Raw genomic sequence first — 230,686 nt, 5'->3', positions numbered from 1 at the left:
TCACCACCACGCCGGCCGGCAGATAGCCCGGATCGAGCGGGAAATTGGACCGTCCCACGCGCGGCGCGCCGCCGAGCGCGACGGTAATGTTCCACACCGCCATCAGATGGCCCATCTCTTCGATGGCCACCTGCACGATGCTTTGCCGCCAACGCGCGACGGCATCCAGCTGGATCGGGGTGAGGCCTTCGTCGAGCGAGGATTTCAGCGAAAACGCTGCGTAGAGATAGGTGCACATCAAGCAGTGTTCGAGCTCGGCCGCCTCATACAAGGCGTGCAGCGCCTGCTCGCGGCTCGGTGTCGAATGCAAGGGACTGTAGCTGACCACGGCGACTCCCCGGACGATGTCAGATCGCAACCTTACACCCTGGGGGAAGAGGCGGGATGTGCTTGAAGGCGTGCCGGTGTGAAGCGTGTGCTATCGATGCAAGGGTGTGTGGCAAGTACGTGCAAGCCCACGCCAAGCCTCCCCTGCCGAGCAGGGGAGGGAACAAGTCGGCGAGTGCGTGCATTCGTGCAAGACGTCAGACAAACATGCCGCCCGATGCTTCGACACGCTGGCCATTGATCCATCCGCTGTCCTTCGACAGCAGCACCACCACCGCACCGCCGATATCGTCCGGCAGACCTACGCGGCCCAGCGCTGTCTGCGCAGCCACAAAGGCATTCACATCGGCGTTGTCGCGCACCACGCCGCCGCCGAAATCGGTTTCGATCGCGCCGGGCGCCAGCGTGTTGACGGCGATGCGGCGTGCGCCCAGTTCCTTGGCCTGGTAGCGGGTCAGCACTTCGATCGCGCCCTTCATCGCGGCATAAGCCGAATAGCCAGGCAGGCTGAAGCGCGCCAGGCCGCTGGAGATATTCAGAATGCGGCCGCCATCGACGATCAGCGGCAGCAGGGTCTGGGTGAGAAAGAACGCGCCTTTGAGATGCACGTTCACCAATTCGTCGAACTGCGCTTCGGTGGTCTCCGCAAAGCTGGCGTGGATGCCGATACCGGCGTTGTTGACCAGGAAATCGAACTGGCTGCGCTGCCAGTGATCCTTCAATACCGCACGCAGCTGATCGGCGAAGGCCGCGAAGCTGGCGCTCTTGCCCACGTCCAGCTGCAGCGCCACAGCGCGGCGGCCAAGTTTGGCGATGGCGGCCACCACCGCCTCGGCTTCGCTCTGGTTGGAGCGATAGGTGAGCACCACGTCGGTGCCGTGTTCGGCCAGCTTCAAGGCCATGCTCTTGCCCAGTCCGCGGCTGCCGCCGGTGATCAGGGCGATGGGGGTTTGCGTGCTGCTCATGGGCGTCTCCAGGGTTGAGGTGAACCAATGGCGCTCAGCTTATTGATCTGTACTAATCGTATAAATAAGCAGATTATGAGTGCTGTGTTCGCATAAAACGAACAATCTGGGGATGGTCGATGCACCGGATCGAAGCCATGCACATCTTCGTGCGGGTGGCGGAAATGGCCAGTTTCACCCGTGCCGCCGACAACCTGGGCCTGCCCAAGGCCAGCGCCTCCACCGCCGTGCAGCAGCTGGAAGCGCAGCTGGGCACGCAACTGTTGCACCGGACCACCCGCCGGGTGCAGATGACCCAGGACGGCCAGCTGTTCTACGAGCGCTGCAAGGAACTGCTCGCCGACATGGACGAGGTCAGCAGCATGTTCCAGCAGGCGCCACAGTCGATCAGCGGCCGCTTGCGCGTAGACATGAACGGCAGCATCGCGCGGCGCCTCATGCCGCACCTGCCGCAGTTTCTGCGTGAGCATCCGCAGATCCAGGTGGAATTGAGCTGCACCGATCGGCGCGTCGACGTGGTCGGCGAAGGTTTCGACTGCGTGCTGCGGGTGGGCACGCTGGACGATTCCAGCCTGATCGTGCGTCGGCTGGGCATGTTTCCGATTGCCAATTGCGTCAGCCCTGCGTATCTGCAACAGCACGGCATGCCGCGCGAACTGGACGAGCTGCCGCGGCATCTGCTGATCCACTACGTGCCCACGCTCGGGCAGCGTCCGCCCGGCTTCGAGTATCTGGAAGGCGATAGCTGCTGCTATGTGCCGATGCCGGGCGTGCTGACCGTCAACAGCGTGGAGGCCTACCAGGAGGGTTGCCTGGCGGGGCTGGGTATCATCCAGGCGCCACGCGTCGGCCTGACCGAACTGCTCGAGCAGGGCCGGCTGGTGGAAGTGCTGCCGCAATACCGTGCGGAACCGATGCCGGTGTCGCTGCTGTATGCGCAGCGGCGCAATCTGTCTGCGCGCGTGCAGGTATTCATGGAATGGCTGCGCGGCATCATGGCGCCGTATCTGGATGCCGGGTGAATCGCCGGCGGCGGCTGCAAGAAACTGTCACAGAAGCGGATTAGTTTCGTTCGATCAGTCATGAGCACGCCGGCTGAACATGGCGTGTGGCGAAATACGCTTTCATCCCTCCAACAGGTGACACCATGTCTGCATCGGATGCCCCTTCGCTGTCGGCCATCAACCATATCGTCGTGGTGATGCTGGAGAACCGCTCCTTCGATCACATGCTTGGTTTTCTCTACAGCGATGCCGGCAATGTGTCGCCGGCAGGGCAGCCGTTCGAAGGCCTGACCGGCAAGGAATCCAATCCCGGTGCCGGCGGCACCGCCGCGGTAACGGTGTTCAAGATCCAGCCGGCCGCTGCCAGCACGTATTTCATGCCGGGTGCCGATCCGGGCGAAGGCTATACCGCCACCAACTCGCAGCTGTTCGGCAGCAACACCGCGCCGACGCCGCCGGTGGCTACCAACCAGGGCTTTATCAGCGATTTTTCCTACACGCTGGGCTGGGAGGCGAAGGAGAATTATTCGATTTTCGCCGGCACGGTCGCCAACGACATCATGGGCATGCACACGCCGGAAACCTTGCCGGTGCTGTCCGCGCTCGCACGCGGTTTTGCGGTATGCGATCACTGGTATGGCTCGGTACCCACCGAAACCCTGCCCAATCGCGCCTTCGTGCATGCCGGCACGTCGCAAGGCCATATGGACGACAAGACCAAGACCTTTACCGCGCCCAGCATCTATACCGCACTGACCAAGCAGAATGTCAGCTGGAAGGTCTATGGCTACACCGCCGAGCCGCTGACGCGCATGACCTTCACCGACCTCACCAATCTCGCCGATACCTACTTCGGCCAGTTCACCGACTTTCAGAGCGATGCAGCGAACGGTTCGCTGCCGTCCTACAGTTTTCTCGAGCCGAGCTGGGGCTCCAAAGGCAATAGCCAGCATCCGAATTACGATGTGGCGCTGGGCGAGCAGTTCCTGCATGACGTGTATTACGCCTTGCGCAACAGCCCGGCGTGGAGCCAGACCTTGCTGATCGTCACTTATGACGAACACGGTGGCTGCTACGACCACGTGGCACCCCCGGCGGGTGCGGTGGCGCCGGATGCCAGCGTCGGTGAATACGGTTTTGATTTCACGCGCTTCGGGCCGCGCGTGCCGACCGTGCTGATCTCGCCGTTGATTCCTGCCGGTACGGTGTTCCGCGTCGCGCAAGGCGCAACGCCGTTCGACCACACCTCGATCTTGAAAACCGTGGAACAGCGCTGGAATGTGCCGCCGCTGACCAAGCGCGACGCGGCGGCACCGGATGTCGGCGCGGTACTCACGCTGACCACGCCGCGCACGGACGATCCTTTGGCGGGCGTGACGGTGCCAGTATCCAGCGGCACCAACCCTTCGGCGAACAAGCCTTCGCATCTGCAGGAAGTGTATGCAGAGCTGGTATCGCGCCTGCCGGTGCCGGATGCTGAGCAGGGTACGCATCGTCCTGCGCCGAGGCTGGAGACGGGGTACGACTACGATCGCTATATCAACGAGCGCGTGATGGCGTGGAAGGCGAGCCGGAAATCGACGGGTTCATAAGCAAGTGCTATTCAACTTGCTTAGTCGTTACTGAGTCATCATTCCCGCGAAAGCGGGCGCAGGCATGACGGCGTGGCAAGACGCAGGATTGGGGCCGGCTACGGTGCGTGATTCGCTGGATGCGCTAGCTGACTGCGAAACGCATTGCGCACGGGCCTCAACGCGCCCGGAACGTCACCACCAATACATCGCGGTGCGCCGCTTCTCCTGCCACTAGCGGCGTCACCGCTGTCACCCCGTGAAACACGCGCGGGTCGTGGATCAGGGCTGCATCGAACGGATGGGTCAAGGTGAAATCGCCCAGCGGCTTGCCGTCCGGCGTATGGATGGTGGTGGTGCCGCTGGCGATGTTGTGCCGGTCCACCAGCAACACCAGCACGAAATCCACGCCATCGCGATGGCTGCCTTCCGGCGTCGGTTCGCCGGCGGCATCGGCACTGGCTTCGATGCGGAACTGATGCACTTCCACATGCCATTGCGCTACCGCCGGAGCGAGTGAACTGAACAAGCCATTGCAGAAGGCCAGGATGGTACGCAGGCTGTCGCCGTCGGCGATGCTGGCCTCGATCGGTTCGAACCAGCGCTCGATATCGCCTTGCAAGGTGTTGTACTGCAGCGCCTGAAAATGCGGCTGATGCGGTGCCAGCGCCAGCGCACCGTGTGCATCGGCGCTGAAAGTCGCATGGCGGCGACGGCGGAAGCGGCCTTTCGCCGCCAGGTAGGGATCCGGTCCAAGCCGGTTCCAGCTTTCCGCAAAGCGCGTCCAGTCGGACAGCGTGCCGGCCGATTGCAGCAGCGGCTGCATGATGTCGGCGGTGACAAAGCAGAAGCCGTCGCGTTGCATGGCATCGGACAGCGGGGCATTGGGTGGGATCGACATGGCGCAATTATAGAAGGCGGCGTCGAGCCGGCACATGCCATATCGGAGGCAGTGCGCAGGCAAGGCGGCGCGCCAAAAAAAGCGCCACCCGCAGGTGGCGCCTGGATCGGTGTCACCTGCTCAGCGCGTGCCCAGCATGTCGATACGGACCAGCCCCTGTGCCTTGGCCTTGGCCAGCACACGCGCGACGCTGTCGTACGCCACGCCATCGGCCGCCTCGATCTGCAAGGCCGGCTGTTGTGCCCGGCTGGCGGCGATGCTCAGTTGTGCGGCCAACTGGTCGGCCCGGATGGGGGTTCCGTTCCAGTCCATTTCACCGTCCGGATGGATGCCCAGGTGGATCGGCGGTACGACTTCCAGTGGCGATTTAGATGAGAGTTGCGGCAGATCCATGGTCGCCTTGTGGGTGACGATGGGCGAGGTGATCATGAAGATGATCAGCAGCACCAGCAAGACGTCGACCAGTGGCGTGACGTTGATCTGGGCCATGACGTCGCGAGATACACGTGCAGAGAAAGCCATAGTTCTTCCTCCCGTACGAGCTGTGGATGTCGATGTGGGCCCGGCGCAAAGGGGGAGCCGGGCGCGGCCAGCTTAGTCCCGCGTGCGCGGCTCGAGCAATGCCCTGGCGATATCGTCGAAGCGATTGCACAAGGTGGAGAGATGCGCCTCGTACGGATAGACGGTGAGCGTGGCGGTGGGGATGGAGGCGAGCGTTGCGCGCACCAGCTCGATCGGCATGTTGGCGTCTTTGCCGCCATGGAATACCTGCAGGGGGATCTGGATATCCTCCAGGCGGATACCCAGCGGATGCATATACAGGCGCATGTCCCAGGCGGTGCCGCGCGTGCCCTGGCGCAGTGCTTCGCGGAAAACGTAGCCGAAGGCTTCGTAGCGGCCGGGATATTCGAAGGCGTCGTAATCGGCCGGCGGCAGGATGTGCTTCATCTGCGACAGGTCCTTGCCGATGCTCACCGCCGTGCGGTGCAGCAGCAGCCGAAGCAGTCCCGGCGCGTGCCTGGCCAGCAGCCAGCCCAGGCGGTTCAAGAAGTGCAGCTGGGCCAGTAGCTGCGGCTGGTCCATGTACCACAGGCCGGACACGATCACCGCGCGCTGCACGCGCTCGGGAATGCATGCGGCGCACGCTGCCGCGTACACGCCGCCGGCGGAGTGGCCGAGCAGGGAAAAGGTATCCAGCTGCAGCGCATCGGCCAGTGCCAGCAGGTCCGCCGGCCAGTCCGCAAAGCGGCGCTGCGGCTGGAAACTGGAGCGTCCTATGCCGGGGCGGTCGGGGGCAATGATGCGCAGGCCCAGGCGCGTGAAGGTGGCTTCGCCGATCAGCAGCGGCTCCAGCCGCGACGAAGGCGTGCCGTGAAAATAAAACACCGGGTGACCGTCAGGCATGCCGAATTCGGCGTAAGTCATGCGCCTGCCATCGGCCAGCATGACATTGCCTTCAGTCGCCATGGTCACCCTCCTGATTGCCTGCGGCGATTGTGCATGTGGCCGGCCGGCGATTAACAGGGCAGGCGTCGCGCTTCACGGACCTGATGCGGCAAGCAAAAACAACAAGGCCAGAGGCGGCGAGCCTCTGGCCTTGTTGTGGATCAACGCTGCGACGCGATCAGGTGCCGGACGAAGCCGCCGAGGAAGCGCTGGCCGGCTTGCCCCCCTTGTCGCCGTGATGGCCGCCGGCACGCGGCGGGCGGTTCTTGAACAGCTCGTCCGCCGTCTGCTTCTGTTCCGGCGACAGCACGGCGTACAGGGCGCTGAAGGCGGAGGAGAGCTTCTGCATGTTGTCCGCATTCAACTGCGCCAGCTGCGCATACGACTTCATCGAGTCGTCGGCGCTCATGCTTTCCATTTGCTGGTGGCGCTGGTGCAGTGCCTGGCCGGTGCGCTGCGCGTTGTCGCGCATCACCTGCGCATAGGCGGTCCACTGGCTCGACTGCGCGTCGGTGATGTTGAGTTCGTCGTGCAGATCGCTGACCTGCTGCTCCACTTCATCCATGCGGCGCTGCGCATGGGACTTGGTGGCGGTGGGGGCAGCAGTCGATGGCGAAGCGGCCGCCGGCGCCGTGCTCTGGGCCATGGCCGTGCCGGCGAACAAGGCGAGCGACAGTACGGCGGGTAGAGCAGCCTTGCGAATAAGCTTGTTCATGATGGGAAGCTCCAATGCATGAGTACGGGCCCGACAAGGGCGCGAAATAACCGGATGCGCAGGGATGCTCAATATCCCGGAGGGGCGCCGTTGTTGTAATAGACCACGCCCGGCGGCGGCGGCGGCGGGGGCGCCGAGCTTTGGTAGACCACACCGGGCGGCGGCGCGGAGGCATTGGCAGCGGAGTTGGCAATGGCCGCACCTGCCACTACGCCCAGCAGGCCAGCTGCGATCGCTACGCCTGCACCGCCACCGCCGTCATGGCGGCGGCGATCCCAGCGCGGCGGCGGGGGCGGCGGCGGACGATGCCAGCCCGGACCGGGGCGGCGGTAGTATTGCGCTTGTGCCGGCATCGACGGCGCAACAACGGCCAGCGCGATCGCGACGGCGGCCAACTGCCGGAGAATCGGCGTGCGTGAGGTGCGAGTCATCAACTTACCCTCCTCGGATATGCATCGTTTGGCGCATGCACCGGGCCAGTGTCGCGTGCCTGCGTGGTGAAAAATCCTGATGGCGATGGCCGGCAGCGATAAAGCATCTGGCGCGCCGCTGCCGATCGCCGGTGGGCAGTCTAAGCCAAATCAGGTGTAGTTTTATTCAAGTTGGCGTGTTGTAGGGGGATCGGTTCATCCAGCGCGAAGCATGCTTCGCCGCGGCGCCCTGCGGAACGCATAACAAGCGTTTGACAGCTGTCACTGGCTGGCGCCGACGCAATTCCCACAATCAGTTGTGTATGGCGCGGGCCAGTTCTGGCCCGCACGAGGCCGGCATTAACCGAACAGGTGGAATCATGCGCAACCGTTTCTTCATCATTGCAGCCGTGCTGATCGTAGCCGGCGTAATCTGGCATTTTCTCGACCGCCCGCAGCCGGACCTGGGCAGTCCACGTTATTTCAGCGACCAGACCTATAACTTCGAGACCGCGCGCGTGCTCAACGACATTGCCGGCGTCGGTGGCGATGGCGGCGAAGTAGGGCAGGCGATTGCCGGGCTCAAGGCAGGCGATGCGCAAGGCTGGTATCAGCGCTGGATGGCGGCAGGCGATCGTGCCATGACCCTGGCGCAACACACGGACGATTCCATCGGCAAGGGCGATGCCTTGCTGCGCGCCCACAACTACTATCGCGCCGCCGAATTTTTTCTTGCGCCGAACGATGCGCAGCGCGTACCGGCATGGAAGAAGAATATCGCCGCGTTCTACCAGGGACTGGGCGTGCTGGGCGTGAAGTACGAGCGCATCAGCGTGCCTTACGGCAAATACCATTTGAATGCGCTTTATTTCCCCGGCCCGGCGGGATCGGACAGCAAGCCGCTGCTGGTGGTCGTAGGCGGTTACGACAGTACGATGGAGGAATTGTATTTTCATGTGGTGGCAGCGGCGCAGCAACGTGGCTATCCGGTGCTGGTCTACGAAGGGCCGGGCCAGGGTTCGGTGCTGCGCGAGCAGGGCCTGACCATGACGCCGCAGTGGGAAAAGCCCAACGGAGCTGTGCTGGATACGTTTCTTGCCACGCATCCCACTTCCGGCAAGATCGTGCTGATCGGCGAGAGCATGGGCGGCTATCTTGCACCGCGCGCCGCGGCTTTCGATCCGCGCATCAGCGGCGTGGTGGCGTACGATGCATTTTTCGATGGTGGCGCGATCGCCGCGCGTAATGTGCCGCTGTTCGTGTTCTGGCTGCGTCAGCACGGCTACACCGGCGTGCTCAACTGGCTGGGCAAGCATGGCCCCAGCGATCCCGGTGCGCAGTGGTCGGTGCAGAACGGCATGTGGGTGCTCGGGGTGAAGGGACCGTTCGAGGTGCTGGATGCGTTCAAGGCCTACACGCTGGCGCCGGTGGCGGCGCGGATCAAGGCCGACGTGCTGATCCTGTCCGGCGCCGACGATCACTTCGTGCCGCCAGAGCAGGCCAAGGCGTTTGCGCTGAGTCTTACCGCGGCGCGCAGTGTCACCAATATTGTTTACGACCGCGCCTCGGGCGGCGGCGAGCATTGCCAGATCGGCGCCCCCAGCCTGTGGCATGCAACCTTATTCGACTGGTTGGCGACCAAGTTCGGTGAGCCGGCGCAGATCCAGGCGATCGGCCGGCCCTAGGCCTGTACGCGCACTTTCACATTTCGCCAATAACATGACTGGCCCCGATCGGAGAATAACCATGCACAAATCATTGATGAGCTGCGCCGTGCTGTCGATGGCGCTGGCCGGAGCCGTCCATGCACAGGCCGCGACCACCAAGCCGGCGGCTTTCGAGGCACTCGGCAAAGGCGTGCAGATCTATACCTGCAGCGCAGCTGGCGGCGCTTATGCGTGGCATTTGAAGGCGCCTGACGCCAGCTTGCTGGACGCCAAGGGACAAACCATCGGCAAGCATTTCGCCGGGCCCAGCTGGCAGGCCAATGACGGCAGCACGGTGGTGGCCGAGCCGCTGACCGCGGCGCCGTCGCCGGATGCCGGCGCCGTCGCGTGGCTGGTGCTGCATGCCAAGTCGCATAGCGGCAGCGGCACGATGGCCGCGGTGCAATACATCGTGCGCGCACACACCGAGGGCGGCGTGGCGCCCGCCACGGGCTGCGATGCAGGCCATGCCGGCACCGAGGTGCGCGTACCGTACAGCGCGCTGTATCAGTTCTTTCCCTAAGGGCTGAACACCAGCACCAGGAACACCACGAACAGCGACAGATGCACCGCGCCCTCCAGCATGCTGGTGCGCGAGTTGGAGAAGGTGATCGAGCTGAGGATCAGCGTGGCGATCAGCATCACGATGCCTGAGGGTGCCAGCCCGAGCAGCACCGGGTTGCCGGTGTAGAGGCTGATCGCCAGCACGGCCGGCACGGTCAGGCCCAGGGTGGAGGTCACCGCGCCCAGGCAGAGATTGACGGCACGGGTAAGGCGGTCGGCGCGGATCGCCACCAGGGCGGAAATGCCTTCGGGGGCAAAGACCAGGATGGCGATCACGATGCCGCCGAGCGCCACCGGTGCGCCGGTGGCCTCGATGCCGTAGTCGAGGATCTTGGCCATGCTCTTGGACAGGATCACGATCGGCAGGATGTTCACCAGCAGCAGTACGAAGTGCAGCATCAGCTGCTTTTTGTCGATCGGTTCGGGCCGATGGTGTTCCATTTCGTGCGGGTCGATCGGCTGCGCATCGGGCGCTATGAAATAGCCGCGGTGCCGGCCGGTCTGCAGCCACAGGAACACGCCGTACAAGGCGATGGTGAGCAGCGAAAACATCACCGCCTGCAGCGGCGTCAGCGTGCCGTCGTGGGTGGAGGTGGTGAAGTCCGGCAGCACCAGGGCGATGATGGTGAGCGGAATGATCACCGACAGATAAGCCGCCGCACCCTTGAGGTTGTAGACCTGCTCGTAATGCCGGATGCCGCCCATCAGCAGGCCCAGCCCGACCACGCCGTTGAGCACGATCATCAGCACCGCATACATGGTGTCGCGCGCCAGCGTGGCATTGCCTTGCGAACTGAGCATCACCGCCGAGATCAGCACCACCTCGATCACCACGATCGACAACGTGAGCACCAGGGTGCCGAACGGCTCGCCCAGCATCTCGGCCAGCGTTTCGGCCTCGTGCACTACGCCGAAGGCTACCCACACGATGACCAGGAACAGCCACAGGAACAGCCCGATGCCGGTTGTATGGCTGAGGCCGGCGATCCAGCCACTGCCGAACAGCAGGAACAGGGCAACCGTGATCCAGCCGACCAAGGGGCGCATGGAAGTCATCGCTCGCTGCATGATTCGCGGTCCTGTTCGCTATGGCGATTGCAATCGGCAGTTTAAGCGGTTCGGGGATGCTCTGATCAATGTCCCGCCACCGGGCCGGTTCCCGGCGGCGGGATGCGTAGTGCTCAGGGCTTCCAACTGCCGCCCATTTGGCGGGTGGCGACGTCGAGGCGATTCCACCGGTCGATCTGGGCGCTGACCAGGGGCGGCATGGCCAGTGGGTCTGGTCGGCAGGCTTTGCCCCACACCGTGTCGGGTACAGGATCAGGGCTATCGCATGCCCGGTTTGCACCGCGAAATGGAAGACGCGGTGCGGCAGATGTGACTGCGGCTGCATCACACCGGTGTCGCCCAGGTAAAAACTAGGCGACTGGTTGCCACCGTGCTGTCCCGGGTCTGTCTGGACATGTAGCGCTCGCGCAAGTCGCGCCGCGAAGAATCGTTCGATGCACACGCATCGCATTTTGCGCTGGAGCCTGCCGACCACGGCGACGTCGCGCAGGATCTGCTGATGGCCGATTCGGTTGCCGGTAGTGGAAGCGCTGACGCCACCGGAGCGTATGAGCGCTGGGCGCATAGTCGCGCGTAGCGTTTTGTTTCACCGTGTCCGCCGGAAAAGTTGCGCAGATCGAATGGAGGCGATGCGCAGCGGATCCTGCAGCTGGTTAGTGCAAGGCTGCAGCAAGGCGCACTTGCACGGCTGATGTATCGGATGCGCGGGGGATCTTCATGCTGGCGTAAGCCAGCCTGTCCCCGTTATTCGAATGGGCGCAATTACAAGCCGTTTTGCGCATGCTTGCGGGCATATGCCGTCATGGCATGAATGCGCAGCGGCGTGACGATGTTTCGTCACGCGTTCTACACCGCAACGCGATATACGCTCATCGCCGATTTCTGCGGTGGTCATCTGCGGCGAACAATCGAGCTTCGTTGCAAAGCGTGTTTGCCTGTCTTTTCGTGCGCTACGTGTCGCTGCATGGAGGCTACTCGATGCCACGGTCACCACGATTCGATCTTGCCGGCGTACCGCAGCATGTGATCCAGCGCGGTCACGGGCATCGGCAATGCTTTTTCGCGGCGGCGGATTGCCGTTGCTATCTCGCGCAACTGCTGCATGCAAGCCAGCGCTGGCAGTGCGCCGTGCATGCTTACGTGCTGATGCCCAATCACGTGCACCTGTTGCTTACGCCGTCCAGCGTCGGCGCGCTGGCGAGCATGATGCAATCGCTGGGCCGCAACTATGTCAGCTATGTCAACGTGACCTACCGGCGCAGCGGTACCTTGTGGGAAGGGCGCTACAAATCCTGCCTGGTCGATGCCGAGGATTACTTGCTCCGCTGCTATCGCTATATCGAACTCAATCCGGTACGCGTCGGCCTGGTCGGCGAGCCATCGGCATATGCCTGGTCCAGCTATGGCGCCAATGCGCTGGGCGACCGCGATCCCTTGATCGTGCCGCACTCGCGCTACCTGGCGCTGGGCAGCGAGCCGGCCGCATGCCAGCGTGCCTACCGGCAACTGTTCGCCAGCGATATCGACGGCGAGCACCTGCAGGAAATCCGCACCTATATCCAGCAGCAGCGCGCGCTCGGTTCGCCTTCGTTCCAGGCCTGGGTAGAACATGCGCTCGGCCGCTATGCCAAGGCACGGCCCGCGCATCGTCCGCGCCGCAGCCTGCCTGCGGCGATCGGCGGGGACTAATCTTCCAGGCGCGCTTTCAATCTGGCCAGGGCGCGATCCCACTGCTGCGCGATGGTGTCGAGCGAACGCCGCGCTTCGTCCAGCCGGCCGGCTTCGAATTCCCACAGGCGTTCGCGGCCCTGCCACAGGTCGCGCACCAGGCCGGCATCGGCCAGTACCTGCAAATGCTTGGTCACGGCCTGGCGCGTGATATCGGTACCGGCGGTGAGCTGGGCGATGGACAGGGCACCGCCCGCGCACAGCAAGGCGATCAGGCGCAGGCGTGTTTCGTCGCCCAGCGCGGAAAAGACCGGTGCGGACTTTTGCAGCGAACCGGCGGCGCTAGTGCGTGGCGACATAGTTTTCGATATTGATCATTTGTTGCTCCCAGCCATTGCTGTTGGCGCGGAAGGCATCCAGGCGCCGGCTGGGAGGAATCTGGTCGAAGCCCGATTCAAGCAGCCGCAGCAAGGTGCCGTCGGCGCTTTCTTCCAGCTCGAAGCGCACCAGGGTAGGTGTTTCCTGCGAGTAGTCGACGTCGGGATCGATCGCGAACGGATGCCAGTAGAAGGACAGCAGCCGCTCCGGCTCGACGCGATCGACCTCGACGCGCCAGAGCAGGTGCTCGTAGCCCGGGTAGGTGATCGGTCCTTCGATCGGCTGCCCGGCGACGAACTGCTTTCCTTTGAGCGCTACGCCGAACCAGTCGCCGAAGGATTCGGCGTCGGCCAGCGCGCGCCACACCTTGGCGCGCGGCGCGCGGATATGAATCTGCCGTTCGATGCTGTTGGTCGATGTGTTCATGGGCAACCTCCAGGTTGCATATTAGATCCGCTGTGCCGGATATGCAACCAATTGGTTGCTGTACGCATAGGAAAAAAATTCTGCCCCGCGCCAGGACCGCCTCTGGCAGAATCGGCCGACCTTCATCGCGGGTACCTGGAAATGCAGGATGCTGTCGCCACGCCGGTCAATTCGCCGGGCCGAGTTCTGTTCGCCAGCCTGATCGGCACCACCATCGAGTTCTTCGATTTCTACATCTACGCCACTGCGGCGGTGCTGGTGTTTCCCAAGCTGTTCTTTCCCGCTGCCGACCCGGCTTCGGCCACGCTGCAGTCGTTTGCCACCTTTGCGCTGGCCTTTGTCGCGCGGCCGATCGGCTCGGCGCTGTTTGGGCATTTCGGCGACCGGATCGGGCGCAAGGCCACGCTGGTGGCGGCGTTGCTCACCATGGGCATCTCGACGGTGGTGATCGGCGTGTTGCCGACGTATGCGCATATCGGGGTGATCGCGCCGCTGCTGTTGTCGCTGTGCCGATTGGGGCAGGGCCTGGGCCTGGGCGGCGAGTGGGGCGGTGCGGTGCTGTTGGCGACCGAGAATGCGCCCAAGGGCAAGCAGGCCTGGTACGGCATGTTTCCGCAGCTTGGCGCGCCGATCGGCTTTTTCATCGCCACCGGCCTGTTCCTGTGGCTGACCGAGCATATGGGCGACGCCGCGTTCTTTGCCTGGGGCTGGCGCGTGCCCTTCCTCGCCAGTTCGGCGCTGGTGCTGATCGGCCTGTGGATGCGCCTGCGCCTGACCGAAACGCCGGCTTTTGCGCGCGCAATGGCGCAGCAGGAGCGCGTACGCGTACCGATGCTCACGGTACTCACCGAGCATCCACGCGCCTTGTTCGCCGGCACGTTCGCGACGCTGGCCACCTTCGTGATCTTCTACTTGATGACGGTATTCGCCTTGAGCTGGGCCACCTCCAAGCTGGCGTACTCGCGCGAAACATTCCTGATCATGCAGATGGTTGGGGTGCTGTTCTTCGCGCTGTTCATTCCGCTGTCCGCGTTGCTGGCCGACCGTCGCGGCAATCGCTTCACGATGGTGCTGGCCACGCTGCTGATCTTTGTCTTCGGCATCGCCTATGCCGCGCTGTTCGCGCACAGCGGCCTGCTGTTCATGGTGATCGGCATGTGCGTGGTGGGCATCACTTATGGGCCGCTTGGCGCGACGCTGGCGCAGATGTTTCCCACCGCGGTGCGCTACACCGGCGCGTCGCTGGCCTTCAATATGGCGGGCATTTTCGGCGCCTCGCTGGCGCCGTACCTGGCGACCTGGCTGGCCAAGACCTATGGGCTTGAATATGTCGGCTACTACCTTTCGGCGGCTGCGGTGCTGACCATGCTGGCCTTGATGATCAAGCCGAAACAGGATGCGCAGGCCGGCCATTGAGCATGCGCCACACTGATGAAGCACCCGCATGGATGCCGATCGCCCTGGCCGAACGCGGGGTGCGGCGGTTCGGTCCGGGGCAGAGCAACCCGCGCATCGTCGAGTACAACGGCCATACCGCCCTGGTGGGCTATGACGACAAGATCTCCTGGTGCTCCTCGTTCGTGAACTGGTGCCTGGGCCGCATCGGCATCCGCGGTACCGGTTCCGCACTGGCCCGCTCCTGGCTCGACTGGGGCCGGCCGCTGGAGCAGCCGGTCTACGGTTGCGTGGCGGTACTCACGCGCGAAGACGATCCCGCCAGCTGGAAAGGGCATGTGGGCTTTTACCTGCGCCACGATGCCGAGACGATCTATCTGCTCGGCGGCAACCAGCTGGAAGAAGTGCGCGAGCTGGGCTATCCGCTGGATAGTGTGCTCGGCTATCGCTGGCCTGCGTAAGGCAAGAAACGGAGTGTGCGGCGCTAGCCTGTTCGCTAGTCTGTGCCCGAGTTAACGGCGGACAAGATCAGGCACACACATGCAGCATGCAGGGCAGGCCGGCGATGAACGGCTTTCGGCGATCGCGTGGTCGCAAGTAGGCGGTGAACTGGACGAGCGCGGCGCGGCGATGCTGCCGGGACTGTTGAGCGCGGACGAATGCCGCATGCTGGCCGCGCTGTATCCGCAGGGCCGACATTTCCGCAGCACGGTGTGCATGGGGCGGCACGGTTTCGGCCGCGGCGAATACAAATACTTCCGCTATCCGCTGCCGGCGCTGATTCAGCAGCTGCGCAACGATCTGTATCCGCATCTGGCGCCGATCGCCAACCGCTGGAACGAAGCGATGGGCGAGGAAGCGCGTTATCCCTCGACGCATGCCGACTATCTGGTCCGCTGTCAGCAGGCAGGACAGCTGCGTCCCACGCCGCTGCTACTGCAGTACGGCGAAGGCGATTACAACTGCCTGCACCAGGATCTGTATGGCGAGCATGTGTTTCCGCTGCAGGTGGCGATTCTGCTGTCGCAGCCGCAGGTGGATTTTGCCGGTGGGGAATTCGTGTTGACCGAGCAGCGTCCGCGCATGCAATCGCGGCCGGAAGTGGTGCCGCTGCAGCAGGGCGATGCGGTGGTTTTTGCGGTCCATCATCGGCCGGTGCAGGGCGCACGCGGCAGTTACCGGGTGAATATGCGGCATGGTGTGAGCCGTATCCGCGCCGGCCATCGGCATACGCTGGGCATCATCTTTCACGACGCGACCTGAGCGGTGCTCGCCGGTAGCATGAAAAACGCCGCACTGGGCGGCGTTGTTCGAAAGCGTCAAGGATGGGCGGCGGTGCGCGGCCGGTGGTGCATCGGCGGCGGCGATGCCGGCGCCCGGAACGGCACCACGCTGGAATCGATCGGCAGCTGCGCATCGCTGAGCATCGCCAATAAGGTTTCCCCGTAGATCAGTTCGAACGGCTTGCCGGTGACGAATTTCCACGCATCCTCGGTGTAGTCGCCGCAGGCGACGATTTTCACGGCGGAGGCCTGGTGGTATTTCATCAGGCTGTACATCTCGCGCACGTCTTTCACCTCGACGCTGCGATTGCCCCAGTGCCGGCATTGCACGAGCGTAGTGAGGCCATGCTTGTGCACGATCAGGTCCAGGCCGTTGTCCGTATCGTCCTGGCCGCCGTGCCCGTCGCTGATGTGCTGCACGGCGTAGCCGCGATAGCGGAACGCCTGCGCGACGCGGCCTTCGAACGCACGCCAGTGCATGCGGCAGAGCTCGCCCAGCTGATCGCGTACCAGCAGCCGGCGCATGCGCTGGCGATAGCCGATGCAGCACAGCGCGGCGCACACCCAGCAGGCGAGCAACAGCAGCCACACAATGGTCATGTGGACGGCGCTCTGCACACCGGTGCCATAGCGGGCGCCGATATACGCGCTGACGCCGAGCAGGGAACCTGCCGGCCAATGCACCAAGACCAGTTGCTCGATGCGATGTGTTCCGTGCTTCGCCATCAACTCCCCCGAGCTGTGAACGCTGCTGCTGAAACCTGGGGTTGACGTTAGCGCGGACGATTCGGGAGTTCAGCGTGCATTGCGGCATTCGGCCGCAGCGCGGTTCTGCCGCAGTTTGGCGGCCGATTCACGGTATCACCACGGAACTTTTGTGCGTTGCGGCGTATCGATGCTCCGGCCACGGCGGAAAACTCGGGCCGGCGGCCGGGCGCGTATACAAGACCTTAACGTGCGCGGCATTAATCCATCACGGCCCCTCCCTCGATTCCCCGGAACACCCCCGATGACCCATAAGCCGCATACCCAGTCCTCCCATGTCCGCGTCAATTGGGACGATCCGGAACTGTCCTCCCTGCTCAAGCGCAGCGACAGCTGGCAGCTGGACAACCGTGGCGGCTACACGTCGCAGGAGGTGCAGGTGTACCTGGGCTGGAGCGGTTCGGTGGGCCGCTCGGCGACGCTGGTGTGGGAGCGCGACAGGTCGGTGGTGCTGGAAGCCACCTTCCCGCTGGCCAAGGGCGACCAGGTGCGGGTGGACAAGCATCTGGGCGAGCGCATCCGCACGCTGTGGGGCGTGGTGGCGGAAGGGCGCGAAGGCTATCGCGAGGAAGACCGCCTGCGCGGCATCCATCTGTACTGGCTGCAGGTAAAACCCACCAGCTGATGCCCTAAAGGAAATCCCCGCCGGGCCGATAACGCGCTAAAGCACGCCAGCAATACCAAACCAGTATGCGGCGCTGCGGTGCCCCGGTCCCCCGGCCAGGCGCGGCACGCCGGCTTGATACGCCCGTAGCGACGTTTGCTGCGGGGGGCAGGGAGCGCACGGTGATGTTGCGTGCGAGCGATGGCGCGGTGGCGCCGATCTGAACCGGAAAGATGCCTGCATGAGCCATTTCAAGCCCCAATCGAAGCTGTCCAATAACGAGGTGGATTGGGAAGATCCACGCCTGCAGTCGCTGCTGAGCAAAACCGAGAGCTGGAAGCTGGACAACCGCGGCGCATTTGCCGCCGTCAATGTGCAGATCCATCTGGGCTGGGGCGCCACGACCGCCCGCCACGCCACGCTGGTTTGGGAAAGCGACCATGTGATGGTGCTGGAGACGCGTTTCCTGATCCCGCCGGGCGAGCAGGTACGCATCGACCGGATGCAGGCCGGCGTAGCGCGCACGGTCTGGGGCGCGGTAGTGGAGGGGCGCGAAGGATTCCGCGAAGAAGATCGCCTCAACCGTGTCTACGTGCACTGGCTGCACGTGCGTTGAGCCATTCCATGCACGCGCGGCCACGCCGCGCGTCGGTCTAGGCCGGCCAGTTGGACTCGCCGGCCAGCAGATAGAAGCCCACCTGCGCACGCTTGGCGTGACGCTTGGCCCGCGCGGCGAGCGTCGCCAGCGTTTCCGGATGGCCCGGAAAGGGCGGCGCGACACGCACGGCGCCGATCGCCACGGTGGTGAGCGGAAAGAACTGCGTATTGCCGTGGCGATCCTCACCGACGATGCCCTGGCGCGTGATGTCTTCCTCCGCGAACAGGCCCTGGGCGCGCTGGTTGAACAGCGCCACCATCTGGCGGCAGCGTTGTTCCCAATCCTCGCTCTGGAACACCAGCAGGAAATCGTCGCCGCCGATATGCCCGACAAAATCGCTGCGCGGATTCACCTGCGCAGTAAGAATGCCGGCCAGCAGGCGGATCATCTCGTCGCCGCGGAAATAGCCGTACTGGTCGTTGAACGGCTTGAAGTGGTTGAGATCCACGTAGGCCACGGTGAACGCCACTTCCGCGCGCAGCAGCCGCGCTACGTGTTCGGTCACCGGGATATTGCCGGGCAGGAAGGTCAGCGGATTGGCATAGCGGGCAGCCTCGATGCGCAGTTCGGTAACCCGGCGCACCAGTGATTCGCCGGTGCCCAGGCCCAGATAGCGTCCTTCGCGGGTGATCACGAAGCCGTCGCTGAGATAGCGCTGATCCTGCCCGCGCAGGATATCGGCCATGCTTTCCAGCGATTGCCGCACATCGCACAGCAACGGTGCTTCATGCATGAAGGCGGTACAGCTTTTGCGGCCATACAGTTCGCGCGTATACGGCTGCGCCATGCGTTCGCTGAAGACGCGCCGGTTGATCAGGCCGATCGGTTGTTCTTCTTCTACTACCGCCAATGCATGCAGTTCCGGCTGTCTGCTAAACAGGGCGATTACATCGTTGTTGTTGTGTTGCGCGGTGAGCGCGGGTGCTTCGATCACCAGGTGGCCCAGGTGCATCGGCCGCTGCGTGACCGGGCCGCGCAGGCGCGGCGGCACGGCGATCATCGGATGGTTCAGCGCGCTCACCACGCTGTCGCAGACCTTGTCGACCACTCGCGGCGCCGGACGGCCGAGCAGGAAGCCCTGCGCATAGGAGATGCCCAGTTCGCGCAGCATGCGCAAGTCGTCGGCTTCTTCCACGCCTTCGCCGACCAGGTCGGCGCCGAGCGTTTCGGCCACCTGGCACAGCGCGCGCACGATGGCGAGGCGTTCGGCGCTCTTGGCCAGGCCGTGGATCAGGTAGCGGTCGATCTTCACCACTTCCGGATGGATTTCATTCCACATCTCGAAGTTGGAATGGCCATTGCCGAAATCGTCCAGCGCAAAGCGCACCCCGCGTGCGCGCAGATAGCCGAGCGCGTTCGCCAGGCGCGCGGGTTCGTCGACGATGTCGCGCTCGGTCAGCTCGATGGTGATACGGCTGAGATCCATGCCGCCGGCGCTCAGCGCATCGATCAGGTCGTCGGGCTTGATCGATTTCTGCATGAACGCCTGCGCGCTCAGATTCACCAGCAGGCGCCCGGGCGCCTGCTGTGCCACGAACGCGCTGCAAACGGTGCGTGCGGCAGCCAGTTCGAATTCGCCCAGCCGCCCTTCGACGCGCGCCAGGTTCAGCAGCTCCGGCGTGCTGATGCCGCCGAGATCTTCGGCCGGACGCGTCAGCCCTTCGTGCGCGACGATTTCCAGCGTATCGAGCCGCACCAGCGGCTGGAATACGGCGTGCAAGTTGTTCTGCGCCCGGTCGAGCAGCGAAGTAAGGCGTGCACTGTCGCGCTGAAAGACCATGACACTAGGCGGCTTGATCCAGGCTGGGATAGATCGCTGCGATCGGCGGCACGGCCTGGACCGGATGGATGCCTTCACCGATCGCAACCGCTTCGATGCGGAAGAACGCCATCTGCTGCAGCAAAGCTTCCGCGTTGTCGCGCATGTTGTGGCTCATGCTGGCGGTGCGCTCGACCAGCGCGGCGTTTTCCTGGGTCATGGCGTCCATGCCGGCCACGGCCAGATTGACCTGGTCGATGCCGGCCTTCTGTTCGCGGCCGGAGAGTGCCATGCCGGCTACTTTTTCCGATACCAGTGCAGCGCTGGCGACGATGCCGTGCAAGGCCTCGCCGGAACGCTGGACATGGCTGCGGCCGTCGAGCAGTGCATCGGCGCTGGCCTCGATCGACTGCTTCACTTCGCGGGCAGCGGCCGAGCAGCGCTGCGCCAGTTCGCGCACTTCGGCGGCAACCACCGCGAAGCCGCGTCCATGTTCGCCGGCGCGCGCGGCTTCCACTGCGGCGTTGAGCGCAAGCAGGTTGGTCTGGAACGCCACGTCGTTGATCAGGCCGACGAATTCGGCAATGCGCTGGCCGGAGCGATCGATCGCATCCATGGCAGTCACCGAATGCGCCACCACGTGCTGGCCTTGCTCGGCCAGGCGGCGCGAATCGGCGGCGACGCGGCTGGCCTGATCCGCCATCGCGGCAGCTTCGGCCACGCTGGCGGCCATCTGTTCCATCGAGGCGGAACTCTGTTCCAGGCTCGCTGCCTGCGCTTGCGTGCGCTGGCTCAGCGTCAGCGTGCTTTGTTCGAGCATCTGCGCGCCTTCGCGGACCTGGGCGGCACCGTTGCGCACTTCGTAGACGACTCCGGCCAATTGCGTATCCATCGCCACCAGGGCGCGCAGCAGATCGCCGATCTCGTCGTCGCGGCCGATCGCCACCGGTTGCCCCAGTTCGCCGCGTGCAATGCGCTGCGCCACACCGCTGGCCAGCCGCAGGCGTGCGCCCAGCGCGCGGATCAGGATGCCGTCGCTAAGGCAGGCCAGCAGCAAGGCGCCGGCGAATACCGCCAGCAGCACGATCAATGCATGCCGGTTGGCGACATGCTGGGTCTGCGCTTCCGCCTTGCCGGCAGCCAGAGCGCTCTCGAACAGATTGGTGAAATCGCTTTGCAGCGGCACCAAGTCCGGCTGCACGTCGGTGGCGAGCTTGAGCTGGGCGATATCGAACTGGCCGGCCTGCAGCAGTGCCAGCGTATCGTCCATGGCCTGTTCGGCATCCTTGCGATGTTCGGCCGCCACGGTCAGCAGCTGCTGTTGTTGCGTACCCAGGCCGCTCTGCAGCAGTGGCTTCCAGTAGCGATCGATATCGACGCGGTTGCTTTTGATGGCGGTGGCGGCATCGTCGGCCGCCGAAGGCAGGCGCATCAGCACGGCATGCGAGAGCGCCTGGAAATCGTTGTTGAAATCGCTCTGGATGCGGCCGACATCGGAGATCGGCGCCAGCGTGCCGCTGACCACCGACTGGATGCGCTGGTCTGCATGCGTCAGTTGCAGCGCACACATGGCGCCGATGGCGAGTAGCAGCAGCAGCGTGCCGGCAAGACGAAGCAGGAGGATTCGACGCAACGTGACCCGAAACAGGCCGGAGAACAAACGGGACATGGGCACACCTTGGGGAAGGGGATGCCTCCTAGTCGGCGCCAGTGGCGTGAACTTTAGGTGAAAAATCCTAAAATAATCTTATATTTCAGATATTTGACAGTGGTGTGGCGATTTGTGGGCAGTGCCCGTACCCACGTCATTGGCGCGGGCTCACGCATCCGTTGCCATGGCTGGCGTGGCGGCCTCACGCGCCGCCTGCGCCTGCAACACCAATGCAAGAATCACTGCGGCAATCGCCGCGATCGCCGCCAGTCCATACACCGCGTTGTAGCCCATGCCGCCGGCAACCCAGCCGCCGAAGGGGCCGGCGAGCGCCATGGCCACGTCCATGAACACGGAAAACACGCCCAGCGCCGAGCCGCGGCTGTGCGCCGGCACGCGGTGCACCGCTTCCACCCCGAGCGCCGGGAACACCAATGAAAAACCCAGGCCGGCGACGGCTGCGCCAATCGTGGCCATGTGCGCGTTCGTCGCCAGGCACATGGTCAGCAAGCCGATCGCTTCGATGGCCAGCGACGCCATCGCCACGCGATAACCGCCCAGCCAGTTGATGGTGCGGCCGAAGATAAAGCGTACGCCGACGAACACCACGCCGAACACGGTGAGCGCGAAGGCGGCGTTGTCCCAGCCATGCGTGGCATAGAACAGCGTGATAAAGGTGGCGATGCAACCGAAGCCGATCGAGCCCAGCGCCAGGCCGATACCGTAGGGAATGACGCGCGCGGCTACCGTGCGGAAGGGCGAGCGTTCCTCTGCAGCTACCGCCGTGGCGCGCTTGAGTTGCGCCAGCGGCAGGGCGAGCAGCGGCAGCAGCAGGCTGATCACGCCGATGGCGGCGAAGCCGAAACGGTGATCGAGCAGCACGCCCAGCGGTGCGCCGGCGGCGATCGCGCCATAGGTGGCCACGCCATTCCAGGAAATGACCCGCGCAGTGTGGTGATGGCCGACCTGGCCCATGCCCCAGGTGATGGCGCCGGTGCCGACGCAGCTTTCTGCGCAACCCAGCGCCAGTCGCGCCAGGAAGATCAGGCTCAGGCTGAGCCATGTCCAATGCGCTGCCAGTGCGCCCAGCAACAGCAGCGCGCCGCTGGCGGCGCACAGCGTGAGGCCGGTGATCACCGTGCGCTTGGGACCTTTCGCATCGGCCATGCGGCCGACATGCGGACGGCTGAGCAAGGTCGCCACGTACTGCACGCTGATGGCCAGGCCGGCCAGCATCGCGCCGAGGCCCAGCTGGCCATGCACGAAGGTCGGCAGCACGGCCAGGGACAGGCCGATGGTCAGATAGGCGATGAAGGTGAAGGCGACGGTGCTGAGAATCGACAGCAGCACGCCGGACTGGCGACCGTGTTCGGTCGCGATGGAGCGGGAGGCATCGGCCATGGGAGTAAGACTGTATTGATCCATCCGGTAGGGGGAGCCGGATTCATCCATTATACGCCTGGATGGTGCGCTGCGTCATTGCGCTGTTCTTCGGGGCCCGATGCGTGCCCCATGGTACAAGCGGCGACGCCCTCCCCGTGATGCGCAGGAGGGCGCGACATTTCAGGCTTCTGTCGCCTGCTGCAACACGGCCAGGTCGATCTTCTTCATCTTGAGCATGGCTTGCATGGCCTTTTGCGCTTTCGCCGCATCGGCATGCGTCAGATAGTCGACCAGCTGCGTCGGCACGATCTGCCAGGACAGCCCATAGCGATCTTTCAGCCAGCCGCATTGCTGCGCGGTGGGATCGCCATCGGCCGAGAGCTTGTTCCAGTAGTGGTCGACTTCTTCTTGCGTATGGCAATTGACCACCAGCGACAGCGCGGGCGTGAAGTTGAACACCGGGCCGCCGTTGAGTGCGGTGAACTTGTGGCCATCCAGTTCGAAGGCGATCGTCATGATCGAGCCTGCCGCGCGCCCCGATGCAGCGGCTGCCTCTTTGCCGTAGCGGGTGCTGGCGAGGATGCGCGCGTTGTCGAACACCGATACGTAGAAGTGCGCGGCCTCTTCGGCCTTGTCGTCGAACCATAGGAAAGGGGTGATGCGCTGGAATCGGGTATTCACGGCCAAGCTCCTGTGCGTGGTGGCTCTACATGGCGACGAGCAGCGTGCGCGCGATTCGACATGCGGCGCGGGAATTTTTGTCCTGGCCGGCGCTGTCCTTCGTGGCCATCGTTGTCATAAGTGTCTATTTTTTGCGCCACGCCATGCCGGGCATGTGTTGCACTGCCAGATGCCCGAAGATGGCATCGCAGCGATGCCGCGCACCGCTTGATGCTTGCGTTTGCATTGCATCGATCGTATGCCGCGGGCATCGCCTGCTTGTTGCGTTGCAGCGTCAAAAGGCTGCTTTTCTGGCCTTTTTGCTGTGCATGGTTGTGCACGAAGTGTGAATTGACGCAATGCAGATATGGCAATTTCTTCTTTGCGATACGAATCACGTTATCGCGTGGGCATAGCGGCCAAACGTACTGGACAACGTTGTCATGCTAGGCAGATACTCGCTGCGCTTTTTGGCAAGTGCGACATGCATGACACGCGGGAACACGCATGGAAGCGAACAAGGCGATCGTCCCCACATGACTGCCTGGAAGGCGTCTGAAATCGCCGATGCAGCTCACCTGTTTGTGATTCCATCCAAGCCTGGAGACAGTCCTATGCAAGTGAAGAAGTCGACGAAGTGGTCCGCCCTGGCCTTGAGCTCGCTGAGCACCGCACTGGGTGCGGCCTTGTCCACCACGCTGCTTACCGCAGCACCGGTGCAGACCGTGCATGCCGAAGCGGCATGCGCTGCTGCGTGGAGTGCCACGCAGGTTTACACCGCCGGCAACCAGGCCAGCGAGAACGGCACCAATTACGTTGCCAACTGGTGGACCCAGGGCAACGATCCGGCCACCAACAATGGCGGCGCCGGCAGCGGTCAGCCGTGGACCTCGCAAGGCGCGTGCGGCGGCTCGCCGACGCCGACCCCTACGCCGACTCCTACACCGACCCCCACGCCCACGCCGACTCCTACGCCAACCCCGACGCCAGCGCCCAGCGGCTTCGTGTTCAGTCCGTACAAGGACATCAGCGTCAGCGTCAATTGGAATACGGATGTGATGCAGACCGCGGTCACCGGCAGCACCTTGCCGCTGGTCGGCAGCGGCAGCTTCTATTCAACGCAAGAGCCGAACCTGGGTGCGATCACGCTGGCCTTCGCCACCGGCACCTGCGGCAGCGAGAACTGGGCCGGCATTTCGGCTTCGGGTTTCATCGCCGGCAATATCAGCGCCTTGAACAGCGCCGGGCTTAACTATGTAGTGTCCACCGGCGGCCAGGCCGGCACCTTCAGCTGCGGCTCGGCGTCGTCGTTCGAAAGCTTTATCGCTTCGTATTACACGGCGCACATGGTTGGCGTGGACTTCGATATCGAAGGCGGCCAGTCGCAAGCCGAGATCCAGCAACTGGTGGCGGATGCCGCTGCCGCGCAATCGGAATATCCGAACCTGCGCTTCTCCTTCACCATCGCCACGCTGGGTGCTTCCGACGGCAGCTACGGCGGCGTGAATTCGCTGGGCGACGAAGTGGTGCGGGCGGTGCTGGCTTCCAGTCCGGCGCTGAAGAACTACACCATCAACCTGATGACGATGGATTACGGCGGCACCTCGGCGGCCAATTGCGTGGTGGTGAACGGCGCCTGCGAAATGGGCCAGTCGGCGATCCAGGCGGCGCAGAACCTGGAGCACACCTATGGCATTCCCGCCAGCCATATCGAGCTGACGCCGATGATCGGGCAGAACGATTCGCAGGGTGAAATCACCACCCTGGCCGACGTCGACACCATCACCAACTACGCCACCGCCAATGGCCTGGCCGGCGTGCACTTCTGGTCGCTGGATCGCGACACGCCGTGCGCGGCAGGTTCGGCTTCGGCCACCTGCAACTCGTATCCGAGCGTGGGTGTGCTCGGCTTCACCAACGAGTTCCTGAAAGACCTCGGCAAGTAAATACAAGCAAGCGCGCACGGCGCCATGCCGTGCGCGGCCGGGCGCACGCGTCCGGTTGCCACGGATGGAGCAGGGGATGTCGCAGCGGACCGGAACGCCCGGTTCGCTGCCGGCATGCACAGGTGCAGTGCGCATCGAGCTGGCGCTGCACATCTATTTGCACAGTCATCGCAAAGCAGAACACGCGGTATTCAGCGCGCATGGAAGGGTGTGGCGCCGATCCCCCATGGCTGCCCGGAACGCGGCCGTGCATACGCCGATGTTTCTCACCTGTCGCGGTTCAATCCAACCTTGGAGACAGTCCCATGCAAGTGAAGAAATCAAGCAAGTGGTCCACGCTGGCGTTGAGTTCCCTGAGCACCGCGGTTGGCGCGGCGCTTTCCACCACCGTGCTGACGGTGGCGCCGATACAGGCCGTGCATGCGCAAGCGAGCTGCGCGGCGGCGTGGGTTTCCACCAATGTCTATGTCGCCGGCAACCAGGCCAGCGAGAACGGCGTCAACTACGTGGCGAACTTCTGGACGCAGGGCAATGACCCGGCGAGCAACAGTGGCGGTGCCGGCAGCGGCGAACCCTGGACCTCGCAAGGTGCTTGCGGCGGCTCGCCCACGCCCACGCCGACCCCCACGCCATCGCCCGGCTGCGATCCGGCCTGGGTGGCGTCCACCGCTTACAGTGGCGGTGCGCTGGTCAGCGAAAGCGGCGTGAACTACAAGGCGAACTTCTGGACCCAGGGCAATAATCCGGCGACCAACAACGGCGCCGCCGGTAGCGGTGCGCCGTGGACGTCGGAGGGATCGTGCAGCGGCGCGCCGACGCCCACGCCGACTCCTACACCCACGCCGACTCCTACACCGACACCCACCCCCACTCCGACACCTACGCCAACTCCGACACCCACGCCTACACCCAGCGGCTTCGTGTTCAGTCCCTACAAGGACATGAGCATCAACATGAACTGGAATACGTATGCGATGGCCACGGCGGTGACGGGTACGGCGATTCCGGTGGTCGGCAGCGGTGGTCTGTATGAAACACAGGTGCCGCAACTGCCCGCAATCACGCTGGCCTTCGCCACCGGCGAATGCGGCAGCGAGAACTGGGCCGGCGTGACGCCGTCGGAATTCATTTCCGCCAACATCACGCCAGGCGCAGCCAACTCGCTGTCCAGCGCAGGTCTCAACTACATCGTGTCCACCGGCGGCGAAGCCGGCGTGTTCACCTGTTCGTCGGCATCGGCGTTCGAGAGCTTTATCGCCAAGTACTACACCGCGCAGATGATCGGCGTGGACTTCGATATCGAAGGCGGCCAGTCGCAAGCTGAAATTCAGCAGCTGGTGGCCGACGTGGCCGCGGCGCAGTCGCAATATCCGAACCTGCGCTTCTCCTTCACCATCGCCACGCTGGGTGCTTCCGACGGCAGCTATGGCGGCGTCAATACTCTCGGCGCGTGGGTGGTGCAGGCGATCCAGGCATCCAGTCCGGCGTTGAAGAACTACACCATCAACCTGATGACGATGGATTACGGCGGCACCTCGGCGGCCAATTGCGTGGTGGTGAGCGGCGTCTGCGAAATGGGTCAGTCGGCGGTGCAGGCGGTGGTCAATTTGCAGCACACCTATGGCGTGCCATCCAGCCATATCGAGCTGACGCCGATGATCGGCCAGAACGATTCGGCCAGCGAAATCACTACGCTGGCCGATATCGACACCATTACCAACTACGCCACCGCCAACGGCCTGGCCGGCGTGCACTTCTGGTCGCTGGATCGCGATACGCCGTGTGCGGCAGGCGGCGCCTCGTCGACCTGCAACTCGTATCCGAGCGTGGGCGTGCTTGGCTACACCAACGAGATCCTCAAGGACATCGGCAAGTAACGAGCAGGGGGAAGCCGCTGGCGGCCCGGGAGGCATGCCCGGGCCGCCAGCGGTGCAGCGCTGCAGGGCGGGCCACCGGTACGGAGTGCCGGTGGCCTTTTTGCGGCTGCGCTAGGCGTCCAGCGGCGCATCGTCCTCGCTGAAGTCGGCGATCTCGGCCATGCCCAGTTGATTGCGTCCGCGCCGCTTGGCGGTATACATGGCGGTGTCGGCATGACGCATCAGGCGTTTGCGATCCTGGCCATGCTCGGGATACACCGCAATGCCGATGCTGGAGGAGATCTGCAGGCAATGGCCGTTCAGCTCGAACGGCTGGTTGAGCATGTCGCGGATTTTCTCGGCCACCACGCAGGCATCCTCCGACCGATGCACGCCCAGCAGCAATACTGCGAACTCGTCGCCGCCCAGGCGCCCGACCGTATCGGATTCGCGCAGGCACAGGCGAATGCGCCGCGCCGCCTCGCGCAGCAGCTGATCGCCCACGTCGTGGCCATGGCTGTCGTTGGCCTGCTTGAAGCGGTCCAGGTCGATGTACAGCACGGACAGCTGCAGCTGGTCGCGGCGCGCCACGGCCAACGCCGTTTCCAGCCGGTCGTAGAACAGCTCGCGGTTGGGCAGCGCGGTAAGCACATCATGGCCGGCGATGTATTGCAGCCAGGTCGCGTTGCGCTTGCGCTCGATGGCAGCGGCGATCTGATTGGAGACGAACTGCAATAGCGCCTGGTCTTCCGTGGTGTAGCGCACTTCGCCGGAATAACTCTGCACCACGATTGCGCCGATGCAGCCGCTCGGTGTGCTGAGCGGCAGGCCCAGCCAGTCCAGCGAATCGCGCCCGACATAATGCAGGCGCCCGTCCAGGATCGCCGGCCGGGTGCTGGGCGTGAGCAGCAGGGGCTTGCCGGTACGGATGACCTCGCCAGTAAGCGTGGCCTGGCTCAGCGGACGCGGCGGCGGTGCTTCGTCGTATTCGTCGACGTAATAGGGAAAACTCAGCTCGTCCTGGCGTTCGTCGTACAAGGCCACGTAGCAATTGCGGGCCGGCAGCAGGCCATCGATGATCTGGTGGATGCGCTGGAACAGCGCCAGCAGGTCCTTGGCCGTATGGGCCGCTTCGGAAATCGCCAGCAGCGCGTCCTGTACGCCTTCGGCGCGCTTGAGTTCGGTGATGTCGTGCGCCACCGCAATGCGTACCTGGTCGGCCTCCGACCAGCGGGCCGACCACATGATGTGCACCACCCGGCCGTCCTTGCGGATATAGCGATTCTGGAAGCTGGGGTTGGGCTGGCCGCTCATGATCTGGTCGGCCATCTGCAGGGTGCGTGCGCGGTCCTCCGGATGCACCAGCTCGATCATCGGGCGCCCCAGCACCTCCTCTGGCGCGTAGCCGAAGATCCGCTCGTAAGCTGCGCTCACGTACACGTACCGACCCTGCGTGTCGACCACGCAGATCGCGTCAAGGAGCAGGTCCATGACGGTGGGCAGGGGCGGGCAGCTGTTGGTTTCCATGTCTCCGCGGATGGCCAGGCAGATCGGGTTGCCTGGGTCATGCACGGGTCGTGCCGAAGCGACGGCTAAGGGCTGCGCGGGCCGGTTATTTGCTGCAAATCAGCGCAGGACCGGCCGGCCCTGAGCGGGCTTGAGCCGCGTATAAGGGGCTCGAGCTGGTTAAGTACTGTAAACGGGGCCCCGGCGATGTGGACACACGTGTCAGTTATGTGTAAGTTGCGTCAACTTACAGTAACCTGACACGCCAGTAAGCCAAATCTGACGCGTTAAGTAGTTAAAGCAGCGCCGACGCGATACGACGCACGATCAGTAGTCAATAAAAAAGCGGGGGGCGTAAGCTGCTCATGCAACGAACCTTTGTCGTCGGGTGCCCGCGGTCAGGCACCACTATCGTGCAGGCCATGCTGGCCAGGCATCCCCAGGTTTTCACCCTCCCCGAAACCGGTTTCTTCCCGCGCCTGCTGGGCGGCCTGCATTGCCGCCTGGGCGACGAAGAGGCCAGGCCGCGCAGCCGCAAGATGGCGCGCCGGCTGGGCCTGACCCGCCGTTACGGCCGCCGCGAATTCATGCAATTGCAGCAATCGCTGCTGGGGCCCGAACAGCCGCTTTCGCGCGCGCCCTGGTTCCAGGACGACTGCGTAGCGCGCTTCATCGAAATTCTGGATGGCCTTGCCGAGCAGGGCGGCCGCTCCATGTGGATCGAAAAGACGCCGCATCATCTGCACTATCTGCCGGAAATCGAGCGCTATTTGCCCGAAGCGCGGGTGATCCATGTGATCCGTCCCGGCATCGACGTGCTGGCGTCGATTACCGATGCCGAAATGCGCTATGGCAACAAATCCTTCAGTGGCGGCCTGATGCAGTGGGTGGTGCGTTGGAATCGTGCGGCGGAGGTGCATCGCTCGCGCATTGGTACGCGCAACCATCATTTCATTTTCCTCGAAGATCTGATGCAGAACCCGGCAGAGGAATGGCATCGCCTGTGCAGCTTTCTGGAGCTGCCGACGCAGGTCGAGCTGGATCAGACCTGCCATCAGAATATTGCCGACCTCAAGACCGAGCCGTGGAAGCGCGATGCGCTCAGCGGCCTGCCGCAACAGACCGAGAGCAAGGTCGACCATTTGTTCGGCCCGCAATTGCGCGAATTGCTGCGCGAGCGTCTGGCCTCGTATGAGGAGCTGTACGCCGCCAGCAGCCTGTTCTTCAACCGCGAAGACAGTTTTCCGCCGGTGGTGCCGGTCCGATCGCTCGACGCCGACACCGCGGAAGCGGCCGGCGCTGCGGCCGCAGACGGCCATTTTCGCGTCGCCTGAACGCAGCAGAAAAGCAGGGCCATTCATTTGCGGATATCCGGTGCGTAGCCGCTCGCGCCGTGCCGCTGAGCGAACAAACCGCCGCCATGCCTGTCACAATCGGGTACTCATTGTGAAACAGGTCGTAGCGTGAACCCTAGAAGAAGCAAAAAGCGCAGCTCTTACGCCAGCTGGTTGGTGGCGATCGTGGTGGTGCTCGCCATCGTTGCGGCAGGCGTCTATCTGGTGCGCATGGCGATGCAGCCCAAGGCAACGCCGGGCAATGAGCAGACCACATTGCCGACCGCGTCCTCTTCATCGAATGCGCCGGCGAGCAGTGCATCCACGGCTATCGAGCACCCCATCGCACAAGCGGCGGCAGGCCCTGTATCGGCGTCCACAGCACCGCTGCCGGCGTTGGGCGACAGCGATGCCAGCGTGCTTGATGCATTGTCCAAACTGGCCGCAGGCGGCGATCTGCATGCGCTGCTTGTACCTAATCAGATCATCTCGCGCACCGTCGCCACGGTCGATGCGCTGCCGCGCCACAGCATGGGCAGCAACTACATCTTGCCGCTACACACGCCGGCGGGCAGCCTGCAGACCGTGCAGGCCAATGGCGTCACCGTGATCGGTCCGGGCAATGCCGGGCGCTACGATCCGTATGTAGCCGTGCTGGAAAGCGCCGATCCGCATACGCTGGTCGACTGGTACCGGCATAACTATCCCTTGTTCCAGCAGGCGTACCGCGAGCTCGGTTATCCGCATGGCTACTTCAACGATCGCCTGATCGTGGCGATTGATGACATGCTCGCCGCTCCCGATCTGCATGCCTCGATTGCCGTGACCAAATCGGGCTCGCGTTATCTGTTCGTCGATCCTCAATTGCAGTCGCTGTCCAACGGCCAAAAGCTGATGCTGCGCATGGGGCCGGCCAATGAGCAGCAATTCAAGGCGAAGTTGCGCATGATTCGCAGCCTGTTGGCCGGCGGGCAGATCGCGCACTGAATCGGATAAAAGAAACCCCGCCGCTGGCGGGGTTTCTTTTTGCACACGATCTCTTGCAATAGATAAAGAAAAACCCCGGGAGCGACGCTCCCGGGGTTCCAGTGCATGCCGTAGATAGAACGGCTTAGCCGTGACGCGAGTCGTGGCCGCCACCACCGGACGGCCGGCCACCGCCACCGCCTCGCGGTGCCGCTGCGGGATGGTAGCTCTGCGCAGCGTGATACTGCGGCGCAGCGTGATAGCTCGGAGCTGCCCGATAACTGCTGGCTGCCGGCCGGTACGAGCTCGCAGTGTGCGCACTGTAGTTGCCGCGATTGACCGTCGACGGGTGATACGCGCTGCGATTGACGCTGGCCGGGCGCGCGGCGGTGTTGGCATGCGGTGCATAGCTGGCCGAGCGCAGCGCCATGTTGTTGTTTACGTGCTGCACGTTGGCGGCTGCCGGCGTGAAGCGGCCGGCTGCCGCTCCGGGTGCTGCGGCACCACGCGCCGCCATCACGCCGGCCCCGTTGAATACGCCCGGGCGCTGGGTCGCGGCAATCGCCGGACTGCCGTGATTGACCGAGGCAAACATCGCGCGATTCTGGCTGGCTGCACGCATCTGCGTCTGCTGCGCGGCGATCGGGCCGACATTGTGCGGATCGCGTGCAAAAGCCATCTGCTGCGGCGTGGCGCGTGCGCTAAGACCACCCTGGCCGCCGTTATAGCTGGTGCGGTTGATGAAGGTGTTATGCACGATGGTCTGGTTGTACACGTTGGTGACGTGCACGCCGCCGAACTGATTCACGGAGCGGTTGTAGTAGAAACCACCCGCCCCCCAGTGGCCGCCGAGATAGCCCACACCGGTGTAGCCGAAGCCATAGTTCACGCCGCCGTAGAAGCCGACATGCGTACCCCAGTAACCGGCATGAAAGGCGTATACGCCTCCGGCCCAGCCCCAGTAGCCCGGCGTCCACAGTGCACCATAGAACGGCGGCAGCACCCAGGTGCCCGGCACCCAGTAGTACTCGACGCCGTTCCATGCCCAGTAGCCCGGCGTCCAGATATAGCCTGGTGCGGGAATAACCGGCTGCACGTAAACCGGCAATACCGGCGGCGGAAAGCCGACCGAAATACCGACGCCGATAAAGACACCGGCATGCGCCTGCTGCGGCAGCGCGGTGAGCGCAGTTGCAGCGGCGAACAATGCTGCGGCGGAGCGCGCGAGCCAGCGACGCTTCGTCGAAAAATATTGCGTGGAAGTCATTGTTTTCATGGGGTGTCTCCTCCTCGGCGTGCACCGTACAGGAGAAAACGCGAGAAAACGCGCGATTACATACAGCGAAAAGCCGCCAAGTTCAGCTGTGTTCAGCGGAAAACTTGCGCTGCATGTTTGCGTGAATTTCGCAAGACGTTGTGTTGCCTGGATTTGCTGCAACCCAAATCGTGGTTAAACAGGCGCGGCGTTCATCGGCGCAGGCTATCGCACGTTCGCGATTTTTCCGGCCGGGAGCAGCCGGTATCATGGCCGCCTCCCACCCCGGATAACCGCCATGTCGCAGCCGCAAAACCTGCAAATGCTTGCCCGTTACCGCGCGTGGGCCGACCGGTTGATTTACCAGTCGCTGGCCAACGTGCCCGAGCAGGCGCTGACACGCTCGCAGCCGATCATCTTCGGCAGCCTGCTGCGCACGCTGCATCACCTCAATGCGATGGACCAGGTGTGGCAAGCGCATCTGCAAGGTGTGCCGCACGGTTTCACTTCGCGTAATCCGGAAGATTGTCCGGACTTCGCCACGCTGTACACGCAACAGATGCAGATCAACGACTGGTACGTCGCCTACACCGCAGCGCTGGATGAGCAGCACTGCGACGACCCGGTGAGCTTCACCTTCATCGGCGGCGGCGAAGGTGTGCTGCGCCGCGGCGAGATCCTGCAGCATGTAGTCAATCATGCGAGCTATCACCGCGGCCACGTGGCGATGATGATGTACAGCCTTGGCGCCAGTGTGCCGACCACCGATTTGCCGGTGTTTCTGCGCGATGCGGGCTGAGCTGCCTCAGACGTACTGCATCTTGACCGTCATGCCGCCATCCACCACAAAGTGCTGGCCGCTGACGAAGCCGGACGCGGAGCCCAATAGATAGACTGCCAGCGCGCCGATATCTTCCGGCGTGCCGACCCGGCCGACCGGATGCTGCGCGTGATCGGCCCGGCTGAGCTTGGGCTTGTGCCGTGTTTCCGGTTTCTGCCAGGCATCGGTGGCAATCCATCCGGGCAGGATCGCGTTGACGCGCACCGCGGGGCCGGCGCTGACGGCCATGGCATGGGTCAGCGCGACCAGGCCGCCCTTGCTGGCCGCATAGGCTTCGGTGTGCGGTTCCGATTGCAGTGCACGGGTGGAAGCGATGTTGACGATGGCGCCGCCCGTATCGCTCAAGGCTGGCAGGGCATATTTGCAGCATAGAAACGCGCCGGTGAGATTGGTGCCCAGATAGCGGTTCCATTTTTCCAGCGAAAGCTCATGCAGCGGTCCCTGGTGCGGATCGGCGATGCCGGCGTTGTTGACCAGTCCATCGATATGGCCGAAGTGCGCGAGCGCCGTGTCGATCCAGCGACGCACACTGGTTTCGCGCGAGACATCGAGCTGGCGGAAGGCAGCGCGTTTGCCGAGTTGCCACTCTTGCAAGCACGCGGTGCCGGCCTGCTTGTCCAGATCGCCGAGCATGACCGAGCCACCCGCAGCCAGTACGGCCTGCGCAATGCCGCGGCTGATACCTTGCGCGCCACCGGTAATCAGCACGACACGATCGCGCATCGGCTGTGCGTCATAAGTGGCGATGGCCGGTGAGTTCTTCATGAGGTGAACACCTGTATGCAATAAGAATGCAAGCCTAACGCAGCCGCTTTCATGCAGTACGCTTCCACGATGACTGAGCGCGTGAAACAGACCGGTCTTTTCAATACGCCGCCGCCCGAGACCCATCGGCTGTTCTTTGCACTGATGCCGGACGAGCCCGTGCGCTATCGCATCCAGCAAGCTGCCCGCAGCTTGGCGGAACAGCATCCCGAGTTGCGTGCGCGCTGGACCAGGCCCGAGCGCTTCCATGCCACCTTGAATTTTCTCGGCGACTATCCGCAATTGCCGATGGAACTGGTCACCCTGGCCAAGCTTGCCGCCGATAACGTGCATGCACCGTCGTTTGCCTGGACGCTGGACTACGTCGCCAGTTTCCGCGGCCGCGAACCGCCGTGTGTGTTGCGCGGCAGCATGGTGCCGCCGCTTCTGCTCAGTCTCTGGCAGGAAGTGGAGCAGGCGCTGGCGCAGATCGGCGTGCATCGGCGCGCGGAGCGGCCGTTCACGCCGCATGTGACGCTGGCCTACGCCCGGCGCGAACTGCCGCAGAGCGTGCCGGTCGAGCCGATCAGCTGGCAGGTGCAGCATTTGCTGCTGATCCACAGCGTGGTGGGCAAGGGCCACTATCAGCTGCTCGGCCGCTGGCCACTGGCGAGCTGAACACGCACCATGGCCCAAAGGTCAGGTATCAAGGCGGCAGGGGCGGGCGCACAATCGATGCGATGGCTCGTCCCTTCAACCAGGAGATCGTCATGCGTTCGATAACCATCGCCGTGCTTGCGGCGCTCAGTCTGTCAGGAGTTGCTCTGGCGCAGACGCCGCAGGCCAATCACATGCATGCGGTGTATTACGTACCGCCCTACGTCAGGGCCGCCATCAGCGATCCGGCGCGTGCGCAGGATGCCAGCAACGATGCGCGCCGCAAGATCACCGACGTGATGGTCTTCACCCAGGTAAAACCAGGCCAGAAAGTGCTGGAGCTGATCCCTGGCAGCGGCTACTTCACGCGCGTGTTCAGCGGTATCGTCGGCAAGCAGGGGCATGTCTATGCACTGTGGCCGAACGAGTACGCCAAGGAAGATGCGGACAACGTGACGATCACCCAGAAAATCGCCGCCGATCCGCATTATTCGAACGTCACCATCCTCAGCCAGCCGGCCGCGCAGCTGAGTGCGCCTGAATCGGTGGACATCGTGTTCACCTCGCAGAATTACCACGACTATCCGGACACCTTCATGGGCAAGGTCGATCCGGTGGCGTTCGACAAGCAAGTGTATGCGGCGCTGAAGCCGGGCGGCCTGTTTGTGGTGATCGACCACGTGGCGCCGGCAGGCAGCGGCATGGCCGATACCGATACCTTGCATCGCATCGATCCGGACATCGTCAAGAAGCAGGTGGAATCGGCCGGCTTCGTGTTCGCAGGCGAAAGCAGCGTGCTGCGCAATCCGAGCGACCCGCATACCAACAAGGTCTTCGATGCCTCGATCCGCGGCCATACGGATCAATTCATGTTCAAGTTCCGCAAGCCGAATTGAGTTTGCGCCACCCGATCATCGCCCCGGACAGTGCCGGGGCGATGCATATCAGCGATCTTGCAAGCCGCGCCACATGTCATCGATCAATTCATCGCTGGGATCGAGCGTCTGCTCCCAATACATGATGCCGCCCAGGTGCTGGGCCTTGATGTAGGCCATCTTGGCGGCGATCGACTGCGGATCGTCGTAGCTGATGAAGCAATGCGTCTTTGCGTTCCACAGATAGGGCGCCTGTGCATCGGCGTCCCAGTGGCGCACGTAGCCTTGCTTGTTGATGTAATCGCTTTTCAGTTCTGGCCAGTTGTGGCCGCCCTGGTAGTGGCCGAAGGCCTGGTAGAGGCCGTTGTGGTCCGGCTTCACGTCGGCGAATTCGCGGCCGTAGATGGCCGCGCCGATCAGCAGCTTGTTCGGCGCCACGCCAGCGGCGAGGAATTGCTGCACGGCGCGGTCGGTGGTGCGGCCGTCGCCGGCGATCAGCTTGGAGGCGTGCAGGCCGGTGTGGTGGCCGGTGGTCGGTGTCATCGCGTTGACGAAGTCGTAGGTCATCAGGTTGAACCAATCCAGGTACGGATTGATGGCGGCGATATCGACATGATCGACAAAGGGACCATCGGCAATCGCCACACTGAGCGTGTAGTGATTGGCGCCGGTGCGGCCATGTGCAGCGCCGACGCGATCGAGGCTGGTGCGGATCGCCTTCAGCAGCAGGGTGTAGTTGGCTTCGTCCTGCGGGCTGGATTGAATACCCGACTCGTGATGGCCCGGATATTCCCAGTCCACGTCGAGACCGTCGGCATGCTGGGCGGCGACCAGTTCCGCGGCGCTGTCGGCGAACAGCTGGCGGCCGGCGACGGTGCTGGCCGCTTCGGAAAAGCCGCCCACGCTCCAGCCGCCGACGGAAATATCCACCTTGAGCTTGGGGTTGATCTTTTTAAGTGCGATCAGCTGCTGCAGCGGCTTCACATCGCGATCGGCGAGGGTGACTTTGCCGCCCTGCGGATGCGCGAAGGCGAAGATCAGTGTGTCGATCTTGCCGGCATCCTTGGTCTGTACCGGATTCCAGCCATTGGCATAGCCGACGACGCGATAGCCGGCGGGTGAGCTCTGAGCCGCGGCAGCGCCGCAGGCCAGCATGGCGAGGGGAAACAGCAGGCCGCCCAGCAGATGTCTGGAACGGAAAGAAGACGAGGTGCGCATCATGCGTGCTCCTGATGTGGGGTGGCGCGCAGGTGACCCGCGCCAAGCTTGAAGTGATGAGATCCGGCTACCATGCTGGCGATATCCAGCTTTGTTTGCTTATGAACGACAACGTCCCCGTCAACCAAGACCTGTTGCGCGACGATCCGCCGCCCACGCCGCCGGTGGAGCCCGATCCGGGCGATTGCTGCGGCAACGGCTGCGATCCGTGCATTTTCGATTACTACGAAGAGGCGCGGCAGCATTACCGCGCATTGCTGGCGGCGTGGCGCGCGCGGCATCCGGATGTGGTGTTGTGATGGTGCGTTGATCCGATCGCCGAGCTTGCTTCGCTGTCCCCACCATCCTCACCGTCATCCCGGCGCAAGCGGGGACCCAGCGACTTTCACACAGCAATACACTGGATCCCGGCTTGCGCCGGGATGACGGTAAGGTGCAGCGGTATATCTCGCCAAACATGTACGTGGCGGGCGATCAGCGCACGCCGTAAAGCGTCTTCACATCCTGCAGCAGCGCCGACTGGCTCGCCGCGCGCGTGTAGAACATATGCCCGCCGGGATATTCCTTCACCTGCACGCGCGTGGGATCGCCCATCGCCGGCATCTGGTCGACGATCAGCACGGAAGCCATGAACGGGCAGGACAGATCGTCCCAGCCATGCGCGATAAGCACGTGCAGGTTCGGATCGTTGGCCACCGCTTGGCGCAGCTGGCTGACCGAGCCCTGGTTGGCATCGTCGTCTTCGTGCCAGAGCTTGTTCACGTCGAAGCTCAGTGCGTTGTAGCGGCCGTCGTATTTCCAGCCCACGGTCTGCGTGACGAAGTTGACCATCGCCGTGGTGGTGGGCGCGATGATGCCGTTGAGGATCGGGTCGCCGCCGACCTGGTGCGGTGCGTAGGGGAACGGATCCCAGGCGGTGACGTTGGAATCGTAGCGGCTGCCCAGCTTGCCTTCGGCGCGATACACCTCGCGCAGATAAGCCTGCGTTTCCAGGCGTCCGCCGGAGCGCTGCACGAATACCGGATCGAGGCCGGTGAGTTCGGTCACTTTCTGGATCATCGCCGCGGTGGCGGCCGGATCGGTGCGTCCTTTCATCAAGGCGGTGGCGTAGTCGCCGCGGGTGTAGGCGACGATCGGCGCCATCGCTTCGGCGGTGAGGCGGTTTTCGCGTTCCAGATGGGCCGCGGCGATCGAGGGCAGGGTCAGCATCCACGGCAGCGGCGACACGTTTTCGTTATCGGATGCCGAGCCATCCAGATAGGGCGACAGCAGCACCACGCCGTTCATCGCCACGCCCAGTTGCGTCTGCAGATACTCGGTGATGCGCGGGCCGCGGAAGCCGCCGTAGCTTTCGCCGACCAGATACTTGCGCGACTCCATGCGACCGTTCTTCACCAGCCAGTCGTAGACCACGCGCGAGAGGTAGGAGATATCGGTGTCGGTGCTGTAGAACAGCTTGGTGGCTTTGTCTTCCGGCACCAGGGCACGGCTGTAGCCGGTGCCGATCGGGTCGATGAAGATCAGGTCGGTGAAGCCGATCCAGGTGCCCGGGTTGTCGTGCAGCACGGCCGGATCGGAGGGATTGGCGCCATCCACGCCGAAGTTCACCCGCTTCGGACCGATCGCCCCGAAGTTCAGATACACCGAGGATGCACCTGGGCCGCCATTGAGCGCGAAGGTTACCGGCCGGTTCTTGCCGGGCATGGTGTAGGCGGTGAAGACCACCTGGCCGGTGACATTGCCCTTGTCGTCGCGCACCGGCAGTGTGCCTACGGTGACGGTGTATTTCAGCGTGTGGCCGTCGACCTCTACCGACTGGCTCGTATGCGCATCGGCGGGAAAGGGCGGCAGATGGAAGCCGTCCGCATTGCTGCCGTCCTGGGCGGGCGTGGCCTTGGCGTCGTCGCCGGCATAGGCGGGGAAACAGGCAGCGGCGACGGCGGCGGCGAGCAGGGCGGATTGCAGGATTTTGCGCACAACGGTTCCTCGGGACATACGGACCGCCCAGACTAGCCAAGCAGGCGCGCGCTGCCCACCGTGCCCAAGGTCACGGCTGCGGGCTGCGTCGCATCACGAAGCACCGGGCGTTGAAGCGACTGCTGCGCTGCATTAAATTCGGGATGTCTGTAGAGGGGAGTTCCGGATGAAACGCTTGGTGGTCATTGGGACCGCGGCGCTGCTCAGCGCCTGCGGTGGTGAGGTCGTACATGCTCCGGCATCGCTCGGGGATCTGGTCAGGCCGGGCACTGCGCCGTGGCTTACCGTGGCCGGCGGCCCGGACAAGCTCGAGGTGCGCGGACTGGATCACAAGCTGATCCTGGAGCCCGCGCCGGCACTGGCCGCGGCGGTGCAATCGCAGCTCGGGGCGCAATTGCAGCCGGACTATTTCCAGGATCTGGTGGTGACCTGCACCTCGCTGGATGCCGCGGTGCACGTCAACGAAAAGAAGGCGCCGGGCGAACTGGGCCTGGACCTCAGCATGCAATGTGCGATCTGGGCGCGCGGTTTCGATACCAACCACGACTACAAGGCGCAGGTATCCGCGTCCGCGGCAGGTAGCGGCAGTGACCAGGGCTATGCGCAGACGCTGCCGACGCTACTGGCCGACGGGGCCAATGAGATGGCGTCCCAGCTGCGTGCCGATATGCAGAAAGCCGCACACCGCACGCGCTGATATCGGTACGAAAAGGCGCCCCGCAGCGGGCGCCTGTGCGCTTGCACAAATACGGCGATCAACATCACCCCGGCGATCCACGCTATCTTGTTAGCTGGACAGTTTGGGGAGACCGCCCGTGAATGCAGCACCTGGACCCGGCGCCGAACCGCGCGCCGAACTCACTATCCGTGGCCTGATCATCGGCATCGTGATCACGCTCGTGTTCACCGCGGCCAACGTGTTCTTCGGCCTGAAGGCCGGCCTGACCTTCGCCACCTCGATTCCGGCGGCGGTGATCTCGATGGCCATCCTGCGCGCGATGAAGAATTCCAGCGTCCAGGAAAACAACATCGTGCAGACGGTGGCCTCGGCGGCCGGCACGCTGTCGGCGATCATTTTCGTGCTGCCCGGCCTGATCATGGTGGGCTGGTGGACGGGCTTCCCGTTCTGGATCTCGTTCGGCATCTGCGCCTCGGGCGGCATCCTCGGTGTGATGTACACCATCCCGCTGCGCCGCGCGCTGGTCACCGATTCGGATCTCCCCTATCCGGAAGGCGTGGCCTGTGCCGAGGTGCTCAAGGTGGGCTCGGGCGAGCATGCCGAGGCCTCGCAATCGGCCGCGGTCGAAGGCGGCACCAGCGGGTTGATGGCGGTGGTGGTCGGCTCGATCGTGTCGGCGGTGTTCTACATCGTGGTGCAGACCAAGATCTTTGCCAGCGACGTGGTGCAGTACTTCCGCATCGGCGATCGCGGCGCGGCCAGCGGCTACGACTTCAGCCTGTCGTTCGCGCTGTTCGCGGTGGGCCACCTGGTCGGCCTGTGGGTGGGCATCGCCATGCTGGTCGGTGCGCTGATCGGCTGGGGCTGGGCGGTACCGCATTTCAGCTTGCTGCATCCGGCCACCGGCGACGTGGCCGATGTGGCGCAGGGCGTGTGGAGCCACTACGTGCGCTTCGTCGGCGCGGGCACCATCGGCGTGGCGGCGATCTGGACGCTGGCCAAGCTGGTCAAGCCGGTGGTCAGCGGCCTCGCTTCCGCCATGGCCGTCTCGCGCGTGCGCAAGGCCGGGCAGGGCGCCACGCTGCCGCGTACCGAGCAGGACATGCCGATCGGCATCGTCGGCCTGATCGTGCTGATCTGCATGCTGCCGATCGCGTACCTGCTGGGCAATTTCAGCATGACCAGCGGACTGGGCTCGCACACCGCGCTGCTGGTGATCGGCGGCGTGGTGTTCGTGCTGATCCTCAGCTTCCTGGTGTCGACGGTGTGCGGCTACATGGCCGGCCTGATCGGCTCGTCCAACAGTCCGCTCTCGGGCATCGGCATCCTGGTGGTGATCATTGCCGCGCTGCTGCTGGTGGCGGGGGTGAAGTCGGATCTGCCGGTCGATTCGGGCAAGGCGCTGGTGGCCTTCGCGCTGTTCATCACGTCAGTGGTGTTTGCGGTAGCGGCGATCGCCAACAACAACCTGCAGGATCTCAAGACCGGCCAGCTGGTGGATGCCACGCCGTGGCGCCAGCAGGTGGCGCTGGTGATCGGCGTGATTGCCGGCGCCATCGTGATTCCGCCGGTGCTGGACCTGCTCAATCACGCCTACGGCTTCCTGGGCGCGCCCGGTGTCGATCCGGCCCATGCGCTGCCCGCGCCACAGGCTGGCCTGATCTCGGCGCTGGCGCAGGGCGTGATTCAGAACAACATCGACTGGAGCCTGATCATCGTCGGCGGCCTGATCGGTGTCGGCCTGATCGTGATCGACGCGGTGCTCGGCGCGACCACCAAGTCCGTGCGCCTGCCGCCCCTGGCGGTTGGCCTGGGCATCTACCTGCCCACGTCCACCACCTTGATGATCGTGGCCGGCGCCATCGTCGGCTGGTACTTCGACAAGCGCGCCGACCGCACGCCTCGCGCCGAAGCCGTCAAGCAGCTCGGCGTGCTGCTCGCCTCGGGCCTGATCGTGGGCGAGAGCATCATCGGTGTGGTGGTGGCGGCGATCGTGGTGTTCTCCGGCAAGGGTGCACCGCTGGCGCTGGTGGGCGACAGTTTCGGCACCGCTTCGATCTGGATCGGCGGCATTGCCTTCGCGCTGGTGACGTATCTGATGTATCGCTGGATCGCGCGGCTGGGGCAAAAGGCCTAAACCGCCGGCACTCTTGGCGATACCCCCGTAAACACCTCACCGTCATCCCGGCGCAGGCCGGGACCTAGTGACTTCGTTGCATTAAAGACGCTAGATCCCGGCCTACGCCGGGATGACGGTGCGGGGGTGTTCGCAACAGGCAGCAAGAGACAGCCAAGCGGCGCGTACAATACGCCCCCTGATTCCCTCCGGATGCATCCGCCTTGACCATGGTCGGTATCCATGCGTCCGCGCCCGATGCGGTGCTGGATGCGCTTTTCCTGCCCTTTTCCGACGGCGACCTGCGCCTGCCCGCCGACGGCAGCGTGCTCTTCCTGCGTGCGCGCGACGGTTACCGCCTGCGTGAAATGGCACAGCCGGCGTGGCTGTGCGAACAGAGCTTCAAGCCCTTCGCCGAGGCGTTGTCGCGCAGCGGACTCGCGCTGGGCGATGCAGCACCGGACGCGCGCTTCAAATTGGTGCTGGTATTGCCGCCGCGTCAGCGCGAAGAAGCGCGCGCATTGTTTGCGCGGGCCGTCTTGCATGCACAGGGTGGCGGCACGGTGCTGGCCTGCGTGCCCAATGCCGAGGGCGCCAAATCCGCGCAGGCCGATCTGCAGGCCTTGCTCGGTTCGGTAAGCCATCGTTCCAAGCACAAATGCCGCGTGTTCTGGGGCAGCTCGCCGGCGACAGCGCACGATCCCGCGCTGCTGGAAACATGGCTAACGCTGGACCGGCCGCAGCCGAATGCGGCTGGCTATTTCAGCCGGCCGGGCCTGTTTGCCTGGGATCGCGTCGACACCGCTTCTGCGCTGCTCGCGGCGCATCTGCCGGAGGATCTGCACGGACGTGTGGCTGATTTCGGCGCCGGCTACGGTTTTCTTGCCGCGCAGATCATTGCGCGTTGCCGTCACGTCACGGCGCTCGATCTCTACGAGGCAGAAGCGCGCGCACTGGAACCCGCACGGCTCAATCTCGAGCGAGCCGTGCAACAGCATGGGCGTACGCTGGCCTGTGCCGTGCATTGGCACGATGTCACGGCGGGAGTCGAGCCGCGCTACGACGTAATCGTCAGCAATCCGCCGTTTCACCAGGGCCGCGCGGATCTGCCGGAACTCGGCCGGGCCTTTATCGCGCGTGCGGCCCAGGCGCTGCAGCGAACCGGACAGTTTTGGCTGGTGGCGAACCGCCATCTGCCCTACGAAGCAACGCTGGCGACGCACTTCGAGCAAGTGCGCGTCGCCGCCATACAAGATGGCTTCAAAGTCATCGAAGCACGAGGTGTACGCGGATGAGGCTGGTCAGGCTGATTGCAAATCTGGGCTATGGCAACCGCAAGGATGTCGCGTGGATGTTCCGCGAAGGACGCATCACCGATCCCGACGGCGAAGTGTTGTACGCCGACGATAAAGTGGAGCCGGCGCAGATCCGCATCGACGGCGAGCCGCTCGATCCGCCGACCGGCCTGGTGCTGATGATGCACAAGCCGCTGGGTGTCACTTGCTCGCGCAAGGATCCGGGCCGTGTCGTGTACGACCTGTTGCCGCCGCGCTATCGCGCGCGCAGTCCGGCGCTGTCCACGGTCGGCCGGCTGGACCGCGATACTTCCGGTCTGTTGCTCTTCACCGACGATGGCGCGCTGCTGCATCGGATCATTTCGCCGCGCGCGCAGATCGCCAAGGTTTACGAGGCCAGCCTGGCGCAGGATCTGCGCGGCGACGAACAGGCCTTGTTCGCTAGCGGCACGCTATTGCTGGAGTCGGAAACCACGCCGCTGTTGCCGGCGTTGCTCGAGGTGCTGGGGTCGCGCCAGGCGCGCCTGCACCTCTCTGAAGGGCGCTATCACCAGGCACGCAGGATGTTCGCGGCTACCGGCAATCATGTAGAGACGCTGCATCGCAGCGCCGTCGGCGGTCTGGATCTTGGCGAGCTTGCGGCCGGCGCGTGGCGTGCCCTCGACGCGAGCGACATCGAGCGGATTTTCGAAAACAGCGAATCCGCCCGCGCATGATCGGTAGCGGCGAGGTCAGCTTAAGGGGTGATCCAGACGGCTTCGGGCCAGTTCGTCTTCGCGGCGCGATCGCGCGCTTGACGTCCAGGAGACCAGCGTGAATTCCGACGCCTTGTTGCTGCGTTCGGGAAGGGCGTCCTGCGTGGTTACTACTGAGAGCATCCCTGCTACCAGCTGCATTCCGCGCGACAAGGCGGAACGAGCGAGAAGCATGTGCATGTGTTTACTCCATCGGCTACCCCTGCGTAGCCGCGGAGGCACTGTAGCAAGGAAATGACGTGAATGTATATATAAGGTGAAGGTGATTATTTGGCCTCTGCCATCAGTCTTGTATCAGCCACCAATCGCCCGAATATGCGCTGCCATGTCCTTGACTTCCCTCCAATTCGATAACGCATTCCTGCGCGAGCTGCCCGGCGATGCCGAGCACGGCAGCGGCCCTCGCCAGGTGCATGGCGCGCTGTATTCGCGGGTCGCCCCCAGCCCGGTGGCGGCGCCGCGAGTCATCGCCTGGTCGCGCGAAATGGCGGCTGCGCTCGGGCTGGGCGAGGCGGACATTGCTCAGCCGTGGTTCGCCGAGGTTTTCGGCGGCAACGCGGTGCTCGATGGCATGCAGCCATGGGCTTCCAACTACGGCGGCCACCAGTTCGGCGCCTGGGCCGGACAGCTCGGCGACGGGCGCGCGATTTCCCTCGGCGAAGTGCTGACGGCGCAGGGTGGCCGGCTGGAGCTGCAGCTTAAGGGTGCGGGTCCCACCCCGTATTCGCGCGGTGCGGATGGCCGTGCCGTGCTGCGTTCCTCGATCCGCGAATTTCTGTGCAGCGAAGCGATGCATCACCTGGGCGTGCCCACCACGCGCGCGTTGAGCCTGGTGCTGACTGGCGACCTGGTCGAGCGCGACATGTTCTACGACGGCCATCCCCAGCACGAGCCGGGCGCGATCGTCTGCCGCGTGGCGCCCTCGTTCACCCGCTTCGGGCATTTCGAGCTGCCCACCTCGCGCGGCGATCTGGAGCTGTTGCGCCGGCTGGTCGATTTCACCATCCGCCGTGATTTTCCCGAACTGTGCGGCAGCGGCGAAAATCTCTACGGCGATTGGTTTGCCGAGATCTGCGCCCGCACCGCGCGGATGGTTGCGCACTGGATGCGTGTGGGCTTCGTGCACGGCGTGATGAATACCGACAACATGTCCGTGCTCGGCCTTACCATTGATTACGGCCCCTACGGCTGGATCGACGATTACGATCTGGACTGGACCCCCAACACTACCGACGCCATGCGCCGCCGTTACCGTTTCGGCCAGCAGCCGAATGTGGCGTGGTGGAATCTGGGACGACTGGCCTCGGCGCTGGCGCCCTTGTTCGGCGATGCCGCGCCGCTGCAGGCCGGAGTGGATCGCTACGTCGACGAATACGTGCAGCACAGCCGCCTGCATATTGCGGCTAAGCTCGGCCTGGCCGAATGCCGCGACGATGACGCCGTGCGCATGGAAACCCTGCAGACGCTGATGCAGCAGGCGGAAGTCGACATGACGCTGTTTTTCCGCGCCTTGAGCGATGTCGATCTGCAAACGCCGACACTGGACCCGTTGCAGCAAGCGTTTTACGACGATGCCAAGCGCGCCGCGCACGAGGCCGATTTCATGCGCTGGCTGCAGGACTATGCAGCGCGCTTGCGCGAAGATCCACTGACCACTGCGCAGCGGCGCGAATGCATGCATGCCGCCAACCCGTGCTATGTGCTGCGCAACTATCTGGCGCAGGAAGCGATCGATCGCGCCACCGAGGGCGATTACGCAGGCATCCACACCTTGCTGGAACTGCTGCGCCATCCGTACCAGGAGCAGCCCGGCCGCGAGCACTATGCGCAGAAGCGGCCCGACTGGGCCCGATCCCGTGCAGGTTGTTCGATGCTTTCCTGCAGCTCCTGAGCGCTGAAGCAGCAAGGCCTCGATGCGTGCATCGAGGCCTTGCGAATGCGTCATGGCATTTACGCCCGGGGCTCAATTCCCGTTGTTGTTGTCATTCCCTTGCGGTGGCCGCGGTGCCGGCTTTGGCTTCGGCGGCGGCTGATTGCCTCCGGGCCGGTTACCCGCGGGCGGCTGGGGGCGGTTGCCAGGGGGCAGCTGCGGACGGTTGCTGACTGGCGGCGGCTGGTTGCCTCCCGGCGGCTGCGGCCGGTTCCCCGGCGGCGGTTGCGGACGATAGCCACCGGGCGGCATCGGCCGATAGCTTGGCGGTGTGGGGCGATAGCCGCCACCCGGCGGTGGTTGCGGCCGGTTTCCTCCCGGCGGCCCGATCGGCGGGCGCGGGCGCATCGGTGGCCGCGCCGGCGGCCGGACCGGCATCGGGCGTCCGTACCAGCGGTTGCGGTCGCGATAGAACGGGCGATTGACGTAGTAGCGCCCCCAGTACGCACCGATCGCGAATGTCACGATCGGGATACCGATCTGCGCGCCGTAGTCGACTACGTAGACCGGCTGGCTGTTGTACATGTAGGCGATATACGTGCCGGGCACCCAGCCGCGGGCAGGCCCGGCAATCACGTCGCACCATTCCCAGCCTGGGGTACAGCCCTGCACCGAAACCCAGGCATTGGCCGGCACATCTTCAATCGGCGGATATTGCACATCCGGCCCGGCATACATGGTGACATCGGTGATCACATAGCCGTCCGCGGCGAAGGCGGCGGCAGGGATCATCATCATCAGGGCGGCCGCGAGCGACCTCAGCATGCGCTTCATCGATCAATCCTCCAGCAAGTGAACAGCGGGGACGTACGACGTTAATGCGCGGCCATCATGGCCCAACTCGGCTTGCGCGCATAGCTGCAGATTGTGAAGCGTTCATTGCACCTGGAGCAGCTCGATGTCGAATACCAGCGCGCTGCCGGGCGGAATATCGCTGCCCGCGCCGCGCATGCCGTACCCCATGCTGGACGGCATGATCACCTCGCGTACACCGCCCACGCGCATGCCGCGCACGCCGCTTTCCATGCCGGAGATCACTTCCTCGGCGCCGAGCGTGAAGCTCAGCGGGCGGCCGCTGTCATAGGAGCTGTCGAACTTGGCGCCGTGGTGATCGGGCGCCTTGGCGTTGTACAGCCAGCCGGTGTAGTTGATCTGCACGGTGGTGTCGTCGTGCGCGACGGCACCGGTGCCCACTTTCCGGTCGATGACGGTCAGCTTGCCCACATCGTCGGCATGGACGGGGCCGATGGCCCCCAGGGCAAGCAGGGTCGCGGCAACAAGGGCGATCGGGCGGTACATGACGATTCCGGGGCAGGTGAAACGCGGCACGTTAGCCGATTGCCGCAGCCTGCGCAGCAGTTTGCATCACAGCCTCGATGTGGTATCACTAACGGCCATGATCCTCGCCACCCGCCGCTATTACTTTTGGTTTTATGGCTACCCAATGCCGGCGGCGGAGCATGGTGTGCGATCGTAACTAGCTAGATCACCCACTTTCCTGAAAAAGCCGCCAGCCACCCTGGCGGCTTTTTTATTGGCCGCCGGACACCGCCAAAGGAGTTTTTATGTCCAGCCTTACCGACGATTTACGTATCCGCGAAATCAAGGAACTCGCCACCCCCGCCCAGGTGATGGGCGACTGCCCGCCCAGCGCCGAGGCGATCGCCACCGTCGCCGGCTCCCGCCAGGCCCTGCACCGGATCCTGCATGGCCAGGACGATCGCCTGGCGGTGGTGATCGGCCCCTGCTCGATCCACGATCCCGCCGCCGCGCTGGAATACGCCCGGCGTCTCATGGCCGAACGCGAGCGCCACGCTGGGACGCTGGAAATCGTGATGCGCGTGTATTTCGAAAAGCCGCGCACCACCGTCGGCTGGAAGGGCCTGATCAACGATCCGGACCTGGACGAGAGCTATCACATCGACAAAGGGCTGCATCTGGCGCGCCGCCTGCTGTGCGACATCAACGCACTGGGCCTGCCGGCCGGCTGCGAATTCCTGGATCTGATCACGCCGCAGTACATTGCCGACCTGGTGGCCTGGGGCGCGATCGGCGCACGCACGACCGAAAGCCAGTCGCATCGCGAGCTTGCCTCGGGATTGTCCTGCCCGGTGGGTTTCAAGAACGGCACCGACGGCAATATCAAGATCGCGGTGGATGCGGTGTTGGCAGCGGCGCAACCGCATCATTTCATGGCGGTGACCAAGCACGGGCAGACGGCTATCGCCGCCACGCGCGGCAACGAGGATTGCCACGTGATCCTGCGCGGCGGCAAGGCGCCCAACTACGATGCCGCCAATGTCGCTGCCGCCTGCGCCGCCCTGGCCAAGGCCGGCCTGGCCGAGCGCCTGATGATCGACGCCAGCCACGCCAACAGCAACAAACAGCCGGAAAACCAGCCACGCGTGATCGCCGATATCGCCGCGCAACTGGAGGCGGGCGAATCGCGCATCCAGGGCGTGATGGTGGAAAGCCACCTGGTGGCCGGGCGGCAGGATCTGGTGCCGGGCTGCGAACTGGTCTACGGGCAGAGCATTACCGATGGCTGCATCGGTTGGGACACCACCGTGCAGGTACTGGATCGACTGGCCCAGGCAGTGCAGGCGCGCCGCGAGCGGCTGGCCGAGGTGTGCGCTGCGTGACGGTGCGCAGCGTTGCTACCGATCGTTCTATGCTTGCCCCTTCCATGCTTGAGGGGAAGGCTGCATGAGCTACGACATCCACCACCTGGCCGCCGCGCACCGTTTCGAAACGACGGTGGACGGTTACGTCTGCGAACTCGATTACCAACTGCGCGATGGCGTGATGACGATCACCCATACCGGCGTCCCCTCTGAAGTGGGCGGCCGCGGCATTGCCGGCGAGCTGGTGCGCACGGCCTTCGAGACGGCGCGCCGCGAGGGCTGGAAAGTGGTGCCGGCATGCAGCTACGCGCGGGTGTGGATCGAGCGGCACGCGGAATACGCGGAGCTGCTCGCATGAACCAGCAACAGGATGCCGATCACGCGCGGCAGGGCGAAGCACGCCCCTCGATGCAGGCGGTGCGGCGGCGTTGGGCGCCCGTACGCTTCGTGCGCGCCCGGCCATGGCTGGCGGTGGCTACGGTGCTGTTTGTGGTGGCGTGTGGCGTGCTGACGGTTTCCGGCACCAAGCCGGCCTCGGCCTTGCTGCTGGGTTTCGATTTGGGGGCCTTGCTGTATCTGAGCATGTTGGCGCGGATGTTTTCCCGCGCCACTGCCGAACACATGGCCCGCCACGCCTGCATGCAGGACACCGGCCGGCGCGCCACGCTGTGCATTGCCGTGGCCGTTTCCAGTGTGGTGCTGGTGGCCCTGTCTACGGAACTGCATGCCGCCAAAAGCGGCGGTGCGCCGAGCATGGCGGTGGCGGCGATCAGCATCGTGCTGTCGTGGCTGTTCATGAATTCGATGTATGCCTTGCACTACGCCCACGGTTATTACGGCGATTTCGGCAAGCAGCATGAAGGGCTCGAATTTCCCGGCACCAAGCAGCCCGATTACTGGGATTTCATTTACTTTGCCTTCGTCATCGGCATGTGCTTCCAGGTATCCGATGTGCAGATCACCAGCCACACGCTGCGGCGCACCGCGCTGCTGCATAGCGTGGTGGCGTTTTTCTTCAACGTGTTCATTATCGCGTTGAGCGTGAATATCGCTGCGGGACTGGCCTGAGCTTCCCGCATCATGCTGGCCGCCTCATCCCGGCCCGTGCCGGGATGAGGTAGCGATGCACTAATCGCGGAAGTTGTCGAACTGCAGCGGCAGTTCTACCTCGGCCTTGCGCAGCACGGCCATCGCCAGCTGCAGGTCGTCGCGCTTCTTGCCGGTGACGCGCAGCTTCTCGCCGTTGATCTGCGCCTCCACCTTCAGCTTGGCTTCTTTCAAGGTAGCAATCAGCTTCTTGGCGATCGGCTGCTCGATGCCTTGCTTCACGGTAATTTTCTGTCGTGCGCCGCCCAGGTTCACTTCCGGGTCCGCAACCTCCAGCGCGCGCAGGTCGATCTTCCGCGCCGCCAGGCGCCCGCGCAGGATGTCGAGCATCTGCTGCAGCTGGAATTCGTTGGGTGCGACCTGGGTGATCACCAGCTTGTCCAGCTCGTATTTGGCATCGGTGCCCTTGAAGTCGAAACGGTTGGCCAGCTCGCGGTTGGCCTGGTCGACGCCGTTGGTCAGCTCGTGCTTGTCGACTTCGGAGATCACGTCAAAAGAGGGCATGGCGGGGTCCTGGGCAGGGCAGGCGGCAAGTGTAAGCCATCACTTGTTGGATAATGCGCGGGTATTCCATCTGGCTGGCTGCATGACGGTGACCGCGTGAAAGTGGATGTTCTGGTAATCGGTGCCGGTGCCGCCGGCTTGATGTGCGCGATCACTGCCGGCCAGCGCGGCCGGCAGGTGCTGGTGATCGATCACGCCAACAAGCCGGGCAAGAAGATCCTGATGTCGGGCGGCGGACGCTGCAATTTCACCAACCTGGGCGTGACGCCCGCGCAGTACCTGTCGGCCAATCCGCATTTCGCCAAATCCGCGCTGGCGCGTTATACCCCGGCCGATTTCATCGCGCTGGTGGAAAAGCATCGCATCGCCTATCACGAGAAAGAACTGGGGCAGCTGTTTTGCGATGAATCTTCCAAGCTGATCGTGCGTGTGCTGCTGGACGAATGTGCGGCGGCAGGCGTGCGGATCGAAACCAGTTGCGCCGTCAGCCAGGTGCGCAAAAGCGAAGAAGGCTTCAGCGTGACCACCGCCAAGGGCGTGCTGCATGCGGATGCCTTGGTGGTGGCCAGCGGTGGCTTGTCGATTCCCAGCATGGGGGCCAGCGGATTCGGCTACGAACTGGCCCGGCAGTTTGGCCACAACGTGCTGGCCACGCGCGCGGGCCTGGTGCCGTTGACCTTGAGCGGCAAGCATCAGGAGCATTACCAGGATCTGGCCGGCGTGGCGCTGCCGGTGGCGGAGGCGCGGGTGGGCAAGCGCAGTTTTCGCGCGGGCTTGCTGTTCACGCATCGCGGCATCAGCGGACCCTCGATCTTGCAGATTTCCTCGTATTGGCAGCCGGGCGACGATCTGCGTATCGACTTGTCGCCGGAACGGGAGCTTGGCCAGTGGCTGGCGGACCAGCGCGCGGCACGTCCCGCGGCGGAGCTGCGCACTGTATTGGGCGAGCAGTTGCCCAAGCGCCTGGCGCAGCGTTTGTGCGAGCAATGGCTGGGCAGCAAGCCGATGCGCCAGTACCGCGACCACGAATTGCACGCCCTCGGTGCGCAGCTGCATGACTGGCCCCTGGTGGCCAGCGGCACCGAGGGCTATCGCACCGCGGAAGTCACTCTGGGCGGTGTGGATACCGACGGGCTCTCCTCCAGCACCATGCAGTCCAAGCGGGTGCCCGGGCTTTATTTCATCGGCGAAGTGGTGGATGTGACGGGCTGGCTGGGTGGCTACAACTTCCAGTGGGCCTGGGCGTCCGGCCGGGCCGCGGGTGAAGCGGTCTGATGCCGGTCCGTTTGCAATCGCTGAACAACGAACGTGCTGAACTGCGCGCTTGCCTTGGAGATTGGTCATGAAAGTGGGTTTTATCGGACTCGGAGCTATGGGCAGCGCCATGGCCAGCAACCTGGTGGCCGCCGGCTATCAGCTCACCGTGTGGAATCGCTCGGATGCGGCGATCGAAAAGCTGGTATCGCTGGGCGCCAAGGCGGTGCGTACGCCCGACCGCGCGGCGCAGGGCGACGTGCTGCACAGCATGCTCGCCAACGACCACGCCGTGCGCGAAGTGCTGCTCGATGGCGGCGTGCTCGATGCGATGGACCCGGGCACGGTGCACGTCAATCACGCCACCATCTCGGTCGCGCTCGCGCGCCAGCTGCAGGAAGAACATGCGCGGCGCGGGCTGGCCTACGTGGCGGCGCCGGTATTCGGCCGCCCTGATGTGGCGGCCGCCGGCAAGCTCAACATGCTGGTGGCGGGGCCATCTGCGGCGATCGAAAAAACCACGCCACTGCTGCAGGCAATGGCCGGCAAGCTGTGGCCGATGGGTGAGGCCCCCGAACGCGCCAACGTGGTGAAACTGGCCGGCAACTTCATGATCGTTACGGCGATCGAGAGCATGGCCGAAGCATCCACGCTGGCCCGTGCCTACGGTGTCGGCGCCGCCGAATTTATCGAGCTGATGACCAGCACCTTGTTCGCCTCGCCGGTCTACCAGGGCTATGGCAAGGCAATGGCGGAACAGCGCTTCACGCCGCCGGGCTTTGCATTGCCGCTGGGACTGAAGGACGTGATGCTGGCGCAAGAGGCCGGCTTCGCCGAACAGGTGCCGCTGCCGCTGGCCGGCGTATTGCGCGACAGCTTGCTGGAAGCGCTGGCCGATGGCGCGGAAGGCATGGACCTGTCGGCGCTGGCGCGGGTGTCGGCGCGCCGCGCCAACCTGGATCAGCGCAGCAAGGATTAATGTTGCGCCAGCCAGCGATCGAGCTGGTTGGCGAACGCCTGCTTGTCGCGTGGATGCAGCGCCGCCGGTCCACCGGTATCCACGCCCGCGCTGCGCAGTTCTTCCATGAAATTGCGCATGGTAAGCCGCTGCTGGATGGTGTCCGGTGTGTAGAGCTCGCCGCGCGGATGCATGGCGAGTGCGCCTTTGCCGATCACGGCGGCTGCCAGCGGAATGTCCTGCGTTACCACCAGGTCGCCGGCGTGGACCTGGCGCACGATTTCGTTATCCGCCACATCGAATCCGCCCGGTACCTGGATGCTGCGGATATACGGCGAAGCCGGCGTGCGTAGCGCGTGGTTGGCCACCAGGGTCACGGCAGTCTGCGTGCGCTGTGCCGCACGGAACAGGATTTCCTTGATCGCCACCGGACAGGCGTCGGCATCCACCCAGATGCGCGGCGCCTCGCTCACGCAGCGTTCCAGTGCAGGGTGCCGTCGATCACGGTATTGGTGTAGCCGCCGATCCAGATCTGGCCGTCGACGATGTGGGCGATCAGCAAGGCGTCGTGGCCCATTTCGCGCCCCTGGCTGACCGCATAGCCGCGGGCGAGCGGGCCGTCCGGCTCGGCATGCAGCAGGTAGGCGGCGATCAGGCCGTTGGCGGCGCCGGAGGCCGGGTCTTCGACGATGCCGACACCGGAAGGAAAGGCGCGCACCACCAGCTGGTAATCGGGATGGCCGCTGCGTGCAAAGGCACACAGGCCCATGCTACCGCTGGCGACGGCCAGCGCACCGATGGCACTGTGATCGGGCTCCCAGGCGCGCAGGCTGGCCTCGCTGGCGCATTCGGCCAGCCACCAGCGGCGGCCGCCATCGACCAGCGCGGGCGGCAGCTTGCCCAGGTCGATGCTGTCGAGCGTCGCGGCGAGCAGGGGATGTGCGTGCAGGCCGGTTTTCACCACGCGCGTGGCGGGCGACTGCAGCAGCAGCCTGCGCTGCACGCCGCTGCCTTCCACGCGGATCGGCAACACGCCGGCACCGCATTCCTGCCAGAGCAGGCCGTCCACGGGTGAGGCCAGGCCGCACTCGAGCACGGCATGCGCACTACCTACGCTGGGATGGCCGGCGAAGGCGATTTCCTTCTGCGGGGTGAAAATTCGCACCTTGTAGCTGGCCGTGGGATCGCTGGGCGGCAGCAGGAAGGTGGTTTCCACCAGGTCGGTCCAGCGTGCGTAGCGCTGCATCTGCGCATCGCTCCAGCCGGCGGCATCGGTGACAACGCCAAGATGATTGCCGCCGCCCGGTGTTGCGGCGAAGACATCCAGGTGCATATAGCGGATGGGTTTCATGCGGTGAGTAAAGCAGCACGGCGTGGCTTGATCGCGCATTTTAGCCGTCGACAACGCCGCTCGTGAACGTCAAGATGGCGAAATTCCGAAACATTGGCTGATTAGTCATATGCCCATAACCTTGCTGATCATTCTTGCGGCGACCTGCATCGTCTCGTTCATGGCGTTCAATAACCGGCGCCTGATCGACGATCTGATCCTGTGGCCGCCGGCCATCGAGCGCAAAAAGGAGTATTACCGGCTGGTCACCTACGGGTTGATCCATGCCGACGGCATGCATCTGCTGTTCAATATGCTGACCCTGTATTTCTTCGGCCGCGTGATGGAGCCGTTTTTCGGCGAGACCCTGGGCACGTTCGGTTTCGGCCTGTTTTACCTGGGCGGATTGATCATTTCGATCCTGCCGACGTATTTGAAGAACCGCCGCAACAACAATTACTACAGCCTGGGCGCCTCCGGTGCAGTCTCGGCCGTGCTGTTCGGCTATGTGCTGCTGTCGCCGTGGTCGCGCATCCTGGTGTGGTTCGTGCCGGTGCCGGCGATCATCTATGCCGTGCTTTACGTCGGCTATTCGATCTACATGGATCAGCGCGGGCAGGGCAATATCAATCACAGCGCGCATTTATGGGGCGCCGCCTATGGCGTGATTTTCACAGTGCTGGCCTACCCGCCGGTATTGGCCAATTTTCTGCGGGCTTTATCGCAGCCCGGCCTATGATTTCCGGCACTTGCTCATGCCATATACATCATGATGATGTCACTGTTTCACCACTGATCACCGCCTGGAGTACGCACGCATGGCAACGACCCGCAAGTCTGCCGCGAAGAAGTCCGCGGCCCGCAAAGCATCCAAAGGCGCCAGTTCGAGCAAGAAGAAGGTGGCTCGAAAGTTGCCGGCAACGCGCAAAAAGGCTGTAAAAAGGGCGGTAAAAAAGACAGCAGCCAAGAAGGCGGTGAAGCGGGTGGCCCGCAAGGCGGTGAAGAAGACCTCGGCGAAGAAAACCTCCGTACGCAAGGCGGCCAGCAAAAAGTCGGTAAAGAAGACCGCGGCCAAGACCGCCGCACGCAAGGCAACAAAGCCGGCAGCCCGGAAATCGGCGGCACCCAAAACCGCGGCGAAAAAGCCGGTGGCGAAAAAAGCCCCTGCAAAGAAGGTCGTCGCCAAGACCGTAAAGCGCGCTGCGCCGCCGAAGGCCGCTGCCGCTCCGGCACCCGTCAGCGCACCGAAGAAGAAGCTGGTCGTGAAGAAGGCGGCCGGCGGCAAACCCGCGACCCTGCAGCCGCAAGCAACGCCGGAGGCGGCATCACCCGCGCCTTCGCATATCAGCCCCGAAGAAGCGGTAGCGCATATCCAGGCCCTGCTGGAAGCCAAGCAGGAGCGCGTCAAGAAAGGGCCGACCTGGCCGGGCGCCAGCACGGCACCCTCGGCCGATAACGGCCAGACACCCGCTGCCAACGGCAACCATTCCGGCGATATCGCGCACAACCATGTAGCGCATGCGCGCGGAGACCAGAGCAAGAACGGCAAAACCTGATTCAGCGCCGCCAGCGTTCGATGGCTCCAACCGGTGCCGCCTGTGCTGAACACAGGCGGCACTTGTCTTTTGAGGCTCAGGGCTTATTTATGCGCAAGGGACTACCGTCCTCGCGTGGACTGCATGGAGCTTCCGCCATGAAACATTCGATCAAACGCCTGCTTGCCGTGTTGACCCTGGCCACCTTGATGGCCCTCCTGTCCGGCTGTTACATCGCTCCCGGCTATAGCTACGTGCAAAGCAACGGAACCGTTGGCGACGCCTACTACGGCGCCGCGCCCACCGTTGTCTACAGCGGTTATTACACGGGTTACGGGTATTACCCCTACGGCTACTGGGGCGGCTATTACGGCGGTTACTACGGTGGCTATTACGGCTGCTGCGGCGGTGGCTGGTACGGCCGCGGCCGTTATTGGCACGGTAATCCCGGCTGGCATGGCCGGGGCGGCTGGTCCGGCGGTCACGGTGGCTGGCATGGCGGTGGCGGATGGCACGGTGGTGGCGGCCATTACAACGGACACCACTGAGCACAGCTGAATGCGCTTACGTCAGAATGCGGGGATGAATCGACCCCGCATTCTTTTTCCCGGCCTCAAACTGATTCTTTGCGCGGTAATGCTTGCCCTGCTCGCAGCCTGTGCCGATCTGCGCTATTACGCGCACGTCACGCATGGGGAAAGCGCGCTGCTGTTGCAGCGGCGGGCGGTCAAAAAAGTGATTGCCGATCCGGCCACGGATCCGAAGCTGGCCGCACGTTTGCGGCTGTCGCAGCAGGCACGCCAATTTGCTTCCGCGCAATTGGATTTGCCGAGCAATCGCAGTTACACCTACTACGTTCAATTGCATCGCCCTTATGTGGTGTGGAATGTCTATGCCACCCCACGCTATTCGGTGGATGCGGTTTTGCAGTGTTTTCCGATCGCCGGTTGCGTGGCCTATCGCGGGTGGTTCGACGAGAAAAAGGCCAGTACCGCCGCTGCGCAGTTGCAGGCACAGGGCAATGATGTCTATCTGAGTGGCGTGCCGGCTTATTCCACCTTGGGCTGGTTCGCCGACCCGATCCTCAGCAGCATGATGCGCTGGGACGACGATGAGCTGGTGGGCACCATCTTCCATGAGCTTGCGCACCAGCTTATCTACGTCAAGGACGACACGGCGTTCAACGAAAGCTATGCGATGTTCGTGGAGAGCCAGGGACTGAAGCAGTGGCACCGCTCGCGCGGAGAGCCGGAAGGCGACGACCGCGACCAGGCGATGGACGATGGCTTCACCCAGCTGGTACTCAATTTGCGCGAGCGGCTCCGGAAACTCTATGCCAGCGGTGCGGACGAGGCGGCGATGGCTGCGGGCAAGGCGCACGAGATCGAGGTTTTCCGTCAGCACTATGCCGCCTGGCGCGACCAGCATTGGCCGAACGACCATCGCTACGATGGCTGGGTAGCGCGGCCAATCAACAATGCGACCTTGCTGCCGTTCGGCCTGTACGACCAGTGGGTGCAGGCCTTCGCTGTGTTGTATCGGCAGGCCGATGGGCAGTGGCCGGATTTCTACGCCCGTGTGCGGGCGTTGGCCAGGCAGTCCAAAGCGGAGCGGGAGAATGCGCTGCGCGGCCTGCTCAAGTCAGCCGCGGGCGATACCGCCCGTGCCGGCGCGGTACCTACGGCGTGACCTTGTGCTGCGCCATATGGTGCAGGTAGGCAAGCACGGCATCCAGATCCGCATCGGAAAGCGATTCCTGAGTAGGAAAGCCGAACATCTTTCCCTCTGGCCAGCGCCTTAGCGACTGCGGATTGCGGATAAAGGCGCGCAGCATGTCATCGCTGAGGTAGTCGGTAGGGTTATGCGGAATGTTCAAGTCCGGCCCCATATGCGCATCGCCTTGTCCGTTGAGCGTATGGCAGGCAAAGCAGGTGCGCTGGAATACCGCATAGCCTTTGCGCACGGCGCTGTCGGCGGACACAGCGGGTGCGGTAGCCGGAAAACGGGTGGCCGCATCTTGGGTGCGGCGGATGCGAACCAGCTGATAGGGCCATTGCTCGGTGCCGATGCCAGCGGCGGCCGGGTGCGTCCACACCACATAGAAGGGACCGGCGTCGCCTTTATGGTCGGGCAGCTGCGGCCATGGCTGCTGCGGATCTTCCACCGCCAGCCAGGCCTTTGCGCCGGCGTGGTTGAGGATGGTGTCGGCGGCGAGGTCGGCCGAGAAGCCGTCGCTTGCCACGAATTGCAGGCGGTCGCCGCGCTCCAGTCCCGGCAACAGAGCGGCCAGCGGCACGGCCCGGTAGTGCATGGTGCGGCGGAATGCCACGTCGATCGGAATGGTCACGTTTTGCGCATCGGGGCGGGCCAGCAACTGCGCGGTGGTCCAGATGCGTGCGCCATGGCCGGTATCGATGCTGAGGTCAGTGGCTTGTGCGCTAAGTACAAAACAGAAAGCTAACAAGCTCAGGCAGCGGCGCAGCATGGCAATGTCCTTGTCCAGACAAACACTTGAGAAAGGGTGTAAGTGAAACCTTACGGACTCAGGCTCGGCTTGCTATCGGCGAGCTGAATAAATTCGAGTTTGGTCTTGAACTTCCCCCGCCACGGCCACACTAATCAATCGCATCGCCGTGAGGCGACAACCGGATGGCGCAGAACACCGTGACATCCAGGGGCCGGTTCCGAGTTTAACCCTCCCCCAGGAACGCGACCTAACAAGCCCCGGCAGTTATTCCCCTGGCTGCCGGGGTTTTACTTTTCTTGGCGGCGACTTCAGCAGGATAATTGCAGCGTGCTGCGCCAGCGGCGCAATGTCTGCATGCTTCGGCATGTCCTCCCCACCGACATGGAAGCGATCCATGATCGTCAGTTCGCTGCTCGATACCGACCTCTATAAATTCTCGATGATGCAGGTGGTATTGCATCAATATCCCGCCGCGCATGTGGAATACCGGTTCAAGTGCCGCAATCCCGGCGTGAACCTGGTGCCCTATATCGAAGAGATCCGCGAAGAACTGCATGCGCTGTGCAGCCTGCGCTTCACCGAGGCGGAGCTGGATTACCTGCGCAGCTGGCGCTTTATCAAAAGCGATTTCGTCGATTTCCTGGCCTTGTTCCAGCTCAACACCAAGTACGTGGAGATCGTGCCGTCACCATTGCAGAACGGTGAAATCGAGATCCACATCGGTGGCCCGTGGCTGCATACGATCCTGTTCGAAGTGCCTTTGCTGGCGATCGTCAACGAAGTGTATTTTCGCAACACCCAGCGCGATCTTGACTTGAGCGAAGGCCGCCGGCGCCTGCGCGACAAGATTGCACTGCTGCGCGATACCCCGGGCTTCAGCGAATGCCGCATTGCCGACTACGGCACCCGGCGCCGCTTTTCGCGCCAGTGGCATCGCGAGGTGGCTACTGCCCTGGCCGAGGGGTTGGGCGCGCAACTGACCGGTACCAGCAATGTCTGGCTGGCCTGGCAACTGGGCCTGCGGCCGCTGGGCACCCTGGCGCATGAGTATCTGCAGGCGCACCAGGCGCTGGGACCGCGGTTGCGCGATTCGCAGGTGGCGGCGCTGGAAGCCTGGGCCAAGGAATACCGTGGCGACTTGGGCATTGCCCTGTCCGATGTCTACGGACTGACCGCCTTCCTGCGCGACTTCGATATGTACTTCTGCAAGCTGTTCGATGGCACCCGCCACGATTCCGGCGATCCGTTCGCCTGGGGCGAGCGGGTGCTGGCGCATTATCAGGACAACCGCGTCGATCCGCGCAGCAAGGTGCTGGTCTTCAGCGACGGGCTGGATATTCCCAAGGTCATGCAGCTGTACGAGCACTTCCGCGGGCGCTGCCAGCTGGCCTTCGGGGTGGGCACCAATCTGACCAACGATGTCGGCCCGACGCCGCTGAACATCGTGATCAAGATGGTTCGCTGCAATGGCCAGCCGGTGGCCAAGCTCAGCGATTCACCCGGCAAAAACATGTGCGAGGACGATGCGTACATCGCCTATCTGCGCCAGGTGTTCGATATTCCGCTGGTCGCCGACGCGGAGTCGGCGACCGCCTGATTGCCGTCAGGCGCAACCGGGCCCGCGTGCTGCGCGATCAGAACGCGGGCAGCACGGCGCCATGGTACTTCTGCTCGATGAAGGCCTTCACTTCCGGACTGGTCAGCGCCTGCGCCAGCTTCTGCACGCGCGGATCGTTCTGGTTGTCCGGTCGCCCGACCAGGTAGTTCACGTAGGGCGAGTTCTTGTCCTCGATCAGCAGCGCATCCTTGGTCGGATTGAGACCGGCGGCCAGGGCGTAGTTGGTATTGATCATGGCCAGGTCCACCTCGTCCAGGGTACGCGGCAGCATCGCCGCTTCCAGCTCCTTGAACTTCAGGTTCTTGGGGTTGGCGGTGATGTCCTTGGTGGTGGCGAGCTCGTCGTTCGGGTCTTTCAGGGTGATCAGGCCGTGGCGGGCCAGCAGTAGCAGCGCGCGGCTGTTGTTGCTGGGATCGTTCGGAATCGCCACGGTGGCGCCGTCGGGCAGTTGGTCGATCGACTTGAGCTTGTGCGAGTAAGCGCCGAACGGCTCGATATGCACGCCGGTGATGATCACCAGCTGGGTGCCGCGCTCGCGGTTGTAGGCATCCAGGTAGGGCTTGGTCTGGAAATAGTTCACGTCGATGCTCTTTTCCGCCACCTGCGCATTGGGCTGCACGTAGTCGGCGAACACCTTGATCTCCAGGTTCACCCCTTCCTTGGCCAGGATCGGCTTCACCTCTTTGAGGATTTCCGCGTGTGGCACGGCGGTGGCCGCCACGGTGAGGGTCTGGCTGCCGGCATCGCCGGAGCCGGAGGAGGAGCAGCCGGCCAGGATCAGGGTGCCGGCCAGGAAAACCAAAAGCTTCTTCATGGAATGACCTGGTGCTTGTGCGATGCAACAGAATAGCCGTCCATACGGCCGGATGCAAAGCGTCCGGCAAAAGCTGGGCAAAACCTGAAAAGTGCCCTCAGCGGCGGCTGTAGTGCGCCACGATGCGGTCGCCCAGCATTTGCAGCAGCTGCACCAGCACGATCAGCAGCAGCACCGTGACTACCATGTAGTCCGATTTGTAGCTCAGATAGCCGTACCGATAAGCCAGGTCGCCCAGGCCGCCCGCGCCGATGGCGCCGCCCATCGCCGTATAGCCGACCAGCGCAATGGCGGTGACGGTGATGCCGGCCCACAGGCTGGCGCGCGCTTCGGGCAGCAGCACGTGGCGCACGATCTGCCAGGTGGTGGCGCCCATCGCCTGCGAGGCCTCGATCACGCCATGCTCCACTTCGCGCAGGGAGGTTTCCACCAGGCGTGCGAAAAACGGCGCGGCACCGATTACCAGCGGCGGGATCGCGCCGCGGATGCCGAGCTTGGTACCCACCAGCACATAGGTAAGCGGCATCAGCACGATCATCAGGATGATGAAGGGAATGGAACGCAGCACGTTCACCACCAGCGACAGCACGCCATAAAGCTTGGGCATCGCATGCATCTGGCCCTTGCCGGTAAGAAACAGCAGCACGCCCAGCGGCAGGCCGATGATCACCGTCAGCGCCAGCGAGCCGCCCAGCATCAGCAAGGTGTCGATGCAGGCCTGGCCGAGTTCGCCCCAGTCGTCGATATTCGGAAACAGGTTCTGCAGCAGCGGAAGGTGGGCGGCGATCATCGTGCAAGCTCCTCGACTTCGATACCCGCCGCGCGCAGCGCCTGCAGGGCCTGGTCTACCTGTTCGCCCTGCATGGCCAGGGTGAGCTGGCCATAGGGCAGATCCTTGATGCGATCGATGCGGCCGGCAAGGATGTTGAAATCGACGCCGGTGTCGCGGGTGACCCGGCCCAGCGTGGGCGACCAGGTTGCTTCGCCGCGGAAGGACAGGCGCATGATGCGGCCCGGCACGTGCTGATAAGGCACGTTCTCGCCAGCCGCTTCCTCCGGCAGCGCCTCATTGACGAAGCGGCGCGTGGTGGCGTGCTGTGGATGCAGGAAGACATCGGCGACGGAGCCGTGCTCCACGATGCGTCCCGCATCCAGCACTGCCACGCGGTCGCACACGCGGCGCACCACATCCATTTCGTGGGTGATCAGCACGATGGTCAGTTTCAGCTCGCGGTTGATTTCGGCCAGCAGCTCCAGCACGGAGGCGGTCGTCTGCGGATCCAGCGCGCTGGTGGCTTCGTCGCACAGCAGGATGGACGGCCGATTGGCCAGCGCACGCGCGATGCCCACGCGCTGTTTCTGGCCGCCGGAAAGTTGCGACGGATATTTATCGGCATGCGCCTGCAAACCCACCCGCTGCAGCAATTCGTCCACGCGCTTGCCGACGGCCGCGGTGTCCTTGTTGCCGGCCACCCGCAGGGGAAAGGCGATGTTCTCGGCCACGGTCTGCGAGGAGAGCAGGTTGAAGTGCTGGAAAATCATGCCGATCCGCTGGCGCGCCGTGCGCAGGGCCGGATCGGGCAGGGCGGTGATCTCGGTGTCGTCGATCAGAATGCGGCCGCCGCTGGGCCGCTCCAGCAGGTTGATCAGGCGGATCAGGGTGGATTTGCCGGCACCGGAGTGCCCGATGATGCCGAACACCTCGCCATCGGCGATTTCCAGGCTGAAGGGCTCCAGCGCTGGAATGTCCTTGCCGTTGACGCGGTAGGACTTGTGCACATCGACGAAACGGATCACGACGAACCCTGGGTGACGGTCAGAGTCGGCATTCTATGCCACCGGGTGTTGCCGGGAGTGCAGTAGACTGCCTTATCGATATGACCCGGAGCGATTGCCATGACCACCGTCTACGACTTCAATGCGCGTGACATCGACGGCCGCGACCAGTCGCTGGGGAGCTGGCGCGGCAAGACCATGCTGATCGTCAACGTCGCTTCCAAGTGCGGTTTCACCCCCCAATACAAGGGGCTGGAGGAGCTGTGGCGCAAGCGCCGCGAGGAGGGCCTGGTGGTGCTGGGCTTCCCCTGCGATCAGTTTGGCCACCAGGAGCCGGGCGACGAGGCGGAGATCAAGAATTTCTGCTCCACCAGCTACGACGTGACCTTCCCGATGTTCGCCAAGGTCGAGGTGAACGGTGAGAAGACCCATCCGCTCTACCAGTGGCTGAAGAAAGAGGCCAAGGGCCTGTTGGGTAGCGAGTCGATCAAGTGGAACTTCACCAAGTTCCTGATCGATGCCGACGGCAACGTGGTGAAACGCTACGCGCCGAACGACACGCCCGAGAAGATCGAGAAGGATCTGCAGAAGCTGCGCTGAGCAAGCGGCGTACCCGACAGCCTTGCCTCGCGGAGCATTGCCTGCCGCGCAAGCTTGTCGTTTTTGCAGGGTACGAATGACTGGAGGCCGTCATTCCCATTCCCGCATGCATGGGATTGGCTTCAGCTATGCCCCTGGAACGCCGCCAGCAACTCCACGATCGCATCGAGGTTGCGGCTGGGGCTGGGTGCATCCCCTTCCAGCACGAAATTGTTGAGCATGATGGCGAACGCCAGGTGTTCGCCCGATGCCGTGGTGACGTAGCCGACCAGGCAGCGTACGTAGTTCATGCTGCCGGTCTTGGCATGCACATTGTTCATGGCCCGGGTGTCGCGCATGCGCCATTCCAGCGTACCGTCGACGCCGGCATCGGGCAGCGCATCGTGCAAGGGCGTTGCGTAAGCTTGGCCGGCCATATACGTGAGCAGGCGCACCATCGCATCGGGCGTGGCCAGATCCTGGCGCGACAGGCCGCTGCCTTCTTCGATCTGGCTGGCATTCGGAGCGATGCCGATGCGATCCAGCAGCGCCCGCATGGCGCGGGTGCCCCAGGCCTCGGAACTGAGGAAGCCAGGCACCGGTTCTCCGTTTTGCGCGGCGCTGGCCTGTGCTTTCACGCCGGCGATCTGCAGCAGGTTCTGCAGGTAGAGGTTCTGCGAACGCTTCAGGCCGCGCGTCAGTATTTCCATCATCGGCGGGGACAGCACTTGGGCAAGCACCACCGCCTTGTCCAGGCCGACGCTGTCGGGCTCGGGCCAATGCAGCGTGCGTAGTTGCCCATCGATACGAATGCCATGGCGCGCCAGCGCACTGCGCAGCAGGCTGCCGGCGAACCAGGCCGGATCGACCATGGCCAGCTTGAAACTTTGCGGTTCGCTGCGGGCGGCTACGTTACCGAAGGCATAAAGCGTACTGCTGCCCGGTGCGCGGTAAAGATTGATATCGCTATGCGTGCGCTGTGCGCTGGTGGTCAGCGTGCCGGCGACATGCGTGATGGCGCTCGGCGGATCGAACATCAGCGAGGCAGGACGGCCGGGCTCGCTTGCCGGCGCCACGGTCAGGCCGACGACATTTTCCTGCACGCTCAGCGCCGACGAAGGTACGGCGAACCAGCTTTGCAGATCGCGCGCCTCCCAGCCGGCGCCGGCCGATGGTCCGCTGAAATAGCTGTCATCGGCGACCAGATCGCCCTGTATTTCGCGCACGCCGCTGGCCGCCAATTGCGTGGCCAGCTGATCGGCCCAGTCGGTATTGGTGCCGGGCGTATCCAGGGTGGGATCGCCCATGCCGTGCAATACCAGGGGGCCTTGCAGGCGACCTTGCACGATCGGCCGCGTGGCGAGCAATTGGGTGGGAATGCGGTAATCGGTGCCCAGCGTGTCCAGCACCAGCGCCGCCGTGAACAGCTTGGCGGTGGAAGCGGGCTGCAGCAGTCGCTCGGCATCGTGTGCGTAAAGCGTGCGGCCGGTATCCAGCGAGGTGATGGCGATGCCCCAGCTGGATGAGGCGAAGCGGGGCTGATCGATTTGAGCATCGATCTCGGCAGTAAGTTGCTGCAGCGTGCTGGTGGCACTGACCGGCGTGCTTTGCGCCTGGACCGGCGCGCTGTTCAACACACCGGCCGCGCCGATCCATAGCAGATGCCGCAATAGAACAGTTTTCATCGCCGTAGTATTCCCGAATCGACGCGTGCTCGCGCCGCTCATGCTACCCATGCCTGACGCCGCCGGATGCACAGCCCCAGCCAGCCCAGCGTTGCCGCGCGCAGCGCCATAAAGGCCAGGAAAGCCAGCCACAGGCCGGTGTTGCCCAGATCGTGCGTAAGCCACAGCAGCAAAACATAGAGCAGCGCCGACAAGACCATGCCACCGCGCATCTCGCGGGCGCGGGTGGCGCCGACAAACAGGCCGTCGAGCAAATAGCTCCACACCCCGACCAGCGGCAGCACCATCAGCCAGGGCAGGTAGCCGTAGGCAATCTCGCGCACATCCGGCAAATTCGTTTGCAGGTCGACGAACAGATGGCCATACACGCCGAAGAACAAGGCGTACCCGACACTGCCGATCAGCGACCATCCACCCGCGACCACCAGTGCCCGGCGCAGCGCGAGATGGTCGCCGGCGCCGATCGCATGGCCGCACAGAGCCTCCACCGCATTGGCCAGACCGTCCAGGCAGAACGCGGTGAGCATCAGCCCGTTGAGCAGCAGCGCATTGGCCGCGACGACCGCATCGCCCAGCCGCGCACCGAACAGCGAAAGACTGAAGAACACGCCTGCCAGCAGGATGGTGCGGATGAAAATGTCGCGGTTCACCGCCAGCAGCGGGCGCCAGTGCGCCCAGCCGCGCATGGCCTGCCAGTCGATTTGCCCGACCATGTCGCGTACCGCCTGGTGCGCACGCCACAGTCCGTACAGCGCACCGCACCACTCGCCGCCGATCGAGGCCAGCGCAATGCCCGGTACGCCCCAATGGAAGCCGAACACGAACAATAGATTGAGCGCGATGTTCACCAGGTTGGTGACCAGCAGCAGGCTCAACGTAGTGCCTGCCCGCTGCGCGCCGATAAACCAGCCGGCGAGCGCGTAATTGAGCAACGCCGCCGGCAGGCCGAGCAGGCGCAGATGCAGATAGTCCAGCGCGCGGGTGGTCATCAGCGGGGTGGAATGCATCTGGCCGATCAACCATGGCAACGCCGGCATCATCAGTGCGCCGGCCATCACTCCCAGCAACACGGCCAGCAGCAGGGCCTGCGCCTGCACGGTGCGCAGCGCCGATGCATTGCGGGCACCCAGTGCCTGGGCGGCGAAACCGGTAGTGCCCATGCGCAGAAAACCCAGACTCCATACGGGCAGCGCATAGACGGCGCTGCCGACGGTCACGGCGCCCAGATCCTGCGTATGCGGCAGGTGGCCGGCGACCGAACTGTCGACCAGCGCCACCAGCGGCACAGTGAGGTTGGAAAGCATCATGGGCGTGGCCAGCGACCACACCTGGCGGTGCGTCGGGCGGTGTCGCCAGGCTTCGAGCAGAGTCGTCATCGCAACAGGGCGGGCAGGGGGCGCGGCGATTCTGGCATGTTTCGGCGCCGGCAAGCGGCGGATGTTACCCTTGGCGATCCGTCGGCCCCGGTCGGCGCTCTACCTCCAGCGAGACCATCATGCAGATTGCCGACAACAGCGTAGTTTCCTTTCACTACACCTTGACCGATGACAGCGGCCAGGTGATCGACAGCTCCGAAGGTCGCGAGCCGCTCACCTATCTGCAGGGCAGCGGCCAGATCGTGCAGGGCCTGGAGAAAGTGATGGCTGGCCGCAGCACCGGCGATCAGTTCAAGGTGGATGTGGAAGCGGCCGAAGGCTACGGCGTGCATCACCCGGAACTGGTGCAGGAGCTGCCGCGCGACGCGTTCCAGGGTGTGGAAGATATCCAGCCGGGCATGCAGTTCCAGGGCCACGGCCCGCAGGGCGTGATCAACGTCACCGTCACCAAGGTCGATGGTGAAACCGTGCATATCGACGGCAACCATCCGCTCGCCGGCCAGACCCTGCACTTCGACATCGAAGTGACCGATGTGCGCGCCGCCTCCGCCGAAGAGCTGGCGCACGGCCACGTGCACGGCCCGGGCGGCCACCACCACTGATGTACTGCCGCCGTGGCCGTGATCGGCCGCGGCGGATTTCCTGGCTCAATACCAGTCGAGCAGCGAAATGCCGACGCCCAGATACGTGGCGTTGTGGTTGTAGTCGATCAGGCTTTCGCCGTAGCCCTTGAACAGTTCCATATAGCCGCGCAGGTTGCCCACCAGCGGAAAGCTCCAGGTGAGCCGTCCCGCACCATGCTGCTGGCTGCCGCCACGCAGCGAGTCGCGCAGCAGCAGGCTGAATTCCTGTCCGTGCCATTCGTGGATGATCTGCACATCCGCGCGGCCCATGTAATTGCTGATATCCGGATTGTTGTCGTCCGCCGCCTGTTCCGGAATGCGCCACCAGGGACGGAACATGATGGTCCAGTTGTCGCGCTCGAAGCCGACCTGCGCCATCACCCGGTTCCAACTGCGCGACAGCGGATCGGACTGGCCATTGGATTGATGATCCACGCCGATGCTGAGCAGGCGCCCGTTCCAGCCGAACAACTGGTAGTCGGTGTTGAACACCAGCATCGCCTCGGGCTCGTAGTCGGTTTCGCGGAACGGCCGCGATAGCTTGGAGTTGTAGACCTGCCAGTACGAATCCTGCGTATAGCCCACCCACAGGTCGCCCACGTCGCCGAATACGCCCTGCCAGATCTTGGTCTTGAGGCTGAGCTGGAACTTGGCCTCCACATCCTGCATGCCCAGCGGCGTATGCACGGCGTTGGCGGGGTTGGGGCTGTAGGGAAGGTTGTCCTGGTTGCTGGTGGCGAAGGCCGGCAACACATAGATCGGCTTGTAGCCGCGCAGATTGAAGGTGCCGAGCTTGCTCTGCGGCGACAATTCCCAGCGGCTGTCCAGCAGCGATATCGGTGCGGGTGCAGTACTGTTGGGCGTTGCCGCCGTCGCATTCATTTCATGCGAGAACACATTGGACGAAGGCGACGTAACCGGTTCGGTGCGTTTCTGTGCAGCCGGCAGCGCCCCGCGTCCGGTGGCTTTGTCATAGCAGGCCAGACGCTGCGAATCGCTCTCGATCGCCGTGCAGGCGCGGACATCCGCCGGCGTCATGTTCTGCGCATGGGAGGGCGCCGCATGCAGCCCCATGGCCGCGCAGGCTGCCAGGCAGATTGAACTCGGCTTCATGGGTTGCTCCCTCACCACAGTGCGCCAAGTCTAACCATCCCGTGTGCAGAAAATAAAAAAGCCGGCCATCAAGCGTGATGGCCGGCAGATGCGACGCATTGACTGTGCGTTGCCGTTGCTCAGTTGAGATTTTTCAGCCAGCGCTCGTATTGCGCCTTGGAGATGCTGTTGCCGCCATGGGCGGCGTACTCGAAATCATTGGCCAGCGGCGGATAGGCTTCCGCCGCGCTCTTGCTGATCGCCTTCTGTCCATTGGCCAGCTGTTCGAACGAGGGCGGCGATGCGGTGGACGGTGTCTGGCCCATGCCGGAATTGACCGTCACCTGGCCCTTGGCGGAATTGAAGGTGGCGCTATTGGAGCCGGTAGTGCCCGGGGTATTCATGCTTGTCGAAGAGGAAGGCTGTTGCGCCGGTGCGGCCTGCTGCGAGCTCATCGGTTGTGGCGCCGGTGCTGCAGGCTGCGCCGGCATCGACTGTTGTGCGGGTGTCGGCGCGGTCTGTTGCGTCGGTGCCGGTGCCGATGGCTGTTGCGGCATCGATTGCTGCGCCGGTGCGGAGGGTTGCGCAGGCATGGCTTGCTGCGCGGGTGTCGGCTCCTGTGCAGGAATGGTCTGCTGCGCAAACGCGGCGCCGGCAAACAGCATGCCGGTGCCGACCAGGGAAGCGAGAAGCGGAGTGCGGTATTTCATCGTCGTAGCTCCATGCAAGAATGCCCGGCATGTCAGGCCGCGTTCTATGCGGATGTCGCGCTGAAACGGCCGCGGCATGTCAAGCTCGCAAAATACGTTAGCAAGCAGGTGATAAATGCCAGCCCAATACTTTGGTGATGAATTCGTAAAGGCGTCTCTCCATTGAGCGCATCTTCATCTGCGGAAAAATCCATTGCGCCAGCGCAGGCGCGCGCACTGCAGCTTGCAGCACAAGGTTTGCTGCAATCGCCACGGCGGCGTGCACGGCGCGAAGACGTATTGATAACGATCCAGCGCATGCGCCTGCTGCAGATCGACAGCATTCACGTGGTGGCACGCAGTCCCTATCTCGTACTGCATTCGCGTCTAGGCAGCTATCCGCAGAGCTGGCTGGAAGAGGCATTGGAGGCCGGGCGCATTGCCGAATGCTGGGCGCACGAAGCCTGTTTCGTCGCGGCGACGGATATCGGTTTTCATCGCGCCTGGCGTACGCAATACGAAAGCAAGCATTGGGCGGACAAACACGCGGCGCGCACGCGCGACGCCAACCTTGCCGACATGCAGGCTTTGCTCGAACGCGTACGCAACTCCGGTCCGGTACGCGCATCCGATTTTGAACGCACCGATCGCGGCGCCTCCGGCTGGTGGGAATGGAAGCCGGAGAAGCGCTGGCTGGAGGCCTGGTTTGCTTCCGGCGAATTGATGGTGACCCGGCGCGAACGTTTTCAGCGCGTTTATGACTTGGCCGAGCGCGTGCTGGCAAAACTCGATCCGGCATTCGATCCTTCGCTGCTGACATGGACACATGCAGAACTGCGCAAGCGCTTTATCCTCGACAGCGTGCGTGCCTTGGGCATCACCCAGGCGCGCTGGATTGCCGACTACTTCCGCCTCAAGCCGACCGTTGACGAGACGGAATTGGCGCCGTTGCTGGCCAGTGGCGAATTGCTGAGCGTGCCGGTGACGGGCTGGAACAGTCGCGCCTACGTGCATCGCGATCATCTTGGTCTGCTGGAGAAAGCGCGGGACGGACGCTTGCGCGCCACGCATACTGCCCTGCTGTCGCCGTTCGATCCGCTAGTGTGGGATCGGGCGCGGCTGCGCGAGATGTTCGATTTCGACTACAGCATCGAATGCTATTTGCCCGAAGCGAAGCGCAAATACGGTTATTACGTGTTGCCGATCCTGCATCGCGGCCGGCTGATCGGGCGGCTCGATGCGAAAGCGCACCGGGCCGAGGGTGTGTTCGAAATCAAGGCGCTGTTCCTGGAAGAACAGGTCGAACCGACACCGCGCCTGCTGCAGGAGCTTGCGCAGACGATTGCCGACACGGCTGCATGGCACGGCACGCCCAAGCTGAAACTGGGGCGCTGCCGTCCGGCGGCGGTTGCCTCAGCGCTGCGTGCTTGCTGGCGCGGCTGAATGGGCCGCCTGCGCGTCCGTGCAGGAGCGGCCTTGCAGTGCGGCATCGAGCTGCTGGCGCATATCGATGCAGCGCGCCGCCAGATAGGGATGTACCTGCGGATCGGCCGCGCTCTGTTGCAGGCTGGCCAGCATGGCCTGGTAATGGCTTTGCAGGCTGTCGGCGGGGAAGATATGCGCTGCGCGATGGCAGGCCAGATAGCGGTTCAGATAGGCATTGCAGGCGGGGATGCCGATATCCACCGCCTGCGGCGTGGCCGGGGGCGGGACCGTCTTGCGCGTCGCATGGCTGCAACCGCCGAGCAGTCCGAGCAGCAGGCACAGCCCCGCCGGCATGTAAGCTCGCCGAAAGAAACCCGTCCTGCTGGCCTTGCTCATGGATGAATACTCTTTTCATGCGTCAATGAGGGCGCAAGCATAGCCCGTCTTTGCGCAGTCCCTTCTTTAGCTGAATAAGCAGTTCGCCTTGTGCGGGCATTTGCGGTTATCATGTTGGGACTGTGTTTGCCGGGGTCACCAGAGTCACGTGACCCGATGCAGCCGATTACGATCTGCCTCATCGCTCACCCCCCTAGGGTTTTCCTTTGCACACCAGTAAGCCGGCCCCGTGTGGTGGTCGAGTCTATTTGTTTTTGAAAAACCTAGTGTTTTGGAGTGTGTTACATGTCTGATCGTCAGATCGGTACCGTCAAGTGGTTCAACGATGCCAAGGGTTTCGGCTTTATCAGCCGCGACAATGGCCCGGATGTTTTCGTGCATTTCCGCGCGATCCAGGGCAATGGCTTCAAGAGCCTGCAGGAAGGCCAGAAGGTCAGCTTCAAGGTTGTGCAGGGCCAGAAGGGCCTGCAGGCTGATGAAGTGATGGCAGCCTAATCGGTCTATTAAGATCGATTTAAAAAGCCGGGCTTAATGCCCGGCTTTTTTATTTCCGGCCATTTTGGAAGCAGTTTCCATTGTCATTCCAAACGTGAATTTTCCATCACATATCGATTTTCGAAAATCACTATGCTGTCTTCACTGTGTCTGCTCAGTAGTACGCGTGTCCGCAATGCGGCCCCTGTCCGCAAGGCTCCACTCGAATCTAGGCAAACCCAGTAAGCCGTCGGCTCGGGTGGGTCGACTGGTCTCAGAGTCAAACGCTAGAACGGAGTGAGTTATGTCGGACCGTGAGGAAGGCACAGTAAAGTGGTTCAATGACGCCAAAGGTTTTGGCTTCATCAGCCGCTCGAATGGCCCGGATGTGTTCGTGCACTTTCGTGCAATCCAGGGCAACGGCTTCAAGAGCCTGAAAGAGGGGCAGAAGGTGAGCTTCAAGGTGGTGCAAGGCCAGAAGGGCCTGCAGGCTGATGAAGTGACTCCAGCTTGAGCCTGGTTCAAATCATCGAAGAAAAGGCCGGCGAATGCCGGCCTTTTTGTATCTGTCATAGGCATTGGCTAACCTGCGCGGATGTCTGCATCCCTTGATTCGTCCGCCACTGTTGCGGCTGCCAGTGTGGTTGTGCCGGTTGTTGCCCGCGATGGTGCGCGCAGCGAACTGATCGTGGTCCGGCCTGCGAGCGAACCACGGCAAATACTTTATTGGCTGCCGGCCATGGGTGTGCCGGCCAAGCACTATTTGCCATTGGCCGAAGCCTTGGCGGCACGGGGCATGGCGATGGCGCTGCACGAATGGCGCGGCATCGGTTCCAGCGATCGCCGTGCCGGAAAGGCCTGCGATTGGGGCTACCGCCAATTGCTGGAGGCCGATATCCCCGCTGGGGTCGAAGCTGCCAGGGCCCGTTGGCCGCAGGCAACCTTGTGGCTGGGCGGCCATAGCCTGGGCGGGCAGTTGTCCTGCCTGTATGCAGGGCTGCATCCGCAGCAGGTGGCGGGAATTGCTCTTATCGCCAGTGGCGCGCCGTATTGGCGGCGCTTTCCTTTCAGCCTGCTGCTGCTTGTGGCGTATGCGCTGGCGAATCCGCTTGCTGCGCTGATGGGTTATCTGCCCGGGCGCCGCATCGGTTTTGGCGGCAATGAGGCGCGCGGGGTGATTGCCGACTGGTCGCGCAGTGGCCGCAGCGGCCGTTACTCCGCGGATGGCATGGCCGTGGATTTCAACGCCTGCCTCGCCAGCCTGACGCTGCCGGTGCTTGCGCTGCGGCTGCAGGAGGATTGGCTGGTGCCGCCCGCATCCCTGGCGTGGCTGCTCGGCCTGATGCCTAAGGCGAGGGCGCAAACCGCGGTGGTGAGTTCGCAGCAGCTGGCCGGCCAGCGTGCCGACCATTTCAGCTGGATGAAAACGCCGGCCGCGTTGGCCGCGCAGTTGGCCGTGTGGATGGAAGAAGCTTCGCGCACGGCCTGAGGCACGCACTTGATCGCGGGCGGTTCGCCGCCATCTGCACCGCTTCAACCTACGGTGGACGCGCATGAAACTGTTCGAACCCTACCAGCAACGCAGCATCAGCTTGCGCAACCGCATCGTGGTATCGCCGATGTGCCAGTACTCGGCCACAGACGGCGTACCGGACCACTGGCATCTGGTGCATCTGGGCAGCCGCGCGGTGGGCGGTGCGGGCGCGGTGATCAGTGAAGCCACGGCGGTATCGCCGGAAGGGCGCATTTCCGCCCAAGACACCGGCATCTGGAACGAAGCCCAGTTGGAAGCCTGGAAGCCGATTACCGCTTTCATCGCCGCCCATGGCGCCGTACCCGGCGTGCAATTGGCGCATGCGGGCCGCAAGGCCAGTGTGTGGCGGCCATGGGAAGGCGGCGGTTCGCTGCCGGCAGACCAGGGGGCCTGGCAAACCGTGGCACCGTCCGCGCTTCCGTTCGAGCATGACTGGCACGTGCCGCAGGGACTGGATGCCGAGGGCATCCGCAAAGTGATTGCGGATTTTCGCGCGGCCGCGGTGCGTGCGCTGCAGGCCGGCTTCAAGCTGATCGAGCTGCATGGCGCGCACGGTTATCTACTGCATCAATTCCTGTCGCCGCTGAGCAACCAGCGCACCGATGCCTACGGCGGCAGCTTCGAAAACCGCACGCGTCTGCTGCGCGAAGTGATCGTGGCGGTGCGTGAAGTGTGGCCGGCCGAGCTGCCGCTCTGGCTGCGTATTTCCGCTACGGACTGGAGCGAGGGCGGCTGGGATATCGACGAGAGCGTGCGGCTTGCCGGCGAACTGCAGGCGCTGGGCGTGGACCTGGTCGATGTATCCAGCGGCGGTCTGGTGCCGCACGTAAAGATTCCCGTCGGCCCCGGTTATCAGGTGCCGTTTGCAGCGCGCATTCGCCAGGAAACGGGCATGGCTACCGGCGCCGTCGGTTTGATCACTGAACCCGCGCAGGCCGACGGCATCATTGCCGGCGGCGCGGCCGAGGTAGTGCTGATCGCCCGCGCCAGTTTGCGCGATCCGTATTTCCCGCGGCGCGCCGCGCAGGAACTGGGTGCAAGCATCGTTGCGCCAGAGCAATATCAGCGCGCCTGGTAAGGAGACACACCGTGCAATCCCAACCCGCCCTGATCGAAAACGCCCGCCAGCATGACCTGGGCGACGGCTTCGTGGTGCGCCGCCTGCTGCCAGTGCTGCTGGCGCGCCATGTCGGGCCATTCGTGTTCTACGACCATATGGGGCCGGCGGTGTTCGCACCCGGCACGGGCATGGATGTGCGGCCGCATCCGCATATCGGGCTGGCGACGGTAACGTGGCTGTTCGAAGGCAGCATTCGTCATCGCGACAGCCTCGGCAGTTTGGCCGACATCACGCCCGGCGCGGTGAACTGGATGACGGCCGGGCGCGGCATCGTGCACTCCGAGCGCACGCCGCCGGATGCGCGCCGCGATGGACAGCGCATGCACGGCATCCAGGTCTGGGTGGCGCTGCCGCAGGTCGATGAAGAAGTAGCGCCGGAATTTCATCACCACGATGCGGCCAGCCTGCCGCATATCCGCCAGGACGGCGCCGAGCTGGTGCTGATTGCCGGCACGGCCTATGGCCAGCAATCGCCGGTGAAGGTGTTCGCGCCGATGTTCTTTATCGAGGCGCGCCTGGCGGCGGGTGCCGAACTGGCCTTGCCGCAGGAGCATGCCGAACGCGGTGTGCATGTGGTCGAGGGCGAAGTGAGCTGGGGCGACGTGAGCCTGGGCGCGACACAGATGGCCGTGCAGGCGGGTGCATCGGCCCCGGTCGTGCGTGCAAAGCAGGCGAGCCGGGTGATGCTGTTCGGCGGCGCGCCGCTGGATGGCGAACGCCATCTGTGGTGGAACTTCGTTTCCAGTTCGCGCGAGCGGATCGAGCAGGCCAAGGCGGACTGGCTGGCGCAGCGTTTCGACAAAGTGGCCGGCGACGAGCAGGAGTTCATCCCGCTGCCCGCCTGACGTGCGCCGCCACGACATTGGGGCTAGGCTGGGCGCGTCATGTTTCGGAGGTGCGCCCGTGTCCTCGTTCGCCAGCTTCCACGATTTTTATCCCTATTACCTCAACGAGCACCGCGATCGCCGTTGCCGGCGCCTGCACTTCATCGGCAGTTCGCTGGTGGTACTGATCGTGCTGTTCGCCTTGCTGTCGGGGCGGCTGGCGTGGCTGTGGCTGGCGCCGGTAGTCGGTTACGGTTTCGCCTGGATCGGTCATTTCGTATTCGAGAAAAATCGCCCGGCAACTTTTCGCCATCCGCTGTACAGCCTGATGGGCGATTGGGTGATGTATTGGGATGTGTTGCGCGGAAAAGTAAAAATTTGATGCCGTAGGTTTGCCGCAAGCGGCGATTCACACAGCGGTTCGCCCGACACAAAACTGACATATTTGCGATTCACATCGCGCGCCATAAACGCGAGAAAATCGGGCTGCCGGGGCAGTCCGATTTTTTTTGCGTACTACGACTGAACGCGCAACAACCTGTCATAAAGAGCTGACAACCAATTTCGCTGCTTCGCGTTAGATTCCACGTCTCCAGTCGAGATGGATCGTTGGACCGGCACGTCGAGGAATGACCCCAGCCATCGCGTGACGCATGTGTATAGAGCGATCGCGATGAACATGATGGATGCCACTGTCTGAGTGCTTTATGGCGGCTGATCGCACTATCCGCACATGTAATGAAATCTGGTCGAAGGGCGATATCGCCTGGCTGGCGGCGATCCTGTTGCTCGGCCTGCTCGTGCGTCTGTTCCGCATCGACCACCAGCCGTTCTGGCTGGACGAAGCGTTGACCTCGCAGCGCATTCATCTGGGCGTGAATGGGCTGATCAGTGACAGCTTCACCAACCGTCACATGCCCACCTACTTCCTGCTGCTGCAGCTGATTTCCCAGTTCGCCCATAGCGGCGACGCCTGGTTGCGCATTCCCTCGGCGCTGTTCGGCGCGATGTCGGCGGGCGTGGTATTCGCCATGGCGCGGCGCATCGGCGGACGCAGCGCGGGTTTGGTTGCAGGCTTGCTGATGGCGCTGTCGCCCTTGCAGGTGCAGTACGGCCAGGAGGCGCGCTCCTACACCCTGGTTACCTTGCTGATTGCGGTGGCGTTGTGGGGTTTGTTGCGCCTGGCACAGGATCCGGCACGCGCCTCGCTCGACCTGCGGCAGCAAGGGGCGGAGCGCTGGGGCTGGGGCAGCTATGTGCTGGGCTCGATCGGCGCGCTGGATGTGCTCGGCGATGCGGCCCCGTGGCTGCTGGCGTCCAACCTGTCACTGTTGCTGGTGTGGTATCGCCTGCACGCCAGCGCATCGCCGCTGCGCGACGCGTTTCGCCGCAACTGGCTGCTCAGCGCGGCCGCGATCACCCTGTGCTGCGTGCCTTTCTATGGCGAGATCCTCACCGCCAGCAGGGGCCATATGTTGCAAAACTTCAACTGGATTCCCGAGCTGAGCTGGCAGCATCTGTGGGTGGTTACCGGCAGCGTCTACCTGATGCGCATGACGGCGGTGGTGAAGTTCGACCTGCTGCATACCGCCGTGCCAGTGCTGGGCGCGATGGTGGCGCTGGCTGCATGCGCCGGATTGTTCCGCGTGCGCCACCGGCTGGAAGGGCGCGTGCTGCTGCTCGGCGTGCTGGTGCTGCCGGTGCTGATCTTGAGTATCTCGCTGTTCAAATCCATGCTGCTGCCGCGCTACATCCTGTGGAGCGCGGTGCCGTTCTTTGTGCTGGTTGGTCTGGGTGTGGCGGCACTGCCGCGGCGTACCCTGCCGGTCGCCATCACCGCCTTGTTCCTGATGGGCGCGGTCAACCTGGGCCCGGTCTACCGGGTGGAGACGAAGCCGCGCTGGGATATGGCGGCCGCGACGCTGGCTGCCAACGTGCGGCCGGGCGACACCGTCTTCACCGCCGATCCGAATGCACCGACCATGCTGGCGGTACTGCAGCCAAGGAACAGCACACCGATCCAGGCCAATGCGGTGGTCACGTCGCAGCTCGATCAGGCGATGGCGCGCTGGAAGCAGGGCGGTCGCATCTGGGCCGTGAACGGCCGCTCGGCCCTGGGCGAGCGCGAGGAACTGGCCGCCTTCAAGAGCCGCATGGCGGCGCTGGGTTCACCGGCGGTGGAAATCCCGCAGGGCAAGGAAATCACCATCCTGATGTTTCCCGCGCCCGAGGATGCCGTCGCCAACTAGCGGTACTGCTGGTGGCATTCCTTGCAGACCTGGTCCACCGGCTTGAGCGCCGCAACCAGTGCCGGGCAATCCGCCGGCGCCGCCTGCGCCGCACTCTGCAGGGCGGAGCGCAGATGGCCGGCCAGGTCGAGGAAGGGCTGCGGCGCATCCGGGAACGCCGCGGCAATATCGCCGGCGGTGAACTGCATGTGCTGCAGCTGCGCCACGCTGGCGGCGGCATCGCAATGCTGCCCCTTGACCGCCTGCTGCAACTGGTGGCGGTGGAAACCCATGGTCACCATCACCGCGTGCGGCAGGGGATTTCGCTCACTCAGCGCCCGCATGGTGAACACGGTGCCGATGATGCCGATGGCCAGTCCAAGCACGATCAGGAGCGCTGCACGCATTGCCATACCTTCCTTCCCAGGGCGGATGAGCGGCCGAGCATAGCGCAGCCGTCTTGCGGCCGTGCGGCGCGGTTAAAATGGCCGGGACTGTTTTGACCTGGACCCGGCGTGCATCCCTGTTTTCCTTCCATCGCTGCGGCTGGCGCGGCATGAGCGGCTCCAACCTGGCCGCCGATCGCTTCGACGGTATCGAGCGCCTGTACGGCACCGGCGCACTGGCGCGGCTGGCGCAGGCGCATGTGTGCGTGATCGGTATCGGTGGCGTCGGTTCCTGGGCCGCCGAGGCGCTGGCGCGCACCGGCGTCGGGCGGCTCACCCTGATCGACGCCGACGAGGTATGCGTCTCCAACACCAATCGCCAGCTGCATGCGCTGGATGGCGAATATGGCAAGCCGAAAGTCGGCGTGATCGCGTCACGCGCGCATGCCATCAATCCGGCGATCCGGTTGGAGGCGATCGAGCGTTTTCTCACGCCCTCAAGCTTGGACGAGTTGCTGGATCGCGGTTATGACGTGGTGCTGGATGCCTGCGACGCGTTTCGCGTCAAGCTGGAAGCGATCGCCTGGTGCCGCCGACGCAAACTGCCGATGGTGACGGTGGGCTCGGCCGGTGGCCGCACCGATCCGACCCAGATCCGGGTGCGCGATCTTTCGCGCACCGAGCACGATGCGATGTTCAGCCTGATCCGCAAAAAGCTTCGCCAAGACTTCGGCTTTCCGCGCAATCCGGATCGCTACTTCGGCGTGTCGGCGGTGTACTCGTTGCAGAACGTGCAGTACCCGCAGCCGGATGGGACTGTGTGCGGCACGCGCCCGCCGGGCGGTGATGCTTTGAATCTGGCCTGCGGCGGCGGTCTTGGCGCGGCTACGCATGTCACGGGCACCTTTGCTTTTGCCGCCGTGGGCAAGGTGCTGGAGAAAGTGCTGCAGACAGGCGCCAAGCCTTCGCGTGACGAGTGAGGCGCAGCTTCTGCCGCGTGGCCGGCATGAAATGAGCAGGGCCCGTCATCGGCGATGACGGGCCCTGCTCATCTACTGCTAAAGCAGGGGCTTTACCAGCCCATGTAGTGGCCGCCGTTGATGGCCAGATTGGCGCCGGTGATCCAGCTGGCCTCATCGGTGGTGAAGAACGCCACCGCGTGGGCGATTTCTTCCGGCTTGCCCAGGCGGCCCACCGGAATCTGCACCACGATCTTCTCGCGCACTTCCTCCGGTACCGCCATCACCATGTCGGTGGCCACGTAGCCGGGGGAAACGGTGTTCACCGTGATGCCGAAACGCGCATTTTCTTGCGCCAGCGAAATGGTGAAGCCATGCATGCCGGCCTTGGCCGCCGCGTAGTTGGCCTGGCCGTACTGGCCTTTCTGGCCGTTGATCGAGCTGATCTGCACGATGCGGCCCCATTTGCGCGTGCGCATGTCTTCGATCACCGGGCGGGTGACGTTGAAGCAGGCGTTGAGGTTGGTGTTCACCACGTCCATCCACTGCTGGTAGGTCATCTTGTGGAAGGTGGTGTCGCGGGTGATGCCGGCGTTGTTGACCAGGATGTCCACCGGGCCGCATTTGTGATGGACCGCATTGATCATGTCTTCGCAGGAAGTGGGATCGGCCACGTCGCCCGGCACCATGCACACCTCGATACCGTCCTTCGCCATCTTCTGGCGCCAGGCCTCGGCCTTGGCTTCATCGCGGTAGTTGGTGGCGACCCGATGCCCCTGCTTGGCCAGATAGCGCACGATCGCGGTGCCGATACCGCCGGTGCCGCCAGTAACCAATGCCGTACGCTGTGTCATGACCTGATCTCCTTGGATTGTCTGCGGGGGATGCCATCGTGCCGAATGCACGCATAGCTAGTGAGGTTATACGCAGACATCATGAAGGAATATCGGTTCTCGGTATCGCGAACATGCTGGCACTGCGTCTGCTGTTTATACCGGGTTACAACAGGTGATGATCGCTGCATTGCGACAAACGCCGCGGGTCGAAGCCGGCCAGTGCGGCATCCAGCAATGCGGACGGATGCATGGCCGCAGTGTCCGGTCGAATGCCCAGAAATGACAGGGCACGACGCAGGGCTGGCATGGGCTGCTCCGCATCGACCTCGCGTGCGCGTTCGGACTTCGACAGTTTGCGGCCCTGGCTATCGAGCACCAGCGGCAGATGCAGATAGCGTGGCGTGGGCAGATCCAGGCAGCGTTGCAGCCAGATTTGCCGTGGGGTGGAGTCGAGCAGATCGCTGCCGCGCACCACGTCGGTGATGCCTTGCCAGGCGTCGTCGACCACGCAGGCCAGCTGATAGGAATAGAAGCCTTCCACCCGGCGGATTACGAAATCGCCCACGCTCTGGCGCAGCGACTGGCTTTGCGGCCCCTGCAGCGCATCGGTGAAACGGATCTCTTCATCGGGTACGCGGATGCGCCATGCCGGTGCGCGATCCGCTGCGGGGGCGGCAATGCAGTGTCCATCCCGATGCATGCCGCCGCTTGGCGCCAGGTCGTTGCGGCTGCACCAGCACGGAAACAGCAGGCCGGCCCGTTGCAGCTGAGCGAAGGCCGCGTCATACGCAGCGGTGCGGGATGACTGATAGATGACACGGTCATCCGCCTGCAGCCCGAACGCCGGCAATGCCGCCAGGATCGCCTCGGCCGAACCGGCCACCTCGCGCGGCGGATCGATATCTTCCACCCGCACCAGCCACTGGCCGCCGGCGTGCCGCGCGCATAGCCAGCTGCCTACCGCGGCGGCCAGCGAGCCGGCATGCAGCAGGCCGGTGGGGGAGGGGGCGAAACGTCCGCGATAGCTCATCGATCCATTTTACGGAAGCTGACCCAATTGCCCACGATGCCGCAGCGGGATGCGCTTAGGTCTTGAAAAGGCAAGTTTTTGCCCGGATCTCCTGGCGACACTACCATTGCCCAGATCGGTGTGACGATCCAAGGATAGCCATGCGCCGCATTGCGCTTTTTTTACTTACCAATATTGCCGTTCTGTTCCTGCTGACTATCGTCTGCCGCCTGTTCGGCGTGGACCAGTGGGCCGCCATGCATGGCTACGGCGGCATGCAGGGCTTGCTGATCTATGCCGCGGTGTTCGGCATGGGCGGTGCCTTTATCTCGCTGGCCATGTCCAAGTGGATGGCCAAGATGTCCACCGGCGCCCGGGTGATCGAGCAGCCGCAGAGCGAGGGCGAGCGCTGGCTGCTCGATACCGTGCGCCGGCACGCGCAGAACGCCGGCATCGGCATGCCGGAAGTGGCGATCTACGACGCCCCGGAAATGAATGCCTTCGCCACTGGCATGACCCGCAACAGCGCGCTGGTGGCGGTAAGCAGCGGCTTGCTGCAGCAGATGGACCGCGAGCAGATCGCCGCGGTGCTCGGCCATGAAATCGGCCATGTGGCGAATGGCGACATGGTGACGCTTACCTTGATCCAGGGCGTGCTCAATACCCTGGTGATCCTGGCGGCGCGCATCGTTGGCCGGCTGGTCGACAGCTGGCTGTCCGGCGGCCGCGAAAGCCGCGGCTCGGGGATCGGCTATTTTGTCTGCGTGATGGTGCTGCAGCTGGTGTTCGGCCTGTTCGCCTCAATGATCGTGATGGCGTTCTCGCGCTGGCGCGAGTTCCATGCCGATGCCGCCGGCGCCAAGCTGGCCGGCCGTGGCGCAATGATTTCCGCACTGCAGCGCCTGCAGCTCAACCATGGCGAGAGCAGCTTGCCCAAGACGATGGCGGCATTCGGCATCGCCGGCCCGCTGGCGCAGGGGCTGCAGCGCCTGTTCATGAGCCATCCACCGCTGGAAGAGCGCATCGCCGCGCTGCAAAAGCAGGTGTGATGCAACCGCTTCCCCTCTCCCTGCCGGGGAGAGGCGTTTAAACTTCTCTGTTGTCCTGACCTTTCCGACCAGACCATGACCACAACCACCGAAACCCGCAAATTCGAAGCCGAAGTAGCCCAGGTACTGCACCTGGTCACGCACTCGCTTTATTCGCACAAGGAAATCTTCCTGCGCGAACTGATTTCCAATGCCTCCGACGCCTGCGACAAGCTGCGTTTCGAATCCATCGCCAAGCCCGAACTGCTGGCCGGCGATGCCGAGCTGCATATCGACGTGAGCTGGGACCCGGATGCACGCACGGTGACCGTGCGTGACAACGGCATCGGCATGAGCCGTGACGAAGTGGTGGCCAATATCGGCACCATTGCCAGCTCCGGCACTCGCCGTTTCCTGGAAGCGATGAGCAGCGAGCAGAAGAGCGATGCGCGCCTGATCGGCCAGTTCGGGGTGGGCTTCTATTCGGCCTTCGTGGTCGCCGACAAGGTCACCGTGCTCAGCCGCCGTGCCGATGTGGCCGCGGGTGAAGGCGTGAAGTGGGAGAGCGACGGCAAGGGCGAGTATTCGCTGGAACAGGTGGAACTGCCCGAGCGCGGTACGGCGGTGGTGTTGCATCTGAAGGCCGACGAGGACGAATTCCTCAAGCGCTGGCAGCTGCGTTCGCTGATCACCCGCTATTCCGATCACGTCGCCTTCCCGATCCGCATGCCGGAGGAAAAGGACGACAAGCCCAGTGACGAATGGGAAACCGTCAACGCCGCTTCCGCGCTGTGGACCAAGCCCAAGAGCGACATCAGCGACGAGGATTACCAGAGCTTCTACAAGTCGCTCGGCCACGATTTCAACGATGCGCTGGCCTGGACCCACAACCGGGTGGAAGGCAGCCAGAGCTTCACCACGCTGCTGTACCTGCCGGCGCAGCCGCCGTTCGAGTTGATGATGGGCGTGCGCGACGAGCGCAAGGGGCTCAAGCTCTACATCAAGCGCGTCTTCATCATGGATGCGGCGGAAGAACTGCTGCCCAACTACCTGCGCTTCGTGCGCGGTGTGGTCGATGCGGATGATCTGCCGCTCAATGTGAGCCGCGAAATCCTGCAGCAGAACCGCCAGCTGGAGCGCATCAAGGCGGCTTGCGTAAAGCGCGTGCTCGACCTGATCGAAAAGCTGGCCAGGGACGAACCCGAGAAATTCGAGACCTTCTACCAGGCCTTCGGCAACACCTTGAAGGAAGGCATTGCCGAAGATCACGCCAACCGCGAGCGCATTGCCAAGCTGCTGCGCTTCGCCTCGACCAAGGGCGAGGGCAGCGCGCAGAAGGTGTCGCTGGACGATTACCTGGGCCGCATGGCGGTGGGCCAGGACGAGATCTGGTACATCACCGCCGACAGTTATGCCGCGGCGGCCGGCAGCCCGCAGCTGGAGGCATTCAAGGCCAAAGGCATTGAAGTGCTGCTGATGTTCGATCGCATCGACGAATGGATGATCGGCAGCCTGACCGAATACGCCGGCAAGAAGCTGCGCAACGTGGCCAAGGGCGAGCTGCCGCTGGACGAAGAGGGCAAGAAGCAGCAGGAAGAGGCCAGCAAGGCGGCCGAGCCGCTGCTGAAGAAGCTCAAGGAATTGCTGGGCGATCGCGTGGGCGACGTGCGGGTTTCCGCGCGCCTTACCGATTCACCTACGTGCCTGGCTTTGTCCGACTATGAAATGGCACCGCATCTGGCGCGCCTGCTGCGCGAGGCCGGTCACGACATGCCGTCGAACAAACCGACGCTGGAGATCAATCCGCAGCATGCACTGCTCAAGCGCGTCGAGGCGGAAAACGACGAAGCCAAGGCCAGGGATCTTGCCGGCCTGTTGCTGGAGCAAGCGGAGATTGCGGCGGGTGCGCAGCTGCCGGATCCGGCAGCCTTTGTGCAACGTTTGAATCGCGTGCTGCTGGGCTGATCCAGGCATCACACGAAGTACCGACAAAGGCGGCCGCTATACTGCGGCCGCCTTTGTTTTTGAGGGAAACGATGAGCGCGCTGCTGCTTTTGTTTGCCTGCCTGGCGCTGGGCATGGTGGTGGCGCGCTGGGCGAATCCGCCAGCCGGCATCGTGCCGGGCATCAACTGGTGGGTGATCAACGTAGCCTTGCCGGCGCTGGTGCTGGACCTGATCCCGCGCGTGAAGTTCGATGCGCAGTTATGGTTTCCGGTGGCGGCGATGGTGATCGTGTTCGGCGGCGCGTGGCTGCTGTTTGGCGTACTGGGAGCGCGGCTGGGCTGGTCGCGAGGGCGCATCGGCGCGCTGGTGCTGGTCTGTGGACTGGGCAATACCTCGTTTATGGGTTATCCGATGATGCTGGCCCTGCATGGCCAGCAAGGCCTGTCGCTGGCGGTCGTGGCCGACCAACTGGGCTGCTTTCCACTGCTTGCCTCGGCCGGCGTGGTAGTCGCTTCGATCTATGCGGGGCGCAGTCCGGATGCCGGCGCAATCATCCGCCGTGTGCTCACCTTTCCTTCGTTCGTGGCCTTGATCGTCGGCATCGTCGCCGGCCTGCTGGGCGGATGGCCTGAACCTGTGCATGGCGTACTTGCACCGGTGGGCAGCACCTTGACCCCGCTGGCGCTGTTTTCGGTGGGGATGCAGTTCCGCTTCCGCATCGAGCGCGGCCAATCGGCGGCACTGGCCTGGGGCCTGGGCTGGAAGTTGCTGCTGGCGCCGCTGGCGTGCTGGCTGCTGGGGCGCGCGGCGGGCGTGAGCGGCTTGATCCTGACGGTTGGTGTATTGCAGGCGGCGATGGCGCCGATGATTTCCGCGGCGATTCTCGCCGACGACTACGAACTCGATCCGCCGCTGGCCAATGCCGTACTGGGCGCAGGCATCCTGCTGTCCCTGCTGACCATCCCACTGGGCGACCTGCTACTACGTAGGTTGGGTTAGCGCAGCGCAACCCAACGATGTCGCACAGCTCGGAAAACGTTGGGTTACGCTGCGCTAACCCAACCTGCTCAGGCGCGGCAGGTGCAGGCCCCATACGACGGCCAGCACGCGCACACCCAGGATCACCAGCACTCCGACGCTTACCGCCACGGTGCGCGGCAGGCCCAGCTTCTGCAGGATCACATACGCCACGATGCCGGCGATCGCCGCCGTGGCGTAGAGGTCCTGCTGGAAGATCATCGGTACGCGTGCGCTCATCACATCGCGCAACATGCCGCCGGCGGTGCCGGTCATCGCGCCCATCAGCACTACGATCAGGAACGAATGCCCGCTTGCTTCGGCGATCTGCGCGCCGCTGATCGCAAACAGCGCCAGTCCCAGTGCATCGGCTACCACCAGGCTGTTGCCCGGCGGCGGCAGGAAGGCGATATAGACCATGGTCAGCGCGGCGGCGGCCAGGATCACCCACAGATAGCGTGCATCGCGGATCCAGAAAATCGGATGCCGGTTGAGCAGCACATCGCGCAAGGTGCCGCCGCCGATGGCGGTAAGCGCGGCGAGGGCGAATCCACCCAGCAGATCCATGTGAACGTGCGCCGCCACCAGAACGCCGCTTATGGCGAACACGGCTACGCCGATCAGATCCATCAGGTACAGAATCATGCCTTCCCCTGGGTGTGGCGCCCGCATGCGCCGCCGGTCGATTGATCGGATAATGCCATTGATGAACCAGGCAACACACGCAGCCCCCGCCGCCGTCCGCGCCGATATCTGGCTATGGGCCGCCCGCATGTACAAGACGCGCAGCCTGGCCAAGCAGGCCATCGATGGCGGCAAGGTCGACGTCAACAATGCCGGCTGCAAGCCGTCCAAGACCTTGCATGTCGGCGACCGGCTGCGGCTTACCCGCGGCGAGGAGCGGCTCGAGCTGGAAATCCTGGCCCTGGCCGAGCAGCGCGGGCCGGCCAGCGCTGCCCAGCTGCTGTATCGCGAAACCGAGGCCAGCCGCACTGCCCGCGAGCAGGCGCGGGAGCTGCGCCGGCTGAGCGGGGCGGGCCTGAACCACCCGCCGAGGCGGCCAAACAAGCAGGAACGTCGGGAATTGCGACGGCTTAAGGACTTTCCATGAGCAGCGCATCTCAGAAATCCGCATGAATCTGCGTGAAGATCCTTCCAAAAGAACGGCCTTGCATAAGCAGTCCGTGGAAGCAGACGCAGTAATGGATTTGGGGGTACGCCATGAACGGGATCGAATTCTTCAAGCGCTTGCTTGGCAGCACGGCGCCTGAAACCGTCCAGCATGGAACATCGATGCAGGCCGCCGCGGGCACTCGCATGCTGGTGGTCGACGATTCGCCGACCATCCGTGCGGTGCTCGGCAAGATGCTGGGCCAGGACGGCTACACGGTGCAGAAGGCGGTCGATGGTGAAACCGCGATCGCGCTGGCCAAGGCCGAGCAGCCGGAACTGATCTTCCTGGATATCGTGCTGCCGGGCATGAACGGCTTTGCCGTATTGCGTGCGCTGCGCCACGATCCGCTGACGCGGCATATCCCGATCGTGATGATCAGCGGCAACCAACAGGCCACCGAGCAGTTCTACGTGCAGCGCTTCGGCGCCGACGACTTCATCAAGAAGCCGTTCGGCCAGCGCGAGGTGCAGCAGAGCATCCAGCGCCTGGTGCATGCCGGACGCCTGCCGGTACGTGCCCCGGCGGCAGCACCCGCCCATCCGGTTGCCGAGATGGCCGTGAATCCGTACAAGGATGCCGCAGACGCAATGCCCGGCATGGCCGCCTGAGTTTCAGTTTCCCCTGCGCATAAACAACAACGCCGCAGCGCTTGCGCTGCGGCGTTGTTGTTTATGGATGGGCTCGATCCGATCGGCGGATCGAGCCTGTGCCATCTACCTCACCCCAGATCGAAACGATCCAGGTTCATCACCTTGGTCCAGGCGGCGACGAAGTCACGCGCGAACTTCTCCTTCGCATCCGGGCAGGCATAGATTTCCGCCAGGGCGCGCAACTGGCAGTTCGAGCCGAACAGCAGGTCGACGCGCGTACCGGTCCATTTCACGGCGCCGGTCTTGCGATCACGGCCTTCGAAGGTCTCCTGTGCCGCGGACGTCGGCTTCCACTCCGTGCCCATGTCGAGCAGGTTGACGAAGAAGTCGTTGCTCAGCGTGCCCGGGTGCTGGGTGAAAACGCCATGCTTGCTGTGGTCGGCATTGGTATCCAGGGCGCGCATGCCGCCGATCAGCACCGTCATCTCGGGTGCGGAAAGGGTAAGCAATTGCGCCTTGTCCACCAGCAGCTTCTCGGCGGGCACGGTGTATTTGCCCTTGAGATAGTTGCGGAAGCCGTCGGCGATCGGTTCGAGCACCTCGAAGGAATCCACATCGGTCTGTTCCTGCGAGGCATCCGCGCGTCCCGGCGAGAAAGGCACGGTGATGTTGACGCCGGCATTTTTTGCCGCCTGCTCGACGCCGGCATTGCCAGCCAGCACGATCAGGTCGGCCAGCGACACTTTCTTGCCGCCGGACTGGGCCTTGTTGAATTCGCCCTGGATGCCTTCGAGTGTCTTCAGCACCTTGGCCAGTTGCTCCGGCTGGTTGACCTGCCAATCCTTCTGCGGCGCCAGACGAATGCGTGCGCCGTTGGCACCGCCGCGCTTGTCCGAGCCGCGGAAGGTGGAGGCCGAGGCCCAGGCGGTGGATACCAGCTGCGAAACCGACAGGCCCGATGCCAGCACCTTCGCCTTGAGGGCGGCGGCGTCCTGTGTATCGATCAGCTTGTGTTCCACGGCGGGAAGCGGGTCTTGCCAGATCAGCTCTTCGGACGGCACTTCCGGGCCAAGATAGCGTGTGCGCGGGCCCATATCGCGGTGGGTCAGCTTGAACCACGCACGGGCAAAGGCATCGGCGAACTCTTCCGGATGCTCATAGAACCGCCGCGAGATTTTTTCATAGGCGGGGTCGAGGCGCAGCGACAGGTCGGTGGTCAGCATGGACGGGGCGCGGCGCTTGGACGGGTCGTGCGGATCCGGCACGGTGCCGGCGCCGGCATCGCCCTTGGGCTTCCACTGGTGTGCGCCGGCCGGGCTCTTGGTCAGCTCCCACTCGTAGCCGAACAGGTTCTGGAAGAAGCCGTTGCTCCACTTGGTCGGCTCGTTGCTCCAGATCACTTCCAGGCCGCTGGTGATGGTGTCGCCACCCTTGCCGCTGCCATAGGTATTGCGCCAGCCCAGGCCTTGTTCTTCCAGGCCGGCCGCTTCCGGATCGGGGCCGACATGGGAGGCGGGGCCTGCACCGTGGGTCTTGCCGAAGGTGTGGCCGCCGGCGATCAGCGCCACGGTCTCTTCGTCATTCATCGCCATGCGCGCAAAGGTTTCGCGAATGTCGCGCGCGGCGGCGATCGGATCGGGGTTGCCGTTCGGGCCTTCCGGATTCACATAGATCAGGCCCATCTGCACGGCGGCCAGCGGGTTTTCCAGATTGCGGTCGCCGGTGTAGCGCTTGTCGTCCAGCCAGGTGGTTTCGGTGCCCCAATAAACATCCTGATCCGGTTCGAACACGTCCTTGCGGCCGGCGCCGAAACCGAAGGTCTTGAAGCCCATCGATTCCAGTGCGACGTTGCCGGTCAACACGATCAGGTCGGCCCAGGAAATGCGCTTGCCGTACTTTTGCTTGATCGGCCAGATCAGGCGGCGCGCTTTGTCCAGGCTGACGTTATCCGGCCAGCTGTTGAGCGGAGCGAAGCGTTGCTGCCCGGAGCCTGCGCCGCCACGGCCATCGCCGGTGCGGTAGGTGCCGGCGGCATGCCATGCCATGCGGATGAACAGCGGACCATAGTGGCCGAAGTCTGCCGGCCACCAGTCTTGCGAGTCGGTCATCAATGCATGCAGGTCCTTCTTCAGGGCTGCATAGTCGAGCTTTTTGAATTCTTCGGCGTAGTCGTAGTCCTCATCCATCGGCGTGGACTTGGACGAGTGCTGGTAAAGAATTTGCAGACTGAGCTGATTGGGCCACCAATCGCGGTTGGTCGTGCCGCCGCCGGCAGTATGGTTGAACGGGCACTTTGATTCGGTTGACATGTGTCGCCACCTTTTTGGTCGTTTGCGTCCAGCTACTTGGCCTGGTCTGGGATCCAGACATGGATAGATGAAACAGTCCTTGCTAATCGCATCGGGCGATGCGTCGAGTGTTTGATGCAGGGGACATCAATGGCGAGCCGGCGGTGTGGCTATGCTGGTTATCCGTAACAACGGCACGGGGCGTGATCGACAGGGCTTGATGATCGCGACTCATGACAGGGTCCTCATACGGCTTGCTCAGTGGCTGGCGTCGGCTCGCTGCGCTCGAATGTAGGCGTCGGTACGGGGGATGTGAATTTGAATTTTCCAATCTTCGCCATAGCCCCTGGCTATGAGATGGACGCGCGGGCAGCTGCGTACGCGCGGCGGCGCCAAACGATAAACCCGCAAACGTTGCGTTGCGGTGAAAAGTTCGCTGCCCTTACAGGCTGGCGTAACTGCCTGCCGTCATTCCGGCGAGGGCCGGAATGACGATTCGGCCGGACGGTTTTTTTACCCGTCCGAGTGATTCCGGTTGCAGAAGGCTACAAGCCGTCCCGGCGAATTTCTCAGCAAAGCGCCTTCAACCGATACAGCGCCTCAAGCGCCTCGCGTGGCGTCATGGCATCCAGGTCCATGCCGTCCAAGGCACGCTCCACCGCCGAAGGCGCCGTCGCAAACAATCCCAGTTGCGGTGAGGCAGGGGCTGCCGGGTTGGAAGCCGGCGCGGCCACTTGTGCGTGCATGCCGCGTTCCAGCTCGGCCAGCGTGCGGCGTGCATCGGCGATCACCGCCTTGGGCAGACCCGCCAGCGCGGCCACCTGCAGGCCGAAGCTGCGATTGGCCGGACCTTCCTTCACCGCATGCATGAACACCAACTGCTCGCCGTACTCCACTGCATCGAGATGCACATTGGCGATGCTGCCGTACTCGGAAGCCAGTTCGGTCAATTCGAAATAATGCGTGGCGAACAGCGTATAGGCACGGCTGCTGGCCGCAAGATGCACGGCGGCGGCGCGCGCCAGTGCAAGTCCGTCATAGGTGCTGGTGCCGCGCCCGACTTCATCCATCAGCACCAGGCTTTGCGGCGTGGCGTTGTGCAGGATATTGGCGGTTTCGCTCATTTCCACCATGAAGGTGGATTGGCCGCGCGACAGGTCGTCGCCCGCGCCGATGCGGGTGAAGATGCGGTCGATCGCGCCGATCACCGCGCGCGATGCCGGCACGTAGCTGCCGATATGCGCCAGCAGCACGATCAGTGCGTTCTGCCGCATATAGGTGGATTTACCGCCCATGTTCGGGCCGGTGATCACCAGCATGCGGCGATTGTCGTCCAGCATCAGGTCGTTCGGTTCGAACGGTTCCTCGCGCACCTTTTCCACCACCGGATGACGGCCGCGTTCGATCGCGATGCCAGCTGCATCGGTAAGTTCGGGTGCGTTCCAGTCCAGCGCTTCGGCGCGTTCGGCCAGCGTGCACAGCACGTCGAGTTCAGCCATCGCCGCGGCGGCGTGCTTGAGCGGTTCGAGCTGTTCGGTAAGCGTGTCCAGCAAGGCCTCGTACAAGGCGCGCTCACGCATCAGCGAGCGTTCCTTGGCCGACAGCACCTTGTCTTCGAAGGTTTTCAGTTCTTCGGTGATGTAGCGTTCGGCGTTCTTGGTGGTCTGGCGGCGCGTGTAATGCGTGGGTGCCTTATCTGCCTGACCCTTGCTGATTTCGATGTAATAGCCGTGCACGCGGTTGTAGCCGACTTTCAGCGTGGCGATGCCGCTGGCGGCCTTTTCGCGTTCTTCCAGTTCGACCAGGTATTGGTCGGCATGGGTAGCCAGGCGGCGCAGTTCATCCAGTTCGCTGTCGTAGCCGTCGCCAATGACGCCGCCATCGCGCATCAGCACCGGTGGCTGTTCGATGATGGCGCGCTGGAGCAACGCGGCGACGGAGGCGTGGTCGCCGATGTGGTCTATCAGGCTGTGCAGCAGCGGGCTGTCCAGGCTGGCGATGGACTCGCGCAGCGACGGAGCGGCGGCCAGTCCATCGCGCAGAGTGGAAAGATCGCGCGGGCGCGCCGAACGCAGCGCCACGCGCGCCAGGATGCGCTCCAGATCGCCGATACCGCGCAGCTGATCGCGCAAACCCTCGTAGTGGCGCGTTTCGATCAGCGCACCGATTGCCTGGTGGCGGCGGCGCAGAATCTCGCGCGAGCGCAGCGGGCGATTCAGCCAGCGTCGCATCAGGCGTGCGCCCATCGGCGTCACGGTTTCGTCCAGCACGCCGAGCAAGGTGTGCTCGGTGCGGCCGCTGGGATGGGTGTCCAGTTCCAGGTTGCGGCGCGTGGCGGCATCCAGCGCAATGGTTTCGCTGGCGCTTTCCACTGCCATGCCGGACAGATGCGGCAATGCGCTTTTCTGGGTTTCTTCCACATAGCCGAGCAGGCAGCCGGCCGCGGCAATCGCCAGCGGCAGCTTGTCCACGCCGAAGCCGCCGAGGTCGCGCGTGCCGAAGAAGCGGTTGAGCTCGCGCCGCGCCGCATCGCTGTCGAAATGCCACGGTGGGCGCTTGCGCAGGCCGGGCAGGGTGCTGACCAGCTTCGGCCACGCCACGTCTTCGCCGACCAGGGTCTCGGCCGGCTGCAGGCGCGCCAGTTCCGCGGCCAGTGCTTCGGCGTTCGGCACTTCGCTGAGCAGGAAGCGGCCGCTGGAAAGATCCACCCAGGCCAGGCCGTAGCTGCCGTGCGCGCCAGCGGCGATCGCCAGCAGCAGGTTGTCGCGGCGCTCCTCCAGCAGCGCGGCATCCGTCACCGTGCCCGGCGTGACGATGCGTACCACCTTGCGCTCCACCGGGCCCTTGGCCAGCGCCGGATCGCCGATCTGCTCGCAGATCGCCACCGACTCGCCCAGCCGCACCAGCTTGGCCAGATAATTTTCCACCGCGTGATAGGGCACGCCCGCCATCGGAATGGGCTGCCCCGCCGATTGACCGCGTTGCGTCAGCGTGATGTCGAGCAGGCGCGCCGCCTTGCGTGCGTCGTCGTAGAACAGCTCGTAGAAATCGCCCATGCGGAAAAACAGCAGCACGTCCGGGTGAGCTGCCTTGGCCGCGAGGTATTGGCGCATCAGTGGGGTGTGGAGTGAGAGGTCGTCCTGGCTCATGCGGTCAAGTCTTGGCGTCACGGGGCGGAAGGCGTACAAGAAGCGCCTTGCGCCGCGAACTGATGGCGTCGGGAAAGTGTGGAGTTTCGCATGGAGTTGTCGTCCGTTCCTACCGACGCCGAGCTGGCGGCATGGGCTGTGCGGATCGCTGCGGAGGTGCAGCAGCGCCAGCTGATGCTGGTCAGCGCCGAGTCGTGCACCGGCGGCTGGATCGCCAAGGTGCTCACCGACCTGGCCGGCAGCTCTGCCTGGTTCGAGGGCGGCGTGGTCAGCTATAGCAATGCCTTGAAGGAGTCGCTGCTGGGCGTGCAGCGGGAAACCCTGGAGCGCTTCGGCGCGGTCAGCGAAGAAACCGCCCTGGAGATGGTGTCCGGCGCACTGCTGCGTTTCGGCGCCGGTGTGGCGGTGGCGGTGACCGGCGTGGCCGGTCCCAGCGGCGGCACGCCGCAAAAGCCGGTCGGCACGGTCTGGATCAGCTGGCAGCACCGCGGTGGCGCGGCCTATGCCCGGCGATTCCAGTTCGCCGGCGATCGCGAAGCGGTCCGACGCCAGACCGTGGCCGCGGCCCTCATCGGCATTCGCGAAACGCTGACAGGCTGAGCAGAAATTACCCAAGGGTCCGGCTTGACCGATGTGGGATACTGACTGCTTGCATCGATCCCAGTCCCTGAGACGGGACGGGCGCAAGATGCCGCTCACGACCACTACGAACCGGAATCAAGACGATGGATGACAACAAGCGCAAGGCGCTAGCTTCCGCCCTCGGCCAGATCGAGAAGCAATTCGGCAAAGGTGCGGTGATGCGCCTGGGCGACCGCACCGACGACAGCATCGAGACCATTTCCACCGGTTCGCTGGGTCTGGATATCGCGCTGGGCGTCGGCGGCCTGCCGCGCGGCCGCGTGGTGGAGATCTACGGTCCGGAATCCTCGGGCAAGACCACGCTCACCCTGCAGGTGATCGCCAACTGCCAGAAGAACGGCGGCACCGCCGCCTTCGTCGACGCCGAGCACGCGCTCGATCCCAGCTACGCCCAGAAGCTTGGCGTGAACGTGGACGACCTGCTGGTCTCGCAGCCCGATACCGGCGAACAGGCGCTGGAAATCGCCGACATGCTGGTGCGCTCCGGCGCGGTGGACATCGTGGTGGTCGACTCGGTTGCCGCGCTGACCCCCAAGGCCGAAATCGAAGGCGAAATGGGCGACTCCCATGTCGGCCTGCACGCCCGCCTGATGAGCCAGGCACTGCGCAAGCTCACCGCCAACATCAAGAAATCCAACTGCCTGGTGATCTTCATCAACCAGATCCGCATGAAGATCGGCGTGATGTTCGGCAACCCCGAAACCACCACCGGCGGCAACGCGCTGAAGTTCTACGCCTCGGTGCGCCTGGATATCCGCCGCATCGGCGCGGTGAAGAAGGGCGAGGAAGTGATCGGCTCCGAAACGCGCGTAAAGGTGGTGAAGAACAAGGTGGCACCGCCATTCCGCCAGGCCGAATTCGAGATCCTGTACGGCGAAGGCTCCTCGCGCGAAGGCGAGATCATCGAGCTGGGCGTGGCCCAGAGCCTGGTGGAGAAATCCGGCGCCTGGTACAGCTACAAGGGCGATCGCATTGGCCAGGGCAAGGAGAACGTGCGCCAGTTCCTGCGCGACAATCCGGCCATCGCCGACGAAATCGATCGCGAGCTGCGTGCGCGTCTGCTGGTTACCAGCAACGGTGCGGTGGCTTCGGGCGAGGCGCTGGAAGAGGCCTGAGCATGAGCGAACGACGCCTGCGCATTCTGCTGGTCGGCGCCTCCGGCACGCTGGGGCGTGCCGTGGCGGCCGAATTGGGACAGCGTCATGAAGTGATCGCCGCCGGCCGCCATTCCGGCAGCGTGCAGATCGATCTCACCGACGTCGACAGCATTCGCAAAGGATTGCAGCAGGCCGGCGAGCTGGATGCGGTGATCAGCGCGGCGGGCAAGGTCAGCTTCGCGCCGCTGGCGGATTTCAAGCCCGCGCTGTATGGCGATTCGCTGCATACGCTGGGCATCGCCGACAAACTGCTGGGGCAGGTAAATCTGGCCCTGGCGGCGCGGGATCACTTGCGCGACGGCGGTTCGATCACGCTTACCACCGGCATTCTGTCCGAGCAGCCGATCGTGGCGGGCACGTCCGCCAGCCTGGTCAACGGCGCGGTGGAAGCATTCGCCCGCGCGGCCGCGATCGAGCTGCCACGTGGGCTGCGCATCAACGTGGTCAGCCCGAACGTGCTGGTCGAGGCGATGGATTCCTATGCGCCGTTCTTCCGCGGTTTCGAGCCGGTGACGGCGGCGCGTGCGGCGCTGGCCTTCAGCCGTAGCGTGGAAGGGGCGCAGACCGGGCAGGTTTACAAGGTCTTCTGATTGGCGCATCGGCGCATGCGGAAAAGTCCGACTTATCCTCAGCGCCATTCCGGTGAAGGCCAGAATCCTTAGTGAGTGCGAAGCGTGGATTCCGGCCTTTACCGGAATGACGCTGAGGCAGATGCCGGCGTCCGATAAAATGCGATCCCTGAGATGCCCGGTTCCTTATTCTCCGAGGCCGCATAGCACCCCATGAAACGCAAACCCGGCGACAACCCGGAAAAGCCCAAGCCCAGTGCCTACAACAAGGCGCTGGGCATGCTTGCGCGCCGCGAGCATTCGCGCCGCGAATTGCGGCAGAAGCTGGATCGCAGCGGCTATGCGGGCGAGGAGGCCGGCGAGGCGCTCGATCGCCTTGGCGAACAGCACTACCAGGACGATGATCGCTTCGCCGACGTACTGATCCGCAGCCGCACCGCCCAGGGCTACGGCCCCATGCGCCTGCGCGCCGAGCTGAAGAGCCACGGCCTGTCGGATGCGCGGATCCGCAGCCTGCTGGACGCCATCGACGTCGACTGGGCCGCGGCCGCGGCCGCCCAATTGCGCCGCCGCTACGGCGGCAAGGGCGCGCCCGATCCCGCCGAACGCGCCCGCCGGGCGCAGTTCCTCTTGCGCCGCGGCTTTCCCGCCGCCACAGTACGGGATGTCACCCACGCCGACGTGGACGACGCTGCCGACGAAACCCTTTGAGGTCCATGATCCAGGAAGGACGGATGGGCCGGTCGCGGCGTCGGCGCTGCATACCCCCTTTTGCTCCTTCGCCCCCGATCTCATGAAAACCGCCGATATCCGCTCCGCTTTTCTCGACTATTTCCGCAGCAAGGACCACACCATCGTGCCGTCCAGTTCGCTGGTGCCGGCCAGCGATCCGACCTTGCTGTTCACCAACTCGGGCATGGTGCAGTTCAAGAACGTGTTCCTCGGCAGCGAAAAACTGCCGTACGTGCGCGCCGCTGACGTACAGCGCTGCCTGCGCGCCGGCGGCAAGCACAACGACCTGGACTCGGTCGGCTACACCGCGCGCCACCACACCTTTTTCGAAATGCTGGGCAACTGGTCGTTCGGGGACTACTTCAAGCGCGATGCGATCCGCTACGCCTGGGAGCTGTTGACCGGCGTATTCCAGCTGCCGGCGGAAAAGCTGTGGGTGACCGTCTATCACACCGATGACGAGGCGTACGGCATCTGGAACAAGGAGATGGGCGTTCCGGCCGAGCGGATCGTGCGCATCGGCGACAACAAGGGCGCACCGTATGCGTCGGACAATTTCTGGCAGATGGCCGACACCGGTCCCTGCGGTCCGTGCACGGAAATCTTCTACGACCACGGTGCGGACATTGCCGGCGGTCCGCCCGGTTCGCCCGATGAAGATGGCGACCGCTACATCGAAATCTGGAACCTGGTGTTCATGCAGTTCGACCGCGCGCCCGACGGCACGCTGTCGCCGCTGCCGGCACCGTGCGTGGACACCGGCATGGGCCTGGAGCGCCTGGCCGCCGTGCTGCAGCACGTGCATTCCAACTATGAGATCGATCTATTCCAGCACCTGATCAAGGTGGCCGGCGAACTCACCCGCACCCAGGATCTGGCCAACAAGTCGCTGCGCGTGATCGCCGACCATATTCGCGCCTGCTCCTTCCTGATCGTCGACGGTGTGCTGCCCTCGAACGAAGGCCGCGGCTACGTACTGCGCCGAATCATCCGCCGCGCCCTGCGCCATGGCTGGATGCTCGGCGTGCGCGGCGATTTTTTCTGGAAGATGGTGCAGCCGCTGGTCGAGGAAATGGGCGCGGCATATCCGGAACTGGCCGCGAAGCAGTCTTTCGTGGAAGAGGCGCTGCGCACCGAAGAACAGCGTTTCGGCGAAACGCTGGAACACGGCATGCGCGTGTTCGACGAAGTAGCTGCCAAGTCAGGTAAAACCATTCCGGGCGAAGACGCGTTCCGCCTGTACGACACCTATGGGTTCCCGGTCGACCTTACCGCCGATATCGCGCGCGAGCGTGGCCTGGCGGTGGACATGGAAGGTTTCGATCGCGCCATGGAAGAGCAGCGCGATCGTGGCCGCAAAGGCAGCAATTTTCAGGCGAAAGGGTTGATGCCGGCTGAGCTTGCCAGCCAGCTCGCGCCAACTACCTTCCTAGGCTATGAAACCCTGTCCAGCCACGGCAGCAAAGTGGTGGGCATCGTGCGCGCAGGCAAGCAGATCGATCAGCTTGCCGCCGGCGACGAGGCCTTGGTGATTCTCGATCGCACGCCGTTCTACGCCGAGTCCGGCGGCCAGGTGGGCGATACCGGCAGCTTGTCGAATGCCGCCGGTTCGTTCGAAGTCGATGACACGCTCAAGATGGGCGGCGTGTTTTTTGGTCATGCCGGTCGTTGGCAAGGTGCGCAACCGTTGCGCACTGGCGACGTGGTCGATGCTTCGGTCGACACGGTGCGCCGTCAGTCGACCGTGCTCAATCACTCCGCCACGCACTTGTTGCACGCGGCCCTGCGCGATGTGCTCGGTACGCATGTCACGCAGAAGGGATCGCTGGTGGCGCCGGATCGCTTGCGTTTCGACTTCTCGCATTTCAAGCCGGTCAGTCGCGAAGAACTCGCACGGATCGAAGCGATGGTGAATGCCGAAGTGCGTCGCAATGACGAAGCACAAGTGCACCAGATGGCCTACGACGACGCCATCGCGTTCGGCGCCATGGCCCTGTTCGGTGAAAAATACGGCGACGAAGTGCGCGTGCTGAAAATGGGCGATTTTTCCACCGAATTGTGTGGCGGTACGCATGTCAGCCGCACCGGCGACATCGGCTTGTTCAAGATCGTCAGCGAAGCCGGCGTAGCCTCCGGCGTGCGCCGTATCGAAGCGGTGACCGGCGCGGGTGCGCTCGCCTATGTTGCCGAAGAAGAACGCCGGCTCGGCGAACTGTCGCAACTGCTGTCCAGCAGCGGCGACGACGTCACCGAAAAACTGCGCCAGCTGCTCGACCGCCAGAAGAAACTTGAACGCGAATTGGAATCCATGCGCGCCAAGGCGGCCGGCTCCATGACCGGCGACCTGGCCAGCTCGGCCACCGATATCGGCGGTATCAAGGTAGTGGCCGCGCGCCTGGAAGGCCTGGATGCCAAGGCTTTGCGCGACGGCATGGATCAGCTCAAGCAACAACTTGCGGATTGCGTGGTGCTGCTGGCCGGTGCTGCGGACGGCCGTGTTTCGCTGGTGGCTGGTGTACACGGCAAGGCCGCCGGACGCATCAAGGCAGGCGAAATCGTGGCGCATGTAGCCGGCCAAATTGAAGGCAAGGGCGGCGGCCGTCCGGACATGGCGCAGGGCGGTGGCCTGGATAAACCACAATTGCCAGACATTTTGACGAGTACAGTCGACTGGGTCGGAAAACAGCTCGCGGGTTGACGCACCGCGTATGGACCCCGTGTAAAGATTGTGTGTAAATTGCACAGTGTGCGGACGCTCAGCTAGTATCGGTCAGATTACGGTGCTACCGGTTGCGAACAGCACCGTGAAGGCAAGCTGTCTTTCGAGGCAACTTGATTTTTGGAGCCGGGGAAGGCGGTGAGGCCTTTGACGGACGAGAACGTCAGAACTGTATGTTGACTGTGCTCAGGGGTGAGGCAACAGCATGCAGACGGCCTGTGACCACAAGCATTAAATGGAGTACCAGCTATGTTGATTCTGACCCGTAGGGTCGGTGAAACCCTGATGATCGGCGACGAGGTGACCGTTACCGTTCTCGGCGTGAAAGGCAACCAGGTTCGCATCGGTATCAACGCGCCGAAGAACGTGGCCGTACACCGCGAAGAAATCTACCAGCGCATCAAGGGCGAGAACGAAAACGAAGGCGGCTCCTCGGGCAGCCCCGGCGCGCAGTAATCGGCTCTTTACCTTGAAGGCTTAGGCCGGTATCCTTGCCGGCTCCGTGACCCCACGGACACAAAACACGGAGAGATGCCCGAGAGGCCGAAGGGGCTCCCCTGCTAAGGGAGTATAGGGTCAAAAGCCTTATCGAGGGTTCGAATCCCTCTCTCTCCGCCAGATACGCAAAAAGCGCCCAATGGGCGCTTTTTGCGTATCTGGCGGAGAGACCCGATGAGAGCCCTAACGGTTCGACAAATTCGTCAGGAACGAACTAGGACAGCCGCGGGCTGGCCTCGCAGCGCAGAGGGGTGAAGTCCATGGACGGTCCTCACAATCCCCACGTCATGAAACAGGATTGTCCATAAGCGAGTGCTTTTTGCGCATCTGCCAAAGAGACGCCGCGACTCGCACGCATTCCTTGCGAGTTTGCCCGCAAAAAATGTGGCCACCTCACTCCTCGCGCCCTGGCATCTTCCCCACATAATCCGCCCGCGGCCGTATCAAACTCCCACCTTCCTGCTGCTCCAACGCATGCGCCAACCACCCGGCCATGCGCCCCGCCGCAAAGATCGCCATCGCACCATCCGCATCAAACGCATACGCACACGCAATCGCCGCCAGCGCAAAATCCAGGTTCGGCCGCAATCCGCACAAGGCTTGCGTGACCTCGGCGAGCTGTTGAATGCGTGCAAGCGCAACTGGCTGCGGCCGCGCATCGCGCAAGGCATCCAGCAACAGCGCCGCACGCGGATCGCCTTGCGGATAAAGCGGATGCCCCAGGCCCGGCACGCGATCGCCGCGTTGCAGGCGCTCACGCACTTTGTTGGCCGGCTGTCGCTCTTCGAGCATGTCCTGGATAAAGGCATAAGCACGCGCGGTGGCGCCACCATGCTGAGGTCCGGACAACGTTGCCAGACCAGCGCAGGCCGCTTCATGCAAGCTCGCTCCAGTCGATGCCGCCACGCGCGTGGCAAAGGCGGATGCGTTGAGTTCGTGATCGGCGCAAAGCACCAGCGCGATACGCACGAGTTCGCTCATGCCGGCATCCTGCGTATGCAAACTTGCACTCAGCAGCGAATGGATGGCGCGCTTGTCCGGACGCGCGCCGCACAGCAGCGCCGCGGTTTCCCGTAGCAGTTGCGCCGCGTAATTGCGACGATGCAGCGGATCGCTGCTATGTGCATGCGTAGCTTCGAGTGCGAGCAAGGGCAGCGCCGCGGCAAGACGCGTCAAGGGCGGCAGCTGGCGCTGGCGTAGCAGCGCCGGTACGGCGTCCGGCCAGCGGCGCGAAGGTGCATGGGCAAAGGGATCGTGTTCGCCGCAGTCCCATAACAGTTGCGCGACTTGCTCCAGCGTGGCACCGGATTTGGCCAGCGCGATCGCCGATTGCCCGCGGTAGTAGTGGCCGTGCGGCCGGATCAGCGAGATCCTGGTTTCCAGCACCGGCAGGCCCCAGGCCAGACTGTGCGCGGCGGCCTGCGCGGCACCGCGTCCGGCCTGGCGCCGCTCGATCAGGCGTTCGATGTCGCCGGTGCTGTATTCGCGGCTGCGGCCATCGGCGCCAGGGCGCGAATCGACTCGGCCACGGCTTACATAGGCGTACAGCGTGGCAAGGCTGACGCCAAGCCGCGTCGCAGCTTCCTGGGCAGAGAGATAGTCGGCGCGCATGGCCAACATATTGATCCTGTCAATCAAGATTGATCAATATATTTCGGCGTGACAGAGTGGCGCCCCGGATCCCCCAGGCTGTCTCCGTGGTCACCTTCAAAACGGTATGCCATGCCTCGGCCAGACCGGCCGGCCACGGCGGCGCAGATGGTTCGCCGCATACCGCAGCCGCACGGCATGTGTTCCACACGCCATGCACGGAGACGCGGCGGCGCTGCGTGCGGCATGCAGGTCAAGGCGATCGGCCGGCGGCCGCTGCGTCGCGACATGGCCCGTTCGCCGCATCACTTACAATTCGTCGTTTCGGAGAATCAAGATGACCCAGCTCAACTCTGCCGGCAGCCGCTTCCGCGCTGCGCTCGCTGCGGAAACTCCGCTGCAGGTGATCGGCGCCATCACCGCCTACGCCGGTCTGATGGCCAAGCGCGTCGGCTACAAGGCGCTGTATCTCTCCGGTGGCGGCGTGGCGGCCAATTCGCTGGGCATGCCGGATCTGGGCATCAGCACGATGGAAGATGTGCTCACCGATGCGCGCCGCATCGTGGATGCCACGCAGATGCCGCTGCTGGTCGATATCGATACCGGCTGGGGCGGAGCATTCAATATCGCGCGCACGATTCGGTCCTTCATTAACGTCGGCGTGGCCGCGGTGCATATCGAGGATCAGGTCGGGCAGAAGCGCTGCGGCCACCGCCCCGGCAAGGAAGTGGTGCCGAAGGACGAGATGGTCGATCGCGTGAAAGCCGCAGTGGATGCGCGCACCGACGCCGGCTTCGTGATCATGGCGCGCACCGATGCGGCTGCAGCCGAAGGCATCGATGCCGCCATCGACCGTGCCTGCGCCTACGTGGAAGCGGGTGCGGACATGATCTTTCCGGAAGCGATGAAGACGCTGGACGACTATCGCCGTTTCAAGGCGGCGGTAAAGGTGCCGATTCTGGCCAACCTTACCGAATTCGGTTCCACGCCGTTCTTCACCACCGACGAGTTGCGCAGCGCCAATGTCGACATCGCCCTGTATTGCTGCGGCGCATATCGCGCGATGAACAAGGCGGCGCTGCATTTCTACGAAACCGTGCGTCGCGAAGGCACGCAGAAAAACATCATCGATACCTTGCAGACGCGCGAAGAGCTGTACGACTACCTCGGTTATCACCGGTACGAGGACAAGCTCGACCAGCTGTTCGCCAGCAAAAAATAAACACGGCCCCAATCCGGCTGTGGCACCCTGCGCAGCCTTGAGTTTCAGTACTGCACCTGGAGCATGATCCGATGAGCGAGCAATCCACCGCCCCGAAGCCGAAGAAATCCGTGGCCCTGTCCGGCGTGGCCGCGGGCAATACCGCGCTGTGCACGGTAGGCCGCAGCGGCAATGACCTGCATTACCGCGGCTTCGACATCCATGACCTGGCAGCCAAGGGCTGTTTCGAGGAAGTGGCCTATCTGCTGGTACACGGCGTGCTGCCGAACTGGGCCGAGCTCAACGCCTACAAGGCCAAGCTCAAGCGCCTGCGCGGGTTGCCGGCGCCGGTGAAGAACGCGCTGGAATTGCTGCCGGCCGCCACCCATCCGATGGACGTGATGCGCACCGGCTGCTCGGTGCTCGGTACGGTTCTGCCGGAGAAAGACGATCACAACCAGACCGGCGCACGCGATATCGCCGATCGCCTGATGGCCAGCTTCGGCTCGATGCTGTTGTACTGGTACCACTTCAGCCATAACGGCAAGCGCATCGAAACCGAGACGGACGACGATTCGATCGCCGCGCACTTCCTGCACCTGCTGCACGGCAAGAAGGCGAGCGAACTGTGCGCGCATTCGCTGGACAAGTCGCTGATCCTGTACGCCGAGCACGAATTCAATGCCTCGACCTTTACGGCGCGCGTGATCGCCGGCACCGGTTCGGACATGTATTCGGCCATCACCGGCGCGATCGGCGCGTTGCGCGGCCCCAAGCATGGCGGCGCCAACGAAGTGGCAATGGAGATCATCGCCCGCTACCGCAATGCCGCCGATGCGGAGGCCGATATCCGTGCGCGCGTGGAGCGTAAGGAAATCATTATCGGCTTCGGCCATCCGGTGTATACCGTTTCCGATCCGCGTAACGAGATCATCAAGGAAGTTTCGCGCAAGCTGTGCACGGATGGCGGCAACCCGGTGTTGTTCGATGTTTCCGAACGCATCGAGAAGCTGATGTGGGAGCTGAAGAAGATGTTCCCGAACCTCGACTGGTTCTCGGCCAGCGCCTATCACATGATGGGCGTGCCCACGGCGATGTTTACGCCGCTGTTCGTGATTGCCCGCACCTCCGGCTGGAGCGCGCATGTGATCGAGCAGCGCGAGGACGGCAAGATCATCCGCCCGAGCGCCAATTACACCGGTCCGGAAGATCGCACTTACGTGCCGATCGAAAAGCGCTGAGCATTTTCGGCAGTGCATGAAAAAGGGGCCTTTGGCCCCTTTTTTAACGCCTACTGCACGCCACCGATACAAATGAGCGTGCCATAAATGGAGTGCGCTTGTTGCGCCGCTGATACATGCCGCATGGCGTACGGCGTATGGCCTAACTTGCTGTTTTGCGGCGCCCCCATGCAGCAAGCCTGCCGAGGCGGATCCGGCTCGCGTCTGCTTGCTGTTACGCAAATGCGCCACTTCCCAACATTGTTGTTATTTTTCGTGCGGTAGCGCCTCTCGCGTAATGCACTGATTTTGCTGGTTGCCTTGGGACGCCGCCGCAGATCTTCCCGAATGGCACGCTGTTTGCCCTATTTCCTTGCTTCAAGAGGAAAAAAGCAGGGGGTTAACCGCGTCTGTTCCGGGAGGAAACGACATGCGCAAGACTCTTCTTTTGACCGCGATGCTGCTTGGCCTTGGACTTGCACTCCCGGCCATGGCGCAAAACAACTCCAATCACCACAGCAACAACAACAACTCCAACCAGAACAACAATTCCAGCACCAACAATCCATCCGGCGACGACCGCAGCAACAGCGGCGACGTCGACACCAACGCGATGGGCTCAGCGGCAGCCAATAACGGCGGAGCGGCCAGCTCCACCGTCAATGACGCCTTCAACACCAGCGAAGCGATCGCTTCGACCAACCTCAATGGCTACGTAAGTGGCGTGACCGTCTACGGTCTGGGCAATGTTGCGACCAACAATGGTGGCGCAGCCGGTGGCCATGGCGGCAACGGCGGTAACGGACCGGGTGGCGCGGGCAACGGTGGCTCCGCGGGCGACGGCGGCCGCGGCAGCGGCAAGACGGCCAGCGGCGGCTCCTCCGACAGCTCAAGCGGCTATGTAGGTGCCTTGAGTGCGGCCAGCGGCGGTTCCACCGGTGGCAGTTCGGGCGGCGCGACTTCGCACGCGAACGGTTCAGGCGATAACAGCGCAGGTGCCGCATCCACGACGCCAAGCTTCGCAGCCAGCGGCGGCACCGGCGGTGCGGCTTCTTCGACCAGTGGCGCATCGACCTCCACGGGCGGCAGCAGCGGCGCAGCAACCGCGGCCGGTGGCAACGGCGGTGATGGCGGTGCGGGCACTGGCGGCGCAGGGATGGGCGGAGCCGCTGGCAATGGCGGTGCCGGTGGCACCAGCTATGCCACGACCGGCGCCTTTGACATGTCCAACACCATGGATAGCGCAGCTGCGGCTGCGGCCGGCATTACCACGATTGCGCAGAACAGCGGCGCCGCCAGCCTGATTCAGCAGGGCGTAACGGTGCAGGCCAACCTGAGCGTCGGCGGGCATTGAGCAGCATCTGACCCCAAGGCGATGAAGCGGCGTGAAACGCTTCATCGCCATTTCGGGAACGCCGGCCGATCGCGTGCAATCGGCCGGCGAATGTTGCAGCCGTCACGCCGCACACGAGCGGAGTCGTGCCATGTCGCTTGCAAAGTCTTGGGTAATGGGATTGCTGTGCTGTATCGCCGGAATGGCAGGAAACGCCGTTGCCGCCGATCGGCCCGACGGAAATGCTCCGGCGCAACCGGTCAACAACGCTTCATCGCCGCCCGTCGTCGCCGGTTTCGGACCGGCAGTGAGCGCGAGCGCGCTGGGTACTTACAGCGGCGGCAGCTCGATGCAGCAGGCTAACGCCAATCTCAGCGGAACGGTGACCGGAAACTCTGCCTCGCAGGTGGCGACCGGCAGTAATGCGATTGCCGGCGGTGCATTTGCCGGTGCCTCGGGCCTGCCTTCGGTGATCCAGAACAGCGGCAACAATGTGCTGATCCAGAACGGCGTCGTCGTGAACGTGCAGATGAAGCCATGAAGCGGATGCTGCCGGCGCTGATTTTGCTGGTACTGGCGAGTGCGGCGCCCGGCAGTGTGCGTGCGGCCACCATGGCGCTGAATGACAACGCGGGGCAGACCTATATCCTGCGCATCGCCACGCTGAAGGAAGTGAAGTACCGCAACACCATTCATCAGAAATACGATTTCAGCTGCGGCTCGGCCGCTGTCGCCACCTTGCTGACCTACCAGTACGACTATCCGGTCAATGAGCAGGTCGTGTTCGAACAGATGTATACGCATGGCGATCGCGGCAAGATCAACAAGGAAGGCTTTTCGCTGCTGGACATCAAGCAATACCTGGCCAGCATTGGCTTCGATGCCGACGGTTTTCATGCCACGCTGGACCAACTGCAGAATGCCGGCTTGCCGGCGATTGCGCTGATCGAGGACCGTGGCTACCACCACTTCGTGGTGATCAAGGGTGTGCGCTATGGCCGCGTGCTGGTCGGCGATCCGGCGCGCGGCACGCGTGCCATACCGTTGAACCGCTTCGACCAGTTGTGGAAGAACGGGCTGTTGTTCGTCATCCACAACCGGCGCGAATTCGCGCACTTCAACAGCGACAGCGATTGGCGCAGCGCACCGATCGCGCCGCTGGGCGTGGGCATCGATCGCCGCGGCCTGGACACCATCACCATGTCCAAATACGGGCCGGGTGACATATGAGGTCGCTGCGCGCCCGCATGGCGGTGTTCGGCTGCCTGGTATTGCAGGGCTGCCTGGCCGCGGCGCACGCCCAATCGCCGGTGCAGCGCGTGGCCGGTTTTGGCCTGCCGGTTTCGAACGAACGCCTGGCGACGGTGCGTGGCGGTTTCGATCTGGGCGAAGGCCTGGAGGCCTCGCTCGGCATCGAGCGCGCCGTGTACATCGACGGCAACCTGGTGACCTATACCAGCGTGAACATTCCCGACCTGGCGCATGTCACGACGCAGCAGGCGGCAGCGTTGGCCTCGGCGCTGAGCACGGTGAACGTGCAAAACGGCCCGGGCAACAGCTTCGATCCCTCCACCATGGGCAATGCCACGGCGACCACGGTGATCCAGAACACGCTGAACAACCAGACGATCCGCAATCTCACCACGCTGAACGTCGCGGTGAACACGCTTAACGCGTTCCGTGACCAGGCCATGCAACAGGCCTTGCAGGCAGCGCAAGTGCAGGCATTGGGACATTGATGCGCTGAAGGAATTGCTTTGCCGAGGAGCTGCCATGAACAAGCAGGAAGGGTTGTTCGAAAGGGAGCGCACAGTCCGGGCGGCCGCGTATGCGGCAGCTTGTGCGTGCTGCATGCTTGGCGGCGGCGTGGCGGTCGCGCAAGACGCGCCTGCCGCCTCGTCCACCACGGCGGAGGCGTCGTCGCCGGCCATCCGCCAGCGGCTGACGGAGCAGGGCGTGCGGATCGAGACCATGCGTGCGCAGATCGATGCCTTGCAGCATCAGCTGGCGCAGCAGGAAGCCGATTACAAAGCGCTGCGCCATGCGGTGGGCATGGATGAACTGGCGCGCACGCGCGGCGGCAATATTGCCGCCGGCGGCAGCATGGCCACCGCATTGCCGATGCCTTCGGCAGAGCTGGCGCCCGACCAGCAGACAACCGCCGCGGCGCCGTCTGGGCCGGTGGGGCAGGCGCCGCCACAGAATTCGCGCCCGCCGGAAGTGGCGCCGATCTTCCAGCAGCCGGGCGTGCTGACGCCGCGACACAAGCTGGTCATCGAGCCGGCCTATCAGTTTGGTTATTCCACCGCCGACCGTGTGGCGCTGGTCGGCTACACCATCATTCCCGCGATCCTGATCGGCCTGATCGATGTGCGCCAGGTACGCGATACGACGCAGACCGCCATCCTCACCGCGCGCTACGGGCTCACCAACCGTCTGGAGCTGGAAGTACGCGTGCCGTACGTCGATACGCGCAACGACACGGTCAGCCGCGCCGTGCTCACCGGCTCGGCCGAAGACAATGTCTTCAGCTCCAGCGGCCGCGGCCTGGGCGATATCGAGGCGACGGCCCGCTATCAAATCAATAACGGCGGCGCCGACAGCGCGTATTACATCGGCTGGTTCCGCTTCAAATCCCGCACCGGCACCGATCCGTTCGAGGTCACCACAGATTGCGTCACCCGCTGCGTGCAGAACCTTACCGGCACCGGCCTGCCGCTGCGGCAACCTACAGGCACCGGGTTCTATACCTTGCAGCCGGGTGTGACCTGGCTGTTCCCATCCGATCCGGTGGTGTTCTTCGGCAACCTCAGTTATCTCTACAACGTCGAACGCCACGACGTTTACGAACATATCCTGCTGGCCGGTACGCAATACCTGGGCACGGTGAAGATGGGCAACGAAGCGGATATGAGCATCGGCATGGGCATGGCACTCAACGACAAGGCCTCGCTCAGCATCGGCTACGACCAGACCTTTATCGGCACCACCTATGAGAGCGGCCAGAAGCTGCCGGGCTCGACCAAAGTGTGGCTGGGTTCGCTGCTGATCGGCGGTTCATATCGTTTCAACGAAAAGCGCACCTTGAATTTCACGCTGGGCGTGGGTGTTACGCGCGATACACCCGATGCCACGGTAACCGTGCGCATGCCGATGACGTATTGATCGGTTGCTGCACGGCGTGGCTTGCGCATTTCGTGCAGGCGATGTCGATGGCATGTGGGCGCGCGTGCACATCGCTGAATCGCATGCCGCGTTCTGCGGCTTTGCGTGCATGGCTGCAAAAATCTATCGCGATATGCACGCACTGTGCACATTGCTGATCTCTAGTATCGATTGAGGGGGATTCCTGAGTATTCGAGGAACGCATTGATTCGTTCCGGGCATGCCTTTGCCTAAGTCATGGAGATTGCACATGCGCAGCACCCCTTTTTGCCGCCCCCGTTGCCGCCGACTGCTCTTTGCGGCGCTGGCCCTGGCCAGCAGTCCCGTGTTTGCACAAAGCACGGACGATACGCTCTCGCCGGCGCTCGATCGCTTCAGTATCTGGCTCGGTGCCTATTACGCCGATACCAGCACGACGCTGGGGGCGGGACTGAATCGCTACGACGTCAGTGGCCATCTCAATCTGCAGCACGATCTGGGTTTTCCCTCGCACCAAGTCGTGCCGCGAGTGCGCTTCGATTTTCTGCTGGGGACAAGCCAGGGTTTTTCCTTCGACTACTATCAAATCGACCAGTCGCGCACCAAGACGCTAGGCACGTCGATCTATTTCGACGGCAACACTTATGATGCCGCGGCGAGCGCCACGGGCAGGGTCAATTTCGACTTCGGCAGCGCTGCCTACAAATGGTGGTTCGGGCACCAGAGCGACGTATTCGGCATCGGCGTGGGCGCGGCCTATTACCGCGTGCATGCGGGCATCAGCGGCGAGGCCAGCCTCAACGGCCAAATCATCGGCAACGCGTCCACCTATACCACCGACAGTGCCTGGGCGCCGGAATTGCAACTGGGCTGGCGTCACGCCTTCACCAATAACCTGCGCATGTATGTGAATGCATCCGGCGTGAAAAAGAACGGCAGCCACCTGGGCGGTCATATCTGGGATGCGGCGGCAGGCGTGGAATGGTTTCCCTGGCAGAACATCGGATTCGGTGCTGAGTACGACTACACCCGGATCAAGATCGATCAGCAGCATCACTACTACAGCGATGACCTGGCCTTGCGCATGAACGGCCCCACGGTATTCGTGCGCCTGCGTTTCTGAGTGCCGGCGACGATCGCCTGCTGCTGCGTGAAACAAGGCGCAGCGGCAGGCGATCTGTGCGCTTAGATACCCTCGGCCTGCATGACGGCTTTTACGCCGGCATCGGCATGCATGCGGGTGCTGAAGGCTTCCAGGTGATCCAGCCCTTGCAGGTCCACCTGCTTGGCCTTCGCCCAGCGCAACACCACAAACAGGTATGCATCGGCCACCGAGCGATGGCCGGTGAGCCATTCGCGATCGGCCAACTGTGCGTTCAAGCGCTCGAAGTGGCCGCGCAGGCGCTGGCGCGCCGTTTCCTGCACTGAGGCATGCTGCGTTTCGTCGCCGATAAATCGCTGCGGCGCGAAGATCGGCTTGAATACCGGGTGCGCATCGGAATTGATGAAAGCCAGCCAGCGGTTCACTTCGGCGCGTTCGCGCGCCGAACCGTCGCCGCCCAGGCCGGCTTCAGGGAAGCGATCGATCAGATAATTGAGGATGGCGACGTTTTCGGTCAGCACCCAGCCATCGTCATCGATCAGTGCAGGCACCTGGCCGCTGGGATTGATCTTCAGGTATGCGGGCGAGCGCAGCGCATCGCGCGCCACGGCTTCCGTCTGGTAAGGCTTGCCGATCCACTCCAGCGCGATGTGATCGGCCATCGAGCAGGCGCCGGGGATGTAATACAGCTTCATGGCAACTCCATGGGGTGACGGGGAAGCGGCACAGTGTCCGGTGCCGCGCTTCCGGGCTCAAGCCTTGCGTGCACGTTGTGCGGCGATGCGCCGGTTGAGCAGCCAGCGTCCGCCGCAGACGAGGATCACCAGACCCGCCTCCAGCGCATGTTTCATCCAGCCGTGGGTGTCGAACCACCCCAGCCATAGTTTTTCGTGGCTGATCATGCGACCGGCGGTCCACGCGATCGCCGCCGCGCCCGCATACACAATGATGGGGAAGCGTTCGATCAGCTTCAGGATCAGGGTGGAGCCCCATACCACCAGCGGAATGCTGATCAACAGGCCGATCACCACCAGGCCGGTATGGCCTTTGGCCGCACCCGCGATGGCCAGTACGTTATCCAGCCCCATCAAGGCATCGGCCAGCACGATGGTACGCAGCGCCGGCCAGAAACCTGCGGCGGCGGCGATTTCATGGCCGTCGTCGTGAGCGGGTTGCAGCAGCTTCCACGCGATGGGCAGCAGCAGCACGCCGCCGGCCAGCATCAGGCCGGGCAATTCCAGCAGATAGACCACCAGCACGGTCAATACGATACGTATGGCCACCGCGCCGAAGGTGCCCCAGAACACGGCGCGTTTTTGCAGCTGGCGCGGCAGGTTGCGCGCGGCGAGCGCGATCACGATGGCGTTGTCGCCGGCCAGTACCAGGTCCAGCAGGACGATGGTGAGCAGGTCCGAGAGCAGATGAGTGGGGAAGATCATGCGGATTCCTCTACGCGCTGGACTCAAGCGACGACGGCGGGCGCGCGCGGCCCGCAGTCATCGCAAAAGTCTCGTTCGTGGGTCCACCGCGGCGACCGGAGCGAAGCCTCGCTCGTGATGACGACTGCCGCGCGGAGACGGCTGGCCGCCTCCGGAACTACTCCCCTTTGGGATGTGATCCGCAGGGATTTTCGACAGGTGGCCGGGAATGGTCAAGCCGGATTTCTGAAGAAACCACCGCCCTCCCGCTACAATGGGCGTTTTCCTACCTCGCGAGACCCCTGCCATGAGCGCGCACGATATCCGTTCCGCCAAGCGTCCCGACCCCGATCAGCCGCTGGTCGACATCGCCAACTACGTGGCCGACTACCAGATCAATTCGACCGAGGCCTACGATACCGCGCGCTACATGCTGCTCGATTCGCTGGCCACGGCGATGATGGCGATGAAGTTTCCGGAATGCGTGAAGCACCTCGGGCCGGTGGTGCCGGGCGCCACGCTGCCGGGTGGCGCGCGCGTGCCGGGCACCAGCCACGAGCTGGATCCGGTGCAGGCGGCGTTCGCCATCGGCACCCAGATCCGCTGGCTGGACTTCAACGATACCTGGCTGGCCGCGGAATGGGGCCATCCCTCGGACAACCTCGGCGCGATCCTCGCCGTGGCCGACTACCTCAGCCGCCAGGCCGAGCGTGAAGGCGGCAAGGCGCTGAGCGTGCGCGACGTGCTCGCCTATGCGATCAAGGCGCACGAAATCCAGGGCTGCTACGCCTTGCTCAACAGCTTCAACCGCGTCGGCCAGGACCACGTGATCCTGGTGCGCCTGGCCTCCACCGCGGTGGCCACTGCAATGCTGGGCGGTAACAAGGACCAGATCACCACCGCCGTATCGCATAGCTGGATCGACAACGGTGCGCTGCGCACCTACCGTCACGCGCCGAACACCGGACCGCGCAAGAGCTGGGCTGCGGGCGACGCCTGCCGCCGTGCCGTCACGCACGCCATCAATGCCGTGTATCGCGGCGTGGTGGGCTATCCGTCGGCGCTCAGCGCCAAGACCTGGGGCTATTACGACGTGGCCTTCAAGGGCAACGCCTTCCAGTTCGAGCGTCCGTTCGGCAGCTACGTGATGGAGAACGTGCTGTTCAAGATCAGCTTCCCGGCCGAGTTCCACGCGCAGACCGCGGTGGAATGCGCCATGCAGCTGCACGGCCAGGTCGCCGGCAAGCTCGACCAGATCGAGAAGGTGGTGATCGAGACCCAGGAAGCCGGCTGCCGCATCATCGACAAGACCGGCCCGCTGGCCAATTACGCCGACCGCGACCATTGCATCCAGTACATGGTGGCCGTGCCCATGATCTTCGGCCGCCTCACCGCCGACGATTACAACGATGACGTCGCCGCCGATCCGCGCATCGACGCCCTGCGCGAGAAAATGGTGGTGGCGGAGAACCCGCAGTTCACCAAGGACTACTTCGATCCGGAGAAGCGCTATATCGGCAATTCGGTGCAGGTGTTCTTCAAGGACGGCAGCAGCACCGAGAAGGTGTCCATCGATTATCCGATCGGCCACCGCAAGCGCCGCGCCGAGGGCATCCCGGTGCTGTTGAAGAAGTTCGAAGCGGCCATGCGCAGTCACTTGCCCTCGCACCGCGTCAAGGCGATCCTTGACGCCACGGCGGATCCGGCCAAGCTCGATGCCATGCCGATCCAGGCGTTCCTGGGGTTGTTCGCGCTGTAAACACGGCCGCGGGTAAAAGCTATACGGAATGCCGGCAGTGCCTCAGGCACCCGGCATTCGGTGGGGCGAGGTGGGCCTGTTGCGTTCGCGGCTAATGGGAATGCGCCTAAATACTTGATTTGTCGGTGGCTTTCAGTAGGCTGTCGAGCCAATTAGCATTTATTTTGCAACTCGTTTAGTTTTGGTTAAACTGGCGCCGCAGGGTGCAGGGCTATCGCAGGAATGCGCTAACCGATTCGTTAGTGCTCGATAACGAAAAGCGGTTTGTTCTTGGCGGATGCATCGCCCCAATCATTAAGAATTGAGGAGACACCTGATGAAACGTAAGGGCCTTTATTTTCTGATTGCTCTTGCCCTGGGGGGTGTTGGTGCCGCCCATGCGCAAGACAACACCGCCGCAGCTGCCGGCAGCACCGAAACCTCGGGTGCGCCGGCGTGGCCGAACGGCTTCGACGACCGCTGGTACCTCGCGCCCACGGTCGGCGGCTACTACAACGACACCGACCGCAACACGCACAGCCGCCAGATCTTCTACGGTCTGTCCGTGGGTAAGTTCATCAGCCCGAACGTCTCGGTGGAACTGTTCGTGGACCGCACCAAGCGCGACGCTGACAGCGCCGTGTTCGGCCAGGGCAACAAGTGGTCGAACAACAACTACGGTGTGTCGGCCCGCTACTTCTTCGGCGATGCCAACTCCTGGCGCCCGTACCTGATGGGCGGCGTGATGGGCAGCTATCACTCCAACCCGTTCGACAAGGGCTGGGATCCGGCTGCACAGGCTGGCGTGGGTATCTCCAAGTCGATCACCGACAGCGCCGACTTCCGCGTGGAAGCTGCCTACCGCTATGACTGGGACGACAAGACCCAGCCGGCGAAGAACGGCTACGGCGACTGGTACCTGGGCTTCAGTCTGGTGGCCAAGATCGGCGCCGTGCCGGCTGCTGCCGCGCCGGCCGCTCCGCCGCAGCCGGCCGCTCCGGACTGCTCCAAGCAGTTCCGCAACGGCGTGAACCTGTGCGACAACAAGTGCCCGGATCTGCCGGAAGGCACGATCGTGGGTCCGGATGGCTGCCCGCAGAAGGTAGTGATCGACCTGAAGGGCGTGAACTTCAAGTTCGACCGTCCGAAGAAGGGCGAGACCAACATCGAGCCGGCCCTGGCCGTGCCGAGCAGCGATTCGCTGGCGATCCTGGATCAGGCCGTCGATACGCTCAAGCGCTACCCGCAGGTGCACGTGACTGTTGCCGGCTACACCGACAGCGTCGGTACCGCGCAGTACAACCAGGGCCTGTCGGAACGCCGCGCCAAGATCGTGTACGACTACCTGACCTCGCACGGTATCGATCCGAGCCGGCTGGAAGGACCGATCGGCCATGGCCTGAACGATCCGATCGACAGCAACAAGACGGCCGAGGGCCGTGCACGCAACCGTCGCACGGAATTGCAGGTTCAGCAGTAATCCGCAGCAACTGTTTAACGAAAAAGCCCGGCACTGCCGGGCTTTTTTCATTCGTATGAAAACGTAAAATGTAAAGAAGTGTCAGCGTACGGCTGCGAAAGTGCGCGATTTACCTGAACAAAGCTTCACCGGATGCCCGCAGACCCTGAAAGTCCGGCGTGCGGATCCCTTAACGGTTTTGCTACACTCTGCGCCGCTTGCTGTTAGGGACACCAAGCAGGGTAGCGAATGAGTCCCCCGCATACCTAAAGTTCTGCCGCGCGATTTCCGTCTGGGGTGGAATGGACGCGAAAACCAATAATCGAGGAGACACCTGATGAAACGTAAGGGCCTTTATTTTCTGATTGCTCTTGCCCTGGGCGGCGTAGGTGCCGTGCACGCGCAGGACAATACGGCCGCAGCCGCTGGCAGCAGCAGCGAGACCTCCGCGCCGGCATGGCCGAATGGTTTTGATGATCGTTGGTACATTGCCCCGACCGTGGGCGGCTACTACAACGACACCGACCGCAACACGCACAGCCGCCAGATCTTCTACGGTCTGTCCGTGGGTAAGTTCATCAGCCCGAACGTCTCGGTGGAACTGTTCGTGGACCGCACCAAGCGCGACGCTGACAGCGCCGTGTTCGGCCAGGGCAACAAGTGGTCGAACAACAACTATGGTGTGTCGGCCCGCTACTTCTTCGGCGATGCCAACTCCTGGCGCCCGTACCTGATGGGCGGCGTGATGGGCAGCTACCACTCCAACCCGTTCGACAAGGGCTGGGATCCGGCTGCACAGGCTGGCGTGGGTATCTCCAAGTCGATCACCGACAGCGCCGACTTCCGCGTGGAAGCTGCCTACCGCTATGACTGGGACGACAAGACCCAGCCGGCGAAGAACGGCTACGGCGACTGGTACCTGGGCTTCAGCCTGGTGGCCAAGATCGGCGCCGTGCCGGCTGCTGCCGCTCCGGCCCCGGCTCCGGCTCCGGCTGCTCCGGACTGCTCCAAGCAGTTCCGCAACGGCGTGAACCTGTGCGACAACAAGTGCCCGGATCTGCCGGAAGGCACGATCGTGGGTCCGGATGGCTGCCCGCAGAAGGTAGTGATCGACCTGAAGGGCGTGAACTTCAAGTTCGACCGTCCGAAGAAGGGCGAGACCAACATCGAGCCGGCTCTGGCCGTGCCGAGCAGCGATTCGCTGGCGATCCTGGATCAGGCTGTCGATACGCTGAAGCGCTACCCGCAGGTGAAGGTGATGGTTGCCGGTTACACCGACAGCGTCGGTACCGATGCCTACAACCAGGGCCTGTCGGAGCGTCGTGCGCAGATCGTGTACAGCTACCTGACCTCGCACGGCATCGATGCAAGCCGTCTGGAAGGTCCGGTGGGTCACGGCAAGAACGACCCGATCGACACCAACAAGACGGATGCCGGCCGCGCCCGCAACCGTCGCACCGAACTGCAGGTCCAGCAGTAATCGGACTGCAAGGCGTTACGGAAAAGCCCGGCTTCGGCCGGGCTTTTCTTTTGCCGGCCCGCTAATCTTTTCGCCTTATGCCCACGCCCTCCGCTCCGCGTTTCGGTCTTGCACGCGTGCTCAGCAAGCTGGGTGTGTGCTCACGCAGCCAGGCGGAAAAAGCCGTGCGCGAAGGCCGGGTGAGTGTCGATGGACGGGTGGTGCTGGATCCGGAACGTCCGGCCGATCCCGAACGCCAGCGCATCGTGCTGGATGGAACGGCCGTAGCGGCCGCCAAGCGTATCTATATCGCCTTGAACAAGCCGCGCGGCATCGTGGTCAGCGCTGCCGACGAGCGTGGCCGCGACACCGTTTACGCGTTGCTGACAGATGCCGGTCTGCCCTGGCTGGGGCCGGTAGGAAGGCTGGACAAGGCCAGCGAAGGCTTGTTGCTGCTCAGCAACGACAGCGTCTGGTCGGCGCGACTTACCGATCCGCGCTATCACGTGGACAAGACTTACCACGTGCAGGTCGACACCATTCCCGCGCCGGCCGTGCTCGAGCAGATGGTGCATGGCGTGGTCGACCAGGGTGAACGGCTCGCTGCCAAACAGGTGACGCTGCTGCGCACTGGCGAAAAAAACGCCTGGCTGGAAGTGGTGCTCGATGAGGGGCGCAACCGGCATATCCGCCGCTTGCTGGAAGTGCAGGGCATCGGCGTGTTGCGCCTGATCCGCATCGCCATCGGCGGCTTGACGCTGGGCGATCTAGCCAAAGGGCAATGGCGTTATGTGACGGATGCGGAAATCGCTGCGCTGGCACATACGCCATCTGCTCAAGCATCGCCCCCAGCGATGGACGCTTCAGCTAAGTCGGCGCGCTCTGCAGCGTCCGCGCGAGCGCGTCGCGGCGGTGCCTCAGGTCCCGTGCGGCGTAAATAGCGTTGGGTTCGGTTTGCGCGGGTAAACAGGTCCGTCCGTCAGGCTGCCCCGGATCGTGCAGCGGGGCAGCCTGAGCCATGCTTGCCGGTCGGATCAGCCGATCACGCCCAGATTGCGACCTACCTTGGTGAACGCTGCAATCGCCCGGTCCAGATGCTCGCGCGTATGCGCCGCACTCATCTGCGTGCGGATGCGCGCCTGGCCCTGCGGCACCACCGGATAGAAGAAGCCGGTGACGTAGATGCCTTCTTCCAGCAAGCCTGCCGCCATCGCCTGCGCCTTCTTGGCGTCGTAGACCATCACCGGCACGATCGGGTGCACGCCCGGCTTGATGTCGAAGCCGACCTTGCTCATCTGTTCGCGGAAGTACTGGGTGTTTTCCTGCACGCGCCGGCGCAGGTCGCCGGCCGAGCCGAGCATGTCGAACACCTTGATCGCAGCTGCCACCACGTGCGGCGGCAGCGAGTTGGAGAACAGGTACGGACGCGAACGCTGGCGCAGCATCTCGATCACTTCGGCGCGGCCGGTGGTGAAGCCGCCCAGCGCGCCGCCCAGCGCCTTGCCCAGGGTGCCGGTGAAGATATCGATCTTGTCCATCACCCCATGCACTTCGGCCGAGCCGCGGCCGTGCGGGCCGAGGAAGCCGGTGCAATGGCATTCATCGATATGCACCAGGGCGTTGTACTTGGCGGCCAGTGCGGTGATCTTGTCCAGCGGGGCGATAAAACCGTCCATCGAGAAGGCGCCGTCGCTGGTGATCAGCTTGGTGCGCGCGCCGGCGGCATCGGCAGCCTGCAATTGCGCTTCCAGGTCGGCCATGTCGCAGTTGGCGTAGCGGAAGCGCTTGGCCTTGCACAGGCGGATGCCGTCGATGATCGAGGCATGGTTGAGCGCGTCGGAAATGATCGCGTCTTCTTCGCCCAGCAGCGGTTCGTACAAGCCGCCGTTCGCGTCGAAGCAGGCGGCGTAGAGGATGGTGTCTTCGGTGCCGAAGAATTCAGCGATCTTCTTTTCCAGCTGCTTGTGCAGGTCCTGGGTGCCGCAGATAAAGCGCACCGAGGCCATGCCGAAGCCGTGGCTGTCGAGCGCATCCTTGGCGGCCTGGATCACTTCCGGATGATCGGCCAGGCCGAGATAGTTGTTGGCGCAGAAGTTGAGCACCTTGCGGCCGCCTTCCAGCTCAATCTCGGCGGACTGGGGCGACACAATGATGCGTTCGGCCTTGAACAGGCCTTGTTCGCGGATGGATTCGAGTTCTTGGGCGTAGCGCGCCTGGCCGGAGTAGCTCATGGGGATGCAGCTCGGTGGGGGAGACCAGACATTGTAGCGGGGGGCTTGGGGTGTGAAACCCGTGGGGGAGGTGGGGGCGGTTTATCGCAAGGATGGCCCCTCACCCAGCCCTCTCCTCGCTCCTCAAAGCCGAGCACATCCATGTGCTCTCCCCGCGTGCCCCGGAGGGGAGAGGGCTTATGGTGTTTGGTGGGGCGGTGCTTTAGTGCAGGCCGAAATCGTCGCGCGTGGTCTTGCCCTTGTCGTCGATACCCTTGGCATCGAGCTTGGGTGCCAGCACGAACACGCGGCTGTCGTCGATCTTGCCGTGCATGTATTGCTTCACGGCATCGGCACGCCGTTCGGCCAGGTGGCGCAGGGCGTCCTGGTCCACCTTCACGTTGTCTTCCATCATCTTGATCATCGCGTCCGGCGGCTGCGACTTGGTCAGGCCGATCAGGTCGCGCGGCTTCTTGAAGTCGGCGTGCTTGTAGGCCTTGGCCAAGTATTTGTTGTAGTCGTCGCTGCCACGCTTGACCGGGGCGGCCTTGGCTGCGGCGGTGCCGATATCGTCGGCTTCTTCTTTCTGCACTGCCTGGTCGACCATCACCGTGCGCAGGCCGTTTTCGTCGAAGGCAGGATCGACGCGGCCGGTGATGTCGAGTTTCAGCGCGGTCTTCTTGTTGAGGATGTCGACGATCTTGGCCAGGCGGTCGTCCGCTTCCTTGTCCAGTACATCCGAGCCCGGCGCGAATTCCACATAGCCCAGATCCTGCTGGCCGCCGCCGGCCGCCGAGGCGAGCAGGCGGAACGGCGAGGTCACTGCACGCTTGAGCAGATTGACGAAGGCCTGCCAGATCACGCCGCCGAGGCTGAAATGCGGATCGTTGAGCGAGCCGGATACCGGCACGTGGATATCGATATTGCCGTTGGAATCCTTCAGCAGTGCCACCGCCAGTTTCACCGGCAGATGGCTGATGCCGGGCCCATCGATGCGATCGCCGAAGGTGAGCTGGTTGAGCACGATATGGTTGTCGGCGTTGAGCTTGCCCTGGTCGAGCTGGTAGTGCACATCCATGGTCAGGCGCCCCTTGGTGATCGGGTAGCCGGCGTATTTGCCGGAGTAGGGCGTCAGGTGCGTGAGCTCCACATCGTTGGCGTTGGCCTTGATATCCAGGAACGCCACCGGTGTCAGCGGATTGATGCTGCCGTTGATCTCTACCGGCGAGTTGTCGTCCAGCGAGCCTTGCAGCATGACATCGGCCGGCGCGTTGCTGGTATCGGTGCCGAAGGCGCCGATCTTGCCCGCCAGCTGGGTGATATTGGCGGTGTAGTTCGGCTTGATGAAGTTGTCGGTGTAGTTGAGGTTGCCGTCGGCCAGCGTGATCTGGCCGATATGGATCTGCGCTGGCGGTGCTGCGCTGCTGCTGGCGGTGGCCAAGGCTGCGGGCGCACTCGCTGCGGGCGCCGGTGCGGCGACAGGCGGCGGATTGGCCGCTGCCGGCGGTGCCGGCCCGTTTTCCGCGCGGGTCACCGAGACCGGTGCCTGCGCCGGATTGGACACCACGTCCTGCACGTTGATGCGTCCGTTGGCGTTGACGATCACGCGCGCATAGAAGTCGTCCAGAGCCAGGGCGCCGATATCCACTTGCGGTGCGCCTTCGCCCATGCGCACTTTCATGCCGCTGGCCGAGAGCGAACTCCAGCGCAGGAAATCGTCGTTGGTGACCTTGTCCAATACGCGCACTTTGCTCAGCACCATGCGGCCTTGATAGCTGATCAGCGGCGCCGGCTTGCGGTCGCGGTAGCGCGCGCGCCCGTTGGCACTGAGCAGGGCGCTGTCCAGGCGCACGTTCAAAGGCACTTCCACCAGCGAGGCAAATGGCGCCATGTTGAGCTTGGTGGCTTCGATGCGCAGGTCCGCATCCGCCGGTTCCGGTTTTACATTGCCGCCGATATGGAATTTGCCGCGGCCGATGGCGCCGGCAAGATCCAGTTTGATCGGCTTGTGCATGTCATCGGAGAGATTGTCCAGGCCGAATTTGTCGGCATTCACTTCGATGCGGCCGTTCTTGCCGGGCAGGCTGGGATCGCTGAGCGCGAAACTGCTGCCATCGATACCCAGGTGGGCAATGCTCCAATGCCAGGCCGGCCCGGCGGCCTGCTTGCCGTGTGCCGGCGGCGACGACTTCATCAGATCGGTGAGATCGATGCTGCCGTTCTTCAGGCGCCGTGCGTCGATCTTCAAGCCATGCAGGTTGACGTTACCCAGCTGCGCCACGCTGCTGCCGAGATCGAGATGGCGGATCTCCAGCTCGAACGCCTGCCAGGCTACCGGCTTGCGTCCGCGCTGGGTCAGCGCCACGTTGTTCGCGGCCAGCTTGCTGTTGTCCATGCTGAGTGCGAGCGCCTTGCTCCAGTCCACCTGCAGATGCATATCGCCATCGAGCGTGCCGCTGGCGATGTCGGCGTTGAGCATGGGCGGGGCCATCGCCAGCAGCGACGACAGGCCGGCGCCGGTGGCGCTCACTTCGCCGTTGAAGCGGCTGGCGCTCATGAACAGGTCGCCGGTTGCGTGCAGGTTGCCGCCGGCCACGCTGGAACTCAGGTCGATCGTGCCCGCTTGCTTGGACACCGTGGACAGCGAGCGGATCGCGCCGTGCAAGTTGCCCAGCGTGAGCTGTGCCGGTTTTGGTCCGCTGCGGTCGATGTAGTCGAGCGTGCTGTCTTGCAGTGCCAGCGTGGCGATCTGCGCATCGGCAGACGGCGTGCCGGGCGGTGCCGGCGGCTTGTCCTTGCCCAGCAGCGTATCGAAATTGGTCTTGCCGCCAGGCAGCTTCACGTAGTGCAGCTTGGCCTGGTCCAGCTGGATGCTGCTGAAGTGATAGCGCGACAGCAGCGGCTGCACGTCGGCCAGCGCAGCCGTGCCGTGGCCGAGTTCCAGCATCGGTGCATTGTCGTGGGTGGTCAGCGCGAAGTTGTCGATCTGCAGCTGGCCTTGCAGCAGCAATTGCTGGCTTGGTTTGGTCTGGATGAAATGCAGTTCCAGCGTGCCCGACAGCAGGCCGCTGGGAACATTCGCCGGCAGCGGTTCGGGCACGTAGCCCAGGTATTTGGCCAGGTCCAGGTGATCCAGCGTAAAGCTGATCACCGATTCGCGGCTATCCGCGAACGGCTTGGTCTGTCCCTGGACATGCAGCGGGCTGCCATCCACCTGCATGCCCAGCAGGGGCTGCACGAAGATGTCCGTGTCATGCGGCAGATTGGCCAGGAACGGAATGCCAAGCTCCAGTTGCTCGACCCGGTGCGTGGCATTGAGCACCTTGTCGTCCAGCGTGATGGCGCCGTTGTGCACACTGATATTGGAAAGTGCGAAGCGCGCCGGCGGCGCGTTAGGATCGCTGGGCTTGGCGGCGAAGCGCTGCACGATATCGGTGAAATTGAATTGCTGCGGTCCGCTGCGCACGAGGTGGATCTGCGGATGCACCACCGACAATTCATCCAGCACCGGCGCCAGGTGGAACACCGATCCCCAGGACGCATTGACAACCAGGTTGTCGACGTCAATAAACGGTGAAGTGCCGTCGCGCTCGCCGATATGCAGCTTGTCCACTGCCACGCGCAGCGTGTAGGGATTCACATGGATGGCGCCGATGCTTACCGGCCGGTCGAGCTGGGCGCCGAGCTGCTTTTCCAGCTGGCTCTTGAGAATGCCGGGCGCGATAAAGAAGCCGAACAGGCCGACCAGCGCCAGCACGATGACAATGACCAGCCCGGTGATGCGCAAGCGGCGCGATCGGTAAAGACCCAGCGCCCGTTCGCGACCGGCTGCCATGAACGCCTTGGATGACGAGTTCCGGTTTGCCATGCCGTCGATGCTCCCTATGACATCGCGGGCCGACCGTGCGCGGCTGCAGCCGTGCACTTACCCAAGCCTGAAACCCTGCCGGCACGCCTGGGCCGGAGTGTAGCGTGCGGCGTAAAAGATTGCGTGGCTTCAGTCTTGAAATTCCGCTTCCCGCCAGATGAACCGGCGGGAAGCGGAGGCAACGCTGTTTAATGCCAGGAACACACGACCTTGCCGCACACGCCGGCATCCATCAGGTCGAAACCTTTCTGGAAATCGTCGATGTGGATCTGGTGCGTGAGCACCTTCTGCAGCGGGAAGCCGGTCAGCACCATCTGGGTCATCTTGTACCAGGTCTCGTACATGCGGCGGCCGTAGATGCCCTGCAGCGTAAGGCCCTTGAAGATCACCCGGTCCCAGTCGATGCCGGCGCCCTTGGGCAGGATGCCCAGCAGGGCGACCTTGCCGCCGTGGTACATGCATTCGAGCATGTCGTTGAAGGCGCGCGCATTGCCGCTCATTTCCAGGCCTACGTCGAAGCCTTCCATGTGCAGGTCCTTCATGACGTCCTTCAGCGACTGGTTCGCCACGTTGACCACGCGCGTGGCCCCCATGTCGGCGGCGAGCTTCAGGCGGTAGTCGTTGACGTCGGTGACCACCACGTTGCGCGCACCGACGTGCTTGGCGATGCCCGCGGCAATGATGCCGATCGGGCCGGCGCCGGTGATCAGTACGTCTTCGCCGACCAGGTCGAATTCCAGCGCGCAGTGTGCGGCGTTGCCGTAGGGATCGAAGAAGGCCGCCAGTTCCGACGGGATCTGGTCCGGAATCGGCCACAGGTTGGAGGCCGGCATGCTCATGTATTCGGCGAAGGCGCCATTGCGGTTCACGCCGATACCGATGGTGTTCGGGCACAGGTGCTGGCGGCCGGCGCGGCAGTTGCGGCAATGGCCGCACACGATATGGCCTTCGGCCGAGACGCGGTCGCCGATCTTGTAGCCGGTTACGCCCGGGCCGATCTCCACGATGCGGCCGACGAATTCATGCCCGATGGTGAGGCCGGGCTTGATCGTGCGCTGGGACCATTCGTCCCATTTGTAGATATGCAGGTCGGTGCCGCAGATGGCAGTTTTTTCCAGTTTGATCAGCACCTCGTTCGGACCGACTTCCGGCACCGGAACTTCTTCCATCCAGATACCTTTTTCGGCGTGGCGCTTGACCAGGGCTTTCATCGTTTGCGGCATGGGGCACATCCAACAGCGGGCGGGGGAGGAAAGTTAAGTTGCTAATTATAGATCCGCCGGCATGGGGCATGCCTTGACGCGCTGCGGCATCGGCTCATCGCAAACGTCATGGCGCAGCGGCCATCCAGTCGCACATCGCCGAGCCGTCATCCCGGCGCCGGCCGGGGCCTGGCGTCTTTGCTGCATTTCGAAGTCGCTGGGTCCCGGCCTGCGCCGGGATGACGAGGGTGGGGATGGACGAGGGTGGCGGATGGTGGAAGCTCAGAGATCCAGGCGGTCGTAGTAGCGCTTGAACACGATCGGCTCTTTCACCGTGGTGGTAGTCCAGGTTTCGGTCACTGTCAGATGATGGCCATCGGGCGAGCGCTGCCAGCTCTGGTCCAGATGGGTGCCGTCGTCGAACTGCATCGATACTTGCATGCCGTCTGGCGACAGCTGGGTCTGCACCTGCGCGCTGCCGTTGATGGATTGCCGGGCGACGCCGTCGAACCTGGTGTTCAGGCGATCGGTGTTGTTGTAGTCCACCTGCACGCTTTTGTCGGTCTGCTGCACGTTGAGCAGTGCGTCGTTAGCCAGCAGGGGCGGGGTGGGATCCCTGGCGGGGGCACTGCTGCCGTCGCTGGATGCCTGCGTATCGTGCTTGCCGCCGCCGTGGCGGCCCCCGCCCATGCCGCCACCGCCCATGCCTCCGCCACCCATGCCGTGGCCGCCGCCGCGTCCGCCAAAGTTATTGCCGGAGCTGGCGGGCGCGGCGCTGGTGCTGGCTCCTGCCGGCCGCGAGGATGGCGCTTCCTCGCGCCGCTTTTCCCGGTGCAGGCGCTCGGTGATATCGGCGGCGCTGTCGCTCTGCTTGTCATTGAGCTGCCAGATGCCGCTGAAATCCGATCCTGTCGTTGTTTCCTGCGCTAGCGCAACCTGGGTGATCAGCAAACCGGCTGCGAGCCATAGGCACGAGGGGCGTGGATATTTCATAAGCAGCTTCTATGCGATGGACAGAGTTGTCCGGATAGCAACGCGCCGGAGCGCATCCAGTGCACAGCGCCGACCGTCGCGTGCAGGCGATCCCATAGAATGTGCCGATGCCTGTCGATCACCGCCCGCTTGCCGTATTCCTGATGGGCCCGACCGCGTCGGGCAAGACCGCGCTTGCGTGCGCGCTGAGCGAACGTTTTCCGTTCGGCCTGATCAGCGTGGATTCGGCGCTGGTCTATCGCGGCCTGGATATTGGCAGCGCCAAGCCGGATGCGGCCACGCTGGCGCGCTATCCGCACGAGCTGATCGATATTCGCGATCCGGCCGAGCCGTATTCCGCGGCCGACTTCAGCGCCGATGCGCAAGCCGCCATGCAGCGCATGCATGCGGCGGGCAAGCTGCCGCTGCTGGTTGGCGGTACGGGTTTGTATTTCCGGGCGCTGCAACGTGGTCTGTCCAGCCTGCCGGAGGCCGATCCCGAACTTCGCGCGCAATTGGCTGAAGAAGCGGCCGCGATCGGCTGGCACGGCCTGCATGGCCGGCTGGTCGAACTCGATCCACCCGCGGCCGAGCGGATCAAGCCCAATGATGCCCAGCGTATCCAGCGCGCCCTGGAAGTGATCATGCTGACCGGCCGCCCGCTCAGCGCCCAGCAGCAGGGCGGGCGAGGGCAGCCGTTTCCCTGGCGGGTGCTCAAGCTGGCGCTGCTGCCCGGCGACCGCGCGCCGCTGCACGCGCGCATCGCTCACCGCTTCGAATTGATGCTGCGCGAAGGCCTGCTCGACGAAGTGCAGGCCCTGCGCCAGCGCGGCGACCTGCGTCCGGACCTGCCAGCCATCCGGGCGGTCGGCTACCGCCAGGCCTGGGAGCACCTGGATGGCGCCTACGATGCCGCCGTTTTGCGCGACCGCGGCATCTTCGCCACCCGCCAATTGGCCAAACGGCAGATCACCTGGCTGCGCAGCGAGCTGGATGCCCGGGTGCTGGACCCCGAGCAACCGGGCCTGCTGGAGCGCGCCGCCGCCGCCATGTGTCTGTTTCTTGGGGAAAACTGAGCGGTGCTCGTGAAGTCTGTGACGCAGTTTTGTTATCTCTTTGTCACAACTTACAAAAGTCTTTCAACCACGATTTAAAAGCGGTTAACATTCGAACAACTAGGGCCGGGGCGCTATTGGCGCCTTTATTTTTCGGCCCATCCGTTGGAAGAGGGGGAGAACAAAAAATGTCAAAAGGGCAATCCTTGCAAGATCCGTTTCTGAATGCACTGCGCCGCGAGCGCGTACCCGTCGCCATCTACCTGGTCAATGGCATTAAGCTGCAGGGCACGATCGAATCTTTCGATCAGTTCGTGGTTCTGCTGCGCAACCAGGTCAGCCAGATGGTCTATAAACACGCCATCTCTACCGTAGTGCCCAGCCGCAACGTCCGCGTCGGCAATGGCCATGAAGGTCACGACGGCCACGAAAGCCACCTCGAGCACGCGTCGGCTGAAAACGAAGGTTGATTCACCCTGTTTGATAGACAAAAGAAAGGCGAACGAGCCGTGTTGGTCCTGCCGCATTCGCGCGGCGGGAGCGACGCGGTCGAGCGGGCGGAAGAATTCGTCGAGCTGGTGAAATCGGCCGGCGCCGAAGTGCTGGCTACGATTCCCGCACGCATCGACGTGCCCAATCCTCGTTACTACATTGGCAGCGGCAAGGCCGAAGAAGTGGCCGAAGCCGTGCGTGCGCTCGGCGCCGACCTGGTGCTGGTCGATCATCTGCTGACGCCGGTGCAGGAGCGCAATCTCGAAAAGCTGCTCAGCACGCGCGTGGTCGACCGCGCCGGGCTGATCCTGGACATCTTCGCCCAGCGTGCCCGTTCGCACGAAGGCAAGATGGAAGTGGAACTGGCCCAGCTCAAGCACCTGGCCACGCGGCTGGTACGCGGCTGGACCCATCTGGATGCTCAGCGCGGCGGTGCCATCGGCAACCGCGGCCCGGGCGAAACCCAGCTGGAAACCGACCGCCGCCTGCTGGCCGAGCGCGTGAAGATGCTCAGCAACCGGCTGGAAAAAGTGCAGACCCAGCGCAACCAGCAGCGCCGCGCACGCCTGCGCAACACGGTGCCGCGGGTGGCCCTGGTGGGCTATACCAACGCCGGCAAATCCACCTTGTTCAATACGCTGACGCAAGGCGAGGTGTATGCCGCGGACCAGCTGTTCGCCACGCTCGATCCCACCGTACGCAAGCTGGAAGACCTGAGCTGCGGCCCGGCCGTGCTGGCCGATACGGTCGGCTTTGTGCGCGATCTTCCGCACGACCTGGTCGCCGCCTTCCGCGGCACCCTGGCCGAAGCACGCGATGCCGATCTGCTGCTGCATGTAAGCGACGCGGCCGATGAAGAGCGCCAGCGCCTGCACGACGTGGTCGACCAGGTGCTGGATGAAATCGATGCCGGCGATGTGCCGCAGCTGCATGTGATGAACAAGATCGACCTCACCGGCGCCGAACCGCGCATTGTGCGCAATGCGGAAGGCGTGCCGCAGCAGGTATGGCTGTCCGCACACAGCGGGGCCGGCCTGGAGCTGTTGCGCCAGGCGTTGGGCGAATTGCTCGGCGGCGAGCGCGTGCAATCCGAACTGCGTCTGCCGCTCTCGGCCGGCCGCTTGCACGCCAGGCTGCGCGCTGCCGGGGCGATTGCCGAGGAAGCGGTCGACGAAGAAGGCTGGCGCCTGCGCATCGATGCGCCGCGCAGCGTGCTGGCGCCGCTGGCCGGCGGCCAGGGCATGGAAGTGGCCGCACTGCGCGATTTGCTCGGCAGCCCGGACGAACTGGCCTAGCCTCGCTTTTCCTACTCTCCCCACAGGGGAGGACGGAGTCCGGCGACTAGCTCCGCGGCTGTCTCTGCTAGAATGCGACCGTTTGTGCGCCACGCCTTACGGCCCTTGCACGTCCTATTACTGTCACCATGTCCCAACCTGCACAGAGCGTTTTCCGGCCGTTGCTGCCGGCCTCCCAGCGGCCCCAAGGAGACTGACCATGGCCTGGAACGAACCCGGCAACGGGCAACGCGATCCATGGAACAAGAACCAACGTGGTGCCGGTGGCAAATCGGGCTTCGACGCTACGCTCAAGAACGTTTCCAAGCGCTTCGGCAAGCTGGGCGGCCCGGGCGGCCTGCTCGCCATCGTGGGCATCTTCGTGCTGGCCTGGCTGCTGATGAGCAGCTATGCCGTGATCGGTCCGGGACAGGTCGGCGTGGTGCAGCGCTTCGGCGCGTATGCGCGCACGCTCAGCCCCGGTTTTCATCTGAAGCTGCCGTTGCCGATCGAAACCGTGCAGCCGGTGGCGACCTCGCGCGTGCGCGCCATGTCCGACCAGATCCGCATGCTTACCCGCGATGAGGACATCGTGTCGGTGGATTTTAGCGTGCAGTACCAAGTCACCGATCCGCAGAAATACCTGTTCAGCGCACGCGACCCGGACGGCAGCCTCAACGAGGCCGCACAGGCCGCGGTGAGTACGGTGGTCGGTGCGCAAGCGATGGACCAGATCCTTACCGGCCAGGGCGACAGCAACGCTCCGGCCCCGGCGTTGACCGCGCTGCAGCAGCAAGTGCGTACCCAGTTGCAGCATGCGCTGGATGGCTATGACTGCGGCCTGCGCGTCACCGATGTCAGCTTCCAGTCCATCACGCCGCCGCAGGAAGTGAAGGACGCCTTCGACGACGTAAACGCCGCGCGTCAGGATCGCCAGGGTCTGATCGATCAGGCCCGCGCCGGCACCAGCCAGGAAGTGCCGCAGGCCAATGGCGACGCCAGACGCCTGGCCGCCGAAGCCGATGCCTATAAAGCCGAACGCATTGCGCGGGCGCAGGGCGATGCCGAACGCTTCAACCTGATCCTGAAGGAATACAAGGCTGCGCCGGACGTCACGCGCCGCCGTCTGTGGCTGGAAACCATGGAAGAGATCCTGCACGCCAGCAACAAGGTGATCGACGGCTCCGACGGCCGCAGCGTCATCAACATCAGCAGCGACCACACCGAGGGCCAGGCCGCCACCAACCTGCCGGGCGTGGGCACCGTGGCGCAGCCGGGCGAGGACGCGGACAAGGGGAAGCAGCCATGAAGACCACCGCTGCCATCATCATCGTGCTGGCCCTGCTGCTCGGCTTCAACAGCCTGTACATCGTGGGCGAAGGCCAGAGCGCGCTGGTACTGCAATTCGGCAAAATTCTGCGCACCGACCGCCAGCCCGGCCTGCACGCCAAGGTGCCGCTGCTGCAGCAGGCGCTGACCCTGGACGACCGCATCCTGTCGTTCGACGGCCAGCCCGAGCGCTACGCCACCGCCGACAAACAAAGCGTCAACGTGGATTTCTACGTGAAATGGCGCATTGCCAATCCGGCCGACTACTACCGCGCCACCGGCGGCGATGAACTGCAGGCCGGCCAGCGCCTCGCGCCGATCGTCAGCACGGCGCTGCGCAGCGTGGTCGACACCCGCACGCTGCAGCAGCTGATCGCCGGCAACCCCGGTGACCTCACCACCGGCACGGTGCAGCCATCGAACGAGCAGGCGCAGAAAACCCTGGGTATTGCGGTGGTGGATGTGCGCATCACCGGCATTGAATTCCCCGACGACATCAAGGCTGCCGTCTACAAGCGCATGCAGACCGAACGCCAGCAGCAGGCCGCGGCCATCCGCGCCGACGGCAAGCAGCAGGCCGAGGCGATCAAGGCCGAGGTGGATCGCCAGGCGCAGGTGATCCGCGCCGATGCGGAAAGCGGCGCCGACAAGGTCAGGGGCGAGGGCGATGCGCAAGCCGCGCAGATCTACGCCCAGGCCTATGCGCAGGATCCGGATTTCTTCGCCTTCTACCGCAGCCTGGATGCCTACAAGAAAGCATTCGGCGATGGCCGCGGCACCATCATTCTCAAGCCCGATTCCGAATTCCTGCGTTACTTCGGCAACCCGGTGCCGGCCCCCGCCAGGCACTGACCGCCATGCCGCACGAGTTCTATGCAGCACTGTGCCTGGTGCTGGTGATCGAGGGTTTGGTGCTGTTCGCCGCCCCGCACGGGTGGCAGGCGATGATGCGCGAGGCGCAGAAGCTGGAGCCGCGCACCCTGCGCGTGTTCGGCGCGCTGGCCATCGGCATCGGCTTGATCACGCTGCATTGGGTTCAGTAACTTTTTTCACCGCGCGGTAACCAGAGCGCGCGATAGTTTTCCCGTTCCGCCGATCGGAACGTCCTAGAGCGAGAAACATCATGGGTAAGTCAGTCGTAATTCTTGGCGCACAGTGGGGCGACGAAGGCAAAGGCAAGATCGTCGATCTGTTGACCGAACGTGTAGGCGCCGTGGCGCGCTTCCAGGGCGGCCACAACGCCGGCCACACCCTTGTCATCAAGGGCAAGAAAACCGTGCTGCATCTGATCCCGTCCGGCATCCTGCGCGACGATGCGCTGTGCCTGATCGGCAACGGCGTGGTGCTGTCGCCGGCCGCGCTCAAGCAGGAAATCGAAGAGCTGGAAGCCCAGGGCGTGAACGTGCGTCCGCGCCTGAAGATCAGCCCGGCTACGCCGCTGATCATGCCGTACCACATCGCGGTGGATAAGGCGCGCGAAATCGCCGCCGGCGGCAAGGCCATCGGCACCACCGGCCGCGGCATCGGCCCGGCCTACGAAGACAAAGTTGCCCGCCGCAGCGTGCGCGTGGCCGACCTGATGTATCCGCACGAGCTGCCGGAGAAGATCAAGGCCGCGGTGGAATACCACAACTTCATCCTCACCCAGTGGCTGAAGGCCGAGCCGGTCGACTACCAGCAGGTGCTCGACGATGCGCTGGCCTATGGCGAATTCATCCGCCCGATGGTCGACGACGTCGCCACTATCCTGCATGACGTGCGCAAGGAAGGCGGCAACATCCTGTTTGAAGGTGCGCAGGGCGCACTGCTCGACATCGACCACGGCACCTATCCGTACGTCACCTCCAGCAATACCACCACCGGTGGTGCGCTGGCCGGCACCGGCGTCGGCGCGGGCGATATCGACTACGTGCTGGGCATCTGCAAGGCCTACGCCACGCGCGTCGGCGGCGGTCCGTTCCCCACCGAACTCAACGACGAGATGGGCGAGCGCCTGCGCAAGGTCGGCAACGAATTCGGTGCCAGCACCGGCCGTCCGCGCCGCTGCGGCTGGATCGACCTGGTGGCGCTCAAGCGCGCCGTGCAGATCAACGGCATCAACGGCCTGGCCATCACCAAGCTCGACGTGCTGGACGGCCTGGAGACCATCAAGGTCTGCATCGCCTACGAATACCGCGGCAAGCGCCGCGAACTGGCCCCGCTCGACGCCGACGGCTGGGCCGAGTGCAAGCCGGTCTACCTGGAATTCCCGGGCTGGGCGGAATCCACCGCCGGCATCCGCGAGTGGGACAAACTGCCGCCGGCGGCACGTGCTTATCTGCGCGCGGTGGAAGAGCTCTCTGGCTGCAGCCTGGCGATCGTGGCGACCGGTGCGGATCGCGACGACACCATCGTGCTGGACGATCCGTTTGCCTGAGCGGGAATTTGCCCGTAGCAATAAGGACTTGGAAGGCCCCTTCGGGGGCCTTCTTGCTTTGTAGCGTTCGGTCTGTCGGTGTCGAATTATCCCGATTGGGAAAATATTGTTTGACTGCAGGCTGTGGCAGCCTCATTCCCTCGCCGGAGCGCAAGACAAGCTCGCCGTGGTGTGTGCAAATGACGGGAGTATCCGCCTGCCTGCCGCTGGCGAGATCACTACGCATATCCTCAAGCCGGACAGTTTGCGCATACCTGGCCTTCGCGCGCTTGAAGCGTTTGGGTTGAGGCTGGCGAAGGCGATCGATCTGGACGTCATCCAGGTTCAGATGATCGAAGTGGCCGATGTGAAAGCGTTGCTGGTGGAGCGCTATGACCGTGAGCTTGATGCAGTCGGTGAACTTACGCGGCTGCATCAAGAAGATTTCTGCCAGGCCCTGGGATATCCCGGTGAACTCAAGTACGAAGCGTCGGGTGGCCCATCATTGGCGCAGTGCGCGCGTTTGATTCGAGAGTCGCGACTTGGCCCGGCGGCAGTAAAGGGCTTGCTTGACTGGCTGCTCTTCAATGTTCTTATGGGCAATGCAGATGCTCATGCAAAAAATCTGGCGTTGCTTTGCGACAGAAAGGGGCGGCGAAAGCTTGCGCCGTTTTACGATCTTGTGCCGACCATTGCCATTGCCGAGCAATTCGTCGAGCGCCAGCCCGCCTTGCGGATCGGAACAAGTGACCGCATCGATGAAGTCACGCCTGAGGACCTTCGCAGCTTTGCCAGCGCGTGCGGGTACGCGCCATCGTTTGTTTTGCGACGATTGGCGAGCATGATTCACGACGCCTTGCGCTGCGCCCCCATGGTGGCGGCATTGCTGGTGGAGCAGGGCGCCATGCCCGAGCGCATCGAAAATGCACTCGACAAGGTTCGCGGCAATATGCGACGCATGGCGCAGCAGTTGCGTTAAGGCTATTCGCTGACGATGGTATTCCTGCCGCGCTGCTTGGCCTGATACATCCGCTTGTCGCCCAGCTCGATAAACCCGCGCACTTCGTCCCCACATTCGGGCGTAGCCGTGCACAGGCCGATGCTGACGGTGAGGTACTTGCTCACGTCGGATGCTTCATGCGGGATATGTTCGCCGGCAATCAGGTCGCGGCAGCGGGAGGCGATCTTGTAGGCGCCGCTTTCGTTGGTGTCGGGCAGCAGCAGGATGAATTCCTCGCCGCCGAAGCGGGCCACGAAATCGCGCGAGCGGGCGGCGGCCAGGCTGAGCAGCCTGGCTACGCGTTTCAGGCACTGGTCGCCTTCCAGATGACCGTAGCGGTCGTTGTATTGCTTGAAGCAGTCGATATCCAGCATCAGCATCGAGATCGACTGCTTGGTGCGGCAGGCGTTCTGCCATTCGGTTTCCATCACGCTGTCGAAGCGGCGGCGGTTGGCGATGCCGGTGAGGCCGTCCTTGAACGAGAGTTCTTCCAGTTCGCGGCGCAGCGCCGCCAGTTGCTCTTCGGTGCGCTTGCGCTCGCTGATGTCGAACATGAAGCCGACCAGCGAGTCGACCTCGCCGTTGTCTTTGCGCACTACATGCACCACGTCGCGGATCCACACGTAGTCGCCGTTCTTTTTCAGCGCCCGGTAGTCGGCTTCGTGGTCCACGCCGGCCTTGGATTGCGCCACGCAGAAATTCACCGCCCAGTCGCGGTCTTCGGCATGGATGCGGTCGGCCCAGTCCTGCACGGTTTTCCAGCTGTCCGGCGCCCAGCCCAGCAGCTCTTCGATCTGCGGGCCGATGTAGGCGAACTGCATACTGTCCCAGTGGATTTTCCACGGGATGGCGCGGGTCGATTCGAGCAGGGTTTTATAGGTGTCGCCGTCCAGTTCCCATTTGCTGCTGATGCTGGTCATGGTGCGAATTCCGTGGTGGCGTGATGCGTGGGGTGCGGATGGTGATGGCGGCAGAACACTTTGGCGCGCTCGTACAGGTCCAGCAGCTGGCCGGGCTTGTCGTAGTCGATGCGGCGGCCGGTGCGCAGGTCGCGGCGCATCAGCCGTACCATCTGTTGCAATACCTCGGCAGGGAAACTGCCGGCCGGCAGGCTGGTGATTTCGGCGAGCCGCCCGGCAATCACCGGCGGGTCGCTGATCACCGGGCAGACGCGATAGCCGTACTGGCCGCCGATCGCTTCCGGCGGCAGATCCATAAAGCGATCGTCGCGCTGCTCGAAGCCGCTGTAGGTCATGCGGTAGGCGTTGTGGCCCAGCACGGGCAGGTCATCCGGCACCTGCGCCATGTCATCCAGCCGCTGCAGATCGGTAGCCAGCGGCAGCAGCGTATCCAGCCGATAGCGTTGCGCGTGCGGATTGCCTACCCGCGCCAGATGGGCCAGCAATTCGCCGATCGAGGCATGCCCGACGATGGCAGCCCGCTTGGGCAGTCCGCCCCAGATGCCGTCGGCGCCGTTGAGCAGGGCTTCCACCACGGATGCATTTTCGAAGCCGGCACCGGCATGGATATGCACCAGGATCTTCATCGGTGGCGGCAGCAGGCTGCGTGCGATGGCGGTGTAGGCGCCGACCTGGAACGGCAGGAAGGTGCCGCGGTCGTCCTCGAAGGTGACGCCTTCGATCGGCAGCTGCGCGAGCAGGGCGAGGATCTCGCAGGTCTGTTCCAGATTGCCGGAAAAGGCGTCGCAGCCATCCACGATATTGATCAGGATCCGCGGCGCCTCGCCATGATCGCCACGGATATGCTCGTGCAGCCAACAGATGCTGGCGGGCAGGCTGCGGCGCAGGGTGTCGAAGTCGTACTGGCCCTGCATGCCCTGCTGGCTGAGGTAGATCTCGTGCACGGTATTGGGCACGCCATAGGCCTTCAGCTTCAGCTGCGAGGGATCGGGCGTGAAGGCCCCGGCGGCATCGGCGATACCCATGGCGGTAAAGGCGAAGCAGCCGGTCATGTCCACGTGGTTGTCACGCAGATAGGTCATGAAGTCGTCGTCGACTTCCAGCTCGTCCGGCATGGCGTAGTCGAGCGTGCCCAGGGAAATATGCCGGAAACCGAATTCGCGCAGCCTGGGCAGGATATTGAGCTTGTCCCGCAGGGTCTGGCCGATATTGGCGCCGACCGGGTTTTCGCGCAGGGACAGGTCGATCAGGTAGGGCTCCAGCTGGCGCAATCGGTCCAGCTTTGCATCGGCCTGCGCCAATACGGCACGGGCGTTTTCCAACGCTTGCTTCAACGGCATGAATCCCCCTGATTCACGGTAGGCGAGCTGAGGCAACAAGGCGGACAGGGTAGCCCAGGTATCTGGCAATTGCGTGATCCGCTTGCCGCCACGCAAACCCGGTAAAGTAAACAACCGCTGCCTCCGTGGCCCGTGCCGGTGGTTATGGGCGGGCGCTGAAGCGGCGCGGTTCGAGTTCGAAAGGGGGAATGTGCTTGCGCGTCATCGGGGTACTGGTACTGCTGCTGTTGACCCATCTGGTTCTGGCGAACCGGAGCGGGCATGCGCAGGACGTATGGCCGCAGGCGGCCCTGGTGGCGGTGCAATGCGTAGCCCTGTGGGCGGTTTTCATGCGCTGGCGGCGCTCGGCCGCACTGATCCGCCTGCCGTGGCTGCTGCTGGCGCTGGCGGTGCTGATGCAGGTGCTGTGGGCGGGCACCAATGTATTCGCGCTGCTGTTCGGCGACAAAAGCGGTTTCCTGGCCGCCATGGCCACGGTGTTGTCGGGCCTGTACGTGGTGCCGTGCATGTTCATGGTGACCCGTTCGTTTGCGCGCAACGAACCGCGCATCGTGGCGGTGCTGGATCTGGTGCTGTCATGCATGGTGGCGGTGCTGGTGTACAAGTTCTTCACCACGCTGCTGAGCGGGCCCCTGGCGGCCGATCCGAACAGCATCAAGCTGGTGCTGTTCCAGGCCGACGCCATCGACTACTCGCTGGCGTTCATGGCGATCTTGCGCCTGTTCGGCGCGCGCAGCTTTCGCTGGCGCTTTTTCTATTTCACGGCCAGCGCCTATTTGCTGGTGAACGCCATCGTCGCCACCGTCTATAACCGGCTCGAATTGCATGGCCTGCCATGGTGGTCCGGCTCGCTGATCGATATTCCGCATGCCCTGCTGGCGGTGGTGGCGATCCGGCAGCCGCCGCGCTGGCTGCGTGCCTACCGTCCTCCGTTGACGGTATCGCAGACCATCGCTTCGTTTGCGCCGATCCTGCTGTCGATGATGGTGGTGATGCTGGGCATCAGCAGCTCGCGCATCAATTTCGTTCCCGGCCTGGTGGTGGGCTGCGCCTCGGTGCTGTTCTACGGCTTGCGCGTAGCCTTTATCGAAAGCCGCAACATGGACATGAAGCGCGCGGTGGACTTGAGCGCCTTGCGCCTGGAGCAGCAAGTGGGGCGCGATCCGCTCACCGGCATTGCCAATCGCGCGGCGCTAGATACGCGCCTGCGCGAGGCATTGGAAGAAGGGCGACGCACTGGCCGCTGCTGCTCGCTGCTGATGATCGATATCGATTATTTCAAGCAATACAACGACAGCCTCGGCCACGTTGCCGGCGATACCTGCCTGGTCAAGGTGGCATATGCACTCAGCAGCAGCCAGGTGCGCACACGCGATCTGGTCGCGCGCTATGGCGGTGAGGAGTTCGTGGTAGTGCTGGTGGACACTCCGGCCGAAACGGCATTGGAAGTGGCGCGGCGTCTGGCTGCCTCGATCGAGCACCTGCAGATCGCGCACCCTTCCGGCCCGCATGGCTGGATCACCGTAAGCATCGGTATTTCGACGCAAGCACTGGATGCGCCGGTAGAGCCGATGGCCCTGCTGGAAGAAGCCGATCGTGCGCTTTATCTGGCCAAGCGCAACGGCAGGAATCGCGTTGAAGCAGCCGGCGATACGGCATCGCTGGATACCGGTAGAGGCGCTATTTAGCTTATTTTGCTTCACCACGCATTGACGGCAGCGAGCGTATCTACGCGCAGGGCTGACGTGTTTCGAACCTGTCCCCGTTAAGTGCAAAGAGTGCCGTGCCGTATGGCGCGCGGTGCTGCGTGGGCGTTTCGAATATCGATGAATCACTGTCACGAATGATCCCGTAGATGCGCTGGCATCTATGGGTGGCATGCATTTATTCCGAACCATGCATAGAGGTGGCCGATATGAAACGAAAGCTTTTCAGCGTGATGGTATTGGCGAGCTTTTCCAGTGTGGCTATGGCGAGCTCGGTCAGTGTGGGCAATGTGCTCGCCGTCGACCAGACGGCCGGTACGGCACAGCAGGGTGCGGTGTTCGCGGTCGACCAGAGTTCGGGCGCACGCAGTTTGTTCAGTGACTTTGGCAATGGCGCCCAGGGTGTGCAGGGCGTGGATCCCTCCGGCGTGGCGTGGCTGCCGGCCGAATTGCTTGGCTTGATACCCGCCTCGGTGCTGGTCACCGACAGCAGTGGCGGCAGCAACGAACAAGGTGCGCTTTACCAACTCGATCCAGCAACCGGCAATCGCAGCTTGTTGAGCGACTTCGGCAATAGCGGACAGGGTGCTGTGGGCGAAGATCCATTGGGTGTGCTGGTGATTCCTGTCATCAGCGGAGTACTCAATAGCGGCGTTGTGCTGGTGGTGGATCCGTTTGCCGGCACCAACGGGCAGGGTGCGATTTTCTCGGTGAACGCCTCGGGCAATCGCACCGTGCTGACCGATTTCGGCGACGACTCCGGTTTTCAGGGCGTGTATCCGGACAGCATGGCTTTTTATCCGGGCCTGCTGGGTCTGTTGGGGGCCTCCGTCCTGGTCGCCGACGGCAGCGCGGGCGCCAGCGGGCAGGGCGTGCTGTTTTCGGTGAATCCGGCTACCGGCACACGTTCGGTGATCAGCGACTTCGGCAACAGTGCACAAGGCTGGGTGGATACGAATACCGGCTCCACGCCGGTGAGCGTGCTGGTGAGCCCGGCCGAACAGATCTACGTGCTGGTGCAGGAGGACAGCGCCGGCGGTGGCGGCGAGGTAGTGCAGGTCAATCCGGTTACCGGCGCGCGCAACCTGGTCAGCGCATTGAGCTGCACGGACAGCAACGGCGCGAGCGTGAGCGGGGTCGATCCTTCGTCACTGGCCTGGCTGCCTGACGGCTCGATCGGCGTAGCGGATAGCGACGCCGGTACCGGCGGCAATGGTGTGGTCTTCGCCGTCAATCCTGGCACCGGTCAGTGCCAAGTGCTCAGCGATTTTGGTAACAGCAGCCAAGGGCCGCTTGGCAGTGAGCCGAGCGGCATCGCCGTAGCCCAGTAGCCCCTTTGATTGCGGAGAACGCTCATGAAAATCCGGAAACATCGTGCACGGTTGATGGCATGCATGCTGGCGCTACTGGTGGTCTCGGCCCTGGGCTTCTCGCCGGCGGCGATGGCCATGCAGATTTTCGTCAAAACGCTGACCGGCAAGACGATCACGCTTGAGGTTCAACCCAGCGATACGATCGAAAACACCAAAGAGAAGATCCAGGACAAGGAGGGGATTCCTCCCGATCAGCAGCGGCTTATTTTTGCCGGCAAGCAGCTGGAAGACGGGCGTACCTTGAGCGACTACAACATCCAGAAGGAATCCACCCTGCACCTGGTGCTCCGTTTGTAGGGAGACGGCTCGCTTTTGACGTAGATCTTTCAGTGTCGTTACGGGAGGGGCGCGTCATGCGCCCCTTGCTGTCGAAGGCATGTCGTTGGACACTCCCCGCGGCCGCCGAAAAGGCGTTGAATATCGTCCAGCCATTGTCTGGCCGTGTCATCGCGATCCCCCATTGCGCGTTAACACGGCTGCCACAACCCCGCGCTGTCGTAATCACAGGGAGTGTTCGTATGTCCAGGTCGCTTTGGAAAACCGCCGGTCTGCTGTTGCTGGCCACCTCACTTTCGGCACCCGCATGGGCGGCCACGGATGACCAGGCCCCGGCGTCGTCCAGCACCAGCAACTATGTCCCCAGCGATGCGGATCTTGCGGCGGCGCATTGCATCATCGGCGAGGAGCGCTTCCTGCCCGCCGATTATTACTACTGCCTTGGCGGCCTTACCTACGGTCAGCACAACTACGGCGAGTCGCTGCGCTTCTTCACCACGGCGGCGAGCTGGGCCAGCAAGCCGGCGCAATACGTGCTGGGGGTGATGGCCTTGAACGGCGATCACCAGCCGCGCAATCGCGCGCTGGCGCTGGCCTGGTTTGCGCTGGCCTCGGAACGCGCGGATTCGCGCTTCAAAGCACCGTACGACGACGTCTACAAAGCTTCCACCCAGGCTGAGCGGCACGCCGCCGAAGCGCTGCTGGAAAAAATGCGTCCCACCTATGGCGATGCCGTCGCCGCAGTGCGTGCGCAACAGCGTTACATCGAAGGCATGAAATTCCTGGCCCGCATGAACATGGGCAACAACCAGTACTGCATGGAAGGCATGTCGACGCTGGACCACCCCAATACCGATCCCTCCGCATGCCAGTCGGTGCAGCAGGTGGTGACGACGGTGGACAAGCAGGCAGCCACCGTGTTCGAAGGCTGGTCGGGGCATGTAACCGTCGGGCCGCTGCAGCAGGTCAGCAAGCCATCCGGCGGCACGAATTAAACCGCTCCCCCATTACCTCAACGCGTAGGTTGGGTTAGCGCAGCGTAACCCAACATCTTCGCTTCGTAGCGATATCGTTGGGTTACGCTGCGCTAACCCAACCTACGTGCTGGATTTAGGCACGAGTTTTCTGCCGGCCTGGATGGTTTGCATGGGCAATGGGGGGGCATCCATGGTCAACCTGGATAGGATGGAAATCCAATTCAGCAAATTGAAATGCCTGGTAACACTGGTGATGTGTGCGGCTTTCGGCGCGATTTTCTTTCTGCTGAGCGGCGCACTCTGCGTAGAGCATTTTCATGCCGGGTCGCCCAACCTGATGTTTGAGCTCTTTGGGGCGGCCGTTCTTACATGGTCCGTCAGTCTGTGCTTGGTTAGCATGTTCAGCGCAACTCCGGGGCTGGTGCTGGACAGCCAGGGCATTGTCAGTTGTGCCGGCAGGTTTTCACCGATCTTCGTACCTTGGTCGGAGGTTGTCAGCATCAAACTTGTCAGGCGGGGCAAGAGTGGCCAGGTGATTTGCGTGCGCCTGAGTGAACCCGCCGGAAAGGCGCTTGAGCATATGCGGCCACTGCAAAAAATGCGCTATTGGCTGCGTTGGATTGCGCCCTATGGTGTGTATGTCCATGACGTCTATCTGGACATCAGTCGCGATAATCTGCTCGACCTGCTGCAGCATTACCAGGCGACCTATGTTGCACAACCCTGATCCAGGTTACCGTTCGGCAACCTGGATCAGCCCGGCGTAGCCCAGGCCGCAGATTGTCAGCAGCGGTGACGGGCATGCGCCATGCGGACAACATGACTTCTGGCGCTGTCTGAAACCCGCGCGTACCCCGCACTATCGGTCGTTGATATCCGACTAGGGGGAGCGTTATGCGCCGTATCCTGTTTTCCGCCATTGCCGTAGCCCTGGCTGGTGCCTGCACCGTTCAGCCGGCTCTGGCCCAATCCCATGCACCTGCCGAAGTCATCGGCACCACCCAGCTGCCGCGCAGCGTGCGGCCGTCGCATTACGACGTGGCCGTGACGCCGCACGCCGCTTCCTTGAGCTTCGACGGCAAGGTGACGGTGGCGCTCGACGTGCTGACGCCGACGCCCAGCATCACGCTCAACGCCATCGACCTGAAGTTCGCCAAGGTCAGCCTGGTGTCAGCGAGCGGCAAGGGCACGTTCGATGCGCCCAAGGTCAGCATCGACGCCAGCGCGCAGACGGCGACCTTCACCTTCGCCAAGCCCATTCCGGTCGGCAGCTACCAGCTGAGCATGGATTACACCGGCAAGATCGACACCCAGGCCAACGGTCTGTTCGTGATCGACTACGACACCAAGGCCGGTCACAAGCAGGCGCTGTACACGCAGTTTGAAAATTCCGATGCGCGCCGCTTTATCCCGTCCTGGGACGAGCCGGCCTACAAGGCCACCTTCAGCCTTACCGCCACGGTGCCCACCGGGCAGATGGCGGTGAGCAATATGCCGGCGGCGCAGAAGACCGACCTGGGCGGCGGCCTTACCCGCGTGCAGTTCCAGCAATCGCCGAAGATGTCGACGTATCTGCTGTTCTTCGGCACCGGCGAGTTCGATCGTGCCACCACCAGTTCCGACGGCACCGAGATCGGCGTGGTGACGCAGAAGGGGCTGTCTTCGCAGGCTACCTTCGAGCTGGATTCGGCCAAGGCCGTGCTGCACGAATACAACGATTATTTCGGTGTGCCGTACCCGCTGCCCAAGCTGGACAATATCGCCTCGCCGGGCAGCAGCCAGTTCTTCGCCGCGATGGAAAACTGGGGTTCGATCTTCACTTTCGAGTACGCCATGCTGCTCGATCCGTCGATTGCCACACAGGCCGACAAGCAAGAAGTGTTCGGCGATGCCGCGCACGAGATGGCGCACCAGTGGTTCGGCGACCTGGTGACCATGCGCTGGTGGGACGACCTGTGGCTCAACGAAGGCTTCGCCTCGTGGATGGCTACGCGCACCACCGAGAAGCTGCATCCGGAATGGCATGCGGAGCTCGATACGGTCGGCATCCGCGAATCGGCGATGAGTCTGGACGCGGTCAATACTTCGCACGCGATCGTGCAGCATGTGGAAACGGTGGAGCAGGCCAACCAGGCCTTCGACGCCATCACCTATTCGAAGGGCGAATCGGTGATCCGCATGCTGGAGAATTATCTCGGCGCCGATGTGTGGCGCGACGGTGTGCGCCGCTATATCAAGGATCACGCCTACGGCAACACGGTGTCCGACGATCTGTGGAAGGCGATGGAGACGGTGACCGACAAGCCGGTCGCCACCGTCGCGCACGATTTCACCTTGCAGCCGGGCGTGCCGCTGATCCGCGTGGCGTCGGAAACCTGCAAGAACGGCAGCACTACGCTGGAGCTGACCCAAGGGCAATTCAGCAAGGGCCCGGCCAACCGCATGATGCGTCACTGGCATGTGCCGGTGATGGCACAGGCACTGGGCGGCACCGTCGCCAGCACGCTGGTGGATGGCCATGCATCGCTGGTGGTGCAGGGCTGCGGCCCGGTGGTAGTGAACGCGGGGCAGGCTGGCTATTACCGCACGCTCTACACCCCGGAAGCCTTCGCCGCGCTCAGCGCGAACTACGCCAAGCTTGCGCCGATCGACCAGCTCGGCTTGCTGGATGACAGTTCGGCGATGGGCCTGGCTGGAATGGAGCCGGCGTCGTCGGTGATGGACCTGATCAAGGCCACGCCGGCCGATGCCAACCCCGTGCTGTGGCAGGACATCGCCAATGTGCTCGGCGGCCTGGATCGCTACTACCGCGATGGCGATGCAGGGCAGGCGGCGTTCCGCGCCTTCGCCATCGCCAAGCTGGAGCCGGTGCTCAACCAGATCGGTTGGGAAGCCAAGGCCGGCGAGGCGTCGACGGTGGCGATCCTGCGCAACAACCTGATCATGAGCCTGGGCAATCTGGGCGACCCGATCGTGATCAAGGAAGCGCAGCGCCGCTACGCCGCGCAGGCAACGGATCCTTCCGCCATGCCGGCCGCGTTGCGCACCACCATCACCGCGGTGGTGGCCTACAACGCCGATGCTGCTACCTGGGACACCCTGCACAAGCGCGCACAGACCGAGACCACGCCGCTGGTGAAGGACAACCTGTACGCCCTGCTGGCCAACGTCAAGGACGAAGCCCTGGCCAAGCGTGCGCTGGATCTGGCCCTGACCAGCGAACCGGGCGCCACCAACAGCTCGAACATGATCTCGATGGTGGCACGCCATCATCCCGAGCTGGCCTTCGATTTCGCCGTGGCGCATCGCGAGCAGATGAATCAGCTGATCGATTCCACCTCGCGCAGCCAGTACTACCCGCGCCTGATCGGCGGCTCGCTGGATGCGGCCTCGATCGGCAAGATGCGTGCGTTTGCGCAGGCCAATATCGCGCCGACTTCGCGTCGTGGCTCGGATACGGCGATTGCGAACATTCAGTACCGCATGGGTGTGCACAAGGATCGCATCCCGCAGATCGATGCCTGGCTGAAGAAAAACGGCTGATGGTGGAGCTCCCCGCCTAGGAGCTGGTCGTTAAGGAAGCAGAAAGCGCCGGGCTTGGTCCGGCGCTTTTTTTTGTTCGGCTCAGCGCAGGGGATATGGCCATGCGGTAACTGGATGGCGCAGACCTCGCTGGCGATTTACGAGGCTGATTGGAAAGGTATCGGGTATATTAAGGACAAAAAAGCGAAGTATTGGGTATATTACGGACAAAATAGCCGCCTCACGGCCCGCAAAAGCCCAAAATACGGACAAGATGGCTCCTGGCCCGTATCTCCGCCCGGGCTGGATTGACCCGCACGCAAGCTCTGAATGGCAGCTCCTCGTTGGGGGGGCTTCTGTGAGACCTCTCGATAAGTATCGGGTATATTGCAGACAAATTCGGCAAGTATTCCCTATTTTACGGACACTTTGGCCGTTTGGAGGCGGAGAATGGCTCAAAATACGGACAATCTGCCTGAGCTGGTGCTCGCCTCCAGAGCCGACCACACCTCGGCTCGCAGGATTACCCGCCTGGCAGGCCAGGGGCATTTGCGCCGCCTGTATCCAGGTGTCTACACCTCGAACTTCGATAGTCCGCCCGAGGCGGTGGTGCTGCGCAACTGGCGCGCGATTGTCGGCCACTTGCTTCCCGATGGGGTGATCTCGTATCGCTCGGCCTTCGATGGCAAACCGCAGGATGGCTGCATCTTCGTCACCCGCGGCAAGACCAGGCAAACGCTCCGGTTGCCGGGCCTGCTGATCGAGGTCTGGCCCGGACCTGGACCGCAAAGGGATGGCAGTAGCCAGGATATTCAACTTGGTGGACTGTACATGTCCGGTGATCCACGGCGGTTTCTGGAGAACTTCAGTCGCGGGCGCGGCGTGACCGCCCGCGTCCTGCCGCAAGCCGAACTGGAATCCAGGCTGGATCGTCTGCTGATGATCGGCGGGGAGCGTCGCTTGAACCAGCTGCGTGATCAGGCGAGGGACCTGGCTGTGCGCCTGGATATGGGCGCACAGTTCAAGCGTCTCGACGGCGTCATTGGTGCACTGCTGGGTACGCACGAAGCGAACAGGTTGACTGCGCGCCAGGCCATCGCACGTGCTGCCGGACGACCTTATGATCCGGAGCGGCTGTTGCTGCTGGATGCGCTCTTCGCCGCGCTCAATGGAGCGGCATTGCAGCAATTGCCGGATCCGGCCAGCAGCGGCAGCGCACGCGAGAATTTTGCTTTTTATGAAAGCTACTTTTCCAACTACATCGAAGGGACTACCTTCACCGTTGGCGAAGCCGAGGACATTCTTTTCCATGGGAAAATCATTGAGCAGCGCAGCGAAGATTCCCACGACATCTTGGGAACCTTTTTCGCTGCGATGAATTCACCGTGGCGTGACCAGCCGCCGCAAAATGCCGAGCAATTCCTCACGTGGCTGCGCGATGTGAATGCCATCGTCATGAAGAGCCGGCAGGACAAGAAACCTGGCGAATGGAAAGATCGCCCCAATCAGGCCGGTAATACTTTCTTTGTGGCGCCAGAGCTTGTGCCGGGAACGCTGCGGGAGGGGTTTGAACGGATCATGGGGCTGGGCGATCCGCTGGCCCGGGCAATCATGGCAATGTTCGTTGTCACCGAGGTTCATCCATTTCTCGATGGAAATGGGCGCACCGCACGCCTGGTCATGAATTGCATACTCAGTGGGGCAGGTATGTGCCGGGTTATCGTTCCAACGGTATATCGCGAGGACTATCTTTTGCCGCTCAAGGCACTCAGTCATAACAAAGATACCGCGCCTATCGTGGCGTCGATCGCTCGCATTCAGCGCTGGACTGCTGCCTTTGACTACGGGCTGCCAAGAGATGAACTGCGGGAGCAACTGATCAAGTGCAATGCGTTCCAGGAAGACCTGCATAACTATCGGCTGAAATTTCCAAGCTGACCGAAGCACGGTGCGGACCTGAGTATTCACTCCCGGGCCGTTCTCCATGGCGGCGATGTGGCCTGGAGCTCGTGCAGATTCTTTCGACGCCTGGGTGGCGTTATCGAGTGCCGGAGCGGTGTGCTACTTTTCGGCAGGCATGCTGGGTAAGCGGGGCATCTTTAGAGCATGGCATGCCACGCGGACAGCGATAGTCCACGACAGGGGATGGCAATGCGGACACTGCTTGGAATGATGGTGCTGGCGGCATGGATGCTGGTGGCCACGGCTTACGCCAGTACAACGAATACTTCACCGGTAGCGGTGACGACGCAGCTGCCTACGGATGTACGCCCGACGCATTACGATCTCACCATTACGCCGCACGCGCAGGCCATGCGCTTCGATGGCCACGCGGTGATTGCGCTCGATGTGCTGCATCCCACCACCAGCATCACGCTCAATGCGCTGGACCTGGACCTGAAACAGGCGGTACTGAGCGGCGGCCCTGATCGCACGCATTTCGATCCACCGCGCATCACGCTGGACAAAAAGGCGCAGACGGCTACGTTTGCCTTCCCCGCCAGCTTGCCGATGGGCCATTACCAGTTGAGCATCGACTATGCCGGCGTCATCAACACGCAGGCGTTCGGCTTGTTCGCGGTGAATTACCAGGGCAAGCAGGGCTCGCAGCGCGCCTTGTACACCCAGTTCGAGAATGCCGATGCGCGGCGCTTTTTCCCCTGCTGGGATGAGCCGGCCTACAAGGCCACGTTTGCATTGACCGTCACCGTGCCGAAGGGCGAGATGGCGGTCAGCAATATGCCGGTTGCCGCACAGGACGACGTCGGCAGCGATCTGCAGCGCGTGCGGTTTGCCGCCACGCCGCCGATGTCGACGTATCTGCTGTTCTTCGGACTGGGCGATTTCGAGCGCATCAGCACCCGGGTGGACGGTACCGATATCGGTCTGGTGGCCCCGCGCGGCAGCGCGGCACAAGGACAGTTCGCGCTTGCCTCGGCTCGCGCCATCCTGCCCGAATACAACACTTATTTCGGCTTGCGCTATCCCTTGCCCAAGCTGGATATCGTGCTTGCGCCAGGCAGCAGTAGCAGTACCGCGGCGATGGAAAACTGGGGGGCGATCCTCTCCTTCGAAGACTACATGTTGCTCGATCCGACCATTTCCAGCGAGACGAACAAGAGCACGGTATTCAACACGCTGGCGCATGAGATGGCGCACCTGTGGTTCGGCGACCTGGTCACCATGCGCTGGTGGGACAACTTGTGGTTGAACGAAGGCTTTGCCAACTGGATGGCCTTGCGCGCCACCAGCAAGCTGCATCCGGAGTGGGAGCAGGACGTCTACAACGTATGGTTCAGCGAAGGCGTGATGGAAATCGATGCGCAAAAGACCACGCATCCGATCATCGAGCCGGTCACTTCGCCCGAGCAAGGCCAGCAGGCCTTCGATTCGATCACCTATGCCAAGGGCGAGGCACTGATCGTGATGCTGGAGCACTACATCGGCGAAGATGCCTGGCGCCGCGGCTTGCAGCGGTATATAGCGCAGCATGCCTACGGCAATACCGTATTCGACGACCTATGGCAGGCCATGGCAGGCGTGACGGACCAGCCGATAGCCGCGATCGCGCATGACTTCACTACCCAGGCAGGCGTGCCGCTGCTGCGCGTATCCGACGCGAAGTGCCAGGGCGGCCAGACCACGGTGCAGGTGAGCCAGGGCGAGTTTTCGGTGGACCAGCCGGACAAGGCGCCGGGGCATTGGCGGGTGCCGGTGATCGCCCAGGTGATCGGGCAGCCGCCGGTTCGGCAAGTGGTGGTGGGCAACACAACGCTGCAGCTGCCGGGCTGCGGCGCCTTGCTGGTGAACGCAGGCCAGAGCGGCTATTACCATTCGCTGTATGCGCCGCCATTGCTGGCCGCGATCAATGCGAATTTCCAGAAGCTATCGCGCATGGATCAGATGGGCGAGCTCGACAATGCCTGGGCTTTGTCGATGGCCGGCATGCAGCCGGTATCCGAGCCGTTCGAACTGATAAAGGCCGCGTCGCCTGCCAGCAACCCCATGTTCTGGTGGGATGTCACCCGGCATCTGTACTCATTCGATGCGAATTTTCGCGACGATGCGACCGCGCGTGCGCGCTATCGCCGATTTGCCACGGCACGGCTGGAGGCGGTGTTTGCGCAGGTAGGCTGGCTGCCCAAGCCGGGCGAGCTGGCGTCGTACAAAGTGCTGCGTACGCAGCTGATCGTGGCGCTCGGCACCCTGGGCGATGCGCGGATCATTGCCGAAGCACGCCAGCGCTTTCTTGATCTGCCAAGCATATCCTCGGGGGATTTGCGCCAGAACGTGCTTTACGTGATTGCGCGGCAGGCCGATGCGGATACGTGGAATCGGCTGCTGGCCATGGCCAGAAGCGAGAAGGCGCCGCTGGTGCGGCAGAAGCTCTATCAGATGCTCGCGTTGCCCGAAGACGAGGGATTGGCGACGCGTGCGCTGAATCTGGCGTTGACGCCGGAGATCGGCAACAACGGCGGCGAGATGTTCACCGGCGTGAGCTTTCTGCATCCGGAACTGGCCTTCGATTTTGCGGTGGCGCATCGCGCGCAAGTGGATGCGATGGTCGGACCCAATGACCGCGCGGAGTTTTACCCGGACCTGGCCTGGGGCTCGAACGATGCGAAGATCATCGAGCGCATCCAGGCGTTCGCCGCGGCACATATTGCGCCCGATGCGCGCAGCAGTGCCGACCTGGTGATCAACATGATTGGCCACCGTGCCGAAGTGCGGAACAAGCAGGTGCCGCAGATTGATGCCTGGTTGAAGCAGAACGGATGGTGAGGCCGATGCAGCGAAGGGCGGCGAAGATTTGCCGCATCGTGCACGCCTGTGCATGACCGTCGACAGATGAGCGGAGTCGATGGGAGCGCAGGCCTCTAAAAGAAAGACCCCGCTCGGAGCGGGGTCTTTCTTTATTCTGCACCACGAAGCGGCGACTTAAACTTCCGCTTCTTCCTTATACGCATCCACCGGAATGCACGCGCACATCACGTTCTTGTCGCCGTAGACATTGTCCACGCGCGCCACCGGCGACCAGTACTTCTGCAGACGCAGGCTGGGCAGCGGAAACGCGGCCAGTTCGCGCGGATAGGCGTGGTTCCACTCGGTGCCGGTGACCATGGTGGCGGTGTGCGGCGCGTTCTTGAGCGGGTTGTCTTCGCGATCCAGGCGGCCGTCTTCGACGGCACGAATTTCGTCGCGGATCTGGATCATGGCGTCGATAAAACGATCCAGCTCGTGCTGCGATTCGCTCTCGGTCGGTTCCACCATCAGCGTGCCGGGTACCGGGAAGCTCAGCGTCGGTGCGTGGAAGCCGAAGTCGATCAGGCGCTTGGCCACGTCTTCGGCACTGATGCCGGTGCTGTCCTTGAGCGGGCGCAGGTCCAGAATGCACTCGTGCGCCACCAGGCCGTTGCGGCCGGTGTAGAGCGTCTTGTAGTGAGGCGCCAGGCGCTTGGCGATGTAGTTGGCGTTGAGCAGCGCCACCTGGGTCGCCTTGCGCAGGCCTTCCTGGCCCATGAGCGTGACGTACATCCAGCTGATCGGCAGGATGCTGGCGCTGCCGAAGGGGGCCGCAGACACCATGCCGCCAAAGCTCTTTTGAGGAGTGTGGCCATGGATGGCCGCTTTTTGATTTTCGTCGGCATGGATGCCGATATAAGTTTTAGGCAGGAAGGGCGCCAGATGCGACTTCACGGCGCACGGGCCGACGCCCGGGCCGCCGCCGCCGTGCGGAATGCAGAAGGTCTTGTGCAGGTTCAGATGCGACACATCCGAACCCCACTTGCCCGGCTTGGCCACGCCCACCAGTGCGTTCATGTTGGCGCCGTCGGTATACACCTGGCCGCCGTGCTCATGCACGATTTCGCAGATGCGCACCACGTCTTCCTCGAACACGCCGTGCGTGGACGGGTAGGTGATCATCAGCGCGGCGAGGCGGTCGGAATATTTCTCGGCCTTGGCGCGGATGTCGTCCACGTCGACGTTGCCGTTGCTGTCGCACTTGGTCACCACCACCGTCATGCCGCACATCTGCGCGGAGGCGGGGTTGGTGCCGTGCGCGGATTCGGGAATCAGGCAGATGTCGCGCTGGTCTTCGCCGCGCGAGCGGTGGTATTCGCGGATCGCCAGCAGGCCGGCATATTCGCCCTGCGCGCCGGAATTGGGCTGCAGGCTGACGGCGTCATAGCCGGTGCATTCCACCAGCATCGCTTCCAGCTCGTCGATCAGCTGCTTGTAGCCCTGCGTCTGCTCGGCCGGCGCCAGCGGATGGATCTGGCCGAATTCGGGCCAGGTCACCGGGATCATCTCGGCGGTGGCGTTGAGCTTCATGGTGCAGCTGCCCAACGGGATCATGGTGCGATCCATCGCCAGGTCCTTGTCGGCCAGCGAACGCATGTAGCGCAGCAGTTCGTGCTCGCTGTGGTGCGTGTTGAACACCGGATGCTGCAGGAACGGCGCCTGTCGCAGCAGCGCGGCGGGCAGCGCGTCGGCAGTGGCGGTATCGACTTCGTCGATATCGCCCAGGTCGGCGCCGAACAGTTCGGCCAGCGCCTGCACGTCGGCGCGGGTGGTGGTTTCGTCCAGGCTGATGCCTACCGCCTGGCCGTGGATCTGGCGCAGGTTGAGACCCTTGCTCGCCGCCTTGGCATGGATCGCATCGGCGTCGACCTGGGTGATGTGCAGGGTGTCGAAGAAGTTGCTGCCCACCGTCATGCCGGCATTGCGCAGCGCGGCAGCGAGGATCGCGGCCAGGCGATGCGTGCGGCGCGCGATGCGCTGCAGGCCTTCCGGACCGTGGTACACGGCATACATGCTGGCCATCACCGCCAGCAGCACCTGTGCGGTGCAGATGTTGGACGTGGCCTTTTCGCGGCGGATGTGTTGCTCGCGCGTCTGCAACGTGAGGCGGTACGCCGGCTTGCCTTCCGTATCCACCGACACGCCGATCAGGCGGCCCGGCATCGAGCGCTTGTAAGCATCGCGGCAAGCCAGATAAGCCGCATGCGGGCCGCCAAAACCGAACGGCACGCCAAAGCGCTGGCTGTTGCCGATCACGATGTCCGCGCCCCAGGAGCCGGGCGAGGCGATCAGCGTCAGCGCCAGCAGATCGGTGGCCACGGCGACGATGCCGCCGCGCGCATGCACTGCCGCGGCAACGGCGGCGTAGTCGTTGATCTGGCCATAGGTGTTGGGGTACTGCAGCAGCACGCCGAAGCTGTCCACGCTGGGCGCTTCGGCCGGTTCGCCCACATGCAGCTCGATGCCCACGCCGTCGGCGCGGGTATGCAGCACTTCCAGCGTCTGCGGATGCACGTCGCTGGCGACGAAGAACACGTTCGACTTGGATTTGGCCGAGCGCTTGGCCAGCGTCATCGCTTCGCCGGCGGCGGTGGCTTCGTCCAGCAGCGAGGCGTTGGAGATATCCATGCCGGTAAGGTCGGCGACCATGGTCTGGAAGTTGATCAGCGCTTCCATGCGGCCCTGCGAGATCTCCGCCTGATACGGCGTGTAGGCCGTGTACCACGCCGGATTCTCAAGGATATTGCGCAGGATGACGTTCGGCGTGAGCGTGCCGTAATAGCCCTGGCCGATGAAGTTCTTGAACACTTTATTCTTGCGCGCGATGGTGCGGATCTTCGCCAGCGCTTCTTCTTCGGTGACGCTCGGCGGCAGCGCCAGCGGCTGCTGCGACTTGATCTGGCCCGGCACGATGGCATCGGTCATCGCATCCAGCGAAGCGTGGCCGATCACGTGCAGCATCTGCGCGATTTCCGCATCGTTGGGGCCGATGTGGCGCTCGATGAAAGCGTGGTGGTGTTCCAGTTCGCGCAGCGAGGGGATGTGGTTCTGACTCATGGCAGGGGCGTCCGAAGAACGCGTGCAGGCCGCACGCGGGGCGCCCCTCTGTCCTTTTGCCTGAGAGTTTGGAAGCGGCTTGCGCTTCGTGCCCCTTCGGCGCCGGATTCAACCGGTCTCTCCAGAGTCTTGGATAAATGGCGGTATGGAGCCTGAGCGATTACGGGCGTTGCGCCTTCGGCAGCGGGGTGTCCCGCTTCTCCCACCATCTACATCAAGGCGCGAAGTATACCCTTTGCCACGGTGCATAGCTCCTTCTCCCCAGCGGGGAGAGGCCGGGGCGAAGGGGCGTGCTTGCCTTGAAATTCCCGTGAAGCACGCAACCGTGGAGGGGCATGATTGGCGTCGCCGGCCGCCCCCTGCCGCGAGCGTGGCCCAGCGGGTCGCTGGCGCTGGTTTCCGCAAGAGTGAGAGATCATGAACAAACCGCCTTTTCGCATCGAACAGCTGGACCATATCGTCCTGCGCGCCTACGACGTGCCCACCATGCAGGCGTTCTATTGCGACGTGCTTGGCTGCACGGTAGAGCGCCGGCAGGACGATATCGGCCTGTTGCAGCTGCGCGCCGGGCATTCCCTGATCGATCTGGTCGGTGTCGACAGCAAGCTCGGCCGTCACGGCGGCGCCGGGCCGGGCACGGAGGGACACAACATGGATCATCTATGCCTGAGCGTGGAGGGCTATGACGAGGCCGCCATCCTTGCCCATCTGAAGGCGCATGGCGTGCATGTGGGCGACATCGGCAGCCGCTACGGCGCCAAGGGCGAAGGCCCTTCGATTTATCTCTTTGATCCGCAAGGCAACATGGTGGAGCTGAAAGGGCCGCCTGCGGTATAGGCATCGCCATCCCGGCCGGCGCCGGGATGACGGTTATTGGCTTGCTTGAAACCGCTGTTCGAAAAAAGCATGTGTCATAGGTCACGAATTTAACGTTTGTGAATTTTAAATAGCTATAATGCGCGTTCCCCAGGGCGCTTGAATGCGGATCGCCGAGTAGGCGAGCTGACCATCCAGGCGTGTGCAGTCCCACGAACGATTCCCCCCTCGGCATTCGTGTCGGACTTCACGACGGCTTTTTTGCTTTTTGTTTGAACACGCGGATCGCACGCCCACACGCATGACGTGTGCGTCAGGCCGATCCGGGTTGTTCCTGGCGGAAGCAAGGAGTTTCACGGATACGCCGGTTTCCCCTCCGGTGCATCCGCATGACGGCGAAGGTATTCGCGACGTAGTCCGCAACGCGTTGGAGCTTGGCTCCGGCGTGAACGGCTACGTGCGGCCATGACGACCGGACAGGTTTTTCCGCGCTGCCGAGCGTGTGCTCTCTGTGCCATGGAATTGATAGGCGATTCTTCAATGCGTTGCGACCGGCGATGGATATTGCCGCGCGGGCTTGTTGTTTTTGAGGGTGTCGTTGTGTGTGAATCGGAAGCTTCATTGCGCTCGTTCGACGGCGACCCGTCGATCGATGCGAGCGCTGCATCGGACCGTGAAGTGAGCGCGCTGCTCACCGATCTGCCGTCGGCGCATGGTGCCAAGGCAGCGCGAACGGAGGCGGCAGCGCCCAGTCTGGGCCTGCGTCTGCGTGCGTGGAAACGCCGTCTGAACGATCCGGCCAAGCGCGCGCGCCGCGCTGCGCGCGTTACGCGCCAGATCCGTTTTGTGTATTTCGCCCACGTCGACGACGACAGCTTGTTCGGCGAATACCACCACGAACTGGTTACCGCCGAAGTGCTGCTCGATCGCATGCTGACCGCACGCGTATCCGGCATGCGCGCCATCCATCCGTCCTTGCCGGGCGATGCGGAAGAGCGGCTGTTCCAGCGTCCGCCGCGCGGCAGCTTCACCCAGGTGACGCCGGAATACATCCGCTGGTATGGCCGCACCGGCGTGCGCCGCGATCTGCCGATGGTGCGCGAAGAGTTGGCGATCGAACTGATGGGCGAATACGCCTACAGCTATCCGGATGCATTGGACATCGCCGCCCATCATTCCGGTGCGCTGGCCCGCGACGACCAGACCTGGCTGCTGACCCGGGCCAAGGCGCCGATCGCCTGCCGCCCGCTGCACGGCACGGAGTTCCGGCAACTGGCGCGGGCGATCGAGGCCGCGTACGACGTGCCGCATGGCGATACCACGGTGGCGCTGGCCAACAAGGACATCGCGCGCCGCGCGGCGGCGATGCTCGGCGCGGTGCTGGATGAATACGTGGCCACGCCGTTTACCAGGCCCGAGCTGGCGCAGGCCTACGCCGATTTCCATAGCGCACATCTGCAGCGCGTAGCCGCCGCCACGCGCCTGAAGGGCCTGTTGCCAATGCCGGTCACCGGCGTGCTGGGCTGGTTCTCGGCCAAGCGTGCGCGCATCTACGCCGAAGTGCAGGCGCGGCTGGCCGGACGTTGACGGCGTAAGACGCCGCTATATTGCACTGCACACGAACAAGTGTGTGCGTGTAATCCGGCCAAAAGTTACGCGCTTTTCGCAGCTTGAAATATGACAGTGTGTCATGCGCGCGCTGGCATGTTGCTGCGCACTATTTCCGGTGCTTTCATTCTCACTTTCCGCTCTCTGCTTCGGCTACAGTCAGGCGCGTCGCCAACGCGATACCCGTTTGTCTCCATCGATCGCAGGGGGTCGTTCATGACTGTCGTGTCCGAGGCTGTACCGGGGCAGGGGAAGCCGCCGGGTCTGTTGGCAAGAGAAAACATCATTGCCGGTCCGCGCTTCAATCGCTGGCTGGCGCCACCTGCGGCTTTGGCCATCCATTTGTGTATCGGCATGGCGTACGGCTTCTCGGTGTTCTGGCTGCCGATGAGCAAGCTGGTGCCCGGTGCGCAGAGTTGCGAAAGTCTCTGCTTCTTCGCGCAGCTGTTTGCCGCGTCCTGCAACTGGACGGTGCCGGCGGTCACGCATATTTTCGAAACCTTTATTGCCATGCTCGGCATTTCCGCCGCGATCTGGGGCGGCTGGCTGGAACGGGCAGGGCCGCGCAAGGCCGGCTTCATTGCCGCGCTGTGCTGGGGCGGCGGTCTGGTGGTCGGCGGCATCGGCATATCGATGCATCAGCTCTGGCTCGCCTTTCTCGGTTGCGGCGTACTCGGCGGCGTGGGACAGGGGCTGGGCTACATCACGCCGGTATCCACCTTGATCAAATGGTTTCCCGATCGCCGCGGGCTGGCCACCGGCTTCGCCATCATGGGCTACGGCGGTGGTGCGATGATCGGTGCGCCGATTGCGGTGGCGCTGATGGCGCATTTTGCGCAGGGTGAAATCCCCGGCGTAGCCACCACGCTGATCGTGATGGGGGTGTTGTATTTCGTGGTGATGTCGGCCGGCGCTTTTGGCTTTCGCGTGCCGCCGAACGGCTGGACACCGGCCGGCTGGACTGCTTCGGCGGCTGGCAACAAGCTGATCACCCGCCATCATGTGCATCTGAATCGCGCCTGGAAAACCCCGCAGTTCTGGATGATCTGGATCGCGTTGTGCATGAACGTCACCGCCGGCATCGGCGTGATCGCGATGGCCAGCCCGATGCTGCAGGAAGTATTCGGTGGCCGCCTGCTGGGGCTCGCTGCCGGGACCACACTCAGCACGGCGCAGAAGGCCGCGATCGTCGCTTCCGCGGCGGGCCTGGTCGGACTGATCAGCCTGTTCAACAGCCTGGGCCGTCTGTTCTGGGCCTCCACGTCCGACTTTATCGGGCGCAAGAACACCTACATCGTGTTCTTCCTGCTCGGCATCGTGCTGTATTGCAGTCTGCCCAGTCTCGGCCATCTGGGCCTGGCCGGGCTGTTCGTGATGGCGGTATGCGTGATCATTTCCATGTACGGCGGCGGCTTTGCCACCGTGCCGGCTTACCTGGCGGATATTTTCGGTACGCAGATGGTCGGCGCCATTCACGGACGGCTGCTTACGGCATGGTCGGTGGCGGGTATCGCGGGGCCGTTCCTGATCGCCGCCGTGCGCCAGGCGCAGCTCGGCGCCGGCGTGGCCAAGAACCTGGTGTACGACCGCACGCTCTACATCCTGGCTGCGTTGCTGCTGATCGGCCTGATCGCCAACTTGCTGGTCAAGCCCGTCAAGGAAGCGCACCATATGACCGATGAGGAGCTCCAGCGCGAGCGCTCACTGCAGCATGAAGCGCCGAGTATCGCGGCCAGCGCCGGCGAAGCGGCACGTGGCAGTTTCGGCATGGTGGGCATCGTCGCCTGGGCGCTGGTCGGCATCCCCTTCCTGATCGGCGTATGGATTGCCCTCAGCAAGGCCGCCGCACTGTTCTGAGGTCGCTATCGCTCATGAAGCCCGCCAGAAACCCCACTGCGCTGCCGCCGATCGATGCGCATCTGCGCGAGGCCATCCTGCAAGTCACCGCCCGGCTGAAAGACCAGCCGGGCGCGTTGCTGCCGATACTGCACGGGGTGCAGGAGTCGCTCGGCTATGTGCCGGAAGAAGCGCTTGCACTGATTGCGCGCGAGCTGAATCTGTCGCGCGCCGATGTGCATGGCGTGGTGTCGTTCTATCACTTCTTCCGCACGCATCCCGTCGGCCGGCAAGTGATCTACCTGTGCCGGGCCGAGTCCTGCCAGGCGGTAGGCGCGGCGAAGCTGGAGCAGCATGTAAAGCAGCGCCTGGGCGTGGATTTCCACCAGACCACCGGCGATGGCCGCTACACGCTGGAGCCGGTGTATTGCCTGGGCAACTGCGCCTGCTCACCGGCGATGATGGTCGACCGCGACCCGCACGGGCGCATGACGCCGGAACGTTTCGATGCGTGGCTGGAGGCGCAGACACCATGAGCGTCACGCTATATGTGCCGCGCGATGCCAGCGCGTTATCGCTGGGCGCCGAAGCAGTCGCCAAGGCGATCGAGGCGCAGGCACGGCAGCGCGGCATTGAACTGCGGCTGGTGCGTAACGGTTCGCGCGGCGCGTATTGGCTGGAACCGATGGTGGAAGTGCAGACCCCGGCCGGACGCGTTGCCTATGGCCCGGTTGAGGCCAGCGATGTCGCGGGGCTGTTCGATGCCGATTTTCTGCACGGTGGCGCACATGCGCTGGCCTTGGGTCTGACCGATGAAATCCCCTGGCTGAAAAGCCAGCAGCGCCTCACCTTCGCGCGCGTGGGCGTCGTCGATCCCCGCAGCCTGGATGAGTACCGCGCGCATGGCGGCTATCGTGGATTGGCCGCAGCGCTGCAACTGGAACCCGCCGCAATCGTGCAGGCAGTAACCGATGCCGGTTTGCGCGGTCGCGGCGGCGCAGCGTTTCCTGCGGGCATCAAATGGAAAACCTGCCTCGATGCCGCGGCAGACCAGAAATACATCGTATGCAACGCCGACGAAGGTGATTCGGGTACCTTCGCCGACCGCATGCTGATGGAGGGCGATCCGTTCGCCCTGATCGAAGGCATGACCATCGCTGCCCTCGCGGTGGGCGCCACTCAGGGCTATATCTACCTGCGCATCGAATACCCGCATGCGCAGCGGGCACTCGAAGCGGCGATCGAGACGGCTCGTGCGAAGGGTTATCTGGGCGACGATATTGGAGGCAGCGGCAGGGCCTTTCATCTGCAGCTACGCATGGCTGCCGGTGCTTATATCTGCGGCGAAGAAACGTCCTTGCTGGAAAGCCTGGAAGGCAAGCGCGGGCAGGTGCGGTTCAAGCCGCCGCTGCCGGCGATCCAGGGGCTGTTCGGCAAGCCTACGGTGATCAACAACGTGATCACGCTGGCGACGGTGCCGCTGATTCTTGACCGCGGTGCCGCGTTCTATCGCGACTACGGCAGCGGACGTTCGCGCGGCAGTCTCCCTTTGCAGCTGGCCGGCAATGTAAAGCGTCCGGGTCTGGTGGAACGCGCTTTCGGCATGAGCCTGCGCGAGTTGATCGAAGACTACGGTGGCGGTACCGCCAGCGGGCGGCCACTGCGCGCCGTGCAGGTAGGCGGTCCGCTGGGCGCGTACATTCCGGTATCGCGGTTGGATACGCCGATCGACTACGAAGCGTTTGCCGCCATCGGCGGCATGGTCGGCCACGGCGGCGTGGTGGTGTTCGACGATACGGTGGACATGGCCGCGCAGGCGCGTTTCGCAATGGAGTTCTGCGCGATCGAATCCTGCGGCAAGTGCACGCCGTGCCGGATCGGATCCACCCGCGGCGTGGAAGTGATCGACCGCATGGTGGCCGGCGACGCGGCCGAGCGCGAGCGCAATGAAGTGCTGCTGCGCGATCTGTGCCAGACCATGCTTGCGGGATCGCTGTGCGCGCTGGGCGGCATGGCGCCGTTTCCGGTGCTCAGCGCCCTGGATCATTTCCACGAAGACTTTCGCGAGCAGCGTAGGTTGGGTTAGCGCAGCGTAACCCGACAATTCGCCTGCGTAGCGACATCGTTGGGTTACGCTGCGCTAACCCAGCCTACGCCGCTCAGCTGCCATGCGCCGGTCAGATGCATCAGGAGGTAAGCCACCATGCTATCCATCGTCGACATCGATCGCGGCACCCCCGCGGTGGCCTCCGACAAGCAGGTGACACTGGAGATCGACGGGCGCCGCATCCAGGTGCCGGAAGGTACGTCGGTAATGCGCGCCGCCGCACAGGCCGGCATCAGCATCCCCAAGCTGTGCGCCACCGACATGCTGGAAGCGTTCGGCTCCTGCCGCCTGTGCCTGGTGGAGATCGAGGGACGCAAGGGCTATCCGGCTTCCTGCACCACCCCGGTCGCCGAAGGCATGCAGGTGAGCACGCAAACGCCCAAGCTGGCCGACATCCGCCGTGGCGTGATGGAGCTGTATATCTCCGACCATCCGCTGGATTGCCTTACCTGTCCGGCCAACGGGCACTGCGAATTGCAGGATATGGCCGGCGTAGTGGGGCTGCGCGAAGTGCGCTACGGCTACGACGGTGCCAACCATGTATTCGCCAAGGACAAGCAGGGCGAGGCCAATCCGCATTTCGCAGCCAAGGACGAATCGAATCCCTATTTCACCTTCGATCCGTCCAAATGCATCGTCTGCTCGCGCTGCGTGCGCGCCTGCGATGAAGTGCAGGGCACCTTTGCCCTGACCATCCAGGGCCGCGGCTTCGAATCCAAGGTATCGCCGAGCCAGGCCAACCGCTTCCTCGATTCCGAATGCGTTTCCTGCGGTGCCTGCGTGCAGGCCTGTCCCACCGCGACGCTGTCGGAGAAATCGCTGATCGACAAAGGGCAGGCCGAACACAGCGTAGTCACCACTTGCGCTTATTGCGGCGTGGGCTGCAGCTTCCGCGCCGAAATGAAGGGCGAGGAGATCGTACGCATGGTCCCGAACAAGGATGGCCATGCGAACCACGGCCATTCCTGCGTGAAGGGGCGCTTCGCGATCGGCTACGCCACCCATCCGGACCGCATCCACACGCCGATGGTCCGCAACAAGATCAGCGATCCGTGGCGCATCGTCAGCTGGGAGGAAGCGATTGCGCACGTGGCCAGCGAGTTCAAGCGGCTGCAGGCGACCTACGGCAAGTTCTCCATCGGCGGCATTACCTCCTCGCGCTGTACCAATGAGGAAACCTATCTGGTGCAGAAGCTGGTGCGTGCCGGCTTCGGCAACAACAACGTCGACACCTGCGCGCGCGTCTGCCATTCGCCGACCGGCTACGGCCTGAAGTCGACGCTGGGCGAGTCGGCCGGTACGCAGGATTTCGATTCCATTCGCCACACCGACGTAGTGCTGGTGATCGGCGCCAATCCCACCGATGCGCATCCGGTCTTTGGCTCGCAGATGAAGCAGCGCCTGCGCGCGGGCGCCAAGCTGATCGTGATCGATCCGCGCCGGATCGACCTGGTGCGCACGCCGCATATCCAGGCCGATTACCATCTCAAGCTGCGGCCCGGCACCAACGTCGCCATGCTCGACACGCTGGCGCATGTGATCGTTACCGAAGGGCTGGTGGACGAGGCCTTCGTCACCGCACGCTGCGAGCCGGAAGCCTTCGCCAAATGGCGCGATTTCGTGGCACAGGACAAATACAGCCCCGAGGCGATGGAAGCGGAGACCGGCGTGCCTGCGGCATGGGTGCGCGGTGCGGCGCGGTTGTACGCCACCGGCGGCAATGCGGCGATCTATTACGGACTGGGTGTGACCGAGCATGCGCAGGGCTCCACCGCGGTGATGGGTATTGCCAATCTGGCGATGGCCACCGGCAATATCGGGCGCGAGGGCGTGGGCGTGAATCCGCTGCGCGGGCAGAACAATGTGCAGGGCTCCTGCGACATGGGCTCGTTCCCGCATGAGTTTCCCGGCTACCGCCATGTGGGCGATGCGAAGGTGCGCGGCTCGTTCGAGGCGGACTGGGGGGTAACGCTGCACGACGAACCCGGCTTGCGCATTCCCAATATGTTCGAAGCCGCGCTGGATGGCAGTTTCAAGGGCTTGTATATCGAGGGCGAAGATATCGCCCAGTCCGATCCGAATACGCAGCATGTGACGGCCGCGCTGCAGGCGATGGAATGTGTGGTGGTACAGGACCTGTTCCTCAACGAGACGGCCAAGTTCGCGCACGTTTTCCTGCCCGGCAGCTCGTTCCTGGAAAAGGAAGGCACCTTCATCAATGCCGAACGCCGCATTTCGCGCGTACGCGAAGTAATGAAGCCAAAGGCGCGCTATGCGGACTGGGAGGTGACCCAGCTGCTGGCCAATGCCATGGGCTATCCGATGCATTACACGCATCCGTCGCAGATCATGGACGAGATCGCCCGGCTTACTCCCACCTTCCACAGCGTGAGTTTCGCCAAGCTCGAACAACTGGGCTCGATCCAGTGGCCGTGCAATGACGAACACCCGCAGGGCACGCCGGTGATGCACGTGGGCGAATTCGTGCGCGGCAAGGGCCGTTTCATGCTTACCGAATATGTGCCCACCAGCGAGAAGGTGAATGCGGAGCATCCGCTGATCCTTACTACCGGGCGCATTCTCAGCCAGTACAACGTGGGCGCGCAGACGCGCCGCACCGCCAATGTGATGTGGCATGACGAGGATCGCCTGGAAATCCATCCGCACGATGCGCAGGAACGCGGCATCAAGGAGGACGACTGGGTCGGCATCGAAAGCCGCGCAGGGCAGACCGTGCTGCGCGCGCGCATCTCCGAGCGCATGCAGCCGGGCGTGGTCTACACCACCTTCCATTTTCCGGGTTCCGGGGCCAACGTGATCACTACCGAAAATTCAGACTGGGCTACCAACTGCCCCGAATACAAAGTCACCGCCGTGCAGGTGACGCGCGTGGACCAGCCCTCCGAGTGGCAGAAGCGCTACCAGGTTTTTTCCCACCAGCAACAGGCCCTGCTGGATGCCGCCGAAACACCCTGAAGCCGATACTGCCCGTGGCTATGCCGTGCGCCGGGTCGACCGCTTCGACCGGCACGGCCATGCACAGATTGACGACGCGGTCACCGAAGAGGTGCCGGTGGCAATGCTCTATAACGAGCTGCCATTCGCGGTGATGATGGTGACGCCGCTGGACCTGGAGGATTTCGCATTGGGCTTTTCGCTCAGCGAAGGGCTGATCGCCGCGCCGGCGGAGCTCACCGGCGTCGAGGTGCGCACGCGCCTGGAAGGCGTGGAACTGGCCATGCAGGTCGACGCTGGCACGCTGGAGCAGCGGGCCGGCAGTTACGGCGAACGTTTGCTGCCCGGGCGCAGCGGCTGCGGCTTGTGTGGTGCGCGCACGCTGGAGGATGCAGTGCGCCATCCGGCGCCGGTGGGCGACGGGCCGCGCATCGATGCGGCAGTATTGGAACACGCGCTGGATTCGCTGCGCGCCGCGCAACCGGTCAACGCCGCGACCGGCTCGGTGCATGCCGCCGCGTGGTGCCATGCCGATGGCCGCATCGCGATGGTGCGCGAGGATGTGGGCCGGCATAACGCACTGGATAAATTGATCGGCGCGATGGCGAAAGCCGCGGTCGATCCTCAGCGAGGTTTTCTGCTGGTCACCAGCCGCGCCAGCTATGAAATGGTGACCAAGGCTGCCAGCGCCGGCATCACGATCATGGCGGCCATTTCCGCGCCCACCGCGCTGGCGATCCATCTGGCCCAGACCACCGGCCTCACCCTGGTCGGCTTTGCGCGGCCCGGCAGCCATGTCGTCTACACCCATCCGCAGCGCTTGCTGCACGTTGCCGGAGCGCAGGCATGAATATCGAACGGCTAGTCGCGATGGTTAACGACATTGCCCGTTACTTCGCCTCCGAGCCGGATCACGCGACAGGTGTGGCGGGAATTGCCGATCATCTGAAGCGCTTCTGGGAGCCGGGCATGCGGCGACAGATCGTGGCGCATCTGCAGGAAGGCGGCGAGGGGCTCGATGCGCTGGCGAAGTTGGGCGTGCAACGCCTGGCCGAGCTGGATACAAAGTAGGTTGGGTTAGCGCAGCGTAACCCAACGAATTCGCTTCGTAGCGGCATCGTTGGGTTACGCTGCGCTAACCCAACCTACTATCGGCTGGCCAGCAGCGGATGGCCGCGGGCGGCAAATAAACGCCTGGCGTCGGCGGTATCGGCATATCGCGCGGTATCGCCACCCACAGTCGCGCTTGTCCGCAACGCAAACCAAGCTGGGTGATGCGGCTGTCGACATGACGCACTTCGACCGATACCGGAACCGCGTCCGTTCCCTCATCCAAGCGGATCGCTGCCGGATCGATCATCCATTCCACTTGCGTGCCCGGCCTCACATCGCTTTCGACGGCAAGCACGATGCCGCCTTCCGGCCACACCAATTGACGCGCCTCGTCGATATGCCCGCGATGCACGTTGCGATAACCCAGCAACCGCGCCGCGGCACCGCTGGCCGGCTGCGCATACACATCCTGCGGCATGCCGATCTGCACGATCTGGCGCTGATGCATCAGCACCAGCTGGTCGGCCACGGCGGCCAGATGCGGATCGTGGCTTACCGCCAGCGTGGGAATACCGAAGGCGTGCACTTCGGCGATCAGTTCGGCGATCACTTCGTCGCGCGTAACCGGATCGAGTGCGGAGGTAGGCTCGTCCAGCAGCAGCAATTGCGGCCGCCGCGCCATCGCACGCGCCAGCGCCACACGCTGCTGCTGTCCGCCCGATAGCGTGGCCGGATAGCAGTCGGCGAAGGCGGCCATTTGCACCCGCTCCAGCAGTTGCATCGCCTGCTGCCTGCGCTGCGCGCCATGCAGTGCGAAGGCCACGTTCTGCCATGCATTCAAATGCGGAAACAAGGCATAACCTTGCGGCAAATAACCCACGGCGCGGTGTTGCGCGGCCAGCCCACCGAACGGTTCGCCCTGCGCCGGAACCAGGCCGGCAATCGCGCGCAGCAGCAGCGATTTGCCTTCGCCGCTGGCGCCCAGCAGCACGGTAAACCCTGCCACGTCGAAGGCGGCATGCAAGGCGATCGGCTGTTGCAGCGTGTAGTCGATGCGCATTAGATCAGGCGCCTGCGGCGCGCGGCCAGGCCGAGGATCAAGGGCAGCGGCATGGCCACCAGGAAGAACACCCATAGCAGCGGATACACCGCGGCAAGCCCGACATCCTGCAGGTTCACCCACAGCTTTACCGGAATGCCTTGCGGGTAATAGGCCACGATCAGCACTGCGCCGAATTCGCCCAGCGCGCGCACCCAGGCGAGGGCAACGGCGGCGGCCAGGCCCAGGCGTGCCAGTGGCAGGCTGACATGCAGAAAACTGCGCCAGGGCGAATGACCCAGCGTAAGCGCGATCTGTTCCAGTTCGCGCGGCACGCTTTCGAAGGCGGCGCGTGCGGCAATCACGTAATAGGGCAGTGCGCTATAGAACTGCGCCATCACAAAGGCAGCTGCGGAATTGGTCAGCACCAGGCCGGCGCGTTCGAGCACGCTGCCGGCGGGGCCGTAGGGGCCATACATGGAGGCCAGCAGCAGGCCCAGCGCCAGCGGCGGGGTAAGCAGCGCCAGCAGCAGCAAGGCATCGATCAGCCACAGGCCGCGGATGCGGTGGCGCGCCAGCCACCAGGCCAGCGGTGTGCCGAGGGCGATGATCAGGATCAGCGCGAGCAGGCTGTAGAGCAGTGACACGATGACGGCGTTGCCGTCGCCGTCGGCGAAGCCGAAATGGCGCCAATGGGTGGCCAGGGCGAGGCCGACAAACGGGGCAGCCACCAGCAGCAGTGTGATGACACTGACGATGGCGGGCATGCGCGGTAGTCGCCGCTCAAGTGGCTGCATGGCTACAGCGCAGGTCCGCGCGGCTCGCTATAACCGTGCTGCCGGAACAATGCCTGTCCTTCCGCACTCTGCAAGAACGCCACAAAATCCCGCCCCAGCTGTGCCTGCTGCGCATTGCCCAGCACCGCGGCATAAAACACCAGTGGCTGCACCTTCAGCGTCTTGCCGTTGGGCAGCGACAGCGAGGCACGGTCATACCACTGGGCCTGCATGGCCGGATTGCCGAGATTGATTTCATCCGGCAACGCCACAGTCGGCAGATGATGCGACTGCGCCGCGCTGAGGTAGCTGATGGCGGCATCGATCTGCCCGGCTTCCAGCCGCGACATCAGCGAAGGCTCGGTAAAGATCTGCGCGGTGTTCTGCGGCATGCCGGCAATTTTCTGCAGCAGATCGGGATGGTGGTAATAGTCGCCGGCCAGCTGCAGGGTCAGCAGCACGTTGGCGCCTTGCGGATCGATCGATGGATCGGTGCGCCCCAGGCGCAGGCCCGGTTCGCTCAGCACTTCGTACCAGTTTTTCCTGCCTTGCGCCGCTGCGGCGAAATCGGCGGCGAAACGACTGTGCGGGCTGTAGCTCACCACCATCTGCGTGCTGGCTACCGGCACTGCCTGCGTCACCAGGCCGGCCTGCTTGAGCACCTGCATCGGCCCCGGGGTGATGGTGACGAACACATCGGCCTGCAGCTGGTGCGCCGCCAGCAGATGCGCCAGCGCATAGGAACCCTGGCCGGTGCCCTGGTAGGTGGCGTTGTGCGCATGTGCGAACGCGGGGCCGGCGGCGCCGTCCATCACCACCCCCATCGAGCCAGCGTAAGCCACGCGCAGCATCGGGGTGTCGGCAGCGGTTGCCAGCGTGCAAAGCAGTGTGAGCGTCAGGAACAACCAGGTCTGCCAGCGTTGCATAAGCGTCATGCCGCGTCTCCTTTGGAAGATTGGTGCAGCCGTTTGCGTGCGCTGTCGCGCACATCCACATCGAACAGCAGTTGCAGCGTGCCGCCGGCGGCGGTGGCGAGCGCAAATTGCAGGCCTTCGCGTGAGGGCAGGCGGGCGCTGAGTGCGCGCACTTCGGCGTCGGGCAGGTCGATGCGCCAATGCGCATCGTCGCGCTGCCAGCCAAGCTCGGCAGCAAGCCGCACCTGCTGGATCTCGACGCGGCCATCCGGCAGCACCGTGCGGTTTTCGGCGTGGCCGCCGGCCAGCAGTTGCGCTAGTTCGGCTTCGTCGATGCGCAGGCGCAGCGTCTGTGCTTCCAGTTGCACTCTCATCGGCAGGCCTCGCGCCAGGTTTGTTCGGTATTGCAGTCGATCAGCTGTGCTTCTTCTGCGGCGTTCAGCGGCAGGCTGCTGGCGCCGACGCGCTGCTGCAGCGCACGCAGCGAGCGTGCGCGTTCGTCGCTGCCGTCCATCAGTGCGGCGAGCGCGCTGCGGCAATGCTCGTCCAGGCGCAAGCGCATCGGCAGCACATGTCCCTCGAAATGCGTGCTGCCGGCCGCTGTGGCGGCGTGCAGCAAACGCTGCAGCAAGGCCGGCTGCAGGCGCGGCATGTCTACCGGTACGATCAGCAGTTCCGCGTCGCCGCAGGCGGCGGCAATGCCGGCGAGGCCGCCGAGCGGACCGACACCGGCGACCGGATCGGCAATGCCGCCGTAAGCGGGACGGTCGCCGCTGACCCGCACCGTATCCACGCCGGTGGCGTGCAGCGTATCGAGCTGGTGCTCAAGCAGCGGACGTCCCTGCCATGACAGCAACGCCTTGTCGCGCCCCATGCGCGAAGAGCGGCCACCGGCCAGCACTACGCCGATGCGCGGCACCGCCTCAGTGCTCGTGCCCATGCGCATCACCGGCCTGCGTGGCGGCCAGCCCGGCGGCGCGCTGTTCTTCTGCGCGATGCTCTTCGCACAGCGAGCAACCTTCGCTCCAGGCGCTGTGGCCGTCGATGTAATGCTCCTGCTTCCAGATCGGCGCTTCGTGCTTCACCGCTTCGATCGCCAGGCGGCAGGCGCGGAAGGCTTCGTCGCGATGAGGCGTGGCTGCCGCGACTACCACGGCGAAATCGCCGATGCGCAGATCGCCCTTGGCATGCGCGATATACAGCTTCATCGGACCGCCCACTTCCTGCCGCGCGCGTTCGCCGATGTGCTGGAACGTGCGCAGCGCCAACGCATCGAACAGGTCATAGCTGATGCCGGTGACCACGCGGCCCAGGTTGTGCTGGCGCACGCGGCCGATAAAGGTGGCGATACCGCCGAAACGCGGATCGGCAACGAACTCCAGCGCTTCCGCCGGGCGCAGCGGTCCGTGTGCGATATCGACCACGGCGGTATAGATCTCGGTCATACGCTCAGCCTCCGCTGACCGGCGGCAGGATCGCCAGCTCGCCTTGTTCCGGCACGCTGCGATGGTTATGCAAAATCTCATCCCCGCTGGCGAAGGCCGAGCGCTGGATCAGGCCGGGGCTGATCGCCGGTGCATGTTCGCGTGCATAGTGCTGCACGGCCTCGCGCAGTTCGGCAATCGTGCTGTGCGCGGGCACGTCCACCTCGATATAGCCGCGGGCGTCGGCCTCGCGCAGTGCGCCGAACAGGGAAATGCGCCGCTTCATGCAAAATTCTCGCTGGGAATGGGGAATTCCAGATGGCCTGGACCATACACATCCACCAGGCTGCCGGGCGCGAGAGCATCGATCTCGGCCGGCACGATCGCCCAGGCATTGGCATCGGCCAGCGGGCGGATGCGGTACGACTCCTGCCCATCCAGCACTTCGATCGCCAGTCGGCCTTCGCCATCGATGCGCAGGCGGCTCTTGAGATGAAAGCGCAGGCGCGGCTTTTTGCTATAGGCATTGAACAGCGGCATGCGCAGCGGCGTTTCCGCGGGCAGTCCAAGCATCACCCGCAGCGCCGGCTCGACAAAGAAACGCAAGCCCACGGCGACCGCAATCGGATTGCCGGGCAGGCCGAACAGCAGTGCGTCGCCGGGCAGACGCGCGAACAGCAGCGGCTTGCCGGGTCGGATGGCGACTTTATGGAACAGCGTCTGCGCGCCGATGCGCTCCAGCGCCTGCGGCACGAAGTCGTAGCGGCCCATCGATACCGCGCCGCTGCTGATGATCAGCCTGGCGCCTGCGGCAAGCGCACGTTGCAGCGCGGCGGCAAATGCCTGCGCATCGTCGCCCACGGTTTCCACATGTACCACCTCGGCGCCGGCCAGCGGCAGGCGCGCGGCCAGAAATGGGCCGTTGGAATTGCGGATCTGGCCGGGCGCCAGCGCCTGTGCCGGATCGTCGACCAGCTCGCGTCCGGTGCACAGCACCGCCACGCGCGGACGCTGCGCGACGGATACCTCGGCCATGCCCAGCGAGGCGAGCAGCATCAGATGCTGCGGCGCCAGCGTAGTGCCCGCACGGATAACGGTAGTAGCGCGCGCCACATCGGAACCGGCATGGCGCACGTTCTGCGCAGCGGCAACATCGGCCAGCAAACGGATGCGCGTGGGCGACAGGCGTTCGGTCTGTTCGACCGGAATCACCCGATCCAGGCCGTCGGGCAGACGCGCGCCGGTCATGATTTCCCAGGCGCCGCCGCGTGCCTGCGTCAGGCCGTCGCCGGCCGCCTGTTCGCCTTCGATATCCAGTTCGGTGCCGGCGTGGATCAGTGCATCGCCACGCAGCGCGAAGCCGTCCATGGCGGAGTTGTCGAACGGCGGCAGATCCATCGCGCTGACAATCGGTGTTGCCAATACGCGGCCAAGGCAGGCGGACATCGCGCACGTTTCAGCCGGCAGGGCTCTGCTGGCCGCCAGCACGATGCGCAGCGCATCTTCGTAGGCGAGCGTGTCCTGGCTCATGCGTGATCTCCGCCGGCCGCCATGCCCACGGCATGCGCCAGCAGCGGCGCCAGAATATCCATGCCTTGCGCCACCGCTTTATTGCTGCCGGGCAGGGCGATCACCAGGCTGTTGCCGATCAGTACCGCGTGGGCGCGGCTGAGCCACGCCATCTGTGTGTGCTGGCTGCTTTCGCTGCGGAACAGTTCGCCGATGCCGGGCACATGGCGCTCGGCGACCAGCGCCAGCGCTTCCGGCGTGCGGTCACGCGGACCCAGCCCGGTGCCGCCAGTGCACAGAATCAGGCGCACGCCGCTGGCCGCGAGCAGGCGCAGGCGTTCGGCCAGGTGCACCGGTTCGTCGGCCAACACTTCGCTGTCCGCAACATCGGCGCCAAGCTCACGCAGCCGCTGTACCAGCAGCGGGCCGGAAGTGTCGGCGTAATCGCCGCGGCTGGCACGGTCGCTAAGCGTAATGACGGCGGCCTGGATGCCGTCCAGGCGTGCCGCAGCGCGTGGCTGGTAATGCGCGTGTTCGGCCTCGCTCATGCCATCCGGATGCAGCCATAGGCCTTTCTTGCCGCCTTCCTTGAACAGCAGGCGCACACCGCCGATGGACAGTGCCGGCTGCACCGGCTTGGTCAGGTCGTACAAGGTAAGCAAGGCGGCGCTGGCACCGGCCAGCGCTTCCATCTCCACGCCGGTGCGGGCGATGGTGGCGACCTCGCAATACACGCGAATGGCATGGCGTTCGCCGACTGGTTCGCAGCGTACGTCGATATATTCCAGCGGCAGCGGATGGCATAGCGGCATCAGCTGCGCGGCGTTCTTCGCGCCTTGCAGACCGGCGATCTCGGCCATGGTCATGGCATCGCCCTTGGGCAGGCGGCGTTCGACGATCTGCGCGAATGCCTCGGCGCCGGCGCTCAGTTCGCCCACTGCCACCGCCCGGCGCGCGGTGGCGCGCTTGCGGCGTACGTCGGCCATCTGGAAATGAGTGCGATCCTGCAAGCGTCAGCCTCCGGTGGATGCGAGATGGGGGGTGATGCCGGTGCGCCCTTCGTGCAGGAAGTGACCCTGTTCCTTGCGACCGATCTGGCCGCCGATGGCGCGCACCAGGTCTTCCAGCTGTTCGTCGGCCTGCAGCAAAGGGCGCAGGGGAATGCCGAATTCGCCGAACAGGCACAGGCGCAGATCACCGGTAGCGGTAACCCGCAGGCGATTGCAGCCGCTGCAGAAATCCTTCGAATACGGCGCGATGATGCCGATACGCCCGGCGTAATCCGCATGACGGTATTCGCGCGCAGGACCGGCATCGGCCGCGCGTGGCAACAACTGCCAGCCCGATTCCAGCAACTGCGTTTCCAGCAGCTCGGCGCGCACGTGGCGATCGCGGAAGAACGCCAGGTTGTCGCCGGTCTGCATCAGCTCGATAAAGCGCAGGCCGATGCGGCGCTCGCGCAGATAGTCGAGCCATGCCGGCAGCTCGCCGTCGTTGACGCCGCGCAGCAGCACTGCATTGAGCTTTACCGAGGCCATGCCGGCGCCCAGTGCCATGTCCACGCCATGCAGGATGTCGTCGAGGCGGTCGTGGCCGGTGATGCGCGCGAAGTTGGCGCGGTCGAGGCTGTCGACGCTGACGTTGATGGCGTTGAGGCCGGCGTCCATCCATTCATGCAGGCGGCGGCTGAGCAGGCTGCCATTGGTAGTCATCGCCAGTTTGGTCACGCCGGGTGCTGCCGCTGCGGTGCGCAGCACCTCGGTGAGATCGTGGCGCACGCTGGGTTCGCCGCCGGTGATGCGCAGCTTGTGCATGCCGAGCTCGGCGAAGCCGCGCAGCAGGCGCGCGATTTCCGCCAGCGACAGCGGCTGCGCGGCATGCGGATCGGCGTGGTAGCCGTGCGGCAGGCAGTACGTGCAACGGAAGTTGCACGCGGGAATCACCGACAAGCGCAAATACGGAAACCGGCGGCCGTAGCGATCAGCCAGCGGGGACATGGTCTGTGCTCCTTTCCAAGCCGGGAGGCGTACGCGTTTCCACGTGCACCCTGGTGATCCTGCAGATCACGGACGGCAGGCCGTATTCCCTTGCGGGAACCGCAGGCCGGACGCCTCGGAGTTTGTGGGTTCGTTTCGAATGGTAACTATCCGGGTATATGGGTAGGGCGTCTAGGGGCTGAACTGGCGCCGCGCCCCGTTATTCGCGAGCGGCGCAACGCCATGGACTCAGCCGGCCTGGATGTCGCGCACCACGCTGGCCAGCCGGTCGCGCTGGGCCAGGATCAGGCCCAGCTGGCTCAATACCAGTCGCGCGGTGTCATCGTTGACTGCTTCGGCGTGCGGGGTGGTGCTGTGTTCCGCTTCGCTGTCGCCGCCGGCAACGGGCTGGCGGCTGCTCAGCGCATCGGCCAGATGTTCAAGTTTGGTGACGGCCAGGTTGCCGGCGAGGGTGACGGTGTCGCGCGACTGCGCGCCGTGGATCACCTGGCGGTGCGCGCCCAGCGCGGAGATATGGCCGAGCATGGTGTGCGCGAGGGTGAGGAAGCGCAGCAGATCTTCGCTGCCGCGCCGCTGCCGGCCTGGTTCGCGCAGCATGTTCGCCAGCATGCCGCTGAGGGTGGCGTCGGCATTGTGCGCATCGCGGCGGGCGATGCGATAGGCCAGGTCGTCGCGCTTGCCATGCAGGTATTGCGCAATCACCTGCTGCAGGTAGCGCGCATCGTTGCGCAAGGTATTGGCCAATACCTGGTCCAGCTGGCGCCCTTGCCAATCGGGCAGCACCAGATAGATCGCCAGCGCCGCGATGGCCGCGCCGATCAGGGTGGCGAGCAGGCGCGGCCAGATGACTTCGTCGCCGCTGCCGCCCTGGTTGAAACACAGCACCACGAACACGGTGATGGCGGCGGTAGCGATGGTGTAGCGGCGCAGGCGCGCGGCAAAGAACAGTACGCCGGTCAAGACGATCAGCAGCCATTGCCAGGGCAACGCCGGTAGCAGGCGCAACACCGCCCAGCCCAGCATCACGCCGGCCAGGGTGCCCGCCACGCGTTGCAGCATGCGCGCCAGGGTGGCGCCGTAGCTGGGCTGGCAGACCAGCAAGGTGGTCAGCAAGATCCAGTAGCCGTGTTGCGGATGGAGCAGATGGATCACGCCGTAGCCGGCCATCAAGGCCAGCGCCAGCCGCACCGCGTGGCGAAAGCGCGAGGATTGCGCGCTGAGCTGCACGCTGATCCGTTGCCAGGCTTCGCGCAGCGATTGCGGTCCGGGGTTCTGCAGTGTGTTGTCCTGCGCGGGCGACAGCGGCGGCGCGTCATGGTCCAGCAGCGTCTGGATTGCGGCGATATTGCGCAGCAGGGCTTCGAGCGAAGGCAGCAGCGGTGCCTGCGCCACAGCGTGGAGGCGGCGATGGCTGTCGAGCGCGCTACGCAGGTCGGACAGGGCCGCCTGCAATTCGCCACCGCCCGGCGGCGCGCTGCGCAAGCGCAAGGCGCGCGCATGCTGGCGGCAGGCATGCGCCTGCAGCCGCAGCAGATGCTCGCAACGGAACAACACATCGCTGTGATAGAACGCGTCCGCCAGCTCGGCATACGGATAGTGCGCGGAGCTGATGCGCTCGTGGATATCCTGCGCCTTGAAATACAGCTGCAGCCGTGCCGCCGTCGTGCCACGCGGGCGGCGCATGCCGATGCGGTCGATCAGCACGATGCGGGTATCGTTGAGCGCCTGCACCACCTGTTCGTTCTGCATGGCCAACTGCAGCAGCAAGGCCTCACGGTCGACACCATGCACCGGCGTGAACAGCGCAGCCTTGTTTTCCAGATACTGGGCCAGCGCCTCGAACACCCGCGCCAGCGCGTGACGCACCGCCAGCTGCGGCGACAGCATCGCCCACAGCAGCGACAGCACGCCGTACCAGGCCGCGCCGGCCAGCAACCAGGCCGGTTGGCTCAGCAGATGGGCGGCCGGCCCTGGCTGGTCCACTTCGATCATGGTGTAGACCGCCAGAATCAGCGTGCCGCCGGCAACCGTGGCATAGCGCGGACTGATCGCCCCCAGCATCACCAGCACGAAGGTGATCAGCGGCAGCGCGAAGGCGAACAGCAGCGGGTCGGGCAGCAGCCACTCCACGGCAAACGAGACCCCGGCGAAGCAGGCCAGGGTGATCAGCAGGGTGCCGAGCCGGCTGCGCCAGTGGTCTTCGGTTTCGGCCAGGGCGCAGGCGATCACGCCCAGCATGCCCGGCACCATCGCCGCGGCATGGCGACCGGTCAGGCCGTAGGCGATCACGCCGCCCAGGGCCACTAGCACGCGCAGGCATTCGGCCAGCCGGTCCGAGCCGCGCAGGCGCTGCCAGTAGTGGATGAGGGCGGTGCGAGGGAACATCCCACAAGGATACTTGGTGCGATGCACAAGGCGGCGATCGAGTTCGGCACGGGCCGGCCCCGCCGGCGGACAGGCTGGAGGGTATCGGCTAGGCTGGCGGCTTTGTCGCCGCGCCGGTACGGGAATGTCTGCCAACCAAGAGGCCTCGCCCGCAGCGTTCGAGCTCGACAAGGTCAGCAAGCGCTACGGCAATTTGATGGCGCTGGACCAGGTCAGCCTGGCCTTTGCCGCCGGCAGCAGCACCGCCCTGATCGGCAGCAGCGGTTCGGGCAAATCGACCCTGCTGCGGGTGCTGCTGGGCCTGGAATGGCCCGACCAGGGGACGGTCAAGGCCGATGGCCTGGTGCTGGTGCGCGAGCATGTGCTGGAGTTGCGCCGCCGGGTCGGTTACGTGATTCAGGATGGCGGCCTGTTTCCGCATCTCACCGCACTGGGCAATCTGGCGCTGCTGCCGCATCACCTGGGCTGGAGCCGCGAGCGCATCCGCGAACGCGCCGAAGCACTGGTCGCACTGACCCATCTGCCGCAGAGCGCGCTGGATCGCTATCCGGCGGAACTGTCCGGCGGCCAGCGCCAGCGCGTGGCCCTGATGCGCGGCCTGATGCTCGATCCCGACGCGCTGCTGCTGGACGAACCTCTGGGCGCGCTCGATCCCATCGTGCGCCACGAATTGCAGGACGAGCTGAAGCAGATCTTCGAGCGGCTGGGCAAGACCGTGATCGTGGTAACGCACGACATCGCCGAAGCGGCCTGGTTTGCCGACCGCATCGTGTTGATGCGGCAGGGACGGGTGATTCAGGACGGCTCGCTGGACGATCTGCGCCAGCGCCCGGCCGATCCGTTCGTGACCCGCTTCGTGCAGGCGCAGCGCACCCTGGGCGACGCCGCATGAGCCGGCGTTGGAGCGCGCTGCTGCTGTTGCTGCTGTTTGCGCCGGCGCTGTTCGCGGCACCGCTGCGCATCGGTTCCAAGCAATTCACCGAATCGGTAATCCTCGGCGAAATGGCGCGCCTGGTGGCCAGGCAGGCCGGAGTCGATGCGCAGCATCAGCGCGAACTGGGTGGCACCAGCATCCTCTGGCGCGCGCTGCAGCACGGCGATATCGATGCCTATCCCGAGTACACCGGCACGCTCAGCCACGAACTGCTGAAGAACGTGGCGCCCGATGCCGATATCGCCAGCCTGCGCGCGGCGCTCAAGCCGCTGGGCATCGGCATCACCGATTCGCTGGGTTTCGATGATACCTATGCCATCGGCATGCGCGAGGATGTCGCCGCGCAGTTGGGCATCGGCAATCTTTCCGCGCTGGCCGCTCACCCCGCGCTGCGCCTGGGCTTCTCCAATGAGTTCATGGATCGCAGCGATGGCTGGCCCGGTTTGCGCCAACGTTATGGCCTGCCGCAGAAGCAGGTGCGCGGACTCGATCACGCGCTGTCGTACCGGGCCCTGGTGAGCAAGGCGGTGGATGCGATCGACCTGTACAGCACCGACGCGGAAATTCCGTACTACCACCTGCGCGTGCTTGCCGACGACAAGCACTATTTCCCGCATTATCAAGCGGTATTTCTTTATCGACTGCCGCTGGAACAGAGCGCGCCGGCGTTTGTCGACGTGCTGAAGAAACTGGCCGGCCGCATTCCGGTCGACGCGATGCGCTCGATGAATGCGCAGGTGAAATTGCACGGCGAAAGCGAAACGGATGTGGCCGCCGGCTTCCTCGGCGTGCCCTCCGACCAGGGCGGCAGCAGCTTCGCTGCGCGCCTGCTGCAACGCACGCTGGAGCATCTGCGGCTGGTGCTGATATCGCTGTCGGCGGCAGTGCTGCTGGCGGTGCCGCTGGGCGTGCTGTCGGCGCGCTCCAAACGTCTGGGGCAGGTGGTGATGGCCGGCAGCGGCGTGCTGCAGACCATTCCGTCGCTGGCGATGTTCGTGTTCATGATTCCGGTCTTCGGCATCGGCACCTGGCCGGCGATCGCGGCACTGTTTCTCTATAGCTTGCTGCCGATCGTGCGCAACACCTGCGCCGGACTCAGCGGGATTGCGCCGGATCTGCGCGAATCCGCCGCCGCGCTGGGCCTGCCACGCGGCGTGCGGCTGCGCCGGGTGGAGCTGCCGATGGCCATGCGCTCCATTCTGGCCGGCGTGAAAACCGCAGCAGTGATCAATGTAGGTACCGCTACGCTAGGCGCCTTGATCGGCGCAGGCGGCTATGGCCAGCCGATCGTCACCGGCATTCGCCTGGACGATACCGGCCTGATTCTGGAAGGGGCGATTCCCGCCGCCGTGATGGCACTGGCAGTGCAGGGCGTGTTCGAAGGCGTGGAGCGCTGGCTGACGCCGCGCGGCATGCGCATCGAAGCGAGGCAGTAAGCGCGGCGCATTTCAGTCGCATCATGCGACGCCGCGCTCGATGATCAACGCTCAGTTATGTGCGGCGACCGGTGGTGCGCTGTGTTCTTCGGCCATCGCTGGATCGTTGCGGATCAGCTCGGCCCAGCTCACTTCGAAGCCGTTGCGATGGGCTTTCTTGGTGATCTTGATCCCGGTGGAATCCAAGGTCACCGTGAACGGCTGGCCTTGAATATCGATCTGCCGCTTCAGTGGTTTATCCAGTGGTGTCATGAAAAATCTCCTGGCGAACCTGATTTGCGCAGCGTGGCTGCGCCGGTCGATGCATGGTGGTGGCTTGAGTAGTACGCATGGCGCATCAGTGCGGGCCGCGAAAGCCCCTTGCGCCATCCGCGCCGTCAACATGCAACGACGTTCGTCAAGAACAAGGCAAAGAGATGTGAGCGTTGTGCGTACGTTTTGGCTAGATGGTCTTGATTATTCATGCTTGGCGCGTTTAGGCGAGCAATGCGCCGCTTGCGCGAGGGCGTCGATGAGTGAGCAATGCGTGACGTATCAGCTGGCGCGAAATGCCATGCCGCACCGCGCGCAACAATTCGGTTTTTCCGTAAGGTTTGCGTAGGACACTGAGGTCGTGTGCACATGCGCCATCCAGCGCATCCCAGTCGCCGGAAGCCACAATGAAGTGACTGTTGCGCAAACGCGGGCGCATCCTGCCGGCTATTTCCACACCGCTGACCTGATGATCCAGGCGCATGTCGGCGAGCACGCAATCGATATCCGGATGCAAGCGCGAGAGCCGCAGTGCATCGGCCACGCATCGTGCCTGAAATACTTCGTAACCCGCCCCGCTCAGTGCATGAGAGACCAGATCGCTGCTATCCCGGTCGTTGTCGACTATCAATACATGCATACCGCTGTCCATCCCGTCGCGGCATCCCGGATCCCTGCGCCGATGGTTGATCCTGCGTATGACAGCGTTGTGAACCGGTGGCACTAGTGCGAGGCGGGCATTCAGCATACAAACTACGGCTTGAAGCGCGCAGCGCCGGGCGAAATGGGGCTGCGGTTGCAGACGCAAGACTTAAGCAAAAGCAATGCCGTGGCATGCGCACCCGTGGTTCCCCACGGAGATCTTTACGTTTACTACACAAACTCTTGCATACAAGTGAGCCACGGTAGGTTGTGATCGTTGAGCGTCTTTGGCAGGGAAAGCCGATTCATGCGCCACAACCGGTCCATGCCCAGGCCGGCACGGAGCAAACAAACATCATGATCGCTACGTCAGGAGAAATCTCATGAATCGCACGGTATTCGGTTTGGCAGTCGCCTGTATCGGCTTGGCCCTCGGCGGGTGCCAGAATTCCAGTAACAACGGCGCAGCGCCGGCGCCAGGCGGCGAAGGCAATCCGCCGGCCGCCGCTTCCGCACCCACGCCGTCGCCGGCTGCACCAGCGCCGGCCCAGACCGCGATGACGCCGCCGGCAAGCAGCACGGCAGCAGCACCGGCGACGGGATCGACCTCCGCCGGACATTGATCCTCGCGCTGCAACACGCACTGCCGTCGCCTTCGCTGGCGGCAGTGCGGCAGCTGTGTTCACGATAGTTGAAACTCGCGTTGACGCCATCTTTACAGCGTTACGCGGGGGTTTCGGTTTGTCGCCGCGGGGTCGAGGCGATATTCATTATCTGTTGTGCTGATCCCAAATACCGTTCCGCTAATGCCGCGTCGGCATGTTTCGGGTAGGGATGGCATGAAGACTGTTCTGCTCGTCGAGGACAACCGCGATGTCCTCGTTTCCACCGCGTATGTCCTCCAGGAAGCCGGCTTCGAGGTGGTGGCGGCAGCCAATTTCGACCAGGCCAAATCCGTGGCGGCGGTGCGCACCGACATCGGCATCATCCTTACCGACCTCAACCTCAACGAAGGCCTCAACGGCATCGAGCTGGGCGCGGCCATGCGCGAGGATGGGCTGAACTGCCCGGTGATCGTGATGTCCGGCAATGCCGAGCCGCCCGAGCACGGCTGGCTGCCGTGGATGACCTACCTGCCCAAGCCGTTCGATCGCAAGACCTTGCTGGCGGCGATTGCCGAAAACCGCGAGCCAGTCGTTTCCTGATCGGCCATGCATTTATGGCGGGAGGCGTGCCCACAGGCATGCCTCCCGCGTCGTTTGAGCTGCTCAGAAATTCTCTCGAAACGAGGAGGCCGTGTGAGTGCTTGCTGCTTTTGCCGGTGGCCTCCTGGCAGCGAGATCGATGGATGCGCGGTCCCATTGGCGATTGGCCGATAAAAAGCCGTCCTGCATGGACGGCTTTTTTGTAGAGCAATAACGCGGTGCGGAGGATATCGGTACGGAATGAATCCGTCCGACCGACGTCGCCTACGAAAGCAGAGGCCTCATCATGCATGGGTGCGCTCGATCAGGCTTGCATATCACCTACGCTGCGCGACGCTGGCTGTTAGTTGGCCAGCACAAGCGTGGTACTAGTCCCGTGCGCGGTCCGGCGTCGCGTGATCTCAATGGAACGGGACGTCGCAAGTAAGTGACGCCATTAAATGCTTGAGTCCGTTCGCGTGATGGCTGCACATCGCGATCCGGATGGTGCCGTCATTTAGGTGATCTTTCGTTGGGGCTCTTTTTCCCTCATAGATCATCTCTTCTGAGAATTCTCCCATTCAGAAAAGCAGGTATCCGATTCGCGTATTCAAAACGCGCATCGCTTGCGCAAGGCCAAGTGTCTGTCGAGGCTGCACATTGCGCGTCTGCAGAACGTGAATTTTTCACGATGTTTGCCTGTGACTTTCGTCGCATTGAGCAATGCATGGCTCCTGTTACGGTCCATCACTGGCGAGCTACGCACGAACCGGATGTTGGGCGCGGCACGCCATCGAAAGTCGAAGGGGGCTATTCGTGGCAGGCGATGTTCGCAATTCCAGCAATGTCATCGAAATCGATGAGCGTCGTGAATTCCGGCGCGAGCGGATGCGAGCTGCCCTGGATGTAGTGACTTTCATCGACGCTCGCGATCGAGCCGTCGAATGCCCGCTGGCCGGGGCCGTGATGCCCGAGCGGCAGTGCGATGTCCGCGATCGCAGCCTTGCGATGCGTAGCGACACAGGTCATTGCTTTCTGCAGATTTTGGCCACGGGCCTGTCGTGGGACGAGGTCGACGATGCCGATGCCCCGGTGGGCATGGGCGATATCTGCATCTTCGATCTGGCCCATGCACCGGAAGGCCAGGTTGCAGCGAGCTCAGCAGTGTCGATCACCGTTCCGCGCCAGCTGCTGGAGAGAGCCCTCGGCCCGCGAGGTTTGCACGGTGTCGTGGTGAAGGCGCATTGGCCAATGACGCCGTTGATCGCCGGCTATTTGCGCATCCTTGGCTCACTGGGGACGCAATTGCCGGACGTGCAGGTCATCGCGGCGCAGGAAGCGCTGGCAACGCTGCTGGCGGCGGCGCTGAAAAGCGATATGCCGGATGACGGTCATGCGGTGCCCTCCCTGGGGACACGGCTGCGCCAGACCATCGTGGACTTCATTGCGCGCAATTTGTACTTGTCGGAGCTCTCGCCCGAATTCCTTTGCCGACGCTTCAACGTATCGCGTGCCCATCTATATCGGGCATTCGCCGCGGATGGCGGAGTGGCAAAGGTATTACGCGACATGCGCCTTGATGCCGCCTATGGCGAGCTTACGGATGCCGGGCGTGCGACGCGCTCGATCACGGAGATCGCCTACAGCCTGGGCTTTTCCAGTGCCAGCCAGCTGCTGCGCAGCTTCCGGACCCGCTTCGGCATCACGCCGAAGGAGGCCAGGGCACACGGAGGCGTGCTCTATCGAGGGGAGGCCGCGGACTTTTAGGCAGGCTATCAGGGGTTTTAGGCAGGGCACGCGCAACACCGGGGCGCGCGCTATACGACGCCCGCGCTTCTTGAAAAAAGTTCGCTGGCGTATGGACGTCCAAAAAGAGACGCCATGCCTAATCAAATGAGACGTCATGCGGATTTCTTTTGACTCTCTTTGAATAACCTGACGCGGGGCTTGCGCGTAAGTGCTGCGACCCTTGCATGAGGGGGAATCGCTTTACCGTGGCGTCTGTTGGCGGAAATTTGGCTGGGGATCATCTCCGGCGCAGGGGGCTGTGCCAGTGTTGTTGCTTCGCACGCATTTGGATCGATGGTTCGTCGACGCGCGCAGCGTGCCCGCACCCCGCCTTGCATGTCTGGTCATGGTCATCGCGACAATCTCGCCCCGCCATGCCTATTTCGTCATGAGCTTCGCGACGATCTCGCCTCGGCATTCATGCCGGCGAGACTCACGACATTTCTTATTTGAGGGCGCGTCACGCGCCAGCGATCGGGCCGACAACGGCCTGAACAACAGCGTTGTGCGCCGTTGCGTGCAAGCGCATCAGTTTTTGGTATCGACAGGGGTAAGCAATGAACCGAGTATTTCGCATCGTGTGGTCCACGGCACTCCATGCATGGGTGGTAGCTTCCGAACTCACTGGCAGGCATGGCAAGGGACGCGGTCGTTCCGCTGCGATGACGACAGACCAGCGGCCTGCATCGCGGCATGCGTCGATCGGCTCGCCGCTGCGCCTGGGCATTCTTGTGGCGATGGCGATGTTGTATGCGCCGGTGGCGTTGTCCAGCACCGACCTGTACTGGGACGTCAACGGCGGAACGGCCGGCAGCGGCGGCACCGGTACCTGGAATACGTCTCTGCCGTTCTGGAACAGCGCCAGCGACGGTGTCGCCGGGCCGTTCGTCAACTGGGACAACAGCGCGCTCAATAACGCGTGGTTCTCCGGCACCGCGGGCACAGTGACACTGGGCACGCCGATCACCGTGCAGAATCTGAATTTCACCGTTACCGGCTACACGCTCACCGGCAGCACGCTCACCTTGGCGGGTACCACGCCAACCATCTCTGCCGCTGGCGTGGCGACCATCAGCTCGGTGCTCGCGGGAAGCGCGGGTCTTACCAAGACCGGCGCCAGCCAATTGACGCTCACCGGCACGAACACCTTCACCGGTGCTATCAACGTGTCGGCCGGCACGCTCGCCGTCAGCACGGATGCGGGGCTCGGCAATGCCAGCAACAGCATCACCCTGGCGGCGGGGACGGGCCTGACCTCCACGGGGGTGCTGGCATCCAGCCGTGTCGTCACCTTGTCGAGCGGTTCGGAGGCGCTGCGGGGCGGCGTAGGATCGGCGCAATTCACCGGCGCCGGCAGCGCTCAGATCTTCTCCGGCGTGACCATGAGCAACGCCACGAGCAACTACACCGGGACGACCTCGTTTGCCGGTGGCGGCTCGTATGCCTTCACATCGGTTGCCGATCTTGGCGTGGCCAGCTCCCTCGGTGCGCCAACGACGGAGGCCAATGGGCTGATCTCCGTGGCGGCAGGCGCGGCTACCTGGGGAACCCTGTCCTACACCGGCACGGGTAGCACCTCCAATCGCGACTGGCTGTTCCAGAACTCCGCCGCCTCTGGCAACTCGTTGGTCAACAACGGCACCGGCACGCTGACCCTGACCGGCAACATCGGCAGCACCAGCACCGGGACCCCGGCCCTGATATTCCAGGCGGCCAGCGCCGACATCGCCTTGCAGGGCGTATTGAGCGCCAGTTCCAGCCGCCTGTTCGAGTACAACGGTTCGGCGGGGCGCACCATCACGCTGGGCAATGCCAACACCTACACCGGTGGCAGCAGCATCATCGGCATCACGGTGAAGGCGGGTGCGCTGGCCGACACGGGCACGGCCAGCTCATTCGGCACGGGCACGGCGGCCGGCATAAGCATCAGCAGCAGCGGTACGTTGAGCTATACGGGCGCGGGTTCCAGCAGCAATCGCCCCTTCACCATCGACGGTGTCGGCACCATCAGCAACGACGGCACGGGCGCGCTGGCGCTCAGCGGTGCCACCGCGTTTACGACCGGCGGTGCGGCCGGAGACACGCTGGCGCTCGCCGGCAGCTATACCGGAACGAGCACGTTTTCCGGCGTGATCTCCGGTACGGGCAATGTCTCGATGAGCGGCGCGGGTACCTGGGAGCTGGATGGCGTCAATACCTATGCCGGCACCACTACCGTGCAGAGTGGCACGCTGCGGCTTGGCGCGGGTGCGACGCTGGGCGCGTCCACCGGGCTGGTGGTCAACGGCGGCTTGCTGGATCTCAACAGTGTCGCCATCACGGCGCCGTCGCTGGCTGGCACGGGTGGTGCGGTCAATCTCGGCAGCAGCACGCTTACGTTGAAGTCGGCTTCGGGCAGCACCAGCTACGCGGGCAGCATCGGCGGCACGGGCGGCCTCACCAAGCTCGGTGCGAGCACGCAAACGCTCACCGGCGCCAACACCTACACCGGCGCCACCACTGTCGGCGGCGGCACGCTGGCCTTGGATTTCAGCGTGGCGGCCGCACCGGCGAGCAACATCATCAGTGGTGCGTCCACGCTCAACCTCGGCGGCGGCACGTTATCGTTGAAGGGTGCGGCGGCGGCCAACAGTCAAGCGTTTAACGGCTTGAACGTCACGGCAGGCAACAACCGCATCACGGCAACGGCGGGCTCGGGCGGTTCGTTTACGCTAAGCCTGGGTGCCATCAATCGCAGCGGTGGTCTGGCCGATTTCGATTTCAATACCGGCGCCAGCATTACCACCACGCAAGCCGACGGCGCACTCGGCGGCTGGGCCACGGTGAACGGCACGGACTACGCGGAAGTTTCCGGCGGCGTCATCACGGCATTCACCAACTACGCGAACAAGGATGACGCTTCGCAGTGGCTGGCCGGCGACATCGTCAGCGACGCGGGTGGCAATGCCAATACGCCTTACTTCGGCACGGTCAATGGCAGTCTCGTACTGGGTGGACTCAAGTACACGGCGAACGCGGCGTCCACGGTGAATGTGGGCGCCGGCAATACGCTGGGCATCGACGGCACCATCCTCGTCACGTCTACCGTGGCCAGTTCCACCCAGACCATCCAGGGCGGCTCGGTGAGCGGCGGGCCGGGCGGCGCGCTCGGTGTGCAGCAGAACAGCGCCGGTACCTTCACCATCGCTTCGGTGATCGCCGACGGCGGTACGCCGACCAGCTTCACTGTAGGTGGCTCGGGTACCGGCTCCGTGGTGGTCACGGGCGCCAATACCTACACCGGCGGCACCACGATGAGCGGCGGTACGCTCAACTTCAATAGCGTCGCCGATGGCGGGCAGGCGAGCGCGATTGGCGCGTCGACGGCCGATCCCTCCAACCTGATGCTGGAGAACGGCACGCTGCGCTACACCGGCGCAACCGCAAGCACGGATCGCGGCTTCACGCTGGTCAACGGCGGCACGTCGCGCACGATCGAGGTGGACGGAACGTCGGACCTCACCTTCAGCGGACAGGTCACCAGTCCGGACGATGCGGGCTTCACCAAGACCGGCACCGGCACGTTGACGCTTACCAACGCGACGAACGATTTCGTTGGCCCGGTCACGGTCAGCGGCGGCACGCTGGCTGCCGCTGTGCTGGCCGATGGCGGCCAGGCCAGCAGCATTGGCGCAGGCACCAATGATCCGTCCAACCTGGTGCTGCAGAGCGGCGGCGCGTTGGAATATACGGGCGCGACCAACACGACCGATCGCGGCTTCACGCTGGGCACTGGCGGCGGGCAGGTCGCGGTAGATCAGGCCGCAACTACGCTGACCGATAGCGGTACGGTCATCGGTGCGGGTGGCTTGACCAAGAATGGCGCCGGCACGCTGGTGCTCAGTGGCGCAAACACGTATACGGGCGGCACCATCGTCAATGCAGGTACCTTGCAGGCTGGTTCTGCCCAAGCGTTCGGCGGACAGGCCGGCGGTACGGGTGCGGGCTCGATCACCGTGGCCGCGGGCGCCACCCTCGATCTGAACAACCTTTCGGTGTGGGTGGGTGGCCTCGCCGGCGCCGGCAATGTCACGCTGGGCACCGGCACCTTGCTATTGAATGGGAGTGGCACATTCACCGGCAACGTCAGCGGTACCGGCGGCGTCACGATGGACGCCACTTCCGCCCTGGCCACCCAGGTGATGAACGGCTGCGGCAACAGCTACACCGGCCCGACCACCATCGAAGGCGGACAGTTGAGCACCGACTGCCTTGCGAACGGCGGGCAGAACAGCGGCATCGGCGCCTCCAGCAGCGCGCCGGCCAATCTCACCATGAACAACGGCACGCTCGTGTACACCGGTGCCACCGTGAGCACGGATCGTGGTATCCAGCTCACCGGCGCCGGCACCGTCAGTGTCAGCAATGCAGCCACGACATTGACCGTCAGTGGTTCCATCCAGGGCGCAGGCGGCCTGACCAAGCAGGGTGCGGGCACGCTGGTTCTTACCAACGCCAATACGTATACCGGCGGTACCAGCATCGCTGCCGGCACCTTGCGTGCGGGTGTCAATAATGCTTTCGGTGGCGGCATTCTGAGCCTGTCCAACGTGGCCGGAGCGTTGCTCGACCTAAACAGTTTCACTACTTCTGCGTACACCCTTATAGGTGGCGGTACGACAGGCGGCAACGTCAATCTGGGCAGTGCAACGCTGACGATCACGTCCGGTAACGCGTACTTGGATACAGGCGACTTTGCCGGCGCCATCTCAGGGTCGGGCAATATCGTCAAGGGTGGCTCGGGCATCAACTATTTTTCAGGCGTTGCCAGTACGTACACCGGGGTGACCACCATCAATAGCGGCACACTCGCGGTGAACTCGCTGGCCAACGGCGGGCAGGCAAGTTCCATCGGCGCATCGAGCAACAGCGCGGCGAACCTCGTATTAAATGGCGGCAGGCTGCAATACCTCGGCACGGGCGGAAGCACCGATCGCCTGTTCACCCTCGGCCCGAGCAGCAGCCTGCTCGACGCCTCCGGTACAGGTGCGATTGCGTTCACCAACACGGGCGCCATTTCGTTCAGTGGCGCAGCCAATACTGCGCAAACGGTGACCATCACTGGTACCAGCACGGCCAACAACAGCCTTGCATTGCAGATTGCCGATAACGGCACCGGCAAGACCTCGCTCAACAAAACCAGCACTGGCACTTGGATCCTGAACAATGCCGCCAGCAGCTACACCGGCGTCACCAACATCGCCGGTGGCGTGCTTGGGGTGGCTCACCTGGCCAACGGTGGGCAGGCGAGCAGCCTCGGCGCGTCGTCGAATGCGGCGTCGAACCTGATCATCGGCAACGGCGCCACGTTGCTCTATACCGGCACAGGCGACACCACGGATCGCCTGTTCACGCTCTCGGCGGGTACCAGTGTGATCGATTCGTCCGGCACCGGCGCCATCGTCTTCAGCAACACCAATTCGGCTGCGTCCTCCGGCGCCGGCAATCGCACGCTTGGCCTTGGCGGCACCAATACCGGCAACAACACGATGGGCGGCGCCATTATCGATGGCACCGGCGGTGTCACCACACTGGCCAAGAACGACGCGGGCACCTGGCTGCTCACAGGCAACAACACCTATACCGGCAATACGGTGGTCAATGCCGGCATCCTGCAACTGGGCAACGGCGGCACCAGTGGTTCGGTCGCCAGTGCCAGCATCATTGTGGCGGCTGGCACGTTGGCGTTCGATCGCTCCGACACGCTGGAAGTGGATGGCACTATCTCGGCCGGTCCCATTTCCTCGGGCAATGTCGTGCAATCGGGCACCGGCACCACTGTGCTTACCGCCGCTAATACCTACACCGGCGGTACCTCGATCACCGCGGGCACGCTGCAGTTGGGCAATGGCGCGGCAAGTGGTTCGATTCTCGGCGATGTGTCGGATAACGGTACGTTCGCGATCGATCGTTCGGACGTCTATACGTTCGGCAACCTGATCTCCGGCAGCGGCGGCTTTACGCAGCTTGGCAGCGGCACCACCGTGCTTACCGATGCCAATACCTATACCGGCGCTACGAACGTGCAGGCCGGCACCTTGCTGGTCGATGGCGACCAGTCCGCTGCGACCGGTGCCACCACGGTGCAGAATGGCGCCATGCTCGGCGGCGCTGGCACGCTCGGCGGCAACGTCACGGTCGCCAATGGTGGCGTGCTGAGTCCGGGCGATGCCGGCGCGGCCGGCACACTGACTATCAACGGCAGCCTTACACTCAATAGCGGCTCCACGCTCAACTATCAGTTTGGCCAGGCCAACGTGGCGGGCGGCGCGCTCAACGATCTCACCGTGGTGCACGGCAATCTCACCTTGGACGGCACGCTCAATGTATCGGCCACGCCTGGCGGCAGTTTCGGCCCGGGCCTGTACCGCATCATCAGCTATGACGGCACGCTCAACGACCAGGGCCTCGCGCTCGGCACCGCACCGGGCGGTCCGTTCCAAGTACAGACGGCAGTGGCGAACCAGGTCAACCTGCTCAACAGCGGCGGCCTCACGCTCAATTTCTGGGATGGCCCGAACGGCCATGGCAACAATGCCATCGACGGCGGCACCGGTGTGTGGCAGAACAGCACCGGCAACGACAACTGGACCAACCAGACCGGGCAATACAACGCCCCGTATACGGACGGCCAATTCGGTATCTTCATGGGTACGCCGGGCACGGTGACAGTGGACGATACACTCGGTGCGGTAACCAGCTCGGGCATGCAGTTTGCGGTCAATGGCTACACCGTCACCGGCGATGCGATCACCTTGAACGGTGGTCCATCGATCATCCGCGTGGGTGACGGCACTGCCGCGGGCGCGAGCATGACCGCCACCATCAGCGCTCCGCTGATCGGCACCGGCGGCCTGGAGAAGGAAGACCTCGGCACGCTGGTACTGGCAGGCGCCAACACGTACACCGGCGGCACCACGATCAGCGCCGGCACCTTGCAGATTTCCAGCGACACGAATCTCGGCGATGCGTCCGGCGGACTGAGCATCGACGGCGGCACGCTGCGCAATACCGCGGCCATCACCTCGGCGCGTGGCGTGACAATCGGGCAGAGTGGCGCCACCTTCGATACGCAGGCCGATCTCGAACTCAGCGGCGTAATCGGGGGTGCTGGTGCGCTGACCAAAACCAGTGCGGGCACGCTGACGCTCGACGGCAGCAACAGTTATCAAGGCGGCACGTCGATCAACGGCGGCACCGTTTCCATTTCGAGCGACACCAATCTCGGTGACGCCAGCGGCGCGCTGGCGCTGAATGGCGGCACCTTGCAGAACACCGCCGCCGTAACGTCTGCGCGCGGCGTCACCTTGGGCAGTGGCGGCGGCACCTTCGATACGCAAAATGACCTGGAGCTCGACGGCCTGATCAGCGGCAGTGGCGCGCTGACCAAGATCGACGGCGGTAGCTTGGTGCTTGCCGCGGACAACAGCTACACCGGCGGCACCACCGTGAGCGGTGGCACGCTGCAGCTTGGCAACGGCGGCAGCGCCGGTTCGGTGGCCGGCGACATTGCCAACAACGGCACCGTGGTGTTCGACCGCAGCGATGTATCCACCTATGCCGGCACAATCTCCGGTATCGGCGCGGTCGAGCAGCAGGGCAGCGGCACTATCGTGCTCAGCGGCAACAACAGCTATACCGGTTCGACCGACGTACGTGCCGGCAGCCTGGTCATCAACGGCGACCAGTCGGCGGCAACCGGCCTTACTTCGGTCGACAGCGGCGGCACGCTGGGCGGCATGGGCACGATCGGCGGCGATGTGACCGTGGCCGACGGCGGCACGCTCAGTCCCGGCAATGTGGGCACGGCGCCGGGCACGCTGAGCATCAAGGGCAGCCTTGCCTTGAGCGGTACGTCCAACCTCAATGTCGATTTCGGCCAGGCGAATATCGTCGGCGGTCCGCTCAACGATCTGGTACAGGTGACTGGCAACCTGACGCTCGACGGCACACTCAATGTGTCCGTGTCTTCCGGCGGCAATTTCGATCCGGGTATCTATCGCATCATCAGCTACGGCGGCACGCTGACCGACAACGGTTTGAATATTGGCACGGTGCCGACGCCGGATTACGAACTGCAGACCTCGATCGCGCAGCAGGTAAACCTGGTCAACACCAATGGCCTGGCGGTGAATTTCTGGGACGGCAATGGTGCGCGCGGAGACGGCATCGTGGAGGGCGGCAATGGCGTGTGGCAGAACGCCGCCGGCAACGACAACTGGACCGTGGTGGACGGCAGCATCAACGCGCAGTACCAGGACAGCAGCTTCGCCATTTTCGCCGCCGCACCCGGTACGGTTACGGTGGATGCGAGCCTGGGCGCGATCAACAGTGTCGGCATGCAGTTCGCCACCGACGGCTACCGCATCGAAGGCGATTCGATTGCACTGGTCGGTTCGTCGCCGCTGATCCGCGTCGGCGACGGCACGGCCGCTGGCGCCAGCATGACCGCGACGATCGCCTCCGTGCTCACCGGCAGCAGCGGCATGACCAAGTCGGATCTCGGCACCCTGGTGCTGGCAGGCGACAACACCTATACCGGTGGCACGACCATCTCCGGCGGTGTACTGCAGCTGGGCGAGGGCGGAACCAGCGGCTCGATCGTGGGCGATGTCGCCGACAACGGTACGCTGGCCTTCAATCGTTCGGACGTCCAAACTTTCGGCGGAGCGATCTCCGGCTCCGGTGCGGTAACCCAGGCCGGCAGCGGCTCCACCGTGCTTACCGGCACCAACAGCTATGCCGGCGCCACGAACGTGCAGGCCGGCACCTTGCTGGTCAACGGCGATCAGACCGCCGCGACAGGCGCAACCACGGTGCAAAGCGGTGCCACGCTCGGCGGCGCGGGCATCATCGGCGGCGATGTGAATGTCGCCAATGGCGGCACGTTGAGCCCTGGTGCCGCCGCTGGCGCGGCCGGCACGCTCACCATCAACGGCAACCTGACGCTGGGGGCGAACGCGACACTCGATTATCAGCTTGGTCAGGCCGGCACCGTGGGTGGCGCATCCAACGACCTTACCGTGGTGCATGGCAACCTGACGCTGGCCGGCACGCTGGATGTATCCGCTACCGCAGGCGGCAGTTTCGGCCCGGGCGTGTATCGCATTTTCAGCTATGACGGCACGCTGACCGACGATGGGCTGAACATTGGTACGTCGCCATCGTCGGATGTGTTCGTGCAAACCTCACTGGCCAACCAGGTGAACCTGGTGAACAGCACGGGGCTCACGCTCAATTTCTGGGATGGTCCCGGCCACGCCAACGATGGCGCGATCACTGGCGGCACCGGCACTTGGCGCCTGACCGACAATGACTACTGGACCGATGCCACCGGTTCGCTCAATGCGCCTTATTCCAATGGCGCATTCGCCGTGTTTGGCGGTACCGGCGGTACCGTGACGGTGGACAATAGCAACGGACCGATCAGCGCTTCGGGATTGCAATTCCAGGCCGATGGCTACCGCATCGTCGGCGGCGATCTGGGGCTCACCGGTAGCGCATTCACCATCCGCGTCGGCGATGGCACCAGTGCGGGCGCGTCGATGACCGCGACAATCGACTCGGTCATCGACGGCGCAGGCATGCTGGTGAAGGACGATCTCGGCACGTTGGTGCTGGATGGTGCCAATACCTACATCGGCGGCACCGATGTGCACGCCGGTACGCTGCAGATATCGAGCGATGCGAATCTGGGTGCGGCAGCCGGCAGTCTTTCCATTGACGCCGGCACACTGCATACCACGGCCAGCTTTCAGAGCAGCCGAAGCGTCGGCCTGGGCGGTGCCGCCACCATCGAAACGGATGCGGGCACCACGCTGACCTTGAACGGTGGCATGGGCGGTACCGGCAGCCTTACCAAGACCGGTACGGGCACGCTGACGCTGGGTGGTGCATCGAGCTATGGCGGCGCCACGACGGTGGCGGCCGGCACCTTGAGCGCGGCCATGGCGAATGCATTCAATGCCTCCTCCGCCACCACCGTACAGAGCGGCGCCACGCTGGATCTCGGCGGCTTCGCCCAACAGGTAGGGGCGCTCACCAACGCCGGTACGGTTCATTTCGGTAGCGTGCCAGGCACCACGCTGACGGTGCATGGCAACTACACCGGTCAGGGCGGTACGCTGAACTTCAACACCGCACTCGGTGGCGACAACTCGCCGACCGACATGCTGGTAGTCACCGGCGATACGTCCGGCACGACGACCGTTCACGTGACCAACGTCGGTGGCGCCGGCGCGCAGACCAGCGAGGGCATCAAGCTGATCGATGTGCAGGGTGCTTCCAACGGCACGTTCGCCCTACAGGGCAATTACGTGTATCAGGGCCAGCAGGCGGTGGTCGCGGGTGCATATGCCTACCGCTTGTATCAAGGCAGCGCCGACACGCCCGACGGCGACTGGTACCTGCGCTCGGCCTTGACCAATGGATCGGCCACGCAGAGCAATGACCCGCCGCCGCCGCTGTATCAACCCGGTGTTCCGCTGTACGAGGCCTATGCGGGCATTCTGCAGCAGGCCAATACGCTCGACACGTTGTTCGAGCGCACCGGTAACCGGCAGTGGGCCAATGGGCAAAGCACTGGCGACATGCAGCCCGGCGAAGGCGTATGGGTACGCACGCAAGGCGGCGACCAGAGCTTCAAGCCGGAGACCACCACCAGCGGCAGCGACTACGATATTTCGCACTGGAAGACCGAGGTCGGCATGGATGCGACCGTGGCCGACGGCGGCAATGGGCGACTCGTCGGCGGCGCCACGCTGCAATACGAGCGCGACAACTCCAGCGTGAATTCGGCGTACGGCCAGGGCAGCATCAGCACTGACGCTTACGGCGTCGGCACGTCATTGACCTGGTACGGCGATGGCGGCCTGTATGTGGACGGCCAGGCGCGCTGGCTCCAGTTCGAGAGCGACCTGCGCTCCACCACGCTCGGGCGCACGCTCGAAAACAACAACAGGGGCAGTGGTTATGCGGCAGGTATCGAAGTAGGCCAGCGCCTGGGTCTGGGCAATGGCTGGTCGATGGTGCCGCAGGCGCAGGTGACTTACGGCAATGCGTGGTTCGACGGCTTCAACGATGTATTCGGCGCACGCGTAACCCAGCAGAACGGCGACACCGGAACCGCCCGCGCAGGCACCACCCTCGATTACCGTACCGTGCAGCAAGGTATATCCGGTCCAGTCGTTACCCATGTCTATGCGCTGATCAACGTGTACGACAACTTCAAGAACGGCGCACAGGTGAGCGTGGACGGTACCGACTTCACCACGCGCAACGATCATTTGTGGAGCAGCTTTGGCCTCGGCAGCGCGCTGGACTGGGCTGGCGGCCGCTACTCGGTGTACGGCGAAGTGCAGGTACAGACCGGATTGTCGCGGTTTGGCGATTCGAATGGCTTGAATGCCAACGTCGGCTTCCGCATGCGTTGGTAAGTCAATGACAGCTCGCCACGACGCTCTCTTCTTTGAAGAGAGCGTCGTGCTGGGGGATTTCACCGCGCGTCGCTGCAATGATTGAGCCGACCAACATTGCAATGGCGGCTGCTCCATGTCATCTGGGAGATCCCCAAAAGCGTGTTCTTGCCAATCACGCCGCCTGCCTATTGGGTATCTGGTGTTTCTGCGCTGGGTCGGAAGTGGGCCTTTGCAGAAAATAGCCGGTGGTTCCCGGTTCCCGGTTGCCGGATGCCGTCCATACCTGGTCAGCGTCAGCTAGGTGTTCGGCGCTTACCGGAATCGATGTTCAAACTCAGCGCAATCCGTGAGCTTCATGCCAGCGTGGAATGCCTGGCGGCCAGCAGAATCCCAAACAAAAAAACCGCCCTCAGGGGGCGGTTTTCCATACTGACGCTTTATGGATTGCTAGAACAAAGCGTATGTATTTGATTTTGATGGTGGGCGGTACAAGGATCGAACTTGTGACACCTGCCGTGTGAAGGCAGTGCTCTACCGCTGAGCTAACCGCCCGCCGAGAACGCGCAACTATACGGATAAGCCCGGGGGAGGTCAACCATCCGGTGGCCCGGGGCGTTCCCTTGGCCAGCCCCAAGTGGAGGGCGGCTAAAATACTCCGCTCCCCCGACCAGGCAGTCCTTCCCCATGCACGTTGATCTCGGCCATATCCTGCAGTCCCTGCAGCACTTTCATCTGACGACGTGGAAGGTCATCGGTTTCCTGGGCACGCTGATGTTTACCGGGCGCTGGTTCGTGCAGCTGTACTACACGCGCAAATACAAGCGCGTGGTGATGCCGCTTTCGTTCTGGTGGATGTCGGTGACGGGCAGCGCGCTGCTGCTGGCCTACTTCGTATTCGGCAAGAACGATTCGGTGGGCATTCTTTCCAACTTCTTCCCGGTTTTCGTGTCGGTCTACAACCTGGTGGTGCATATGCGGCACCGCAAGAACAACGTTACCGGGGATGAAGAGGGCTGATTAAGCGGACTGCCTTGGTCTCGCCAGGCTCCACACCACCGTCATTCCCGCGAAAGCGAAAATGACGGCTGGCGGGATGCGCAGGTTGGATTATTCCGGATCGTAATCGAGATTCGGCGCCAGCCACCGTTCGGTTTCTTCGCGCGTCCAGCCTTTGCGCTTGGCGTAATCGTCGACCTGCTCGCGAGTAATGCGGCCGACCACGAAGTACTGGCTGCCGGGATGCGAGAAATACCAGCCGGACACGGCTGCGGCCGGATACATCGCGAAGCCGTCGGTGAGCTGGATGCCGGTGTTGCCGGTGACATCGAGCAGTTCGAACAGCGCCGTCTTTTCGGTGTGATCCGGGCAGGCCGGATAGCCCGGGGCGGGGCGGATGCCGTGGTATTGCTCGTCGATCAAAGCCTCGTTGTTCAGCGCTTCATCGGGCTGGTAGCCCCAGAATTCGCGTCGCACGCGTTCGTGCATGCGCTCGGCAAAGGCTTCGGCCAGGCGGTCGGCCAATGCCTTGAGCAGGATCGCGGAGTAATCGTCGTGATCGGCTTCGAAGCGTGCCACGTGCGGCTCGATGCCGATGCCGGCGGTGACGGCAAAGCCGCCCACCCAATCCTGCTGGCCGGCATTTTTCGGTGCGACGAAGTCGGACAGGCAGAAGTCGGGCCGTTCGGCCGGCTTTTCGGCCTGCTGCCGCAGATGATGCAGGGTATAGGCCTGACGGCCGTCCTGCGCGGGCAGCACGATATCGTCGCCTGCGTTGTGCGCCGGCCAGAAACCGATCACCCCGCGCGCGGTGAGCCAGCGCTCGGCGATGATCTTGTCGAGCATGGCCTGCGCATCGGCAAACAGATCGGTGGCCTGTGCGCCGACTACTTCATCTTGCAGGATCGCAGGGTAACGCCCGGCCAGTTCCCAGGCCTGGAAAAACGGCGTCCAGTCGATGTATTGGCGCAGTTCCGCCAGGTCATAGCTGTCGAACACGGTGATGCCGGGTTGGTTCGGCTGCGGCGGTTGGTAGTTGGCCCAGTCGTCGCGGAAGCGCTGGTTGCGTGCGTGTTCCAGCGGCACCAGGGTTTTGGTGGTGCTGCGGTTTTTATGGCGTTCGCGGATATCCGCGTATTCGGCGCGGATCTTGGACATGAACTGGTCGACCAGTTCCTTGCTGACCAGCGATTGCGCTACGCCGACCGCGCGCGAGGCATCTTTCACCCACACGGTGGGCGATTTGTAATGCGGTTCGATCTTCAGTGCGGTATGCGCGCGCGAAGTGGTGGCGCCGCCGATCAGCAGCGGAATCTGGAAATCCTGTCGCTGCATTTCGCGCGCGACATGGCTCATTTCTTCCAGCGATGGCGTGATCAGGCCGGACAGGCCGATGATGTCGGCCTTGTGTTCGCGCGCGCTCTCCAGGATTTTCTGGGCCGGCACCATCACGCCCAGGTCGATCACCTCGAAGTTGTTGCAGCGGAGCACCACGCCGACGATGTTCTTGCCGATATCGTGCACATCGCCTTTGACCGTGGCCATGACGATGGTGCCGTTGTTCTTGCCGACATCGCCGGTGCGCAGCTTTTCCTCTTCGATATACGGCAGCAAGTAAGCCACCGCCTTTTTCATCACGCGGGCCGATTTCACCACCTGCGGCAGGAACATCTTGCCGGCACCGAACAGGTCGCCGACGATGTTCATGCCGGCCATCAACGGGCCTTCGATCACTTCCAGCGGGCGCTTGGCGAGCTGGCGTGCTTCCTCGGTGTCTTCTTCGACGAACTGGTCGATGCCATGCACGAGCGCGTGTGCCATGCGCTCGTGCACCGGCTTTTCGCGCCAGGCCAGGTTTTCCACCACCGCCTCGCCTTTCTTCGCCTTGTAGTTATCGGCGACTTCCAGCAGGCGCTCGGTGGCGTCGGCGCGGCGGTTGAGCACCACGTCTTCGACGCGCTCGCGCAGTTCCGCCGGCACCTCGTCGTAGATCATCAGGGCGCCGGCGTTGACGATGCCCATATCCATGCCGGCCTTGATGGCGTGGTACAGGAAGACCGAATGGATCGCCTCGCGTACCGTGTTGTTGCCGCGGAACGAGAACGATACGTTGGATACGCCGCCGGAAATATGGCTCAGCGGAAAGCGCTTTTTCAGCTCGCAGGTGGCTTCGATAAAGTCCACTGCGTAGTTGTTGTGTTCTTCGATGCCGGTGGCGATGGCAAAAATATTGGGATCGAAGATGATGTCTTCCGGCGGGAAGTCCAGTTCTTCGGTCAGCAGTTGGTAGGCGCGCGAGCAGATTTCCACTTTGCGCGCGCAGGTATCGGCCTGGCCTTGTTCGTCGAAGGCCATCACCACCACGGCCGCACCGTATTCGAGCACCTTGCGCGCGTGCTCCAGGAACAGCTCTTCGCCTTCCTTCATCGAAATCGAATTGACTACGCCCTTGCCCTGCAGGCAGCGCAGGCCGGCTTCGATCACAGTCCATTTGGAGGAGTCGACCATCACCGGCACGCGCGCGATATCCGGCTCGGCGGCGATCAGGTTGAGGAAGCGCGTCATCGCCGCTTCCGAATCGATCAGGCCCTCGTCCATGTTTACGTCGATGATCTGCGCGCCATTGGCCACCTGCTGGCGCGCAACGTCCACCGCTTCTTCGTAGCGGTCTTCCTTGATCAGCTTCTTGAACTGCGCCGAGCCGGTGACATTGGTGCGTTCGCCGACGTTGACGAACAGCAGATCGGGGGTGATGACCAGCGGTTCGAGGCCGGAGAGGCGGGTGTAGCGGGTGGTGTTCATCAGTGACGAAAACTCTGACTCCCTCTCCCCAGTGGGGAGAGGGTCGGGGTGAGGGGGCAATCTTGCGGAGATGTTTGGCTAGCGCTGCTCGGCAGAGGTGCATCATGTGGCGGGGTTGACCCCTCACCCCAGCCCTTTCCCCCCAGGGGAGAGGGGGCCAAGTTTGGCGAAGCCGTATTCACGCCGCCTCTTGCTGCTCGGTCGAAAGTGCACGCGGCGCATACTGGCTCACCGCTTCGGCAATCGCCTTGATATGCGCCGGCGTGGTCCCGCAGCAGCCGCCCACCATATTGAGCAGGCCGTCGCGCGCGAACCCGCCGATCACGGCGGCCATTTGCGCCGGCGTTTCGTCGTATTCGCCGAAAGCATTGGGCAGGCCGGCGTTGGGATGCGTGCTGACATGGCAATCGGCCACGTTGGCCAGCGTCTGCACATGCGGGCGCAGGTCGGCGGCGCCGAGCGCGCAGTTCAAGCCGACCGACAGCGGCCGGATGTGCTTGACCGAGTAATAGAACGCCTCGGCCGTCTGGCCCGACAGCGTGCGGCCGGAGCGGTCGGTAATGGTGCCGGAGATCATCACCGGCAGGCGGCTGCCGCGTGCGCGGAACAGCTCGCTCAGCGCGAACAGGGCGGCCTTGGCATTGAGCGTGTCGAAGATCGTTTCGACCATGATCAGGTCGGCGCCGCCATCGATCAGGCCGCCGGCCGATTCGGTGTAGTTGTCGACCAGTTCTTCGAAGGTCACATTGCGGAAGCCCGGATCGTTCACGTCCGGTGACAAGGAGGCGGTGCGGCTGGTCGGGCCGAGGATGCCGATGACGAAGCGCGGCTTGGCCGGGTTTTTCGCCTCGTAGTTATCACAGGCCTCGCGCGCCAGCTTGGCGCCTTCGCGGTTCAGCTCGTACGCAACATGTTCCAGGTGGTAGTCGGCCTGGCTGATGCGGGTGGAGTTGAAGGTGTTGGTTTCGATCAGGTCGGCGCCGACTTCCAGGTAAGCCTCATGCACACCGCGGATGATGTCCGGCTGGGTTAGCGTCAGCAGGTCGTTGTTGCCTTTCAGGTCGCAGCTGCCGGGGTGATCGTGATGGTGGTCGTGCGCACTGTCGCGTCCGTCGACAAAGCGTTCGCCGCGAAAACCTTCTTCGTCCAGGCGATGGCCTTGCAGCATGGTGCCCATGCCGCCGTCGATGATAAGAATGCGCTCGCGCAGCGCTGCTTCCAGCAACGCGACACGCTCGGGATGAAGCCAGGGAAGTGCGCTCATGGGGATACTCCGTTACGGCTTGCGTGCCAGCAGGCTGATCACTTCGAAATGCGGCGCCTTGCGCTCGCGGCTCAGGCGATTGCAGCTGATGACATCGAGCTTGGCTTGGCTGGCCAGCTTGCTCAGGTCGGCCTGGGTGAAGCCCAGGTTGCGGTGATCGAACGGTTCCACCACGGCGCGGTGATCGTGCTTGCCCAGTGTCACCGCCAGCAGGCGGCCGCCCGAGCGCAGCATGCGCGCGGCTTCGGTCAGCGCCTTGGCGGGATGTTCGGAATAGGTGAGGGCGTGCAGCATCAACACCAGGTCGAAGCGATTGGCCTCCAGCGACAACGCGTGCATATCGCCGTGGCGCACTTCGACATTATCGAAGCCGGACAGGCGTTTCGCCGCGGCCTCGGCCACGCGTTCGCTGGCATCCACGCAGACGATCGAACGTGCGTGCGGGGCGAGCAATTCGGCAGTGACGCCGTCGCCGGAGGCGATGTCCAGCACGTCGCCGGTTTCCAGCAATTGCAGCAGCGAGCGGCTCAAGGTTTCCCAGGTGCGGCCCGGCGAGTAATGGCGCTCCATGTCGCCGGCCACGCTGTCGGCCCAGCCTTCTTCGCGTGCGCGCTGCGCCAGGACGCCAGGCAGGCGCGCGGCGTCTTCGCGCAGCAGGGCATCGTCGATGCTTTCGCGCAGCGAGCGGATCAGTGCATGCTGATGTTCGTCGCTTTCGCTATTGGCGCGGTAGTACGCTGAGACACCGGCGCGGCGGTCGCGCACCAGTTCGGCTTCCTTGAGCTTGGCCAGGTGGGTCGATACGCGCGGCTGCGCAAGATGCAGCACCGCGGCCAGTTCCGCCACCGTCAATTCCTCGCGCTCGAGCAAGGCCAGCAACCGCACGCGCGTGGGATCGGCCAATAGGCGCAACACGCTGGAGGCGGTCGCCAGATCCATCGTGCATCCTTATATCGCGATAGAGAGATGAGGAAGGGTAGGCGGGTCCGGCAGGGGCGTCAAGAGCGGGCCGCGCAGGGAGCGCGAAGCCGAGAAAATTCCGTGGCTTACGAGGGTTGGCGGAGGCGGCCTGAGGCTTGGCCCAGGCCCGTATCCGGTGGCCGCAGCGCTCCTCGTGCTGCATGCGCACAAGGGTCGATCGGCGCTCCCCGCTAAAATGGCCGGCTTCCCCTCATATGTTTGCCCGCCGGAGCCCCCCATGGATTTCCGTTTTACCGAAGACCAGCTCTCTATCCAGGCCATCGCCCGCGACTTCGCGCAGAAGCGCATTGCGCCGGTGGCCGCCGAGCTCGATGCCAGGGGCGAGTTTCCGCTGGACAACATCCGCGAGATGGGCCAGCTCGGCCTGATGGGCATCGAGGTGCCGCACGAGTACGGCGGCGCGGGCCTGGATCCGGTCGGCTACGTGCTGGCGATGATCGAGATCGCAGCGGCGGATGCGGCCACCTCCACCGTGATGTCGGTAAACAATTCGCTGTTCTGCAACGGCATCCTCAAGCACGGCACCGAAGCGCAGAAGCAGAAGTACGTGCGCGCGATTGCCGAAGGCGATGCGATCGGCGCCTACGCGCTGACCGAGCCGCATTCGGGCTCGGATGCCTCGGCCATGCATACGCGCGCGGCGCGCAATGCCGACGGCGATTGGGTGATCAATGGCAAGAAGAGCTGGATCACCTCCGGCCCGGTTGCCCGCTACATCGTGCTGTTTGCGATCACCACGCCGGGCATCGGCGCCAAGGGCGTATCGGCCTTCATCATCGATACGCAGAAGCCCGGCTTTCACGCCGGCAAGACCGAGCCCAAGCTGGGCATCCGCGCCTCGGCCACCTGCGAAATCGAGTTCAACGAGTATGTGTGCGCGAAGGAGGATCTGCTGGGCGAAGAGGGCAAGGGCTTCTCGATCGCCATGGGCGTGCTGGATGCCGGCCGCATCGGCATCGCTTCGCAGGCGGTGGGCATTGCGCGCGCCGCGTATGAAGCGACGCTGCAGTGGTCGCGCGACCGCAAGGCCTTCGGCCAGCCGATCGGCACCTTCCAGATGACCCAGGCGAAAATCGCCGACATGAAGTGCAAGCTCGATGCGGCCACCTTGCTGACCTTGCGCGCGGCCTGGACCAAGGGCGAGACGGAGAAGAACGGCGGCCGTTTCGGCACTGAGGCTTCGGTGGCCAAGCTGGTGGCTTCTGAAGCGGCCATGTGGATCAGCCACCAGGCCGTGCAGATCCACGGTGGCATGGGCTATTCCAAGGAGATGCCGCTGGAGCGCTATTTCCGCGATGCCAAGATCACCGAGATCTACGAAGGCACCAGCGAAATCCAGCGCATCGTGATTGCGCGCGCCGAGACCGGCCTGCGCTGATATCGAGAAAGGGCCGCGCGGGGTGACCGCGCGGCAACCCGGCCGGCGTGCAAGGCGCCGGCCGGAAGGGGAGGGCATAGGGCGCTCCGATCAAAACCGGCGTGATTGAAATGTAAATGCCCGCGCCGTATTTGCTTATGGCGCTCACTCGTGAGACTTCCGCCGGGGCGCTGTCTATGATCGAACCCACTCGCAGCCGATCTGTACGATTGCGGCGGGCTCACTGCCACTCTCATTGAAGCGACTTCACCATGCGAATGACGGCAATCCATAGCAGCGCAGCAGGAAGTGTTCTCGCGAGCACCATGCGTTCGCCATGTTGTTGTTGTCGATGCGGTGCCGATCAGGGGTAAGGTCGCCAGGTTCCGCAAGCCGTTCGCGGTGCTGCAGTTAGCAGCGACACCGGGCCATTCCATCCAGCCACGCCCCTTCGCCAGGGCAAAACGTGCAAGCCGCTGCATGGCACGTTCAAGTCTTCGGCTGGTTGTTCTCTCTCTGTAACGACAAGCGCAGGACCTTGCCTGCGCTGAAGCGGCCGTGTGTCCGCTTGCCACACTTTTCATGCTTGTTGCCAAGGAGGCGAATGCGATGTGCGACTGACGGCTGCCGCGCAAGGGATCGATGCACGCAGCCGGTTTGAGGGGCCGATGCTTCCACTGCCCAAGGGCAGCGGGGCTTTCCGTTGAACTTGACCATGATGGGGAATCGTATGACCAACAACGTTGCAACTCGTGGTGTAAAGCAGGTACGCAAGCTGGCCTTGCCGCTGGCACTGTCGCTGGCCTTTGTTTCGTTGTCCGCGCATGCGGAAACGGCGGGCAGCTGGATCGAAGCACAGAAGAGCCTTGTCGCATCGGCACGCGCCGATGTGCAGGGGGCCAAATACACGGCACGCGAAGCGGAGCTTGCTGCGGCGGCCAATGGCGCGGGATCGTTGGACGCCAGCCAGACGGTGGATATCGCCGTCGCCTTGAATCTGCGCAACGAAGCGGGGCTGGATGCCTTCAACAAGGCGGTGAATGATCCGCAGAGTCCGCAGTACGGAAAATTCCTCAGCGGCGAGCAGTTCGTGCAGCAGTACGGTCCGACGCAAGCGCAGGTCGACGCCGTGGTTGCCCATCTCAAGCAGGCCGGCTTCCAGAATATTGCGGTCAGCGCCAATCGCCTGTTGGTCAATGCCAGCGGCAGTCCGGCGGCGGTAGCGGCGGCGTTCCGTACCAATCTGGTGGCATTCCATCTCGGCGGGCGCCAGGTCTATGCCAATGACGCCTCGGTGTCGGTGCCGGCGGCATTGGGCGGCGTGGTGAAGTCCGTGCTCGGCCTGGACAATCTGGCCAGGATTCACACCTATCACTATCTCGCCTCGCCGCAGCAGGCGAGCGCCCGCGTCAAAGTGAATGCCGCGACCGGCGGCACCGAGAGTGCCCATAATCCGACCACGTTCCCGGCCATCTACGATGTAGGCAGCACGCCGACCGCCTCCAATACCAGCGTGGGCATCATTACCTGGGGCAGCGATGCGCAGACGCTGAAGGACTTGAAGACCTTCGCTTCCAACAACGGGCTCAGCGCGGTCACGGCATCGGTGGTGAAAACCGGCAAGAGCGGCTCGACCTACAGCGACGACGTGGACAATGGCGACGTCGAGTGGGATCTGGACAGCCAGACCATTGTCGGCGTCAGCGGCGGCGTAAAACAGTTGCTGCTCTATACCGCGCCCTATACGACGAGCGGCACGCATCCTACGCTGGCCGATCTCACCAATGCCTATAACGGTGCGGTGACGGCGAATGTCGCCAAGGTCATCAATGTCTCGCTCGGCGTCAACGAGGCCGACGCCACCGGCCAGTCGGCGGATGACGCCGTGTTCAAGCAGGCCGTGGCGCAGGGCCAGACGTTCTCCGTCGCGGCCGGCGATGCCGGCGTCTATCAGTGGTCGACGGATTCGGAAGGCGGCGGTCCCGGCTATGTCGCCAATTCGAGCGGCACGGTGGAAATCAATCTGGGCACCTACTCGGTCAGCGAGCCGGCAACCTCGCCGAACGTGATCGCGGTTGGCGGCACGGCGCTGTATACGAGCGGCACGACCTATGTGAGCGAGTCGACCTGGAATGAAGGGCTGGAAGCGATCGATTCGCCGTACGACAACAACCAGCGCCTGTGGGCGACTGGTGGCGGTGTCAGCGCGAATGAAACCGCACCGTCCTGGCAGACCTCGGCACTGGGCAGTTCGATCACGCATCGCGTGGTGCCCGATCTTGCCTTCGATGCTGCCTACGATTCGGGCACCTTGATTGTGTGGGACGGCCAGAGCAACGAGCAGGTTGGCGGTACCAGCCTGGCCTCGCCGATCTTTGTCGGCATCTGGGCGCGCGTGCAGTCGGGCCTCAGCAATGCACTGGGTTTCCCGGCGTCCAGCCTGTACACCTATCTGCCGGCAAACTCTTCCTTGCTGCATGACGTGACCAGCGGCAACAACGGCTATAACGGCTACGGCTACAACGCGGCGGTCGGCTGGGACTACACCACCGGCTGGGGCAGCCTGGATATTTCCAACTTCTACAACTTCGTTCAGTCCACCAGCAATTTTGCTCGTTGACCCACGCCGGTATCGGCGTCGTTCGATAAAAAAAGCCCCGGCAGCTGCCGGGGCTTTTTGTTTGGCTCACATCACTCTGGTGCGATCAGTGATCGTGACGCGCCAGCTTGTGTGTTTCCTCATCGAGCTTGTCGCCCAGCATCCGGCGTACGCTCACGTAGAACACCGGAATCAGCAACAGGCCGAGGAAGGTGGCGAACAGCATGCCGCCGATCACGCCGGTACCGATTTCGTGGCGGGAGTTGGCGCCGGCGCCGGTGGAGGTCACCAGCGGCAGCACGCCGAGGATGAAGGCCATCGAGGTCATCAGGATCGGGCGCAGTCGCAGGCGGGCCGCGGTGAGCACGGCTTCGTACAGCGTCTTGCCCGAAGCCTGTTGTTCCACCGCGAATTCCACGATCAGGATCGCGTTCTTCGCGGCCAGGCCGATCACCGTCACCATGCCGATCTTGAAGTACATGTCGTTCGGGAAGCCGCGCAACATGGACAACACCACCATGCCCAGCAGGCCCAGCGGTACTACCAGCAGCACGGCCACCGGAATCGACCAGCTTTCATACAAGGCCGACAAGCACAGGAACACGATCACGATCGACAGGATCATCAGCAGCGTGGCCGAGTTGCCCGCCAGCACTTCCTGGTACGACTGACCGGTCCAGTCCGCGCCGAAGCCCTTGGGCAGGTCGGTGTCGACGATGTTCTGCAGCGTGCCCATCGCCTGGCCGGTGGAGAAGCCCTTGTTGGCATCGCCCACGATTTCGATCGCCGGATAGCCGTTGTAGCGAGTCAGCGACGGGGCGGCCATGCTCCAGTTGGAATGCACCACGCTGGACAGCGGAATCATGCTGTACGGGCCGTTGGCCGAGGTGGTGGTCGTACTGCTCGAACCGGTGCTGCTGGTGGTCAGCGAGCTGGGCGTGTAGACGTGGCTGAGCGAGTCGGTGTTCATGCGGTACGGCGCATCGGCCTGCACCATCACGCGCTTGACGCGATCTTCGAAGATGAAGTTGTTGATGTACACCGGCGCCAGCATCAGCTGGATGGCGGTATACACATCGCTTACCGACAAGCCCATCGCCTGGGCCTGCACGCGGTCCACGGTGAGGTTGTACTGCGGCGCATCCGGCAGGATGTTCGGGCGGGTGCCGAACAGGGTGGGGCTCTGCGCGGCCTTGCCGAGCAGCATGCCCATCGCCTGTGCCAGCTCCATGCGCGACTGGCCGTTACGTGCCTGCAGGTACATGTCCAGGCCGCCGAACTGGCTGAGGCCGCGGATGGTCGGCAGGTTCACCACGAAGATCTGCGCATCGCGGATGCCGTGCAGCACGCCGTTCGCCTGGCGGATGAAGTCATCCGCGGTGATCGAGCGTACGCTCCAGTCCTTGAGCTTGATGAACACCATGCCGGCGTTTTCGCTGCGGCCCACGAAGCTGAAGCCGCTGATCTGGTACATGCCTACGTAGTCGTCTTTCAGCGGACTGGCGCCCAGATGATCGCTGACTTCCTTCATCACCTGCTCGGAACGCTCCAGCGTGGCACCCGGCGGCAGGCTGACGATGGCCAGCGCGAAGCCCTGGTCTTCGTTCGGCACGAAGCCGGTCGGCAGCTTGGTGTAGAGGAAGCCGGCCAGTGCCGTGATCAGCGCAAACACGATCATCCAGCGCGGCGCATGGCGCACCGCACTGCCGATATGGCCGTGGTAGGTGTGCGTGACGCGGTCGAAGACCTTGTTGAACCAGACGTAGAAGAAGAACTTCTTGTGCTCACCGTGGGTGGGCTTGAGGATGGTGGCGCACAGCGCGGGCGTGAACGACAGCGCGAGGAAGGCGGAGAAGCCCATCGACACCGCGATGGTCAGCGCGAACTGCTTGTAGATCACGCCGGTAGCGCCAGGCTGCAGTGCAGAGGGCACGAACACCGCCGCCAGCACCACGGTAATGGCCACCACCGCGCCGGTGATCTGGCTCATCGCCTTGCGCGTGGCTTCCTTCGGCGGAAGATTTTCCTCCGACATGATGCGCTCGACGTTCTCGATCACCACGATCGCGTCGTCCACCACGATACCGATCGCCAGCACCATGCCGAACAAGGTCAGCTGGTTGATGGTGAAGCCCATCGGCGAGAGGCCGATGAAGGTACCCATCAAGGCCACCGGAATCACCAGGGTGGGGATGATGGTGGCGCGGAAGTTCTGCAGGAAGATCAGCATCACGAAGAACACGAGGATGATCGCCTCGATCAGCGTGTGCAGCACTTCCTTGATCGACACCTGCACGAACGGCGTGCTGTCGTACGGCGCGAACCAGGTGACGCCCTGCGGGAAGTCCTTCGCCAGCTCGTCCATCTTGGCGCGCACGGCCTCGGCCACGCTGAGCGCGTTCGCGCCCGGCAGCAGCTGTACGCCGAAGCCGCCCACCGGCTGGCCACTCCAGGTGGAGGTGAAACCGTAGGTCTGCGGGCCGAACTCGATGCGCGCGATGTCCTTCATGCGCACCACGGTGCCGTCGGAGTTGGCGCGCAGGATGATGTTGCCGAACTGATCAGGATTGCTGAACAGGCCTTCGGCCGACACCGTGGCGGTGAAGCTCTGGCCGTTGGGCGCCGGGTCCGAACCCAGCGAACCGGCGGCGAACTGCACGTTCTGCGCGGAAATCGCGTTCTCCACCTGGGTGGCGGACAGGCCGTAGCCCTGCATCTTGTCCGGGTTCAGCCATACGCGCATGGCGTATTCGGAACCCACCTGGAAGGTGCTGCCCACGCCGGGAATACGGCCGACCTGGTTGATCACCTGCGCACCGACGATATCGCTCAGGCGGTTGCTGTCGATCTCCGGATTGGTGGAGATCAGGCCGATGAACATCAGGAAGTCAGGGTTGGCCTTGGCCACCACCACGCCCTGCTGAGTCACTTCGGCCGGCAGCTGCGGCTGTGCCAGCGAGACCTTGTTCTGCACCTGCACCTGGGCGATGTCCGGATTGGTGCCGGTGGCAAAGCTCAGGGTGATGGTGGAGGTACCGTTGGAGTTCGAGGCCGAACTGAAATAGAGCAGGTTGTCCACGCCGGTGAGCTGTTGCTCGATCACCTTGGTGACGGTGTCTTCCATGGTCTGGGCGCTGGCGCCCGGGAAGGTGGCCGTTACCGTGACCTGCGGCGGCGCGATGTTGGGGTAGGACTCCACGCCCATGTTCAGCACCGAAATGATGCCGACCAGGGTGATGAGAATGGCGACCACCCACGCGAAAATGGGGCGGTCAATAAAGAAACTCGGCATCAGTGTTCTCCTTACTGATGGCCAGCAGCGGCAGGGGCCTGGCCAGCAGGAGCCTGCTGGTCAGGTGTCCAGGGGGTAGCTTTGGCGGGTGCGCCCGGCTTGACGACCTGGATGCCCGACACGATCACCTGGTCGCCGGCGGCAAGGCCGGTGGTGACGATCCAGTTGTTGCCAAGCATGTTGTCGGCGTTGACGCGCTTCTGCGCCACCTTGCCGTCCGCACCGACGACCAGCGCGTAGGCGCCGATCGGATCGCGCTGGATCCCAGCCTGCGGAATCAGGAACACCTTGTTGAGCTCGCCCATGTTGGCGGTGAGCGTCACGTACATGCCCGGCAGCAGGCGCTGCTGCGCATTCGGCACCACCGCGCGCAGATTGATCGCCCCGGTGTTCGGGTCGACGATCACCGCGGAGTAGTCGAGCGTGCCCTGCTGGTCGTACTTGTTGCCGCTGGGCAGGGTGATCTGCACGGTGGTCTTGTTCTGGTCGGCCAGCGATACGCTGCCGGCGTGCTGGGCGTGCTGCAGGGTGTCCAGGTCGGCCGCGCTGAGGGTGAAGTTCACATACATCGGGTCGAGCTGGTCCACCGTGGTAAGCAGGGTGGCGCTGGAGCCGCTGTCGGCGGTGCTGCTGCCCACGATGGCGCCTTCGGTCACCTGCTGCTCGCCGGCCCGGCCGGCGATCGGGGCGGTGATATTGGTGTAGCCGAGGTTGACCTGGGCGGTCTGCACATTGGCCTGGGCCTGCTTCACGGCGGCGGCCGCGGAGCGCTCGGTGGCCTCGTCGCTATCTACCTGGGCCTGCGAGATATAGCCCTTCGGCACCAGCTGGCGGTCGCGGTTGGCCACGATGTGGGCGTTGGTATAGGTCGCCTGGGCGGAGGCCAGCGAGGCCTGGGCCGCGGCCAGGGCGGCCTTGTAGGGCGCCGGGTCGATCTGGAACATCAGCTGGCCCTGCTTAACGTCGGTACCTTCGGTGTACACGCGCTTGAGCAGCAGGCCGGATACGCGTGCGCGGACGTCGCCGCTGCGGAAGGCGGACAGGCGGCCGACCAGCTCCTTGGTGAGCGGCACGTTCTGCGGCTGGGCTTCCACCACGCCTACGGTCGGCGGTGGCATCTGTGGCGGTCCTTGCTCCTTGCTGCTGCAGGCGGCAAGCGCCAGCAGGCTCAGGCACAGCACCGGTGTGCGCATTGGCGTCGACTTCATGAGAACTCCATGACTAGGCGTAATCGGGGGTGGGGCGGACAACGACAATTCGTATGCCCGGACTTAACTTTCCGGAAATTCTTACGGATAAATGCCGCTATGTCCTGTGTCGTTCGTCCCCTGACGCAAGGCATCAGCAAGACTATACCGACCAGTTTACAATTTATTCGTACAGTAAAACCAGCCCCTTGCGGCGGTGACTGATGACCCGGGTAGCCCCCCGGCCTCCCCGGGCGGGGTCCTTGTCATGCGTTGGCAGCAAATGCCAGGAAAAGTAGGCGCGAAAAAGTGGACGCGCCGCACGTTATACACCCCGCCGGTGCGCGCGGCATGACAGCGGGTCCGCGCCCCGGACCATGCCGCCACGAATGGTCGGCGGCAACGGTCTTCTTGTATGACTTAAGCGTTGTCTGACTACACGCTGATCTGATGCATGTGCAGCGTGCGCGTTGCTGCGCTGCCGATGGATTCAATGCAACGCGAAGCGTATCCTTTTAAGGCTTTCTGCTCCATTCCCACTCGTTTTCACGTCATACCCGTCTCCACTTCTTAAGTAGAAGCCATGAATGCGATCCGTGCGACCAACGACATGCCTCTTGCATCCGTCGTGCTCGAAGAGTTGAAGAAAAGCGGTTTCCCGACCAAGCGCCTTGATGAGGCGCAATTTTTTATCAGCGCCTTTTTCGCGCGCATCGTCAGTTCCGATGTCGAGTTGCACACGCCGGCCGAATGGGCCACGGTGGTCGCCGGGCTGATCGACGGCATGCAGCAGCGCAGCCCCAACCGCGCCCTGGTGCGCATCGCCGATGCCGGCCATGCGGCGCGCAGCGCGGTGGAAATCGTCAACGACGACATGCCGTTCCTGATCGACACGGTCAGCATGGTGCTGTCCGCGCACTCGCCGATCCACGCCGTGATCCATCCGGTGGTGAAGGTCAGCCGCGACGCGAACGGCGTGCTGCAGCGCATCGGCGACGAGCAGGGCCTGCCCGAGTCGGTGATGCATTTCGAAGTCGACCATATCGAGGGCGAGGCTGCCCAGACCCAGATCAAGTCGCAGATCGAAGCCGCGCTGGAAGATGTGCGCGCCGCCGTGCGCGACTGGGCGACCATGCGCGACAAGGCGCTGGCCATCGCCGACGACCTGCCCAATCGCAAGCTGCCGCTGGACGCCGCCTCGGTGCGCGAAGCTGGCGAGTTCCTGCGCTGGCTGGCGGACGAGAATTTCACCTTCCTCGGCTACCGCGAATACGAAGTGGCGCAGGCCGAAGGCGACGAAGTGCTGCGCCCGCTCGAATCCTCGGGCCTGGGCATCCTGCACGGGCATGAGCGCTCGGTGGCGCCGCGCTCGCTGCGCACCCTGGTGGCGCACGATCTGCCGCAGTCCGGCGCCTATGACGCCATCATCCTGACCAAGACCAATGCGCGCTCGCACGTGCATCGCGCCGGCAACATGGATTACGTGGGCGTGCTGAAGTTCGACGCCAACGGCAAGCCGGTGTCGGAACAGCGCTTCCTGGGCCTGTTCACCTCCAACGCCTATATGACGCGCCCGCAGGATGTGCCGCTGGTGCGCCAGCGGGTCGAGGCGGTGCTGGCTCGCTCGGGCCTGAAGCGCGACTCCTACTCGGGCAAGTCGCTGCGTCATATCCTGGAAACGCTGCCGCAGGAAGAACTGTTCCAGGCCAGCGAAGACGAACTGTTCAACACCGCCACCGGCGTGCTCGAACTGCAGCAGCGCGCCCGCGCGCGCCTGTTCGTGCGCCGCGACCGCTACGGCCGTTTTTTCACCTTCCTGGTGTTCGTGCCGCGCGAGCGTTTCAACACCAGTGTGCGCGAGCGCGTGGAAAACATGCTGCGCGAGGTATTCCACGGCGAAAGCCTGGATTCCAACGTGCTGATGGGCGAGTCCGCGCTGGCGCGCCTGCACGTCACCGTGCGCCCGCATCTGGGCGACCACCCGGTGTATGACGCGCAGGAACTGGAAACGCGCCTGGCGCATATCGTGCGCAACTGGCAGGACGGCCTGCGCGACAGCCTGATCGGCCATGCCGGCCAAGCGCAGGGCGTGGCCCTGCTCAATCGTTTCGGCAAGACGCTGCCGGCCGGCTATATCGAAGACGTATCGCCGGAAGTCGCCGCGCATGACGTGATGGCGCTGGCTACGCTCAAGAGCGACGATTCGATCCATCTGAATCTCTACGAAGATCCGCGCGACCAGAGCCTGCGCTTCAAGGTGATCCACGTCGGCGCGCCGCTGTCGCTGTCCGATGCGCTGCCGATGCTGGAGAACATGGGCGTACGCATGCTCGCCGAGCATGTCTACACGTTGGAGAGCGAAGGTCGCACGCTGACCATCCACGACTTCGAGCTGAAGCCGAAGTCGGCGCTGGCCTTCGAACTGCCGCACCTGCGCGCGCGCTTCGAGCGCAGCTTTGAAGCGCTGTGGCGCGGCCAGGCCGAGAGCGACGGCTTCAACAACCTGGTGCTGTCGGCGCAGGCCGACTGGCGCCAGGTGGCGGTGCTGCGCGGCTATTGCAAATACCTGCAGCAGGTGGGCATCGCCTTCTCGCAGAGCTACATGGAAGAAACGCTCAACCGCTATCCGGCCATCGCCGGCCTGCTGATCGAGCTGTTCAACGCCAAGTTCGATCCGCGCCGCGAGCAGCTCAGCGCGGCCGAGCTGGCGCAGGCGGGCAGCGATCTGCGCCGCGAAATGCAGGCGCTGATTCCGGCCGAGACGCAGAAGGCCAAGCCGGAGTTGATCGACAGCATCATCAACGTGCTTTCGCAATCGCGCGAGCAGCAGGTGCACGTGCTGTGGGAAGCGCTGAAGTCGCTGCTGGACGACGTCGCCAGCCTCGACGACGAGCGCATCCTGCTCAGCTTCATGAACACCATCCGCGCCACTCTGCGCACCAGCTTCTATCAGCAGTGGGATGGCGTGCACCGTCACTACATCAGCTTCAAGTTCGATTCCAAGCAGGTGCCGGACGCACCCAAGCCGGTGCCGTACCGCGAGATCTTCGTGTACTCGCCGCGCGTGGAAGGCATCCACCTGCGCTTCGGACCGGTGGCGCGCGGCGGCCTGCGCTGGTCCGATCGCCGCGAAGACTTCCGCACCGAAGTGCTGGGCCTGGTGAAGGCGCAGATGGTGAAGAACACGGTGATCGTGCCGGTCGGCTCGAAGGGCGGTTTCTTCGTCAAACATCCGCCGGTGGCCGGCGACCGCGATGCGCAGCTGGCTGAGGGCATTGCCTGCTATCGCCTGTTCATCAACGGCCTGCTCGACATCACCGACAACCTGGTCGAAGGCAAGGTGGTGCCGCCGCACGACGTAGTGCGGCATGACCAGGACGATCCGTACCTGGTGGTGGCGGCCGACAAGGGCACGGCGACTTTCTCCGATATCGCCAACGCCATTTCGATCGAACACGGCTTCTGGCTGGGCGACGCGTTTGCGTCCGGCGGTTCCAATGGCTATGACCACAAGGGCATGGGCATTACCGCCAAGGGTGCATGGGAATCGGTGAAGCGCCACTTCCGCGCGCTTGGCCGCGATTCGCAGAGCGAGGATTTCACCTGCGTCGGCATCGGTGACATGTCGGGTGACGTGTTCGGCAACGGCATGCTGTTGTCGCGGCACATCCGCTTGCTGGCCGCGTTCGACCATCGGCATGTATTCCTCGATCCGAACCCGGATACGGTCAAGTCCTTCGCCGAGCGCGAGCGCATGTTCAAGCTGCCGCGTTCGAGCTGGGAGGACTACGACAAGTCGCTGATCTCGGCTGGCGGCGGCGTGTGGCCGCGCAGCGTGAAGTCGATTCCGATTTCGCCGGAAGTGCGTGCCGCGCTGGGCCTGAAGGCCGACGTGCAGCATCTGTCGCCCAACGATCTGCTCAACGCGATCCTGAAGGCACCGGTGGACCTGCTGTGGAACGGTGGTATCGGCACCTATGTGAAGGCGGCCAGCGAAACGCATGCCGACGTGGGCGATCGCGCCAACAACGCACTGCGCATCAACGGTGCGGAACTGCGCTGCAAGGTGGTGGGCGAGGGCGGCAACCTGGGCATCACCCAGAAGGGCCGCATCGAGGCCGCGCAGCACGGCGTGCTGCTCAATACCGACTTCATCGACAACTCCGCCGGCGTGGACACCTCCGACCACGAGGTGAACATCAAGATCCTGCTCGACGACGCCGTGCAGCGCAGCGAGATCACCGTGGACGGCCGCAACCAGCAGCTGGCCGCGATGACCGACGAAGTGGGCGAACTGGTGCTGTGGGACAACTACCGCCAGAACCAGGCCATCACCGTGATGGAGCATCAGTCGGTGAAGCGCCTGGGTTCGATGGCGCACTTCATCCGCACGTTGGAAGCCGAAGGCCTGCTCGACCGCCAGGTGGAAAACCTGCCCGGCGAAGCGGAGCTGACCGAACGCAAGACGCGCGGCCAGGGCATGACGCGTCCGGAACTGTCGGTGCTGTTGTCCTACGACAAGATCCGCCTGTTCCAGCAGTTGCTGGAATCGGACGTGCCGGAAGATCCGTATTTGTCCAAGGAGCTGGTGCGCTACTTCCCGGCCCCGCTGCACGACAAGTACGCCGCGCACATGCAGCGCCATCGCCTGAAGCGCGAAATCATCGCCACCGCGGTCACCAACTCCACCATCAACCGCATGGGCGCCACCTTCATGATGCGCATGCAGGAAGACACGGGGCAGGGGCCGGCCGCTGTGGCCAAGGCCTACACCGCCGCACGTGAAATCCTCGGCGCACGCGAGCTGTGGGCGCAGATCGAGGCGCAGGACAGCAAGGTGGCCGAGAGCACGCAGATCGATGCGATCCTGCAGATCTGGTCGATGTTGCGGCATATCACGCGCTGGTTGCTCAACCGTCCGGGCGGCACGCTGGAAATCGCTGCCAATGTGGAGCGCTACCAGGCGGCCGTGGCCGAACTGAGCGCCACCGTGCCGGATGCGCTGACTCCGGCCGGCAAGGCCGACTTCGGCACCAGCCAGGAAAAATGGGAAGGCCTGGGCCTGCCCACCGAACTCGCCCTGCGCCTGGCCAAACTGCCGGAACTGCGCGCCATGCTCGACATGGTCGAAGTGGCCAAGCAGACCGGTCAGCCGATCGCCAAGGTCGCCAACGTGTTCTTCGAGCTGGGCCAGGCGCTGGACCTGGAGTGGCTGCGCGGACAGATCGAAGCCTTGCCGGTGGACGGCCACTGGCATGCGCAGGCACGCGGCTCGCTGCTGGACGAACTCAACCACCAGCACCGCGCGCTCGCCATCCAGGTGCTCGCGCTGGAGGCCAAGCCGGGCGTGCAGCCGGTGCAGGCGTGGCTGGATCGTGACGATGCCACGCTGAAGTACACGCGCAGCATGCTGTCGGAAATCCTCACGCAGAACGCCGATTACCCGATTGCATCGGTAGCGGTACGCCGCCTCGCCCAGCTGGCGCAGGTGCCCGTCGCCTAAGCCTGCAAGCCCTCTCCCCGCCGGGGAGAGGGCCGCGGTAGGTTGGGTTGGCGCAGCGTAACCCAACGATATCGCTGCGAAGACAGATCGTTGGGTTACGCTGCGCCAACCCAACCTACCCCAGCCTGCCTATCCGGGCATGGTCAGTCTTCCTGGTGTGTCGTAAGCTCGACCGCATTCCTGCATCGAGATGGACTTTATGCGTCTTGCGTTCGTCGCCAGCGAAACCAATGTCGCCCAGCAAGCGCGCCGCAAGCTCGTGGATCGCTACGGCGACGTACCTGCCACCGATGCCGAGGTGATCGTGGCGTTGGGCGGCGATGGCTTCATGCTGCGCACGCTGCACGCACATCGCGCCATCGGTGCGCCGGTCTACGGCATGAAACTGGGCCGCGTCGGCTTCCTGATGAACAAGCACAAGCTCGAGGAACTGCCCGAGCGGATCGCGCGCGCGCATGCCGCGGAATTGTTTCCGCTGGAAATGGAAACCACCGATAGCGATGGCCAGACACGCAGCGCACTTGCCTTCAATGAAGTATCGCTGCTGCGCCAGACCAATCAGGCGGCGCACCTGGAAGTAAAACTCAACGAAGACGTGAAGCTGGCCACCCTGGTCTGCGATGGCATCCTGGTTTCCACCCCGGCCGGCTCCACCGCGTACAACCTTTCGGCACACGGCCCGATCCTTCCGCTCGACGCCAATGTGCTGGCGCTGACGCCAATCAGCCCGTTCCGTCCGCGCCGCTGGCGCGGCGCGATCCTGCCGCATCGCACCCAGGTCAGTCTGCGTGTGCTCGATCCGGGCAAGCGGCCGATCAGCGCCACGGCGGATTTTCTGGAAGTACGCAACGTGCGCTCGGTGGACATCCGCCAGTCGCGCGAGCAAGGGGTGCGCCTGCTGTTCGATCCGGAGCACAACCTGGAGCAGCGCATCCTGGATGAGCAGTTCGCTGCGGATTGATATGAACCTGGCCATGAACCGTCCCGCTTCCGCCGCCCACGATCCACGCGCTGCCGCCGACAACAAGCTGGTGGTGGCGATTTCCTCGCGCGCCCTGTTCGACCTGGGCGACAGCCACAACCTGTTCGAGCGCGACGGGCTGGATGCGTACCGCGCCTTCCAGATCGAACACGAAGATGAAATCCTGCAGCCCGGCGTCGCTTTTCCACTGGTGCAGAAGCTGCTGGGCCTGAACAAGCTGGCTGGCGATGTGCCGCCGGTGGAAGTGATTCTGCTCTCGCGCAATTCCGGCGATACGGGCCTGCGCATCTTCAACGCCATCCAGCATTACGGCCTGGAAATCAGCCGGGCGGCATTCACCAGCGGCGCGCCGACCTCCGACTACATCGCGCCGTTCAAGGCCGACCTGTTTCTGTCGGCGAATGCGGAGGACGTCGGCCGTGCGCTGAAAGCCGGCGTGGCCGCCGCCACCATTCTTCCTTCGGTGGCGCCGCCGCGTGCAAGCGAGCAGTTGCGGATCGCTTTCGACGGCGATGCGGTGATTTTTGGCGACGAGGGCGAACGCGTGTCGCGCGAAGAAGGCCTGGAAGCATTCCATCGCAGTGAAACCGAGCTCGCCGACGAACCGCTGTCGGTGGGGCCGTTCCGTGGTTTTCTTACTGCGGTGCATCGTCTGCAGGCAGCCTTTCCCGCGGAAAACTCACCCATCCGCACCGCGCTGGTCACGGCACGTTCGGCGCCTGCGCATAAGCGCGTGATTCTTACCCTGCGCCGCTGGGGTGTGCGTATCGACGAAGCCTTGTTTCTGGGCGGCCGCGACAAGGGGCCGTTCCTGGATGCCTTCGGCGCCGATATTTTCTTCGACGACTCGCCGGCCAATGTGGAGTCGGCGCGCAAGCATGTGGCTACCGGGCACGTGCCGCATGGCGTCAGCAACGGTTGATTGGCAGCGCAAATAGTTGCGTTGTCCGCACGCTTGCAGTGGTGTAGGCGAGATGCGCTAGCATCGGTGCGTGGTGTCGCCGACACCTTCGCACAGGGGAACTGCGATGAAATCATGGGTGGCATTACTGGCCGCAGTGGCGCTTGCGTTCGCTTCGACTTCGCTGCTGGCTACGCCGAACCAGCCGCTGCAGAGCATTCTTTCGAGCTTGCAAGCCAACGCAACACCGGACCAGTATCGGCTGTTTGCCGATGCCATCCAGGCATCGCCCGCATTGACCGCGCAATTGAACGAACTGGCTGCCTCCGGTGAGTTGACGGCCATCAAGGTGGGCGAAGCGACGACGTTGCCGCCGTCAGGCGGGCCGTTCGGCGGCTATGTCAGCGGCACGATCTGGGCTTTCACGCCTGCGTTTGTCCAGCAACAGGCGAAAACGCGCTACTACGATGTGGTGATGCCCGGCGATCTGCTCGGCAACAACATGGTATTTGCGCTGGGCGAACTTGCTTATCGGACCAAGTCAGCGCCGGCGATCGCTGCGGGGGAGCAGGCATTGAAGGCGCAGATTGCGCAAAGCATCGCCGCGGCGAGGCAGGCCGGCCAGCCTTTCAATGCCACCTCGTTCCTGCAGCAGCATCTGGCATTGGAGTTGAGCAATACGGCCTTGGGTTTTATCCAGGGCTGGAACGACATGCTTGACGCTGCCGTGCAGGAAAACGGCGGCAACGCGTTGACCCTACGGCAGACCGTCAGCCTCAGCATGAATTTTCGCTATCGCGGCGTGTTCATCCGGGCACTGCGCGCACCCGATCACAAATTGAATTACGACAACAACGGCCGCATCGAGCCGAACGATGCGAATCGCGACGCGCTTTTCCATGCGCTGACCACCATGCCGGTCTACGATCTCCAGTAAGCGTGCGAGCGTGCCTCAGGGCACGCCGTGCCCTTTGCCGGCCACCCAGATCGCATACCAGTCTTCGTTGTCGAGCTGCACATTCAAGGCCGCTATCGCATCGCGCAGACCATCGATGCGACCGGTGCCGGTAATCACATACGGCCGCGAGGGATGGCGCAGCGCCCAGGCGAAGGCGAGCGTGGTGAGGCTGATGCCGTGGCGTTCGGCAATGGCGGACATCTCCGCACGTACCCGCACGGCCTGTTCGTCGTCGCCGGTAAACAGGCGGGCGCCGCCGAGCGGCGACCAGATCATCGGGCGCAGACCGAGTTGCTGGGCCTGGTCCAGCGTGCCGTCATCCAGTGCGCCCAGTTGCAGCGGCGACAGTTCGACCTGGTTGGTCAGCAGCGGATGCTGCTGGTGCAACAGCGCAAACTGGCTGGTGCTGTGATTGGAAACGCCCCAGTGCGCCACCTTGCCTTCGCGGGTGAGCGTAGCGAAGGTTTCCGCCAGCGCTGCCGCATCCATCAGGTAATCGGGGCGGTGGATAAGCACCAGGTCGAGCTGCTCGGTATTGAGCTTGCGCAGCGATTGCTCGACCTGGGCGCGGATATAGCCGGCGCGGGTGTCGTAGTAGTTAATGCGGTAGGGCAGTTCGGCGGAGCGCAGGCGGATCCCGCATTTGCTCACCAACTGCATGCGATGGCGCAGCGCCGGTGCGAGCTTCAGCGCTTCGCCGAACAGACTTTCGGCACGGTAGTCGCCGTAGATGTCGGCGTGATCGAACGAGCTGATGCCCAGCTCCAGCGCCTGTTCGATCCAGCTGACGCGCTGCTGCGCATCCAGCGGCCATGCCACGCTGCGCCAGAGGCCGGCGACGATCGGCGAGAGTTCCAGCATGTCTGCGCTCACTTCAGCGCGCCTTGCTGGCGTGCTTGGCATCGCCGAGCTGGTCGGCCGACCAGCCGCCGCCCAGATCGCCGATCAGCGAGACGGTGTCGAGCAGGCGCTGCTGCCTGACGCCGAGCGCGGTTTGTTCGGTGCTCAGCTGGGTGACCTGCGCGGTGGCGGCGGTGGTGTAATCCACCGTGCCGGCCTGGTATTCGTTGACCGCGATCTGTGCGCCCTGGGTGGCATCTTTCACCGCGCCATCCAGTACCTCGGCTTGCTGGGACAGGATGCGCAGGCCGGAAAGGTCGTCCTCGACATTCTGGAATGCCGTAAGCACGGTGCCGCGATAATTGGCCACGGACGCTTCGTACGCCGACTTGGCGGCAGTGACTTCGCCATGGCGCGCGCCGAAATCGAACACGGTTTCATCTACATCGGCACCCACCGACCACACGTGATTGGCCAGATGCAGCAGGCCGGCCAGCGGCGATTGCGAGAAGCCATCCGCGGCCGACAGCGAGACACTCGGGTAGTACGCGGCAATCGCCACGCCGACTGCCGCGTTCTGCGCGGCCATCTGGCGTTCGGCCACGGCGATATCCGGGCGCCGCTCCAGCAAGGTCGACGGCACGCCCACCGGCACATCCGGCAGCACGGGCAGGGTGCCGTTGTGTGCGATATCGAGCTCTTCCGGATTTTTGCCGACCAGCACGGCGATCGCATGCACGTATTGGGCACGTGCCACGCCCAGCGCGATCAGGCTGGATTTGGCGTTTTCCAGCTGTGTGCGCGCGCTGATCACATCCGATGGTGCGGTGGTGCCGGCGGTGCCCTGGTTGCTGACCACGCGCAGGAACTCGGTATAGGCATCGACGGTTTTCTGCAGCAGGTCGATATTGGCGTCAGTGACGCGCAACTCGATCACCGCAGTCGCCAGTGCGGTCTGTTCGGATAGCGTGGCATTGGCCAGCGTGGCCTGGCTGGCCTCGGCGGTGGCCTTGTTTTCTTCGATGGTGCGGCGGACCTTGCCCCACAGATCCGGTGCCCAGCTGATATTGCCTTCGACCGAACCGGAAGTGCTGATCGGGTGGAAGTTCGAATTGAGGCTGGACGAGCCGCTGCTCGTGCGCGATTTGCTACCCGAGCCGGTCACGCCAATAGTGGGAAACAGCGACGCGCGCGCCACCGTTACTTCGGCCAGGGCTTCCTGGTAGTTGGCATAGGCCTGGCGCACGGTCTGGTTGGAGACCGATACCTGCGGCTCCAGCTGGTCGAGCAGCGGATCGTTGAAGCCGCTCCACCAGTCGCCCTTGGGCGTTGCATCCGACGGCGCGGCCTGGGTCCAGCCGGGCAGTTCCTTGTATTGCGCGGCCACCGGCGCTTGCGGACGGTGATAGTCGGGACCGACCATGCAGCCGCCCAGCAGCAATGCCAGCGATACGGCCAATGCGGTATGTGGGATCTTCATAGTCATGCGCTCGCGTTCGATCTGTTCCACGGCAGGGTGGCGGACCATCTGGCCAGGCGGGCGCGCAGACGGTCGAGGAAAAGGTAGATCACCGGGGTCGTGTACAGGGTAAAGACCTGGCTGAGGATCAGGCCGCCCATCACCGTAATGCCCAATGGCTGGCGCAGCGATGCACCCTGGCCGATACCCACCGCCAGCGGTACCGCGCCGAGCACCGCCGCGGCGGTGGTCATCATGATCGGGCGCAGACGCATCACCGCCGCGTCGTGGATGGCCTTGGTCGGCTCGTAGCCTTCATCGCGCTGCAGGTGGATGGCCACGTCGATCATCATGATCGCGTTCTTCTTCACGATACCGATCAGCAGAATGATGCCGATCATCGCGATCACCGAGAACGGCGTGCCGAAGATCAGCAGCGCCAGCGTCGCGCCGATGCCGGCGGAGGGCAGGGTGGACAGAATGGTGATCGGATGCACCGTGTTTTCGTACAGCACGCCCAGCACGATATACACCGCCGTCAACGCGGCCAGGATCAGCAGCGGCATGCTCGACATCGATTGCGAATACACCTGCGCAGCACCGGCGGTGGCGCCGTGGATCGAGGCCGGCATGCCCATGTCGCGCATGGCCTGGTTGATCGCCGTAATCGCCTTGCTCAGCGAACCGCCCGGCGGCAGGTTGAACGAAATGGTGATGGCGACCAGGCCGTCCTGGTGGTTGACCTGGGTTGCGGTGTGGTTGTTGGTGTAGCTGAGCATGGCCGGGAACGGCACCAGCGTTTCCGCCGAGGTGCTGTCTGCGCTGCCGCTGGAGGTACCGCCCCTGGAGTTGGAGATGGCATTGGTCAGCTGGTTGGCCTGGGCGTTCGCATTGAGCGAATTGGTGCCGGCTTCGCCGCTGCTCGATGCGGTGACCGCCGAATAGGCCGTGATGCCCGACACCGTGCTGCCCGGCGCCTGCGTCTGCTGGGTGCCGGTGGGATTGCCCGCAGCGGTACTGAAGAACACGTTGTTCAGCGTCTCCGGGTACTGCCAGTACTGCGGCGCCACTTCCATCACCACGAAGTACTGGTTGAGCTGGTTGTAGACGGTGGACACCGTGCGCTGGCCGAAGGCGTCGTACAGCACCGAGTCGATCTGGTTGGGTGCGAAGCCGTAGCGCGCCATGGCGGTGCGGTCGAAATTGACGAAGGTCTGCAGGCCGTTCTGCTGCAAGTCGGAGTTCACATCCTGCAGCTGGTCGCGATACTTGCCCAGCTCGGTCACCAGCTTCGGCACCCAGGTATACATGGCGCTGGGGTCGTCGCTGGTCAGCGTGTACTGGTATTCGGCGGCGGACTGGCGTCCGCCGATATGCAGATCCTGTGCAGCTTGCAGGTACAGCTTGGCGCCGGACACCGCATTGAGCTTGGGACGCAGGCGTTCCACCACTTCGTCGGCCGAGAGCTTGCGTTCGGCCAGCGGCTTCAGTTCCACGAAGATGTTGGCGGAATTGAGCGCACGGCCGCCGGTAAAGCCGGCCACCGAGGCCACCGCGGGATCTTTCTGCACAATCGATTGCAGCTGCGCCAGCTTCTCTTCCATCGCCTGGAAGGAAATGCTCTGGTCGGCCAGGATCTGCCCGATCAGGATGCCGTTGTCCTGCTCCGGGAAGAACGTGGACGGCAACAGCCGCACCATGAATATATTCAGCACGATCAGGCCGATCAGCATCAGGCCGATCATCAGCGCGTTGTCGAGCACCGCGCTGAGCGAGCGCGAATAGGCATTCTTGAAGCGGGTGAACTGCTTTTCGTACCACACCGCCCAGCGCGCCTTCGAATGCATATCCGCGCCGGAACGCAGCAAGTAGGCGGCCATGGTCGGGGTAACTGTCAGCGAGATCAGCAGCGACAGCAGGATCGCAATCGACAAGGTCACCGCAAACTCGTGGAACAGCAAGCCAATGATGCCCGGCATCAGCAGGATCGGCGTGAATACCGCGATCAGCGAAATGCTCATCGAGATCACGGTAAAGCCCACTTCGCCGCTGCCCTTGAGCGCCGCCTCGCGCACGTCCATGCCCGACTCGACATGCCGCACGATGTTTTCCAGCACCACCACCGCATCGTCGACCACGAAGCCGGTGCCGATGGTCAGCGCCATCAGCGACAGGTTGTCCAGGCTGTAGCCCAGCAGATACATCGGTCCGAAGGTGCCCACGATCGACAGCGGCAACGCCACCATCGGAATCAGGATCGCGCGCGGCGACTGCAGAAACACATAGACCACGCCGATCACCAGCAACACGGCGATAAACAGCGAGCGTTCGGTATCGCCCACCGCCGCGTTCACCGACTGCGAACGGTCCAGCGCAATGCCGATATGCACATTGCGCGGCAGCGTCGCCTCGATCGACGGCAGCACGCTGCGGATCTGCGCCACGGTGTTGACGATATTGCCGCCCGGTAGCGGATACACGATCACCAGCACCGCCGGCTGACCGTTGTACAAGCCCATGTTGCGGAGGTTTTCCGCCGAGTCCTGCACATCGGCCACATCGCGCAACAGCACCGGCGAGCCTTTGCGATAGGCGATCAGCAGGTCGCGGTACGGCGCGGCCTTGCTGATCTGGTCATTGGAGGTGACTTCGTAGCGCTGGCCGTCCTGGTCGATATGACCCTTGGCGCTGTCGGCATTGGCCGCGCCGATCGCCGCGCGTACGTCTTCCAGGCCGATGCCATAGCTGTTGAGCTTGTTCGGCTCCAGCTCCACGCGTACCGAGGGCAGGGCACTGCCGCCCAGGGTGATCTGGCCTACGCCATCGACTTGCGAGAGCTGCTGCTGGATCACCGAGTCGGCGGAGTCGTACAACTGCGCACGGGTCAGCGTCTTGGAGGTCAGCGCCAACACCATGATCGGCGAATCGGCCGGGTTGTACTCGCGATAGGTGGGGTTGTTGCGCAAGGTGGTAGGCAGGTCGGCGCGTGCCGCCTGCATGGCGGCCTGCACGTCGCGCGCGGCGCCGTTGATATCGCGGTTCAGCGCAAACTGGATAACGATACGCGCAGAACCGACCGTGCTGGTCGAGGTGAGTTCGGTGACGCCGGAGATCGCGCCGAGGCGTTTTTCCAGCGGCTCGGCCACGGTGGACGCCATGATGTCCGGACTGGCGCCGGCCATGCTGGCCTGCACCACCACCACCGGATAGGTGACGTTGGGCAGCGGTGCGACCGGCAGGTGGAAATACGCCAGCAGGCCCGAGAGCAGGATGGCGAATGCCAGCAGCGTGGTTGCTACCGGTCGGCGAATAAACAGCGACGAGATATTCATGCGCGATCACCACACTCGCGCGATCCGTTCCCTCTCCCCTGCGGAGAGAGGGTTGAGGTGAGGGGAGCACGCTCGCGGTGATCTCGATGAAAGCCACGCGCTGAATACGCATCTGCGCGAGGCTGGCCCCTCACCCCAGCCCTCTCTCCGCAAGGGAGCGGGCGCAGACCGCGCTGCGCTGCAAACATCATGGCGCGCTATCTCCAGCCGCCAGCGACGGCTTGCGCTGGAAGCGCTGCGCCAGCCGATCGAAGAACAGATAGATCACCGGCGTGGTGAACAGCGTCAGCACTTGGCTCAAGGTAAGGCCGCCGATGATCGCCAGGCCCAGCGGCCGGCGCAGTTCCGACCCGGTGCCGGTGCCGAGCAGCATCGGCAGCGCGCCGAGCATCGCCGCCAGCGTAGTCATCAGAATCGGGCGGAAACGCAGCAGCGAGGCTTCGAAGATCGCCTTCGCGGGCGGCTTGCCGTGATCGCGTTCGGCTTCGAGCGCAAAGTCCACGATCATGATCGCGTTCTTCTTCACGATGCCGATCAGCAGCACGATGCCGATGATGCCGATCACATCCAGATCGGAACCGGCCACCATCAGCGCCACCAGCGCGCCGATACCGGCCGAAGGCAGGGTGGAGAGAATCGTTACCGGGTGGATGAAGCTCTCGTACAGCACGCCCAGCACGATATACACCGCCACCAGTGCGGCAATCAGCAGATACACCTCGCTGGACAGCGAATCCTGGAATGCCTGCGCGGCGCCCTGGAAGGAGGAGGTGATCGACGGCGGCATCTTCACCGCTTTTTCGGCCTGGTTGACTTCTTCCACCGCCTTGCTCAGCGACGCATCCTGGGCCAGGTTGAACGACACCGTCACCGCCGGGAACTGCGCCAGGTGGCTGATCACCAGCGGCGACTTGGTCACCTGGATCTTGGCGATCGCGCTCAGCGGCACCTGGCCGCTGCTGCTGGTCTGGCTGGGCAAGTACAGCTCGCCCAGCGACTGCAGCGTCGGCAGTTTTTCCGGCTTGGCCACCAGGATCACGCGGTACTGGCTGGACTGATCGAAGATGGTCGACACGATGCGCTGGCCGAGTGCGTCGTACAGCGCATTGTCGATGGTGGCCGCAGTAATGCCGAAGCGTGCCGCCAGCTGGCGGTTCACTTCCACGTTGACGCTCAGGCCATCGTTGTTCAAGTCGCTGGTGACATCGCGGATCGACTTGATCTGCTTCATCTTGTCGATCAGCGCCGGCACGTATTTGTCGAATTCCTGCTGGCTCGGGCCACGCAGCACGAACTGGTACTGGTTGGGCGAGACGGTGGTATCCAGCGTGAGGTCCTGCTCCGGCTGCAGATACAGCTTGATGCCGGGAATATTCGCCACTTCATCTTGAATGCGGCGGGCGATTTCCTCGGCGGTTTCCGAGCGGTCGTCGCGCGGCTGCAGGTTGATCAGGAAGCGGCCGTTGTTGAGCGTGGTGTTGGTGCCGTCGATGCCCACGTAGGAGGTGAGATTGACTACATTCTTGTCTTTGAGGATCGCCTCGGCCAGCTGCGCCTGCCGGTCGACCATGGTGCTGTAGGACACCGAGTTGTCGGCAATGCTGATGCCCTGGATCACGCCCACGTCCTGCACCGGGAACAGGCCCTTGGGAATCAGCACGTACAGCAGCACGGTGATCGCCATGGTGATCACGAACACCACCAGGGTGGCGCGCTGGTGCTTCATCACCACGCGCAGGCCGCGCTCATAGGCGGCCAGGGTCTTGTCGAACAGGCCTTCGCTGATGCGCTCGAAGCGACTGGGATGACGCTCCGATTCGGCGCGCAGAATGCGCGCGCACAGCATCGGCACCAGGGTCAGCGAGACCACGCCGGACAACACGATGGTCACCGCCAGGGTCACCGCGAATTCGCTGAACAGGCGACCGATCACGCCGCCCATGAACAGCAGCGGGATCAGCACGGCAATCAGCGACACGGTCAGCGACAGAATGGTGAAGCCGATCTGGCCGGCGCCGATCAGCGCGGCATTCAGCGGCGTCTCGCCTTCTTCCAGGTAGCGCACGATGTTCTCGATCATCACGATCGAGTCGTCCACCACGAAGCCGGTGGCGATGATCAGCGCCATCAGCGAGAGATTGTCGATCGAGTAATTGAGCTGGTACATCACCGCCAGCGTGCCGATCAGCGACACCGGCACGGAAATGCTGGGGATGATGGTGGCCGGCAGGTTGCGCAGGAACACGAAGATCACCAGCACCACCAGCACCACCGCCAGCACCAGCTCGAACGCCGCGTCCGACACCGAGGAGCGGATCACGCCGGTGCTGTCCGACACCACCTGCACCTTCATGCCGGCGGGCAGGGTCGATTCCAGCTGCGGCAACTCGGCCTTGATCTGGTCGACGGTGGCAATCACGTTCGCGCCCGGCTGGCGCTGCACGTTCAACACGATCGCCGGCGTCTTGTTGTACCAGGCGCCTTGCTCGGTGTTCTGTGCGGCCTGGGTGACACGCGCGACGTCGCGCAGAAACACCGGCGCGCCGTTCTGATAGGAGACGACCGTGTTGAGGTAATCGGTCGGATCCTGGATCTGGTCGTTGCCGTTGATGGTGTAGTCGAGCTTGGGCCCGTCGAAGTTGCCCTTGGGCTGGCTGACGTTGACGTTGGAAATCAGCGAGCGCAGGTCGTCGATGTTCAGGCCATAGGCGGCCAGCTTCTGCGGATCGGCTTCCACCCGCACTGCCGGCACATTGCCGCCGGCCGGGGTCACCAGACCCACGCCGGGCACTTCGGAAATCTTGGTGCCGAGGCGGTTGTTGGCGATGTCCTGCAGCTGCGGCAGCGACATCGAGTTGGAAGTTACCGCCAGCGTCATGATCGGCTGGTCGGCCGGATTCACCTTCGCATACGTGGGCGGCGCGGGCAGGCCGCTGGGCAGCAGGCTGTTGGCGGCGTTGATCGCCTCCTGCACGTTCTGCTCGGCCACATCCAGATTGAGCGCGAGATTGAACTGCAGGGTGATGACCGAGGCGCCAGCCGAGCTGCTCGAGGTCATCTGCTGCAGGCCGGGGATTTCGCCCAGCTGCACTTCCAGCGGCGCGGTGACGGTGGTAGCCATCACCGAGGGGCTGGCGCCCGGATAGAAGGTCTGCACCTGGATCGTCGGGTAATCGACGTCGGGCAGCGAGGACACCGGCAGAAAGCGCATCGCGACCAGGCCCACCAACACAAGGGCGATCATCAGCAGCGATGTGGCTACCGGCCTGAGTACGAACAGGCGGGAAATATTCATCGGAGCGCGCGCCTGCCGCTTACGAAGCCGAGGAGGCGGAGTCGGATGACTGCTTCCGCTTGCCGCCGTGATGCGTCGCCGCTGGCGCAGACGATGACGTGGCCGGCTCGTCGCCCTGTGCGGCACCCTTGGCCTGCGCAATCTTGATCTTGGCGCCGTCGTTCAAGCGGTCCATGCCATCGGTGACCACGGTCTGGCCGGCCGACAGGCCCGCCAGGATCACCGTGCTCTTGCCGTCGCTGGGACCGATGCTGACCTTGTGCACCGAGACGGTGTCGTCGCTGTTGACCAGATAGACGTAGTCGCCGGGCGCGCCGCTCTGCACGGCGGGCGTCGGCACCAGCACCGCCTGCTGCAGCGTATCCACCAGCAGGCGCACATTGACGAATTCGTTCGGATACAGCGACTCGTCGTCATTGGGGAAGGTGGCGCGCAGCGTGACCGTGCCGGTGCTGGTCGCCATCTGGTTGCTGATCGCATACAGCGTGCCGGTGGCCAGCTGCTTGCTGTTGTCGCTGCTGTACAGCGTCACCGCCAGCTTGGCGCCTGAGTTGGAGCGCTGCAGCACCTGGGCGAGCGAATTCTGCGGCACGGTGAATTCCACCGTGGTCGGCTTCATCGAGGTGATCACGGCGATGCCGGGCGAGCTGGACGCGGTGACGTAGTTGCCCGGGTCGACCAGGCGCAGGCCGATGCGGCCATCCACCGGTGCGGTGATATGGCAATACGCCAGATCCAGATCGTCCTGGGCGATCGCGGCCTGATCGGCCTTCACCGCCGCTTCGTCCTGCTGGACCAGGAAGGTCTGGTCGATATAGGTCTGCTCGGCGATCGACTTCTGCTGATGCAGCTGCTCGTAGCGTGCCAGGTCGGCACGGGCCTGGCCCAGGCTGGCCTGGTCCTTGGCCAGCTGCGCCTGCGCCTGCTGCTTGTTGATCTGGTATTGGCGCGGATCGATCTGGGCCAGGAACTGGCCCTTCTTCACATCCTGGCCTTCCTGGTAGCCCACGTCGGTGAGATAGCCGCTGAGCTGCGGAAGCACCGTGACGGTGGCCATCGGCGTGACCGTGCCCAATTCGTTCAGGATCACCGGCATGCTGCCCAGTTGCGCGTTGGACGCGCTGACCACCTGCGGCGGATTGCCATTGCGCGCAGGCTTGGCACCGAAAATCAGATGGAAGGCAATCAGCAGGATGACCGCCACCACAATCACAACGGCGATCCAAGTGCCGCGCTTCTTGCGAAAGTGGCCGGCTGCTCGCTGGGTGTCGGCACTCATAACCATCTCCAGATGTCCGCTCCAGCAGGGGGCAGGAGCGCTTTCAGTTGTAACCATGCCGCTGCAAGCGGTCGACGGGCCGTCAGCACGACGGTCAACGTCGTGTGAAACGTCCGATGGTCCATGTGGTTGACACAATCCCGATTATTCCCGTGCATCCTTAGCACCACATTCGCTGGCGCATGCACACGGATTTTCAATCGGGCAACCACTGATTCTGGTAGCTTCGGCGCCATGCCTGCACTGCGAATAGGCATATTGCAAATGAAGCTGTTATATGGCTGTTCCTGCCAGTATCGCTGAGTTTTCCGCGCGCGCCGTCAACGATCTGTCACATCACACCATCTTGGCCCGCTTCCACCAGCGCGTCACCTTCTCCTCGCGCACCAGGGTGAACAGGCCCGCGCCGAGAATCAGCACGATGCCGATCAGCATCGGCCAGTCCAGCGTGTCGCCGAACAGCCAATAGCCGAAGCCGATCGCCCACAGCATCTGGCTGTATTGCGTGGGCGCGACGCGATTGGCCGGGGCGATCAAGGTGGCATACATCAGCAGTACGCCGGCGAGTGCCGCAAGCAGGCCGTAGCCGGCCAGCAATTCCCATTGATGCCAGTTCGGCCATGCAAAATGCGGAATCATCAGCAGGCCGCCGACAATCAGCGGGCCGGCCACGCCGGCGCCATACAGGCTGATGCGTTTTTCGTGCGGACCGGCCACGCGCAAGGCGACCACCGAACAGGCCGCAAAGAAACCGCAGACCAGGCCGGCGATATCGCCTACGCCCAAGGCACGGAAGCCGGGACGCAGCACCACCAGCACGCCGGCAAAGCCGACGAACACCGCCAGCCAGCGGCGCCAGCCCACATGCTCCTTCAGGAACAGCACAGACAGGATGGTCACGAAGATCGGCATCAGGAAGATCATCGTGAACACCTCGGCCATCGGCAGCAGGGTGAAGGCGATGACCGAGGTGATATTGCCCATGGCGCCGGCAATGGCGCGCACCCACCACAGCGATGGCTTGCGTGCGATCACCACGTCCTTCCAGCTGTCTCCCCTGCGCATGATGAAGGGCAGCGCCCACAGCCCGAACAGTGCGCCAAAGAACACCGATTCATAAGGCGGGATGGAGCCGTGCAGCGATTTGACGAAGGCGTCGCTGATCGCATAAGCCGCGAAGGAAGCAAAGCCGAGGAGCACGCCCTTGATCATGCGGATTCCGGTAGTAGTGCGTTTTTTAAGGGGAATGGGGCGGCTTGCGTCGACAACGGGACGGCCGTCCGGGGGAATATCGACAGCATACTGTGACGGGGAAGAATGACAACGTCATGAGAGCGCTGCGGGATGGCTATGGAGCGGGCTTTTGCCGGGTGGAGCCAGGGCATGGCGGCTAGCCGAAAAGTGCCGCAGGCAGGCGGTGCCGGGTCTGGGTTCGATGTCATTCCGACTTAGGCCGGAATCAGTGCTTCGCATTGGCGATGGACTCCTCGCTCCTCAAGGCCGGACACGCCCGTCTACGCTCTCCGCGAGGCGGCCCGATGTTAGCGACGACATCAACCGGCGAACCTCGCTGCCGAACTGACCGACAGCATCGTTATTCCCCGCAAATGCCACGCTGCGGAACAGCATTCTTCGTTCCACTCGCCAGTAACTATTCGAAATCGTACCCACTTGCCAGCTAAAGCAAGAGGATAAGAATTTTCTGGTATCCGACTCAGGCCTGCGCTTCGTAGCCTCCGCGTCATGCCAGCGTGCGAACCCGGTGCAGTCACGCACTGCTTCGACCGCGATGCACATACATCCCTCTACCAGGCCGTGGCTCGGTGTGATCCGGGCCGCGCTGCTGCAGAACAGGGTGTGCCACCAACGTGTCCAGTGCCCGCGAATTCGTCGCCATGAGCGATGCGTTCTGTGCATTCGTCCATGCAAGGAACGCGATGAGTCTGTTCAAACATCGATGGTCGACGCTTTTCCATGGCTCCTTATGGATCGGCCTGGTTCTTTTCAGTGCGCCCGCGCTGGCGGTGACGTTCGGCGACCACTGGGATCTTGGCGGCGCGGTCCGCGTGCGCGTCGACGATGAATCGCGGCGCGACGTACATAAGGTGGGGCTGGACACGGTAATGCTCAGCGCGCGCTACACGTCCGACAGCTGGATCGGTGCGGCGCGCTACCGCTTCTATGGGGCGGAGTATCCCTACCAGTACGTACCGCATTTTGGCGACATCCGCTTCATGGAATATGCGTGGATCGGCTACCGCTTCGATTCCCGCCGCCAGTTGCAGCTCGGCTTGAACCAGGTGCCGTTCGGCTTGCAGCCGCTGTACAGCAGCACCTTCTGGGAAACCCTCGGCAACGTGGTCGGCATGGAAGACGTTTCCATGCTGGGCGGCAAATACATCCAGGATGCCGGCGACTGGAATATCCAGGCCGGTTACTACGCGCGCCAGGCGTGGCCGGGACATGGCACCAGCCGCGGCAGCACCTATTCGGTGGTAGTGACGCCCGCCGATCCGGGCGTTGTCGGCGGCACGCACAATGTGGAGCGGGATCTATTTGTCGGCCGCCTCACGCACAAGACCCGCCTTGGCGGCTGGACGGGCGAAGCAGGGCTGTCGCTGCTCACTTCCGGCCTCTACAACTACGACACGCGCCGCTACGGCCGGCGCAATGCGTATGCCGTGCATTACGCCGCCAGCAAGAACGGCTGGAGTACCAAGTTGCAGTACGCGCGCCAGCAGATGGCGCCGCGCAACCCCGACGGCGAGCAGACCATCAGCGTCGGCGGCTATGACGGCACCTTCAACCTCGCCACCCGCGGCAACTTCTATGCCGGTGATCTCAGCTACCGCTTTGGCGACAGCTACCTGGGCGGCTGGATCAAGGATCTGAGTTTCTACAGTTCCTACAGCATGTACGAGAAATCCAATCCGGCCTTCCGCGATTCGCAACGCTTCATTCTCGGCACGTCGTTTTCGGTGAAGTTCCTCAGCGTTTATCTGGAGTGGCTGAACGGACGCAACGATCCGTATATCGGCGGTGGCAGCTATGCGCAGAGCCTTGCCGCGGGCGGAATCGATCGCTGGCGGGGCAAGTTCTATTTGAACGTCGGCTACTACTTCTGATGGTGCGAATACCTCGCGCGGCCGCTGCGGGCGCTTCGCGGGGAAACGCTGCAGCGGGCGTTTCTGATCTGAATTTTTCGACTGGCATTTTTTGGCCAGGCAATGGCTGGAGTATTCATGCGTAGCGAGCGAAATTTCATTGATGGGTTGTTCGTGGATACGGGCGGCGCACCACCGATTGCGGTGTGCAATCCCGCCACCGGGCAGACCCTGGCCCAGGTCGATGCGGCCAGCATGGCGCAGGTGCAGGCCGCCGTCGGCGTCGCCGCACGTGCGCAGCGCCACTGGGGCCGGCTGCCCGCGATCGAACGCGCGCAGTACCTGCGCAAGCTTGCCGATGCGCTGGTGGCACATGCCGCAACGATCGGCGCGACGCTGGCAGCCGAATCCGGCAAGAGCGTGACCGAGGCCAGCAGCGAGGCGCTATATGCGGCGGAAATCACCCGCTATCACGCCGAATGGGCGCGCCGCATCGAAGGCGAAGTCATTCCCAGCGACAACGCGGACGAAACGATCCTGCTGCAGCGCGAACCGATCGGCGTGGTGGCCTGCCTGATCCCGTTCAACTATCCGGTCTACACGCTGATGCGCAAGATCGCGCCGGCGCTGATCGCCGGCAACACCGTGGTCGTGCGTCCCAGCAACAACACGCCCTTGTGCGCTTTCGATATCGCCAGGGCCATCGAACAGGCCGGGCTGCCGCCGGGCGTGGTGAATGTTCTCGCCATGCGGCACGAGCAGGCGGCAGTGCTGTGCACCCAGCCACGCGTCGGCATGATCACCCTCACCGGCAGCCTCGGCGTCGGCCGCGCCGTGCTGGAGTATTGCAAGGCGAATATCGCCAAGCCCTCGCTGGAACTGGGCGGCAAGACGCCCGTGATCGTCGAGCCCGATGCGGATCTGGAGCAGGCGGCCAGCGCCATCGTCGCCTCCAAGACGACGCACTGCGGTCAGCTTTGCACTGCCATCGAGCGCGTATACGTGCACGACAGCGTGCACCAGCGCCTGCTGGCGCTGCTGCGCGAAAAGTTCGCCGCCATCCGCATCGGCGACCGCGCCGCGGATCCGGCCTGCATGGGGCCGCTGGTGAGTGAGCGCGCACGCGACGACATCCACGCCAAGGTCAGGCGCGCCGTGGCCGACGGTGCCGTACTCGAAACCGGCGGGGTACTACCCGAAGGGCCGGGCTTTTTCTATCCGGCCACGCTGCTCAGCAATTGCCGCCAGGAAATGGAAATCGTGCAGGAGGAAATCTTCGGACCGGTGTTGCCGGTGCTCCGCTACGGCTCGCTGGACGAAGCCCTGCACATGGCCAACGACCACCAGTTCGGCCTGGCTTCCGTGCTCTACACCGAGCACTACCGCACGGCGCTGAAGGTGGCCAATGGCATCGAGGCCGGCGAGCTGTATGTCAATCGCACGCCGGCCGATCCGTACCAGGGCTTTCACGCCGGCTGGAAACGTTCGGGGCTGGGTGGCGATGACGGCAAGCACGGGATGCTTGAGTTCACCCAGACGCGCCTCGTGGTGATGAGGTACTGAGCGCATGGATACCAAAGTGACCATACCCGCGCCGTACGCACGGACAGACAAGCGCAGCCAGCTTTATCGCTACGGGCAACTGGTGCTGCTGGTGCTTGCCGCCGGCGCCATTTATCCGGTGCTGTACCTGCGGCAGATCTATCAGACCAGCATGATCGAAGCGCTGGCGATCAACGATCAGCAGCTCGGCTATCTGTATTCCATTCTCGGTGCGGCGTTCATGCTGAGCTATCTGCCCAGCGGCTGGCTGGCCGATCGCATCGCGCCGCGCCTGCTGATCAGCGTCTCGCTGCTGGGCACTGGGTTGTTGGCGATGGGCTATGCCACCTTGCCGGATTTCCAGGTATTGCTGGCGATCTTCTGCGGCTTCGGCATCACGACCGGGCTTACCTTCTGGGCGGCCTTGCTCAAGCGCGTGAAGCTGCTGGCCAGCAAACAGGAGCAGGGACGTTTCTTCGGCGTACTGGACGGCGGTCGCGGCCTGGTCGAAGCGTTGCTGGCCACGGTTGCCATCAGCCTGTTCACCTATCTGACGCACGATCGCGGTGTTGGCCTTGCCGACGGCTTTCGGCACGTGATCCATCTGTACGCGTATACCTGTCTGGCGCTGGGCATCGTGCTGGGTCTGCTGCGCGACCCGCAGCCGGCGGCGAGGGTGCTGCAAGCCAGGCAGGCGCGTATCAAGGGTAGCGTGCTGCAGGATCTGAAACAGCTGGCTGGCTTGCCCGAACTGTGGCTGGTTACCGCCATCGTGTTCTGCGGCTATCACTTCTTCTGGGCGACCTACAGTTTCTCGGCGTATCTGGAACAGGGTGGCCTGGGGCTGAGCGCCACCATGGCGGGCGTGATCACCACCATCAAGCTGTGGATGCGACCGGTGGGCGGCATCGGCGGCGGCTGGCTGGGCGATCGCTTCACCAATCTGCGCGTGCTGACCTGGGCGCTGGCCCTGGCCGGCGTCGGCATGCTCGGTCTGATCACCTTGCCGAAGCTGCACATCGTGTCGCTGGTGGTGGTGCTGGTGGTGTTTATCGGCTTGATGACCTACGCGATCCGTGGACTCTACTGGGCCGTGCTCGATCAGTGCCAGATTCCGGAGCGCATCACCGGCCTGGCCATCGGCATCATTTCCGTGGTGGGTTATTCACCCGATGTACTGCTGCCGCTGATCAATGGCTGGATCACCCAGCACATTCCCGGCATGCCCGGCTATCAAATTTATTTCAGCTATGTGCTGGTAATGGGCTCGCTGGGCGTGGTCGCGGCGCTTGCCTTGCGCAGGCGCATTGCCAAAAGGAGCCTGGCATGAAGATCGTTTCCCTGCAGACGCACGTCGTTGCGGTGCCGCCGCCGCATATCGGCGGCATGTACTGGCTGTTCGTCACGCTCAAGACCGACACCGGTATCGAGGGTGTCGGCGAAATCTACGCCGCCAGCTTTCACCCCAAGGCGATGGTGCCGGTGATCGAGGATGTGTTCGAGCGCTACTTGCTCGATCACGATCCGCATCACGTGGAGCGTTTCTTCCGCCAGGCCTATTCCAGCGGTTTCACCCAGCGCCCGGACCTCACCATGATGGGTGTGGTCAGCGGACTGGAAATGGCTTGCTGGGACATCATCGGCAAGGCCGCCGGCAAGCCGGTCTACGAACTGCTCGGCGGCAAGGTGCATGAGCGCCTGCGTTCCTATACCTATTTGTATCCGGTCAACCGCAAGGGCGAATACGACTACAGCGATCCGGACCTGGCTGCCGAATACGCAGTGCGCGCGATGGAGCAGGGCTTTACCGCGGTGAAGTTCGATCCCGCCGGTCCCTATACGGCGTATTCCGGCCACCAGCTTTCGCTGGATGTGCTCGAACGCTGCGAAACCTTCTGCCGCAAGATCCGCGATGCAGTCGGCAATCGCTGCGACCTGTTGTTCGGCACGCACGGGCAGATGGTGCCGTCGTCGGCGATTCGTTTGGCCCGACGGCTGGAAAAATACGATCCGCTGTGGTTCGAGGAGCCGGTGCCGCCGGGGCAGGAACAAGCCATGGCGCAGGTTGCTGCAAAAACCACCATTCCGATCGCCGCCGGCGAACGCCTCACCACCAAGTACGAATTCTTCAAACTGCTGCAGGCGGGCGCTGCATCGATCCTGCAAATGAATGTGGGCCGCTGCGGCGGCCTGCTGGAAGCGAAGAAGATCGCCAGCCTGGCCGAGGCGTATTACGCGCAGATCGCGCCGCATCTCTACAACGGGCCGGTCGGCGCCGCCGCGAGTTTCCAGCTGGCCGCCTGCACGCCCAATTTCCTGATCCAGGAAAGCATCGGTTGCTGGGACGGTTTCCATGCGGAGGTGCTCAAGCAGCCGCTGCAATGGGAAGACGGCTACATCGTTCCATCGCGCGAGCCTGGCCTGGGCGTCGAACTGAACATGGATGTGGTGCGCAAGCACTGCCCCTACACCGGCGAGCGGCTGCATCTGCAGATGGCGGCCGATCCCGTGGACGTAAAGGACCACTCACCCGCCAGGGGCTGAGCGCGAGCGTTCGCGTCCCCTTTTCACCCTGCGACAGGCCGCTGCCGGCCGATCACTTTTCAACTTGTTTGCGGCGCTCCCATGACATTCGATTACATCATCGTTGGTGCCGGCTCTGCCGGTTGCATCCTGGCCGATCGCCTCACGGAGTCGGGCCGGCATTCAGTGTTGCTGCTGGAAGCCGGCGGCAAGGACGACTCGCGCTGGATCAAGATGCCGGGCGGCTTCGCCAAGCTGTACTACAACCCCCGCTATAACTACATGTACTACTCCGAACCGCAGCCACGGCTCAACGACCGCAAGCTGTATGCGCCGCGCGGCAAGGTGCTTGGCGGCTCCGGTTCGATCAACGCCATGATCTACGTGCGCGGCCAGCCGCATGATTTCGACGACTGGTCGATGGGCGGCAACGACGGCTGGGCATGGCAAAACGTGCTGCCGTATTTTCGCCAGGTGGAAACCCATCCGGACGGGGAGAGCGAATATCACGGCGGCTATGGTCCGATCCATATCAGCTCGATGCGCGGCAAGACGCATCCCATCTGCGACAACTTTCTGGCCGCCTGTGACGAGCTGGGCTATCCGGTGACCGAGGATTTCAACGGCGCCCAGTTCGAAGGCGCCGGCATCTACGATCTCAATACGTATAAGGGTGAACGCTGCTCCAGCAGCAGCGCCTATCTGCGTCCGGTGCTGGAACGTCCCAATCTGCGTGTCGAAACCGACACGCTGGCCGAACGCGTGCTGTTCAATCAGGATGGCCGTGCCATCGGGGTGCGCGTCAGGCGCGGCGGCGAGCAACAGGATTTCCGTGTCAACAAGGAAGTGATCTTGTCGGCGGGAGCGGTGGGTACGCCCAAGGTCTTGCAGCTGTCCGGCCTCGGCGACAAGCAATGGCTCGATCAGTTCGGCATTCCCACGCTGCAGCATTTGCCTGCGGTGGGTGCGGGCCTGCAGGACCATCTGTGCGCGAGCTACTACTACCGGGCCAACGTGCCCACGCTCAATGGTACCTTGCGTTCGTGGCTGGGGCAGATGAAGGTCGGGCTGCAATACATGCTCCGGCGCAGCGGCCCGCTGGCGATGAGCGTGAACCAGTCGGGCGGCTTCTTCCGCGGCGACGACAGCCAGGCGCATCCCAATCTGCAGCTGTATTTCAATCCGTTGTCGTACCAGATTCCCAAAAGCAGCAAAGTGAGCATCAAGCCGGAGCCCTATCCGGGCTTTTTGCTCTGCTTCAATCCGTGCCGGCCGAGCAGTCGCGGCACCGTGCGCATCGCTTCGCCCCACGCCGAAGATGCGCCGTTGATCGATCCGAACTATCTCAGCACCGAAAAGGATGTTGCCGAAGCGATCCAGGGCAGCCGCCTGATTCGACGTCTGATGAGCACCGAGGCCTTGCGTTCCATCACCGTCGAGGAAACCTTGCCCGGCCCGAGCGTGCAGGACGACCGGGACATGCTTGGCTATTTCCGGCAGAACAGCGGTTCCATCTATCACCTGTGCGGTTCGGCCGCGATGGGTCGCGACCCGCGCAATTCGGTGGTGAATAACTTTCTGAAAGTGCACGGCGTGCGCGGCCTGCGCGTGGTCGATGCCTCGATCTTCCCCAACATTACGTCGGGCAACCTCAATGCGCCCACCATGATGGTGGCGGAAAAGGGCGCCGCCCTGATTCGTGCGGAAAGCAGCTAACTAGCTGATAGGTCGGCGGATTATGGCGGGCCCTGGCGCCAGCCTGACGGCTGCTGCGGCCCGGCATGACCCGGATCGTGGCCCCCGGCTACAATAACGGGCTCCCCTGATTGCTTCCGGAACTTCTATGGCAGCCCGCTTGAATCCGCTCGACCTGTATGACGTCCGCTCCCTGCTCAGCGACGAAGAACGCATGGTGCAAGACACCGTGGGCCGCTTCGTCGACGAAAAGGTGCTGCCGATCATCGGCGATTGCTTCGACCAGGGCCGTTTTCCCAAGGAACTGATTCCGGAAGTGGCCAACCTGGGCCTGCTGGGCGCCACCATTCCCGAAAAATACGGCTGCGCCGGCATGAACGGCGTCAGCTACGGCCTGATCTGCCAGGAGCTGGAGCGTGGCGATTCGGGCCTGCGCAGCTTCGCGTCCGTGCAGAGCTCGCTGTGCATGTATCCGATCTACGCCTACGGCAGCGAAGAACAGAAAATGCACTACCTGCCGAAAATGGCGGCGGGTGAAGTGATCGGCTGCTTCGGCCTGACCGAACCGCACGGCGGCTCCGATCCGGCCAACATGAAAACCAACGCCAAGAAGGACGGCGGCGACTGGGTCATCAACGGCGCCAAGATGTGGATCACCAACGGCAACATCGCGCAGATCGCGATTGTCTGGGCGCAGACCGAAGACGGTATCCAGGGCTTTATCGTGCCCACCGACAGCAAGGGCTTCACCGCACAGGAAGTGCACAAGAAGATGAGCCTGCGCGCCTCGGTCACTTCTGCGCTGTTCTTCGACAACGTGCGCGTGCCCGATGCCAACCGCCTGCCGAACGTGAAAGGCTTGAAGGGCCCGCTCGGCTGCCTTAACCAGGCGCGCTACGGCATCACCTGGGGCCCGATCGGCGCCGCCCAGGCCTGCCTGAAGGAAGTGATGGACTACACGCAGGAGCGCGTGCTGTTCGGCCGCCCGCTGGCCGCCAACCAGGCGATCCAGCTGAAGATGGCCGACATGGCCCGCCGCATCACCACTGCCCAGTTGCTGTCGCTGCAGCTCGGCCGTTTGAAGGATGCCGGCAAGATGGAGCCGACGCAGGTATCGCTGGCCAAGTGGAACAACGTGCGCATGGCGCTGGACATCGCGCGCGACTGCCGCGACATCCTCGGCGGCGCCGGCATCACGGTCGAGCATTCGGCGATTCGCCATGCTTTGAACCTGGAATCGGTGATCACCTATGAAGGTACCGAGACGGTGCACCAGCTGGTGGTGGGGCGCGAGCTGACGGGCATCAATGCGTTTTGATGCCCTGCGGGCATGCGCCTGCAGCCGCAACGGATAAAACGGCCTACGGCCGCTATTTCTGCGCGCCGTCGTCATTCCCGCGAATGCGGAAATCCATCGTTGCTCTAGAGCAAGGCCAACATGGATTCCTGCATTCGCGGGAATGACGGCCTCGAAAATGAAGCGTTCCAGCAAGGAAGGGAAGCATTTCGGGAGTCCAGCATGTCGATCAACACTATCCGCATCGAAACCGACCGCCTGATCCTGCGTCCGCCGGTGCTGGACGATTTCGATGCCTACGCCGCCAATATGGGCGACTACGAAGCCTCGCACTTCATCGGCGGCCCGCAACCGCGCGCGACGGCATGGCGCGGTTTTCTATCGCTCGCCGGCGCATGGATGATCCAGGGCTTTTCGATGTTCTCGGTGATCGAGAAATCCAGCGGACGCTGGGTCGGCCGCCTCGGCCCCTGGCATCCGGAAGGCTGGCCCGGCACCGAAGTGGGTTGGGGCCTGGCGCGCGCCGCCTGGGGCAAGGGCTATGCCTACGAAGGCTCCGTCGCCGCCATCGACTGGGCTTTCGACCATCTGGGCTGGAGCGAAGTGATCCATTCCATCAATACCGACAACTACGCATCGCAGGCCTTGGCCAAGCGCCTGGGCTCGCAGCTGCGCGGCCCCGCGCAGCTGCCGCCGCCGTACGAAAACATCACCGTCGGCATCTGGGCGCAAACGCGCGAGCAGTGGAAACGGCGCACGTGAGCAACCTGCCGCAGGCCTTGCTCGACGTGCTGACGGCGGTAATGCCGCAGCTGCGCGAGCATTGCCGCGATGGCTGGGTGGTAATCGGCAGCGCTGCAGCCGCCTTGTCCGGTGCCGACGTCGACGTGGCCGATCTGGACCTGCTGACCAGCCGCGCCGATGCCGAACGCCTGATCGCGCTGTGGCAACCCGCGCTGGATCCGCACTACCACCCCGCCGCCGCCGACCGTTTCCGCTCGCACTTCGCCCGCTTCCTGTTTCCCGGCATGCCGGTCGAGGTGATGGGCGACCTGCAACTGCACGGCGAGCAGGGCTGGCAACCGGTCCGCGTGCACCAGATCGTGCAGGCGGTCGCCGGCGGCATTGCGGTACCGATTCCTGCTGTCGCCGAACAGATCCGCGTACTGGAAAGCTTCGGCCGCCCCAAAGACCTGCAGCGCGCCAGCCTGCTGCGTGCCCTATGAACCGCTCCAGGGTCGCCACACTGGCAGCAGTCAGCCACGCCCATCGATAATTTCCCATTCCGTGCCGCGCCACGGCACGTCCAGACCGAGAACATCGCCATCATGTCCGCCACGCCTATCGCCGCCCGCCACAAGGGCTTCAACCGCGCCGAGATCGTCGATCAGAACTTCACCGAGTTCGTGCAGCTCTGGCAGGGCGACGTGCACAGCAAGCCGCGCGACGGCGAGGCCGTGCTGCCGGGCAGTGCACTCGATGCTCGCGGCTTTCGCGATCTGCTGGAATCGCAGCTGATCTCGCGCCACCTGGATCTGATGGCGCGCGTGCTGCGTGTGCAAAACAAAGTGTTCTACACCATCGGCAGCTCCGGCCACGAAGGCAATGCAATGGTGGCGCGGCTTACCCGGCATACCGATCCGGCCTTCCTGCATTACCGTTCCGGCGGCTTTATGGCCGAGCGTTTCCGCAAGCTGCCGGGCATGGATCCGGTAATGGATTCGGCGCTGTCCTTCGCTGCCAGCAAGCAAGATCCCGCTTCCGGCGGCCGCCACAAGGTGTGGGGTAGCAAGCCGTTGTGGGTGCTGCCGCAAACCTCCACCATCGCTTCGCACTTGCCCAAGGCACTGGGCACGGCCATTGCGATCGAGCAGGGGCGCCGCATCGGCCATCAGCTGCCGATTCCCGAAGATTCCATCGCCATCTGTTCGTTCGGCGATGCGTCCAGCAACCATGCGACTGCGCAGACCGCGTTCAATGCCGCCGCATGGACGGCCTACCAGAAGCTGCCGGCACCGGTGCTGTTCGTATGCGAAGACAACGGTATCGGCATCTCGGTAAAAACACCGAGCGGCTGGGTGGCCAACAACTTCCAGCATCGCCCTGATCTGGATTACTTCTTTGCCGATGGCCTGGATCTGGCCGAAGGCTATGCGCAGGTGCAGCGTGCGGTAGACCACTGCCGCAGCACGCGCCGCCCGACCTTCCTGCACCTGAAGACCACCCGCATCATGGGCCATGCCGGCACCGATTTCGAAATCGAGTGGCGCAGCATCGAAGAGCTGGTGACGGTGGAAGCCTCCGATCCGCTGATGCGCTCGGCGGCGATTGCGCTGCAGTCCGGTCTGTACAGCAAGGATGAATTGCTGGCGCTCAACGATCACATCCGCAAACGCTGCTTCGCCGCTGCCGACGAAGCCGACCGCAGCCCCAAGCTCGATCGCCTCGACGAAGTGATGGCGCCGCTGGCGCCGTATACGCCCAAGCAAGTAAAGGCCGAAGCCGAGCGTGCGGATTACCAGGACAGGCGCGTGGCCGTGTTCGGCGGCGAGGGCAAGCTGCCGGAAAAGCAGCCGCCGCGTCATCTGGCAATCCAGATCAACCAGGCACTGCACGAGGTGATGGCGAAATATCCCGAAACGCTGCTGTTTGGCGAAGACGTCGCGCAGAAGGGCGGCGTGTATACGGTGACCAAGGGCCTGTTCAAGGTGTTCAAGGGTAACCGCGTATTCAACACGCTGCTCGACGAAACCATGATCCTCGGCCTGGCGCAGGGCTACGCCAACATGGGCATGCTGCCGCTGCCGGAGATTCAGTACCTGGCGTATTTCCACAACGCCTGCGACCAGATTCGCGGCGAGGCCGCCTCGTTGCAGTTCTTCTCCAATGACCAGTACCGCAATCCGCTGGTGATGCGCGTGGCTTCGCTGGGTTATCAACGCGGGTTCGGCGGTCATTTCCACAACGACAACTCGATTGCACCGTTGCGCGATATTCCTGGCTTGGTGGTCGGCTGCGCCAGCCGCGGCGACGATGCGGCGACCATGTTGCGCACGCTTACTGCGCTGGCCAAGGTCGACGGCCGCGTCTGCGCGTTCCTCGAGCCGATCGCGCTGTATATGACCAAGGATCTCTACGAAGCCGGCGACGGTCAGTGGCAGTTCGCGTATCCGGCTCCGGGCGAAGCGATGACGCTGGGCGAGGGGCGCGTGTACAACGAGGGCGCCAATGACCTGGTGATTTTCAGCTTCGGCAATGGTGTGCCGATGGCGCTGCGTGCCGGCAAGACCATCGAGCAGGAGCTGGGCTGGAAGGTGCGGGTGGTGGATTTGCGTTGGCTGGCGCCGCTCAATGATGCGTTTATTGCGGAGCAGGCGAAGGGTGCCAAGCGCATTCTGGTGCTGGATGAGGGGCGCAAGAGTGCCGGGGTGGGCGAGGGCGTGATTACCGCTATTGTCGAGGCGGGTCTTGGTGGGACGCCGTTGGAGCGGGTGGTGGGTGCTGATACGTATACGCCGCTGGCGGGGGCTGCGTTCCTGGTGTTGCCTGGCGATGCGGAAGTGGTTGCTGCTGCGAAGAAGCTCGCTGGCAACGCGTAATGCGTGTGTTGGGTTACCCCGGACTTGATCCGGGGGGTAACCCAACGAATGTTTGTTCCTTTGGCCTGATCGCGCTGATCTGCTCCCTCCCCTGCTTGGCAGGGGAGGGCTGGGGTGGGGTTGCCCGCGCTTGCCTCGAGTTATGCGCTCGCCTGGTTGTGCATCTCGCTTTGATGTGTGCCATTGCCTGCGGCGCTTTCGGCCCCTTCGGGCCCGAGTCACTTTCTCTTGCGTGCCCAAGAGAAAGTAACCAAAGAGAAGGGCACCCCGAGGGAGCGCTTGATGGGCATCCATGCCCATCAAGTGCGTGAAGGGTGGGAGGGGCTTTTCGACAGCACATCCTGTGCTGACGAAAAGGCATGGGC

General features: G+C 63.7%; 190 protein-coding genes, 2 tRNA genes and 2 riboswitches (1 of these 194 cut by a window edge). Of the genes, 114 read left to right on the top strand and 78 right to left on the bottom strand.

Annotation, left to right across the window (positions count from 1 at the left end; translation table 11 throughout):
• Together IGX34_RS05535 and IGX34_RS05530 are read right to left on the bottom strand one after the other, a co-directional pair.
• Window positions 1-328: the 5' portion of a ferritin-like domain-containing protein gene (locus IGX34_RS05535; protein ID WP_192554693.1), read on the bottom strand. Its footprint begins 1,655 nt before the window's first position; the window shows 328 of its 1,983 coding nt (coding positions 1-328); the start codon lies at window positions 326-328; its stop codon lies beyond the left edge, outside the window.
• A gap of 196 nt (window positions 329-524) precedes the next feature.
• Window positions 525-1,292 (bottom strand): SDR family NAD(P)-dependent oxidoreductase, encoded by a 768-nt coding sequence (locus IGX34_RS05530; RefSeq protein WP_192554692.1) that lies wholly within the window; start codon window positions 1,290-1,292, stop codon window positions 525-527.
• Window positions 1,293-1,411: 119 nt separating this feature from the next.
• Between IGX34_RS05530 and IGX34_RS05525 the strand changes: the two genes are divergently transcribed.
• Together IGX34_RS05525 and IGX34_RS05520 are read left to right on the top strand one after the other, a co-directional pair.
• Window positions 1,412-2,314 carry a LysR family transcriptional regulator gene (locus IGX34_RS05525; protein ID WP_192554691.1) on the top strand — a complete coding sequence of 301 codons (903 nt, stop codon included), beginning with the start codon at window positions 1,412-1,414 and terminating at the stop codon, window positions 2,312-2,314.
• 125 nt (window positions 2,315-2,439) lie between these two features.
• Window positions 2,440-3,888 (top strand): alkaline phosphatase family protein, encoded by a 1,449-nt coding sequence (locus IGX34_RS05520; protein WP_192554690.1) that lies wholly within the window; start codon window positions 2,440-2,442, stop codon window positions 3,886-3,888.
• A gap of 157 nt (window positions 3,889-4,045) precedes the next feature.
• On the opposite strand, the gene IGX34_RS05515 is transcribed toward IGX34_RS05520, so the two are convergent.
• The 5 genes from IGX34_RS05515 to IGX34_RS05495 form a co-directional block, all read right to left on the bottom strand.
• Window positions 4,046-4,768 carry a 2OG-Fe dioxygenase family protein gene (locus IGX34_RS05515; RefSeq protein WP_192554689.1) on the bottom strand — a complete coding sequence of 241 codons (723 nt, stop codon included), beginning with the start codon at window positions 4,766-4,768 and terminating at the stop codon, window positions 4,046-4,048.
• A gap of 120 nt (window positions 4,769-4,888) precedes the next feature.
• Entirely contained in the window at window positions 4,889-5,257 is a 369-nt protein-coding gene (locus tag IGX34_RS05510; RefSeq protein WP_225737254.1) for an ExbD/TolR family protein, read from the bottom strand.
• Between the two features lie 105 nt (window positions 5,258-5,362).
• Window positions 5,363-6,235 carry an alpha/beta fold hydrolase gene (locus tag IGX34_RS05505; protein ID WP_192554687.1) on the bottom strand — a complete coding sequence of 291 codons (873 nt, stop codon included), beginning with the start codon at window positions 6,233-6,235 and terminating at the stop codon, window positions 5,363-5,365.
• Window positions 6,236-6,392: 157 nt separating this feature from the next.
• Window positions 6,393-6,929 (bottom strand): Spy/CpxP family protein refolding chaperone, encoded by a 537-nt coding sequence (locus tag IGX34_RS05500; protein WP_192554686.1) that lies wholly within the window; start codon window positions 6,927-6,929, stop codon window positions 6,393-6,395.
• A 68-nt stretch (window positions 6,930-6,997) separates the two neighbouring features.
• Window positions 6,998-7,360: a hypothetical protein gene (locus IGX34_RS05495; protein WP_192554685.1), complete on the bottom strand. Its 363-nt coding sequence runs from the start codon at window positions 7,358-7,360 to the stop codon at window positions 6,998-7,000.
• A 359-nt stretch (window positions 7,361-7,719) separates the two neighbouring features.
• Here IGX34_RS05495 and IGX34_RS05490 point away from each other — a divergent pair, with 359 nt between their 5' ends.
• Both IGX34_RS05490 and IGX34_RS05485 read left to right on the top strand, forming a co-directional pair.
• Window positions 7,720-9,024, top strand: coding sequence for an alpha/beta hydrolase family protein (locus IGX34_RS05490; RefSeq protein ID WP_192554684.1), 1,305 nt, complete (start codon window positions 7,720-7,722; stop codon window positions 9,022-9,024).
• A 61-nt stretch (window positions 9,025-9,085) separates the two neighbouring features.
• The gene (locus IGX34_RS05485) at window positions 9,086-9,568 is read left to right on the top strand and encodes a DUF3455 domain-containing protein (protein ID WP_192554683.1); all 483 of its coding nucleotides are present in this window, start codon (window positions 9,086-9,088) and stop codon (window positions 9,566-9,568) included.
• Here the strand turns inward: IGX34_RS05485 and IGX34_RS05480 are convergent.
• Entirely contained in the window at window positions 9,565-10,665 is a 1,101-nt protein-coding gene (locus IGX34_RS05480; protein WP_192554682.1) for a calcium:cation antiporter, read from the bottom strand. The two genes, IGX34_RS05485 and IGX34_RS05480, sit on opposite strands and share 4 nt — an antisense overlap.
• Window positions 10,666-11,655: 990 nt before the next feature.
• On the opposite strand from IGX34_RS05480, the gene IGX34_RS05475 reads away from it, so the two are divergent.
• Window positions 11,656-12,366 (top strand): transposase, encoded by a 711-nt coding sequence (locus IGX34_RS05475; protein ID WP_192554681.1) that lies wholly within the window; start codon window positions 11,656-11,658, stop codon window positions 12,364-12,366.
• Here the strand turns inward: IGX34_RS05475 and IGX34_RS05470 are convergent.
• Window positions 12,363-12,704, bottom strand: a complete 342-nt coding sequence (locus IGX34_RS05470) for an ArsR/SmtB family transcription factor (RefSeq protein ID WP_192554680.1) — start codon at window positions 12,702-12,704, stop codon at window positions 12,363-12,365. The genes IGX34_RS05475 and IGX34_RS05470 overlap by 4 nt on opposite strands.
• Window positions 12,688-13,149 (bottom strand): SRPBCC family protein, encoded by a 462-nt coding sequence (locus IGX34_RS05465; protein WP_192554679.1) that lies wholly within the window; start codon window positions 13,147-13,149, stop codon window positions 12,688-12,690. The genes IGX34_RS05470 and IGX34_RS05465 overlap by 17 nt, the downstream gene beginning before the upstream one ends.
• Window positions 13,150-13,290: 141 nt before the next feature.
• Here IGX34_RS05465 and IGX34_RS05460 point away from each other — a divergent pair, with 141 nt between their 5' ends.
• The 3 genes from IGX34_RS05460 to IGX34_RS05450 all read left to right on the top strand — a co-directional run bounded on the left by IGX34_RS05460 (window position 13,291) and on the right by IGX34_RS05450 (window position 15,807).
• Entirely contained in the window at window positions 13,291-14,565 is a 1,275-nt protein-coding gene (locus tag IGX34_RS05460; RefSeq protein ID WP_192554678.1) for an MFS transporter, read from the top strand.
• 2 nt (window positions 14,566-14,567) lie between these two features.
• Window positions 14,568-15,005 (top strand): NlpC/P60 family protein, encoded by a 438-nt coding sequence (locus tag IGX34_RS05455; protein WP_225737253.1) that lies wholly within the window; start codon window positions 14,568-14,570, stop codon window positions 15,003-15,005.
• Between the two features lie 79 nt (window positions 15,006-15,084).
• Window positions 15,085-15,807 carry a 2OG-Fe(II) oxygenase gene (locus IGX34_RS05450; protein ID WP_192554677.1) on the top strand — a complete coding sequence of 241 codons (723 nt, stop codon included), beginning with the start codon at window positions 15,085-15,087 and terminating at the stop codon, window positions 15,805-15,807.
• A 56-nt stretch (window positions 15,808-15,863) separates the two neighbouring features.
• Here the strand turns inward: IGX34_RS05450 and IGX34_RS05445 are convergent, their stop codons facing one another.
• Window positions 15,864-16,553 carry a restriction endonuclease gene (locus tag IGX34_RS05445; RefSeq protein ID WP_192554676.1) on the bottom strand — a complete coding sequence of 230 codons (690 nt, stop codon included), beginning with the start codon at window positions 16,551-16,553 and terminating at the stop codon, window positions 15,864-15,866.
• Window positions 16,554-16,836: 283 nt separating this feature from the next.
• Here IGX34_RS05445 and IGX34_RS05440 point away from each other — a divergent pair, with 283 nt between their 5' ends.
• Both IGX34_RS05440 and IGX34_RS05435 read left to right on the top strand, forming a co-directional pair.
• Entirely contained in the window at window positions 16,837-17,217 is a 381-nt protein-coding gene (locus IGX34_RS05440; RefSeq protein WP_192554675.1) for a hypothetical protein, read from the top strand.
• A 220-nt stretch (window positions 17,218-17,437) separates the two neighbouring features.
• A complete protein-coding gene (locus tag IGX34_RS05435; RefSeq protein ID WP_192554674.1) occupies window positions 17,438-17,812 on the top strand; it encodes a hypothetical protein in 375 nt (124 codons plus the stop codon).
• Window positions 17,813-17,849: 37 nt separating this feature from the next.
• On the opposite strand, the gene IGX34_RS05430 is transcribed toward IGX34_RS05435, so the two are convergent.
• From IGX34_RS05430 to IGX34_RS05410, 5 genes are all read right to left on the bottom strand, one after another.
• Window positions 17,850-19,634 carry a GGDEF domain-containing protein gene (locus IGX34_RS05430; RefSeq protein ID WP_192554673.1) on the bottom strand — a complete coding sequence of 595 codons (1,785 nt, stop codon included), beginning with the start codon at window positions 19,632-19,634 and terminating at the stop codon, window positions 17,850-17,852.
• 4 nt (window positions 19,635-19,638) lie between these two features.
• Window positions 19,639-21,282, bottom strand: coding sequence for a methyl-accepting chemotaxis protein (locus IGX34_RS05425; protein ID WP_192554672.1), 1,644 nt, complete (start codon window positions 21,280-21,282; stop codon window positions 19,639-19,641).
• Between the two features lie 150 nt (window positions 21,283-21,432).
• Window positions 21,433-22,665 (bottom strand): MFS transporter, encoded by a 1,233-nt coding sequence (locus IGX34_RS05420; RefSeq protein ID WP_192554671.1) that lies wholly within the window; start codon window positions 22,663-22,665, stop codon window positions 21,433-21,435.
• A gap of 162 nt (window positions 22,666-22,827) precedes the next feature.
• Complete coding sequence (locus tag IGX34_RS05415) at window positions 22,828-23,328, bottom strand: VOC family protein (protein ID WP_192554670.1); 501 nt, start codon at window positions 23,326-23,328, stop codon at window positions 22,828-22,830.
• A complete protein-coding gene (locus IGX34_RS05410; protein WP_192554669.1) occupies window positions 23,325-23,705 on the bottom strand; it encodes a hypothetical protein in 381 nt (126 codons plus the stop codon). Before IGX34_RS05410 ends, IGX34_RS05415 begins: the two co-directional genes overlap by 4 nt.
• Before the next feature lie 216 nt (window positions 23,706-23,921).
• On the opposite strand from IGX34_RS05410, the gene IGX34_RS05405 reads away from it, so the two are divergent.
• Together IGX34_RS05405 and IGX34_RS05400 are read left to right on the top strand one after the other, a co-directional pair.
• Complete coding sequence (locus IGX34_RS05405) at window positions 23,922-25,253, top strand: carbohydrate-binding protein (protein WP_192554668.1); 1,332 nt, start codon at window positions 23,922-23,924, stop codon at window positions 25,251-25,253.
• Between the two features lie 305 nt (window positions 25,254-25,558).
• Entirely contained in the window at window positions 25,559-27,130 is a 1,572-nt protein-coding gene (locus IGX34_RS05400) for a carbohydrate-binding protein (protein WP_192554667.1), read from the top strand.
• 111 nt (window positions 27,131-27,241) lie between these two features.
• Here IGX34_RS05400 and IGX34_RS05395 read toward each other — a convergent pair whose 3' ends face one another.
• Window positions 27,242-28,600, bottom strand: coding sequence for a GGDEF domain-containing protein (locus IGX34_RS05395; RefSeq protein ID WP_225737251.1), 1,359 nt, complete (start codon window positions 28,598-28,600; stop codon window positions 27,242-27,244).
• A gap of 380 nt (window positions 28,601-28,980) precedes the next feature.
• Between IGX34_RS05395 and IGX34_RS05390 the strand changes: the two genes are divergently transcribed.
• On the top strand, window positions 28,981-29,949 hold the full coding sequence (locus IGX34_RS05390; protein ID WP_225737250.1) for a sulfotransferase family protein: 969 nt from the start codon (window positions 28,981-28,983) through the stop codon (window positions 29,947-29,949).
• Between the two features lie 129 nt (window positions 29,950-30,078).
• Entirely contained in the window at window positions 30,079-30,936 is an 858-nt protein-coding gene (locus IGX34_RS05385) for a DUF3014 domain-containing protein (protein WP_338015418.1), read from the top strand.
• A 124-nt stretch (window positions 30,937-31,060) separates the two neighbouring features.
• Here IGX34_RS05385 and IGX34_RS05380 read toward each other — a convergent pair whose 3' ends face one another.
• Window positions 31,061-32,191, bottom strand: a complete 1,131-nt coding sequence (locus IGX34_RS05380) for a YXWGXW repeat-containing protein (protein WP_192554664.1) — start codon at window positions 32,189-32,191, stop codon at window positions 31,061-31,063.
• A gap of 277 nt (window positions 32,192-32,468) precedes the next feature.
• Between IGX34_RS05380 and IGX34_RS05375 the strand changes: the two genes are divergently transcribed.
• A complete protein-coding gene (locus IGX34_RS05375; RefSeq protein ID WP_192554663.1) occupies window positions 32,469-32,969 on the top strand; it encodes a DinB family protein in 501 nt (166 codons plus the stop codon).
• Between the two features lie 6 nt (window positions 32,970-32,975).
• On the opposite strand, the gene IGX34_RS05370 is transcribed toward IGX34_RS05375, so the two are convergent.
• The gene (locus IGX34_RS05370; RefSeq protein WP_192554662.1) at window positions 32,976-33,776 is read right to left on the bottom strand and encodes an SDR family oxidoreductase; all 801 of its coding nucleotides are present in this window, start codon (window positions 33,774-33,776) and stop codon (window positions 32,976-32,978) included.
• A gap of 51 nt (window positions 33,777-33,827) precedes the next feature.
• Here IGX34_RS05370 and thpR point away from each other — a divergent pair, with 51 nt between their 5' ends.
• Together thpR and IGX34_RS05360 are read left to right on the top strand one after the other, a co-directional pair.
• Window positions 33,828-34,433, top strand: a complete 606-nt coding sequence (gene thpR / locus IGX34_RS05365; RefSeq protein WP_192554661.1) for an RNA 2',3'-cyclic phosphodiesterase — start codon at window positions 33,828-33,830, stop codon at window positions 34,431-34,433.
• Window positions 34,434-34,525: 92 nt separating this feature from the next.
• A complete protein-coding gene (locus IGX34_RS05360) occupies window positions 34,526-35,308 on the top strand; it encodes a class I SAM-dependent methyltransferase (RefSeq protein WP_192554660.1) in 783 nt (260 codons plus the stop codon).
• A gap of 48 nt (window positions 35,309-35,356) precedes the next feature.
• Here the strand turns inward: IGX34_RS05360 and IGX34_RS05355 are convergent, their stop codons facing one another.
• Window positions 35,357-36,508: a glycoside hydrolase family 18 protein gene (locus IGX34_RS05355; protein ID WP_225737249.1), complete on the bottom strand. Its 1,152-nt coding sequence runs from the start codon at window positions 36,506-36,508 to the stop codon at window positions 35,357-35,359.
• A gap of 98 nt (window positions 36,509-36,606) precedes the next feature.
• On the opposite strand from IGX34_RS05355, the gene IGX34_RS05350 reads away from it, so the two are divergent.
• Complete coding sequence (locus IGX34_RS05350; protein ID WP_192554659.1) at window positions 36,607-36,804, top strand: oxidoreductase-like domain-containing protein; 198 nt, start codon at window positions 36,607-36,609, stop codon at window positions 36,802-36,804.
• A 175-nt stretch (window positions 36,805-36,979) separates the two neighbouring features.
• Here the strand turns inward: IGX34_RS05350 and IGX34_RS05345 are convergent, their stop codons facing one another.
• The gene (locus tag IGX34_RS05345) at window positions 36,980-38,500 is read right to left on the bottom strand and encodes a S10 family peptidase (RefSeq protein WP_192554658.1); all 1,521 of its coding nucleotides are present in this window, start codon (window positions 38,498-38,500) and stop codon (window positions 36,980-36,982) included.
• 148 nt (window positions 38,501-38,648) lie between these two features.
• On the opposite strand from IGX34_RS05345, the gene IGX34_RS05340 reads away from it, so the two are divergent.
• The 4 genes from IGX34_RS05340 (at window position 38,649) to IGX34_RS05325 (ending at window position 43,288) form a co-directional block, all read left to right on the top strand.
• Window positions 38,649-39,179 carry a hypothetical protein gene (locus IGX34_RS05340; protein WP_192554657.1) on the top strand — a complete coding sequence of 177 codons (531 nt, stop codon included), beginning with the start codon at window positions 38,649-38,651 and terminating at the stop codon, window positions 39,177-39,179.
• A 118-nt stretch (window positions 39,180-39,297) separates the two neighbouring features.
• Window positions 39,298-41,298, top strand: a complete 2,001-nt coding sequence (locus IGX34_RS05335; protein ID WP_192554656.1) for an OPT family oligopeptide transporter — start codon at window positions 39,298-39,300, stop codon at window positions 41,296-41,298.
• A gap of 209 nt (window positions 41,299-41,507) precedes the next feature.
• Window positions 41,508-42,572 (top strand): class I SAM-dependent methyltransferase, encoded by a 1,065-nt coding sequence (locus IGX34_RS05330; protein ID WP_192554956.1) that lies wholly within the window; start codon window positions 41,508-41,510, stop codon window positions 42,570-42,572.
• Window positions 42,569-43,288 carry a pseudouridine synthase gene (locus tag IGX34_RS05325; RefSeq protein WP_192554655.1) on the top strand — a complete coding sequence of 240 codons (720 nt, stop codon included), beginning with the start codon at window positions 42,569-42,571 and terminating at the stop codon, window positions 43,286-43,288. The genes IGX34_RS05330 and IGX34_RS05325 overlap by 4 nt, the downstream gene beginning before the upstream one ends.
• A gap of 15 nt (window positions 43,289-43,303) precedes the next feature.
• Here the strand turns inward: IGX34_RS05325 and IGX34_RS05320 are convergent, their stop codons facing one another.
• Entirely contained in the window at window positions 43,304-43,507 is a 204-nt protein-coding gene (locus IGX34_RS05320; protein WP_192554654.1) for a hypothetical protein, read from the bottom strand.
• Between the two features lie 151 nt (window positions 43,508-43,658).
• Between IGX34_RS05320 and IGX34_RS05315 the strand changes: the two genes are divergently transcribed.
• Window positions 43,659-45,218, top strand: a complete 1,560-nt coding sequence (locus IGX34_RS05315; protein WP_425598780.1) for a protein adenylyltransferase SelO — start codon at window positions 43,659-43,661, stop codon at window positions 45,216-45,218.
• A gap of 72 nt (window positions 45,219-45,290) precedes the next feature.
• Here the strand turns inward: IGX34_RS05315 and IGX34_RS05310 are convergent, their stop codons facing one another.
• The gene (locus tag IGX34_RS05310; protein WP_192554652.1) at window positions 45,291-46,031 is read right to left on the bottom strand and encodes an SH3 domain-containing protein; all 741 of its coding nucleotides are present in this window, start codon (window positions 46,029-46,031) and stop codon (window positions 45,291-45,293) included.
• A gap of 102 nt (window positions 46,032-46,133) precedes the next feature.
• Entirely contained in the window at window positions 46,134-46,556 is a 423-nt protein-coding gene (locus IGX34_RS05305; RefSeq protein ID WP_192554651.1) for an FKBP-type peptidyl-prolyl cis-trans isomerase, read from the bottom strand.
• A gap of 266 nt (window positions 46,557-46,822) precedes the next feature.
• Here IGX34_RS05305 and IGX34_RS05300 point away from each other — a divergent pair, with 266 nt between their 5' ends.
• The 3 genes from IGX34_RS05300 to IGX34_RS05290 all read left to right on the top strand — a co-directional run bounded on the left by IGX34_RS05300 (window position 46,823) and on the right by IGX34_RS05290 (window position 48,949).
• Window positions 46,823-47,899 carry a 3-deoxy-7-phosphoheptulonate synthase gene (locus tag IGX34_RS05300; RefSeq protein WP_192554650.1) on the top strand — a complete coding sequence of 359 codons (1,077 nt, stop codon included), beginning with the start codon at window positions 46,823-46,825 and terminating at the stop codon, window positions 47,897-47,899.
• 64 nt (window positions 47,900-47,963) lie between these two features.
• On the top strand, window positions 47,964-48,239 hold the full coding sequence (locus IGX34_RS05295) for a GNAT family N-acetyltransferase (RefSeq protein WP_192554649.1): 276 nt from the start codon (window positions 47,964-47,966) through the stop codon (window positions 48,237-48,239).
• On the top strand, window positions 48,236-48,949 hold the full coding sequence (locus tag IGX34_RS05290; protein ID WP_338015416.1) for a DUF1345 domain-containing protein: 714 nt from the start codon (window positions 48,236-48,238) through the stop codon (window positions 48,947-48,949). The genes IGX34_RS05295 and IGX34_RS05290 overlap by 4 nt, the downstream gene beginning before the upstream one ends.
• 60 nt (window positions 48,950-49,009) lie before the next feature.
• Here the strand turns inward: IGX34_RS05290 and IGX34_RS05285 are convergent, their stop codons facing one another.
• Window positions 49,010-49,492, bottom strand: coding sequence for a YajQ family cyclic di-GMP-binding protein (locus IGX34_RS05285; protein ID WP_192554648.1), 483 nt, complete (start codon window positions 49,490-49,492; stop codon window positions 49,010-49,012).
• Window positions 49,493-49,588: 96 nt separating this feature from the next.
• On the opposite strand from IGX34_RS05285, the gene IGX34_RS05280 reads away from it, so the two are divergent.
• Both IGX34_RS05280 and IGX34_RS05275 read left to right on the top strand, forming a co-directional pair.
• Window positions 49,589-50,767 (top strand): aminoacetone oxidase family FAD-binding enzyme, encoded by a 1,179-nt coding sequence (locus IGX34_RS05280; RefSeq protein WP_192554647.1) that lies wholly within the window; start codon window positions 49,589-49,591, stop codon window positions 50,765-50,767.
• Window positions 50,768-50,834: 67 nt separating this feature from the next.
• Window positions 50,835-51,725, top strand: coding sequence for an NAD(P)-dependent oxidoreductase (locus IGX34_RS05275; protein WP_192554646.1), 891 nt, complete (start codon window positions 50,835-50,837; stop codon window positions 51,723-51,725).
• Here IGX34_RS05275 and IGX34_RS05270 read toward each other — a convergent pair.
• The gene (locus IGX34_RS05270; protein ID WP_192554645.1) at window positions 51,722-52,177 is read right to left on the bottom strand and encodes a YaiI/YqxD family protein; all 456 of its coding nucleotides are present in this window, start codon (window positions 52,175-52,177) and stop codon (window positions 51,722-51,724) included. The genes IGX34_RS05275 and IGX34_RS05270 overlap by 4 nt on opposite strands.
• Window positions 52,174-53,055 (bottom strand): PhzF family phenazine biosynthesis protein, encoded by an 882-nt coding sequence (locus IGX34_RS05265; RefSeq protein WP_192554644.1) that lies wholly within the window; start codon window positions 53,053-53,055, stop codon window positions 52,174-52,176. Before IGX34_RS05265 ends, IGX34_RS05270 begins: the two co-directional genes overlap by 4 nt.
• A gap of 109 nt (window positions 53,056-53,164) precedes the next feature.
• On the opposite strand from IGX34_RS05265, the gene IGX34_RS05260 reads away from it, so the two are divergent.
• Window positions 53,165-53,773 carry a rhomboid family intramembrane serine protease gene (locus IGX34_RS05260; protein WP_192554643.1) on the top strand — a complete coding sequence of 203 codons (609 nt, stop codon included), beginning with the start codon at window positions 53,165-53,167 and terminating at the stop codon, window positions 53,771-53,773.
• A 57-nt stretch (window positions 53,774-53,830) separates the two neighbouring features.
• On the opposite strand, the gene IGX34_RS05255 is transcribed toward IGX34_RS05260, so the two are convergent.
• Window positions 53,831-54,319: a hypothetical protein gene (locus tag IGX34_RS05255; RefSeq protein WP_192554642.1), complete on the bottom strand. Its 489-nt coding sequence runs from the start codon at window positions 54,317-54,319 to the stop codon at window positions 53,831-53,833.
• Here IGX34_RS05255 and IGX34_RS05250 point away from each other — a divergent pair.
• The 3 genes from IGX34_RS05250 (at window position 54,297) to IGX34_RS05240 (ending at window position 56,258) form a co-directional block, all read left to right on the top strand.
• Window positions 54,297-54,590, top strand: a complete 294-nt coding sequence (locus tag IGX34_RS05250) for a hypothetical protein (protein ID WP_192554641.1) — start codon at window positions 54,297-54,299, stop codon at window positions 54,588-54,590. The two genes, IGX34_RS05255 and IGX34_RS05250, sit on opposite strands and share 23 nt — an antisense overlap.
• 137 nt (window positions 54,591-54,727) lie before the next feature.
• Window positions 54,728-55,117, top strand: a complete 390-nt coding sequence (locus IGX34_RS05245; protein WP_192554640.1) for a hypothetical protein — start codon at window positions 54,728-54,730, stop codon at window positions 55,115-55,117.
• Window positions 55,118-55,151: 34 nt separating this feature from the next.
• Window positions 55,152-56,258 (top strand): aminopeptidase, encoded by a 1,107-nt coding sequence (locus IGX34_RS05240; protein WP_425598773.1) that lies wholly within the window; start codon window positions 55,152-55,154, stop codon window positions 56,256-56,258.
• Here IGX34_RS05240 and IGX34_RS05235 read toward each other — a convergent pair.
• On the bottom strand, window positions 56,248-57,054 hold the full coding sequence (locus IGX34_RS05235) for a cytochrome c (protein ID WP_192554639.1): 807 nt from the start codon (window positions 57,052-57,054) through the stop codon (window positions 56,248-56,250). The two genes, IGX34_RS05240 and IGX34_RS05235, sit on opposite strands and share 11 nt — an antisense overlap.
• Before the next feature lie 346 nt (window positions 57,055-57,400).
• Here IGX34_RS05235 and pncB point away from each other — a divergent pair, with 346 nt between their 5' ends.
• Window positions 57,401-58,633 (top strand): nicotinate phosphoribosyltransferase, encoded by a 1,233-nt coding sequence (gene pncB / locus IGX34_RS05230; RefSeq protein ID WP_274380814.1) that lies wholly within the window; start codon window positions 57,401-57,403, stop codon window positions 58,631-58,633.
• Between the two features lie 37 nt (window positions 58,634-58,670).
• On the opposite strand, the gene IGX34_RS05225 is transcribed toward pncB, so the two are convergent.
• The 3 genes from IGX34_RS05225 to IGX34_RS05215 form a co-directional block, all read right to left on the bottom strand.
• Entirely contained in the window at window positions 58,671-59,468 is a 798-nt protein-coding gene (locus tag IGX34_RS05225; protein ID WP_192554637.1) for a MetQ/NlpA family ABC transporter substrate-binding protein, read from the bottom strand.
• A 97-nt stretch (window positions 59,469-59,565) separates the two neighbouring features.
• Window positions 59,566-60,258, bottom strand: a complete 693-nt coding sequence (locus tag IGX34_RS05220; RefSeq protein ID WP_225737247.1) for a methionine ABC transporter permease — start codon at window positions 60,256-60,258, stop codon at window positions 59,566-59,568.
• A complete protein-coding gene (locus IGX34_RS05215; protein WP_192554636.1) occupies window positions 60,255-61,265 on the bottom strand; it encodes an ATP-binding cassette domain-containing protein in 1,011 nt (336 codons plus the stop codon). Before IGX34_RS05215 ends, IGX34_RS05220 begins: the two co-directional genes overlap by 4 nt.
• Before the next feature lie 99 nt (window positions 61,266-61,364).
• On the opposite strand from IGX34_RS05215, the gene IGX34_RS05210 reads away from it, so the two are divergent.
• Complete coding sequence (locus IGX34_RS05210) at window positions 61,365-61,844, top strand: glutathione peroxidase (RefSeq protein ID WP_192554635.1); 480 nt, start codon at window positions 61,365-61,367, stop codon at window positions 61,842-61,844.
• Window positions 61,845-61,966: 122 nt separating this feature from the next.
• Here the strand turns inward: IGX34_RS05210 and dacB are convergent, their stop codons facing one another.
• Window positions 61,967-63,508 carry a D-alanyl-D-alanine carboxypeptidase/D-alanyl-D-alanine endopeptidase gene (gene dacB, locus IGX34_RS05205; protein WP_192554634.1) on the bottom strand — a complete coding sequence of 514 codons (1,542 nt, stop codon included), beginning with the start codon at window positions 63,506-63,508 and terminating at the stop codon, window positions 61,967-61,969.
• 38 nt (window positions 63,509-63,546) lie between these two features.
• A complete protein-coding gene (locus tag IGX34_RS05200; protein WP_192554633.1) occupies window positions 63,547-64,884 on the bottom strand; it encodes an MATE family efflux transporter in 1,338 nt (445 codons plus the stop codon).
• A gap of 119 nt (window positions 64,885-65,003) precedes the next feature.
• Here IGX34_RS05200 and IGX34_RS05195 point away from each other — a divergent pair, with 119 nt between their 5' ends.
• Entirely contained in the window at window positions 65,004-65,486 is a 483-nt protein-coding gene (locus IGX34_RS05195; RefSeq protein ID WP_192554632.1) for an FKBP-type peptidyl-prolyl cis-trans isomerase, read from the top strand.
• A gap of 45 nt (window positions 65,487-65,531) precedes the next feature.
• On the opposite strand, the gene IGX34_RS05190 is transcribed toward IGX34_RS05195, so the two are convergent.
• Window positions 65,532-66,620 (bottom strand): phospholipase A, encoded by a 1,089-nt coding sequence (locus IGX34_RS05190; protein WP_192554631.1) that lies wholly within the window; start codon window positions 66,618-66,620, stop codon window positions 65,532-65,534.
• Between the two features lie 119 nt (window positions 66,621-66,739).
• Window positions 66,740-67,309 carry a hypothetical protein gene (locus IGX34_RS05185; RefSeq protein ID WP_192554630.1) on the bottom strand — a complete coding sequence of 190 codons (570 nt, stop codon included), beginning with the start codon at window positions 67,307-67,309 and terminating at the stop codon, window positions 66,740-66,742.
• A 162-nt stretch (window positions 67,310-67,471) separates the two neighbouring features.
• Here IGX34_RS05185 and IGX34_RS05180 point away from each other — a divergent pair, with 162 nt between their 5' ends.
• A complete protein-coding gene (locus tag IGX34_RS05180; RefSeq protein WP_225737246.1) occupies window positions 67,472-68,731 on the top strand; it encodes a winged helix-turn-helix domain-containing protein in 1,260 nt (419 codons plus the stop codon).
• Here IGX34_RS05180 and IGX34_RS05175 read toward each other — a convergent pair.
• A complete protein-coding gene (locus IGX34_RS05175) occupies window positions 68,702-69,109 on the bottom strand; it encodes a hypothetical protein (RefSeq protein WP_225737245.1) in 408 nt (135 codons plus the stop codon). The genes IGX34_RS05180 and IGX34_RS05175 overlap by 30 nt on opposite strands.
• A 285-nt stretch (window positions 69,110-69,394) precedes the next feature.
• Here IGX34_RS05175 and IGX34_RS05170 point away from each other — a divergent pair, with 285 nt between their 5' ends.
• The 7 genes from IGX34_RS05170 to IGX34_RS05140 all read left to right on the top strand — a co-directional run bounded on the left by IGX34_RS05170 (window position 69,395) and on the right by IGX34_RS05140 (window position 75,310).
• Complete coding sequence (locus IGX34_RS05170) at window positions 69,395-69,604, top strand: cold-shock protein (protein WP_114823570.1); 210 nt, start codon at window positions 69,395-69,397, stop codon at window positions 69,602-69,604.
• Window positions 69,605-69,887: 283 nt separating this feature from the next.
• On the top strand, window positions 69,888-70,097 hold the full coding sequence (locus tag IGX34_RS05165) for a cold-shock protein (protein WP_192554629.1): 210 nt from the start codon (window positions 69,888-69,890) through the stop codon (window positions 70,095-70,097).
• Between the two features lie 81 nt (window positions 70,098-70,178).
• Window positions 70,179-71,072 (top strand): alpha/beta hydrolase family protein, encoded by an 894-nt coding sequence (locus tag IGX34_RS05160; RefSeq protein WP_192554628.1) that lies wholly within the window; start codon window positions 70,179-70,181, stop codon window positions 71,070-71,072.
• A 64-nt stretch (window positions 71,073-71,136) separates the two neighbouring features.
• Window positions 71,137-72,195 carry an NADH:flavin oxidoreductase/NADH oxidase gene (locus IGX34_RS05155; RefSeq protein ID WP_192554627.1) on the top strand — a complete coding sequence of 353 codons (1,059 nt, stop codon included), beginning with the start codon at window positions 71,137-71,139 and terminating at the stop codon, window positions 72,193-72,195.
• 11 nt (window positions 72,196-72,206) lie between these two features.
• A complete protein-coding gene (locus tag IGX34_RS05150; RefSeq protein WP_192554626.1) occupies window positions 72,207-73,082 on the top strand; it encodes a pirin family protein in 876 nt (291 codons plus the stop codon).
• 58 nt (window positions 73,083-73,140) lie between these two features.
• Window positions 73,141-73,443, top strand: a complete 303-nt coding sequence (locus tag IGX34_RS05145) for an Mpo1-like protein (protein ID WP_192554625.1) — start codon at window positions 73,141-73,143, stop codon at window positions 73,441-73,443.
• Window positions 73,444-73,768: 325 nt separating this feature from the next.
• Window positions 73,769-75,310 carry a glycosyltransferase family 39 protein gene (locus IGX34_RS05140; protein ID WP_192554624.1) on the top strand — a complete coding sequence of 514 codons (1,542 nt, stop codon included), beginning with the start codon at window positions 73,769-73,771 and terminating at the stop codon, window positions 75,308-75,310.
• Here IGX34_RS05140 and IGX34_RS05135 read toward each other — a convergent pair.
• Window positions 75,307-75,696: a cytochrome c gene (locus IGX34_RS05135; RefSeq protein ID WP_192554623.1), complete on the bottom strand. Its 390-nt coding sequence runs from the start codon at window positions 75,694-75,696 to the stop codon at window positions 75,307-75,309. The two genes, IGX34_RS05140 and IGX34_RS05135, sit on opposite strands and share 4 nt — an antisense overlap.
• Before the next feature lie 149 nt (window positions 75,697-75,845).
• On the opposite strand from IGX34_RS05135, the gene IGX34_RS05130 reads away from it, so the two are divergent.
• On the top strand, window positions 75,846-76,655 hold the full coding sequence (locus IGX34_RS05130) for a tRNA threonylcarbamoyladenosine dehydratase (RefSeq protein WP_192554622.1): 810 nt from the start codon (window positions 75,846-75,848) through the stop codon (window positions 76,653-76,655).
• Between the two features lie 92 nt (window positions 76,656-76,747).
• On the opposite strand, the gene phbB is transcribed toward IGX34_RS05130, so the two are convergent.
• Window positions 76,748-77,488 (bottom strand): acetoacetyl-CoA reductase, encoded by a 741-nt coding sequence (phbB, locus tag IGX34_RS05125; RefSeq protein WP_192554621.1) that lies wholly within the window; start codon window positions 77,486-77,488, stop codon window positions 76,748-76,750.
• A 145-nt stretch (window positions 77,489-77,633) separates the two neighbouring features.
• The gene (gluQRS, locus tag IGX34_RS05120; RefSeq protein ID WP_192554620.1) at window positions 77,634-78,500 is read right to left on the bottom strand and encodes a tRNA glutamyl-Q(34) synthetase GluQRS; all 867 of its coding nucleotides are present in this window, start codon (window positions 78,498-78,500) and stop codon (window positions 77,634-77,636) included.
• A gap of 140 nt (window positions 78,501-78,640) precedes the next feature.
• Between gluQRS and htpX the strand changes: the two genes are divergently transcribed.
• The 3 genes from htpX (at window position 78,641) to IGX34_RS05105 (ending at window position 82,452) form a co-directional block, all read left to right on the top strand.
• Window positions 78,641-79,528: a protease HtpX gene (gene htpX, locus IGX34_RS05115; RefSeq protein WP_192554619.1), complete on the top strand. Its 888-nt coding sequence runs from the start codon at window positions 78,641-78,643 to the stop codon at window positions 79,526-79,528.
• Between the two features lie 75 nt (window positions 79,529-79,603).
• The gene (gene htpG / locus IGX34_RS05110; RefSeq protein WP_192554618.1) at window positions 79,604-81,472 is read left to right on the top strand and encodes a molecular chaperone HtpG; all 1,869 of its coding nucleotides are present in this window, start codon (window positions 79,604-79,606) and stop codon (window positions 81,470-81,472) included.
• 71 nt (window positions 81,473-81,543) lie between these two features.
• Entirely contained in the window at window positions 81,544-82,452 is a 909-nt protein-coding gene (locus IGX34_RS05105; RefSeq protein WP_192554617.1) for an AEC family transporter, read from the top strand.
• A gap of 54 nt (window positions 82,453-82,506) precedes the next feature.
• On the opposite strand, the gene IGX34_RS05100 is transcribed toward IGX34_RS05105, so the two are convergent.
• Entirely contained in the window at window positions 82,507-83,115 is a 609-nt protein-coding gene (locus IGX34_RS05100) for a trimeric intracellular cation channel family protein (RefSeq protein ID WP_192554616.1), read from the bottom strand.
• A 61-nt stretch (window positions 83,116-83,176) separates the two neighbouring features.
• On the opposite strand from IGX34_RS05100, the gene IGX34_RS05095 reads away from it, so the two are divergent.
• Window positions 83,177-83,581, top strand: a complete 405-nt coding sequence (locus IGX34_RS05095) for an RNA-binding S4 domain-containing protein (RefSeq protein ID WP_425598772.1) — start codon at window positions 83,177-83,179, stop codon at window positions 83,579-83,581.
• Window positions 83,582-83,691: 110 nt separating this feature from the next.
• On the top strand, window positions 83,692-84,252 hold the full coding sequence (locus IGX34_RS05090) for a response regulator (RefSeq protein ID WP_192554614.1): 561 nt from the start codon (window positions 83,692-83,694) through the stop codon (window positions 84,250-84,252).
• A 110-nt stretch (window positions 84,253-84,362) separates the two neighbouring features.
• Here IGX34_RS05090 and katG read toward each other — a convergent pair whose 3' ends face one another.
• Window positions 84,363-86,543, bottom strand: a complete 2,181-nt coding sequence (katG, locus tag IGX34_RS05085) for a catalase/peroxidase HPI (RefSeq protein ID WP_192554613.1) — start codon at window positions 86,541-86,543, stop codon at window positions 84,363-84,365.
• Between the two features lie 548 nt (window positions 86,544-87,091).
• Window positions 87,092-89,671, bottom strand: coding sequence for a DNA mismatch repair protein MutS (mutS, locus tag IGX34_RS05080; protein WP_192554612.1), 2,580 nt, complete (start codon window positions 89,669-89,671; stop codon window positions 87,092-87,094).
• Window positions 89,672-89,761: 90 nt separating this feature from the next.
• Between mutS and IGX34_RS05075 the strand changes: the two genes are divergently transcribed.
• The 7 genes from IGX34_RS05075 to IGX34_RS05045 all read left to right on the top strand — a co-directional run bounded on the left by IGX34_RS05075 (window position 89,762) and on the right by IGX34_RS05045 (window position 96,108).
• Entirely contained in the window at window positions 89,762-90,271 is a 510-nt protein-coding gene (locus tag IGX34_RS05075; RefSeq protein ID WP_192554611.1) for a CinA family protein, read from the top strand.
• 125 nt (window positions 90,272-90,396) lie between these two features.
• On the top strand, window positions 90,397-91,428 hold the full coding sequence (gene recA / locus IGX34_RS05070) for a recombinase RecA (protein WP_192554610.1): 1,032 nt from the start codon (window positions 90,397-90,399) through the stop codon (window positions 91,426-91,428).
• A 17-nt stretch (window positions 91,429-91,445) separates the two neighbouring features.
• A complete protein-coding gene (locus IGX34_RS05065) occupies window positions 91,446-92,060 on the top strand; it encodes a short chain dehydrogenase (protein WP_192554950.1) in 615 nt (204 codons plus the stop codon).
• A gap of 192 nt (window positions 92,061-92,252) precedes the next feature.
• Window positions 92,253-92,750 (top strand): regulatory protein RecX, encoded by a 498-nt coding sequence (locus IGX34_RS05060; RefSeq protein WP_192554609.1) that lies wholly within the window; start codon window positions 92,253-92,255, stop codon window positions 92,748-92,750.
• A gap of 82 nt (window positions 92,751-92,832) precedes the next feature.
• Window positions 92,833-95,469, top strand: coding sequence for an alanine--tRNA ligase (gene alaS / locus IGX34_RS05055; protein ID WP_192554608.1), 2,637 nt, complete (start codon window positions 92,833-92,835; stop codon window positions 95,467-95,469).
• A gap of 270 nt (window positions 95,470-95,739) precedes the next feature.
• A complete protein-coding gene (gene csrA, locus IGX34_RS05050) occupies window positions 95,740-95,946 on the top strand; it encodes a carbon storage regulator CsrA (protein WP_192554607.1) in 207 nt (68 codons plus the stop codon).
• 69 nt (window positions 95,947-96,015) lie between these two features.
• Window positions 96,016-96,108: transfer RNA gene (locus IGX34_RS05045), tRNA-Ser, on the top strand.
• A gap of 273 nt (window positions 96,109-96,381) precedes the next feature.
• Here the strand turns inward: IGX34_RS05045 and IGX34_RS05040 are convergent.
• Window positions 96,382-97,608, bottom strand: a complete 1,227-nt coding sequence (locus tag IGX34_RS05040) for a citrate synthase family protein (protein ID WP_192554606.1) — start codon at window positions 97,606-97,608, stop codon at window positions 96,382-96,384.
• Window positions 97,609-97,915: 307 nt separating this feature from the next.
• Here IGX34_RS05040 and prpB point away from each other — a divergent pair, with 307 nt between their 5' ends.
• From prpB to IGX34_RS05000, 8 genes are all read left to right on the top strand, one after another.
• Window positions 97,916-98,800 carry a methylisocitrate lyase gene (prpB, locus tag IGX34_RS05035; protein WP_192554605.1) on the top strand — a complete coding sequence of 295 codons (885 nt, stop codon included), beginning with the start codon at window positions 97,916-97,918 and terminating at the stop codon, window positions 98,798-98,800.
• 71 nt (window positions 98,801-98,871) lie between these two features.
• On the top strand, window positions 98,872-100,020 hold the full coding sequence (gene prpC, locus IGX34_RS05030) for a bifunctional 2-methylcitrate synthase/citrate synthase (protein ID WP_192554604.1): 1,149 nt from the start codon (window positions 98,872-98,874) through the stop codon (window positions 100,018-100,020).
• Between the two features lie 409 nt (window positions 100,021-100,429).
• Window positions 100,430-101,353: a hypothetical protein gene (locus IGX34_RS05025; protein ID WP_192554603.1), complete on the top strand. Its 924-nt coding sequence runs from the start codon at window positions 100,430-100,432 to the stop codon at window positions 101,351-101,353.
• Window positions 101,354-101,384: 31 nt separating this feature from the next.
• Window positions 101,385-101,873, top strand: a complete 489-nt coding sequence (locus tag IGX34_RS22015; protein WP_225737244.1) for a hypothetical protein — start codon at window positions 101,385-101,387, stop codon at window positions 101,871-101,873.
• On the top strand, window positions 101,870-102,562 hold the full coding sequence (locus IGX34_RS05015; protein WP_192554602.1) for a C39 family peptidase: 693 nt from the start codon (window positions 101,870-101,872) through the stop codon (window positions 102,560-102,562). The genes IGX34_RS22015 and IGX34_RS05015 overlap by 4 nt, the downstream gene beginning before the upstream one ends.
• Window positions 102,559-103,071, top strand: a complete 513-nt coding sequence (locus IGX34_RS05010; RefSeq protein WP_192554601.1) for a hypothetical protein — start codon at window positions 102,559-102,561, stop codon at window positions 103,069-103,071. The genes IGX34_RS05015 and IGX34_RS05010 overlap by 4 nt, the downstream gene beginning before the upstream one ends.
• A 34-nt stretch (window positions 103,072-103,105) precedes the next feature.
• Complete coding sequence (locus IGX34_RS05005) at window positions 103,106-104,497, top strand: acetate kinase (protein ID WP_225737243.1); 1,392 nt, start codon at window positions 103,106-103,108, stop codon at window positions 104,495-104,497.
• 250 nt (window positions 104,498-104,747) lie between these two features.
• Window positions 104,748-105,599 carry an autotransporter outer membrane beta-barrel domain-containing protein gene (locus IGX34_RS05000; protein ID WP_225737242.1) on the top strand — a complete coding sequence of 284 codons (852 nt, stop codon included), beginning with the start codon at window positions 104,748-104,750 and terminating at the stop codon, window positions 105,597-105,599.
• A gap of 62 nt (window positions 105,600-105,661) precedes the next feature.
• On the opposite strand, the gene IGX34_RS04995 is transcribed toward IGX34_RS05000, so the two are convergent.
• Together IGX34_RS04995 and IGX34_RS04990 are read right to left on the bottom strand one after the other, a co-directional pair.
• Window positions 105,662-106,273, bottom strand: a complete 612-nt coding sequence (locus tag IGX34_RS04995; RefSeq protein WP_192554600.1) for a glutathione S-transferase N-terminal domain-containing protein — start codon at window positions 106,271-106,273, stop codon at window positions 105,662-105,664.
• Between the two features lie 57 nt (window positions 106,274-106,330).
• Window positions 106,331-107,017, bottom strand: a complete 687-nt coding sequence (locus IGX34_RS04990) for a TerC family protein (RefSeq protein ID WP_192554599.1) — start codon at window positions 107,015-107,017, stop codon at window positions 106,331-106,333.
• 286 nt (window positions 107,018-107,303) lie between these two features.
• On the opposite strand from IGX34_RS04990, the gene IGX34_RS04985 reads away from it, so the two are divergent.
• The 4 genes from IGX34_RS04985 (at window position 107,304) to IGX34_RS04970 (ending at window position 112,593) form a co-directional block, all read left to right on the top strand.
• Complete coding sequence (locus IGX34_RS04985; protein ID WP_192554598.1) at window positions 107,304-108,755, top strand: bifunctional 2-methylcitrate dehydratase/aconitate hydratase; 1,452 nt, start codon at window positions 107,304-107,306, stop codon at window positions 108,753-108,755.
• 316 nt (window positions 108,756-109,071) lie between these two features.
• Window positions 109,072-110,214, top strand: a complete 1,143-nt coding sequence (locus IGX34_RS04980) for an OmpA family protein (protein WP_192554597.1) — start codon at window positions 109,072-109,074, stop codon at window positions 110,212-110,214.
• 316 nt (window positions 110,215-110,530) lie between these two features.
• On the top strand, window positions 110,531-111,673 hold the full coding sequence (locus IGX34_RS04975; RefSeq protein ID WP_192554596.1) for an OmpA family protein: 1,143 nt from the start codon (window positions 110,531-110,533) through the stop codon (window positions 111,671-111,673).
• A gap of 77 nt (window positions 111,674-111,750) precedes the next feature.
• Window positions 111,751-112,593, top strand: coding sequence for a pseudouridine synthase (locus IGX34_RS04970; RefSeq protein ID WP_192554595.1), 843 nt, complete (start codon window positions 111,751-111,753; stop codon window positions 112,591-112,593).
• Window positions 112,594-112,686: 93 nt separating this feature from the next.
• Here the strand turns inward: IGX34_RS04970 and kbl are convergent, their stop codons facing one another.
• The 4 genes from kbl to IGX34_RS04950 all read right to left on the bottom strand — a co-directional run bounded on the left by kbl (window position 112,687) and on the right by IGX34_RS04950 (window position 119,925).
• The gene (gene kbl / locus IGX34_RS04965; RefSeq protein WP_192554594.1) at window positions 112,687-113,883 is read right to left on the bottom strand and encodes a glycine C-acetyltransferase; all 1,197 of its coding nucleotides are present in this window, start codon (window positions 113,881-113,883) and stop codon (window positions 112,687-112,689) included.
• 202 nt (window positions 113,884-114,085) lie between these two features.
• Window positions 114,086-117,730, bottom strand: coding sequence for a DUF748 domain-containing protein (locus tag IGX34_RS04960; RefSeq protein ID WP_192554593.1), 3,645 nt, complete (start codon window positions 117,728-117,730; stop codon window positions 114,086-114,088).
• A gap of 188 nt (window positions 117,731-117,918) precedes the next feature.
• Entirely contained in the window at window positions 117,919-118,953 is a 1,035-nt protein-coding gene (gene tdh, locus IGX34_RS04955; RefSeq protein WP_192554592.1) for an L-threonine 3-dehydrogenase, read from the bottom strand.
• A gap of 261 nt (window positions 118,954-119,214) precedes the next feature.
• Window positions 119,215-119,925 (bottom strand): hypothetical protein, encoded by a 711-nt coding sequence (locus IGX34_RS04950; protein ID WP_192554591.1) that lies wholly within the window; start codon window positions 119,923-119,925, stop codon window positions 119,215-119,217.
• A gap of 107 nt (window positions 119,926-120,032) precedes the next feature.
• Between IGX34_RS04950 and miaA the strand changes: the two genes are divergently transcribed.
• The 8 genes from miaA (at window position 120,033) to IGX34_RS04910 (ending at window position 127,428) form a co-directional block, all read left to right on the top strand.
• The gene (gene miaA / locus IGX34_RS04945) at window positions 120,033-120,980 is read left to right on the top strand and encodes a tRNA (adenosine(37)-N6)-dimethylallyltransferase MiaA (protein ID WP_192554590.1); all 948 of its coding nucleotides are present in this window, start codon (window positions 120,033-120,035) and stop codon (window positions 120,978-120,980) included.
• 167 nt (window positions 120,981-121,147) lie between these two features.
• Complete coding sequence (hfq, locus tag IGX34_RS04940) at window positions 121,148-121,429, top strand: RNA chaperone Hfq (protein WP_192554589.1); 282 nt, start codon at window positions 121,148-121,150, stop codon at window positions 121,427-121,429.
• Between the two features lie 6 nt (window positions 121,430-121,435).
• Window positions 121,436-122,746: a ribosome rescue GTPase HflX gene (gene hflX / locus IGX34_RS04935; RefSeq protein ID WP_192554946.1), complete on the top strand. Its 1,311-nt coding sequence runs from the start codon at window positions 121,436-121,438 to the stop codon at window positions 122,744-122,746.
• A gap of 199 nt (window positions 122,747-122,945) precedes the next feature.
• Window positions 122,946-124,034 carry an FtsH protease activity modulator HflK gene (gene hflK, locus IGX34_RS04930; protein WP_192554588.1) on the top strand — a complete coding sequence of 363 codons (1,089 nt, stop codon included), beginning with the start codon at window positions 122,946-122,948 and terminating at the stop codon, window positions 124,032-124,034.
• Complete coding sequence (gene hflC, locus IGX34_RS04925) at window positions 124,031-124,906, top strand: protease modulator HflC (protein ID WP_192554587.1); 876 nt, start codon at window positions 124,031-124,033, stop codon at window positions 124,904-124,906. The genes hflK and hflC overlap by 4 nt, the downstream gene beginning before the upstream one ends.
• Window positions 124,907-124,911: 5 nt before the next feature.
• Entirely contained in the window at window positions 124,912-125,097 is a 186-nt protein-coding gene (locus tag IGX34_RS04920) for a DUF2065 domain-containing protein (RefSeq protein WP_192554586.1), read from the top strand.
• An 80-nt stretch (window positions 125,098-125,177) separates the two neighbouring features.
• Window positions 125,178-126,470, top strand: a complete 1,293-nt coding sequence (locus IGX34_RS04915; protein ID WP_192554585.1) for an adenylosuccinate synthase — start codon at window positions 125,178-125,180, stop codon at window positions 126,468-126,470.
• A gap of 106 nt (window positions 126,471-126,576) precedes the next feature.
• Window positions 126,577-127,428: a HipA domain-containing protein gene (locus IGX34_RS04910; protein WP_225737241.1), complete on the top strand. Its 852-nt coding sequence runs from the start codon at window positions 126,577-126,579 to the stop codon at window positions 127,426-127,428.
• A 2-nt stretch (window positions 127,429-127,430) separates the two neighbouring features.
• On the opposite strand, the gene IGX34_RS04905 is transcribed toward IGX34_RS04910, so the two are convergent.
• Window positions 127,431-128,369 (bottom strand): sensor domain-containing diguanylate cyclase, encoded by a 939-nt coding sequence (locus tag IGX34_RS04905; protein WP_192554583.1) that lies wholly within the window; start codon window positions 128,367-128,369, stop codon window positions 127,431-127,433.
• Window positions 128,366-129,709 (bottom strand): beta/alpha barrel domain-containing protein, encoded by a 1,344-nt coding sequence (locus IGX34_RS04900; RefSeq protein WP_225737240.1) that lies wholly within the window; start codon window positions 129,707-129,709, stop codon window positions 128,366-128,368. Before IGX34_RS04900 ends, IGX34_RS04905 begins: the two co-directional genes overlap by 4 nt.
• Before the next feature lie 194 nt (window positions 129,710-129,903).
• On the opposite strand from IGX34_RS04900, the gene IGX34_RS04895 reads away from it, so the two are divergent.
• The 8 genes from IGX34_RS04895 (at window position 129,904) to IGX34_RS04860 (ending at window position 142,345) form a co-directional block, all read left to right on the top strand.
• Window positions 129,904-131,397 (top strand): GGDEF domain-containing protein, encoded by a 1,494-nt coding sequence (locus tag IGX34_RS04895; protein WP_192554582.1) that lies wholly within the window; start codon window positions 129,904-129,906, stop codon window positions 131,395-131,397.
• A gap of 227 nt (window positions 131,398-131,624) precedes the next feature.
• Entirely contained in the window at window positions 131,625-132,746 is a 1,122-nt protein-coding gene (locus IGX34_RS04890) for a hypothetical protein (protein ID WP_192554581.1), read from the top strand.
• A gap of 63 nt (window positions 132,747-132,809) precedes the next feature.
• Window positions 132,810-133,085, top strand: a complete 276-nt coding sequence (locus tag IGX34_RS04885; protein ID WP_225737239.1) for a ubiquitin family protein — start codon at window positions 132,810-132,812, stop codon at window positions 133,083-133,085.
• Between the two features lie 221 nt (window positions 133,086-133,306).
• Window positions 133,307-134,059, top strand: coding sequence for a hypothetical protein (locus tag IGX34_RS04880; RefSeq protein ID WP_192554579.1), 753 nt, complete (start codon window positions 133,307-133,309; stop codon window positions 134,057-134,059).
• Between the two features lie 172 nt (window positions 134,060-134,231).
• Window positions 134,232-134,768 carry a hypothetical protein gene (locus IGX34_RS04875; protein ID WP_192554578.1) on the top strand — a complete coding sequence of 179 codons (537 nt, stop codon included), beginning with the start codon at window positions 134,232-134,234 and terminating at the stop codon, window positions 134,766-134,768.
• 167 nt (window positions 134,769-134,935) lie between these two features.
• Window positions 134,936-137,584 (top strand): M1 family metallopeptidase, encoded by a 2,649-nt coding sequence (locus IGX34_RS04870; protein WP_192554577.1) that lies wholly within the window; start codon window positions 134,936-134,938, stop codon window positions 137,582-137,584.
• A 429-nt stretch (window positions 137,585-138,013) separates the two neighbouring features.
• The gene (locus IGX34_RS04865; RefSeq protein ID WP_192554576.1) at window positions 138,014-139,501 is read left to right on the top strand and encodes a Fic family protein; all 1,488 of its coding nucleotides are present in this window, start codon (window positions 138,014-138,016) and stop codon (window positions 139,499-139,501) included.
• A 213-nt stretch (window positions 139,502-139,714) separates the two neighbouring features.
• Window positions 139,715-142,345, top strand: coding sequence for a M1 family metallopeptidase (locus IGX34_RS04860; RefSeq protein WP_225737238.1), 2,631 nt, complete (start codon window positions 139,715-139,717; stop codon window positions 142,343-142,345).
• 156 nt (window positions 142,346-142,501) lie between these two features.
• Here the strand turns inward: IGX34_RS04860 and gcvP are convergent, their stop codons facing one another.
• Entirely contained in the window at window positions 142,502-145,423 is a 2,922-nt protein-coding gene (gene gcvP, locus IGX34_RS04855) for an aminomethyl-transferring glycine dehydrogenase (RefSeq protein WP_192554575.1), read from the bottom strand.
• Between the two features lie 38 nt (window positions 145,424-145,461).
• Window positions 145,462-145,558: riboswitch (glycine riboswitch) on the bottom strand.
• 282 nt (window positions 145,559-145,840) lie between these two features.
• On the opposite strand from gcvP, the gene IGX34_RS04850 reads away from it, so the two are divergent.
• The 8 genes from IGX34_RS04850 to IGX34_RS04815 all read left to right on the top strand — a co-directional run bounded on the left by IGX34_RS04850 (window position 145,841) and on the right by IGX34_RS04815 (window position 155,816).
• Window positions 145,841-146,260: a VOC family protein gene (locus IGX34_RS04850; protein ID WP_192554574.1), complete on the top strand. Its 420-nt coding sequence runs from the start codon at window positions 145,841-145,843 to the stop codon at window positions 146,258-146,260.
• A 579-nt stretch (window positions 146,261-146,839) separates the two neighbouring features.
• Complete coding sequence (locus tag IGX34_RS04845) at window positions 146,840-147,826, top strand: hypothetical protein (protein WP_192554573.1); 987 nt, start codon at window positions 146,840-146,842, stop codon at window positions 147,824-147,826.
• 237 nt (window positions 147,827-148,063) lie between these two features.
• The gene (locus tag IGX34_RS04840; protein WP_192554572.1) at window positions 148,064-149,704 is read left to right on the top strand and encodes an OFA family MFS transporter; all 1,641 of its coding nucleotides are present in this window, start codon (window positions 148,064-148,066) and stop codon (window positions 149,702-149,704) included.
• A 14-nt stretch (window positions 149,705-149,718) separates the two neighbouring features.
• Window positions 149,719-150,219: a formate dehydrogenase subunit gamma gene (locus IGX34_RS04835; protein WP_192554571.1), complete on the top strand. Its 501-nt coding sequence runs from the start codon at window positions 149,719-149,721 to the stop codon at window positions 150,217-150,219.
• Entirely contained in the window at window positions 150,216-151,769 is a 1,554-nt protein-coding gene (locus IGX34_RS04830; RefSeq protein ID WP_192554570.1) for a formate dehydrogenase beta subunit, read from the top strand. The genes IGX34_RS04835 and IGX34_RS04830 overlap by 4 nt, the downstream gene beginning before the upstream one ends.
• Window positions 151,770-151,886: 117 nt before the next feature.
• Complete coding sequence (fdhF, locus tag IGX34_RS04825; protein ID WP_192554569.1) at window positions 151,887-154,766, top strand: formate dehydrogenase subunit alpha; 2,880 nt, start codon at window positions 151,887-151,889, stop codon at window positions 154,764-154,766.
• Window positions 154,747-155,595 (top strand): formate dehydrogenase accessory sulfurtransferase FdhD, encoded by an 849-nt coding sequence (gene fdhD, locus IGX34_RS04820; protein ID WP_192554568.1) that lies wholly within the window; start codon window positions 154,747-154,749, stop codon window positions 155,593-155,595. The genes fdhF and fdhD overlap by 20 nt, the downstream gene beginning before the upstream one ends.
• Window positions 155,592-155,816, top strand: a complete 225-nt coding sequence (locus tag IGX34_RS04815; protein WP_192554567.1) for a formate dehydrogenase subunit delta — start codon at window positions 155,592-155,594, stop codon at window positions 155,814-155,816. Before fdhD ends, IGX34_RS04815 begins: the two co-directional genes overlap by 4 nt.
• Window positions 155,817-155,880: 64 nt before the next feature.
• Here IGX34_RS04815 and IGX34_RS04810 read toward each other — a convergent pair whose 3' ends face one another.
• The 11 genes from IGX34_RS04810 to yccS form a co-directional block, all read right to left on the bottom strand.
• The gene (locus tag IGX34_RS04810; RefSeq protein ID WP_192554566.1) at window positions 155,881-156,858 is read right to left on the bottom strand and encodes an ABC transporter ATP-binding protein; all 978 of its coding nucleotides are present in this window, start codon (window positions 156,856-156,858) and stop codon (window positions 155,881-155,883) included.
• Window positions 156,858-157,604, bottom strand: a complete 747-nt coding sequence (locus IGX34_RS04805) for an ABC transporter permease subunit (RefSeq protein ID WP_225737237.1) — start codon at window positions 157,602-157,604, stop codon at window positions 156,858-156,860. Before IGX34_RS04805 ends, IGX34_RS04810 begins: the two co-directional genes overlap by 1 nt.
• 32 nt (window positions 157,605-157,636) lie before the next feature.
• On the bottom strand, window positions 157,637-158,548 hold the full coding sequence (locus IGX34_RS04800; RefSeq protein ID WP_192554564.1) for an extracellular solute-binding protein: 912 nt from the start codon (window positions 158,546-158,548) through the stop codon (window positions 157,637-157,639).
• Entirely contained in the window at window positions 158,545-158,901 is a 357-nt protein-coding gene (locus IGX34_RS04795; RefSeq protein WP_192554563.1) for a hypothetical protein, read from the bottom strand. The genes IGX34_RS04800 and IGX34_RS04795 overlap by 4 nt, the downstream gene beginning before the upstream one ends.
• Window positions 158,898-159,467 carry a molybdenum cofactor guanylyltransferase gene (mobA, locus tag IGX34_RS04790; RefSeq protein ID WP_225737236.1) on the bottom strand — a complete coding sequence of 190 codons (570 nt, stop codon included), beginning with the start codon at window positions 159,465-159,467 and terminating at the stop codon, window positions 158,898-158,900. Before mobA ends, IGX34_RS04795 begins: the two co-directional genes overlap by 4 nt.
• Entirely contained in the window at window positions 159,451-159,972 is a 522-nt protein-coding gene (locus IGX34_RS04785) for a molybdenum cofactor biosynthesis protein MoaE (RefSeq protein WP_192554561.1), read from the bottom strand. The genes mobA and IGX34_RS04785 overlap by 17 nt, the downstream gene beginning before the upstream one ends.
• A gap of 4 nt (window positions 159,973-159,976) precedes the next feature.
• On the bottom strand, window positions 159,977-160,237 hold the full coding sequence (locus IGX34_RS04780) for a MoaD/ThiS family protein (protein ID WP_192554560.1): 261 nt from the start codon (window positions 160,235-160,237) through the stop codon (window positions 159,977-159,979).
• Window positions 160,234-161,481 (bottom strand): molybdopterin molybdotransferase MoeA, encoded by a 1,248-nt coding sequence (locus IGX34_RS04775; protein ID WP_192554559.1) that lies wholly within the window; start codon window positions 161,479-161,481, stop codon window positions 160,234-160,236. Before IGX34_RS04775 ends, IGX34_RS04780 begins: the two co-directional genes overlap by 4 nt.
• Window positions 161,478-162,470, bottom strand: coding sequence for a bifunctional molybdenum cofactor biosynthesis protein MoaC/MoaB (gene moaCB / locus IGX34_RS04770; RefSeq protein WP_274380812.1), 993 nt, complete (start codon window positions 162,468-162,470; stop codon window positions 161,478-161,480). The genes IGX34_RS04775 and moaCB overlap by 4 nt, the downstream gene beginning before the upstream one ends.
• 3 nt (window positions 162,471-162,473) lie before the next feature.
• Window positions 162,474-163,457 carry a GTP 3',8-cyclase MoaA gene (gene moaA, locus IGX34_RS04765; RefSeq protein WP_192554558.1) on the bottom strand — a complete coding sequence of 328 codons (984 nt, stop codon included), beginning with the start codon at window positions 163,455-163,457 and terminating at the stop codon, window positions 162,474-162,476.
• Window positions 163,450-163,590, bottom strand: a riboswitch (molybdenum cofactor riboswitch). (Overlaps the previous gene by 8 nt.)
• A 95-nt stretch (window positions 163,591-163,685) precedes the next feature.
• Window positions 163,686-165,842, bottom strand: coding sequence for a YccS family putative transporter (gene yccS, locus IGX34_RS04760; RefSeq protein ID WP_192554557.1), 2,157 nt, complete (start codon window positions 165,840-165,842; stop codon window positions 163,686-163,688).
• A 124-nt stretch (window positions 165,843-165,966) separates the two neighbouring features.
• On the opposite strand from yccS, the gene IGX34_RS04755 reads away from it, so the two are divergent.
• Together IGX34_RS04755 and IGX34_RS04750 are read left to right on the top strand one after the other, a co-directional pair.
• On the top strand, window positions 165,967-166,734 hold the full coding sequence (locus IGX34_RS04755; protein WP_192554556.1) for an ATP-binding cassette domain-containing protein: 768 nt from the start codon (window positions 165,967-165,969) through the stop codon (window positions 166,732-166,734).
• Entirely contained in the window at window positions 166,731-168,212 is a 1,482-nt protein-coding gene (locus tag IGX34_RS04750; protein WP_192554555.1) for an ABC transporter permease/substrate-binding protein, read from the top strand. Before IGX34_RS04755 ends, IGX34_RS04750 begins: the two co-directional genes overlap by 4 nt.
• 51 nt (window positions 168,213-168,263) lie before the next feature.
• Here the strand turns inward: IGX34_RS04750 and IGX34_RS04745 are convergent, their stop codons facing one another.
• Both IGX34_RS04745 and IGX34_RS04740 read right to left on the bottom strand, forming a co-directional pair.
• Window positions 168,264-168,464, bottom strand: coding sequence for a hypothetical protein (locus IGX34_RS04745; protein ID WP_192554554.1), 201 nt, complete (start codon window positions 168,462-168,464; stop codon window positions 168,264-168,266).
• A 223-nt stretch (window positions 168,465-168,687) separates the two neighbouring features.
• On the bottom strand, window positions 168,688-169,212 hold the full coding sequence (locus IGX34_RS04740; RefSeq protein WP_192554553.1) for a response regulator: 525 nt from the start codon (window positions 169,210-169,212) through the stop codon (window positions 168,688-168,690).
• Between the two features lie 277 nt (window positions 169,213-169,489).
• Here IGX34_RS04740 and IGX34_RS04735 point away from each other — a divergent pair, with 277 nt between their 5' ends.
• The 4 genes from IGX34_RS04735 (at window position 169,490) to IGX34_RS04720 (ending at window position 183,552) form a co-directional block, all read left to right on the top strand.
• Window positions 169,490-169,729, top strand: coding sequence for a hypothetical protein (locus tag IGX34_RS04735; RefSeq protein ID WP_192554552.1), 240 nt, complete (start codon window positions 169,490-169,492; stop codon window positions 169,727-169,729).
• Window positions 169,730-169,945: 216 nt separating this feature from the next.
• Window positions 169,946-170,311 (top strand): response regulator, encoded by a 366-nt coding sequence (locus IGX34_RS04730; protein WP_192554551.1) that lies wholly within the window; start codon window positions 169,946-169,948, stop codon window positions 170,309-170,311.
• Window positions 170,312-171,106: 795 nt separating this feature from the next.
• Window positions 171,107-172,057 (top strand): helix-turn-helix domain-containing protein, encoded by a 951-nt coding sequence (locus IGX34_RS22410; RefSeq protein WP_192554550.1) that lies wholly within the window; start codon window positions 171,107-171,109, stop codon window positions 172,055-172,057.
• A 578-nt stretch (window positions 172,058-172,635) separates the two neighbouring features.
• Window positions 172,636-183,552, top strand: a complete 10,917-nt coding sequence (locus IGX34_RS04720) for an autotransporter-associated beta strand repeat-containing protein (RefSeq protein ID WP_192554549.1) — start codon at window positions 172,636-172,638, stop codon at window positions 183,550-183,552.
• 459 nt (window positions 183,553-184,011) lie between these two features.
• Here the strand turns inward: IGX34_RS04720 and IGX34_RS04715 are convergent.
• A tRNA-Val gene (locus IGX34_RS04715) sits at window positions 184,012-184,086 on the bottom strand.
• Between the two features lie 132 nt (window positions 184,087-184,218).
• Between IGX34_RS04715 and IGX34_RS04710 the strand changes: the two genes are divergently transcribed.
• Window positions 184,219-184,551: a lipid-A-disaccharide synthase N-terminal domain-containing protein gene (locus IGX34_RS04710; RefSeq protein WP_192554548.1), complete on the top strand. Its 333-nt coding sequence runs from the start codon at window positions 184,219-184,221 to the stop codon at window positions 184,549-184,551.
• Between the two features lie 90 nt (window positions 184,552-184,641).
• Here the strand turns inward: IGX34_RS04710 and metH are convergent, their stop codons facing one another.
• The 3 genes from metH to IGX34_RS04695 form a co-directional block, all read right to left on the bottom strand.
• Window positions 184,642-187,332, bottom strand: coding sequence for a methionine synthase (gene metH / locus IGX34_RS04705; protein WP_192554547.1), 2,691 nt, complete (start codon window positions 187,330-187,332; stop codon window positions 184,642-184,644).
• A gap of 178 nt (window positions 187,333-187,510) precedes the next feature.
• Window positions 187,511-188,596: a homocysteine S-methyltransferase family protein gene (locus IGX34_RS04700; protein ID WP_192554546.1), complete on the bottom strand. Its 1,086-nt coding sequence runs from the start codon at window positions 188,594-188,596 to the stop codon at window positions 187,511-187,513.
• Between the two features lie 12 nt (window positions 188,597-188,608).
• On the bottom strand, window positions 188,609-189,535 hold the full coding sequence (locus IGX34_RS04695; protein ID WP_192554545.1) for an ArsR/SmtB family transcription factor: 927 nt from the start codon (window positions 189,533-189,535) through the stop codon (window positions 188,609-188,611).
• A 259-nt stretch (window positions 189,536-189,794) separates the two neighbouring features.
• On the opposite strand from IGX34_RS04695, the gene IGX34_RS04690 reads away from it, so the two are divergent.
• Window positions 189,795-190,955: an acyl-CoA dehydrogenase family protein gene (locus tag IGX34_RS04690; protein WP_192554544.1), complete on the top strand. Its 1,161-nt coding sequence runs from the start codon at window positions 189,795-189,797 to the stop codon at window positions 190,953-190,955.
• Window positions 190,956-191,664: 709 nt separating this feature from the next.
• Window positions 191,665-193,554 carry a S53 family peptidase gene (locus tag IGX34_RS04685; protein WP_192554543.1) on the top strand — a complete coding sequence of 630 codons (1,890 nt, stop codon included), beginning with the start codon at window positions 191,665-191,667 and terminating at the stop codon, window positions 193,552-193,554.
• Window positions 193,555-193,639: 85 nt separating this feature from the next.
• Here the strand turns inward: IGX34_RS04685 and IGX34_RS04680 are convergent, their stop codons facing one another.
• Entirely contained in the window at window positions 193,640-196,825 is a 3,186-nt protein-coding gene (locus IGX34_RS04680) for a multidrug efflux RND transporter permease subunit (RefSeq protein WP_192554542.1), read from the bottom strand.
• An 11-nt stretch (window positions 196,826-196,836) separates the two neighbouring features.
• Entirely contained in the window at window positions 196,837-198,033 is a 1,197-nt protein-coding gene (locus IGX34_RS04675; protein ID WP_192554541.1) for an efflux RND transporter periplasmic adaptor subunit, read from the bottom strand.
• 562 nt (window positions 198,034-198,595) lie between these two features.
• Between IGX34_RS04675 and IGX34_RS04670 the strand changes: the two genes are divergently transcribed.
• The 4 genes from IGX34_RS04670 (at window position 198,596) to IGX34_RS04655 (ending at window position 206,335) form a co-directional block, all read left to right on the top strand.
• Window positions 198,596-203,515, top strand: a complete 4,920-nt coding sequence (locus tag IGX34_RS04670; RefSeq protein WP_192554540.1) for an NAD-glutamate dehydrogenase — start codon at window positions 198,596-198,598, stop codon at window positions 203,513-203,515.
• A gap of 199 nt (window positions 203,516-203,714) precedes the next feature.
• Window positions 203,715-204,476, top strand: a complete 762-nt coding sequence (locus IGX34_RS04665; protein WP_192554539.1) for an NAD kinase — start codon at window positions 203,715-203,717, stop codon at window positions 204,474-204,476.
• Window positions 204,477-204,489: 13 nt separating this feature from the next.
• Complete coding sequence (locus tag IGX34_RS04660) at window positions 204,490-205,419, top strand: 5'-nucleotidase (protein WP_192554538.1); 930 nt, start codon at window positions 204,490-204,492, stop codon at window positions 205,417-205,419.
• Window positions 205,420-205,525: 106 nt separating this feature from the next.
• On the top strand, window positions 205,526-206,335 hold the full coding sequence (locus IGX34_RS04655; protein WP_192554537.1) for a hypothetical protein: 810 nt from the start codon (window positions 205,526-205,528) through the stop codon (window positions 206,333-206,335).
• 15 nt (window positions 206,336-206,350) lie between these two features.
• Here the strand turns inward: IGX34_RS04655 and IGX34_RS04650 are convergent, their stop codons facing one another.
• The 6 genes from IGX34_RS04650 to IGX34_RS04625 form a co-directional block, all read right to left on the bottom strand.
• Entirely contained in the window at window positions 206,351-207,229 is an 879-nt protein-coding gene (locus IGX34_RS04650; protein ID WP_338015415.1) for an aldo/keto reductase, read from the bottom strand.
• 1 nt (window position 207,230) lies between these two features.
• Entirely contained in the window at window positions 207,231-208,682 is a 1,452-nt protein-coding gene (locus IGX34_RS04645) for an efflux transporter outer membrane subunit (protein WP_225737235.1), read from the bottom strand.
• On the bottom strand, window positions 208,679-211,987 hold the full coding sequence (locus tag IGX34_RS04640) for an efflux RND transporter permease subunit (RefSeq protein WP_192554535.1): 3,309 nt from the start codon (window positions 211,985-211,987) through the stop codon (window positions 208,679-208,681). The genes IGX34_RS04645 and IGX34_RS04640 overlap by 4 nt, the downstream gene beginning before the upstream one ends.
• Before the next feature lie 187 nt (window positions 211,988-212,174).
• The gene (locus IGX34_RS04635) at window positions 212,175-215,282 is read right to left on the bottom strand and encodes an efflux RND transporter permease subunit (RefSeq protein WP_192554534.1); all 3,108 of its coding nucleotides are present in this window, start codon (window positions 215,280-215,282) and stop codon (window positions 212,175-212,177) included.
• Window positions 215,283-215,301: 19 nt separating this feature from the next.
• The gene (locus IGX34_RS04630; RefSeq protein ID WP_192554533.1) at window positions 215,302-216,561 is read right to left on the bottom strand and encodes an efflux RND transporter periplasmic adaptor subunit; all 1,260 of its coding nucleotides are present in this window, start codon (window positions 216,559-216,561) and stop codon (window positions 215,302-215,304) included.
• 336 nt (window positions 216,562-216,897) lie between these two features.
• Window positions 216,898-217,773, bottom strand: a complete 876-nt coding sequence (locus IGX34_RS04625; protein ID WP_192554532.1) for a DMT family transporter — start codon at window positions 217,771-217,773, stop codon at window positions 216,898-216,900.
• 725 nt (window positions 217,774-218,498) lie between these two features.
• Here IGX34_RS04625 and IGX34_RS04620 point away from each other — a divergent pair.
• From IGX34_RS04620 to IGX34_RS04580, 9 genes are all read left to right on the top strand, one after another.
• Window positions 218,499-219,686 (top strand): hypothetical protein, encoded by a 1,188-nt coding sequence (locus IGX34_RS04620; RefSeq protein WP_225737234.1) that lies wholly within the window; start codon window positions 218,499-218,501, stop codon window positions 219,684-219,686.
• Window positions 219,687-219,803: 117 nt separating this feature from the next.
• A complete protein-coding gene (aldA, locus tag IGX34_RS04615) occupies window positions 219,804-221,228 on the top strand; it encodes an aldehyde dehydrogenase (RefSeq protein ID WP_192554531.1) in 1,425 nt (474 codons plus the stop codon).
• A 4-nt stretch (window positions 221,229-221,232) separates the two neighbouring features.
• Window positions 221,233-222,537 (top strand): MFS transporter, encoded by a 1,305-nt coding sequence (locus IGX34_RS04610; protein WP_192554530.1) that lies wholly within the window; start codon window positions 221,233-221,235, stop codon window positions 222,535-222,537.
• A complete protein-coding gene (locus tag IGX34_RS04605) occupies window positions 222,534-223,751 on the top strand; it encodes a mandelate racemase/muconate lactonizing enzyme family protein (protein WP_192554529.1) in 1,218 nt (405 codons plus the stop codon). The genes IGX34_RS04610 and IGX34_RS04605 overlap by 4 nt, the downstream gene beginning before the upstream one ends.
• Before the next feature lie 81 nt (window positions 223,752-223,832).
• Window positions 223,833-225,446, top strand: coding sequence for a GMC family oxidoreductase (locus IGX34_RS04600; RefSeq protein WP_192554528.1), 1,614 nt, complete (start codon window positions 223,833-223,835; stop codon window positions 225,444-225,446).
• Between the two features lie 127 nt (window positions 225,447-225,573).
• Window positions 225,574-226,743 (top strand): acyl-CoA dehydrogenase family protein, encoded by a 1,170-nt coding sequence (locus IGX34_RS04595; RefSeq protein ID WP_192554527.1) that lies wholly within the window; start codon window positions 225,574-225,576, stop codon window positions 226,741-226,743.
• Window positions 226,744-226,944: 201 nt separating this feature from the next.
• The gene (locus IGX34_RS04590) at window positions 226,945-227,484 is read left to right on the top strand and encodes a GNAT family N-acetyltransferase (RefSeq protein ID WP_192554526.1); all 540 of its coding nucleotides are present in this window, start codon (window positions 226,945-226,947) and stop codon (window positions 227,482-227,484) included.
• Entirely contained in the window at window positions 227,481-227,948 is a 468-nt protein-coding gene (locus IGX34_RS04585) for a nucleotidyltransferase family protein (RefSeq protein ID WP_192554525.1), read from the top strand. Before IGX34_RS04590 ends, IGX34_RS04585 begins: the two co-directional genes overlap by 4 nt.
• Before the next feature lie 102 nt (window positions 227,949-228,050).
• Window positions 228,051-230,321 carry a thiamine pyrophosphate-dependent enzyme gene (locus tag IGX34_RS04580; protein WP_192554524.1) on the top strand — a complete coding sequence of 757 codons (2,271 nt, stop codon included), beginning with the start codon at window positions 228,051-228,053 and terminating at the stop codon, window positions 230,319-230,321.
• Window positions 230,322-230,686: the final 365 nt, after the last annotated feature.

The organism is Dyella acidiphila, from assembly GCF_014863405.1.
Classification (GTDB): Bacteria; Pseudomonadota; Gammaproteobacteria; order Xanthomonadales; family Rhodanobacteraceae; genus Dyella_B; species Dyella_B acidiphila.
Note: the sequence above shows the minus strand (reverse complement) of the source record. Positions and strands in the feature narration are given on the sequence as shown.

Bases quoted from the DNA above. Each gene is read 5' to 3' on its own strand.
- IGX34_RS05530 (WP_192554692.1), bottom strand. From the start codon at position 1,292: ATGAGCAGCACGCAAACCCCCATCGCCCTGATCACCGGCGGCAGCCGC.
- IGX34_RS05525 (WP_192554691.1), top strand. From the start codon at position 1,412: ATGCACCGGATCGAAGCCATGCACATCTTCGTGCGGGTGGCGGAAATG.
- IGX34_RS05520 (WP_192554690.1), top strand. From the start codon at position 2,440: ATGTCTGCATCGGATGCCCCTTCGCTGTCGGCCATCAACCATATCGTC.
- IGX34_RS05515 (WP_192554689.1), bottom strand. From the start codon at position 4,768: ATGTCGATCCCACCCAATGCCCCGCTGTCCGATGCCATGCAACGCGAC.
- IGX34_RS05510 (WP_225737254.1), bottom strand. From the start codon at position 5,257: ATGGCCCAGATCAACGTCACGCCACTGGTCGACGTCTTGCTGGTGCTG.
- IGX34_RS05505 (WP_192554687.1), bottom strand. From the start codon at position 6,235: ATGGCGACTGAAGGCAATGTCATGCTGGCCGATGGCAGGCGCATGACT.
- IGX34_RS05500 (WP_192554686.1), bottom strand. From the start codon at position 6,929: ATGAACAAGCTTATTCGCAAGGCTGCTCTACCCGCCGTACTGTCGCTC.
- IGX34_RS05495 (WP_192554685.1), bottom strand. From the start codon at position 7,360: ATGACTCGCACCTCACGCACGCCGATTCTCCGGCAGTTGGCCGCCGTC.
- IGX34_RS05490 (WP_192554684.1), top strand. From the start codon at position 7,720: ATGCGCAACCGTTTCTTCATCATTGCAGCCGTGCTGATCGTAGCCGGC.
- IGX34_RS05485 (WP_192554683.1), top strand. From the start codon at position 9,086: ATGCACAAATCATTGATGAGCTGCGCCGTGCTGTCGATGGCGCTGGCC.
- IGX34_RS05480 (WP_192554682.1), bottom strand. From the start codon at position 10,665: ATGACTTCCATGCGCCCCTTGGTCGGCTGGATCACGGTTGCCCTGTTC.
- IGX34_RS05475 (WP_192554681.1), top strand. From the start codon at position 11,656: ATGCCACGGTCACCACGATTCGATCTTGCCGGCGTACCGCAGCATGTG.
- IGX34_RS05470 (WP_192554680.1), bottom strand. From the start codon at position 12,704: ATGTCGCCACGCACTAGCGCCGCCGGTTCGCTGCAAAAGTCCGCACCG.
- IGX34_RS05465 (WP_192554679.1), bottom strand. From the start codon at position 13,149: ATGAACACATCGACCAACAGCATCGAACGGCAGATTCATATCCGCGCG.
- IGX34_RS05460 (WP_192554678.1), top strand. From the start codon at position 13,291: ATGCAGGATGCTGTCGCCACGCCGGTCAATTCGCCGGGCCGAGTTCTG.
- IGX34_RS05455 (WP_225737253.1), top strand. From the start codon at position 14,568: ATGCGCCACACTGATGAAGCACCCGCATGGATGCCGATCGCCCTGGCC.
- IGX34_RS05450 (WP_192554677.1), top strand. From the start codon at position 15,085: ATGCAGCATGCAGGGCAGGCCGGCGATGAACGGCTTTCGGCGATCGCG.
- IGX34_RS05445 (WP_192554676.1), bottom strand. From the start codon at position 16,553: ATGGCGAAGCACGGAACACATCGCATCGAGCAACTGGTCTTGGTGCAT.
- IGX34_RS05440 (WP_192554675.1), top strand. From the start codon at position 16,837: ATGACCCATAAGCCGCATACCCAGTCCTCCCATGTCCGCGTCAATTGG.
- IGX34_RS05435 (WP_192554674.1), top strand. From the start codon at position 17,438: ATGAGCCATTTCAAGCCCCAATCGAAGCTGTCCAATAACGAGGTGGAT.
- IGX34_RS05430 (WP_192554673.1), bottom strand. From the start codon at position 19,634: ATGGTCTTTCAGCGCGACAGTGCACGCCTTACTTCGCTGCTCGACCGG.
- IGX34_RS05425 (WP_192554672.1), bottom strand. From the start codon at position 21,282: ATGTCCCGTTTGTTCTCCGGCCTGTTTCGGGTCACGTTGCGTCGAATC.
- IGX34_RS05420 (WP_192554671.1), bottom strand. From the start codon at position 22,665: ATGGCCGATGCCTCCCGCTCCATCGCGACCGAACACGGTCGCCAGTCC.
- IGX34_RS05405 (WP_192554668.1), top strand. From the start codon at position 23,922: ATGCAAGTGAAGAAGTCGACGAAGTGGTCCGCCCTGGCCTTGAGCTCG.
- IGX34_RS05400 (WP_192554667.1), top strand. From the start codon at position 25,559: ATGCAAGTGAAGAAATCAAGCAAGTGGTCCACGCTGGCGTTGAGTTCC.
- IGX34_RS05395 (WP_225737251.1), bottom strand. From the start codon at position 28,600: ATGGACCTGCTCCTTGACGCGATCTGCGTGGTCGACACGCAGGGTCGG.
- IGX34_RS05390 (WP_225737250.1), top strand. From the start codon at position 28,981: ATGCAACGAACCTTTGTCGTCGGGTGCCCGCGGTCAGGCACCACTATC.
- IGX34_RS05380 (WP_192554664.1), bottom strand. From the start codon at position 32,191: ATGAAAACAATGACTTCCACGCAATATTTTTCGACGAAGCGTCGCTGG.
- IGX34_RS05375 (WP_192554663.1), top strand. From the start codon at position 32,469: ATGTCGCAGCCGCAAAACCTGCAAATGCTTGCCCGTTACCGCGCGTGG.
- IGX34_RS05370 (WP_192554662.1), bottom strand. From the start codon at position 33,776: ATGAAGAACTCACCGGCCATCGCCACTTATGACGCACAGCCGATGCGC.
- thpR (WP_192554661.1), top strand. From the start codon at position 33,828: ATGCAGTACGCTTCCACGATGACTGAGCGCGTGAAACAGACCGGTCTT.
- IGX34_RS05360 (WP_192554660.1), top strand. From the start codon at position 34,526: ATGCGTTCGATAACCATCGCCGTGCTTGCGGCGCTCAGTCTGTCAGGA.
- IGX34_RS05355 (WP_225737249.1), bottom strand. From the start codon at position 36,508: ATGATGCGCACCTCGTCTTCTTTCCGTTCCAGACATCTGCTGGGCGGC.
- IGX34_RS05350 (WP_192554659.1), top strand. From the start codon at position 36,607: ATGAACGACAACGTCCCCGTCAACCAAGACCTGTTGCGCGACGATCCG.
- IGX34_RS05345 (WP_192554658.1), bottom strand. From the start codon at position 38,500: ATGTCCCGAGGAACCGTTGTGCGCAAAATCCTGCAATCCGCCCTGCTC.
- IGX34_RS05340 (WP_192554657.1), top strand. From the start codon at position 38,649: ATGAAACGCTTGGTGGTCATTGGGACCGCGGCGCTGCTCAGCGCCTGC.
- IGX34_RS05330 (WP_192554956.1), top strand. From the start codon at position 41,508: ATGGTCGGTATCCATGCGTCCGCGCCCGATGCGGTGCTGGATGCGCTT.
- IGX34_RS05325 (WP_192554655.1), top strand. From the start codon at position 42,569: ATGAGGCTGGTCAGGCTGATTGCAAATCTGGGCTATGGCAACCGCAAG.
- IGX34_RS05320 (WP_192554654.1), bottom strand. From the start codon at position 43,507: ATGCACATGCTTCTCGCTCGTTCCGCCTTGTCGCGCGGAATGCAGCTG.
- IGX34_RS05310 (WP_192554652.1), bottom strand. From the start codon at position 46,031: ATGAAGCGCATGCTGAGGTCGCTCGCGGCCGCCCTGATGATGATGATC.
- IGX34_RS05305 (WP_192554651.1), bottom strand. From the start codon at position 46,556: ATGTACCGCCCGATCGCCCTTGTTGCCGCGACCCTGCTTGCCCTGGGG.
- IGX34_RS05300 (WP_192554650.1), top strand. From the start codon at position 46,823: ATGTCCAGCCTTACCGACGATTTACGTATCCGCGAAATCAAGGAACTC.
- IGX34_RS05295 (WP_192554649.1), top strand. From the start codon at position 47,964: ATGAGCTACGACATCCACCACCTGGCCGCCGCGCACCGTTTCGAAACG.
- IGX34_RS05290 (WP_338015416.1), top strand. From the start codon at position 48,236: ATGAACCAGCAACAGGATGCCGATCACGCGCGGCAGGGCGAAGCACGC.
- IGX34_RS05285 (WP_192554648.1), bottom strand. From the start codon at position 49,492: ATGCCCTCTTTTGACGTGATCTCCGAAGTCGACAAGCACGAGCTGACC.
- IGX34_RS05275 (WP_192554646.1), top strand. From the start codon at position 50,835: ATGAAAGTGGGTTTTATCGGACTCGGAGCTATGGGCAGCGCCATGGCC.
- IGX34_RS05265 (WP_192554644.1), bottom strand. From the start codon at position 53,055: ATGAAACCCATCCGCTATATGCACCTGGATGTCTTCGCCGCAACACCG.
- IGX34_RS05260 (WP_192554643.1), top strand. From the start codon at position 53,165: ATGCCCATAACCTTGCTGATCATTCTTGCGGCGACCTGCATCGTCTCG.
- IGX34_RS05245 (WP_192554640.1), top strand. From the start codon at position 54,728: ATGAAACATTCGATCAAACGCCTGCTTGCCGTGTTGACCCTGGCCACC.
- IGX34_RS05240 (WP_425598773.1), top strand. From the start codon at position 55,152: ATGAATCGACCCCGCATTCTTTTTCCCGGCCTCAAACTGATTCTTTGC.
- IGX34_RS05235 (WP_192554639.1), bottom strand. From the start codon at position 57,054: ATGCTGCGCCGCTGCCTGAGCTTGTTAGCTTTCTGTTTTGTACTTAGC.
- pncB (WP_274380814.1), top strand. From the start codon at position 57,401: ATGTCCTCCCCACCGACATGGAAGCGATCCATGATCGTCAGTTCGCTG.
- IGX34_RS05225 (WP_192554637.1), bottom strand. From the start codon at position 59,468: ATGAAGAAGCTTTTGGTTTTCCTGGCCGGCACCCTGATCCTGGCCGGC.
- IGX34_RS05220 (WP_225737247.1), bottom strand. From the start codon at position 60,258: ATGATCGCCGCCCACCTTCCGCTGCTGCAGAACCTGTTTCCGAATATC.
- IGX34_RS05210 (WP_192554635.1), top strand. From the start codon at position 61,365: ATGACCACCGTCTACGACTTCAATGCGCGTGACATCGACGGCCGCGAC.
- dacB (WP_192554634.1), bottom strand. From the start codon at position 63,508: ATGAAAACTGTTCTATTGCGGCATCTGCTATGGATCGGCGCGGCCGGT.
- IGX34_RS05200 (WP_192554633.1), bottom strand. From the start codon at position 64,884: ATGACGACTCTGCTCGAAGCCTGGCGACACCGCCCGACGCACCGCCAG.
- IGX34_RS05195 (WP_192554632.1), top strand. From the start codon at position 65,004: ATGCAGATTGCCGACAACAGCGTAGTTTCCTTTCACTACACCTTGACC.
- IGX34_RS05190 (WP_192554631.1), bottom strand. From the start codon at position 66,620: ATGAAGCCGAGTTCAATCTGCCTGGCAGCCTGCGCGGCCATGGGGCTG.
- IGX34_RS05185 (WP_192554630.1), bottom strand. From the start codon at position 67,309: ATGAAATACCGCACTCCGCTTCTCGCTTCCCTGGTCGGCACCGGCATG.
- IGX34_RS05175 (WP_225737245.1), bottom strand. From the start codon at position 69,109: ATGAGCAAGGCCAGCAGGACGGGTTTCTTTCGGCGAGCTTACATGCCG.
- IGX34_RS05170 (WP_114823570.1), top strand. From the start codon at position 69,395: ATGTCTGATCGTCAGATCGGTACCGTCAAGTGGTTCAACGATGCCAAG.
- IGX34_RS05165 (WP_192554629.1), top strand. From the start codon at position 69,888: ATGTCGGACCGTGAGGAAGGCACAGTAAAGTGGTTCAATGACGCCAAA.
- IGX34_RS05160 (WP_192554628.1), top strand. From the start codon at position 70,179: ATGTCTGCATCCCTTGATTCGTCCGCCACTGTTGCGGCTGCCAGTGTG.
- IGX34_RS05155 (WP_192554627.1), top strand. From the start codon at position 71,137: ATGAAACTGTTCGAACCCTACCAGCAACGCAGCATCAGCTTGCGCAAC.
- IGX34_RS05140 (WP_192554624.1), top strand. From the start codon at position 73,769: ATGGCGGCTGATCGCACTATCCGCACATGTAATGAAATCTGGTCGAAG.
- IGX34_RS05135 (WP_192554623.1), bottom strand. From the start codon at position 75,696: ATGCGTGCAGCGCTCCTGATCGTGCTTGGACTGGCCATCGGCATCATC.
- IGX34_RS05130 (WP_192554622.1), top strand. From the start codon at position 75,846: ATGAGCGGCTCCAACCTGGCCGCCGATCGCTTCGACGGTATCGAGCGC.
- phbB (WP_192554621.1), bottom strand. From the start codon at position 77,488: ATGACACAGCGTACGGCATTGGTTACTGGCGGCACCGGCGGTATCGGC.
- gluQRS (WP_192554620.1), bottom strand. From the start codon at position 78,500: ATGAGCTATCGCGGACGTTTCGCCCCCTCCCCCACCGGCCTGCTGCAT.
- htpX (WP_192554619.1), top strand. From the start codon at position 78,641: ATGCGCCGCATTGCGCTTTTTTTACTTACCAATATTGCCGTTCTGTTC.
- htpG (WP_192554618.1), top strand. From the start codon at position 79,604: ATGACCACAACCACCGAAACCCGCAAATTCGAAGCCGAAGTAGCCCAG.
- IGX34_RS05105 (WP_192554617.1), top strand. From the start codon at position 81,544: ATGAGCGCGCTGCTGCTTTTGTTTGCCTGCCTGGCGCTGGGCATGGTG.
- IGX34_RS05100 (WP_192554616.1), bottom strand. From the start codon at position 83,115: ATGATTCTGTACCTGATGGATCTGATCGGCGTAGCCGTGTTCGCCATA.
- IGX34_RS05095 (WP_425598772.1), top strand. From the start codon at position 83,177: ATGAACCAGGCAACACACGCAGCCCCCGCCGCCGTCCGCGCCGATATC.
- IGX34_RS05090 (WP_192554614.1), top strand. From the start codon at position 83,692: ATGAACGGGATCGAATTCTTCAAGCGCTTGCTTGGCAGCACGGCGCCT.
- katG (WP_192554613.1), bottom strand. From the start codon at position 86,543: ATGTCAACCGAATCAAAGTGCCCGTTCAACCATACTGCCGGCGGCGGC.
- mutS (WP_192554612.1), bottom strand. From the start codon at position 89,671: ATGAGCCAGGACGACCTCTCACTCCACACCCCACTGATGCGCCAATAC.
- IGX34_RS05075 (WP_192554611.1), top strand. From the start codon at position 89,762: ATGGAGTTGTCGTCCGTTCCTACCGACGCCGAGCTGGCGGCATGGGCT.
- recA (WP_192554610.1), top strand. From the start codon at position 90,397: ATGGATGACAACAAGCGCAAGGCGCTAGCTTCCGCCCTCGGCCAGATC.
- IGX34_RS05060 (WP_192554609.1), top strand. From the start codon at position 92,253: ATGAAACGCAAACCCGGCGACAACCCGGAAAAGCCCAAGCCCAGTGCC.
- alaS (WP_192554608.1), top strand. From the start codon at position 92,833: ATGAAAACCGCCGATATCCGCTCCGCTTTTCTCGACTATTTCCGCAGC.
- csrA (WP_192554607.1), top strand. From the start codon at position 95,740: ATGTTGATTCTGACCCGTAGGGTCGGTGAAACCCTGATGATCGGCGAC.
- IGX34_RS05040 (WP_192554606.1), bottom strand. From the start codon at position 97,608: ATGTTGGCCATGCGCGCCGACTATCTCTCTGCCCAGGAAGCTGCGACG.
- prpB (WP_192554605.1), top strand. From the start codon at position 97,916: ATGACCCAGCTCAACTCTGCCGGCAGCCGCTTCCGCGCTGCGCTCGCT.
- prpC (WP_192554604.1), top strand. From the start codon at position 98,872: ATGAGCGAGCAATCCACCGCCCCGAAGCCGAAGAAATCCGTGGCCCTG.
- IGX34_RS05025 (WP_192554603.1), top strand. From the start codon at position 100,430: ATGCGCAAGACTCTTCTTTTGACCGCGATGCTGCTTGGCCTTGGACTT.
- IGX34_RS05015 (WP_192554602.1), top strand. From the start codon at position 101,870: ATGAAGCGGATGCTGCCGGCGCTGATTTTGCTGGTACTGGCGAGTGCG.
- IGX34_RS05010 (WP_192554601.1), top strand. From the start codon at position 102,559: ATGAGGTCGCTGCGCGCCCGCATGGCGGTGTTCGGCTGCCTGGTATTG.
- IGX34_RS05005 (WP_225737243.1), top strand. From the start codon at position 103,106: ATGAACAAGCAGGAAGGGTTGTTCGAAAGGGAGCGCACAGTCCGGGCG.
- IGX34_RS05000 (WP_225737242.1), top strand. From the start codon at position 104,748: ATGCGCAGCACCCCTTTTTGCCGCCCCCGTTGCCGCCGACTGCTCTTT.
- IGX34_RS04995 (WP_192554600.1), bottom strand. From the start codon at position 106,273: ATGAAGCTGTATTACATCCCCGGCGCCTGCTCGATGGCCGATCACATC.
- IGX34_RS04990 (WP_192554599.1), bottom strand. From the start codon at position 107,017: ATGATCTTCCCCACTCATCTGCTCTCGGACCTGCTCACCATCGTCCTG.
- IGX34_RS04985 (WP_192554598.1), top strand. From the start codon at position 107,304: ATGAGCGCGCACGATATCCGTTCCGCCAAGCGTCCCGACCCCGATCAG.
- IGX34_RS04980 (WP_192554597.1), top strand. From the start codon at position 109,072: ATGAAACGTAAGGGCCTTTATTTTCTGATTGCTCTTGCCCTGGGGGGT.
- IGX34_RS04975 (WP_192554596.1), top strand. From the start codon at position 110,531: ATGAAACGTAAGGGCCTTTATTTTCTGATTGCTCTTGCCCTGGGCGGC.
- IGX34_RS04970 (WP_192554595.1), top strand. From the start codon at position 111,751: ATGCCCACGCCCTCCGCTCCGCGTTTCGGTCTTGCACGCGTGCTCAGC.
- kbl (WP_192554594.1), bottom strand. From the start codon at position 113,883: ATGAGCTACTCCGGCCAGGCGCGCTACGCCCAAGAACTCGAATCCATC.
- IGX34_RS04960 (WP_192554593.1), bottom strand. From the start codon at position 117,730: ATGGCAAACCGGAACTCGTCATCCAAGGCGTTCATGGCAGCCGGTCGC.
- tdh (WP_192554592.1), bottom strand. From the start codon at position 118,953: ATGCCGCAAACGATGAAAGCCCTGGTCAAGCGCCACGCCGAAAAAGGT.
- IGX34_RS04950 (WP_192554591.1), bottom strand. From the start codon at position 119,925: ATGAAATATCCACGCCCCTCGTGCCTATGGCTCGCAGCCGGTTTGCTG.
- miaA (WP_192554590.1), top strand. From the start codon at position 120,033: ATGCCTGTCGATCACCGCCCGCTTGCCGTATTCCTGATGGGCCCGACC.
- hfq (WP_192554589.1), top strand. From the start codon at position 121,148: ATGTCAAAAGGGCAATCCTTGCAAGATCCGTTTCTGAATGCACTGCGC.
- hflK (WP_192554588.1), top strand. From the start codon at position 122,946: ATGGCCTGGAACGAACCCGGCAACGGGCAACGCGATCCATGGAACAAG.
- hflC (WP_192554587.1), top strand. From the start codon at position 124,031: ATGAAGACCACCGCTGCCATCATCATCGTGCTGGCCCTGCTGCTCGGC.
- IGX34_RS04920 (WP_192554586.1), top strand. From the start codon at position 124,912: ATGCCGCACGAGTTCTATGCAGCACTGTGCCTGGTGCTGGTGATCGAG.
- IGX34_RS04915 (WP_192554585.1), top strand. From the start codon at position 125,178: ATGGGTAAGTCAGTCGTAATTCTTGGCGCACAGTGGGGCGACGAAGGC.
- IGX34_RS04905 (WP_192554583.1), bottom strand. From the start codon at position 128,369: ATGACCAGCATCAGCAGCAAATGGGAACTGGACGGCGACACCTATAAA.
- IGX34_RS04900 (WP_225737240.1), bottom strand. From the start codon at position 129,709: ATGCCGTTGAAGCAAGCGTTGGAAAACGCCCGTGCCGTATTGGCGCAG.
- IGX34_RS04890 (WP_192554581.1), top strand. From the start codon at position 131,625: ATGAAACGAAAGCTTTTCAGCGTGATGGTATTGGCGAGCTTTTCCAGT.
- IGX34_RS04885 (WP_225737239.1), top strand. From the start codon at position 132,810: ATGCTGGCGCTACTGGTGGTCTCGGCCCTGGGCTTCTCGCCGGCGGCG.
- IGX34_RS04880 (WP_192554579.1), top strand. From the start codon at position 133,307: ATGTCCAGGTCGCTTTGGAAAACCGCCGGTCTGCTGTTGCTGGCCACC.
- IGX34_RS04875 (WP_192554578.1), top strand. From the start codon at position 134,232: ATGGTCAACCTGGATAGGATGGAAATCCAATTCAGCAAATTGAAATGC.
- IGX34_RS04870 (WP_192554577.1), top strand. From the start codon at position 134,936: ATGCGCCGTATCCTGTTTTCCGCCATTGCCGTAGCCCTGGCTGGTGCC.
- IGX34_RS04865 (WP_192554576.1), top strand. From the start codon at position 138,014: ATGGCTCAAAATACGGACAATCTGCCTGAGCTGGTGCTCGCCTCCAGA.
- IGX34_RS04860 (WP_225737238.1), top strand. From the start codon at position 139,715: ATGCGGACACTGCTTGGAATGATGGTGCTGGCGGCATGGATGCTGGTG.
- gcvP (WP_192554575.1), bottom strand. From the start codon at position 145,423: ATGAGTCAGAACCACATCCCCTCGCTGCGCGAACTGGAACACCACCAC.
- IGX34_RS04850 (WP_192554574.1), top strand. From the start codon at position 145,841: ATGAACAAACCGCCTTTTCGCATCGAACAGCTGGACCATATCGTCCTG.
- IGX34_RS04840 (WP_192554572.1), top strand. From the start codon at position 148,064: ATGACTGTCGTGTCCGAGGCTGTACCGGGGCAGGGGAAGCCGCCGGGT.
- IGX34_RS04835 (WP_192554571.1), top strand. From the start codon at position 149,719: ATGAAGCCCGCCAGAAACCCCACTGCGCTGCCGCCGATCGATGCGCAT.
- IGX34_RS04830 (WP_192554570.1), top strand. From the start codon at position 150,216: ATGAGCGTCACGCTATATGTGCCGCGCGATGCCAGCGCGTTATCGCTG.
- fdhF (WP_192554569.1), top strand. From the start codon at position 151,887: ATGCTATCCATCGTCGACATCGATCGCGGCACCCCCGCGGTGGCCTCC.
- fdhD (WP_192554568.1), top strand. From the start codon at position 154,747: ATGCCGCCGAAACACCCTGAAGCCGATACTGCCCGTGGCTATGCCGTG.
- IGX34_RS04815 (WP_192554567.1), top strand. From the start codon at position 155,592: ATGAATATCGAACGGCTAGTCGCGATGGTTAACGACATTGCCCGTTAC.
- IGX34_RS04810 (WP_192554566.1), bottom strand. From the start codon at position 156,858: ATGCGCATCGACTACACGCTGCAACAGCCGATCGCCTTGCATGCCGCC.
- IGX34_RS04805 (WP_225737237.1), bottom strand. From the start codon at position 157,604: ATGCCCGCCATCGTCAGTGTCATCACACTGCTGCTGGTGGCTGCCCCG.
- IGX34_RS04800 (WP_192554564.1), bottom strand. From the start codon at position 158,548: ATGACGCTTATGCAACGCTGGCAGACCTGGTTGTTCCTGACGCTCACA.
- IGX34_RS04795 (WP_192554563.1), bottom strand. From the start codon at position 158,901: ATGAGAGTGCAACTGGAAGCACAGACGCTGCGCCTGCGCATCGACGAA.
- mobA (WP_225737236.1), bottom strand. From the start codon at position 159,467: ATGGGCACGAGCACTGAGGCGGTGCCGCGCATCGGCGTAGTGCTGGCC.
- IGX34_RS04785 (WP_192554561.1), bottom strand. From the start codon at position 159,972: ATGACCGAGATCTATACCGCCGTGGTCGATATCGCACACGGACCGCTG.
- IGX34_RS04780 (WP_192554560.1), bottom strand. From the start codon at position 160,237: ATGAAGCGGCGCATTTCCCTGTTCGGCGCACTGCGCGAGGCCGACGCC.
- IGX34_RS04775 (WP_192554559.1), bottom strand. From the start codon at position 161,481: ATGAGCCAGGACACGCTCGCCTACGAAGATGCGCTGCGCATCGTGCTG.
- moaA (WP_192554558.1), bottom strand. From the start codon at position 163,457: ATGTCCCCGCTGGCTGATCGCTACGGCCGCCGGTTTCCGTATTTGCGC.
- yccS (WP_192554557.1), bottom strand. From the start codon at position 165,842: ATGTTCCCTCGCACCGCCCTCATCCACTACTGGCAGCGCCTGCGCGGC.
- IGX34_RS04755 (WP_192554556.1), top strand. From the start codon at position 165,967: ATGTCTGCCAACCAAGAGGCCTCGCCCGCAGCGTTCGAGCTCGACAAG.
- IGX34_RS04750 (WP_192554555.1), top strand. From the start codon at position 166,731: ATGAGCCGGCGTTGGAGCGCGCTGCTGCTGTTGCTGCTGTTTGCGCCG.
- IGX34_RS04745 (WP_192554554.1), bottom strand. From the start codon at position 168,464: ATGACACCACTGGATAAACCACTGAAGCGGCAGATCGATATTCAAGGC.
- IGX34_RS04740 (WP_192554553.1), bottom strand. From the start codon at position 169,212: ATGCTGAATGCCCGCCTCGCACTAGTGCCACCGGTTCACAACGCTGTC.
- IGX34_RS04735 (WP_192554552.1), top strand. From the start codon at position 169,490: ATGAATCGCACGGTATTCGGTTTGGCAGTCGCCTGTATCGGCTTGGCC.
- IGX34_RS04730 (WP_192554551.1), top strand. From the start codon at position 169,946: ATGAAGACTGTTCTGCTCGTCGAGGACAACCGCGATGTCCTCGTTTCC.
- IGX34_RS04720 (WP_192554549.1), top strand. From the start codon at position 172,636: ATGAACCGAGTATTTCGCATCGTGTGGTCCACGGCACTCCATGCATGG.
- IGX34_RS04710 (WP_192554548.1), top strand. From the start codon at position 184,219: ATGCACGTTGATCTCGGCCATATCCTGCAGTCCCTGCAGCACTTTCAT.
- metH (WP_192554547.1), bottom strand. From the start codon at position 187,332: ATGAACACCACCCGCTACACCCGCCTCTCCGGCCTCGAACCGCTGGTC.
- IGX34_RS04700 (WP_192554546.1), bottom strand. From the start codon at position 188,596: ATGAGCGCACTTCCCTGGCTTCATCCCGAGCGTGTCGCGTTGCTGGAA.
- IGX34_RS04695 (WP_192554545.1), bottom strand. From the start codon at position 189,535: ATGGATCTGGCGACCGCCTCCAGCGTGTTGCGCCTATTGGCCGATCCC.
- IGX34_RS04690 (WP_192554544.1), top strand. From the start codon at position 189,795: ATGGATTTCCGTTTTACCGAAGACCAGCTCTCTATCCAGGCCATCGCC.
- IGX34_RS04685 (WP_192554543.1), top strand. From the start codon at position 191,665: ATGACCAACAACGTTGCAACTCGTGGTGTAAAGCAGGTACGCAAGCTG.
- IGX34_RS04680 (WP_192554542.1), bottom strand. From the start codon at position 196,825: ATGCCGAGTTTCTTTATTGACCGCCCCATTTTCGCGTGGGTGGTCGCC.
- IGX34_RS04675 (WP_192554541.1), bottom strand. From the start codon at position 198,033: ATGAAGTCGACGCCAATGCGCACACCGGTGCTGTGCCTGAGCCTGCTG.
- IGX34_RS04670 (WP_192554540.1), top strand. From the start codon at position 198,596: ATGAATGCGATCCGTGCGACCAACGACATGCCTCTTGCATCCGTCGTG.
- IGX34_RS04665 (WP_192554539.1), top strand. From the start codon at position 203,715: ATGCGTCTTGCGTTCGTCGCCAGCGAAACCAATGTCGCCCAGCAAGCG.
- IGX34_RS04660 (WP_192554538.1), top strand. From the start codon at position 204,490: ATGAACCGTCCCGCTTCCGCCGCCCACGATCCACGCGCTGCCGCCGAC.
- IGX34_RS04655 (WP_192554537.1), top strand. From the start codon at position 205,526: ATGAAATCATGGGTGGCATTACTGGCCGCAGTGGCGCTTGCGTTCGCT.
- IGX34_RS04645 (WP_225737235.1), bottom strand. From the start codon at position 208,682: ATGACTATGAAGATCCCACATACCGCATTGGCCGTATCGCTGGCATTG.
- IGX34_RS04640 (WP_192554535.1), bottom strand. From the start codon at position 211,987: ATGAATATCTCGTCGCTGTTTATTCGCCGACCGGTAGCAACCACGCTG.
- IGX34_RS04635 (WP_192554534.1), bottom strand. From the start codon at position 215,282: ATGAATATTTCCCGCCTGTTCGTACTCAGGCCGGTAGCCACATCGCTG.
- IGX34_RS04630 (WP_192554533.1), bottom strand. From the start codon at position 216,561: ATGAGTGCCGACACCCAGCGAGCAGCCGGCCACTTTCGCAAGAAGCGC.
- IGX34_RS04625 (WP_192554532.1), bottom strand. From the start codon at position 217,773: ATGATCAAGGGCGTGCTCCTCGGCTTTGCTTCCTTCGCGGCTTATGCG.
- IGX34_RS04620 (WP_225737234.1), top strand. From the start codon at position 218,499: ATGAGTCTGTTCAAACATCGATGGTCGACGCTTTTCCATGGCTCCTTA.
- aldA (WP_192554531.1), top strand. From the start codon at position 219,804: ATGCGTAGCGAGCGAAATTTCATTGATGGGTTGTTCGTGGATACGGGC.
- IGX34_RS04610 (WP_192554530.1), top strand. From the start codon at position 221,233: ATGGATACCAAAGTGACCATACCCGCGCCGTACGCACGGACAGACAAG.
- IGX34_RS04605 (WP_192554529.1), top strand. From the start codon at position 222,534: ATGAAGATCGTTTCCCTGCAGACGCACGTCGTTGCGGTGCCGCCGCCG.
- IGX34_RS04600 (WP_192554528.1), top strand. From the start codon at position 223,833: ATGACATTCGATTACATCATCGTTGGTGCCGGCTCTGCCGGTTGCATC.
- IGX34_RS04595 (WP_192554527.1), top strand. From the start codon at position 225,574: ATGGCAGCCCGCTTGAATCCGCTCGACCTGTATGACGTCCGCTCCCTG.
- IGX34_RS04590 (WP_192554526.1), top strand. From the start codon at position 226,945: ATGTCGATCAACACTATCCGCATCGAAACCGACCGCCTGATCCTGCGT.
- IGX34_RS04580 (WP_192554524.1), top strand. From the start codon at position 228,051: ATGTCCGCCACGCCTATCGCCGCCCGCCACAAGGGCTTCAACCGCGCC.